At 68.2% G+C, this 228,215-nt stretch carries 202 protein-coding genes, 2 tRNA genes and 1 pseudogene (2 of these 205 running past the window's edge); 85 read left to right on the forward strand and 120 right to left on the reverse strand.

All coding sequences use genetic code 11. From position 1 onward, the window contains the following. Window positions 1-267 carry the end of a 2,5-didehydrogluconate reductase DkgB gene (gene dkgB, locus J5T34_RS21975; RefSeq protein ID WP_208583000.1) on the forward strand. 543 nt of this gene lie to the left of the window's left edge, so only the last 267 of its 810 coding nucleotides appear in the window; its start codon lies off the left edge, out of view; the stop codon is at window positions 265-267. Between the two features lie 24 nt (window positions 268-291). Here the strand turns inward: dkgB and J5T34_RS21980 are convergent, their stop codons facing one another. The 3 genes from J5T34_RS21980 to J5T34_RS21990 form a co-directional block, all read right to left on the reverse strand. Further along, window positions 292-1,680, reverse strand: a complete 1,389-nt coding sequence (locus tag J5T34_RS21980; protein ID WP_208583001.1) for a nucleobase:cation symporter-2 family protein — start codon at window positions 1,678-1,680, stop codon at window positions 292-294. Between the two features lie 171 nt (window positions 1,681-1,851). After that, the gene (locus J5T34_RS21985; protein WP_208583002.1) at window positions 1,852-4,074 is read right to left on the reverse strand and encodes a xanthine dehydrogenase family protein molybdopterin-binding subunit; all 2,223 of its coding nucleotides are present in this window, start codon (window positions 4,072-4,074) and stop codon (window positions 1,852-1,854) included. Next, window positions 4,071-4,547 carry a (2Fe-2S)-binding protein gene (locus J5T34_RS21990; RefSeq protein ID WP_208583003.1) on the reverse strand — a complete coding sequence of 159 codons (477 nt, stop codon included), beginning with the start codon at window positions 4,545-4,547 and terminating at the stop codon, window positions 4,071-4,073. Before J5T34_RS21990 ends, J5T34_RS21985 begins: the two co-directional genes overlap by 4 nt. A gap of 108 nt (window positions 4,548-4,655) precedes the next feature. Here J5T34_RS21990 and J5T34_RS21995 point away from each other — a divergent pair, with 108 nt between their 5' ends. After that, window positions 4,656-5,654 carry a LysR substrate-binding domain-containing protein gene (locus J5T34_RS21995; protein ID WP_208583004.1) on the forward strand — a complete coding sequence of 333 codons (999 nt, stop codon included), beginning with the start codon at window positions 4,656-4,658 and terminating at the stop codon, window positions 5,652-5,654. On the opposite strand, the gene J5T34_RS22000 is transcribed toward J5T34_RS21995, so the two are convergent. From J5T34_RS22000 to J5T34_RS22040, 9 genes are all read right to left on the reverse strand, one after another. Beyond that, window positions 5,629-6,810 carry a zinc-dependent alcohol dehydrogenase gene (locus J5T34_RS22000; RefSeq protein WP_208583005.1) on the reverse strand — a complete coding sequence of 394 codons (1,182 nt, stop codon included), beginning with the start codon at window positions 6,808-6,810 and terminating at the stop codon, window positions 5,629-5,631. The two genes, J5T34_RS21995 and J5T34_RS22000, sit on opposite strands and share 26 nt — an antisense overlap. A 425-nt stretch (window positions 6,811-7,235) precedes the next feature. After that, window positions 7,236-9,635 carry a CHASE2 domain-containing protein gene (locus J5T34_RS22005; protein ID WP_347880683.1) on the reverse strand — a complete coding sequence of 800 codons (2,400 nt, stop codon included), beginning with the start codon at window positions 9,633-9,635 and terminating at the stop codon, window positions 7,236-7,238. Further along, window positions 9,625-11,328 (reverse strand): FecR domain-containing protein, encoded by a 1,704-nt coding sequence (locus J5T34_RS22010; protein ID WP_208583006.1) that lies wholly within the window; start codon window positions 11,326-11,328, stop codon window positions 9,625-9,627. Before J5T34_RS22010 ends, J5T34_RS22005 begins: the two co-directional genes overlap by 11 nt. Further along, window positions 11,318-12,022, reverse strand: coding sequence for a response regulator transcription factor (locus J5T34_RS22015; RefSeq protein ID WP_208583007.1), 705 nt, complete (start codon window positions 12,020-12,022; stop codon window positions 11,318-11,320). Before J5T34_RS22015 ends, J5T34_RS22010 begins: the two co-directional genes overlap by 11 nt. A 173-nt stretch (window positions 12,023-12,195) precedes the next feature. After that, window positions 12,196-13,566, reverse strand: coding sequence for an exopolysaccharide Pel transporter PelG (gene pelG, locus J5T34_RS22020; RefSeq protein ID WP_208583209.1), 1,371 nt, complete (start codon window positions 13,564-13,566; stop codon window positions 12,196-12,198). Further along, window positions 13,566-15,290: a GT4 family glycosyltransferase PelF gene (gene pelF, locus J5T34_RS22025; protein ID WP_208583210.1), complete on the reverse strand. Its 1,725-nt coding sequence runs from the start codon at window positions 15,288-15,290 to the stop codon at window positions 13,566-13,568. The genes pelG and pelF overlap by 1 nt, the downstream gene beginning before the upstream one ends. Before the next feature lie 35 nt (window positions 15,291-15,325). Beyond that, window positions 15,326-16,450, reverse strand: a complete 1,125-nt coding sequence (locus tag J5T34_RS22030; protein WP_208583008.1) for a lipopolysaccharide N-acetylglucosaminyl transferase — start codon at window positions 16,448-16,450, stop codon at window positions 15,326-15,328. Then, complete coding sequence (locus tag J5T34_RS22035) at window positions 16,443-17,924, reverse strand: PelD GGDEF domain-containing protein (RefSeq protein WP_244259146.1); 1,482 nt, start codon at window positions 17,922-17,924, stop codon at window positions 16,443-16,445. The genes J5T34_RS22030 and J5T34_RS22035 overlap by 8 nt, the downstream gene beginning before the upstream one ends. A 53-nt stretch (window positions 17,925-17,977) precedes the next feature. Further along, on the reverse strand, window positions 17,978-18,760 hold the full coding sequence (locus tag J5T34_RS22040) for a hypothetical protein (protein ID WP_208583009.1): 783 nt from the start codon (window positions 18,758-18,760) through the stop codon (window positions 17,978-17,980). Between the two features lie 431 nt (window positions 18,761-19,191). Between J5T34_RS22040 and J5T34_RS22045 the strand changes: the two genes are divergently transcribed. Continuing rightward, entirely contained in the window at window positions 19,192-20,502 is a 1,311-nt protein-coding gene (locus tag J5T34_RS22045; protein ID WP_208583010.1) for a GGDEF domain-containing protein, read from the forward strand. A gap of 18 nt (window positions 20,503-20,520) precedes the next feature. Here J5T34_RS22045 and J5T34_RS22050 read toward each other — a convergent pair whose 3' ends face one another. From J5T34_RS22050 to J5T34_RS22060, 3 genes are read right to left on the reverse strand one after another with little or no spacing between them, the layout of a single operon-like run. Continuing rightward, on the reverse strand, window positions 20,521-21,444 hold the full coding sequence (locus J5T34_RS22050; protein WP_208583011.1) for a c-type cytochrome: 924 nt from the start codon (window positions 21,442-21,444) through the stop codon (window positions 20,521-20,523). Further along, complete coding sequence (locus J5T34_RS22055) at window positions 21,441-23,210, reverse strand: GMC family oxidoreductase (RefSeq protein WP_208583012.1); 1,770 nt, start codon at window positions 23,208-23,210, stop codon at window positions 21,441-21,443. Before J5T34_RS22055 ends, J5T34_RS22050 begins: the two co-directional genes overlap by 4 nt. Next, window positions 23,207-24,217: a gluconate 2-dehydrogenase subunit 3 family protein gene (locus tag J5T34_RS22060; RefSeq protein WP_244259147.1), complete on the reverse strand. Its 1,011-nt coding sequence runs from the start codon at window positions 24,215-24,217 to the stop codon at window positions 23,207-23,209. The genes J5T34_RS22055 and J5T34_RS22060 overlap by 4 nt, the downstream gene beginning before the upstream one ends. Here J5T34_RS22060 and J5T34_RS22065 point away from each other — a divergent pair. Continuing rightward, entirely contained in the window at window positions 24,187-24,573 is a 387-nt protein-coding gene (locus J5T34_RS22065; protein WP_208583013.1) for a hypothetical protein, read from the forward strand. The two genes, J5T34_RS22060 and J5T34_RS22065, sit on opposite strands and share 31 nt — an antisense overlap. Before the next feature lie 125 nt (window positions 24,574-24,698). On the opposite strand, the gene J5T34_RS22070 is transcribed toward J5T34_RS22065, so the two are convergent. Then, entirely contained in the window at window positions 24,699-25,556 is an 858-nt protein-coding gene (locus J5T34_RS22070; RefSeq protein ID WP_208583014.1) for an oxidoreductase, read from the reverse strand. Window positions 25,557-25,904: 348 nt separating this feature from the next. Between J5T34_RS22070 and J5T34_RS22075 the strand changes: the two genes are divergently transcribed. Together J5T34_RS22075 and J5T34_RS22080 are read left to right on the forward strand one after the other, a co-directional pair. Further along, the gene (locus J5T34_RS22075) at window positions 25,905-26,864 is read left to right on the forward strand and encodes an AraC family transcriptional regulator (RefSeq protein WP_208583213.1); all 960 of its coding nucleotides are present in this window, start codon (window positions 25,905-25,907) and stop codon (window positions 26,862-26,864) included. 159 nt (window positions 26,865-27,023) lie between these two features. Next, complete coding sequence (locus tag J5T34_RS22080; RefSeq protein WP_208583015.1) at window positions 27,024-27,779, forward strand: SDR family NAD(P)-dependent oxidoreductase; 756 nt, start codon at window positions 27,024-27,026, stop codon at window positions 27,777-27,779. A gap of 35 nt (window positions 27,780-27,814) precedes the next feature. Here J5T34_RS22080 and J5T34_RS22085 read toward each other — a convergent pair whose 3' ends face one another. The 6 genes from J5T34_RS22085 to J5T34_RS22110 form a co-directional block, all read right to left on the reverse strand. After that, complete coding sequence (locus J5T34_RS22085; protein WP_208583016.1) at window positions 27,815-29,194, reverse strand: type II toxin-antitoxin system HipA family toxin; 1,380 nt, start codon at window positions 29,192-29,194, stop codon at window positions 27,815-27,817. Window positions 29,195-29,205: 11 nt separating this feature from the next. Further along, window positions 29,206-29,487, reverse strand: coding sequence for a helix-turn-helix domain-containing protein (locus J5T34_RS22090; protein WP_208583017.1), 282 nt, complete (start codon window positions 29,485-29,487; stop codon window positions 29,206-29,208). Between the two features lie 212 nt (window positions 29,488-29,699). Then, on the reverse strand, window positions 29,700-30,023 hold the full coding sequence (locus tag J5T34_RS22095) for a hypothetical protein (RefSeq protein ID WP_208583018.1): 324 nt from the start codon (window positions 30,021-30,023) through the stop codon (window positions 29,700-29,702). 116 nt (window positions 30,024-30,139) lie between these two features. Continuing rightward, window positions 30,140-31,162, reverse strand: a complete 1,023-nt coding sequence (locus tag J5T34_RS22100) for a Bug family tripartite tricarboxylate transporter substrate binding protein (RefSeq protein ID WP_208583019.1) — start codon at window positions 31,160-31,162, stop codon at window positions 30,140-30,142. Window positions 31,163-31,176: 14 nt separating this feature from the next. Beyond that, window positions 31,177-32,439: an alkyl sulfatase dimerization domain-containing protein gene (locus J5T34_RS22105; protein WP_208583020.1), complete on the reverse strand. Its 1,263-nt coding sequence runs from the start codon at window positions 32,437-32,439 to the stop codon at window positions 31,177-31,179. A 92-nt stretch (window positions 32,440-32,531) separates the two neighbouring features. Then, window positions 32,532-33,248, reverse strand: coding sequence for a TetR/AcrR family transcriptional regulator (locus J5T34_RS22110; protein ID WP_208583021.1), 717 nt, complete (start codon window positions 33,246-33,248; stop codon window positions 32,532-32,534). Between the two features lie 246 nt (window positions 33,249-33,494). On the opposite strand from J5T34_RS22110, the gene J5T34_RS22115 reads away from it, so the two are divergent. Continuing rightward, on the forward strand, window positions 33,495-34,649 hold the full coding sequence (locus tag J5T34_RS22115) for a porin (RefSeq protein WP_208583022.1): 1,155 nt from the start codon (window positions 33,495-33,497) through the stop codon (window positions 34,647-34,649). Between the two features lie 8 nt (window positions 34,650-34,657). Then, on the forward strand, window positions 34,658-35,986 hold the full coding sequence (locus J5T34_RS22120; protein ID WP_244259148.1) for a DUF1254 domain-containing protein: 1,329 nt from the start codon (window positions 34,658-34,660) through the stop codon (window positions 35,984-35,986). Here J5T34_RS22120 and J5T34_RS22125 read toward each other — a convergent pair. The 3 genes from J5T34_RS22125 to J5T34_RS22135 form a co-directional block, all read right to left on the reverse strand. After that, window positions 35,983-36,549, reverse strand: coding sequence for a GAF domain-containing protein (locus tag J5T34_RS22125; RefSeq protein ID WP_208583023.1), 567 nt, complete (start codon window positions 36,547-36,549; stop codon window positions 35,983-35,985). The genes J5T34_RS22120 and J5T34_RS22125 overlap by 4 nt on opposite strands. 4 nt (window positions 36,550-36,553) lie before the next feature. Continuing rightward, entirely contained in the window at window positions 36,554-37,531 is a 978-nt protein-coding gene (locus tag J5T34_RS22130) for a Bug family tripartite tricarboxylate transporter substrate binding protein (protein ID WP_208583024.1), read from the reverse strand. Window positions 37,532-37,644: 113 nt separating this feature from the next. After that, complete coding sequence (locus tag J5T34_RS22135; RefSeq protein WP_208583025.1) at window positions 37,645-39,474, reverse strand: gamma-glutamyltransferase family protein; 1,830 nt, start codon at window positions 39,472-39,474, stop codon at window positions 37,645-37,647. Window positions 39,475-39,646: 172 nt separating this feature from the next. Between J5T34_RS22135 and J5T34_RS22140 the strand changes: the two genes are divergently transcribed. Beyond that, the gene (locus J5T34_RS22140) at window positions 39,647-40,588 is read left to right on the forward strand and encodes a LysR family transcriptional regulator (RefSeq protein WP_208583026.1); all 942 of its coding nucleotides are present in this window, start codon (window positions 39,647-39,649) and stop codon (window positions 40,586-40,588) included. 54 nt (window positions 40,589-40,642) lie between these two features. Here the strand turns inward: J5T34_RS22140 and J5T34_RS22145 are convergent, their stop codons facing one another. Both J5T34_RS22145 and J5T34_RS22150 read right to left on the reverse strand, forming a co-directional pair. Next, the gene (locus J5T34_RS22145) at window positions 40,643-41,050 is read right to left on the reverse strand and encodes a VOC family protein (protein ID WP_174107918.1); all 408 of its coding nucleotides are present in this window, start codon (window positions 41,048-41,050) and stop codon (window positions 40,643-40,645) included. Window positions 41,051-41,095: 45 nt separating this feature from the next. Beyond that, window positions 41,096-41,542: a VOC family protein gene (locus tag J5T34_RS22150; protein WP_208583027.1), complete on the reverse strand. Its 447-nt coding sequence runs from the start codon at window positions 41,540-41,542 to the stop codon at window positions 41,096-41,098. Window positions 41,543-41,823: 281 nt separating this feature from the next. On the opposite strand from J5T34_RS22150, the gene J5T34_RS22155 reads away from it, so the two are divergent. Both J5T34_RS22155 and J5T34_RS22160 read left to right on the forward strand, forming a co-directional pair. Further along, window positions 41,824-42,297 carry a fumarate hydratase gene (locus J5T34_RS22155; RefSeq protein WP_208583028.1) on the forward strand — a complete coding sequence of 158 codons (474 nt, stop codon included), beginning with the start codon at window positions 41,824-41,826 and terminating at the stop codon, window positions 42,295-42,297. Window positions 42,298-42,542: 245 nt separating this feature from the next. Beyond that, window positions 42,543-42,851: a hypothetical protein gene (locus J5T34_RS22160; protein WP_244259149.1), complete on the forward strand. Its 309-nt coding sequence runs from the start codon at window positions 42,543-42,545 to the stop codon at window positions 42,849-42,851. A 25-nt stretch (window positions 42,852-42,876) separates the two neighbouring features. Here J5T34_RS22160 and J5T34_RS22165 read toward each other — a convergent pair whose 3' ends face one another. Then, a complete protein-coding gene (locus J5T34_RS22165) occupies window positions 42,877-43,425 on the reverse strand; it encodes an Lrp/AsnC family transcriptional regulator (protein ID WP_432207697.1) in 549 nt (182 codons plus the stop codon). A gap of 172 nt (window positions 43,426-43,597) precedes the next feature. Between J5T34_RS22165 and J5T34_RS22170 the strand changes: the two genes are divergently transcribed. Continuing rightward, window positions 43,598-43,942, forward strand: coding sequence for a hypothetical protein (locus J5T34_RS22170; RefSeq protein WP_208583029.1), 345 nt, complete (start codon window positions 43,598-43,600; stop codon window positions 43,940-43,942). A 23-nt stretch (window positions 43,943-43,965) separates the two neighbouring features. Here J5T34_RS22170 and J5T34_RS22175 read toward each other — a convergent pair whose 3' ends face one another. After that, the gene (locus J5T34_RS22175) at window positions 43,966-44,805 is read right to left on the reverse strand and encodes an IclR family transcriptional regulator (RefSeq protein WP_208583030.1); all 840 of its coding nucleotides are present in this window, start codon (window positions 44,803-44,805) and stop codon (window positions 43,966-43,968) included. 238 nt (window positions 44,806-45,043) lie between these two features. Between J5T34_RS22175 and J5T34_RS22180 the strand changes: the two genes are divergently transcribed. Further along, window positions 45,044-46,024, forward strand: a complete 981-nt coding sequence (locus J5T34_RS22180; RefSeq protein WP_208583031.1) for a Bug family tripartite tricarboxylate transporter substrate binding protein — start codon at window positions 45,044-45,046, stop codon at window positions 46,022-46,024. Window positions 46,025-46,085: 61 nt separating this feature from the next. Next, window positions 46,086-48,446, forward strand: a complete 2,361-nt coding sequence (locus tag J5T34_RS22185; RefSeq protein ID WP_208583032.1) for a cytochrome P450/oxidoreductase — start codon at window positions 46,086-46,088, stop codon at window positions 48,444-48,446. Between the two features lie 21 nt (window positions 48,447-48,467). Here J5T34_RS22185 and J5T34_RS22190 read toward each other — a convergent pair whose 3' ends face one another. Further along, window positions 48,468-49,412 carry a LysR family transcriptional regulator gene (locus J5T34_RS22190; protein ID WP_208583033.1) on the reverse strand — a complete coding sequence of 315 codons (945 nt, stop codon included), beginning with the start codon at window positions 49,410-49,412 and terminating at the stop codon, window positions 48,468-48,470. A 127-nt stretch (window positions 49,413-49,539) separates the two neighbouring features. On the opposite strand from J5T34_RS22190, the gene metE reads away from it, so the two are divergent. Next, window positions 49,540-51,906, forward strand: a complete 2,367-nt coding sequence (gene metE / locus J5T34_RS22195; RefSeq protein WP_208583034.1) for a 5-methyltetrahydropteroyltriglutamate--homocysteine S-methyltransferase — start codon at window positions 49,540-49,542, stop codon at window positions 51,904-51,906. A 115-nt stretch (window positions 51,907-52,021) separates the two neighbouring features. Here the strand turns inward: metE and J5T34_RS22200 are convergent, their stop codons facing one another. Next, window positions 52,022-53,467, reverse strand: a complete 1,446-nt coding sequence (locus J5T34_RS22200; RefSeq protein ID WP_208583035.1) for a DUF1254 domain-containing protein — start codon at window positions 53,465-53,467, stop codon at window positions 52,022-52,024. Window positions 53,468-53,650: 183 nt separating this feature from the next. After that, window positions 53,651-54,289 (reverse strand): type III secretion system chaperone, encoded by a 639-nt coding sequence (locus J5T34_RS22205; protein WP_208583036.1) that lies wholly within the window; start codon window positions 54,287-54,289, stop codon window positions 53,651-53,653. A 227-nt stretch (window positions 54,290-54,516) separates the two neighbouring features. On the opposite strand from J5T34_RS22205, the gene J5T34_RS22210 reads away from it, so the two are divergent. Next, on the forward strand, window positions 54,517-55,251 hold the full coding sequence (locus tag J5T34_RS22210) for a response regulator (RefSeq protein WP_208583037.1): 735 nt from the start codon (window positions 54,517-54,519) through the stop codon (window positions 55,249-55,251). A gap of 14 nt (window positions 55,252-55,265) precedes the next feature. Here the strand turns inward: J5T34_RS22210 and J5T34_RS22215 are convergent, their stop codons facing one another. The 30 genes from J5T34_RS22215 to J5T34_RS22360 all read right to left on the reverse strand — a co-directional run bounded on the left by J5T34_RS22215 (window position 55,266) and on the right by J5T34_RS22360 (window position 79,198). Continuing rightward, window positions 55,266-55,790 (reverse strand): hypothetical protein, encoded by a 525-nt coding sequence (locus tag J5T34_RS22215; protein WP_208583038.1) that lies wholly within the window; start codon window positions 55,788-55,790, stop codon window positions 55,266-55,268. A gap of 119 nt (window positions 55,791-55,909) precedes the next feature. Continuing rightward, the gene (locus tag J5T34_RS22220) at window positions 55,910-56,509 is read right to left on the reverse strand and encodes a hypothetical protein (protein WP_208583039.1); all 600 of its coding nucleotides are present in this window, start codon (window positions 56,507-56,509) and stop codon (window positions 55,910-55,912) included. Between the two features lie 94 nt (window positions 56,510-56,603). Further along, window positions 56,604-57,968 carry a type III secretion system translocon subunit SctE gene (gene sctE, locus J5T34_RS22225; protein WP_208583040.1) on the reverse strand — a complete coding sequence of 455 codons (1,365 nt, stop codon included), beginning with the start codon at window positions 57,966-57,968 and terminating at the stop codon, window positions 56,604-56,606. A gap of 173 nt (window positions 57,969-58,141) precedes the next feature. After that, on the reverse strand, window positions 58,142-58,708 hold the full coding sequence (locus J5T34_RS22230; protein ID WP_208583041.1) for a SycD/LcrH family type III secretion system chaperone: 567 nt from the start codon (window positions 58,706-58,708) through the stop codon (window positions 58,142-58,144). A 52-nt stretch (window positions 58,709-58,760) separates the two neighbouring features. Continuing rightward, the gene (locus tag J5T34_RS22235) at window positions 58,761-59,390 is read right to left on the reverse strand and encodes a hypothetical protein (protein WP_208583042.1); all 630 of its coding nucleotides are present in this window, start codon (window positions 59,388-59,390) and stop codon (window positions 58,761-58,763) included. Between the two features lie 34 nt (window positions 59,391-59,424). Next, window positions 59,425-59,877, reverse strand: a complete 453-nt coding sequence (locus J5T34_RS22240; RefSeq protein WP_208583043.1) for a hypothetical protein — start codon at window positions 59,875-59,877, stop codon at window positions 59,425-59,427. Window positions 59,878-60,030: 153 nt separating this feature from the next. Further along, complete coding sequence (locus J5T34_RS22245; RefSeq protein WP_208583044.1) at window positions 60,031-60,306, reverse strand: EscE/YscE/SsaE family type III secretion system needle protein co-chaperone; 276 nt, start codon at window positions 60,304-60,306, stop codon at window positions 60,031-60,033. Continuing rightward, the gene (sctD, locus tag J5T34_RS22250; RefSeq protein WP_208583045.1) at window positions 60,306-61,529 is read right to left on the reverse strand and encodes a type III secretion system inner membrane ring subunit SctD; all 1,224 of its coding nucleotides are present in this window, start codon (window positions 61,527-61,529) and stop codon (window positions 60,306-60,308) included. Before sctD ends, J5T34_RS22245 begins: the two co-directional genes overlap by 1 nt. A 7-nt stretch (window positions 61,530-61,536) precedes the next feature. Then, the gene (locus J5T34_RS22255; protein WP_208583046.1) at window positions 61,537-63,045 is read right to left on the reverse strand and encodes an EscC/YscC/HrcC family type III secretion system outer membrane ring protein; all 1,509 of its coding nucleotides are present in this window, start codon (window positions 63,043-63,045) and stop codon (window positions 61,537-61,539) included. Continuing rightward, window positions 63,042-63,473, reverse strand: coding sequence for a hypothetical protein (locus tag J5T34_RS22260; protein ID WP_208583047.1), 432 nt, complete (start codon window positions 63,471-63,473; stop codon window positions 63,042-63,044). Before J5T34_RS22260 ends, J5T34_RS22255 begins: the two co-directional genes overlap by 4 nt. Before the next feature lie 104 nt (window positions 63,474-63,577). Beyond that, the gene (locus J5T34_RS24195; RefSeq protein ID WP_432207698.1) at window positions 63,578-64,987 is read right to left on the reverse strand and encodes a transglycosylase SLT domain-containing protein; all 1,410 of its coding nucleotides are present in this window, start codon (window positions 64,985-64,987) and stop codon (window positions 63,578-63,580) included. A 43-nt stretch (window positions 64,988-65,030) separates the two neighbouring features. Then, complete coding sequence (locus J5T34_RS22270; protein WP_208583048.1) at window positions 65,031-66,320, reverse strand: EscU/YscU/HrcU family type III secretion system export apparatus switch protein; 1,290 nt, start codon at window positions 66,318-66,320, stop codon at window positions 65,031-65,033. Continuing rightward, window positions 66,317-67,096: a type III secretion system export apparatus subunit SctT gene (sctT, locus tag J5T34_RS22275; RefSeq protein ID WP_208583049.1), complete on the reverse strand. Its 780-nt coding sequence runs from the start codon at window positions 67,094-67,096 to the stop codon at window positions 66,317-66,319. The genes J5T34_RS22270 and sctT overlap by 4 nt, the downstream gene beginning before the upstream one ends. Next, window positions 67,097-67,366 carry a type III secretion system export apparatus subunit SctS gene (gene sctS, locus J5T34_RS22280; protein WP_149316177.1) on the reverse strand — a complete coding sequence of 90 codons (270 nt, stop codon included), beginning with the start codon at window positions 67,364-67,366 and terminating at the stop codon, window positions 67,097-67,099. Then, entirely contained in the window at window positions 67,363-68,013 is a 651-nt protein-coding gene (gene sctR / locus J5T34_RS22285; protein WP_208583050.1) for a type III secretion system export apparatus subunit SctR, read from the reverse strand. Before sctR ends, sctS begins: the two co-directional genes overlap by 4 nt. A gap of 91 nt (window positions 68,014-68,104) precedes the next feature. Further along, window positions 68,105-69,349, reverse strand: coding sequence for a type III secretion system cytoplasmic ring protein SctQ (sctQ, locus tag J5T34_RS22290; RefSeq protein WP_208583051.1), 1,245 nt, complete (start codon window positions 69,347-69,349; stop codon window positions 68,105-68,107). Beyond that, window positions 69,336-69,875: a hypothetical protein gene (locus J5T34_RS22295; protein WP_208583052.1), complete on the reverse strand. Its 540-nt coding sequence runs from the start codon at window positions 69,873-69,875 to the stop codon at window positions 69,336-69,338. The genes sctQ and J5T34_RS22295 overlap by 14 nt, the downstream gene beginning before the upstream one ends. After that, a complete protein-coding gene (locus tag J5T34_RS22300) occupies window positions 69,872-70,267 on the reverse strand; it encodes a hypothetical protein (protein WP_208583053.1) in 396 nt (131 codons plus the stop codon). Before J5T34_RS22300 ends, J5T34_RS22295 begins: the two co-directional genes overlap by 4 nt. After that, entirely contained in the window at window positions 70,267-71,589 is a 1,323-nt protein-coding gene (locus J5T34_RS22305; protein ID WP_208583054.1) for an EscN/YscN/HrcN family type III secretion system ATPase, read from the reverse strand. Before J5T34_RS22305 ends, J5T34_RS22300 begins: the two co-directional genes overlap by 1 nt. Beyond that, complete coding sequence (locus J5T34_RS22310; protein ID WP_208583055.1) at window positions 71,576-73,636, reverse strand: EscV/YscV/HrcV family type III secretion system export apparatus protein; 2,061 nt, start codon at window positions 73,634-73,636, stop codon at window positions 71,576-71,578. The genes J5T34_RS22305 and J5T34_RS22310 overlap by 14 nt, the downstream gene beginning before the upstream one ends. Then, entirely contained in the window at window positions 73,633-73,815 is a 183-nt protein-coding gene (locus J5T34_RS22315) for a hypothetical protein (RefSeq protein ID WP_208583056.1), read from the reverse strand. Before J5T34_RS22315 ends, J5T34_RS22310 begins: the two co-directional genes overlap by 4 nt. After that, window positions 73,812-74,180: a hypothetical protein gene (locus tag J5T34_RS22320; protein ID WP_174107947.1), complete on the reverse strand. Its 369-nt coding sequence runs from the start codon at window positions 74,178-74,180 to the stop codon at window positions 73,812-73,814. Before J5T34_RS22320 ends, J5T34_RS22315 begins: the two co-directional genes overlap by 4 nt. A gap of 126 nt (window positions 74,181-74,306) precedes the next feature. Continuing rightward, the gene (locus J5T34_RS22325) at window positions 74,307-75,398 is read right to left on the reverse strand and encodes a TyeA family type III secretion system gatekeeper subunit (protein ID WP_208583057.1); all 1,092 of its coding nucleotides are present in this window, start codon (window positions 75,396-75,398) and stop codon (window positions 74,307-74,309) included. Beyond that, the gene (locus J5T34_RS22330; protein WP_208583058.1) at window positions 75,395-76,228 is read right to left on the reverse strand and encodes a hypothetical protein; all 834 of its coding nucleotides are present in this window, start codon (window positions 76,226-76,228) and stop codon (window positions 75,395-75,397) included. The genes J5T34_RS22325 and J5T34_RS22330 overlap by 4 nt, the downstream gene beginning before the upstream one ends. After that, a complete protein-coding gene (locus J5T34_RS22335) occupies window positions 76,225-76,845 on the reverse strand; it encodes a type III secretion system domain-containing protein (protein ID WP_208583059.1) in 621 nt (206 codons plus the stop codon). The genes J5T34_RS22330 and J5T34_RS22335 overlap by 4 nt, the downstream gene beginning before the upstream one ends. Then, window positions 76,838-77,578 carry a type III secretion system inner membrane ring lipoprotein SctJ gene (sctJ, locus tag J5T34_RS22340; RefSeq protein ID WP_208583060.1) on the reverse strand — a complete coding sequence of 247 codons (741 nt, stop codon included), beginning with the start codon at window positions 77,576-77,578 and terminating at the stop codon, window positions 76,838-76,840. Before sctJ ends, J5T34_RS22335 begins: the two co-directional genes overlap by 8 nt. Beyond that, a complete protein-coding gene (gene sctI, locus J5T34_RS22345; RefSeq protein WP_208583061.1) occupies window positions 77,575-77,901 on the reverse strand; it encodes a type III secretion system inner rod subunit SctI in 327 nt (108 codons plus the stop codon). Before sctI ends, sctJ begins: the two co-directional genes overlap by 4 nt. 35 nt (window positions 77,902-77,936) lie before the next feature. After that, a complete protein-coding gene (locus J5T34_RS22350; protein ID WP_208583062.1) occupies window positions 77,937-78,245 on the reverse strand; it encodes a DUF1039 domain-containing protein in 309 nt (102 codons plus the stop codon). A 2-nt stretch (window positions 78,246-78,247) separates the two neighbouring features. Beyond that, window positions 78,248-78,466: an EscF/YscF/HrpA family type III secretion system needle major subunit gene (locus J5T34_RS22355; protein WP_208583063.1), complete on the reverse strand. Its 219-nt coding sequence runs from the start codon at window positions 78,464-78,466 to the stop codon at window positions 78,248-78,250. A gap of 6 nt (window positions 78,467-78,472) precedes the next feature. Further along, window positions 78,473-79,198, reverse strand: a complete 726-nt coding sequence (locus J5T34_RS22360; protein ID WP_174107955.1) for a helix-turn-helix transcriptional regulator — start codon at window positions 79,196-79,198, stop codon at window positions 78,473-78,475. Between the two features lie 703 nt (window positions 79,199-79,901). Here J5T34_RS22360 and J5T34_RS22365 point away from each other — a divergent pair. Continuing rightward, complete coding sequence (locus tag J5T34_RS22365; protein ID WP_244259150.1) at window positions 79,902-80,660, forward strand: response regulator transcription factor; 759 nt, start codon at window positions 79,902-79,904, stop codon at window positions 80,658-80,660. A gap of 42 nt (window positions 80,661-80,702) precedes the next feature. Next, window positions 80,703-82,094 carry a sensor histidine kinase gene (locus J5T34_RS22370; protein WP_208583064.1) on the forward strand — a complete coding sequence of 464 codons (1,392 nt, stop codon included), beginning with the start codon at window positions 80,703-80,705 and terminating at the stop codon, window positions 82,092-82,094. A gap of 24 nt (window positions 82,095-82,118) precedes the next feature. Here the strand turns inward: J5T34_RS22370 and ampC are convergent, their stop codons facing one another. From ampC to J5T34_RS24145, 3 genes are all read right to left on the reverse strand, one after another. Continuing rightward, a complete protein-coding gene (gene ampC, locus J5T34_RS22375) occupies window positions 82,119-83,291 on the reverse strand; it encodes a class C beta-lactamase (protein WP_208583065.1) in 1,173 nt (390 codons plus the stop codon). 202 nt (window positions 83,292-83,493) lie between these two features. Next, window positions 83,494-83,570 (reverse strand) — tRNA-Arg (locus J5T34_RS22380). 89 nt (window positions 83,571-83,659) lie between these two features. Beyond that, window positions 83,660-84,238, reverse strand: coding sequence for a hypothetical protein (locus J5T34_RS24145; protein ID WP_347880684.1), 579 nt, complete (start codon window positions 84,236-84,238; stop codon window positions 83,660-83,662). Here J5T34_RS24145 and J5T34_RS24150 point away from each other — a divergent pair. Beyond that, window positions 84,237-84,539 (forward strand): hypothetical protein, encoded by a 303-nt coding sequence (locus J5T34_RS24150; protein WP_347880685.1) that lies wholly within the window; start codon window positions 84,237-84,239, stop codon window positions 84,537-84,539. The two genes, J5T34_RS24145 and J5T34_RS24150, sit on opposite strands and share 2 nt — an antisense overlap. Window positions 84,540-84,931: 392 nt before the next feature. Here J5T34_RS24150 and J5T34_RS22390 read toward each other — a convergent pair. The 7 genes from J5T34_RS22390 to J5T34_RS22420 form a co-directional block, all read right to left on the reverse strand. Continuing rightward, a tRNA-Leu gene (locus tag J5T34_RS22390) sits at window positions 84,932-85,018 on the reverse strand. Window positions 85,019-85,121: 103 nt separating this feature from the next. After that, the gene (locus J5T34_RS22395) at window positions 85,122-86,429 is read right to left on the reverse strand and encodes an amidohydrolase family protein (protein ID WP_208583066.1); all 1,308 of its coding nucleotides are present in this window, start codon (window positions 86,427-86,429) and stop codon (window positions 85,122-85,124) included. Further along, a complete protein-coding gene (locus J5T34_RS22400; RefSeq protein WP_208583067.1) occupies window positions 86,417-87,151 on the reverse strand; it encodes a TetR/AcrR family transcriptional regulator in 735 nt (244 codons plus the stop codon). Before J5T34_RS22400 ends, J5T34_RS22395 begins: the two co-directional genes overlap by 13 nt. Window positions 87,152-87,208: 57 nt before the next feature. After that, entirely contained in the window at window positions 87,209-87,859 is a 651-nt protein-coding gene (gene upp, locus J5T34_RS22405; protein WP_244259184.1) for a uracil phosphoribosyltransferase, read from the reverse strand. A 190-nt stretch (window positions 87,860-88,049) separates the two neighbouring features. Beyond that, window positions 88,050-89,333, reverse strand: coding sequence for a URC4/urg3 family protein (locus J5T34_RS22410; RefSeq protein ID WP_208583219.1), 1,284 nt, complete (start codon window positions 89,331-89,333; stop codon window positions 88,050-88,052). A gap of 23 nt (window positions 89,334-89,356) precedes the next feature. Continuing rightward, window positions 89,357-90,595 carry a GTP cyclohydrolase II gene (locus J5T34_RS22415; RefSeq protein WP_208583069.1) on the reverse strand — a complete coding sequence of 413 codons (1,239 nt, stop codon included), beginning with the start codon at window positions 90,593-90,595 and terminating at the stop codon, window positions 89,357-89,359. Window positions 90,596-90,782: 187 nt separating this feature from the next. Next, window positions 90,783-91,862 (reverse strand): acyltransferase family protein, encoded by a 1,080-nt coding sequence (locus tag J5T34_RS22420; protein ID WP_208583070.1) that lies wholly within the window; start codon window positions 91,860-91,862, stop codon window positions 90,783-90,785. A gap of 254 nt (window positions 91,863-92,116) precedes the next feature. Between J5T34_RS22420 and J5T34_RS22425 the strand changes: the two genes are divergently transcribed. From J5T34_RS22425 to J5T34_RS22465, 9 genes are all read left to right on the forward strand, one after another. Next, window positions 92,117-93,052: an amino acid ABC transporter substrate-binding protein gene (locus tag J5T34_RS22425; RefSeq protein WP_208583071.1), complete on the forward strand. Its 936-nt coding sequence runs from the start codon at window positions 92,117-92,119 to the stop codon at window positions 93,050-93,052. A gap of 184 nt (window positions 93,053-93,236) precedes the next feature. Further along, window positions 93,237-93,530 (forward strand): amino acid ABC transporter permease, encoded by a 294-nt coding sequence (locus J5T34_RS22430; protein ID WP_174107964.1) that lies wholly within the window; start codon window positions 93,237-93,239, stop codon window positions 93,528-93,530. A gap of 355 nt (window positions 93,531-93,885) precedes the next feature. After that, entirely contained in the window at window positions 93,886-95,616 is a 1,731-nt protein-coding gene (locus J5T34_RS22435; protein WP_208583072.1) for a glycosyltransferase family 39 protein, read from the forward strand. After that, window positions 95,613-95,984, forward strand: a complete 372-nt coding sequence (locus J5T34_RS22440) for an EamA family transporter (RefSeq protein ID WP_208583073.1) — start codon at window positions 95,613-95,615, stop codon at window positions 95,982-95,984. Before J5T34_RS22435 ends, J5T34_RS22440 begins: the two co-directional genes overlap by 4 nt. A 72-nt stretch (window positions 95,985-96,056) precedes the next feature. Further along, window positions 96,057-97,226, forward strand: coding sequence for a DegT/DnrJ/EryC1/StrS family aminotransferase (locus J5T34_RS22445; RefSeq protein WP_208583074.1), 1,170 nt, complete (start codon window positions 96,057-96,059; stop codon window positions 97,224-97,226). Further along, window positions 97,205-98,428, forward strand: a complete 1,224-nt coding sequence (locus tag J5T34_RS22450; protein ID WP_244259151.1) for a glycosyltransferase — start codon at window positions 97,205-97,207, stop codon at window positions 98,426-98,428. The genes J5T34_RS22445 and J5T34_RS22450 overlap by 22 nt, the downstream gene beginning before the upstream one ends. Further along, window positions 98,416-99,348, forward strand: a complete 933-nt coding sequence (locus tag J5T34_RS22455) for a formyltransferase (protein WP_208583075.1) — start codon at window positions 98,416-98,418, stop codon at window positions 99,346-99,348. Before J5T34_RS22450 ends, J5T34_RS22455 begins: the two co-directional genes overlap by 13 nt. Window positions 99,349-99,361: 13 nt before the next feature. Next, on the forward strand, window positions 99,362-100,414 hold the full coding sequence (locus tag J5T34_RS22460) for a bifunctional UDP-4-keto-pentose/UDP-xylose synthase (protein WP_208583076.1): 1,053 nt from the start codon (window positions 99,362-99,364) through the stop codon (window positions 100,412-100,414). A gap of 20 nt (window positions 100,415-100,434) precedes the next feature. Then, on the forward strand, window positions 100,435-101,325 hold the full coding sequence (locus J5T34_RS22465; protein ID WP_208583077.1) for a polysaccharide deacetylase family protein: 891 nt from the start codon (window positions 100,435-100,437) through the stop codon (window positions 101,323-101,325). 33 nt (window positions 101,326-101,358) lie between these two features. On the opposite strand, the gene J5T34_RS22470 is transcribed toward J5T34_RS22465, so the two are convergent. Further along, a complete protein-coding gene (locus tag J5T34_RS22470; protein WP_208583078.1) occupies window positions 101,359-103,803 on the reverse strand; it encodes a heavy metal translocating P-type ATPase in 2,445 nt (814 codons plus the stop codon). 180 nt (window positions 103,804-103,983) lie between these two features. Beyond that, a complete protein-coding gene (locus J5T34_RS22475) occupies window positions 103,984-104,415 on the reverse strand; it encodes a VOC family protein (RefSeq protein WP_208583079.1) in 432 nt (143 codons plus the stop codon). Window positions 104,416-104,715: 300 nt separating this feature from the next. Here J5T34_RS22475 and J5T34_RS22480 point away from each other — a divergent pair, with 300 nt between their 5' ends. After that, on the forward strand, window positions 104,716-105,141 hold the full coding sequence (locus tag J5T34_RS22480) for a hypothetical protein (RefSeq protein ID WP_208583080.1): 426 nt from the start codon (window positions 104,716-104,718) through the stop codon (window positions 105,139-105,141). A 35-nt stretch (window positions 105,142-105,176) separates the two neighbouring features. On the opposite strand, the gene J5T34_RS22485 is transcribed toward J5T34_RS22480, so the two are convergent. Next, window positions 105,177-105,596 carry an H-NS histone family protein gene (locus J5T34_RS22485; RefSeq protein WP_208583081.1) on the reverse strand — a complete coding sequence of 140 codons (420 nt, stop codon included), beginning with the start codon at window positions 105,594-105,596 and terminating at the stop codon, window positions 105,177-105,179. Between the two features lie 444 nt (window positions 105,597-106,040). Here J5T34_RS22485 and J5T34_RS22490 point away from each other — a divergent pair, with 444 nt between their 5' ends. The 3 genes from J5T34_RS22490 (at window position 106,041) to J5T34_RS22500 (ending at window position 109,808) form a co-directional block, all read left to right on the forward strand. Next, window positions 106,041-108,242, forward strand: coding sequence for a cation:proton antiporter (locus J5T34_RS22490; protein WP_208583082.1), 2,202 nt, complete (start codon window positions 106,041-106,043; stop codon window positions 108,240-108,242). 340 nt (window positions 108,243-108,582) lie between these two features. After that, entirely contained in the window at window positions 108,583-109,446 is an 864-nt protein-coding gene (locus J5T34_RS22495; RefSeq protein WP_208583083.1) for an NAD(P)-dependent oxidoreductase, read from the forward strand. 203 nt (window positions 109,447-109,649) lie between these two features. After that, window positions 109,650-109,808 (forward strand): DUF3309 domain-containing protein, encoded by a 159-nt coding sequence (locus J5T34_RS22500; RefSeq protein ID WP_006577307.1) that lies wholly within the window; start codon window positions 109,650-109,652, stop codon window positions 109,806-109,808. 239 nt (window positions 109,809-110,047) lie between these two features. Here J5T34_RS22500 and J5T34_RS22505 read toward each other — a convergent pair whose 3' ends face one another. The 3 genes from J5T34_RS22505 to J5T34_RS22515 form a co-directional block, all read right to left on the reverse strand. Beyond that, window positions 110,048-110,836 carry a glycosyltransferase family 2 protein gene (locus tag J5T34_RS22505; protein ID WP_208583084.1) on the reverse strand — a complete coding sequence of 263 codons (789 nt, stop codon included), beginning with the start codon at window positions 110,834-110,836 and terminating at the stop codon, window positions 110,048-110,050. A 179-nt stretch (window positions 110,837-111,015) separates the two neighbouring features. Then, window positions 111,016-111,795 (reverse strand): 3-oxoacyl-ACP reductase FabG, encoded by a 780-nt coding sequence (gene fabG, locus J5T34_RS22510; RefSeq protein ID WP_244259153.1) that lies wholly within the window; start codon window positions 111,793-111,795, stop codon window positions 111,016-111,018. Then, window positions 111,795-112,055: a phosphopantetheine-binding protein gene (locus tag J5T34_RS22515; protein ID WP_006577304.1), complete on the reverse strand. Its 261-nt coding sequence runs from the start codon at window positions 112,053-112,055 to the stop codon at window positions 111,795-111,797. Before J5T34_RS22515 ends, fabG begins: the two co-directional genes overlap by 1 nt. 301 nt (window positions 112,056-112,356) lie before the next feature. On the opposite strand from J5T34_RS22515, the pseudogene J5T34_RS22520 reads away from it, so the two are divergent. The 9 genes and pseudogenes from J5T34_RS22520 (at window position 112,357) to J5T34_RS22560 (ending at window position 122,886) form a co-directional block, all read left to right on the forward strand. Continuing rightward, window positions 112,357-114,314, forward strand: a pseudogene (locus J5T34_RS22520) (AMP-binding protein). Then, the gene (locus tag J5T34_RS22525; RefSeq protein ID WP_208583085.1) at window positions 114,311-115,264 is read left to right on the forward strand and encodes an acyl-CoA synthetase; all 954 of its coding nucleotides are present in this window, start codon (window positions 114,311-114,313) and stop codon (window positions 115,262-115,264) included. The pseudogene J5T34_RS22520 and the gene J5T34_RS22525 overlap by 4 nt, the downstream one beginning before the upstream one ends. Beyond that, complete coding sequence (locus tag J5T34_RS22530; protein ID WP_208583086.1) at window positions 115,261-115,932, forward strand: LolA-related protein; 672 nt, start codon at window positions 115,261-115,263, stop codon at window positions 115,930-115,932. The genes J5T34_RS22525 and J5T34_RS22530 overlap by 4 nt, the downstream gene beginning before the upstream one ends. Further along, a complete protein-coding gene (locus tag J5T34_RS22535) occupies window positions 115,929-118,502 on the forward strand; it encodes an MMPL family transporter (RefSeq protein WP_208583087.1) in 2,574 nt (857 codons plus the stop codon). Before J5T34_RS22530 ends, J5T34_RS22535 begins: the two co-directional genes overlap by 4 nt. After that, window positions 118,499-119,353, forward strand: coding sequence for a polysaccharide deacetylase family protein (locus J5T34_RS22540; protein ID WP_244259154.1), 855 nt, complete (start codon window positions 118,499-118,501; stop codon window positions 119,351-119,353). The genes J5T34_RS22535 and J5T34_RS22540 overlap by 4 nt, the downstream gene beginning before the upstream one ends. Further along, window positions 119,350-120,180: a class I SAM-dependent methyltransferase gene (locus J5T34_RS22545; RefSeq protein WP_208583088.1), complete on the forward strand. Its 831-nt coding sequence runs from the start codon at window positions 119,350-119,352 to the stop codon at window positions 120,178-120,180. The genes J5T34_RS22540 and J5T34_RS22545 overlap by 4 nt, the downstream gene beginning before the upstream one ends. 131 nt (window positions 120,181-120,311) lie before the next feature. Further along, on the forward strand, window positions 120,312-121,562 hold the full coding sequence (locus J5T34_RS22550; protein ID WP_208583223.1) for a beta-ketoacyl-[acyl-carrier-protein] synthase family protein: 1,251 nt from the start codon (window positions 120,312-120,314) through the stop codon (window positions 121,560-121,562). After that, window positions 121,559-122,362 carry a beta-ketoacyl synthase chain length factor gene (locus tag J5T34_RS22555; RefSeq protein ID WP_208583089.1) on the forward strand — a complete coding sequence of 268 codons (804 nt, stop codon included), beginning with the start codon at window positions 121,559-121,561 and terminating at the stop codon, window positions 122,360-122,362. The genes J5T34_RS22550 and J5T34_RS22555 overlap by 4 nt, the downstream gene beginning before the upstream one ends. A 35-nt stretch (window positions 122,363-122,397) precedes the next feature. Continuing rightward, a complete protein-coding gene (locus J5T34_RS22560) occupies window positions 122,398-122,886 on the forward strand; it encodes a hotdog family protein (protein WP_208583224.1) in 489 nt (162 codons plus the stop codon). Between the two features lie 24 nt (window positions 122,887-122,910). Here J5T34_RS22560 and fahA read toward each other — a convergent pair whose 3' ends face one another. The 5 genes from fahA to J5T34_RS22585 all read right to left on the reverse strand — a co-directional run bounded on the left by fahA (window position 122,911) and on the right by J5T34_RS22585 (window position 129,550). Then, window positions 122,911-124,197: a fumarylacetoacetase gene (gene fahA / locus J5T34_RS22565; protein ID WP_208583090.1), complete on the reverse strand. Its 1,287-nt coding sequence runs from the start codon at window positions 124,195-124,197 to the stop codon at window positions 122,911-122,913. An 89-nt stretch (window positions 124,198-124,286) separates the two neighbouring features. Next, entirely contained in the window at window positions 124,287-125,615 is a 1,329-nt protein-coding gene (hmgA, locus tag J5T34_RS22570; protein ID WP_208583091.1) for a homogentisate 1,2-dioxygenase, read from the reverse strand. Window positions 125,616-125,676: 61 nt separating this feature from the next. Beyond that, window positions 125,677-127,719, reverse strand: coding sequence for an FAD-dependent monooxygenase (locus J5T34_RS22575; protein WP_208583092.1), 2,043 nt, complete (start codon window positions 127,717-127,719; stop codon window positions 125,677-125,679). A gap of 66 nt (window positions 127,720-127,785) precedes the next feature. Continuing rightward, complete coding sequence (locus J5T34_RS22580) at window positions 127,786-128,745, reverse strand: MBL fold metallo-hydrolase (RefSeq protein ID WP_208583093.1); 960 nt, start codon at window positions 128,743-128,745, stop codon at window positions 127,786-127,788. 403 nt (window positions 128,746-129,148) lie between these two features. Further along, window positions 129,149-129,550 carry a helix-turn-helix domain-containing protein gene (locus J5T34_RS22585; RefSeq protein ID WP_149316224.1) on the reverse strand — a complete coding sequence of 134 codons (402 nt, stop codon included), beginning with the start codon at window positions 129,548-129,550 and terminating at the stop codon, window positions 129,149-129,151. A gap of 249 nt (window positions 129,551-129,799) precedes the next feature. Between J5T34_RS22585 and J5T34_RS22590 the strand changes: the two genes are divergently transcribed. The 4 genes from J5T34_RS22590 (at window position 129,800) to J5T34_RS22605 (ending at window position 133,675) form a co-directional block, all read left to right on the forward strand. Further along, window positions 129,800-130,408 carry a TetR/AcrR family transcriptional regulator gene (locus J5T34_RS22590; protein WP_208583094.1) on the forward strand — a complete coding sequence of 203 codons (609 nt, stop codon included), beginning with the start codon at window positions 129,800-129,802 and terminating at the stop codon, window positions 130,406-130,408. A gap of 147 nt (window positions 130,409-130,555) precedes the next feature. Further along, complete coding sequence (locus J5T34_RS22595) at window positions 130,556-131,608, forward strand: alpha/beta fold hydrolase (protein WP_208583095.1); 1,053 nt, start codon at window positions 130,556-130,558, stop codon at window positions 131,606-131,608. Between the two features lie 214 nt (window positions 131,609-131,822). Next, window positions 131,823-132,497: a DUF4254 domain-containing protein gene (locus J5T34_RS22600; protein ID WP_244259155.1), complete on the forward strand. Its 675-nt coding sequence runs from the start codon at window positions 131,823-131,825 to the stop codon at window positions 132,495-132,497. 17 nt (window positions 132,498-132,514) lie between these two features. Beyond that, entirely contained in the window at window positions 132,515-133,675 is a 1,161-nt protein-coding gene (locus J5T34_RS22605) for a glycosyltransferase family 9 protein (protein ID WP_208583096.1), read from the forward strand. 48 nt (window positions 133,676-133,723) lie between these two features. On the opposite strand, the gene fdhF is transcribed toward J5T34_RS22605, so the two are convergent. The 4 genes from fdhF to J5T34_RS22625 form a co-directional block, all read right to left on the reverse strand. Continuing rightward, complete coding sequence (fdhF, locus tag J5T34_RS22610) at window positions 133,724-136,546, reverse strand: formate dehydrogenase subunit alpha (RefSeq protein ID WP_208583097.1); 2,823 nt, start codon at window positions 136,544-136,546, stop codon at window positions 133,724-133,726. A 60-nt stretch (window positions 136,547-136,606) separates the two neighbouring features. After that, window positions 136,607-138,316, reverse strand: coding sequence for an NADH-ubiquinone oxidoreductase-F iron-sulfur binding region domain-containing protein (locus tag J5T34_RS22615; RefSeq protein ID WP_208583098.1), 1,710 nt, complete (start codon window positions 138,314-138,316; stop codon window positions 136,607-136,609). Window positions 138,317-138,924: 608 nt separating this feature from the next. Further along, the gene (locus J5T34_RS22620) at window positions 138,925-139,137 is read right to left on the reverse strand and encodes a hypothetical protein (RefSeq protein ID WP_208583099.1); all 213 of its coding nucleotides are present in this window, start codon (window positions 139,135-139,137) and stop codon (window positions 138,925-138,927) included. Window positions 139,138-139,265: 128 nt separating this feature from the next. Next, a complete protein-coding gene (locus J5T34_RS22625; RefSeq protein ID WP_208583100.1) occupies window positions 139,266-140,174 on the reverse strand; it encodes a LysR family transcriptional regulator in 909 nt (302 codons plus the stop codon). A 304-nt stretch (window positions 140,175-140,478) separates the two neighbouring features. Between J5T34_RS22625 and J5T34_RS22630 the strand changes: the two genes are divergently transcribed. Together J5T34_RS22630 and J5T34_RS22635 are read left to right on the forward strand one after the other, a co-directional pair. Then, window positions 140,479-141,438, forward strand: a complete 960-nt coding sequence (locus J5T34_RS22630) for a LysR family transcriptional regulator (RefSeq protein ID WP_208583101.1) — start codon at window positions 140,479-140,481, stop codon at window positions 141,436-141,438. Between the two features lie 129 nt (window positions 141,439-141,567). Continuing rightward, window positions 141,568-141,876, forward strand: a complete 309-nt coding sequence (locus J5T34_RS22635; RefSeq protein ID WP_208583102.1) for a LysR family transcriptional regulator — start codon at window positions 141,568-141,570, stop codon at window positions 141,874-141,876. Window positions 141,877-142,020: 144 nt separating this feature from the next. Here the strand turns inward: J5T34_RS22635 and J5T34_RS22640 are convergent, their stop codons facing one another. From J5T34_RS22640 to J5T34_RS22660, 5 genes are all read right to left on the reverse strand, one after another. Next, window positions 142,021-142,287, reverse strand: coding sequence for a hypothetical protein (locus J5T34_RS22640; RefSeq protein ID WP_208583103.1), 267 nt, complete (start codon window positions 142,285-142,287; stop codon window positions 142,021-142,023). Window positions 142,288-142,343: 56 nt separating this feature from the next. Further along, window positions 142,344-143,117 (reverse strand): fumarylacetoacetate hydrolase family protein, encoded by a 774-nt coding sequence (locus J5T34_RS22645; protein ID WP_208583104.1) that lies wholly within the window; start codon window positions 143,115-143,117, stop codon window positions 142,344-142,346. Between the two features lie 221 nt (window positions 143,118-143,338). Then, complete coding sequence (locus J5T34_RS22650; RefSeq protein ID WP_208583105.1) at window positions 143,339-145,468, reverse strand: acetate--CoA ligase family protein; 2,130 nt, start codon at window positions 145,466-145,468, stop codon at window positions 143,339-143,341. Window positions 145,469-145,547: 79 nt separating this feature from the next. Then, on the reverse strand, window positions 145,548-146,777 hold the full coding sequence (gene frc / locus J5T34_RS22655; RefSeq protein WP_174105110.1) for a formyl-CoA transferase: 1,230 nt from the start codon (window positions 146,775-146,777) through the stop codon (window positions 145,548-145,550). A 173-nt stretch (window positions 146,778-146,950) separates the two neighbouring features. Continuing rightward, window positions 146,951-148,705: a thiamine pyrophosphate-binding protein gene (locus J5T34_RS22660; protein ID WP_174105111.1), complete on the reverse strand. Its 1,755-nt coding sequence runs from the start codon at window positions 148,703-148,705 to the stop codon at window positions 146,951-146,953. A 426-nt stretch (window positions 148,706-149,131) separates the two neighbouring features. Here J5T34_RS22660 and sucC point away from each other — a divergent pair, with 426 nt between their 5' ends. Together sucC and sucD are read left to right on the forward strand one after the other, a co-directional pair. Next, on the forward strand, window positions 149,132-150,340 hold the full coding sequence (gene sucC, locus J5T34_RS22665) for an ADP-forming succinate--CoA ligase subunit beta (protein ID WP_208583106.1): 1,209 nt from the start codon (window positions 149,132-149,134) through the stop codon (window positions 150,338-150,340). A gap of 1 nt (window position 150,341) precedes the next feature. Further along, window positions 150,342-151,217, forward strand: coding sequence for a succinate--CoA ligase subunit alpha (sucD, locus tag J5T34_RS22670; protein ID WP_208583107.1), 876 nt, complete (start codon window positions 150,342-150,344; stop codon window positions 151,215-151,217). A gap of 51 nt (window positions 151,218-151,268) precedes the next feature. Here sucD and J5T34_RS22675 read toward each other — a convergent pair whose 3' ends face one another. The 5 genes from J5T34_RS22675 to J5T34_RS22695 form a co-directional block, all read right to left on the reverse strand. Beyond that, the gene (locus J5T34_RS22675; protein WP_208583108.1) at window positions 151,269-152,474 is read right to left on the reverse strand and encodes an acyl-CoA dehydrogenase family protein; all 1,206 of its coding nucleotides are present in this window, start codon (window positions 152,472-152,474) and stop codon (window positions 151,269-151,271) included. Beyond that, window positions 152,459-153,715 carry an acyl-CoA dehydrogenase family protein gene (locus J5T34_RS22680; RefSeq protein WP_208583109.1) on the reverse strand — a complete coding sequence of 419 codons (1,257 nt, stop codon included), beginning with the start codon at window positions 153,713-153,715 and terminating at the stop codon, window positions 152,459-152,461. Before J5T34_RS22680 ends, J5T34_RS22675 begins: the two co-directional genes overlap by 16 nt. A gap of 4 nt (window positions 153,716-153,719) precedes the next feature. Continuing rightward, entirely contained in the window at window positions 153,720-154,697 is a 978-nt protein-coding gene (locus J5T34_RS22685) for a tripartite tricarboxylate transporter substrate binding protein (RefSeq protein ID WP_208583110.1), read from the reverse strand. 88 nt (window positions 154,698-154,785) lie between these two features. Further along, the gene (locus J5T34_RS22690) at window positions 154,786-157,029 is read right to left on the reverse strand and encodes an acetate--CoA ligase family protein (protein ID WP_208583111.1); all 2,244 of its coding nucleotides are present in this window, start codon (window positions 157,027-157,029) and stop codon (window positions 154,786-154,788) included. Continuing rightward, window positions 157,019-157,840 carry an enoyl-CoA hydratase gene (locus J5T34_RS22695; RefSeq protein WP_208583112.1) on the reverse strand — a complete coding sequence of 274 codons (822 nt, stop codon included), beginning with the start codon at window positions 157,838-157,840 and terminating at the stop codon, window positions 157,019-157,021. Before J5T34_RS22695 ends, J5T34_RS22690 begins: the two co-directional genes overlap by 11 nt. A gap of 129 nt (window positions 157,841-157,969) precedes the next feature. Here J5T34_RS22695 and J5T34_RS22700 point away from each other — a divergent pair, with 129 nt between their 5' ends. Further along, window positions 157,970-158,746 carry an IclR family transcriptional regulator gene (locus J5T34_RS22700; RefSeq protein ID WP_208583113.1) on the forward strand — a complete coding sequence of 259 codons (777 nt, stop codon included), beginning with the start codon at window positions 157,970-157,972 and terminating at the stop codon, window positions 158,744-158,746. A gap of 46 nt (window positions 158,747-158,792) precedes the next feature. On the opposite strand, the gene J5T34_RS22705 is transcribed toward J5T34_RS22700, so the two are convergent. The 5 genes from J5T34_RS22705 to J5T34_RS22725 all read right to left on the reverse strand — a co-directional run bounded on the left by J5T34_RS22705 (window position 158,793) and on the right by J5T34_RS22725 (window position 164,425). Next, window positions 158,793-159,542 carry a sulfite exporter TauE/SafE family protein gene (locus J5T34_RS22705; RefSeq protein ID WP_208583114.1) on the reverse strand — a complete coding sequence of 250 codons (750 nt, stop codon included), beginning with the start codon at window positions 159,540-159,542 and terminating at the stop codon, window positions 158,793-158,795. 83 nt (window positions 159,543-159,625) lie between these two features. Further along, window positions 159,626-160,849 (reverse strand): PLP-dependent aminotransferase family protein, encoded by a 1,224-nt coding sequence (locus J5T34_RS22710; RefSeq protein ID WP_208583115.1) that lies wholly within the window; start codon window positions 160,847-160,849, stop codon window positions 159,626-159,628. Window positions 160,850-160,878: 29 nt separating this feature from the next. Beyond that, window positions 160,879-162,306 carry an FAD-binding oxidoreductase gene (locus tag J5T34_RS22715; protein WP_208583116.1) on the reverse strand — a complete coding sequence of 476 codons (1,428 nt, stop codon included), beginning with the start codon at window positions 162,304-162,306 and terminating at the stop codon, window positions 160,879-160,881. 10 nt (window positions 162,307-162,316) lie between these two features. Further along, entirely contained in the window at window positions 162,317-163,336 is a 1,020-nt protein-coding gene (locus J5T34_RS22720) for a DUF1338 domain-containing protein (RefSeq protein ID WP_208583117.1), read from the reverse strand. 87 nt (window positions 163,337-163,423) lie between these two features. Beyond that, window positions 163,424-164,425 carry a Bug family tripartite tricarboxylate transporter substrate binding protein gene (locus J5T34_RS22725; protein WP_208583118.1) on the reverse strand — a complete coding sequence of 334 codons (1,002 nt, stop codon included), beginning with the start codon at window positions 164,423-164,425 and terminating at the stop codon, window positions 163,424-163,426. 194 nt (window positions 164,426-164,619) lie between these two features. Here J5T34_RS22725 and J5T34_RS22730 point away from each other — a divergent pair, with 194 nt between their 5' ends. Further along, window positions 164,620-165,534 (forward strand): LysR substrate-binding domain-containing protein, encoded by a 915-nt coding sequence (locus J5T34_RS22730; protein WP_208583119.1) that lies wholly within the window; start codon window positions 164,620-164,622, stop codon window positions 165,532-165,534. A 17-nt stretch (window positions 165,535-165,551) separates the two neighbouring features. Here J5T34_RS22730 and J5T34_RS22735 read toward each other — a convergent pair whose 3' ends face one another. Together J5T34_RS22735 and J5T34_RS22740 are read right to left on the reverse strand one after the other, a co-directional pair. Next, window positions 165,552-166,268, reverse strand: a complete 717-nt coding sequence (locus tag J5T34_RS22735) for a GntR family transcriptional regulator (RefSeq protein ID WP_208583226.1) — start codon at window positions 166,266-166,268, stop codon at window positions 165,552-165,554. Window positions 166,269-166,441: 173 nt separating this feature from the next. After that, window positions 166,442-167,416, reverse strand: a complete 975-nt coding sequence (locus J5T34_RS22740) for a 2-dehydropantoate 2-reductase (RefSeq protein ID WP_208583120.1) — start codon at window positions 167,414-167,416, stop codon at window positions 166,442-166,444. Between the two features lie 269 nt (window positions 167,417-167,685). Between J5T34_RS22740 and J5T34_RS22745 the strand changes: the two genes are divergently transcribed. From J5T34_RS22745 to J5T34_RS22760, 4 genes are all read left to right on the forward strand, one after another. Further along, window positions 167,686-169,302, forward strand: a complete 1,617-nt coding sequence (locus J5T34_RS22745) for a glucan biosynthesis protein (protein ID WP_208583121.1) — start codon at window positions 167,686-167,688, stop codon at window positions 169,300-169,302. 685 nt (window positions 169,303-169,987) lie between these two features. Continuing rightward, the gene (locus J5T34_RS22750) at window positions 169,988-170,944 is read left to right on the forward strand and encodes an F-box protein (protein WP_208583122.1); all 957 of its coding nucleotides are present in this window, start codon (window positions 169,988-169,990) and stop codon (window positions 170,942-170,944) included. 116 nt (window positions 170,945-171,060) lie between these two features. Further along, window positions 171,061-173,259 (forward strand): hypothetical protein, encoded by a 2,199-nt coding sequence (locus tag J5T34_RS22755; RefSeq protein WP_208583123.1) that lies wholly within the window; start codon window positions 171,061-171,063, stop codon window positions 173,257-173,259. 136 nt (window positions 173,260-173,395) lie between these two features. After that, window positions 173,396-173,791, forward strand: coding sequence for a hypothetical protein (locus J5T34_RS22760; RefSeq protein WP_208583124.1), 396 nt, complete (start codon window positions 173,396-173,398; stop codon window positions 173,789-173,791). 43 nt (window positions 173,792-173,834) lie between these two features. Here the strand turns inward: J5T34_RS22760 and J5T34_RS22765 are convergent, their stop codons facing one another. Next, entirely contained in the window at window positions 173,835-174,308 is a 474-nt protein-coding gene (locus J5T34_RS22765; protein WP_208583125.1) for a DUF2269 family protein, read from the reverse strand. After that, a complete protein-coding gene (locus J5T34_RS22770; RefSeq protein ID WP_347880690.1) occupies window positions 174,296-175,639 on the reverse strand; it encodes an SDR family oxidoreductase in 1,344 nt (447 codons plus the stop codon). The genes J5T34_RS22765 and J5T34_RS22770 overlap by 13 nt, the downstream gene beginning before the upstream one ends. 51 nt (window positions 175,640-175,690) lie before the next feature. Here J5T34_RS22770 and J5T34_RS22775 point away from each other — a divergent pair, with 51 nt between their 5' ends. Next, complete coding sequence (locus J5T34_RS22775; RefSeq protein ID WP_174105135.1) at window positions 175,691-176,209, forward strand: hypothetical protein; 519 nt, start codon at window positions 175,691-175,693, stop codon at window positions 176,207-176,209. A gap of 159 nt (window positions 176,210-176,368) precedes the next feature. Here J5T34_RS22775 and gdhA read toward each other — a convergent pair whose 3' ends face one another. Next, a complete protein-coding gene (gdhA, locus tag J5T34_RS22780) occupies window positions 176,369-177,712 on the reverse strand; it encodes an NADP-specific glutamate dehydrogenase (RefSeq protein ID WP_208583127.1) in 1,344 nt (447 codons plus the stop codon). A 370-nt stretch (window positions 177,713-178,082) separates the two neighbouring features. On the opposite strand from gdhA, the gene J5T34_RS22785 reads away from it, so the two are divergent. Then, entirely contained in the window at window positions 178,083-178,868 is a 786-nt protein-coding gene (locus tag J5T34_RS22785; protein WP_347880694.1) for an IclR family transcriptional regulator, read from the forward strand. 196 nt (window positions 178,869-179,064) lie between these two features. Here J5T34_RS22785 and J5T34_RS22790 read toward each other — a convergent pair whose 3' ends face one another. The 3 genes from J5T34_RS22790 to tauA form a co-directional block, all read right to left on the reverse strand. Continuing rightward, complete coding sequence (locus J5T34_RS22790) at window positions 179,065-180,012, reverse strand: ABC transporter permease (protein WP_208583129.1); 948 nt, start codon at window positions 180,010-180,012, stop codon at window positions 179,065-179,067. Window positions 180,013-180,016: 4 nt separating this feature from the next. After that, window positions 180,017-180,799 (reverse strand): taurine ABC transporter ATP-binding protein, encoded by a 783-nt coding sequence (locus J5T34_RS22795; protein WP_208583130.1) that lies wholly within the window; start codon window positions 180,797-180,799, stop codon window positions 180,017-180,019. Between the two features lie 62 nt (window positions 180,800-180,861). Further along, window positions 180,862-181,872 carry a taurine ABC transporter substrate-binding protein gene (gene tauA, locus J5T34_RS22800; protein WP_208583131.1) on the reverse strand — a complete coding sequence of 337 codons (1,011 nt, stop codon included), beginning with the start codon at window positions 181,870-181,872 and terminating at the stop codon, window positions 180,862-180,864. A 483-nt stretch (window positions 181,873-182,355) separates the two neighbouring features. On the opposite strand from tauA, the gene pta reads away from it, so the two are divergent. The 4 genes from pta (at window position 182,356) to J5T34_RS22820 (ending at window position 185,973) form a co-directional block, all read left to right on the forward strand. After that, window positions 182,356-183,444, forward strand: coding sequence for a phosphate acetyltransferase (pta, locus tag J5T34_RS22805; RefSeq protein WP_208583132.1), 1,089 nt, complete (start codon window positions 182,356-182,358; stop codon window positions 183,442-183,444). Continuing rightward, window positions 183,441-184,214: a TSUP family transporter gene (locus J5T34_RS22810; RefSeq protein ID WP_208583133.1), complete on the forward strand. Its 774-nt coding sequence runs from the start codon at window positions 183,441-183,443 to the stop codon at window positions 184,212-184,214. Before pta ends, J5T34_RS22810 begins: the two co-directional genes overlap by 4 nt. A gap of 194 nt (window positions 184,215-184,408) precedes the next feature. After that, window positions 184,409-184,681, forward strand: a complete 273-nt coding sequence (locus J5T34_RS22815; protein WP_244259156.1) for a helix-turn-helix domain-containing protein — start codon at window positions 184,409-184,411, stop codon at window positions 184,679-184,681. Next, window positions 184,633-185,973 carry a HipA domain-containing protein gene (locus tag J5T34_RS22820; RefSeq protein ID WP_244259157.1) on the forward strand — a complete coding sequence of 447 codons (1,341 nt, stop codon included), beginning with the start codon at window positions 184,633-184,635 and terminating at the stop codon, window positions 185,971-185,973. The genes J5T34_RS22815 and J5T34_RS22820 overlap by 49 nt, the downstream gene beginning before the upstream one ends. Before the next feature lie 6 nt (window positions 185,974-185,979). Here J5T34_RS22820 and J5T34_RS22825 read toward each other — a convergent pair whose 3' ends face one another. Then, window positions 185,980-187,710, reverse strand: coding sequence for a cobaltochelatase CobT-related protein (locus tag J5T34_RS22825; RefSeq protein WP_244259158.1), 1,731 nt, complete (start codon window positions 187,708-187,710; stop codon window positions 185,980-185,982). Window positions 187,711-187,766: 56 nt separating this feature from the next. After that, window positions 187,767-188,741, reverse strand: a complete 975-nt coding sequence (locus J5T34_RS22830; RefSeq protein WP_347880691.1) for an AAA family ATPase — start codon at window positions 188,739-188,741, stop codon at window positions 187,767-187,769. A 249-nt stretch (window positions 188,742-188,990) separates the two neighbouring features. Between J5T34_RS22830 and xsc the strand changes: the two genes are divergently transcribed. From xsc to J5T34_RS22860, 6 genes are all read left to right on the forward strand, one after another. Next, window positions 188,991-190,793 carry a sulfoacetaldehyde acetyltransferase gene (gene xsc, locus J5T34_RS22835; protein WP_208583135.1) on the forward strand — a complete coding sequence of 601 codons (1,803 nt, stop codon included), beginning with the start codon at window positions 188,991-188,993 and terminating at the stop codon, window positions 190,791-190,793. A gap of 202 nt (window positions 190,794-190,995) precedes the next feature. Beyond that, window positions 190,996-192,396, forward strand: coding sequence for an amino acid permease (locus J5T34_RS22840; RefSeq protein WP_208583230.1), 1,401 nt, complete (start codon window positions 190,996-190,998; stop codon window positions 192,394-192,396). 349 nt (window positions 192,397-192,745) lie between these two features. Further along, entirely contained in the window at window positions 192,746-193,189 is a 444-nt protein-coding gene (locus tag J5T34_RS22845) for a nuclear transport factor 2 family protein (protein WP_244259191.1), read from the forward strand. Window positions 193,190-193,230: 41 nt separating this feature from the next. Then, window positions 193,231-194,712 (forward strand): NAD(P)/FAD-dependent oxidoreductase, encoded by a 1,482-nt coding sequence (locus tag J5T34_RS22850; RefSeq protein ID WP_244259159.1) that lies wholly within the window; start codon window positions 193,231-193,233, stop codon window positions 194,710-194,712. Window positions 194,713-194,996: 284 nt separating this feature from the next. Further along, complete coding sequence (locus tag J5T34_RS22855) at window positions 194,997-196,511, forward strand: PLP-dependent aminotransferase family protein (protein ID WP_208583136.1); 1,515 nt, start codon at window positions 194,997-194,999, stop codon at window positions 196,509-196,511. 257 nt (window positions 196,512-196,768) lie between these two features. Further along, a complete protein-coding gene (locus J5T34_RS22860; protein ID WP_208583137.1) occupies window positions 196,769-198,337 on the forward strand; it encodes a tannase/feruloyl esterase family alpha/beta hydrolase in 1,569 nt (522 codons plus the stop codon). Window positions 198,338-198,542: 205 nt separating this feature from the next. Here J5T34_RS22860 and J5T34_RS22865 read toward each other — a convergent pair whose 3' ends face one another. Continuing rightward, the gene (locus tag J5T34_RS22865) at window positions 198,543-198,995 is read right to left on the reverse strand and encodes a hypothetical protein (protein ID WP_208583138.1); all 453 of its coding nucleotides are present in this window, start codon (window positions 198,993-198,995) and stop codon (window positions 198,543-198,545) included. 287 nt (window positions 198,996-199,282) lie between these two features. On the opposite strand from J5T34_RS22865, the gene J5T34_RS22870 reads away from it, so the two are divergent. The 11 genes from J5T34_RS22870 (at window position 199,283) to fdxA (ending at window position 210,814) form a co-directional block, all read left to right on the forward strand. Next, window positions 199,283-199,981, forward strand: coding sequence for a protein-L-isoaspartate(D-aspartate) O-methyltransferase (locus J5T34_RS22870; protein ID WP_208583139.1), 699 nt, complete (start codon window positions 199,283-199,285; stop codon window positions 199,979-199,981). Between the two features lie 40 nt (window positions 199,982-200,021). After that, window positions 200,022-201,368: an erythromycin esterase family protein gene (locus tag J5T34_RS22875; protein WP_244259160.1), complete on the forward strand. Its 1,347-nt coding sequence runs from the start codon at window positions 200,022-200,024 to the stop codon at window positions 201,366-201,368. A 105-nt stretch (window positions 201,369-201,473) separates the two neighbouring features. Further along, window positions 201,474-202,406, forward strand: coding sequence for a LysR family transcriptional regulator (locus J5T34_RS22880; RefSeq protein WP_208583233.1), 933 nt, complete (start codon window positions 201,474-201,476; stop codon window positions 202,404-202,406). Between the two features lie 124 nt (window positions 202,407-202,530). Continuing rightward, window positions 202,531-203,679, forward strand: a complete 1,149-nt coding sequence (locus tag J5T34_RS22885; RefSeq protein ID WP_208583140.1) for a CaiB/BaiF CoA transferase family protein — start codon at window positions 202,531-202,533, stop codon at window positions 203,677-203,679. 93 nt (window positions 203,680-203,772) lie between these two features. After that, complete coding sequence (locus J5T34_RS22890) at window positions 203,773-204,735, forward strand: Bug family tripartite tricarboxylate transporter substrate binding protein (protein WP_208583234.1); 963 nt, start codon at window positions 203,773-203,775, stop codon at window positions 204,733-204,735. Between the two features lie 7 nt (window positions 204,736-204,742). Beyond that, the gene (locus tag J5T34_RS22895) at window positions 204,743-205,537 is read left to right on the forward strand and encodes an enoyl-CoA hydratase (RefSeq protein ID WP_208583141.1); all 795 of its coding nucleotides are present in this window, start codon (window positions 204,743-204,745) and stop codon (window positions 205,535-205,537) included. Window positions 205,538-205,698: 161 nt separating this feature from the next. Beyond that, window positions 205,699-206,451 (forward strand): M48 family metallopeptidase, encoded by a 753-nt coding sequence (locus J5T34_RS22900; protein ID WP_208583142.1) that lies wholly within the window; start codon window positions 205,699-205,701, stop codon window positions 206,449-206,451. A gap of 315 nt (window positions 206,452-206,766) precedes the next feature. Continuing rightward, a complete protein-coding gene (locus tag J5T34_RS22905) occupies window positions 206,767-207,825 on the forward strand; it encodes a porin (RefSeq protein ID WP_208583143.1) in 1,059 nt (352 codons plus the stop codon). 486 nt (window positions 207,826-208,311) lie between these two features. Further along, window positions 208,312-208,752, forward strand: a complete 441-nt coding sequence (locus J5T34_RS22910; protein WP_208583144.1) for a universal stress protein — start codon at window positions 208,312-208,314, stop codon at window positions 208,750-208,752. 148 nt (window positions 208,753-208,900) lie between these two features. Further along, entirely contained in the window at window positions 208,901-210,364 is a 1,464-nt protein-coding gene (locus tag J5T34_RS22915; protein ID WP_208583145.1) for a GntP family permease, read from the forward strand. 117 nt (window positions 210,365-210,481) lie between these two features. Beyond that, window positions 210,482-210,814 (forward strand): ferredoxin FdxA, encoded by a 333-nt coding sequence (fdxA, locus tag J5T34_RS22920; RefSeq protein WP_208583235.1) that lies wholly within the window; start codon window positions 210,482-210,484, stop codon window positions 210,812-210,814. An 80-nt stretch (window positions 210,815-210,894) separates the two neighbouring features. Here the strand turns inward: fdxA and J5T34_RS22925 are convergent, their stop codons facing one another. From J5T34_RS22925 to J5T34_RS22940, 4 genes are all read right to left on the reverse strand, one after another. Further along, on the reverse strand, window positions 210,895-211,068 hold the full coding sequence (locus tag J5T34_RS22925; protein WP_208583243.1) for a hypothetical protein: 174 nt from the start codon (window positions 211,066-211,068) through the stop codon (window positions 210,895-210,897). 36 nt (window positions 211,069-211,104) lie between these two features. Then, complete coding sequence (locus tag J5T34_RS22930; protein WP_208583146.1) at window positions 211,105-212,277, reverse strand: DUF4382 domain-containing protein; 1,173 nt, start codon at window positions 212,275-212,277, stop codon at window positions 211,105-211,107. A gap of 162 nt (window positions 212,278-212,439) precedes the next feature. Continuing rightward, on the reverse strand, window positions 212,440-214,566 hold the full coding sequence (locus J5T34_RS22935; protein ID WP_244259162.1) for a TonB-dependent receptor family protein: 2,127 nt from the start codon (window positions 214,564-214,566) through the stop codon (window positions 212,440-212,442). Next, window positions 214,563-215,903 (reverse strand): PQQ-dependent sugar dehydrogenase, encoded by a 1,341-nt coding sequence (locus J5T34_RS22940; RefSeq protein WP_432207699.1) that lies wholly within the window; start codon window positions 215,901-215,903, stop codon window positions 214,563-214,565. Before J5T34_RS22940 ends, J5T34_RS22935 begins: the two co-directional genes overlap by 4 nt. A gap of 247 nt (window positions 215,904-216,150) precedes the next feature. Between J5T34_RS22940 and J5T34_RS22945 the strand changes: the two genes are divergently transcribed. The 3 genes from J5T34_RS22945 to J5T34_RS22955 all read left to right on the forward strand — a co-directional run bounded on the left by J5T34_RS22945 (window position 216,151) and on the right by J5T34_RS22955 (window position 220,044). Then, window positions 216,151-216,618 carry a YybH family protein gene (locus J5T34_RS22945; protein WP_208583147.1) on the forward strand — a complete coding sequence of 156 codons (468 nt, stop codon included), beginning with the start codon at window positions 216,151-216,153 and terminating at the stop codon, window positions 216,616-216,618. Window positions 216,619-216,694: 76 nt separating this feature from the next. Continuing rightward, the gene (locus J5T34_RS22950; protein WP_208583148.1) at window positions 216,695-217,441 is read left to right on the forward strand and encodes a TetR/AcrR family transcriptional regulator; all 747 of its coding nucleotides are present in this window, start codon (window positions 216,695-216,697) and stop codon (window positions 217,439-217,441) included. Further along, window positions 217,438-220,044, forward strand: a complete 2,607-nt coding sequence (locus tag J5T34_RS22955) for a PEP/pyruvate-binding domain-containing protein (protein ID WP_208583149.1) — start codon at window positions 217,438-217,440, stop codon at window positions 220,042-220,044. The genes J5T34_RS22950 and J5T34_RS22955 overlap by 4 nt, the downstream gene beginning before the upstream one ends. A gap of 51 nt (window positions 220,045-220,095) precedes the next feature. Here J5T34_RS22955 and J5T34_RS22960 read toward each other — a convergent pair whose 3' ends face one another. Next, the gene (locus J5T34_RS22960; protein ID WP_208583150.1) at window positions 220,096-221,700 is read right to left on the reverse strand and encodes a methyl-accepting chemotaxis protein; all 1,605 of its coding nucleotides are present in this window, start codon (window positions 221,698-221,700) and stop codon (window positions 220,096-220,098) included. 170 nt (window positions 221,701-221,870) lie between these two features. On the opposite strand from J5T34_RS22960, the gene J5T34_RS22965 reads away from it, so the two are divergent. Together J5T34_RS22965 and J5T34_RS22970 are read left to right on the forward strand one after the other, a co-directional pair. After that, entirely contained in the window at window positions 221,871-222,224 is a 354-nt protein-coding gene (locus J5T34_RS22965; RefSeq protein ID WP_208583151.1) for a thioredoxin family protein, read from the forward strand. 129 nt (window positions 222,225-222,353) lie between these two features. After that, a complete protein-coding gene (locus J5T34_RS22970) occupies window positions 222,354-222,854 on the forward strand; it encodes a DinB family protein (protein WP_244259163.1) in 501 nt (166 codons plus the stop codon). Window positions 222,855-222,879: 25 nt separating this feature from the next. On the opposite strand, the gene J5T34_RS22975 is transcribed toward J5T34_RS22970, so the two are convergent. Both J5T34_RS22975 and J5T34_RS22980 read right to left on the reverse strand, forming a co-directional pair. Further along, window positions 222,880-223,851, reverse strand: coding sequence for a siderophore ABC transporter substrate-binding protein (locus J5T34_RS22975; RefSeq protein ID WP_208583152.1), 972 nt, complete (start codon window positions 223,849-223,851; stop codon window positions 222,880-222,882). An 11-nt stretch (window positions 223,852-223,862) separates the two neighbouring features. Next, window positions 223,863-225,887, reverse strand: a complete 2,025-nt coding sequence (locus tag J5T34_RS22980; RefSeq protein WP_208583153.1) for a ligand-gated channel protein — start codon at window positions 225,885-225,887, stop codon at window positions 223,863-223,865. 261 nt (window positions 225,888-226,148) lie between these two features. Between J5T34_RS22980 and J5T34_RS22985 the strand changes: the two genes are divergently transcribed. Then, entirely contained in the window at window positions 226,149-226,856 is a 708-nt protein-coding gene (locus tag J5T34_RS22985; RefSeq protein WP_208583154.1) for a response regulator transcription factor, read from the forward strand. 2 nt (window positions 226,857-226,858) lie between these two features. Beyond that, on the forward strand, window positions 226,859-228,215 hold the 5' portion of the coding sequence (locus J5T34_RS22990) for a HAMP domain-containing sensor histidine kinase (protein WP_208583155.1). Its footprint extends 65 nt past the window's final position; the window shows 1,357 of its 1,422 coding nt (coding positions 1-1,357); its start codon is at window positions 226,859-226,861; the stop codon falls past the right edge of the window.

A 228,215-nucleotide genomic window follows, 5' to 3' on the forward strand; every position in this document is an offset into this window, starting at 1 on the left:
ACGCTGGCCTACGGCAAGGTGGTGCAGGATCCGGTAATCCAGGCCATCGCCCAGGCGCATGGCGCCACGCCGGCCCAGGTCGCGCTGGCCTGGGCCCTGCAGCAGGGCTTCGCGGTGATCCCGTCGTCGACCAAGCGCGAGAACCTGGCCAGCAATCTGCAGGCGCAGCAATTGCGGCTGACCGACGACGACATGGCGAAGATCGCCACGCTCGATCGCGGCGAGCGGCTGGCCAATCCGGAAGGCATTGCGCCCGCCTGGGATTGATCCGCCGCGCCCGGCCGCTGCGGTTCAGCGGCTGGGCTGCAGCGCCTCGCCCTTTCCCTGCGGCGCCGCGTGCGGATCGCTGCGCGGCACGCCGTTGAACAGCAGGTTCAGCAGCACCGACAGCACGCAGGCCAGCAGGATACTGCTGTGCATCAGCGGCTGCAGCCACTTGGGCAGATGGTGAAACAGCGTCGGCGCGAAGGTCGGCAGCAGCGAGATCGCCAGCGTCGCGGCGACGATATAGACGTTGTGCCGGTGCGATTCGAAATCGACCCGCCCCAGCGTGCGCACGCCCGCCGCGGTGACCACGCCGAACATGAACAGCGCCGCGCCGCCGAGCGCGGGCAGCGGCACGGAGGCCACCACGGTCGCCATCTTGGGGAACAGCCCCAGCACGCACAGGATCACGCCGGCGGCCACCACCACCCAGCGGCTCTTGACGCCGGTCACCACCAGCAGGCCGATGTTCTGGCTGTAGATCGTGTACGGAAAGCCGTTCAGCGCGCCGCCGATCACGCTGGCCAGGCCATTGGCGCGCAGGCCGTCGGTCATCTCGCGCGGCGTCAGGGTCTTGCCGACCACGTCGCCGGTCGCCAGGAACAGACCCATCGACTCGATCATGATGATCACCATCACGACAACGATGGTGGCGACCGCGAGCGGATCGAACACCGGCCAGCCGAAGTAGAACGGCCGGATCAGGTCCACCATCGGCGCCTCGGCGACGCCCGCGAAGTCCACCATACCGAACGGGATCGCGACCAGCATGCCGGCCGCCAGCGCCAGCAGCACCGAGACGTTGGTCCAGAAGCCCTTGAGCCAGCGGTTGATCGCGAGGATCAGCGCGAACACGAAGCCGGCCAGCGCCAGGTTGTGCGGCGCGCCGAAGTCCGGCGCACCCTTGCCGCCGCCGATCCAGTTGACGCCGACCGGGAACAGCGACAGCCCGACCACCATCACGATGGAACCGCCGACGATCGGCGGGAAGAAACGCACCAGCCGGCCGAACACCGGCGAGATCAGCATCGTCAGTAGTCCGCCCGCCATCACCGCGCCGATCACGGCCGGCAGCCCCAGGCCCGGATTGGTGGCGATCACCAGGATCGGCGGAATCGCGCTGAAGGCCACGCCCTGCATCACCGGCATCCGCACGCCGATGCGCCAGAAGCCCGCCGTTTGCAGGATGGTCGCGATGCCGCAGGTGAACAGGTCGGCGTTGATCAGCACGGCCACGGCTTCCTTCGGCAGCTTCAGCGCGGTGGCGATGATCATCGGCACCGCAATTGCGCCGACATACATCACCAGTACATGCTGAAAGCCGAGCATCAGCAGCGGGCCGGTGGCGGGCACCGCGTCGACGGGCGCGCGCGCCGGCGGCGCGGTGTCGCGCACCGCGTTGTGTTGCGCTTTCATGGGGATGTCTCCTCTCGACTCTCGTTGTGGTCGTTGTAACGATCTTGCCGGCGCGGCCCGGCGGCGCCGGTGCCGGCATAGCATGGGGTGCGGCATCGCGGGGTGCCGGTCCGGTGCACGGTGGCCGCGAGGCATCGCCAGGACGCCTGCGCCACCGTGGCCATCGCAACGTCAGGCGAAGCGGAACGGCGTCGCGCGCAGACGCTTGCCGGTCGCCGCAAAGATCGCGTTGCCGATCGCCGGCACCACCGGTGGGTTGGCCAGTTCGCCGACGCCGCTCGGCGCCCTGCCCGACGGCGGCATCAGCTCGATGTCGAGCCGCGGCGCATCGGTGATCCGGACCACCGGATAGTCGTGGTAATTGCTGATGCGCACCGTGCCATGGTCGATCGGCACCTCGTGCATCATCGCCGTCGACACGCCCCAGTACAGCCCGCCCGCGATCTGCTGGCGCACCGAACTCGGATCGACCGCCAGCCCGCAGTCGACCGCGCAGCTGAGCTTGTGCACCGTGATCGCACGCTCCTTGACTTCGACCTCCGCGACCACGGCGATATAGCTCTTGTAACCCTGATAGGTGGCGATGCCCAGTCCGCGTCCGGGCGCGGAAGCCCGCGGCCAGCCGGCCAGCGCGGCGGCGCGGTCCAGCACCGCCAGATGCTCGGGCCGCTCGTGCAGCAGGCGGCGGCGATAGGCCAGCGGGTCCTGCCCCGCCGCATGCGCGGCTTCGTCGATCAGGCTCTCGATCGCAAAGACGTTGGGCACATAGCTGACCGCGCGCCACCACCAGATCGGCAGCTTCGGCTCGACCCGTACCCACGCCAGGTCCAGCGTGCCGATGTCGTAGTAGAAGTCGTCGCGCATCGCCTCGGTGCAGCTCGGATCGACCGGCACCTTGGCGAGGAAGCCGGGATCGTCGGGCTCCTTGATCGACGGCGTTACCGCGCGCAGGCTCAAGGCCGCGATGCCGCCATCGCGATCGAGCGCGGCGCGGGCCTTGTGCACGCTGGCGGTCTGGTAGAACAGGCCGCGCATATCGTCCTCGCGGCTGTAGATCAGCTTGACCGGCTTGCCGACGCGGCGCGAGATATAGGTCGCCTCGAGAATCTGGTGCATGCCCTCGCGCGCGCCGAAGCTGCCGCCGGCCTCGGTCAGATGGATCTTGACCTTGTCGGCCGGCACGCCGGCGATGGTCTCGGCGGCCTGCGCGCAGCGCGACGGCACCTGGATGCCGCCCCAATATTCGACGATGCCGTCGTGCACCCACGCCACCACGCTGAGCGGTTCCATCTGCGCGTGGGCCTTGTAGGGCATCGTGTAGACGGCTTCGACGACCTTGTCTGCGTGCGCGAACGCGGCCGCGGCATCGCCCTTGACCTTGCTCTTGGCGCCGGGGTCGTCGACATGCCGCGCCAGTTCGCGCAGCGCGCCCTCCGCGCTGAAGTCCGCCATGTCGCTGTCGCCCCATTGGATCTTCAGCGCCTGGCGCGCGCGCTGTGCGGCCCAGAAGTGGTCGGCGACGATGGCCACGCCGGGCTGGCAGGCACCGTTGTCCGGCACCGCTGGCCCCATACCGGGACGGAAATGCGCGATGGCCGCGGGAATCTCGGTAGCAAACACGTCGCGCACACCGGGCATCGCCCTGACCTCGGCCGCGTTGAACGACTGCACGCGCGCGTTGATCACCGGCGGATGCACCACGATCGCCGTCAGCATGCCGGGCAGCTTGATATCGACCGCGTATTGCGCGCGGCCGGTCAGCTTGTCGGCGACGCGATAGCTGCTGCGTTCCTTGCCGATCAGCACGAAGTCCGCCGGGCGCTTGAGTGCAACCTCCTTCGGCACAGGCTGGCGTGACGCGCCTTCGGCGAGTTCGCCATAGCCGAGCCGCCGAGCGCCGGAAGCGTCGATCACCATGCCGTTGCTCGTGCGGCAACTGGCCGGATCGACCCGCCAGCGCTGCGCGGCCTCGGCCACCAGCATCGCGCGCGCGGTGGCGCCGGCGCGCCGCAGCGTGTTCCATTCGAGCGGCACGCTGGTGCTGCCGCCGGTCGCGTGCATGCCCCACAGCGGATGGATATAGACCTGCGCCAGCGGATCGTCGGGCTGCACCACGCTGACGCGCGACCAGTCGGCATCGAGCTCCTCGGCCAGCATCAGCCCGAGCGCGTTCTTGACGCCGGTGCCGCTGTCGAACTTGTGTACGACCAGCAGGACCTCGCCTTGCGGCGTGATGCGGACCCAGGCGTTGGGGGCGAAGGCCGCGCCGGAGGTCGATGCACCGCGCGAAGCATCGGCGGACGGGCCCGCCGCGCGCACGCCGCTGGCGCTCAACTCCAGCATCAGGCCGCCGGCCAGCGCCGCCCCGCTCTTCAGGAAGTCGCGTCGCTTCATGCCGGCCTCCCGCTGCGCAGTTCCGCCGCGGCGCGATGGATGGCACGCCGGATCCGGTCATAGGTGCCGCAGCGGCAGAGATTGCCGGCCATCGCCGCATCGATATCGCTGTCGCTCGGCCTGGGCTTTTGCGCCAGCAGCGCGGCGGCCGACATCAGTTGTCCCGACTGGCAATAGCCGCATTGCGGCACGTCCTCGGCCTGCCAGGCGCGTTGCAGCACGTGCAGCGCATCGGGCTTGCCGAGTCCCTCGATGGTCGTCACGCGCTTGCCCGCGACGCTGGACAACGGGGTCTGGCACGCGCGCACCGCCTGCCCGTCGACATGGACGGTGCAGGCGCCGCACAGCCCCATGCCGCAGCCGTACTTGGTGCCGGTCAGGTCCAGCTGGTCGCGCAGCACCCACAGCAGCGGCGTATCCGCGGGGGCGTCCACCCGACGGCGGGCGCCATTGACTTCGAGCTTGGTGGTCATCGTGGTCTCCTCGGCCGCCCCTCTGGCGTGGACGGATCAGGGAAAGCCTAGGTGTCGGGCAACCATATGTGAAATATGATTTCGGAATCCAATCCATACGGATCGCATATGGATCTCCGCCAGCTGCGCTACTTCATCGCCGTCGCCGAAGAAGGCAACTACAGCCGCGCCGCCGAGCGGTTGCATATCTCGCAGCCGCCGCTGAGCCAGCAGATCAAGTCGCTGGAGGGCACGCTGCGGGTCACGCTGTTCGAGCGCGGCCGGCATGGCGCGCGGCTGACGCGTGCCGGCGAGGCGCTGCTGACGCGCGCGCGCCGCATCGTCGAGGACTGCGAATCGGTGGAACGGCAGGTGCGGCGCGTGGCCGAAGGGCTCGAGGGCTATCTGCGCATCGGCATCATCAACTCGGTGATGTACGGCCCGCTGCCGCTGACGCTGCGCCAGTTCCAGCTGCGCAATCCGGGCGTCGAATGGACGCTGCACGAACTGCTGCCCGATCAGCAGTACGAGGCGCTGGCGCGCGGGCGCATCGACGTGGGGTTCTCCTGCAGCGCGGCGGCGCGCAGCGATCTGCGTTCGATCCTGGTCTATGCGCAGCCGCTGGTCGTCGCGATGGCGGCCGACCATCCGCTCGCGGGCGCGGAGCGCGTCTCGCTGCGGCAGCTATCCACCGACGCCTTCGTGCTGCTGAACATGCAGAGCCCGATGATCCGCAACGTGCTGGCCGTCTGCCTGCGCGACGGCTTCGAGCCGCGCGTGATGCACGAATCGATCGACCCGGAGACGGTGCTGGGACTGGTGGGCGCGGGCGTCGGCGTCAGCGTGCTGCCGGCCTCGCTGTCGGCCACGCGGCGCGACGACGTCAGCTACGTGCCGCTGGCCGCGCGCGGGTTAGATGCCGACCTGCATGCGACGGTGCGGCGCGAGCATGCGCTGCCCGCGCTGGAGCGTTTTCTGGCGCTGCTGGAGGAGGTCACGCGGGTCTGGCACCGCGAGGTGTTCGGCGATGGTGCCGCGCGCGGCGGCGCGGGCTGGCCCGGGGCGGGGAAGCGTGACGTCCCCCGAACGGTCAAACGCAAGGTCAGGCCGGCGTCATCACGACCTTGATGCAGCCGTCGTGCTTGTCGCGGAAGGTCTCGTACATCGATGGACCATCGGCCAGCGTGACCCGATGGGAGATCACGAAGGTCGGATCGATCTGCCTGTCGATGATGCGCTGGAGCAGATCGTCGGTCCAGCGATTGACATGGGTCTGACCGGTTCGGATCGTCAGGCCCTTGTTCATCAGCGCGCCCATCGGGATCTTGTCGACCAGCCCGCCGTAGACGCCGGGAATCGACACGATGCCGCCGGGCCGGCAGACATAGATCATTTCGCGCAGCACGTGGGGCCGGTCGGTCTCGAGCATCACCGCCTGTTTGACGCGGTCGTAGATCGAATCGAGCGAGCGCGTCGCGTGCGCTTCGAGGCCGACCGCGTCGATGCACTTGTCGGGGCCCTTGCCATGCGTGATCTCGTTGAGGGCTTCCAGCACGCTCTGGTTCTCGAAATCGATCACCGTCACGCGGTCGGGGCCGAGCTGCTGCGCCATGCGCAGGCGTTCGGGCACGCGGTCGATCACGACCACCTGTTTCGCTCCCATCAGCAGCGCCGACAGGATGCAGAACTGGCCGACCGGTCCCGCGCCCCAGATCGCGACGATATCGTCGGGCTGGATCTCGCATTGCGCCGCGGCCTGCCAGCCGGTCGGCAGGATGTCGCCGAGAAACAGCACCTGTTCGTCGCTCAGTTCGGCGGGCACCTTGACCGGCGCCACATCGGCATAGGGCACGCGCACGTATTCGGCCTGGCCGCCCGCATAGCCACCGGTCAGGTGGGTGTAGCCGAACAGGCCGGCGGTGGTATGGCCGAACATCTTGTCGGCCGCTTCCTTGTTGCGGTTGGTCCGCTCGCACACCGAGAAATTGCCGCGCCGGCATTGATCGCATTCGCCGCAGATGATGGTGAACGGCACCACCACGCGATCGCCGACGCGCAGCCGGCGGTTCTCCGCGCCGACCTCGACGACCTCGCCCATGAACTCGTGGCCCATGATGTCGCCATGCTCCATCCCGGGCACGAAGCCGTCGTACAGATGCAGGTCCGAGCCGCAGATCGCGCAGCTGCTGACGCGGATGATGGCGTCGCGCGGGTGCTCGATCACGGGATCGGGAACGGTGTCGTAGCGGATATCGTGCTTGCCGTGCCAGCAAAGGGCTTTCATCGCGGCCTCCCCAGGGAAGAGCGGCACGCCAGTCGCGCCGCATGGGGCGGGAATGCAAGCGCTGTTCCACGGGGATGGCGGGCGGGCGGGAGTCCTGAAGTCTCCCTTCGGTGGCACGGGGCGGCGCGAAACTTACACGTGGGGGAAGAAGTTTCAAGCGGGCCGAAGGCGGAACGAAACGAGCGCCGACGCTCGACCGGTGCGTGTGTTGTCTCCCCTCTCCCGCTCGCGGGAGAGGGGTTGGGGGAGAGGGCAGCGGCGCTCGCCATCGCCATCACGGCTTGATCCGCCCGTTCCCTCTCCCCGGCCCTCTCCGCAAGCGGGAGAGGGAGCGCGTTATCGCGAGCGGGAGAGAGAGCCCGAAATTGCTAGCGGGAGAGGGAGCGCGATATCGCTAGGGCAACGCGCGTCGGCCGATACGCGCGTCAGCCCGGCAGCGTGATCGTAAACGTCGTGCCGCGCCCCGGCGCGCTGTCGACGCCGACATGGCCGCCGTGGCGCTCGACCACCGTCTTGACGAACAGCAGCCCCAGACCGCTGCCTTCGCGCACCGGGCGGCCCTCTTCCTGCAGCCGGCTGAACGGCTGGAACAGCCGGGCCTGCTCCTCCGGCGCGATGCCGGGCCCCTGATCCGACACCGACACCAGCAGACCGCCATCGCTGCCGTCCTCGTGACGCACGCGGCCGGCGCGCACGGTCACGGTGCCGCCCGGCGGGCTGTACTTGACAGCGTTGTCGATCAGGTTGGAGACGGCACGCATCAGCAGCGCCGCTTCGCCATACAGCATCATCTCCTCGTTGCCGGTCAGCACGGCGACGGTCACGCGCCGCGCCTGTCCCAGCGCCCACAGCGAATCCGCCGCGTCCATCAACACCGTGGTCAGGTCGATCTCGGCAAAGCGCAGATGCTGCGACTCGGCGCGTGCGAGCTGGATGAAGTCGTCGGCCAGCGCCAGCGTGCGGCCGGCGTGATGGCGGATCCGTTCGAGCAGCACCGGCAGTTCCAGCGCGCGGGCCGGGTCGGCCTGCAGCTCGACGAGCGCCAGGATCGACGCCTGCGGCGAGCGCATGTCGTGCGAGATGAAGCGCAGCGTTTCCTCGCGCTGCCGCTCGGCCAGCCGCACCTGCGTGATATCGATGAAGCTGATGCTGAAGCCGGCGACCTCGCCCGCGTTGCCGCGCAGCGGCGCGCCGCGCAGCAGCATCGCGCGCTGGTCGTGGGTCTGCAGCTCGACCCCGGCGCGCTCGCCGCGCGTCGGTGCTGCGCCGGTGTCGGCGGCGCGCTTGAGCCGATCCCAGTAATCGAGTCCGCCCTGCGGCGGCGCGAAGATGTCGGCGATCAGCGTGTCGAGCAAGGGGCGCGCACCGCCCTCGGTATTGAGCGCCGACAGCAACCGCGGGGACAGCGCAACCGCGCCGGCATTGGCCAGCAGGATGCTGCCGTCGGCATCGCAGATCACGGTGGCATCGGGCAAGTTCTCCAGCCCGTCCGACAGCAGGCGGCGCAGGTCGCGCTGCCGCGTGATCATCCGGTACAGCGCGCTCATGCGTGCGTCCAGCGTGCCGCCGGCCAGCGGCGGCGTGCGCTTGCCGCCCGGCAGCGCGGGCTCGCGTTCGAGCCGGGCGACTTCCGCCGACAGAAAGCTGAGCGCCGATTCCTGCCGGCGCCAGCTCCACAGCGGATAGAACACCAGGCAGGCCAGAATGGCCGGCACCGGCGAGAACCACAGCCGATCGAAATACATCAGCCCCACGCTTGCACCGAACAGCCCCACCATTACCGCGGCGGTAACCAGCAAGGCATCGCGCGGCGACATCAGCAGCGCCGCCAGGCAGGCCAGCAGCACCGGCAGCAGCGTCAGCGACCAGTACCAGGCCGGTGGCAGCGGCACGATGCCGTTGTTGTCCAGCAGCGCCTGCGCGGCATTGGCCAGCAGCTCGACGCCGCTGATGCCGGCGCCGTTCTTCGACAGCGGCGCGGAGAACATGTCGCCAAGGCCGGTGGCGCCGGCCCCGACCAGCACCAGCTTGTCGCGGAACATCTCGGGCGGAATGGCGCCGCTCAACACGTCGATCGCCGACACCGTGCGGAAGGTGCCGATCGGTCCGGCGAACGGAATGCCCAGGCGATAGCGGCGATGCCATTCGCCGGCCAGCGTCTCGTCGACCGGCACCTGGCGGTAGCTCGTCAGCGGGCGATCGGGCTGGCCGAACTGCACCAGGCGCACGACGAAATGATCGAGCATCTGCCCCGGCAGGCCCTCCTGCAGATAGATATGGCGGGCCAGTCCATCGACATCGGTGGCGATATTGATATGGCCCACATCGGCGCCCAGCGCCGGCAGCGGATAGCTGAGGCGATAGCCGTCGCGCACCGGCTCGGCCAGCGCGGGGATGATCACGTTGCCGGCGCGCGCCATGCTGACCGCCAGCGCCTCGTCGTCCTCGGGATGGCGCCAGTCCGGCTCGACCAGCAGCACGTCGAGCCCGATCGCACGCGCGCCGCCGTCGGCCAGCCGATCGACCAGCCCGGCCAGCAAGGAGCGGCGCCACGGCCAGCGGCCCACCGCGGACAGCGACTCATCGTCGATCGAAACGATCAGGATGTCGTCGCGCGGCGCATGCTGTTGCGCGGCGATGCCGATGTCGTAGACGGCCAGGTCCAGCCGCTGGCTCGCGCCGAAGTCCGCGCGCACCGCGGCCAGCACCATGACGAGCATGGTCAGCGCCAGCCATTCGATCAGCGTGCGTCGATGAAAGCCCGCGATCAGTCCGCTGCCCGCGGCCGTGCGCAACTGGGGCAGGCGGAAGCGGCTATCCGCCACGGCGCACACTGCCGCTGGCAGTACCGATCGGAGCCCCCGTGCCGTCGCGCAGATGCTCGTGGATTTCGATGCGTTGCGGTGCCGAGAACGGCGACTCGCTGCCGTCGCGCTCGATGCGTGCCACGCGCACGTAATAGACGCCGGCCGGCGGACGCGGCAGCGCCGCGTTGTCGGACTCGATGCGCTGGTCCTGCAGGGGACGGGCAAAGCCGGGATCCTCGGCCAGCTGCACGCGATAGGCCAGCGGTGCGAAGGCCTCGGACTGGTCGGCCGTGCCCCAGCGCAGGCGCAGCGCGCCGCCGTTGTCCTCGACCACGGTGACGCCCGGCGGCGGCGGCAGAATGCGGAACGCCACCGGGGCGCTCCACGGTCCCGCCTGCCCCTTCGCATCGACCGAACGCACGCGCCACCACCAGTTGCCGGGCGCGAGCGTCTGCCGGGCGGACGCCTCCCGCGTGCTGCCCTGCGCGGCCAGCGTGCCGAACGTCGCGTCCGGTGCGATCTCGAAGCGATACGCGACGGCGCTGTCGACCGCCGCCCATTGGAATTCGGCCACGGTGCCGTGCACCGTGCTTTGCGGCGCCGGCTCGACCGTGTAGGGCGCGGGCGGATTGAGCCGCACCGTCAGCGGCGCGATCGCGGCGTTGCCGGGAATGCGGTTCCTGTCGATGGCACGCACCTCGAGATAGACCGGGCCATCGGGCAATCCGGTCAGCGCCGCGGCCGCCGGTACGACGGTGCCGGCGAAGACCGCTTCGGTACGCTCCGCGTCGCGCGTGACCCTGACCTGATAGCCGATCGCGCCCTTGACGGGCTGCCAGCCCACTTCGGCGTGGCTGGCGTAGATCGGCTCGGTCGGCACCGCGCTCAACGTCGGCGGCGCCAGCAGGGTGTGCACGACTGCATCGCCCCCTGCGCCGACCGCGACGCCGTGGCCGGCCCCGACCGTACGCCGGGCGCGCCGCGAACGTACCGCCACGGTGCCCTCCAGCACCGCGCTGCGGTTGGCTCGCTGGCCCGGCTCGCCGGGCTGCCCGGCATCGACCGCGTAGCGGGTGCCGCGCACGCCCGTGACCATCATCGGCGTGCGCACCTCGAAGCGGCCCACGCCGGTTCCGCCGGGGGCGACGCGCGACTCGATGCCGCCATGATCGACCTGCATCACGGTATCGCCCAGTCCGGTACCGGCAAACACGCGCAGGCGCTTGACCTGCAGCCGCGTGTTCGGCGGCATCGCGACGCGGCTGCCGTCCGGCAATTCGAACGTGACCAGGCCATCGGCGCCGGTTTGCAGCCAGGCCGCCTCGTCGACGCGCATGCCGGGCCGCAGCGCGGCGCCATTGGCATCGGCCTGGCCGACCACCGACACCACGCGCGCGCTGGCGACCGTCACCGGAATGCGCGCCAGCGGAATCCGGACATGGGTGCCGACCGGCAGCCGATACGGATCGGCGACGCGGTTCAGCGTCTTCAGTTCGCGCCAGACATCGGCGCGGCCGGTATAGCGTTGCGCGACCCGGAACAGCGTGTCGCCCGGCTCGACCTCATGCAGGAAATATTCGCCGTCGGCGCCGGCCGGGCCCGCCTGTGCCGGCGCGAATGCCAGCAGCGACCATGCGGCAACGGCCACCCGCAGGGCTGCGGCCGCGCCGATGGCCCCGGCAATCCCGCCCCCGCCTTCCTTACGCACCATCGGCCGGCCCCGCGCAGCGCTCGAAACGATAGCCGTAGGAGTACACCGAGGCGAGCCGCACGCCGTTCTCGGGCCGCAGTCCGAGCTTGATGCGCAGCCGGGACAGATGGGTGTCGAGCGTGCGCGAGCTGGCGCCTAGCGAGCGGCCCCATACCGCCTGCTCGACGACATCGCGCGGCAGCAGCCGGTCCATGTTGCGGAACAGATAGAGCGCGAGATCGAACTCGCGCGGCGCGATATCGACCTCGACGCCGTTCAGGCTGGCGGTGCGCGCGACGGGGTCGAGCCGATAGGCGCCCACCACGATCGACTCGTTGGCCGGCGCCGACGGATAGCTTCGGCGCAGCAGCGCGCCTACGCGCGCCAGCAGTTCGCCGCGCCGCACGGGCTTGATCATGTAGTCGTCGGCGCCGCCGGCCAGGCCCGTGACGATGTCCTCTTCCAGCGAACGGCTGGTCAGGAACAGGATCGGCGGGTACTGCCCCGAATGCAGCCGGACGTGGGTCACCACGTCATAGCCGCTGATATCGGGCAGTTGCCAGTCCATCACCAGCAGATCGTACGAGCGTTCGCGCATCGCGCGCAAAAAGGCCTTGCCGCCCGAAAAACTGTCGCAGGTATGTCCCGCGCTGACCAGGATCTGCTGGATCAGCTCGGCCTGGCTGGGATCGTCTTCGACCGATGCGATATTCATATTCTTCTCGGTTACAGGTCGTCGTCATTCGTCTGCCCGGCTCGGCGGCTCGGCGGCTCGGGGTTGACGAGAGGCGCGACATCGTGGATTCGCTCAATACAATGTGTCGAATTGTAACTGTGTCGGTCACCGAACCGGCGCGCCATCACCGTATCTTCGCCGCCCGATTCGCATTACTGCAACATATAGGTTTCATATTCCAGACGCTCGAGCCGGCGGTCCAGCAGCACCAGCGCGATCGCCACCACGATCAGCGCCGCGACCGCAAAGCCATAGCCGTACCACGCCGGGCCAAGCGTCAGCGTCAGTTGCGTCAGCCCCACGTTCAACAACGCGAAGGCCGCGCCGAGCAGCAACACTTCGCGGCGCCGGTCCAGATAGAAGTAGAGGCTCAATGCGGCCAGCAACACCAGATACAGGCCGGCGCCGACCACGTCGACATGCAGCAGCGGCAGGTACAGATCGGCCATGCCGAACAGCGCCAGCAACGGCCGGCCCAGCGCGAACAGCAGCAGCGCGGCGATCGCCAGCACCTTGACGATCTCGTACAGGCCGAGCCGAACGGCCCGCACCATCGCGTTGCGCGCCTCCTCGATCCGCTGCAGCGATCCGCCGCCGCGCACCGCTTCGGCAAAGGCATCGTAATGGGCGACGAAATCCCGTTCGATGCGCAGCAGGAACACCGCCATCGCCGGCACGATGGCCAGATAAGCCAGAAACACCGGGATGTCGTAGATCGTCGACGCACGCAGCGCACCGATGACGCGCGCGCCCGTGCCCGCGTGGTACCAGAACTGGAACTTGTCGGCCCAGATGCCGAGCGGATACAGCAGGCCGATCGCCATCAGGCCCGGATAGCGATGGCGCCGCGCCAACACCTCGAACGACAGCAAGCGCCGGCCGCGATAGTGGCGATGGATCTGCATCGTCGTGCCGGCCAGCAGCACCAGCTCGCCGATCACGAAACCGGCGAGCAGCCCTTCCAGCCCGAAGCCGCGCAGCGCCAGCGCCGCCAGGGCCGCTGCCGCATAGCCGGCCACGAAGGCGCAGGCGACCGTCCGGTATTGCCTCATGCCCGAGAGGAAAACCACCGCCATCCAGACATGGCACATCAGCACGAAGGCGGCCAGCATCCATGCGCGATACAGCGCCGATTGCTGCGGAAACGCCCACAGCGCGCAGGCGACGCCGAACAGGCCGGCCAGCACGGTCACGACCAGCCCCACGGCATGAAAGCCCGGCAGTACGCGTTCGTCGCGCCCTTCGGCGAGCCGGTCCGCGGCGAAGCGGACCAGTTGCAGCTGCAACGGTCCGGTCAAGATCAGGCTGACGGCGATCAGATAGGTCGCCGATACCTGGAACTGCATGGCGAGCGCGGGCGGCAATCCGGTCGGCAGCCTCAGCACGCCGATCAGCAGGATGCCGACGATCGCCAGCACCCAGGCGCCGCAGGCGAGCACGCTGGCAAAGCCATAGGCCTGCAGCGTGCGGCCGACGCGGTTGCGGTCGCGCATGCCGCGCAGGAAAAAGCTCAGGTCCACCATCATGGCGCTCCCGCAAAGGGGCAACGGCCGGCCGACAGCCGCTCGCGGGCCGGCTTTGCCGCGGTTGCCGGTGTCGCCAGCGTGGTCGGCACCGCCGGACGGCCGAGGCCGCCGCGTCCGCCTGCATCCGCGTGCGGTTTCGCGGCCAGATGCTGATACAGCTGCCGATAGCTGGCCACGGTCGCATGCTGTGTGTAATAGCGCTCGGCGCGCACGATGGCCGCGCGTTGCGCCGCGCGCCAACGCTCTTGATCGCCGAGCAGCGCGACCGCTTCGCGCGCCAATGCGCCGGGATCCGCGATGCGTACCACCGCGCCGGCCGTGCCGAGCGCCATGTCTTCATCGCCGACGCCGTCGATCAGTTCGCGGCAGGCGCCGACATCGGTCACCACGCACGGCACTCCCGCGGCGAACGCCTCGAGCACCGCCAGCGGCAACGCCTCGCTGATCGAACTCTGTACCAGCACGCCGACCTGCGGCAGCAGCGCGTCGAGGCGCCGAGGACCGAGGAAGCGCACGTTGCCGGCAAGCCCCAGGCTTTGCACCAGGCCGCGGCATTCGCGCGCGTATTCCGGATCCTCGTCCTCGGGTCCGGCGATCCAGCCCTGCGCATCGGGACACTGCCTGACCACGGTCAGCATCGCGCGGATGAAGGTCTTGACGTCCTTGCGCGGCACCACCTTGCCCACCAGGCACAGCACCTGCGGCACCGTATCGGGCCGCTGCGCGCGCAGCGGCGCCAGCGCGGGCAGGTCGATGCCGTTCGGGATCGTGCGCGTGCGGCTCGCCGGCGCGCCGTCCTGCACCTGCCGGCGGCGATTGCCCTCGTAGAGCGCGACGATCTCGTCGGCGGCCTCGTAGCAGACGCGGCCCAGCGATTCGAAGAAGCGCAGCCACAGGTCGCGGCAATAGCCCGGCTGCGAGACCTCGCGTGCGAAGGCATCGGCGCCGTCGCGATGCCCGTTGTCACGCTGCCGGCAGGACTGGAACAGATCGAGGCTGTGCTCCCGGGTCGGCGCCGCGTGCTGCGACAGCAGCAGCGGACGGTCATGCCGGTAGCGCAGCATCGCCCCCAGAAAGCCCGCATAGCCGGTCGATGCCGCGTGGTAGACGCGCGCCGGCATCAGCGTCGCCGCGATCCGGGCCAGCCGCCACAGCGGCCGGTGCATCGTGCGCACGGTCCAGAAGTAGTCGGAGAACGACGGATCGGTGCAGTAGCGGCGGTACTGCTCGACGATGGTGTCCCAGGCCGGCCGGCTATGCAGGAACGCGTGCTCCGACAGCCTGCCATCGTCGCCCAGCTCGTCCATCAGTTCGCGCATCAGTTCGCGCATCAGGGCGCCCGCCTGGGACTGCCCGCCGCGGCCGCGCTGACGCAGCAGGTCGTGCAGCCGGGCTGCCTCGACGAAGGCCTGTTCGTCGGCGCGATGCCGCGGCATCGTGTCGGCCGGCTCGTCGTCGTGCAGGAAATGCGTCTCCAGATGCAGCACGTTGTCCGGCAGCGCGCCCGCCATCTCGCCGCAGTCCTCGCGCCGATTGCCGAGCAGCACGATCGCGAAGGTGGTTTGCGGGAAGGCCCGGATCATGCGCTCGGCCCAGCCGGGCACACCGCCGCTCGCGCCGGCATTGGCGAATGGATGGCGCCCTTCGAGCAGCAGCGCGATATCGACCGCTGCACCGGCAGCAAGCTTCGAGGCGGCGTGGCCGGTATGGACTGGCGACATGGCGGTGGCGAAGGCCGGGTTCGGCGTGGTCGTGCTCATGATGTCCAGTAGCGCAGCAAGGGCTGAAGCTGCGGCAGCGCCGGCAGCGACGCGGCCTGGCGCAGGCTGCGCATCGCCGCGCCGACCGCCGCGAAATCGCCCTCCAGATAGGCGGCCTCGGCCAGCAGCGGCAAGGCGCGCTCGCGCGGAAAGCCCAGCGCGGTGGCGCGCTGCAGGGCGGCACGGGCGGCGGCGGGATCGCGGCGCGCCAGCGCGAGCCGGCCGCGCAGCTGCCACAGGCCGGCCACGGGACTGGCCACGCCGGAACCGTCGGCGGCGCGCAGGTACAACGTCGTCGCGCCCGGCGCTTGCGACAGCGCCTGCAGCGCGGCCTCGGCATGGCGGTCGGCCTGCTCGAGCGTGTGGCTGCGCACGTCGCCCTGTGCAAGGTTCTGGTAGACCAGCTTCCAGTGCAGCTGCGCCAGCCGTTCGTGCACGGCGGCCCGGCTGGCCGGATCGCCATCGTCGCCCAGTGCGTGCAGGCAGTCCTGCGCCTGCAGGATCTGCCGCGTCAGCCGCTGCTCGGCGGCATCGAGCATGCCGTAGGCCAGCAGCCGGACGTCGTCGATGTTGTCATCCAGCAGCGCGCGCAGCAGCGGACTGGTCGTGCGTGCGGGCATCCCCTGCAGCGCGCCCAGCGCGGACAGGCGGCGCGTGTCCGATGCGGCGGCATTGGCGAGCTCGGCGCGCAGCCGACCGGCGGCCCGGTCCGGACTTCCCGGAAGGGCAGAACCGTGGCGACCCTCGTTCCGGTCGGCGCCATGCGACACCCGCGCCCCTGGGCCGGAGACGAACTCGGGCAGCGGCACGAAAGCCAGCCCGCAGGAAGCGCGCGCCTTCGGCCGCAGCGCCGCGAGCGCGATGCCGAGCAGCACGACCAGCAGGCCGCCCAGCGGCACGAACGCGCCGGCGACAAACAGATACGCCGAGGCCAGCCGGAACGGCGTGCGGATGGATTGCGCCAGCAGGCGCCGCAGCGGCATCGCGAGCATCGCCGCCGCTGCGGCCTGCATGCCCAGATACGCGAGCAGCGCGCCGGTGCCGCCGTCGCCGTGCAGCAGCGCCGCCAGCGCCGCCAGTTGCGCCGCGCCGCCCGCCAGGGCCAGCACGCTGTCAAGCATCGTGGCCGCTCCCCGACGGGTGGCGCGCCTGCCCGCCTTCGCAGCGCTGCAGCAGCCGCCGCAGCGGTTCGGGATCGCCATCTGCAGGCACCGGCAGCGTATGGATGGCGATCTGCCCCTGTTCGAAGTCGACGCCGAACTGCGCCTGCAGCATCTGTTCGATCCGCAGCAGATAGCCGGAAGCGGCCTCGCCATCGGCCAGCGGCATCAGCGTCATCAGCACGCGCTGCGCGCCGCCGTCGCGGGCCCAGGCCAGATCCAGCGCGCGGCCGCTGCGCACCGCCTGTTCGAACCAGTCGGCGCTGTGCTCGTCGGCGCTGAAGGCAAGCGCGACGACGGTGCTGGCGATGCCCGCCTCGCGCCGCAGGCGCGCGAGCCGCGCATAGTCGAGCGCGAATTCGTGCGGACAATCGGGCAACGCGCGTTCGATCGCGCGCGCCGCCGCGGCATGCTCGACACCGTCGGCGTAGTAGCCGAGCAGCACCAGCAGCAGTTCGAGATTGTCGTGATGCAGCGCCAGAAAGGGCATGCGCTCGACGACCAGCACGCCGATCAGACGGTCGGGGCCGGACAATACCGGCGCCACCGCCAGATAGCGGCTGCGCACGCCATCGCCGCCATGGCCGCCGTCGATGCGGCGATGCACCAGCTGCCGGCTCTGCAGACAGCGCCGCACCAGCGGATCGGCGGCATCGAGCTTGCAGCCGGGCCCGACGGTCGCCGCGGCTTCGGGCAGCACGCGCTCGCCGTCGCACGGATAGAGCGCGGCCGCCTCGAGCTGACACGCCTGCGCGGCCAGCTGCATCATTGGCGCCGCCGCGGCCAGGCGCGCCGGCAAGCGCTCGCGGCGGTTCGCCCGCCCCGCCGGCGACTCGGCACCGGCCGGCTCTGCGGTGGCCGCGCGCAGCTGGGCCAACGTATCGCGCAGCGTGGTCGGCCTTGCCAGCAGATCGCTTTCGAGGCGCGCGTGCGAGATCCGCAGCAGATAGTGGCTTCGGGTCAGCGCAGCCAGCCGTTCGTCGAGATAGCGGTTGATCGAACGCGCGCGCGCCTGCCGGCTCGCGCAGACGTCGCCGAACTGTCCGGCCACCAGCACCAGCAGCGCCCCGCCGACGAAGAACGAGCGCGGAAACGCCCCCGGCTGGGCACCGATCTGATGGAACAGGAACCACCCGCCGAGCAGCATCAGCGCCGAGCCGATACCGGCCAGCGTGCCATGGCGCAGCGCCAGCACCAGCGGCAGCAGCCAGGCCCACGGAAAGCCCAGGTCCAGCAGCAAGGGGTTGGTGGGCATCGCCGCATAGCCGAGCGCCATCGCCGCGGTCATGAGGACCGTCAGTTCCAGCATCGCGCTGCGGGCACTGGCCACGCCCCTGGCGGGCGCCAGCCATGCCGCGCGGACATCGTCCGCCAGGCGCGCCGCGGCGATCCCGCCCGCGGCCGCACGTCGGTCGCCCATTGCGGTTGCACTCATTCGCTTCTCCAGAAACAGCTCGGCGCGGCTGTCGGCTCTCAGAAACGGCCGCATCAACCGCGCACCCGCTGCGGGCGCTGGCCCTCGTCGCGGGACTCGCGGGACTCGCGCCACTCGGAACGTACCGGTGCGACCGGATGGCGATGACCGGCGAAGGCGGCATGCGAGGGCTGCGGGCACGCCAGGGCGTGATAAAAGGCGAGCTCCAGATCGTCGGCGCCCAGCGCCCTCGCCTGCGCAGCGAAGGCAATCAGGTCCGACGGCGGCGCCGGCATCCGCGCGGCCTGCCGCAGCAGCGCGCGCAGTTCGGACCGATAGCGCTCGCGCGCCGGCATGTCCGGCGCGGCGGCGTTGGCCCGCTGGCGCGCAATATCGAGCCGAGCCCGCAGCATCGGCAGCGCGGCCTCATCGGTAACCGCGGGCTCCATGCGGGCGAGCAGCGCATCCGCTTCGTCCAGCCGGGCCTCCCCCGCATACCGCTCGGCCAGCTCCGCCACCAGCCCGGCGTCGAGCGGCGAGATGCGCAGCCAGGCTTTCAGATAGTCCAGCGTCCGCCCGTCCATCGTGCGGCCCGCATGCAGCGCCTTGCCAAGCAGGCGGTCGCGCAGCGGCTCGCGCGGGAACATCAGCGCGAGGCAGAGCGCGACCGCGCCGGCGAAACCGGCGGCGCACGCCGGAGACAGCAGGCGTTCGCGCGCGGGCGCGGCGCCGTTGGCGCCGTCTGCACGACCGGCACGATCGGTACGCACAGCCGGCAGCCCGCGGCCAGGCAGCGTCGCCGCTACGCCTGCCCTCGACCTCAGCGGCGTCGTGCGCGCCGCGTCTTGCTTCCCCATGATTTCCCCGTTCTTTGCCTCGACGACGCGGCGTCGTCGTTCCCCCGGGCCCGGATATCAATTTGTAACTACGAGCCGAATCCTAGCGAACGGTACAAAAAGGGAATGTCAACAATTGTCAAACGTGGCATGCCGCACACGCGCGGTTCGATGCAATCAGTAGAATCGCCATCAACAAAAAAGCCACAAGCCGTGCCTCGATGCGCGGCCCTCGCTGCGGGACCGCGATTGCATCTGGGATCAGGCTGCGCCAACCGGCGCGCCGGCAACACAGAGCCAGACCACGGACCGCATCTTCGGGAATGTCGACGGCGTCATCCGGGTCAAGCTCTCTGACAAGAATTCGCGCTGCGCCGGCCATTGGCCGGGCACGCATTGCCTTACACCACTGGCGCCGCGGCCGGACCGCGCGCCAACAGGGAGACCATTGAATGTCGCCGGATTTGCCAACTGCCTATCTGACCTTGCTGGTGCTGTTCGCCAGCACGTTAGGCATCTCGATCGGCCTGCGCTACGGCGCCGCGCAAGCGGGCCACCGTGCGCGCTGGACCGACGCCCATGCCTTCGCCTCGCTCGGCGGCATGGCGCTGGCGCTCGGCGCGATTGCGCCGGCGCCGCTGTGGGCGGTGCTCGCGCAAGCGTTGTGCCTCGCGGCGCAGCTGATGCTGGTGCGCGGCCTGGCCGCCAGCGGCATGGCGATGGCCCCGCATCATCTGCGCGCGATGGTCGCCGGCGGCATCGCCTCGGTGGCGCTGCTCGGGCTGATCGCCACGGTGCAGGATGCCGTGATGGCCGAGCGCGCGATCCGCACGCTCGGCCATGCGATCACCGCGCTGGTGGTCTGGCAGGCGCTGCGCCTGCTCAATCGCGAACGCCGCTCGCACACCATCGGCCACGCGCTGGTGTGGGTCGCCTGCTGCGCGCAACTGGCGGCGCAGGGCCTGTGCCTGGCGCTGGCGCTGGCCGCCGGCGGGGCCGGTGCGTGGAGCCCGCTGCGGCCCGACGAGCCCGGCATGCTGGCCCAGGCGCCGCTGCTGCTGATGCTGATCGCGGTGCTGTCCGGCGTGGTCGGTTTCACGCTGCTGAGCGCGGAGCGCCAGCTGGCCGAACAGCGCGACCGCGCCCGCCTGGATTCGCTGACCGGGCTGTTCCATCGCGGCGCGCTGGACGACGCCGCGATGACGCTGGCCGGGGACGCCGCCCGCAGCGGCAAGCCGCTGTCCTGCCTGGTGATCGACGTCGACCGCTTCAAGCAGGTCAACGACCGCGCCGGCCATCAGGCGGGCGACCAGGTGCTGGTGCGGATCGCCGAGACGCTGCGCCGCGCCTGCCGCGCCAGCGACGTGGCCGCGCGCTTCGGCGGCGAGGAATTCTGCCTGCTGTGCCCGAACACCGGCGAAGAGGAAGCGGTGCTGCTGGCCGAACGCATTCGCGCTCGCATCGGTGCCATCGCGCTGCCGGAGGAAGTCGGCGGGCATGCCAGCGTTAGCATCGGCATCGCGCTGGCCGAGGACGACGCCAGCGATGCGCGCCGCAGCTGGGAGCGGCTGTTCGCCGAAGCCGACCGCGCGCTCTATCGCGCCAAGCGCGAAGGCCGCAACCGCGTGATCCGCGCCGCTACCGGCACCGGCACGGCGGCCAGCGCCGCCAACGTGTCCGCATCGACCCCTTCCAAGGCCGCCAACGAAGCCGCCGAACCGGCGGCGTGGCGCGTGGCCTGCGGCGTGTCGGTCGGCGGCTGACCAACTCCAGATTCAGCCCTAGCGCGTCCCGCCCTGCGCGTAGAAGCTGGCCAGTGCGCGGGCATCGGCCTCGCCCAGCCGCTGCGCGATGCCGCGCATCGCGCCATCGTCGTCGTTGTGGCGGCTGCCGGTGCGGAAGGCCTCGAGCTGCTTGACCAGATAATCGGCCGGCTGCCCGGTCAGGCGCGGCAACAGAAAACCCTGCCCCTCGCCCCCGACGCCATGGCAATTGGCGCAAGCGGGCAGGGCCCGGCCGTTGTCGCCTGCCGCGTGCAGCGTCAGCGCCGCCGATTGCCCGCCTTCCGACAGCGTCAGCGACGGTGCGGGCTGGCTGGCGTAATAGCGCGCCACCGCGGCGATCTCGTCGTCCTTGAGGGCCTTGGCGATCGGTGCCATCACCGGATCGACGCGGCGCCCTTCGCGATAGTCGAACAGCTGCTTGGCCAGATATTCGGCGGGCATGCCCACCAGCGACGGGAAGGCGCCAGCGGGCACCGCAGCACCGGCGGCGCCCGGCGATCCGCCGGTGGCATGGCACGACACGCAGGCCATCGCCCCCGCCCCATTGCCGCTGGCGGCGATCGTCGCGCCGCGCTTGTCCGCTTCCTTGCCGGCGTCGTTGCCGGTGTCCTTGCCGGCCGCACGCAACGCCTGCGACCACGCCGGTTCCTTCGGCAGGAAATCCGTCGAGCGCCGCGCCGCCGCCTCGCTGGCCGGAGCCCCGGAGCCGGCCGGCGCCGACGCCGCGGCGGGCGGCGAGGCCTGGCCCGCTGCGCCGACCGACGACGATGCCTGGCGCGGCTGCGGCTTTGGCGCAAACAGATCGGGCCAGACCTGGAACAGCAGCGCATACAGCGGAAAGGCCCCGATGCCGATCACCAGGCCGCCCACCAGCCAGGTCGCGCGGCGACGCCCGGCTTCCCCTTCGTCCGGTGTGTTCATGCCATCAGCTTCCCAGGCGCCTTGACATAGTCGCGCTTGACCGCGTCGACGATCCAGTAGGCGGTGGCGCCGACCGTGCCGGTCGGGTTGTAGTTCGAGTTCTGCGGAAACAGGCAGGCGCCGGTGACGAACACATTGGGCACGTCCCAGCATTGGCCGAAGCGGTTGACCACGCTGTTGGCGGGATCGCTGCCCATCGCCGCGCCGCCGTTCAGGTGGGTGGACTGATAGCTTGTGGCGGTGAACGGCCGTTTGCGCGGCCCGGGCTCGGTGGCGACCACCCCGCGCATGGCCTTGCCGATCTGGTCGCCCTTGCCGGTCAGGAACGCCGACAGCTTGATGTCGTTGTCCGGCAGATCGTAGGTGATGCGCAGCAGCGGCTGGCCCCAGGCATCGCGATAGGTCGGATCGAGCGACAGATAGCTGCCGCGCGTCGGCATCGCCGAACCGGTGATGGTGATCGACGCCGAATGGTTGTAGTAGCGGCGTACCGCCTTCTTCCATTCGCTGCCCCAGGTGGGGGTGCCGACCGGCGTCGGGCGGTAACCGATCGGCGCGCCGCTGACCACCTGGATCTGGATATAGCCGCCGCCGACGAAACCGAGCGGCCCGTGATCGAAGTTGTCGGCGCTGAAATCGTCGATCGTCACGGCCGCCGCGCCCGCGCCCATGAACGGATTGATGTGGGTCTTCTCGTCGAAGAACAGATTGACGCCCGAGGTGGTCTGGTGCGTGTAGTTGCGCCCCACCACGCCCTGGCCGGTGGCGGGATCGTACGGCTTGCCGATGCCCGACAGCAGCAGCAGGCGCACGTTGTGCACGCTGAACGCGCACAGGAACACCATGTCCGCGGGCTGGAAGAACTGCTGTCCGCTCGCATCGACATAGGTGACGCCGCGCGCCAGCTTGCGGTCCTTGTCGAGCTCGACGCGCAGCACCTGAGCACCGGTGCGCAGCGCAAACGTATCGAGCTTCATCGCGGCCGGCAGGATACAGACCTGCGGCGAGGCCTTGGCGAAATGCTCGCAGCCGAAGTTCGAGCAGAAGCCGCAGTAGACGCAGGCGCTCATCGATAGCCCTTCGGTATTGGTATAGGGCCGCGTCGACAGCGCCGACGGCTGGATGTACGGGTGATAGCCGAGTTTGGCGGCGGCCTCGCCGAACAGCGCCGACGCGTGCGCGACCTTCATCGGCGGATTCGGATACGGCCGCGAGCGCCACGGCTCGAACGGATTGCCGCCCGGCTGCACCTTGCCCCTCAGATTGCCGGCATAGCCCGAGGCGCCGATCAGATAGTCGAAGCGGTCGTAGTACGGCTCGAGCTCGTCGTAGGTCAGCGGCCAGTCCTGCGCGGTCAGGTCCGCCGCGAAGATGCCCTTGCCGTAGCGGCGCTCGTAGTGGCTGCGCAGCTTGAAGTCGGTCGGATCGAAGCGATAGTAGGCGCCGGACCAGTGGTTGCCCGAGCCGCCCAGATGCGTGCCGGGATAGGCGAACTGCCAGCGCCGCATCGGCAAGGCGGTCTGGCTGGTGTTGTTGCGGAAGGTGAAGGTCTCGGTCGCGGTGTTCTGATGCAGTGCGTGCCGGCGCGTATAGCGCAGTTCGTCATGGACAGCGGGCGCCTGAAAATCGGGCGAGGGCCAGCGCGGCTCGCCGCGTTCGAGCATCACCACGCGATGTCCCGCCGCGGCCAGCTCCTTGCCGATGACCGAACCGGTCCAGCCGCCGCCGACGATCACCGCGTCGACACGATCGAGGGTCTTGCTCATGGCCGCGCTCCCTTGGAGGCCGGTGCGGCCTTGGCCGGTGACGTGCCGTGCGAGGCGTCATGGGGCGCGGCCCCGGATGGGCCGCGGTTCGTGCCGGGCATGGCGCCATGCCCGGAAGCGCGCGCCATCGCGATCGACATCGGTGGGCGCACATAGGCAACGCCGTGGCGCTCGATATCGTTGGAGTAGCTGGCATAGACACCGGGGAAGCCGACCAGCTTCCAGCCCGCCATATTGCGATTGCCGCCGTGGATCGGATCGCCGAAGAAGCCCTCCATGGTGCCGTCAAGCAGCATCTGGAAAAAGACCTTGCCCGGCAGCGCGGCCAGCTCGATCTCGCCCTTCTCCAGCCCCGTCAGCAATGCATCCTGTTCGCGCGGCTGCAATTGCGCAAACGATTTGCCGCCATGCCGCTTGGCGCTGACCTCGTCCACCGCCGCCAAACCCGCGCGAAACGCCTGCGCCGGGGTCAGCGCGAGCTGGTAGCCCTGTTCGGGTGTGCCGGCCTGAAACGGTCCGTGCCGATAGAAATGGTCGCCGCTGCCCCAGGCGCCGGCCAGTTGCCGATCGAGGAAATCCGTCACGCCCGCCTCGCGTGCCCCCGGCCCCAGTTCGTCGTTCGGAATCAACCGCGCCACGATGGCATCCACGGTAATTCTTTCGCGTGCATTGAAAAAATGGGACACGCCGCCTGCACTGGCGGCGGAAGCGCCGGCCGGGCGCGGCTCGGCCGCCAGCGCACTGTCGCGGACCAGTCCCGTTGCGGCGGCTCCGGCCGGCAATCCGGCCCCGAGGGCTCTCAGAAGCGTGCGCCGCATGGGCGTGAAGGGTTTGGTCATCGCTGCGCTCCTCGAAAAACCGCAGCGAATGCAAGAAGCGTGGCAAGGCCACGTCGGGATCACGCGGTACGGTCCCTGGCGTGCCCTGGTACGGCCGTTGCCTTCCTCCGATGGGGGACGACTATAGGAGCCATACCATGACGAAGCGAAACTGGATTTCTGTTGCAACCTTGAGCGTCGCCATGCTGGGCGGCCTGGTGGCCGGCTGTAACCGCGGCGGCGACGATGCCGCCGGCACCGACACCGCGGCCAGCGCGCCGATGGGCCCGGTCCCGAGCGACACCACCGGCAGCGCGGGGACCGGCACGGGCACCGGTACCAGCGGCACCACCGGCACGACGGGCACGCCAGGCTCGAGCGACACCACCACCGGCACGACCGGATCGGGCACCACCGGGGCCACCGGCACTACCGGCACCGGCACCGCCGGCTCGACGGGTTCGGGCGGCACGGGCACCGGCGCAGCGGCAGGCTCGGGCGGCAGCACCGGCACCACCGGCAGCGGCGCCAGCGCCCCGCAATAAGCCCACTCGCTGGCGGATACGCCGGCAACCCTTCCCCCACTCTCCTCGGCCCCTCTCCTGCTCGCAGGAGGGGGGCGTTCGCTTGTGCCTCCCGCCTGCGCGCGATGGGGTCCGATCCGATCGCCTCAAGCCGTCGATGACGCCACCGCGGCCTCGTGGTCGGTCGACACCGACAGCGCCTTCCATTGCTCGAGTTCGGCGCGTGCGGCGGCCAGCTTGTCGCCGATATAGCGCAGCGCGTCGGTGCCCGCGGCAAACCGCAACGGGGCCTGCGGCACGGCGGCGAGTTCGACGATGGCCCGCGCCAGCTTGTCCGGGTCGCCCGGCTGCTGGTGACTGTAGTCGTCGTAGCCCCCGCGCAGCGCCGCCGAGGCCGGGGCATAGTCGGGGATCGCCTCGGCCCCGTAGCGCACCGACGAGCCATCGAGGAAATCGGTGCGGAAGAATCCCGGCTGCACGATGGTGACCTGGATGCCGAAGCGCGCGACCTCCAGCGCCAGCGATTCGGAAAAGCCCTCCACCGCGAACTTGGCCGCGCAGTAGATCGACGCGCCGTCGAAGCCGACCATGCCGCCGATCGACGACAGATTGAAGATGCGGCCGGCGCGCTGACGCCGCATCACCGGCAGCACCGCGCGGGTCACGTGCAGGGTGCCGTGGACATTGGTGTCGAACTGCCGCACCACATCGCCGGCACTGTTTTCCTCGAACATGCCGAGCTGGCCGTAGCCGGCGTTATTGACCAGCACGTCGATGCGGCCAAAGGTCGCCACGGCCCGATCGACCGCGTCGCGCGCCTGCGCGGGGTCGGTGACATCGAGGCGCAATGCGAGCAGACGCTCGCCGTGCCCCTGCAATGCCTGCTCGATGCGCTGCGGATCGCGTCCGGTCGCGACGACGTTGTCGCCGGCGCTCAGTGCCGCCTTCGCGATGCATGCGCCGATGCCGCGCGCCGCGCCGGTGATGAACCAGGTCTTGCTCATGCTGAACTCCTGAAGTGTGGATCGATGGACTCGCCTGCCTTGCCGGGGCGCCGCACCGACGCAGCAACCACGCACGACGTAACGACAGCAACGGCACGGCAACGACATGCGGCCATGGTAGGGAGCGCGGACCGCGGTCCGTTAGAACAAAGCTCGGCGGGGCTTGCCTGTTTCTCCAGAATCGCCACGCAGCGAGCGATCCGCCGCCGGGTATCGTTCCAGCGTGACCTTGGCGCGCTACACTGGCGCGCTACACTGGCGCGCTACACTGGCGCGCAGATTCGGTCAGACACTTTCCCGCGTCCAATGCCCGCCACCATGCAGAGCCTGCCCAGTCCCGTTGATCTGATGCCCGCGCCGCCGGAAGCCACGGATGTCGAACGCATCCGGCGCCAGCGCGAAGACCGCATGGCCGCGCTGATCGGCCGCCTCGCCCCGGCCGAGGGATACACGCTGTCCGCGCTCGACGAGGTCAAGTTCCTGCGCGCCAACGGCCCGCTGCCGCGCACGCCGGTGCTCTACGACCCTTGCATCATCGTGATGTGCAAGGGCCACAAGCGGGGCTTCTTCGCCGGGCGCGAGTTCGTCTACGACGCCCAGCATTTCCTGGTGCTGTCGCTGCCGATTCCGTTCGAGTCGCAGACCGAGGCGTCGCCGGACGACCCGATGCTGGCGATCTCGATCCGCGTGGATCTGGGCGTGCTGGCCGAGCTGGCGCTGTCGGTGCCGTCGCCGACGGGGGCGGTGTCCGACGAGATATCGGGCATCCAGTCGACCCCGCTCGACGACCGGCTCGGCGATGCCGTGGTGCGGCTGCTGGAGGCCCTGACCTCCGAGATGGAGACCGCGGTGCTGGCGCCGGCCATCCTGCGCGAGATCTATTTCCGCGTGCTGTGCGGCCCGCAGGGCGCGGCCTTGCGCGCATCGCTGGCCTACCAGAGCAACTTCGGCCGCATCGGCAAGGCACTGCGAATGATCCACGCCAGCTACGACCAGCCGCTGTCGGTGGACACGCTGGCCGGCACCGCCGCGATGAGCGCGGCGGCCTTTCACGCGGCGTTCAAATCGGTCACCGGCACCTCGCCGCTGCAGTACATCAAGGCCACGCGGCTGCACAAGGCGCGCATGCTGATGATCCAGCAGGGGATGAATGCCTCGGTGGCCGCGAGCCAGGTCGGCTACGAAAGCCCGTCGCAGTTCAGCCGCGAATTCAAGCGGTTCTTCGGCCGCAGCCCCATCGACGAAGTTCGCGTGATGAAGGAAGCGATGGCCTTGCGCACACGGGTGGACTGGGCGCGGGCGGCCTGAGCCTTGCCCGTAGTTCCGCGGCGCCGCCGCTTCCATAGGATCAGGCAAGCGCGCCAGAGTATCCGGCATGGGCTTGCGCAGCGTGTCTTCGTACAGTGACGGCAAGCGATGGCAACGACCGTCGCGAACCTTCCTCTATCACTGTACGGAGATCGAATCATGGATGCACAGCAAAGCCAGCGCGACCTGGAAGGCCGGGTCGCGATCGTGACCGGCGCCGCCGGCGGGGTCGGACGCGCCACCGTGGAACTGCTTCACCGCCGCGGCGCACGCGTGGTGGCCGAGGACATCAAGGACACGGTCGCCGAACTGGAGATCGACGGCGAGATCGTCGCCATCACCGGCGACGTCTCGCAGGAAGCCACCGCACGCGCGGCCGTGGACGCGGCGATGGCGCGCTTCGGCCGGCTCGACATTCTGGTCAACAACGCGGCCCGCATCATCAATCGCACGGTGGCCGACATGACGGTCGACGAATGGGACCAGATCCTCGCGATCAACGCGCGCGGCATGTTCGTGCACGCCCGCGAAGCGCTGCGCGCGATGGTGCCCGCCAGGCGCGGCGCCATCGTCAACGTCGGCTCCTACGCCTGCGTGGTCGCGCTGCCGACCATCGCCGCCTATGCGGCCTCCAAGGGCGCGGTGGCGCAGCTGACGCGCGTGCTGGCGGCGGAAAACGGCCAGCATGGCATTCGCGTCAATGCGGTCGGCCCGGGCGACATCGTGACCGGCATTCTGGACGACCAGATGCCGAACGGCCGCGAGTTCCTGGCCGAGCACGGCAAGAGCAACCTGCTCGGCCGCGCCGCCCAGCCCGAAGAAATCGCCGAGGTGATCGCCTTCCTGGCGTCGGACAAGGCGAGCTTCGTCACCGGCGCGCTGGTGATGGCCGATGGGGGGCATACGGCGGTTTGAGGCGCTCGCTCATCGGCGTCGGGTGGCACGGCCGGTCAAACCTGTGATCGCTCGTGCCGCCGCATCAGGGACTGGACCAGCGGGTGGTCCTGGAAATGCTCCAGCAACCTCGCCTTCTGCGGCTCCGTCAGCAGCGAATCCCGGATCATGGCCGGCCAGCGCTCCACTGCGGCTGCAACGGTATGACGGATCGCCGCCGCAGCGGGCTTCTCGGGGATACCGAGCTCCGCGCAGAAGCGCCGCAGAACGCTCGGGCCAATGCCTGGCTTGGCCGCCTTGCCTTGCCGCGCATCGCTGACCGACATGCGCGGTTTCTCGTTCAATGCGGGAGGCAGGATGTGCAGCGCGTGGCCGGTACGGCGGTTGTACGCGGAGTAACCGACGATGTCATAGGCAGGCGGCAATTCGGGGGTGCGTCCGTCCGGGTAATAGACCCCAATGTTCTTCAGGTGCATGTCCGGGTTGCCGAGCATCTCGTTGACGACGATGCGCCGAAGCAGTTCATGCACGGCAGCCTCGCCGAGCGACGGGAATTCCATCATCACGCCGGCGACATCGAGATAGCTTGCACCGAGGTACTTCTGCTCGGGCATGACTTCGAGAATCTGCGCAAAGTCTTCGCAATGAATGCGCCCCTGCGGGGTGCGGTCATAGCGGATCACGGCAAGGAAGTTGGTACGGCCATCGGCATCGCCGAGATCGTAACCGTGCTCGACCGCCAGTTCTTCCAACGGCGCCAGATGCGCTTCGGTAACGTTGACCCCGGCTGCGCCGGCAAGACGCAGCGACAGCTCTTCCAGTTCGGGCAATAGCGGCTGCCCGACCACCGGCAGCTTGGCGATGATGTGGGTGTCCTGCATCTTGGTGCGTCCCACATATCGACCGCCCTGCAGGATCACGCCGACCTTGGGTTGGACGCCGGACAGCGATACGCCGTCGTCCATCGGGTCCGCAGTCACCGACATCTCGACCGAATCGGCGTCCTGGGTGACATAGTGCGCCAGCTCGTCGCGCGTCAGCTCGAGCGGCCTCGCATTGACGTTGCCTGGCAGGTCCTTGCCACAGGCGGCCAACATTTCGAAGTGGTCCTTGGGGTCGCAGCCGCGTTGGGCAGCAACGTGATCCCGGAACACGCCTTCGGGCAGCATGTTTTGGAAGAACGCCGGAAGCAGCCAGCCATTGGCAGAGCTGAAGCGTCCGTTGAACAACGTCGAGCCGACATCCGCCCACAGCGCTCGCTGCGCTTCGCGATTGCGGGCCAGCATCGACAGGGATATCACCGGCGCATCGCGCATAGCGGCAAAGGCGTCGTCTGCCACGAAGCGATTGACTACCTGGGAATCGCCGAGTGCGTACTGGAACAGGACTCCAGCCCGGACCTTGCCGATGAAGATGCCAACTGCTTTGACGTTCATGAATTGCTTGCCTAGGACTTGTCAGCCTCCGTCTTGCGCGCCGCAAGACGCTCCCGGGCCGCCTGCACGCGAGTCTTGACTGCTGGCGCGGTTGGCGTAAAGGAGCCCTCTTGCGCCAGACCGGCCGCCGCTCCCTTGGGAACGATGGCCAGTTCATAGCCCAGGCGATCCAGAACCGCCAGCAGCGTGGTGACTTTATAGTCACCCTCCCCACTAAGCATCGAGTTGACGGTTTTGCGAGCCAGGCCGGTCTGGGCACCGAGGTCGCTCTGCGTCAGCGAAAGCGCCTTCATGCGGTTGCGTAGCAGTGCGGCGATGTCAGGCAATGATCGCATGATACTAAAGTAGTATTTTCCGAAAAAATGATACTTTGTTACTCACTGCATGTCAAAAAAATGAGTAGCAAAGTAGTCAAACACAGATTTAGACTACTTTACTACTCAGATGGGCAGCCGGCGGCACCAGGCAGAACAGCCGGCGGAATGTCGTGTGGGCAGCGCTGCGGTCAACCGCCAATATGCGGCCGATCCGACTGCGTCCGATCACCCTGTTCGTCCGGCGGCGATACCTGCTCGTTCATGATCTCGTTTGGCGTGACGCCGGGCTTCCTGCCCTGCTGGCCAGCCTGTTGACCACCCTGCTGACTTCCAGGCTGACCCTGCTGCGCCTGCGTGCCGCTTTCCGCGCGCTGGCTCTCCGACGGCAGCGTGTCGGCCTCGCCGGCCGGATTCTGGCCGCGCTCCTGTTCCAGCGGGCCCTTGTCCGGCGTCAGCGACTTGACGGTCTGCGGGGCGACGGGGTTGGCCGTGTCTGTAGATTTGGATTGCATGCGCATCTCCGTTTGCAATGGTTCGCGGCGAGGCGGCCGAAGGCGGCCCCGGGAAGTCGATCACCGTGAACCATCGTCGATCACGCAAGACACATACCCGCTTGGGTTGCCTCCCTTCAGTCGACCGTCACCCCATTGGCCCGGATGATCTCGCCCCACACCTTGATGTCGTCGCGGATCGTTGCCGCGAACGCCTCGCTGGTCTTGGCCGGGGGATTGGCCATGTTCATCAGCGCAAACCGCTCGCGGATCTGCGGATCGCCCAGCATGCCGTTGATCTCCGCATTGAGCCGCTTGACGATCGGTGCCGGCGTGCCGGCGGGCGCAAACAGCCCATACCAGCTGTTGGTGTCGAAGGGATAGCCCTGCTCGCGCATGGTCGGCACCTCGGGCGATACCGCGCCGCGGCGGCTGCCGCTGATCGCCAGCGCGCGAATCTTGCCCGAGCGGATCAGTGGCAGCGACGACGAGGTATCGACGAAGGCGACCTTGATCATGCCGCCCTGCAGATCGTTCAACACTTGCCCTACCGCCTTGTACGGGACATGGCGCATGCGCAGGCCGGCCTGCATCTTCAGCGCCTCCATGGTCAGATGTCCGCCCGAGCCGATGCCCCAGGAGCCGTAGTCGTAGGTATCGGGTCTGGCCTTCACCGCGGCGACGAACTCGCGCAGGTTGCGCGCGGGGAAGTCCGGCGTGACCACCAGGAAGTTGCCGCCCTCGCCGACCTGCGCCACCGGCGCCAGATCGCGCAGCGCGTCGTAGGGCAGCTTGGGCTGCAGCGTATGGTTGATGACGATCGACGCCGCGTAGGTGAACAGCAGCGTATAGCCGTCGGGCGCGGCCTTGGCCACGGCGTCGACGCCGATGATGCCGGTTGCGCCGGGTTTGTTGTCCACCACCACGCTCTGTCCCAGCCGCTTGCCCAGCCGTTCGGCAATCACCCGCGCGAACAGGTCGGTGCCGCTGCCGGCCGAGGAGGCCACTACCAGCCGGATCGGCCGCGACGGCCATGTATCGCTGGCCCATGCCGGTCCCGCGGCGAGCGGTGCGGCGACCAGAGCCATCCACGCCAGCAGCGTCCGCCGTTGCTTGCTTGGTGGTGCGTTCGTGTCCGTGAACATCGTGTCGATCGACATCGTCGAGTCCCTCCTTATCGTTGGCCGAACGGGTGGCGCTCACCGCGTTCGATGCTGTCGGCGCAGGCCAGATAGAGGCTGCGCGATACATAGCTGGCGACCTCGCGCGACCGCTGGCGCAGCCAGCCGGCCTTCAATTCGCGCGCCCGCCGCAGCGTCGGCGCATCGCCCGGCGCGCCGGCCAGCACGTCGATCACGTGCAGCGCGAGCTGGACCTCGCCCTTGTCGGCGAGCGCCTGCGCATGGCGGATCAGCGCATCGTGATCGCAGACCGCCTCGGCGATCTGCGCGGCGGCTTGCTCCGGCGGCGCCGGATGCAGCGAGGTCGCGTTGCGGTCCCACCAGCCGTTCTCCGCGCGATAGATGTCGCGGGCGATATAGCTCGGATCGCCGTAGCTCGGCCGCATCCATGGCTTGCCGAACAGCGCCTCCGGATAGCGCAGTGCGGCCAGCATCTCGCGCTCGTCCATGCCTCGGTTGATCAGCCGGATCACCTCGTCGTGCAGCCAGTGCAGCGCGCTCGCGGTATGGCGCAGCACCTCGACCGCCTGCGCGCCGCACAGATCGGCGCCGAACTCGCGCACCACGCGCTCGGGCTCGAGCGCGGCCAGGTTCTCCAGCGTCCGCGCCCAGCGCGGCGCATCGCGCAGCGTGCGCAGCGGCGTGCCGATGTTCGGGATCGAATCGATCACGGCGGGGCCGCCGTACAGGATGCGGGACGCGGGCAACCACACGGCCACCGCATCGTCGGTCTCCGACGGCGCCCACAGCAGCTCGGCCCGGCCCGGGCCGCAGCCTACCGTCAGTCCCTGCGCGAAGGTCTCGGTGGGCGCGTGCTGACTCAGCTTGCCCGCCAGGCGGCCGCGCGGCTGGCGGAACTGCACCTCGGCCAGCGCCTCCTGCAGCGGCATGGTGGCGCGGTAGCGGGCCTGGCGCGGCAGCACATTGGCGTGGGCGATCACGCGCGGCGCGGGGTCGCCGCGCTCGGCGCAATGCGCCAGCCACAGCGGCAGGCCGCTGTTGTAGCCGAGATGGCCGTGGCTGAAGACGATGGCCGCCAGCGGCAACGGGGTGACGCTGCGCAGCGCGTCGATCATGCCGCGCGTGATGGCGCCACCGGGGCCGGCATCGACCAGCAGCAGCGCGTCGCCCCGCTCTGTGGCGATCTGCGCGACGAACGACTGGCCCTGGCCGTGCAGCTTCCAGACGCCGGGCGCGACGGTCTCGACCCCATCGCCGGTGGCCAGCGCCGCGGGGCGCGCTTCGAAATCCTGCATGAAAACGACTCCTGTGACGGAACGAAGGACGAGCGCTGCCCCGCTCCGCCGGGGAGCGTCATCGCGGCAACGCCAGGGATGGGAGTGGCGCGTTAGCGCCGGCCGATACGGGAACTGACGGGCGCGCTCAGGCTGGCCGCACAGCAGTCGATCAGTTGATCCAGCGGCGGCTTGCCGCCGCGCCGGCCCTGATCGCGATACCAGTGCGCCAGCGAATAGACCACGGTGTCGTTGAACCAGGTCAGCCGCAGGTTCATGACCTCGCGCGGCACCTCGGGGCACAGCGCGAACACCAGCTTGCGCACGCGCACCAGCGCCGACACCGCGTCGCGTTCGACCAACCCCTTCTTCAGCAGGTTCGGGCTGAAGGTGGTCTGCGCCAGCACCTGCAGATAGTGGCGGCCCCAATCGGTATCGCGGACCGCATCGGCCAGCGGCAGGATGGTCGCCTCGACCACCGCATGCAGATCGGTGTCGCGGCCCTCGGCCACCAACCGGTCCAGATAGCGATGACGGATCACGTTGATCTGATGCAGCCGCCGGTTCAGCAGATGGCTGACCAGCGCCTCGCGCGAGCCGAAGTGGTAGTGCAGCGCCGAGCGGTTGCGCTGGCCGCTTTCGAGCACGATCTGCCGCAGCGGCACCTGCTCGACGCCATGTTCGGCGAACAGGCGTTCGGCGATCTCCAGCATCCTGGCCGCGGTGCCCGGCACGCCGCCTTCGTCGTCGGCAGCCGGCGCGACGGCCTTGCGCCGCCCCGCCGTTTCGGTGTCCTCGCCGATCACCGAGCGAATCTGTTTGAGCTTCATGCCTGCCATCCGCAATGCCCCCCGCCCAACGCAAGGGTCGGTGTCAGCATAGTCGCGTCGCGCCGTTCTAATACTAGGGATTAACCCGGAAATTTCCGTCCGCTTGCGGAGGTGACAACGTCCTCCGGGTAATCCCCAGATTTTCGAATCGCGATGCGGCGCTATGGTGTTTCGGACCCGCCTAATACCGAGTATTAAAGCGAAGCGGGCGACAAAAAAACACCGCAGATGCGGAGGAGACACGGCATGAAGCGATGGTGGATCACGGCGGCGGCCGCCGGCCTGATGGCGCAGGGCGCGCATGCGCAATCGTCGGTGACCTTGTATGGCGTGGTCACCGCCAGCCTGCAGTACGTCAACCATGCGCAAAACGTCAGCGGCGGCGTGCTGGCGCCGGGCAGCGGCTCGCGCACCATGCTCAATTCGTCGGGCATCGCGCAGTCGCGCTTCGGCCTGCGCGGCACCGAAGAGCTTGGCGGCGGCATGCAGGCGCTGTTCGTGCTGGAGAACCAGTTCAACACCGACGACGGACGGATGGGCCAGAACGCGATCTTCGGCCGGCAGGCCTTCGTCGGCCTGAAGAACGAGCTCGGCCGCATCACCTTCGGCCGGCAGTACACCTCGTCGTTTCTGGCGCTGGGCAGCTTCACGCCGGTGGCCTACGCGCCGGAGTTCGAGCCCGTGGTCGGCATCGCCGGGCCGAATTTCCGCGAGAACAACATGGTGCAGTACCACGGCAAGTTCGGGCCCTTGTCGGTGCACACGCACTGGTCGTTCGGCGAGCGCACCGGCAGCCTGGCGGCCGGCTCGGCCTACGGCATCGGCGTGTCGTACTACACCAATGGCTTCGGCGTCGCGGCAGCCTACGACGAGGTCAAGACGCTGAACGCCGCGCAGGCGTCCGGCGTCTCGTCCTCGGGCGACTATGGCCGCGACATGCGCGCCTTCCTGGCCGGCAGCTACGAGGTCGGCGCGTTCAAGTTCGTCGCCGGCTACCGCTGGGGCAATTCGGTCGCGCCCGGAGAGGGAACCCCGACGCTGCTGCCGCACCGCGACGACTTGTTCTGGGCCGGCGTCCACTGGCAGACCACGCCCGCGCTGCGGCTGAGCCTGGCCTACTACTACGACGACATCCAGCGCGCCGATATCGGCGGCGCCAGCGTCAACCCGGCCAATCCGCAGCAATACCTGGCGCTGGCCGACTATCGCCTGACCAAGCGCACCGATCTGTTTGCCGGCGTGATGTACGCGCGCAATGCCTCGCTGAACTGGGACAACATCGGCTATCTGCCCAACGGCCAATCGGTCGGCTACGCGCCGGCGACCTCGCAGGTCTACTACAAGCGCCCCGACGCCAAGGGACAGCTCGGCGTCTCGCTGGGCATCCGCACCATTTTCTAGGAGCCACGATGCAAGCCACGCCACGTATGGAAAGCACCGACGTCACGATCGATCCCGCCCTCGCGGCCCGCCTGCGCGACGCCTTCGTCTATACCTTCCCGGTGCACGATCTCGCCCAGGTGCGCTGGCAGATCACGCAGAACCCGCAGAACCGCAACCGCGTGCCGGTCAATGGGCTGCTGCATTACCGCAGGCTGCTCGACCATCGGGCCCGCACCGTGACGCAGCCCAACAACGACACGCTGTACTCGCTCTCGTACCTGGCCCTGCACGGCGGACCGATGCGGCTGCGGCTGCCGGACATGGGCGAGCGCTACTGCAGCGTCGCGCTGCTCGACATCTTCACCAACAACTTCGCCTGCCTCGGCAGCCGCACCACCGGCACCCGGGCGGCCGAGTTCCTGCTGGCCGGGCCCGGCTGGACCGGCGAAACGCCGGCCGGCACGCAGCTGATTCGCTGTCCGGGCAACGACGTCTGGCTGCTGGGGCGGCTGCTGGTTGACGGCGAACACGACCTGCCCGCGGTGCATGCGCTACAGGACGCCATCCGGCTCGAGCCGCTGGAACGGCGAGACGCCGGCGACGGCGATCTGCTCGACACCGTGCCCGACGAGGCCGATCCGGCTCGCTATCTCGATCTGGTCAATGAAGTGCTGGGCCGCAATCCGGTCCCGGACGACGAGCGCGGGCTGGTGGCCGGATTTGCGCAAGTCGGCATCCGTCCCGGGCAGCGCCACGTCTACGCGGAACTGGCGATGCCGGTCCGGCAGGCCTGGCGTGCCATGCTGCCGGCGCTGCGCAAGGAGTTGGCGCGCACGCCGGGCTTCGGCAACGGCAAGGAGTCGGGGCCGTGGCAGTCGGGCCCGGACCATCTGGGCAATTTCGGCAAGGACTACACCTACCGCGCCCATGTGTCGCTGATCGGTCTGGGCGCACTGGAACGTGCCGAAGCGATCTACGCCACCTGCGTGACCGATGCCGACGGCGAACGGCTGGACGGTGCACGCGCCTACCGGCTGCATATCCCGCCGGCAATGCCGGTCGATGCGTTCTGGTCGCTATCGATGTACGAGTTCGCGCCGGACGGACGGCGCTTTTTCACCGACAACGCGATCGGCCGCTATACCATCGGCGATCGCACGCCGGGACTGCAGATCAACGCGGACGGCAGCATCGATCTGTGGCTGCAGCACGCGCGTCCGGAGCCGGCGCGCGAAGCCAACTGGCTGCCGGCGCCGGCCGGCCGCTTCTCGCTGACCTTGCGCTATTACCACCCGCAGCAGGCGCTGCTGTCGCGCCGCTTCGTGCAGCCGGCGCCGGAGCCGATCGCGTTCTAGCCGGCGTCCCGCGCCGCTTCTGTCTCGCCGGCGTGGCAATGGGCCACGGCCGGCGCGGCCAGCAGCGCCAGCTGGCGCAGCGTTTCGACCTCGTCGGCCTGCCACGCCGACCTCGGGCTGAGGTAGTTGAACGTGCCGATGCAGCGACCCCGCTCGCTGATCGGTACGTTGACCACTGCCCTCAGCCCGAGCGCGCGGATCGTCGGGATATCGTCGAACACCTGGGCCAGCGCCTCGTCGCCTTCCCCGATGAAGGCCTCGGCGCGCTCCAGCAGCTGCCGGGCCCACGGCGTATCTCCCTTGCGTTTGCTGCCGCCGACCGGATAGGAATCGGGATCGCTCGACCATTGGCGCACCACCTCGCGGCTGTCGGCGCGCCAGACGTTGATCGTCAGCAGGCCCGGCCCGAGCAGCGCCAGCGTGGCATCTCCGACCGCGTCGAACAGCGCGCCGGTATGGTCCGGGCGAGCCAGCCCGGCCTTCAGGCTGGCGACCTGCGCCGCCGTCAGGCGCGCCTGCAACGCCGTCAGGGCAGCCTCCTGCAGATTCGCTGCTTCGCTCATGCGCTTACTCCGCGCTGATCTTCAGATCGCGGATCAGCTTGCCGTAGCGATCGGCATCGCGGCGCAGCACCTGGCCGAACTGCTGCGGCGTCGACGTCGTCGTCTCCACGCCGATCGCATCCATCCTGGCCTTGACCTCGGGCATCGTCATCACCTTGTTGATCTCGGCATTGAGGCGCGACACCAGCGCGGGCGGCATGCCGGCCGGGCCGAACGCGCCATACCAGACCGCCAGCTCGTAGCCCGGCACGGTCTCGGCCACGGTCGGTACATTCGGCAGCAGCGGCGAGCGTTTGGCCTCGGTCACCGCCAGCAGCTTCAGCTTGTTGGCCTTGACGTGCGGCAGCGTCTGCGTGCCGGCCGAGAACAGCAGCTGGGTCTGGCCCGCGACCGTGTCGACCACCGCGGGCGCGCCGCCCTTGTACGGGACGTGCAGCATTTCCACGCCGGCCATCTTCTCGAACAGCACCGCGCTCAGATGGTTGGTCGAGCCCGGGCCTGCGCTCGCGTAGGCCAGCTTGCCGGGGTTGGCGCGCGCATAGGCGATCAGTTCCTTGACGTTGCTGGCCGGCACCGACGGGTGGACCACCATCGTGTTGGTGACGTAGGCCAGCAGGCCCAGCGGCGTGAAATCCTCGACACCGCGGAACGGCATGTTCGGCATCAGCGCCGGGTTCATCGCGTGCGTGCTCATCGAGCCGATCAGCAGCGTGTAGCCGTCGGGCCTGGCGCGCGCGACCATCGCCGAGCCGATGTTGCCCGACGCGCCCGGCTTGTTGTCGACGATGACCGGCTGCCCCAGCGAGCGGGTCAGATGTTCGGACAGCACCCGCGCCAGGATGTCGGTCGAACCGCCGGGCGCCCACGGCACCACCAGCGTGATGGGCTTGGCCGGATAGTCCTGCGCCGCCGCGGCGCCCGCGGCGCAACACAGTGCCAGCGCGGCCACGCCGCGCAGCCAGCTTCGAATCGTCGTCTTCATGGTCGTTTCCCCGTATGTCATGCCGGCCGCACCGCGCGCCCGGCTTGTCGTTGTATCCCGTCGTGATGGATCGGCGGTTGGCGCCGCTCGGTCTCGCGCTCGGCTCCCGCGGCTCAGCGCCCCACCGCATAGCCCTGCATGCCGCGCGGATTCGCCCCGGCGCGCAGCACCAGCCGGCCCCTGGCGTCGCGTTCGCGCGAACAGGCCGACATCCGTCCTTCCGACCACGGCTCGCCGATGCGCAGCGCGTGGCCGGCGTCGCGCAGCGCGTCCAGCGTCGCCTGCGGAAAGCGCGACTCGATGCTGAGCCGGTTCAGCACGGTCTGGCGCGGCCAGAACGAGCCCGGGAAGTGGTCGATGTGCCAGGCCGGCGCGTCGATCGCTTCCTGCAGGTTCATGCCGTGCACCGCGTGGCGCATGAAGAAGGCCAGCGACCATTGGTCCTGCTGGTCGCCGCCGGGCGTGCCGAACACCATGTAGGGCTCGCCGTCGCGCAAGGCCAGCGACGGCGACAGCGTGGTGCAGGGCCGCTTGCCGGGCGCCAGTGAATTGGGCAGACCCGGCTCGAGCCAGGTCATCTGCAGGCGCGTATTGAGCGCAAAGCCCAGCGCCGGAATGGTCGGACTCGACGACAGCCAGCCGCCGGAAGGCGTCGCCGCGACCATGTTGCCGTCGCTGTCGATCACATCGAGATGGCAGGTGTCGCCGACGAAGATCTCCTGCTCGGCCCACTGCTGCACCGGCGGCAGCGCGGCGAAGGTCGGCTCGCCGACGCCGAAGCGCGTATCGGCGCAAGCCAGCGTGCGCTCGGCCGCGTCGAGATCGGGCAGGCGCGGCGCACGGCCATCGATGGTGCCGGCGCGAATGTCGCGCGACGCCTGCGCACCGATCAGTTCGGCGCGGGCGCGCAGGTAGCCGGCATCGAGCAGGCCCTGCGCCGGCACCTCGGCAAAGCGCGGATCGCCGTACCAGGCCAGACGATCGGCCATCGCCAGCTTGGCCGCCTCGGCGATGCGATGGACGAAGCCCGGCGAGGTCGGCTCGAGCGCCTCGAGCCCGGCATGCCGCAGCATGCCGAGCTGCTGCAGGAAGGCCGGGCCCTGGCTCCAGACGCCGCACTTGGCAACCGTATAGCGGCCGAAGTCGAGCGTCAGCGGCGCCTCGACCTCGGGCTGCCAGCCCGCCATGTCCTCGTAGCGCAGCAGGCCGCGATGGCGCTCGCCGGTGGTATCGCGCACCTCCTGCGTGCGGCAATAGGTATCGATCTCGCGCGCGACGAAGCCGCGGTACCAGCAATCGAGCGCGGCATCGATCTGCTTTTCGCGCGTGTCGCCAGCGGTCTGCGCCTCTTCGACGATGCGCTGGTAGGTCCGCGCCAGCGCGGGGGTCGCATGCAGGCTGCCGGGCGTCGGCACGCGGCCATCGACCAGCCAGACGTCGGCCGAATCGCGCCACTCGCGCTGGAACAGTTCGCGCACCGCCAGGATCGCCTGCGAGATGCGCGGGACCAGCGGAAAGCCGTCGCGCGCATAGGCAATCGCCGGCGCCAGCACCTCGGCCAGCGACCACGTGCCGTAGTCGCGCAGCATGGTCAGCCAGGCACCGAACGCCCCCGGCACGGTGGCGGGCAGCAGGCCGATGCCCGGCATCAGCTCCAGGCCCATCGCCCGCATCGCGGCCGGGTCGGCCAGCGCCGGCGCCGGGCCCTGGCCGCAGATCGAACGCACCGCGCGCTCGCGCTCGCTCCACAGCAGGATCGGCGCCTCGCCGCCCGGGCCGTTCAGATGCGGCTCGACGACCTGCAGCACGAAGCCCCCGGCCACCGCGGCGTCGAAGGCGTTGCCGCCGCGCTCGAGCACGCCCATCGCGGTCTGCGAGGCCAGCCAGTGGGTCGACGAGACGACGCCGAAGGTACCGACGATTTCCGGGCGGGTGGTGAACATGCTGGTCTCTGGGTGCGGAGTGGATCGGTGGGATGGGGCAAGCGATGGGACGAGTATAGAAAGATCGAATAACCAGAACGGACGATTGCATTATTCTTCCATTCCTGAATGGTTATACGACTGCCCGCAACCGCCCCCTTCCGCCCCTTTCCGCCCCTTCCTGCCTGCCTCCATGCCCGCCTTCGCCGACCGCCTGCAGCACAACCTGGTATCCCGCCTGCGCCTGAAGCAGCTGTCGCTGCTGTTGGTATTGGAGCGGCATCGCTCGCTGTCGCGCGCCGCCGCCGAACTGAACCTGAGTCAGCCGGCGGTCACCAAGGCGCTGCGCGAAATCGAGGAGATCTTCCTGACGCCGCTGTTCCACCGTTCGCGGGCGGGACTGGAGGCGACCGAAACCGGTGCCGCGGTGCTGGCGTATGCGCGGCTGGCGCTGGCCGATGCGCGTGCGCTCGGCGACGAACTGGCGGTACTCGATGCGGGGCTTGGCGGGCGGCTGCGCATCGGCGTGATCCCGTTCATCGCGCCGGCCGTCCTGGATGCGGCCTGCTCGCACGCGCTGGGCCAGCAGCCGCGCATCGCGGTGCTGGTGCGCGAGGGCACCACCGACGAACTGGTCGGCGCGTTGCGGGCGCACGAGGTCGATTGCGTGATCGCGCGCTCCTTCTATGCCGCGGGGGAAGACATCGTGCAAGTGCCGCTGTATCGCGAGGAGCCGGCGCTGGTGGTACCGGCACGCGCGGCGGCGCGACTGTCGCGCGGCGCGCTCGACTGGGCGCGGCTCGCCACGCTCGACTGGATCATGCCGCCGCCGCAAACGCCGACCCGCCGCACCATCAATACGATGTTCGCGACGGCCGGCGTCGCGCCACCCCTGCCGCTGGTCGAGACCTATTCCATCAAGACGATCGCCACGCTGCTGCGCACGCAGCCTCGCGCGATCACCATCGTGCCGCGCGCGGTCGCGGCCGAACTCGTCAATGGCGGCGGCGCCGCGCTGTTGCCCCATGCCTTGCGCTGGGATCTGCCGCCGGTCGAGGCGATGTGGTTGCGCCGCGCCCAGCAGAGCCGGCCGCTGATGGCGCTGGTGACGGCGCTGCAGCAGGCGAGCGGCTGAAGCCGCCCTGTCACCCTGTGAGGCCGCCCCGCCCGCATCAGCGCCTGTGCCGCATCACGATTGCTGCGCGGCCTCCGGCTGCATGTAGAACACTTCCCACAGGTGGCCGTCCGGATCCTCGTAACCGTGCTGGTACATGAAGCCGTAATCCTTCGGCTCGTTCGGCGTGCGTGCGCCCGCGGCCACCGCTTTCGCGACCATGTCGTCGACCGCTGCGCGGCTGTCCATCGACAGCGCCAGAATGACCTCGGTGCTGCTGCCGGTATCGCAGATCGCCTTGCCGGTGAAGGTCTTGAAGAAATCCTCGACCAGCAGCATCACGTAAATCTGATCGGACACGATCATGCAGGTCGCATTGCGGTCGGTGAATTTGGGATCGAAGCGATAACCGAGCCGCGTAAAAAAATCGACCGAGCGGTCGAGGTCCTTGACGGGCAGGTTGACGAAAATCTGGGTCGCCATCGAGGTGTCTCCTGGTTTTGAATTGGTTCGGAACGGGATTTGTCGTTACGACGTGCTGACCCACGGATCATAACTGCCGATCGTCCACAGATGGCCTTCCAGATCGAAGCAGCTGAAATCGCGGCCGCCATAATCCTGATCCTTCAGATCGAGCACGATCTGCGCACCGGCCGCCTTGGCGCGCGCGAATACCGCGTCGGGATCCGGCACGACCAGATAAATGCTTTGCGTCTGCCCGCCGCCGACTTCATCCGGCTGGCGCATCAGCTTGCCGTACGGGGAATCGAGCACGGAGCCCAGCATCACCATGCCCTTGCCGTAATGCAATTGCGCGTGCGCGATGGTGCCGTCGTCGTTTTCCACCACCAGATGCCGGGTAAAACCGAAGGTGTCGCATAACCACGCGATTGCCGACGGCGCATCGCGATAGCGCAGGCACGGAATCGCCGTGCTGCCCGCGCCGGTGGAAGCGCCGGAATTCAAATCGGTCATGTCTGTCGCTCCTTGCGCGGCGCGTGGCCGCGTTGTCAGGCGGGAATCGAATCGAAATTTGTTCGCCGCCGGAAAATGGATTCGCTGCACGAATCACTGCAGGAACCGCTGCGGGAACGCGCTGCAGCAACCGCCTGTATCGCGCGGCAAATCCAGTAGGCAGCATAGACGATCGTTTTCGCGTGCAAAGGCCGCGCGCGATGCGACGAGAACGTTTCTTCGTACACGGGTGACCGGTTATACTCCGCGCTCCATAAACCACATTTCGGGTAAATCAAACAATGGCCGTTGCCAACAAGAAAAGCGCGCCGCGCGCAGTGAAGTCCGCCAAGCCGGCGGCGCCGACCAAGAAGGCCAGCGTGCTGGCACGCGAAGCGCAAGCCGCGAAGAAGCGCCTGCTGAAGCTGCGCGCCGACACCAAGAAGGCGATCGACGCCGCCAAGCGCGAAGTCGCGCAGGCGACCGCCGCCGCCAAGCTGGCCCTGCAGGCCGAGAAGCAAGCTGCCAAGGAAAAGCTGGCCGCGCAGAAGGAAAAGGCCAAGGCAGCGAAGGCCGCCAAGTCGGCGAAGAAGCCGGCCGGCGCCAAGACCGCCGCGCCGCGCAAGGCTGCTGCACCGAAGGCTGCTGCACCGAAGGCTGCTGCACCGAAGGCCGCCAAGGTCGCCAAGGCACCGAAGAAGGCTGCGGCACCGAAGGCCGCTGCCAAGTCCAGGCCCGCGAAGCCGGCCGCCGGCGCTGTCGCCAAGGCCGCCTGAGCACCGCCGTTCCTGCTGCATGCCCTCGTTCGAGGGCGGCACCTCGGCACCGTGGCGATCTCCCGGATCGCGCGGTGCCGACCCTCCTGCTGGGGGGCTACCGATTTGGGGGTAGCCAAGCCCTGCCCTCTGTGCAGATAATCTGCATTCTTCCGGCATCACTTTCTTGCGTTAAATCACTTTGCGTAAGTCGCTTGCGCTCATCGCAGTGAGCCTGGGCGGCGCTTTTTCCCAACGCTCGCACGATGGCCGCGCGCAAACGACACCGACTGGGAATGGCAATGAAGGAAGCCTTGCAACGTTGTCCGCTGTGCACAACCTTGACGGAAGCATCGGCACGCCCGCGTTCCTATGGGCAATGGATGCGCTATCAATGCCGCAACGACGAATGCGGCCCGAGCGAAATCAGCACCAAGGCCCGCTCGCATCTGCGCCGCGGCGAACGCCAGGCCGAACTACGCAGCGTGGCCAAATCGTGCCGGCATAACGGCGCGCGATTGCGGATCGGCTACGACGGCCCCACCGGCGAATTCCAGCTCGAAGTCGTCGAGTAAGGCGTCGGTCGCGCTGCGCACCGGCTCACGGTTCGACCGACGGCTCGCGCTTCATGCAGCGCAGCACGAAGGTCGACCGGCTGTGCCGCAGCCCCGGCAGCTTGTACAGCTTGTGGCGCAGGAATTCTTCGTAGCCTTCGGTGCCCGCCACCGCCACCTTGATCAGATAGTCATACTCGCCGGTCAGCAGGTACGCCTCCATGACCTCGGGCAGTTGCGCCAGTGCGCGGCCGAAGCGGTCGAGCATGTCGTCGTCGTGCCGCTCCAGCGTGACCTCGATCAGCACGGTGTCGGGCAGGCCCAGCGCCTTCTGGTTCAGCAAGGCGGTATAGCCCTGGATCACGCCCGCCTCCTCCAGCGCGCGCACGCGGTTCCAGCATGGCGTGGGGGACAGGCCGACCTGTTCGGCGAGCTTCAGGTTGGACAGGCGGCCGTCGCGGCGCAGCGCGCGCAGGATGCGGCGGTCCGTTTCGTCGAGCCGGGGGACGAGTCTGGATCCGGGCCTGGCGGCGGAACCGGTGGTCGGAGCGGCGGCGGGACTGGTTGTGGAATTGGCGGGGTCGGCCATGGGCATCGGTGATCGGTGGGATCGGCGGGATTGGCCGTAGAAGAGAATATTTCTCTGCCATACGCGCAAATTCTAGCCGATTCATTCTGATCCTGGCCATCGGAGCAGAATATTAAGAAGCACATTCTGCCGGCAGACTGGTAAATTCACTGCATCGTCATTTCTACCGGTTGCCGTCATGTCTGCCCCAGCCCCCACCGCCGCCCTGCAACTCGCGCTGCTGCTCGACCCGCACGACCTCATTGGCGCGATCGAGTGGACGCTGGCGACGGCGCGCCGCACCGGACTGGGGCTGGACGCGATGACGCTGGTGCCGGGCACGCTGCCCGGCGCGGGCCAATGGCTGCGGCTGTCCGTCACGGCGGACGAGCCTGCGCTGTTCCCGCTGCTGGTCAAGCGGCTGGAAAACGGCGTCGATGTGCGGGAAGTCGCGGTCGTCGAGGAATCGGCGAACCCGCCGGAAACGGCGCCCGCCCGGCGCCGCGACAGCGTGATCGCCGCGGCCGCCGCGCCGGTCCACTGAACCGGGCCCGGCGACGCCGCGGGTCAGGCCGGCTCGGCCAGCAGGCCGTGGCCGAGCCGCTGCGACAGATCGGCGGCGGCGGCCTTGATCGCCGCGGCCACCGGCCCGTCGAGCCGGGCGTCGAAGGTGGCGGCATTGCCCAGCGCCGTGATCGCCAGCACGATGCGCCCGTCCCGATCGAACACCGGCGTGCTGACCGAATCGACGCCGGCCAGCAGATCGCCATGGACGCTGCCGATCCCGCTGGCCCGCACTTGCTCGCGCAACTGCGCCACCTCGGCCGCATCGCGCGGAAAACGCGGCGGCTGCAGCGCCGCGCGCGCCTTCAGTTCGGCCTCCAGCAGCGACGCCGTCACGGCGGGATCGAGGAAGGCGGTGAAGACGCGTCCGGTCGCCGACGACAGCAGCGGCATCACCGAACCCGGCCGCACATTGACCGTGACCGGCCGCAACGAATCGCGCCACTGCACCACGGTGGGCCCGTGGTTGCCCCATACCGCCGCCAGCACTGTTTCACCGGTCGACGCGCAGATGTCGTCGAGCACCGGCGTCACCAGCCGCAGCGGATCGAGCTGGGCCAGGCAGGCCAGCCCCATCCGCAACGCATGGCGGCCGAGGCTGTAGCGGCCGGTGTCGTCCTGCTCCACATAGCCGCACTTGACGAAGCTGGCAAGGTAGCGGTGCGCCTTGGCCGGATGCATGCCGGCGGCCTGCGCCACTGTCTTCAGCGCCATCGGATGCAGCGAGCCCAGCAAGGCATCCAGGACCGACAGCCCGGTTTCCAGCGCCTGCACGCCGGCGCCGCCCCGTTCGCCGTTGCTCTCGCGCGTTTCTGTTTCCGATTCGGTTTGCGGATTGGCCATTGCCGGTCGCTCCTGGCTGGGCGTTCGTGTGTTTGTCATTACGTATGGCGTAATGCTAGCACGTACAGCGTAATTTTCCCTTGACAGTCGACAGCCCGACAATTACTTTTGGCATAACCGCATTACGCCTGACGTAATCCCAGGGATCGAGATCGGGCGAAACGCGGCCACAAGAGACGGATCACCGTCCCGACACGATTCGGCGGCGCGCCGCCCATCCCCGCAGAGGAGACAAACAATGAGAAAGATCTCGTCGATGCTGGCGCTCGCCGGCACGATGCTGACCGCCCTGGCGTTGGCGCCGCAAGCCGCCGCGCAAAGCTTCCCCAGCAAGCCGATCCGCTGGATCGTCCCCTATGCCGCCGGCGGCGGCTCGGATTTTCTGGCTCGCACCATCGGGCAACAGTTGTCCACCAATATCGGCCAGCCCATCGTGGTCGAGAACAAACCCGGCGCCAACACCGCGATCGCCGCGGCCGAGACGGCGCGCTCGCCGCACGACGGCTATACGGTGATGTCCGCCGACAACGGCACGCTCGTATTCAATCCGGCCCTGTACAAGTCGCTGAGCTACAACCCGACGCGCGATCTGGCGCCGGTTTCGCTGCTGGGCAAATTCCCGATGATCCTGGTGGTGGGCGCCAACGCCGAATACAAGGACGCGCGCGACTTTCTCGCCAAGGCCAAGGCGGCGCCCGGCAAGATCAGCTATGCCTCGGCCGGCGCCGGCAGCCCGCACCATCTGGCGATGGAATTGCTGAAGGAACGCGCCGGGGTCCGCATGGTGCATATCGGCTATCGCGGCGCCGCGCCGGCGCTGCTCGACGTGGTCGGCGGCCAGGTGCCCGCGATGATGACCGACCTGGCCGCCGGCGCCGCCTTCCTGAAGGCCGGCAAGCTGCGTCCGCTGGCGGTGGCCAACGCCACCCGGCTGCCGCAGCTGCCCAATGTGCCGACCTTCGCCGAGATCGGCCTGCAGGGCGTCGAGGCCGCCGCGCTGGTCGGCATGGTCGCGCCGGCCGGCACGCCGCCCGACGTGATCGCCAAACTGCAGACCAGCGTTGCCGCGGCGATCAGGCAGCCCGAGGTCAACCGCAAGCTGGTCGACTTCGGCGTCGAGCCGGTCGGCAGCACGCCGGAGCAATTCGCCGCGCTGCTGCGCAGCGAGACCGCCCTGTGGCACAAGCTGATCCGCGACCTGAATATCACGCTCGAATGAGCCCGGCGGGCGGGACCCTGGCGGAACCCGCCCGCGGCGCCAACGTTGTAGAGGACCGATCATGAGCGAACGCACCGAACCTGCCCGTGCGCAGGGATGCCCGTTTCACGCCGTGTCCGGCACACCGCCGGAAACGGCGCTGTTGTCGCCCACCGGCTGCCCCGTCAGCGCGCGCGCCGCGCAATTCGATCCGTTCGAAGACGGCTACCAGCAGGATCCGCCCGACTACGTGCGCTGGGCGCGCGAGCAGGAGCCGGTGTTCTACAGCCCCAGGCTCGGCTACTGGGTGGTGACGCGCTACGACGACATCAAGGCGATCTTCCGCGACAACCTGACCTTCAGCCCGTCGATTGCCCTCGAAAAAATCACGCCGACCGGCGACGAGGCCAACGCGGTGCTGGCGTCCTACGGCTACGCGATGAACCGCACGCTGGTCAACGAGGACGAGCCTGCGCACATGCCGCGCCGCCGCGTGCTGATGGAGCCGTTCACGCCCGAGCAGCTGCAGCACCACGAGCCGATGGTCCGCCGGCTGACGCGCGAATACGTCGACCGCTTCATCGACGACGGCAAGGCCGATCTGGTCGACCAGATCCTGTGGGAGGTGCCGCTGACCGTCGCGCTGCATTTCCTCGGCGTGCCCGAGGAGGACATGGACCTGCTGCGCAAGTATTCGATCGCCCATACCGTCAACACCTGGGGCCGGCCCAAACCGGAGGAACAGGTCGAGGTGGCGCACGCGGTCGGCAACTTCTGGCAACTGGCCGGGCGCATTCTCGACAAGATGCGGCAGGACCCGTCGGGCCCGGGCTGGATGCAGTACGGCATCCGCAAGCAGAAGGAATATCCGGACGTCGTCACCGACTCCTATCTGCATTCGATGATGATGGCCGGCATCGTCGCCGCGCATGAAACCACGGCGAACGCCAGCGCCAACGCGATCAAGCTGCTGCTGCAGCATCCCGACGCCTGGCGCGAGCTGTGCGAGGACCCGAACCTGATCCCCAACGCGGTCGAGGAATGCCTGCGGCACAACGGGTCGGTCGCGGCATGGCGGCGCCTGGCCACGCGCGACGTGCAAATCGGCGGCGTCGACATTCCGGCCGGCGCGAAGCTGCTGATCGTGACGTCGTCGGCCAATCACGACGAGCGCCATTTCGCCGACGCCGACCTGTTCGACATCCGCCGCGCCAATGCCAGCGACCAGCTGACCTTCGGCTACGGCGCGCATCAGTGCATGGGCAAGAACCTGGCGCGGTTGGAGATGCAGATCTTCCTCGAGGAATTCACGCGCCGGCTGCCGCATATGAAGCTGTGCGAGCAGACATTCACCTACGTGCCGAACACCTCGTTCCGCGGCCCCGAGCATCTGTGGGTCGAGTGGGACCCGAGCCAGAATCCGGAGCGGCGCAACCCCGCGCTGCTGCAGGTCCGGACACCGGTGCGGATCGGCGAGCCGTCCAGCCATGCGATCAACCGCACCGTGGTGGTCGAGAGCGTGACGCGCGCGGCCGAGGACATCGTGCGGCTGCGGCTGGTGTCGCCCGACGGCAAGCCGCTGCCGCGCTGGTCGCCGGGGTCGCATATCGATGTCGAATGCGGCGATACCGGCGTGTCGCGCCAGTATTCGCTGTGCGGCGATCCGTCCGATACCCATGCCTTCGAGATTGCGGTGCTGCGCGAGGCCGACAGCCGTGGCGGTTCCGCATGGATCCACCAACAGTTGAAGGCCGGTGATCGGCTGCGGATCCGCGGTCCGCGCAATCACTTCCGGCTCGACGAAGGCGCGCGCCGGCTGATCCTGATCGCCGGCGGCATCGGCATCACGCCGATCAGCGCGATGGCGCGGCGCGCCAGGGAACTGGGCATCGACTACCAGCTGCACTACTGCGGCCGCGGCCGCGCGTCGATGGCGCTGCTCGACGAACTGGCCGCGCTGCATGGCGAGCGGCTGCATGTCTACGCCCGGGACGAAGGCGCGCGCGCCGACCTCGATGCGGTGCTCGGCCAGCCCGATCCCGACACGCAGATCTATGCCTGCGGCCCGGCGCGAATGCTCGACGCGCTGGCGGCCAGCTGCGCGAGCTGGCCCGAGGACGCGCTGCGGGTCGAGCATTTCACGTCGACGCTGGGCGCGCTCGACCCCAGCAAGGAGCAGGCCTTCGAGGCGGAGCTGAAGGACTCGGGCATCGTCGTCACGGTGCGGGCCGATCAGACGCTGCTCGCCGCGCTGCGCGCCGCCAATATCGACGTGCAGAGCGATTGCGAGGAAGGGCTGTGCGGCTCCTGCGAAGTGCGCGTGCTGGCGGGCGAGATCGACCATCGCGATGTGGTGCTGACGCGCGCCGAGCGGGAAGCGAACGGCAAGATGATGAGCTGCTGTTCGCGGGCGAAATGCGGGCGGATCGTGCTCGAACTGTAAGCGAGTGAAATCGGCGGCCGCTCAGCCGCCCTTCCCGCCCTTCCCGGCGTCGTCCGGCAACAACTCGATGCCATCGAGATCGCGCGCGCAGGTCTCGCGGACGATCGCGACGAAGTCTCGGGCAAAGGGCCGCTCCGCCAGTGCCGCCGGCATCGCGGCATAGAGCTCGCTCCACAGCCCGCCGCTACCGATGCGTTTGGCCAGCACATAGTCGTGGTCGACGTAGTTCTTGACGCCCCAGTTCGGCAGCGCCGCAATGCCGCGCCGGCTGGCGACCAGCTGCAGGATCGCCACGGTCAGCTCGGCGGTGCGCCGCTGCAGCCGGATGCCGGCGGGCTCCAGCACCTCGCGGATCAGATCGATGCGCGGCTCCGGCACCGGATAGGTGATCAGCGTCTCGCCTTCGAGGTCGGCGGCCTCGATCCGCCGCCGGTTGCGCAGCCGGTGCTCGTTGGCGATCACCGCCAGGATCTCGAAGCGGAACAACGGCACCACGGCCAGCCCCCGCCGCGTCGGCGGCAACGAGCCGATCACCATGTCGGCCCGGCCCTCGGCCAGCAGCGCCAGCGGGTCCGCGTGAAAGCCCGCCACCAGGTCGACCTCGACCTCGGGCCAGCGCGTGCGGAATTCGTCCATCACCGGCATCAGCCAGTCGAAGCAGGTGTGGCACTCCAGCACGATGCGCAGCTCCCCGCGCGTATCGCCCTTGAGCCGCTCCAGATCGCGCTCGGCCGCGCTGATCGACGCCAGCACCTCGCGCGCGAGCGCCAGCAGCCGCTCGCCGGCCGGCGTAAAGCGCAGCCCGCCACGGGTGCGGTCGAACAGCGACAGGCCGTAATGCGATTCGATCGCCTTGATCTGATGGGACAGCGCGGACTGGCTGACATGGACGCGCTCGGCCGCGGCCGCCAGCTTGCCCGATTCGGCGATCGCGACCAGCGAGCGGAAATGGCGGACCTCGATCATGGTTGCGCCCCCGCCCGGCCTGGTGGGCGCTTGATATGAAATGCATTCATATTTTGTTTAAAACATATCACTTGATTCATTCTACCCGCGGCCGGACACTGTGCGCCAACTTGTTTTGGAGCGAGAGATGGCACGCACGCATATTCCGGGGTTCCCGCGCATCGGCGCGAAACGCGAACTGAAATTCGCGCAAGAGGCGTTCTGGCGCGGCGAGTCGAGCGAGGCGGCGCTGCGCGAATGCGCGGCGGGCCTGCGCGCGGCGCACTGGCGTCTGCAGGCCGATGCCGGCCTGGATCTGGTCGCCGCCGGCGACTTCGCCTACTACGACCAGATGCTGGGCACCAGCGCTCTGCTCGGCGCGCTGCCGGCGCGCTTCGGCTTCGATCCGCGCGCGCTGACGCTGGCACAGTATTTCGAGCTGGCGCGCGGCAACGCGGCGCAGCCGGCAATGGAAATGACCAAGTGGTTCGATACCAACTACCACTACCTGGTGCCGGAGCTGGGCCCGGACACGCGCTTCGACGGCGGCGTCGACTGGCTGTTCGACGAAATCGACGAGGCGTTGGCGCTGGGTCATCGCGTCAAGCCCGTGCTGGTCGGGCCGGTCACCTGGCTGTGGCTGTCCAAGACCCATGTCGCCGGCTTCGATCGGCTGACGCTGCTGCCGCGCCTGGCTGCCGCCTATCGCGACATCCTGCAGCGGCTGCAGGCGCGCGGCATCGAATGGGTCCAGCTCGACGAACCGGCACTGTGCCTCGAACTCGACGACGCCTGGCTCGACGGCTATGACACCGCCTATGCCGCGCTGGCCGACTGCGGCGTCAAGCTGCTGCTGGCAACCTATTTCGATTCGTCGGCCGAGCATGCCGCCCGCGCCGCCGCGCTGCCGGTGCACGGTTTCCATCTGGACCTGGTGCGCGCGCCGCAGCAGTGGCAGGCCTGGCGCGAGGTGCTGCCGGCCGACGCGGTGCTGTCGGCCGGTGTGATCGACGGCCGCAATATCTGGCGCGCCGACTTGCGCGCGATCCTCGCTCGGCTGGCGCCGCTGGACGCGGAACTGGGCGACCGCCTGTGGCTGGCGCCGTCCTGCTCGCTGCTGCATGTGCCGGTGTCGCTCGCGCCCGAATCCCGCCTCGATCCGGAAATCCGCGGCTGGCTTGCGTTTGCGACCGAAAAGCTGGACGAGCTGAAGGTGCTGGCGACCGCATTGAACGACGGCGAGGCCGCGGTGGCCGACGCACTGGCCGCCTCCGATGCGGCCCAGGCGGGCCGCCGCGCGTCCCGGCGCGTCGTCAATGCCCAGGTGCGCCAGCGCGTCGCGGCCGTGACGCCCGAGATGGCAAACCGCCGCAGTCCCTTCGCGCAGCGCATCGCCGATCAACGCGCCGCGCTGCAGCTGCCGCCGCTGCCGACCACCACCATCGGCTCGTTCCCGCAGACCCCCGAGATCCGCCAGACGCGGGCCGCCTTCAAGCGCGGCGAACTGGGCGCGCTGGCCTACCTGCAGCGCATCCGCGCCGAGATCGAGGACGCCGTGCGTCGGCAGGAAGCATTGGGGCTCGACGTGCTGGTGCACGGCGAGGCCGAGCGCAACGACATGGTCGAGTACTTCGGCGAACAGCTGTGCGGCTATGCCTTTACCGAATTCGGCTGGGTGCAAAGCTATGGCTCGCGCTGCGTCAAGCCGCCGCTGATCTATGGCGACGTCTACCGGCCCGAGCCGATCACCGTCGATACCGCCCGCTATGCGCAGTCGCTGACCGACCGGCCGATGAAGGGCATGCTGACCGGCCCGATCACGATGCTGCAATGGTCGTTCGTGCGCGACGATCAGCCGCGCGCCGATACCGCGCTGCAGCTGGCGCTGGCGATCCGCGACGAAGTCGCCGATCTGGAACAGGCCGGCATCCGCGTGATCCAGATCGACGAGCCGGCGCTGCGCGAGGGGCTACCGCTGCGGCGCGCCGATTGGGACGGCTATCTGCAATGGGCGGTGCGCGCCTTCCGCATCGCCGCGGCCGTGGTCCGCGACGATACGCAGATCCACACCCATATGTGCTACGCGGAGTTCAACGACATCCTGCCGGCGATCGCGGCGCTGGACGCCGACGTGATTACGATCGAGACCTCGCGCTCGGCGATGGAACTGCTCGACGGCTTTGCCGCGTTCGACTATCCGAACGAGATCGGGCCCGGCGTCTACGACATCCATTCGCCGCGCGTGCCCAGCGTCGAGGCGATCAGCCAGCTGCTGACGCGCGCCTGCCAGGTGATTCCGCCGGAACGGCTGTGGGTCAATCCCGATTGCGGGTTGAAGACGCGCGGCTGGGCCGAGACCGAGGCCGCGCTGCGCCATATGGTCGCGGCGGCCCGGCAGTTGCGCGAACGGCTGGCGGCCGAAGGCGTGGCCGGGGTGCGGCGGCAGCCGGTGGCGCCGGTGGGGCTGGAGCGTCCGGCCCATGCGGCGGGCCAGTGCGGTTGCGCGACGCATTGACCGGCAGTGTCGGCCCCCTTCGGACGGGGCAATAAAAGGGGGCGGCGCATGGCCGCCCCTTTTTGCGCGCCTTGCCGCCGCGTAGCGGGGCGCCCAGCGGAAGCCCAGCCGGCGCTCAGTTTGCGCCGATCCGCCGCACCGATGGCGGGCTCCAGCCACCGTCCAGCGCCGTCGGCTGCGGCCAGTAGAGCCGCAGCATCAGATTGAACGGTCCATCGGGCGCGGGCAGCCAGTTCGCCGCCTGTGCCCGCGGCGGCCGCGCTTGCTGCACCACGATCTCGATCGAGCCGTCGCGGTTGCGCCGCAAGCCATCGCGGCTGCCGATCGCGTAGCGGTTCAAGGGGTTGGCCACGACATCCTGCGCCTGGTCGTACAGCGATAGCGACCAGAAGGCCCTGGCCGGCGGCAGCGCGCTCTTGTCGAAGCGGATCACGTAGCGATGTCCGCCCTGCAGCGGCTGGCCGCTGGCGTCGGCATTGGCGCGGAACACCAGGGTGTCCTCGCCGAGGCTCGACCCCAGCGCCAGCCATGCCGTGGCCGCGCGGCGGTCATAGTCGGTGCCATAGCGGCCCGCGTCCTTGCGCGACAGCCAGGCACCCGACGCCGCGCCCTCGCCGCCCCGCGCCAGCGTGACGATGCGGGCCAACGCGCGCGTCGCGCCGTCCTGCAGCGCGCGCGCCGTTTCGGGTTCCAGCACGGTGGTCGAATACGGGGCGCCCGGCTCGATGCCCAGCGCCCGCACCTTCTGCATCATGCCCTCGTCCGCCGCGCTCGGCGGGTTGGCCGGCAACAGCGCGGCAAAGCGGTGGAAGAAGGCCTGCGCGTCCATCGCGGCGACCTGCTCGACCGGAGGCGTCTCCAGGTCGACCGCCGCCGGCGGAATCGTCGGCACCGCCGGCAGGGCGCGCCGCCCATTCGGCCAGGCGGCCAGTGGCGTCAGCCGGTAGCCGTTCTGCAGCCGGTGCACGGCCGGCAGATCCCGCTTGCCATCGACCTGGATATGGACCGCCGCCCACGCCATCGCGGTCGGGGAGCGGATCTCCCGCACTCCGGCCGGCAAGGCGCCGGTCCAGTCCGGCCCGACGATCGCATAGTTGCCGCGCTGCGTGCCGGTGGTTCGCTTGCCCAGCGCCGAGAAGACGTTGGACCAGCCGTCCATCAACTGCAACGTGTAGTAGCGGCCCTGTGTGTCCGGCACGCTCAGCACGACCGGCCCGCGGGACAGATCGAGCCAGGCGACCGAGGTCAGCGTATCGGCGTCCGGGCTCGGCATGTCAGATGCGCCGGGGCGGGGCGCGCCGCGCTGGTGGACAAAGGTATTGGCGGCCGTCTGCCCCGCCGCGCCGGCCGAGGCCCGCGCCGCCATCACCTCGCGCGTGACATCGGTCAGCACGAGGGGATAGGCGTAGGTATAGACTTCGACGGCCAGAGCGCGGGCATCGTCCCGCGTCGGTTGTACTGCCGCCCGCATCGGCGACTCGTCGGGCGCCACCGTCGCGCACCCGGCCAACAGCGCGGCGACTCCCGCCGCGCCCGCCACTAGGCGTATCCACTGCATCATTTCCCGTTCCTTCTTGTGCGGCTGCCCTCGGCGGCGAATGCCGATCCGGGGCGCCTTCTTTTCCGACCAGAATGATGGATAGCCTGGGCCAGGATTGTCAATCGACACTGTGGCGCCGGCGCGCGGCTGCTGGTCGATCTTCGCACCGCGCGACCGACCTTCGCGTCGGTCGCCCGTCAACGGTCAGCGGTGATGCAGATGGGGGTGGTAGCGCGGCTCCGGCGCGGCCGGCTTGGCCGGCGCCTTTGCACCGGGCGCCCCGGACGCACCGGACGAACCCGCCGCGCCGGGAGAGCCAGGTTTCGCACCGGCAGGGCCCGTGCCGCCAAGCCCGGCCGGCCTGCCGGCCAACGGACCGGCGGGCAATTCGTGCCCTGCCCTGGCCCCGGCCTGGTCGATCTCCGCTGCCCCCGAGCCCGCGCCGGCCACCCGCGCCGACCAGTCCTTCTGCATCAGGATAAAGTTGCCGAGCAGCGTCTCCAGTGCCGTGCGGTCGATCTTGGCTAGCGGCATGGTCTGATGCAGGATCAGCGTGCCCGACTGCGGTTCCAGGCCCAGTGCGGCGCCATGGTCGCGCAGCGGTTCCACCCCGGTGGCCAGCATCTCCTTGACCAGTTCGCGTTCGAGCCGCTCCGGCAGCTCCTCGGCGATCAATCCCACCAGCACCAGATTGTGGTTGTCATCATCGCGGCGGAAGGTGATCGGGTACTCCTCGTCGACGCGGATATGGCACAAGCCGTCCTCGTCGAATGCCATCTCGGGAATCCCGATCGATTCGCCGAACTCCGCCAGCAGGCGGTCAAATCCATCCAGTCTGTTCATTTCGTGCTCCAGTCGCATTCGCGTTCACACATCGGTTCCGTGCATCGATCGACATCGATGCCGCGGGTCGATGCTGCCGATCGGCGGCCCTCATTTCCATCTCATCGTTCCATCATTTATTGCTCATTGTCGCTACCTAGACTGGCGCCATCCTGAACCGAGACCTATCGGGCCAATACCTGGCATCGAACGCGACTCGGATTCCGGCATAGTCTTCGGAGCAACACATGACTATCCAGACGTCCAACAGCCTTGCCGTATTGCCTCGCCTGGTGCAATCGGCACGCCGTCCCATCACCGCCCATCTGCCTGCCACCCGTGTGGTGCTGGTCGACGATCACGCCGTGATGCGCGAAGGGCTGAAATCGCTGCTGACCAAGGCCGATCCGACCGTCGACATCGTGGGCGAAGCGTCGGACGGACATGGGGCCGTCCATGCCTGCCTGCAGTTCCATCCCGACCTTGTGCTGATGGATCTGCAGCTGCGTTCGCTCGACGGTGTCGATGCCATTGCGACGATTCGTCGCAGATGGCCCGGCATCCGCGTCGTGGTCCTCGCCGGCCTGCATTCGGAGAACCGCGCCGCCGCCGCGCTGCGCGCCGGCGCTCATGCCTACGTCCTCAAGCGCAGCAATCTGGAAAAGCTGATGGCAGCGCTGCACGCGGTGCGGCAGGACATGGCCTACCTCGATCCCGACATCGACCTGGAACAGGTCGATGCGATGCGCCGTACCGAGGGGGACGACGGCAGCCATGTGGCCGCCGCCGGGCTGACGCCGCGCGAGCGGCAGATACTGAAGCTCGTCGCCGAGGGACATACCAACCGGCGTGTCGCCGAGCGGCTGTCGATCAGCCTGAAGACCGTCGAGACGCACCGGATGAATCTGATGCGCAAGCTCGACGCCCACAATGTCGCCGATCTGTCCAAATGGGCGCGGCGGCTTGGACTGATCGACGTCTGATCTCGCGGCCGACATCACGCAGGCGCCCGCCGCGCCTGCTGCGCGCCGCCCCGCATCCTGTACCTGACATGGACCATGCCGGGCACATGCTCCGGGTCGCACTGGGCGCCCAGCTTGCGATAGACCTCGAGCAGACGGCGGCCCAGGCGGGCTTCGTCGCTGCCATCCTCTGCTCCCAGCGGCACCAGTCCCTCGACGGCCGACACCTCGGGCACCGATCGCTCGACCGCGTGGATCAGCGACACCAGCGCCCGCATGGCGCCGGCATCGTCTGCCGGCACGTCGATGGCCGCCATGTCGCAAATCAACATCACGCCCTGCTCGACGCGATAGATCAGATCGAGCGCGCCGACGCGCACGCGCCTGCCCAACTCGAACGCCGACTCGCCGAGATAGGCCGTCTCCGTACTCAAGCCTTTCGCCTGCAGGAAACGCGTAACCGGGTCCGCGTCCGCATCGTGCAAGGGCGCGATGCGCCGCGCTCCGGCGCAGGCGTCTTCCGGACCGCGGCAGTCCATATCGGGCAAGGAGTTCGTCATGATCGAGACGCCGCCCGGGGCCGGGCGGCACGGTTTGCAAGGGAGTGGGAAAGGAGGAACGCTGGAACGATCCATGCCAAAGACCACGGCGCGAGGGGAACGACACGCCGTGGCTTCGGTCAACGCGGCGCGACGCTGGCCTTCACGACCGCAACCGATTCCTGGGCCAACTGGCTGGCGTCCTGCAGATACTGCTGGCGGTGCTGGGCGGCGTTATCCTGTGCCTTCGACGCGTCCCGCTCCGTGGATTCCGAGACGCTGCGCGACAGATCCGAGTGGATCTGATGCTCCTCCGCCTGGCCGCGCCTGAATGCGGCGCCCATCTGCCCCGCGTTGGTAGCCAGGGAGTTGGCCGGCGACCCCAAGTGCGATCCCGCGTCCAGTCCCATGGCGAAGCCCAGATCGTTGCGCCGCCCTATAACCCCACCCCCAATACCGACAGCCAGACCGACAGCGCCGCCGACGATGCCGAGGGCACCCGCGATATATTCCGCTTCGCGGCGCAGGTCCTTTGCCTGGATGGCCTGTTTGAACGAATTCTGCTGCAGCACCGTGGCCGTCTGCTCCAGCCGGGACTGGCTTATCACATAGGTATCGTAGAGCTGCTTCATGGAACGCATCATTTCGAGGATCACTGCGCGCGCCGACATCAGCCTGTAGGCGGCATCGGAGCGATCTGGTGCGTGGGGCAGCGCGATATTGGCTGGGGTGACATTCATTGTCGTTACTCCTATCGATTCATTGCTACACATGGTCCGAAGTCCTGTGAATCCAGCATCCCCTCGGACGGTTTTGATAAAGCTGCGGTCTGCGTCAGACTCCGGCGCCGACCGCTTCGAGCGCGACATCGCGCGTCTCGGAAAGCGCCGTGGAGATTCTCTGGGTCGTGTCGACCTGGTCGCGCGTCACGCGTTCCAGCGCGTTCTTGTTCTCCTTGACCTGCCGCCCGATCAGATCGATCACGAATTGCAGCATCATGGCGCGGATCATCATTCGATCGATCTCTTCCTTCCTGTCTGCCGCGTCGATGCGCAGTGCGTTATGGACAATCTGCTGCGTGGCTGGCGCAACCACCTTGGCCGCGATCAGCGGTGCGTCCAGCGTGGCCGCCACCTTGACCGCCGCGCGCACGACCGATCGCAGCAATTGCTTCTGCACCTGCTGGATGAAGCCGGACGTCAAGGCCTCGGTCGTCATGCCGCGCATCTGCTTCGCCGCCTGCAACAGCGCTTGTTCCACCATCGTCTCCAGCGCCTGATTCGAGAACGCCTTGGTGACGGCGTCCACCACACATTGTCTGCCGGGAAAGACCTGCAACGCGTTGCGCAGCTGCGCGCCGACGTCGTCCACCAGCGTTTTCGCGATGTTCCTGGCCAGTTGCGAGGCGGCGTCGCCTCCCTGGTCCATCGCGCGCACCAGCGTCACGCCCACCGAGCTCGTTCCCGACTCCGCACCCGTTTGCAGAACGGTGCCGGCCGCCTTGCCGAGAACGGCGTTGGCCACCTTTGCCATTCTGGCCACCGAAACCAGGCTGACGACACCGGCCGCCATCCCAAGGCCCATCTCCCACTTCGCCAGTTCCTTGATATGGGAGCCGAGCTTTCCGGCGAGCTCCGGGTGCGCCATCTGCACGCTCTGCAGCGTGCATTTGGCCACGCCAACCAATCCGGCGCTCAGGTCGAGGATCCCGGTCGGCTGTCCGGTGGCGAGCTTCAGCGCGCCGGTGACCACCTGCGCGAGCGAGGTCGCCCAACCCAACGCCAACGCCGCAATCTGGCCCTTGCCTGCCTTGCGCTCGAGCTGCCGCTGCTTCTCGGCGGCTTCCTTCGCGTTGCGCTCCTTCTCCTGGATGGCCGCCACCTCCTGCTTGCGCAGATCCCTGGTGTTTTCGAGATTGGCGCGGGTCATGTCGGCCGAAAACCGATTGGACTCGAGTTGCAGCTGCAGCAGTACCGACTCCGGATTCAGCGCCCGGTGATAGAACGCCTGCAGCGAGTCCGTCGCCTTGCCAAGGTCGTTCAACGCCAGTTCCGTACCCTTGTCATCGCCTTTGACTGCCGCGGCGGCCGTACGCACGGCCCCGGACAGGATGCCGATCACGCTGTCCCAGGCCTCGCCCGCCGCACGCGCGTCCACCGCTTCCATCGCGGACGGCGGCGGCTTGAGCAGCGACGACACATCGTCCGGCGCCTCGAATGTCTCTGCCGCCGGCACGCTGATGCACGGCTGCGCGGCACCGCTCGCCTGAGTCCGCTTGCGCGCTTCGATCGCTTCGGGGCGAACGTCGCCCCAATCCCGGCCCGGCATGAAGCCGGCCTGCTGCAGTGCATTCGCACTGTTCATTCCACCGTTCATTTCACTCCTCCTTCGTTTGGCAGAGCTTCGCCCTGCATCGGCCTGGCGGATTTCAACGCCAGCAGCGATCGCAACGACTGCTCGGCGAGCCCACGCAATTGCTGATGTTCCGTCTGTTGTCCGCACCACTTGATGGCAGCTTCGTAGGCCTCGGCTGCCTTGCCGTAGTCGCCGCATAGCTGCAGGCTCAATCCGGCCAGATACGGCGGCTGCGGCTCCCACATTCGCAATCCCGCGCAGCGCACGAAGCAGTAGATCGCCTCGTCGTGCCGGCGCAGCTTCTGCAGGCAGAGCCCAAGCGAGAGCCAATAGTCATAGGCATGCGGGTCGATTGCCGCCAGCGAGAAGAACACCTGCCGGGCACCCTCGTGATCGCCGGCTTCGTATCGCTGGCAGGCGTATGCATACAACGTCTCGAGTGCGACCGCGTCGAGCCTGAACAGGCGACGCAATGTCCCGCCTTCGGCGAAGTACTGCTCGACGCTGCCGCACGCCCCGTCGGCGGGATCGACGACCGCGGGAATTGGCGCAGCGGTCTCCGCTGGCGGCGCATCGCCTGGCAACTTCCGAAGACACTTCACGGTCTTCTCCTCCTGTCCTGGTGCCGCAGGCGCGTCAGATCTTCGCGGCGACCTGTTCCTTCACGCGCTTGGTCGCGTCGATCAGTGCGGTCAACAGTTGCTGGAACACCTGCAGCAGGCCAAGGGCAAGCTGCATCTGCTGCATGTACTGGCTGTTCGCATCGGTGTATTTGCTCTTGTCGATCTCCAACGAGCTGATCACGGTGTTCAGCTCGTTGAGGGAATAGTCCTGATCGGCGAACTCCTGAAACGTGGCGAATTTTTCCTGGGGCTTGTATCCCTTGACCTCAAGGTTGTTGGTCCAGATAAACCAGGCGAGCTGCGAGCCCAGCTTGATCCTCCTGGTCGGGTCCTCGGCCTGTATCTGGTCGATCAGCACGCGAACCCCGTTCTTCAGCTGCTCGATGGCTCGGGCCATATCGTTGTTGTATCGGAAGTCCTCCATGCGGGCACCGACCTCCTGGCGCTGGCTTTCGATCGCCATGAACATGGCCTGAAAGTTTGCGGCATCGGTCGCTGCCAGGGGGTTGTAGTTGCGGGTGACCAAAGGGCCGGGTATCACGGGCGGCTCCGCGACCGGGCTCAGAGTCGGCGGCAGTTTGTCATTGAGCGGGGCGTCCGTCTCCAGCCACGGGGTGGGTCTTGGTGCTACATAAGAAGGCATCGTCTACTCCATTCAATCGTCAATATCAGCCGCGTCATGCAAAACGGCGCACGCGCTTTCTCTTTGGCGCGATCGCCGCGTCCTCGGCACGAGGCGTCACCGGGACGGGTTTCTCGTTGTCGTCACCGCCGCGCAGACCGAACACCTCCTGCTTGTAGCGCTGCATCTCGCGGCGGTCCTGCGCAGAGCGCAGATTCATTTCCTTGATCAGGGCCTGCAGCTGGTGCATGCGGCGCTCTGCGTCCTCGATATCGCCACGGCACTCCGCCAGGCTCGCCTCCAGCGAGACGACAGCCTCGGCCGCCTTTGGATCCTTGCTGGCACGCAGATAGAGATCGTCGACACGCTGCTGGATCGATGCCCAGTCGGTCATCTCCTTGAGCAACATCGCGCGGAGGCGATCCAGAATTTCCCAAGCCTCCTTCCACACCTGTTCGTGCGCCTGCTCCTGGTCTTGGCCCTTGTCTTCCTCTTTTCCGTGTTCCATTTCGTTCAACTCCTTTGGAAGTCCGTGCACCCGACTCTACGGATCATGGCTTCACGAATCTATTGAAAAAACCGGTGCGCTAAAGCATTTGGCTACTGTTCGGGTAATGGGCTCGCCGGCTGTCTGTCGCGCGCCCAAGGGCCGCATCGACGCTCACGCACGCTTTGCCGCGAGCCGGCGCCATACCTTGTCGACCGTGCGCGTGCCGGCGCCACAGAGCTCGCGCAGCGCGTTCAGCGTGGCGAAGGCTTCGGGGGTCTGCGGCTCGCGCAGCTGTGCGTCGATGCTTCGGCGTGCGCGCGCCAGTTCGGCGCGCAACTGCTTGCGCAGGACGCCATCGCTGTCCTCGGCCAGACGGCCTTCTAGCCTGGTGCCATACAAGGCAGGTTGCTGGCGAGGTTTCGGGGCAGGTTTCGACGTGGGGTCCATCACAACTCCAGCGGTAGATGCATCAGTTCGCCCTCGCGCTCGAGGTCGATGCCGTTGCGGTCCAGATGCACGATCACGTGGCCTGCGGGCAGCCGGCTGCCGGCTTTCAGGCGCGTGCCGTTGGCCAGATCGAGAAAGGCCAGTTCGCCGCTGCCGCCGAAGCTGACCACCGGCGCGGGGAAGATGCCGGTCTGGATCGACCGGGTCGGGATGTTCTGGAAGATGACCTTCGGCGCATCGGGATGCGCGCCGGCAAAGGCGTGCGTGACCGCGGACAGGCTGCGCTGTGCCCCGTCGTCGAGCACGCCGGTGATCAGGATCAGGTCCTTCTCGCGCGCGACGCTCAGACGCCCGATCAGGCCCGCATCGCGCAGCATGCCGATCAATGTCTTGACGCTGGTGCCGACCGGATCCTCGACCGACCATCGCTGCAGCCCCTGCATCGACGACAGCATCGACACGGCACGGCGCCAGCGTGCGTCGGCCTGGATGGTGCCCTGGATGGTCACCGCGCCGATCGATGGACCGGGCCGAGCCCGCGCCTCGCTGAAGCCGTGCAGATTCAGCACGGCCTGCACGTTGCGCACCAGTTCGTCCTGGCACAAGGTCTGGTCGCGATACGGCTTGCCATGCTCGCGCAGCTTGTCGACCAGCGCGTTGCGCGCGGTCGAATCGAGGCAGCTGCCGCCGAGCACCATCAGCCCGTCCGGCTGCGTGGCAACGTCGATGCCCTGCTGCCGCGCCCGCTTGCGCCATTCGGCGAGCCATTCTTCACGGTCCACCACCGCGCTGTCCGGCTCCAGCATGCCGTAGGCCCAGATCGCCGCGCCCGCGCTGCCGGACATCAACAGCACCAGCCCCGCGTACGCGAGCACCGTGGAGACCATGCCGCGCCGCCCGTCGCGCCGGGGCGGTACCTTGCGATCGGGCAACGGCCGGTCGGCTTTGCCGATCAGCAGCGCAAGGCCGCCGATGTCGACGACCTTCTCCAGCGGCAACGGCCCCTCCACCGGCCTGATCGGCGCGCCTTCGATCCATACCGGCGTCTCCGTGCGCAGCAGCACCCCCTGCTCGGTGCAGTCGAGTACCGCGCGGCCGCCGCCCTCGAGCATGGCGTCGAGATCGGGGTCGGCGCCGCCGATGGTGAATTCGCCCTCGGGCAAGCGCAGCCGGCGTCCGGCCAGCGGTCCGCTGAGGATCTTGATCTGGTATCGGTATTTCATGACCACTTCAGTTGAGGGCGTGCGGTTCGGCCTTGATCAGGAACAGGCGCACGACGCTCAGGTTCTCCCGGGTCTCGTTGCGGAACAGGCCGCCGACCAGCGGCAAGTCGCCGAGCAGCGGAATCTTGCGTTGGCCCTGCCGCTGCTTCTCCTCGACGAAGCCGCCCAGCAGCAGGCTCTGTCCCGGCCGCAGGATGGCCTGCGTGGCAATGCCCGAGTTGCGCACCTGCGGCAGCTGCTCGATGTTGTTGGCCGGCGGCTCCTGGCGGCCGTCCTGGATGTCGAGCGTCAGCATTACCTCCTGCTCGCCCTGCATGTCGATCAGACGCGGGGTCACGCGCAGCAGCGAGCCGGCCGCCACGGAGGCGAGCTCGGCGACCTTGTTGCCCTGCAGCTTGGTGTAGAAGGTGATATTGCGATCGAGCACCGCCTGTACGTTGTTCAGCGTCACCACCGACGGGCGCGACAGCACCTTGGCCTTGGAGTTCTGCTCCAGCGCATTGATGCGGACGAAGAAGTCCGCGGTGTTGCTCAGCACGGTCGAGAAGGTGCCGTCGGCGGCCGCGGCGCCATTGCCGGAGTTGAAGCTGATGCGCGACTTGCCGATGCCGACGCTGCCGCCGATATCGAGCCCGAGCTCGCGCATGTCGGCGGCGTCCACGTCGATGATGGCCACCGAGATCTCGATCTGCCGCGGCCGCTGGTCCAGCTGCCTGATCAGCTCGGCGTACAGCGGGATGTTGGACTTGCGGTCGCGCACGATCACCGCGTTGTTGCGCGCATCGGCCGAGAAGGTCGGCTGCGTGCCGGCGGCCGGCACCACCTGCCCGCCTTCGGTCGGCGCCGGGATTGCCCGGCTGCGCACCATCTCGCGTAACTCCGTGACCACGCCCGGAATCACCACCTGCTGGTCGCGGTAGGTGTACGCCCCGTCGACCGCCGAGGCATAGCGCAGGGGGAAGACCTGCACGACCTCCTTGTTCTGCGTCTGGTTCAGCGTCTTTTCGTCGAGGTCCTTGGCCAGCTTGCCGATCCGCTGCACGCAGACCGGCACGCCGAAGACCTCGACCGCATTGAAATTGCTGACCGGCCGCACCGAGCAGGTGCCGCCCTTGAACACGCCGGCCTCGCGCAGATACTGCGCCAGCTCCCCGGCATCGAGATAGGAAGGGGTCAGGACCTCGGTCCTGACCTCGCCGGCCTTGTAGGCATAGAGCACGCGGCCGTCGAAATACCAGGCCAGGTTGTACAGTTGCGCCAGCTGGTCGAGCAGGCGCTCGGGCTGACGGCCCTGCAGCGTGCCGACGAAGGTATCGTTGACATCGGGGCTGACGATCACCGGCACGCCATAGTTGGCGCCCAGGTCGCGCAGCAGCGCGGCGACCTTCATGCCCCGCGAAGACACCGAGAACTCGGGGCCCGACAGGCCCAGCGGGCCGGATGCCGCCTGCGCCCCCAGAGCGAAGACCAGCGTGGCGGCAAGAAGCGACAGCTTGCCCAGCTGCAATGCGTTCATATCAATCTTCCAATATCCGAACCCGGTCCGGTCCCGGCCGGCTGCGCGCTTTCGGCCAGCCGGCGTACCAGCGCCAGTTGCAGCGCAAGCCGCTCTTCCAGTTGCCTGGCTTCGATGTCGTGGTCGTAGCGGTGCCACAGCACCCACGTCTCACCATCGAGGGCCAGCGCGTCGTCGACCGCCGCCGGCGTTGCCGCCAGCGACAGCGTCGCGTCGTCGAGCCAGCCCTCGGCGGGTTCGCCCCCGGGCTCGAGCTGCAGCCCGATGCACAGTCCCGCCTCGAGACACCACGCCCAGGCCGCCACACCGCCGACCTCGATCTGCGCGGTCGGCCCATTGGCGGCGATCACCGCGACGCAGGGGCAATCCATCAGCTTGCGCAGCCAGGCGTTGGCGCCGCGCTGGCCCGGAATGGACGGTGGATTCATCGACTGATCTTCGGGCAGTGGCGGCGACCGCGTGATCCGGTCATGACCTGAAAGCCGTGCGCCCGGGCGGACCGGCGGCAGCGGCATGCTTTGCGGCACCGTCATCAAACCGGCCCCGTGCGTATGGGTTCACGCGCCGGCAATCGCGTCCAGGCCGCCGCGTCGACGGTGGCGTCCATGGCGTCGGTGGCGTGGATCGCCATCGTCGGCGTCGTGGCGGCGGCCTCGCTCGTCGCTGCCCGCGCCGTCGGCTGCGAACTCGACGTCAACAGCGCGCCGATCCAGTTCGACACCGTGCGCAGCGTCGCATCGGCCTGCTGGCGTGCCGCGGCGCCGCCGCTGCCCGACCTGGGCGGACGACCCGCCGTCTTTGGACCGCTGCCATCGTCGTTGCGGCTCGCGATCGCGCTGGCGGGTCCGGCATCGGTGGTGCCGCCGTTGCGGCCATTGCCGCCGGACAACGCCGATGCCGGCGACGCCGTCGGCCCCGTCCCCGGCGTCAGGCCCAGATGCGTCAGCACCTTGCTGACGTAGCCCTGCGTTTCCGCAAAGGGCGGAATGCGGCGTCCATACTTTTCGACCGCGCCCTCGCCCGCGTTGTACGCCGCCAGCGCCAGCGTCAGGTCCTGGTCGAAGCGGTTCAGCAGCCAGCGCAGATATTGCGTACCGGCGCTGACGTTGCTGCGCGGATCGCGCAGATCGGCCGCACCGAAGCGGCGCCCCGTGGCGGGCATCACCTGCATCAGGCCGACGGCGCCTTTCGGCGAGCGGGCGTGCGCCTGAAAATTGGACTCGACCTTGATCACCGCCCGGACCAGATGCGGCGCCACATCGTGCTGGCGAGCCACCTCCTCGATCAGATCGTCGTAGGCCGATTTCAGCCGTGCGTTGGGCGGCGCGAGCGCCAGCTGCGCGTGCCGCGGCCGCGTCGAGCCGCGTGCGCCGAGCGGCCCCTCGCCCGCCGTGCCGCCTTCGCCCACCGTATCGGGCTGGAAGGCGGCGGTGCGGGCGCGCGGTGCCACCGGCGCCGCCGATTGCGCCTCCGCCAGCGCCGCCACGGGCTCGACGGTCGGCGCGATGGCATCGAGGCCAAGCACCCGTGCGTTGTCCTGGCCCATCGCACGGGCCGCGTGCCGCGCCAGCGTGCTCAGCGCCAATTGCTCGAGATCGGCGCCACGGGCACCGCGCAGGCCCCGCGGTTGCCGGACTTCCGGCGCTGGCGCGGGCTGTTCCAGGCGAACGGGCTCGCCGGCAGGCGCAGCGGGCCCTTGTCGCGGCGCAGAATCGGTTGCGGCAGCCGCGCGCTGCTCGCTCGCAACGATTGCCCGCGCCTCCCGTTCGGCCGCGCTCAGCACGCCCCAGACATTGCCCACGGGGCCGGCCGCGTTCTGCGGCTGTGCCGGGGCCTGGGCCACGGTCCAGCCTGCCGGCTGCGCGGGATCGTCGGCGTGGGCGACGCCGTACGCCAGGCCGCCGATCAGGGCGATCACAGGGACCGCCGTTATCGTCCTCATCACGAAACGCTCTCCAATTGGGGGAACCGTCCCTGGTACCGGCCTAGCCATCGGCCGGGCGGCGGGGATCGGATCGTGGGCCGCGGCCGGATCCGCCGCGTGGATCGATGCCACCGCCGCGCGCCGGACGAGTGCCGGCGGCGTCGGGGTCGCTGTCGATGTCGTTGTCATCGTCGTTGCCGTTGTCGTCGTCGGCCCCGTCTTCGCTGCCGGTCTCGATCTCCGCCGAGTCTTCGTCGGTGTCCGTCTCGGCGTCCATCTCGGCGTCCATCTCGGCGTCCTCAACGTCCTCATCCGCCTGCTTCATCTCGTTGACCAGATGCAGAATCTCGGCCACCGGCTCGAACAGCTCGGCGGGGATGTAATCGCCGACCTCGGTGCGCGCATAGAGCCGCCGCGCGACATGAACCTCTTCGACCATTGGCACACCGGCCTCCTCGGCGATCGCGATCATCTGCCGTGCGCGGGCATCGATGCCCTTCTCGATGACCTGGGGCAGCGGCGTCTCGCCGGCGACGAAGTACAGGCAGACCGCGACATGGGTCGGGTTGCGCACCACCGCGGTGGAGCGCTTGACGTTCGCCGCCATGCTGCCGCTCTGGATATCGCGATGGATCTCCTTGCGCTTGTGCTTGATATGCGGGTCGCCCTCGGTGTTCTTGAATTCCTTCTGGATCTCGTCGCGGCTCATCATCAGCTGCTTGGTCAGGCTGCGCTTCTGGAATGCCAGATCGGCGATCGCGAACACCACGTAGAACAGCACCAGAATTCCCCACAGCCAGCCGATCAGCACCCCGGTGACTCGCAACCCGCACTCGGTGCCGCATAGCGGCAGGAACTGGAAGGAATAGAGATAGCGTTTGATCAGCAGATAGAACGCGATGCTCAGAATCGACACCTTGAGCAGCGACTTGCCGAACTCGAACAGCGAGCGCAGCGAGAACAGCTGCTTCGCGTTGGTCAGCGGACTGATCCGCTCGCCTTTGGGCTTGATGAATTTGGGCGCGAACAGCGGCCCGATCTGCGCCATCACCGAGCCGACGGTCGCCAGAACCAGCACGATGCCGACCGGGGCGAGCAGATGCAGCATCAGCGCGCCCGTGACCGTTACTACCCGCCCCATCGCCACGCGCAGCGGCTCGCCGATGCTGGCGATGGTCACCTCGATGATGCTCTGGAAGGCATCGATGATGTCCTCGCCCCGCAGCCAGAAGTAGCCGAGCAGCACGGCCAGCTGGATGCCGGTGGCGATCTCCACGCTCTTGGCAATCTGGCCTTCCTCGCGCGCATCGCGGATCTTCTTCGGCGTCGGCTGTTCGGTCTTCTCGGTCATCGCATGGTCCCGAGCAGATTGGCGACCACGCCGCCGAATGCGTCAAAGCGCTGCTGGAAGGCGCCCAACGCGTAGCTCATGCCGATGGCGAGCACGAACAGCGCCAGCGCGCTCTTGATCGGCATCGCGACAAAGAACACGTTCAATTGCTGCGCCGAACGATTGACCAGGCCGAGCGCGGCATCGATCAGCACCATCACCACCAGCGCGGGCAAGGCAAAGCCGATGCACAGCTCCATCATCAGCTGCCACTGATGCGCGATAAAGCCCGGGAAGCTCGCCGACAGATGCCAGCCGCCGAGCAGCGGCATGCTCTGATACGAGGCATAGAGCGCGGTCAGCATCGCGTTGAAGCCGCCGGCGACCAGAAACAGCACGGCCAGAACTTGCGTGAACAGCACGCCGAATACCGACGACTGTTCTTCCAGCATCGGGTTCAGCACCGATGCCATCGAGGTGCCGCGCACGGTGTCGATCACGGTACTGGCCATGTCGATGGCCCAGAACGGAATGGTCGCGCAGAAGCCCATCACCAGCCCGATCACGAACTCCTGCATCACCAGCAGGCTCAGCGCCGGCAGCGACAGCTCCGCAAACTGCGCGGCATGCGCCAGCTGCATCGGCAGCGCGGGCAGCGCCATGACCAGCACGAGCGCATTGCGAATCAGGCCGCCACCGAGCGCGCGTGCGGAGAACATCGGCATCAGCACCAGCATGCCCAGGGGGCGCAGCATCGTCAGTGCGAGCGTCGGAACGATATGCTGCCAGCCGTCCACCTATTTCCCCATCACAGAAATCTGCTCGAACGCCATGTTCGTGTAGCCGATCAGCGTGGCACCCATCCAGTGATAGGTCATCACGAGCGTGACGCAGACCGCGATCAGCTTCAGCAGGAACTGGATGGTCTGGTCCTGGACCTGTGTCAGCGCCTGCACCAGGCTGACCAGCACACCGACCACCGAGGCAACGACGACCACCGGCAGCGACAGGATCAGCACCAGCCACAGCAGGTTGGACGCCAACTGCGCAATGATTTCGTTGCTCATAGATAGGACTGGATCAACTGGCCGAGCAACTTCTCCCACCCGCCGATCAGCACGAACACCAGCAGCTTGATCGGCAGCGAGATCGTCACGGGAGACACCATCATCATGCCCATCGCCAGCAGCACGTTGGAGACGATCAGGTCGATGGCGACGAACGGCAGGTAGAGCAGCAGGCCGATCTTGAAGGCCTCGACCAGCTCGCTGACGGTGAAGGCGGGGATCAGCACCACCAGCGAATCGTCGGGAATGCGATTGCGATAGGGCTCCGGCCACATCTTGTCGCCGATGTCCATGAAGAAGCGGACCTGCTGCGGGCTGGCCTTGCCCTTGATGAACTCGCGGTAAGGCTCGAGCACCCGGGTTTCGACCTGGCCGAACAGATCCGGCGCCTCCATCTTGATCGGATTGGCCTTCAGGTTGTCGCCGATCGCCATGCCGACCGGCGCCATGATGAACATCGTCAGCACCAGCGACAGCCCGTAGATCGCCATGTTCGGCGGAATCTGCTGGATGCCGAGCGCGTTGCGCAGCGTGGACAGCACGATCGAGATCTTCAGGAAGGCCGTGCCCATCACGATGAACAGCGGCAGCAACGACAGGGCGAACAGCAGCAGAATCAGCTGCAGAGGATGATCGGCGAGCGACATGTTCTGGTCCGTGAGTAAGCGATCATTCTCGGCATGCCCGGCGAATGCCGGCATCGGGTCCATGCCTGAAATCGCCCGTCCTCGCCCGTCCTCACTCGATCCGCATCACCAGCTTGTCGCCCACGCGCAGCAGCGTGCCGTTGGCGACCGGCTGACCCGACACTGTCAGCGTGACGCGGCCATGACTGGCATGGGCCAGCTCCAGCATCTGACCCGTCTGCAGCTCCCGCAGCGTATCGAGCGACAACGACAGGCGCCCCACTTCGGCAACCGCCGTCAGCACGATGTTGTCGTCGTCGAGCTGGCTGCCGCGCAGCGTGACCTCGGTCCCTTGCTCCATGCTGGTTTCCTCGTTGCATGTGTGTTCGATATGCCAGGCGCCGTGTGCGAAGCACGCCAGCGCCAGCGGCCGTTCGGCGATCAGCCAGGCATGGCCGTGCTCGACGGCAGCGGCCCGCTCCAGCACGACGCCGTCGCCAGGCGCCAGGCGGGCGAGCTGCGCGCGTGTCAGGTGCACCCATCCGGCCGCGAGGGCCACAGGGATCGGCGGGATCGTCAACGGCGGGCGGCGGTCTTCCATGGTTTGCGCCAGTGCGGCGATCCACGGCTCGGGCCAGTCCAGCAGGCGCAGGTCGAGCTCGGCATCGGCGCGGCACAGCGTCAGCGTGGGCGCGATCGCCCGCGCACAGCGGCCGGGCTCGGCGTTGCCGAAGCGCGGCAGGCCCAGCCCCGCCCGGCGGGCATGGTGCTGCAGCGGCAGCAACGTCCATTGGCCGAGCAGCCCGAGCAGATCGGGCGGGATCTGGTGGAAGCGCTGTACCGCCAGGCGCGGCGCCAGCCATTCGCACCAGGCGTCGGCGTCGACCCAGGCGCGGGCGCGCTGTCCGTCGATCGACATCGTCAAAACGACGCCGTCGCCGCCGCAGGGCTTCAGATCGAGAACCAGTGCGGCGGCGCCGTCTTCGTTTGGCGCGTTGCGACCGCTGGTATCACGGATGTCCGCGATCTCGCCGGTGTCGCCGATGTCGCCGATGTCGCCGATCTTCCCGATGTCTCCGATGCCGGGGTCCCGGTCGCCGTCGCCGTCATCGTCCCGCAGACCGGCGAGTGGATCGTGCCGCAGCCGATCGCCGTCGAACGCGTCGAGCCGCCCGATCGGGTCCATCATCGGATCGGCGCGGTCCAGCCGCTCCAGCGCCTGCAGCGCATCGAGCCCGTCGCCGTGCGCGCCTGGCGCGGCGCCTGCGCGGCGATCGCCCGCCGCTGCGGTGGACCGGCCCGGGCCGATCGCCCGCGCCAATTCCAGGTCCTGATCGCTCCATTCATCGAGTAGCATCGGCTACCTCCAATCGAATCACTTCACCGGTCTGCCTGGCCACTTCGTCGCCCAACGACGACTTCGCTTCGACCAGACGCTTGTGCTGCTGGCGGTTCAGCGGGCGCAGCGTGACGACGACCTGCCCGGCATGCAGCGACGCCTGCAGCTCCATGCCTGCCCAGGCACCCTGCGTAAAGCGGACATGCAGCCCATTGCCGCTCAGGCGCGTCTGCGCGCCCGGTGCGAAGTTGGCGGCTTCGAGGTCCGGGGGAGCGATCGCCTCCGCGCTGCCGGCGTCCGGCCCGCCGCAGGCCGCCGTTGCAGCGGACCCGGCACGCGCGCCGCCCAGCATCCACCACCATGCCGGCGGCGCAGGCGGCGGCGGTACGGTCGGCTCCGCGTCCCCGACACCGGGCTGCCTGCTCCGCCTGCGCTTGCGCATGGCCGCATCGAACTGCGCCGTCTGCTCCGGCTCCACCTTGCGACGCTCGTCGCGGTCGCGGCCGCCCTTGGGCAGGACGCCGCCTACCGGGGACACGCTCATTGCTGCGCCTCGATCAGCGCGGCCAGCTTTTCCTGGCCGCGCAGGTTTTCCTTCAGCGCCCGTGCCGTCCGCGCGGCCGCGGTCTGGCAATCGGCGATCTGGTCGGCGAGTTGGCGCAGCCCGGCCTGCAGCTGCTGTTCGCGTTGATAGAACGCGTGAAGCCGGCGCTTGAGCTGGTGAAAGTCGCGTGGGTCCACCGCCTGCTCGGTCTGGCTGGCGGCGCGCCACTCGGCACGCAGGTCGGCCTGCTCGGCCTTGCGCGTATCGCACTGCTGCCGGCACTCGCGCATTTCCGCCTCGATGCGGCGGGCGCGATGGCGCAGCACACCCTCCCGGCAGGTCTTGATGGTCTGCAACTGGGCCAGCATCTGTGCGGCGGTCGGTCTGGCCATCATCCCTCCACGACCTGCCGCAGCTGACGCAGCGTGCCTTGATAGTCGGCGCGCTCGCCGGTGCCCTGGCACAGGAAAGCCTCCAGCGCGGCGCGACGGTCCAGCGCGTCGTCGGCCTCGGCGTCGTGGCCACGTTCGTATTCGCCGACCCGCACCAGCAGCTCGATCTCCTTGTACTGGGCCAGCAGCCGGCGGGCTCGTCCGGCCCACTGCCGATGCTGTTCGCTGGTGACCTGGTGCATCACGCGGCTGATGCTGGCCGGGATATCGATGGCCGGGTAGTGGTTCTTCTCCGCCAGCTCGCGCGACAGCACGATGTGGCCGTCGAGAATCGACCGGACCTCGTCCGCGATCGGCTCGGTCATGTCATCGCCCTCGACCAGCACGGTGTAGATGCCGGTGATGCTGCCGCTGGCGGCGCACCCGGCCCGCTCCAGCAGCCGGGGCAGCCGTGCGAACACGCTGGGCGGGAAGCTGCCGGCGGCCGGCAGTTCGCCGGCGGCCAGGCCGATCTCACGTCCGGCGCGGGCAAAGCGCGTCAGCGAATCGACCATCAGCAGCACGTTCAGGCCCTGATCGCGGAAGTACTCGGCGATGGTCGTCGCGGTATAGACGGCCTTCAGGCGTTCCAGCGCCGGGCGGTCCGAGGTGGACACCACCACCACGGAGCGCGCGCGCGCCTCGGCCGTCAGCGTCTGGTCGAGAAACTCGCGCACTTCGCGTCCGCGCTCGCCCACCAGACCGAGTACCACCACGTCCGCAAGACTGCCGTCGCAGATCATGCCGAGCAGCGTGCTCTTGCCCCCGCCCGCGGCTGCGAAGATGCCGATGCGCTGGCCGCGGCCGCAGGTCAGCATGCCGTCGATGGCGCGTACGCCCAGCGGCAGCACCTGATCGATCAGCGTGCGTGTCAGCGGATCGGGCACCGCGGCCTCCAGCGCGCGCGTCTCGCACCCGGCCGGCACCGGCGGACCGCTCATCAGGCGGCCGAGGCCGTCCACCACGGACCCGATCAGATGCGGCCCGACCGGAATCCGATGCTCGGTGCCGAGCGGCCGCACCAGGGCGCCGCAGCTCATGCCGATCGGCTCCGAAAACGGGGACAGCAGCGCGATCTCCCGTTGCAGCCCGACGACTTCGGCCTGCATGTCGCCACCTATCAGGCAAAGCTCGGCGAGCGCCGCGTCGGGCAGGCTGGCCTTGATCAGCGTGGGTCCGACTTCGACCACACGGCCGAAGCGCTCGACGCCATCGTCCAGCGCCGGCAGCGTCAGGCGCCCAGCCACGTCGGCGACGATCGCGTCGACATCAGGCATACGCATCGTCGTACTCCCCGATCATGTCGATATTGCCGAGCACATGCAGCTGCACGTCGTCGCCCAGTTCCTGGTACGACAACACCGGCACGCTGAACAGCTCGCGCTCGAGAAACTTGCGCAGGAAGCGGCGCACATCGATGGCGGTGACCAGCGCGCCCTCCATGTCCTCGCGCCCGGCAATACCGGCCTTGATGCGCGCCACGATCGCTTCGATCTGATCGCCCTGCAAGGTCGAGTAGGCGCCGGCGGCGGTCTGGCGCACCGAGTCGCGGATCATGTTCTCGATGCCGTCGCCGACCAGCCAGACGTTGATGCGGGCTTCGCCGCGCGTATGCCGCCCGACGATCTGGCGGCGCAGCGCGACGCGGACGTATTCGGTCAGCATCACGGTCTCCTTCTCCTTCGGCGACCATTCGATCAACGCCTCGAAGATGGTGCGCAGATCCCGGATCGAGATCCCTTCGGCCACCAGCCGCTGCAATACCTCGGAGATCTTGCTGATCGGCAGCTGCCGCTGCAGCTCCTTGACCAGTTCGCTGTAGCGGGCTTCCATCGCATCCATCAGATAGCGGGTTTCCTGCACGCCCACGAATTCGTCGGCGAAGCGGTCGACCGCCAGCGCGGCGGCGTACGCGACTGCCTGCGCACCGGCGAGCAATGTCAGTCCGGACTGCGCCACCGAGGCCTGGTGCTCGGGCGCGATCCATTGCAGGGTCAGCCCGCCGAACGGCAGGTTGTCGACGCGCTCGGCGATCGGCATGGCACTGGCCTGTCGAGCCAGCAGCAGGCGGCCGGCAGGCATGGCGACCCTCAGTACCGGCTCGCTGTACAGCAGCACGCTGAAGCTGCCGGCCGGCATTCCGGCATCGACGACCAGTTCGATCTTCTGCAGCGCGATGCCGAGGCGCTCGAACTTCTGCCAGCGCAGCCCTTCCAGCGCCTCGGTCAGGCCCGGCAGCGCCGCCACATCCCTGGCGAGCTTCAGCGCCAGCGGCTCCGCACCCGGTGTCATGCGCGCCTCGCCGTCTCCGTCGGCGGCCGCACCGCTCTGGTCGGCCGTATTCGGCCCGAGCGACCTGGCACGGCGGCGCGCATAGAACGCGACCAATCCCAGCAGCGCACCCAGCGGCATGAAGATCACCGCGGGAAAGCCCGGTACGAACGCGAACAGCAGCAGCACGCCGGCGGCGATCATCAGCGCGTTCGGCTGCCGCGAGAACTGGTTGACCAGATCCTGCGCCAGGTTCTCGCGCTTCTCCCCGGGCACGCGCGTGACCACGATGCCTGCCGCGATCGAGATGATCAGCGCGGGGATCTGTGCGATCAGGCCGTCGCCGATCGACAACACCGAGTAGACCTCGAGCGCCTTGCCGACGCCCATATCGTGCTGCATCGTGCCGACCGCAATGCCGCCGACGATGTTGACCAGGATCACGATGATGCCGGCGATCGCATCGCCCTTGACGAACTTCATCGAGCCGTCCATCGCGCCATACAGCTGGCTCTCCTTCTGCACCAGCTGACGCTGGCGCTTGGCCTCGTTGGCGTCGATGGTGCCGGCGCGCAGGTCGCCGTCGATACTCATCTGCTTGCCGGGCATCGCGTCGAGCGAGAAGCGCGCGCCGACTTCCGCCACGCGCTCCGCCCCCTTGGTGATCACGATGAACTGCACCACCGTGATGATCGAGAACACGATGATGCCGACGGCGAGGTTGCCGCCGACGACGAAGTTGCCGAAGGCGGTGACGATCTCGCCCGCATCGTGCTGCAGCAGGATCAACCGGCTGGTGCTGACCGTCAGCGCCAGGCGAAACAGTGTGGTGATCAGCAGCAGGGACGGCAGCGCGGACAAGTCGAGCGGGTCGCGCACGTAGATGGCGGTCATCATCAACAGCAGCGCGAGCCCGAGGTTGATCGCGATCAGCAGATCGACCAGGATGGTCGGCAGCGGCAGGATCATCATGAATACCGCGACCATCAGCATCACGGCCAGCACGACATCCTGTCGGCCGCCGATCGTGGCGAGCCAGGCGCTGAGGCGCTTGATCATGACCGTGCTCCGCGCCGTGCCTGCGTGATGCGCCGGAACGCGTTGCCCAGTGCAGCGGCGATCCGGCAGCCGACGCCGAAGGCCACCGCGCCGAGTACGAGCGCCAGCGCCAGGGCGACGATCACCGTGCTCCACAGCAGCGCCAGCGGCAACAACAGTGCCGCGAAGACGAACCTCATGCTTGCTCCTTCGTACAGGCTTCCAGCAGCCTGCGTTGTGCCCGGACCGTCCGGTACCACAGCTCTGCGCCGCTGCCCGCGGGCATTGCCCCCGAGACGAACAGACAGTCGTCGACCCGGAACACCCGCAACGGCACGCCGGCCATGCAGGCCGGCGACCATCGCGTCAGCAGCGTGCGCAGCGCCGCGTCGGCCACGTACGGATCGACCGGCCGCATCGTGGACAACAACACGCGGCGGTCGCGCACTTCCATGAACACCTGGATCTCGCCGTCGCGTATCTCGACGCGGGGTTCGATCGTGATCGGCTTGACGTCCATCAGCCGAAACAGCTTTTCCAGGTTGCGCAGCGTTCCAATGTCCATCGGTAATCCAGGCACGATCCCGGCGGCGCGAGCCGCCGGACGCGCTTGCTGTCCTCATTGCTTGCGGTGTTGCCATCGTGCGCGGCAGGCGCGGCACGCGGCATCGGGCCGATACCTGAAGGGGCGTCAGCCCGTGGCGTCGTCCTCGGCAGGGTCTGCGTTCTCGGCGCGGTCGTTGAACTCGGCCAGTGCGGCCAGCACCTGTTGCCGGTGGTCGTCGTCGCGAAAGCACGGCTCCGGCAGCAACTTGGCCAGGCGGGTAAGGTCGCGGATCAGCCTGAAGCCGCGCTGACGGCCCAGCTGCATGCCGTCGACCTCGCCGCGGATCCAGTCGTGGTAGAGCCAGGGCTGGTCGACCATGCGAATCAGCAGGCGCAGGACGGCATCCGGCTCGACCGGTGGCTCGCCCAGGCCTCGGGCGATCCGGCCGCATTGCTCCTCGCATCCGAGAAAGATCAGCAGGCGTTTCAGATCGCGCACCACCGCTGCCAGCTTGATGCCCTCGGCCGCGTCGTCGTCGATGCCGCTCAGTTCCGCCCCCAGCGCACGGATCAGTACCTTGACCTTGCGCCGGCGCTCGCCGATGCCGGCCAGTTGATCGAGAAACGCCGCGATGCCCTGCTGCACCACATCGGCACGCTGATACAGCGACTTCAACTGCGACATCAGCTCCGGCGTCATCGCGCCGAACTCGAGCCAGCCAAGCATGGCCAGCTCCCAATCGCCGCTGGCGCCGAGCCGCCGCTCCAGGGCCTCCTCCAGACGGGTGCGCTTGCGCCCCGGCCGGTGCTGCTCGGCCATCGCGGCAAGCAGCAACGCCACTGCTGCCGGATGCAACTCGCTGCGCCCGATCGCGGAGAGCAGGCCGTCGACGTCCTCGATGTCACCGAACTGCTGCAGCAGCTGCTCGATGCGCGGGTCCTTGTTGGCCAGCAGCGACTTGGCGAGCTTGCCGACGAAGGCGCGCGCCAGCAGGGCGTCGTTGCGGCGGTCCCCGCGCAGCAGGGCGTGCAGTTTCGAGGAGTGCACATTGGTAAGGGCCGCTTCCTGCAGGCGGCGCGACGCGTTCAAGGCGCGCGCCGCGAGGTCCATCGCCGAGCGGGCAGGACCGACCTGCTGCGGTCCGCGGCTGGGTGCGGGGCTGCCCTGGCCCGGCGCGATCGCCGGGGCCGGGCCGGTCGGAATGACGGGCTTGGGGCCCTGGACTCTGGGGCTCATGCTTGCCATCCCGGTGAGTCGGTGTCGGGCAGACCGCGGTCGCGCAGCGGCTGCGGGACCTGGGCTCCTGCCATGCCGTCCAGATCGGCGAGCAGACCATCCAGATGGTTGGCCAGCGCGTCCGGGTCCTGTTCGCCGTCGCGCGCCTCCCCCCGGACAGGCTCGTCCGGCGATGGCGGCGTTGCGCCCGGCTCGCCGCCGATCGCGGCCAGCAGCACGGCAAGATGACGGTCAAGATCGATGCGCAATTGCACGTAGGGACTGTCGAGCAGCGCCTGGCCGGGGGCGAGCGCCGGTTCGGCGCTGACCGTGAAATCTGATTCCGCCGGCAGCCGCGCCGCGACCGCTTCGAGATCGTCTGGACACAGCCGCAATGTGAACGCACCGTGCGACGACAACTCTCGCCACCGGGCTGCGACGCGCTGCGCGATCAGGGCGGCTCGGTCCGCCTCGCCGGCGAAGCACGCGAGCGCGTCGGCAATCACGGTGCGGCAGCGCGCTTCCAGACGCTCGGCAATGACGGCCTCGAGTTCGCTCTCGCACACCAGCCAGCGCAGCACGTCCTCGCAGATCGCGTCGTGGGCGGCGCGCGCCGCTGCCTCGGCGCGGCGTTCGCCTTCGGCACGCGCCTCGGCCAGGATCTGCGCCGCCTGGACCCGCGCCTGCGCGCGACGGCGACGGCTGGCCAGCAGCACCGCGGCGGCGCGCGAGCGGTTGCGGCCGAGCACCGCCGCCGCATCGATGTATCCGTCCAGCGTGGCCGCCGGCACGATGCCGCCCACGGGCAATTCACCGCGGACCGCGGTGATCGTCAGTCCAAAAGGGTTCATAGCAGACGTTCCAGGCGAAACAGCATCGGCAAGGCAAGCCCCGTCGGCGGCGTCGCCAGCAGCGGGCCAGGTGGCGGCAGGCAGATCGACAGCGCCTGCCAGACGGTGCTGCCGGGCAGCGTCTGGTCCAGCCACAAGCGGCCCAGCTCGCGCAGCCATTCGACGATCTGCTCCGGTGGACGGCTCAGGGCCGGCGCCTTGCCGTCCGGCACCAGCGCGGCCAGCTGGTCGCAGCCGTCGTCGCCCAGTACCGCCAGCAATTGCCGCCGGTAGTCGCCGAGCAGCAGCAGTTCAGGGGCACGCGCGGCAACGGCCCCGAGCGCGACGAGCAGCACCGGCAGCCGCGGCTCCAGGGCCAGCATGCGGCGCTGTTCATCGGACAGCGCCGCGGGGAGCGGCGCGGCCGGAAAACCGCGGCGCTGCACGATCAACGCGTCGAGAGCGCGGCGGCTGCCGGGATGGCGGCGATAGTCGTCTCGCCAGGCATCCAGCCCGAGATAGCTCCACCAGCCCGGGTGCATCGCGGCGCCCGGTCGCCACGCCAGCGCGTGCAGACGCTGCACCGCGGGACACAGGCTCTGCTGCGCGCGTGCGCCGGCCTTGGCGGCGTCAGACATCGACGGTCCCCTTGCGGCGCGCGATCCAGAGCGACAGTCCCGCCATCGCGCACAGCGCCAGCACGCCGCCGGCCACCGCGGCGGCCGCCTGAGCCGGCTGCGCCTGCAGCCACTGGCGCCACCGCGACGGCGGCGGCTCGGCGGCCGGCGCCTGATAGCGATAGTCGGCGGCCTGCATCACCACGCTGATCTGGTCGGACGCGATATCGGGGATGCCATCGCGGATCAGGCTGCGGATCTGCACTTCGTAGTTGCCCAGATTGAATTGCGGCGAATATTTGATGAAGACCGCCGCCGACGGCGCGCCGGTCGGCTTGCCGTTTTCGTCGACCTTCTGCGCGATCGATACCTTCGCGCCGATCACGCCGTCCATTGCCGAGATCATGCTTTCGAGCTGCTGCTCCTTGAGCAGCTGCATCTTGGCGCGCTCCTGCGCGGGCGAGGTCACCAGCTGGTTCGACGGGAAAAGATCTTCCATGCCAAGCCGCTTGTGGTGCGGAAAGCCGTTCTGCCGCAATACCTCCACGGCATTGATGAACTCGCCCTTGTCGACGCGCAGCGTCACCGTGCCCCCCTTCTCCACCACCTTCTCCGCGGGAATATGGCGCAGCATCAGCAAGGCCAGCATCTGGTTCGCCTCGGCCTCGCCGACATTCGAGTACAGCGTCATCTTGCAGCCGGCCATGCTGACCGCGGCGAGCACGGCAAGGGCGATCGTGCGGAAGCGCTTCATTGCATCGTCGTCAGCTTGTTGATCGATTGCGACAGCGTCCCGGCGATCTTCGCGATCAGGTCGACGCCGTTGCGCATTTCGAGCAGTGCCTGCTGTGTCCGCGTCATGGCCGCCGGATCGAGTGCGGAGCTGGCGCTGACGGTCTGGACACGCGCGGACACCGTGGCGTCGGCCTTGCGCACCGCCTCGGTGGCAATCGCCTCGGGCTTTGGCACGCGCGCCGACATCGCGTCCATGAACGCCTGGATATCGGCGGCCGCCGGCTCCTTGCCGGCAGCGATGGCCGGCATCTGGCCGGCGGCAGTGGTGGGGTCGATGTTCATGATGAATGCCTTCGATACCTTCGAACCTTCGATACTCAGTGGCGGGTGCGGGGCGAGGTGGATATCACGCGAGGCGCAGCGGCAGCATCCCGTTTGGCGGCGATCAGCGTCGCCAGCAGCAGCGCGGGCGGATCGTTGCGCTCGCCCAGGCAGGCGCGCGCCTCGACAAGCCGGCCGCTTTGCATGTACAGATGCGCCCGGCAGATGGCACGGTCCTGCTCGTCGTCGACCAACAGGTCGATGGTGTCCAGAAAGACCTCGATCTCGCCGTGCAGACGCTGATTGCCGGCGGCAAATGCCAGTTCGACCAGCAGGCGCCTGACCTCTCTTGGCAATGGCTGCATGGCTAGATCTTCTGGATGATGCCGGCGATCGTGTCGTGCATCGCCTTGATGATCGAGCTTTGCAGCGCCGTCATGTTGGTAAAGGCCGCCGTCATCTTCTGCGCCTGGATGAAGTCGAGCGTCTCGCCCGTCGTCACCGCACGCTGCAGCGCCTCGGCCATGCTGAAACTCGCCGACGCGATCGGACCGTCCATGCCATCGATCAATGCGTTCAGATTCATCTGCTTCTATTCCTCGTTCGCTGCGTCGTTGATGCTTTGGTGGTGCTGCCTGAGCAGCCGAGGACTTGCCTCGTAGCGGCGGCGGAAGCTGACGCTGAAATGCGCGTGGCTGTTGAAGCCGCACTCCTGCGCGATATCGGTGACCTTCATCGACGTCAGCAGCAGCAGTTCCCGCGCTCGCTGCAGCCGGCGCTCCAGCAGCCAGTTCTTGGCGGATACGCCGAACTTCTCGTAGAACATCACGTTCAGCTTGCGCACCGGAATGCCGAGGGCCTTGGCGTACTGCGTGACCGGCCACGCGCTCATGCTGTTTTCTTCGATGAACTCGAAGAAGTCGCGGCTGCTGTCGATCAGGTGGTGCAGAAGCCGGGAGAAGTACTCCGGCTCCGTGCCCATGCAGTAGACATAGGCGAAGCGCAGCATCGCGCGCGGCTCGGCGGCACCGAGATGCCGGATCACGTTGATGGTTTCCTCCGGCACCGTGATCCGCTTGACCGGTTCGCGCCAGAACTGCGTCCCTCTTCGGTAGCGGCTCGCCAGCTCGTGCAGCTCGCGGTAGATATCCTGGAAGTCCCCCGAGTGGAAGACGTAAGTATCGATGCCCTCGCGCGCTGGAATCGCCGTCGCGTTGCCGTTGGTGAAGACCAGGCTGCATGCCGGCACTTCGTACGTCTCGCCGTTGCACTCGATCCGTCCGGACCGGCTGAAGACCATTAGCTTGACTGCCCCCATCTTTCCCTCGAACACTCGTGCTCAGTGGCTGCATCATTCCATCGCCGGACCCGGATACCGATCCGGTGATGACCTGAAAGACGTAGCTGTCCGACGTCGTGGAGCGTGTGGTTCGATGCGATCGACGGCGCCGGACAGCGCTTCGCTATCAAACCATTTATCGAATGAACTTTGAGAATTTGAGGGTCTACTCGAATCGTTTAGAGAAAGTCTCGATCGATTTCTTATAACTTCTTTCCCGCAACCCGAAATGTGAGACGCGTACGGCGGTTTGCGTGCGCGAGCGCACCGTCGAGGACCCGCCGATCTCGGGTGCGGACAGCCGAATCCCGCGGTCACGCGCCTTGCATCTCGGCTCGGTGCCGGGAAAGGCAGAGGACAAAAAAAATCCGCCTGTGGCAGGCGGACAAAGCAGAGGCGGGGAGGCCGGGAACGAGTCCGACCGGCGCGAAGTGTCGCCCTCTGTCGCCACCGGCACATCAGAAAATCGCGGCCGATTTGCGATCTTCGACCGCGATATGTCACGGCGAGATTCGGCGACTCCACAGCCGGCCCATTGAGGACATCAGCATCGGGACTAGCTCCACTTCCCTCGCGCAGTTTGCGGCGGTATAAGTGAGGCCGCGGCGCCCGCGTCGCGGGGCAACACGGCCTCGATGTCGCTCCCCCTTATCTTTTTTGCACGGCATATCGAGCGGAAATCATGCGCATTCTTCTGATCGAAGACGATCTGCAGATCGGCACCAGCCTGATGCGCGCGCTGAAGGAAAACATGCAGTGCAGCGTCGATTGGGTGCGCGACGGCGTGGCGGGCCAGCATGCGATCGAGCAAGGCTCCTACGCCATCATCCTGCTCGACCTCGGGCTGCCGCGCATGGGCGGTCTCGATCTGCTGCAGCGGCTGCGTGCGCAGGGTACGCAGACTCCGCTGTTGATACTGACCGCCCACGACGATCTGGATACGCGCGTGCAGGGACTCGACGCCGGTGCCGACGATTTCGTTCTGAAGCCCTTCGAGGTCCCCGAGCTGCTGGCACGCATGCGTGCCGTGCTTCGGCGCAAGGCCGGCTACGCGACCTCCAGCCTCGGCGACGACACCATCCGCCTCAATCTCGATACGCGCAGCCTGACGGTCGACGGCCATACCGAAACCTTGTCGGCGCGCGAATTCGCGCTGATGCTGGCGCTGCTGGAACGACCGGGCACGATCCTTTCGCGCAACCAGCTCGAGCAAAAGATCTATGGGTGGGGACAGGAAGTCGAAAGCAACGCGGTGGACGTGCTGATCTACTCGGTCCGCAAGAAATTTGGCGCTTCGGCCATCCGCAATGTGCGCGGGCTCGGCTGGACCGTGCTGCTGGGCGGCGACAAGCTCAAGCCGAATACGGCGGGCGTCGTGCCTGAACCCGGCACGCCGGATCGCGAACCGCGGAGCGGCTCGCCAGGCGATCCGCCAAGCTGATCATCGCGGCCGTCACTGCGGCGCGCACCCGGCCAGATCCACATGCCCGCCCACACCGTACCCCACCCGGCATCGCGCACGCCGCCGCACGCGACGCCGCACCCGACGCCATCGGGCAACCGTTCGCTGAGCGTGATGCTGAGCCTGGCGCTCAGCACGGTGATCGCCGCCTTTGCCCTGTTGCATACGGCGTGGACCTATGTGGTCGCCACCTCCGAGATCCATCAATTGCTGGACCGCCGCCTGCAGGAGGTGGCCGCCCGCGTCAGCGACGACATGGCGCGGGCGATGAACCCGCTCCATCTGTATCGCGACGCATCCGACGGCATCGTGATCCAGATCTGGCTCGGCGGCACGAAGCCGTCGCTTCATCCGGACAGCGACCCGCTCACCCTCGGCCGTGAGGCGCCGCCGGGCTTCTCGACGCAGACGGTGGAACAGGAACGGTGGCGCGTTTACTCACGGCACGGGCCGGACTGGACGATCCATGTCGCGCAGCGCGAAGCCTCGCGCAAGCGCATTGCAGAGGATGCCGCGATCGCCAGCGCCATGCCCGCGCTGGCGATGATGCCGCTGGCGTGGCTCGCCATCTTCATGACGGTCAAGCGGGCCTTGCGGCGCGTCGGTGCCCTGGGCGAGCGCGCAGCGCGGCTCGACATCGGCCACCTCGCATCGCTGCCCACCGACAAGGTGCCGCGCGAACTGCTGCCGCTGGTCCAGTCGATCAATCTGATGATCGCGCGGCTGTCGCAGTCGCTGCAGGTCGAGAAGAAGTTCATCGCCGATGCCGCGCACGAGCTGCGCAGTCCGCTGACATCGCTGCAGATCCAGGCCGACAATCTCGGCCGCACGCTGTCGGACCCGCACAGCTTGCGCGAGTACAACGCGCTGCAGCAGGTGATCGCGCGCAGCACGCGGATGATCTCGCAGCTGCTGCGGCTGGCACGGGCGGACGCGCCGCTCGAACGGGCCGCGTCGCAGCCGGTGGCCATTCGCGATGTGGTGCCCGACGTCATCGAGATGCACCTGCCGCGTGCCGCCGCGCACGGCATCGACCTCGGCGTCGAGCAACTGGACGACCTGCAGGTGCGCGCCAGCCTCGCCGACGTGCGCACGGCCCTCAGCAACCTCGTCGACAACGCCCTCAAGTACACGCCCGACGGCGGCACCATCGACCTGCGCGCCTATCGCGACGAGGGGCTCGGCTGCATCGAAGTGCGCGACACCGGCAACGGCGTTGCGCCCGAAGCGCTGCCCCGCGTGTTCGACCGCTTCTTCCGCGCCGACGCCCACGGCACCGAGGGCAGCGGCCTTGGACTGGCGATCGTCAAGGCGATCGCCGAGCGATACGGGGGCGACGCCAGCATCGACAACCGTGGCGACGTGCCGTCGGGCGTGGTGGCGCGGCTGCGGTTTCCGCTTGCGCACCGATGACAGCGGCAGCGTGCCGCCGCAACACTAGGGCTTTGCCCGCTCGGCCACGCGCGACAGGATCTCGTATCCGATGGTGACGCGCTGATCGACCGGATACGCCTTGTTGGCCAGCAGCACGATGCCGATCCGCTTCTCCGGCACGAAGGCGACATAGGCCGAATAGCCGTTGGTCGAACCGGTCTTGTGGAGGTACGCCGGCTGGTGAGCGCTCGCGGGGCCGTCGATCGGCGTCGCGGCCTCGGCGCGCAGGATCGCCGCGTTGCCGGCCAGCACCTGTTCCAAGGTCGCGGGAAAACGATACTGCTCCCAGACCAGGTCCTGCGTAATGGGCCCCGCGCGAAAGCGCGGAACATGGGTGCGCGCGATCGCCTGGCGCAAGGTGTCGTCGATACGGGCCCCTGGCATGTTGGCTTCGACAAAGGCCACCAGATCGCCGGACGATGAGCGGATGCCATAGGCCGGCTCCCACAGATACCCTTCCTTCATCCGGATCGGCGCATCGGCCGCGGTATAGCCCTGCGCATAGTCGGCTTGCCGCTCGGTGGGCACCTTGAAGTGGCTGTGCTTCATGCCGAGCGGCTCGAACACGATCGTGCGGATCAGCTCGCGGTACGGCCCGCCGAGACGGTTCGCCGCGATTTCGCCAAGCAGGCCGATGCCGTTGTTCGAATACACACGATGCGTGCCGACTGGATACGGCGGCCGCCATTTGGCCAGGAATTCGAGCATGACGCACTCGCTGTCGATCCGCTGCGGCACCGCCAGCGGCAATCCGGATGTATGCGTAGCGAGATGGAGCAGCGTCACCTTGTCGAACGTGCCGCCGCCCAGCGCAGGCAGATGGCGGCTGATCGGATCCTGCAGCGACAGCTTGCCCTTCGCCTCCGCATACGCGGCCAGCGTGGCGGCGAAGATCTTGCTGACCGAGCCGATCTCGAACAGCGTTGTCTCGGTGACAGGCCGGCCGCCTTGCCGTGCGGTCTGTCCATAGTTGAAGAAATAGCGCTTGCCGTCGACCGTCACGCCGACCGCCATGCCCGGAAGCCGATGCTGCGCGATCGCCGGCTTGACGGCGGCATCGACAATCGCCGCCATCCTGGCGGCGTCGGCGTCATCGGCGGCGTGTGCAGTGGGGCTGAGGCTGAGGCAGCCAGCGATGCAAGCGAGAAGGGAGAACAGCAGCGACGATGGCTTCATGGCATGGGAGACGCCGGCTGAACGGCATCGCATGAATCGGGATGGCGGCAGTGTAGGGAATGCCGCAGCCACCGTGTCGGGCCGCGCTGTAACGGCTGTAACCCGCGGGCGAGAAGACAGACAAGGCGGGCGAAGACAAAGGGCGCCGAAACAAAGCGCGCAAAGAAAAAGGGCTTCCAGTGATGGAAGCCCTTCGTATAGGTGGCGCGGCTGGCAGGATTCGAACCCACGACCCCTTGGTTCGTAGCCAAGTACTCTATCCAACTGAGCTACAGCCGCACGCGAGGGCGCAATTGTATCGCAGTGGCGTGGGAACGCAAGCCCTTTTTTGCGCGCCAATGCTGCGCGCCCATCCTGTCCCCCTCCCCTCACCATCGATAACGGGCACCGATGATGCCGCCCGCATTGCGGCCCGTCTTGACCTTGACCCAGATCTTGACGCCGCCGCGCGTGCTGCCATGCGCGCCGATATTGAACGAGAACAGGCCGCGCAGCAGATCGGTGTCGATGCGGGTGCCGTTGATGTTGATCGTCTTGCGGCTGCTGTCCTGCCACAGGTCGGCCTCGACGAAGGGATAGACGCCGGCGAGCCGCGTCGGTTGCGCGCCGTAGAGCCGCACCGCCAGTCCGGTCGCCCTGTCGTCCGCCGGCATCGCGGCCAGCGCGGGGTTGGGCAGGCCATCGTCGCGCGGCTGAAAGGCAAGCTGGACACGCGGCTGGATCGTGACCCCGCTGCGCGGCAGCACCGCATCGAGCGCCAGCGACAGCGTACGCACGCGCGTATCGACGAACCCGCTGGCGGACGCGGCATCGTCGGCGTGCAGCAGCCAGGTGGGCCGACGCACGCCGTCCTGCACGCCATCGCGCGCGTCGCCGGCCAGCGCCGCGCGAACCGCGCTCTCGGATTCCGCGGCGATCTGCGCCAGCGCGGATCGTGATGGCGACATGGAGGACATGGAAGGCGATGGCGACGCGGATGACGGCGGCAACGCGGCCAGCAGTACCTGCTCCGACGATGGTGTCGAAGATTCGGGGAGGGGGATGTCGGGAACGGATGCTTCCGCGGTGGAGGCAGCCGGCCTGAAGGCCTCAGGCGGTGGTGAGGTCGAAGCGGGGCCCAGCGCGGCCAGCAGCGCGGCGGCCTCTTCCTCGCCCAATGGCTGCCATCCGAACACGGCATCGCCGCCGGGCGGTCCGCTCTCGGCCTGCGCGATCGCGGTCACCAGGATGGCGACGCAGGAACCGTAGCGCCATCGCCGACAGCGGCAGGTCCCTCGATGGTTGGTGCCCACGCAAGCCCGGCCAGCGGCAACGCCGGTCTTCCTCTCTCTCGACAACAAGACCATGTCCATGGCGACCACCCTCGGGCTGATGTCAGCGTGCCCGATTTGATCTGAGCATAGGTCAAAGGCAAGGCAACCGTTAGGGGCGAAGACGCGGGGAATGCCGGCACGCGCGCGCATCGGCATTGACGCCGACATCGCGACGCGCACGCACTGAAACGGCGCGCCGCGATACGGAATCGAGGGCGAGGCAGCAGGGCAATGCGGGGGACAATGCGGGAGTCGATGCCGCGCGAAAACGCGGGCGAAAAAAAAAGAAGGCCGTCGCGATTTGCAACGGCCTTCTCTTCAGGATTTTGGTGCCCAGGAGAGGACTCGAACCTCCACAGTGTTGCCACCGCTAGGACCTGAACCTAGTGCGTCTACCAATTCCGCCACCTGGGCTTCGTTCGCCGCTTCCGTGTCTTGCGTCACGTTTGCTGCGATGCGAAGACCGCAATTATGCAGATCGGATCGATGGTCGTCAACACCTTCGCGCAAGAAATATTTACCTCGGCGCCGACGGACGCTGCGCCGCCGCGCCGCCGCCGCGGAAGTCGACCCGCTCGGGCCTGCCCGGCAAGCGCAGCGCGGCCGTGGCCGGCGGCGTGCTGGCGATGACCTTGCCCGCCCGCAGCACCAGCAGGCGGGTCGCGCGCAGGCGCAGCGCCTCGACCGGGTCGGCCGCCTGCAGCAGCACCAGGTCGGCACGGCAGCCGGGCGCGATGCCGTAGTCGGACAAGCCGAGAATCCGGGCCGGGGTCTCGGTGACCGCGTCGAAGCAGGCGCGCATCGCCTGCTGGCCGGTCATCTGCGCGACATGCAGGCCCATGTGGGCGACCTCGAGCATGTCGCCCGAGCCCAGCCCATACCAGGGGTCCATCACGCAGTCGTGGCCGAAGGCGACCGGCACCCCGGCGGCCAGCAGCTCGGGCACGCGCGTCATGCCGCGCCGCTTCGGGTAGCTGTCGTGCCGGCCCTGCAGCGTGATGTTGATCAGCGGGTTGGCGATCGCCGCCATGCCGGCCTCGCGCATCAGCGGCAGCAGCTTGGACACGTAGTAGTTGTCCATCGAATGCATCGAGGTCAGGTGCGAGCCGGCCACCCTGCCCTGCAGGCCGAGCCGCACCGTTTCGGCGGCCAGCGTCTCGACGTGCCGCGACATCGGATCGTCGGTCTCGTCGCAGTGCATGTCGACGGGCAGCCCGCGCTCGGCGGCCAGTTCGCACAGCAGCCGTACCGACGCCGCGCCATCGGCCATGGTCCGCTCGAAATGCGGAATGCCGCCGACCACCTGCACGCCCATGTCGAGCGCGCGCTTCAGATTGTCGAGCGCACCGGCGCTGCGCAGCACGCCATCCTGCGGAAAGGCCACCAGTTGCAGATCGAGGTAAGGCCTGACTTGCTCGCGCACGTGCAGCAGCGCCTCGACCGCGAGCAGGCGCGGGTCGCAGACGTCGACATGCGAGCGGATCGCCAGCAGCCCCCGCGCCACCGCCCAGTCGCAATACGCGAGTGCGCGCTCGACCAGCGCCTGCTGCGTCAGCTGCGGTTTGAGTTCGCCCCACAGCGCGATGCCCTCGAGCAAGGTGCCCGACGCGTTCACGCGCGGCAGTCCATGCGACAGCGTCGAGTCCATATGGAAATGCGCGTCGACGAACGGCGGCGACACCAGCTGGCCCGCCGCATCGATCTGCTCGGCCGCCTGCGCCGGCAGCGCCGGTTCGACCGCAACGATGCGGCCCTGGGCGATGCCGATATCGATGCCGGTGCGGCCGTCGGGCAGATTGCAGTTGCGAACGATCAGGTCGAGCATGTCCGAGTCTCCGTTGCCCGCGTGCCGCGCGCACGCCGTGGGGCCCGCGCCGGTGCGGGCGGCGTCAGACCGCAGCCCCGCAGCACCAATGTCACCAGATGCTCGGTGGCCCGCTCGTAATCGCGCCGCTCCAGCCGCTGCACCCCGAGCACGGCACAGATCTGGGCCTCGAAATCGGCATAGGTCTGCGTCGCGGCCCAGATCGTGAAGAACAGATGGCTCGGATCGATCTGCGCCATCCGTCCCGCCGCAATCCAGCCGTGGATCACCAGCGATTTCCGCCCCACCAGGTTGCGCAGCGCGTCGCGCAACACGTCGCCAATCTCGGGCGCGCCATGCAGCAGCTCGTTGGCGAATACGCGGGAAGCGTCGGGATAGCGCGCCGACAGCCGCATCTTGGCGCGGATGTATTGCTCGAGCGCGGCCTCGGGCGAGCGCTCGGCGCTGATGATGTCGGCCTGCGACAGCCACAGGCGCAGCGTGTTGGCGAGCACCGCGCGATAGAGCGCCTGCTTGGTGCGGAAGTAGTAGTGCAGATTCGACTTGGGCACGCCGGCGCGCACGGCGATCTCCGCCATAGTCGCACCCGCGAAGCCGGCCCGCGCGAACACGCCTTCGGCCGCGCGCAGGATGCGGGCTTCGTTGCGCTGCCGGATCCGTCCGGCGCTGCCATCCCGCCCGGCCGGTGCCTGCAGGCGGGCGGCGGAAGCTAACGCGTCCATGGCCGGATCCGGCATGAAGCCGGCAACGCCCGCGCGGCCGCGGCCGCAGCCGCGGCGTCAGCGCGTGCCGTACAGCCGGTCGCCCGCATCGCCCAGCCCCGGCACGATGTAGCCGTGCTCGTTCAACTGCTCGTCGATCGCGGCGGTGACGATGGCCACGTCCGGATGCGCCGCCTGCAGGGCCCGCAAACCCGGGCGCGACGCGATCAGGCAGACGTATTTGAGCGCGGTGACGCCGGCCTCCTTCAGGCGGTTCAGCGCCGCGATCGCGGAATTGCCGGTCGCCAGCATCGGGTCGACCACGATCACCTGCCGCTCCTGGATATCGTCGGGCATCTTGAAGTAGTACTCGATCGGCTCGAGCGTCTCCGGGTCGCGGTACAGGCCGATATGGCCCACGCGCGCGGCGGGCAACAGGTCGAGCATGCCGTCCAGAAAGCCGTTGCCGGCGCGCAGGATCGACACCAGGCACAGCTTCTTGCCGGACAGCATCGGCGACTGCATCGGCGCGATCGGCGTCCTGATCGCCACGGTCTCCATCGCCAGATCGCGCGTGGCCTCGTAAGTCAGCAGCTGCGCGATCTCGCGCACCAGGCGGCGGAAGTTGTCCGTGGTGGTGTCCTCGCTGCGCACCAGCGTGACCTTGTGCTGCACCAGCGGGTGGTCGACCACCATCACCGACGCGGCAGCCGGCGCGATGGGCGGCATGCCCGCCGGGAGTCCCGTGGACCGCGCCACGGACGGATCGACGGACAGATCGGCAGACAGGGCGGTCATGGTGGCTCTCCTCGGTGCGGCCGTGGCCGGATGGGGCCGGTGCGGCGCGGTGCAGCGTGGTACGAAGCGGCGTGCAGGCGCGGCGCGATCGGCGTCCCGCGCCTGGCACGGACGCCGGGAATCAGAACACGGTGCCGTCGCTGTCGATCGCGAACGGCGGCGGGCCGCCCGGCCGGCGCTTGGCGGCGATGCGCCGGCCCGCCGCCCAGGTACCGCCCTCCAGCACGCGCGCCAGCGGGAAGGCCTCGGCGGACAGGCCCAGCGCCTGCCGCACCGCATCGCCGACCAGATCCAGGCCGGTCACCGTCAGCGCGCGCCATTCGACGATGGCGGGCTCGTCGACCCGGTGCACCGCGTCGGCAAAGCCGGCATCGCGCGGCACCATCAGCTCGAAGTCGTACAGCAGACCGCCGTTGCGATATTCGGGCAGGCCGGTCAGCGCATCGAGCCCGGTCACCGTCAGGCCGCCGTCTTCGAGCGGCTCGAGCAGCGAATAGGTCAGCCACTGCGTCAGCTTGTGGAAGGGCACCAGGCCGTCGGGGCTGGCCGGATGACGCCAGCAATCGCCGAGCGACACGCCCTCCAGCTGCAGCCGCCCCGGCCAGACGGGGCCGAGGGCGACCAGCAGCGTGCGCAGCACGAAGGCCGCGTCGATGCGCCCGCCGCTGGCATGCGCCTTCAGATAGTCGAACAGATTGCCCAATCTTGCCGGCTCGCCGAACACGGCCGGCGTCGCCTGCGCGACCTTGCCAAGCCGGCGCAGCAAACCCGCGCGGCCATCGAGGCCGATCAGCGGATTGTGTTGCGCGACCTGGAATGCAGTGGCCAGCGTCGAGGCATCGATCTGCGCCAGCCGGGCGGCATCGGAGCGCAGCGGCTCGTCGGGCGTGGCCGAAAAACCGCCGCGCGCGAACAGATCGAAGCTGGCCACGCCGAGCCCCTCGGAGCGGCTCAGGCTCAGGTCGCTGGCGGGATCGCGATAGCGCCAGTCCGGGCCCGCGCCCGCGTCGAGCAGCACGCTCGGAATCACCAGGTCGATGCCGATGCGCGCGCGTTCTTCGCGCTGGTCGTCGCCGGTCAGCGCCGCGCGTTCGCACAGGATGCCCCAGCGGTCGCGCAGCTCGCCCGGCCCGCCGCTTTCGAAATGGCGCCAGCGGCTGTGGTATGGCACCTGCAGATCGCGGTAGCGAGAGCGGACGGTGGTGGCCACATAGTCGGCGATCGCCGCGATCCGCTCCGGATGCCAGCTGAACCACTGCGAATCGCCGGCCGCCACCGCAGCGGTGACCGCGGCGCAGCGCGCCCGCACTGCCTGCGCCGTCAACAACGCCGAAGCCGGATGATCCGGTTCGACCCAGCTTTGCCAGCCCTCGCGCGAAGCACGGGGTTGCCCACCCGCGCCCATCGATGCTGCATCGTTTCGTTCTGTCATTCGTCCAGTCCCCTGCCCTTGGCCACCGTCAGTTCGGTGGCGTCCGGCGGTGTGTAACGGGTGAAATAGCCCGCCGCCACCTTGGCGTCGATCTCCACCCGGGCATCGGCGGGAATCAGCGCATCGGGAATCGGCACCTGCTCGACGACTTCGATTCCCTGCGCCACCAGCGCGCCGTGTTTCATATTGCTCATCGAGGCCCAGCGGTCAATGCGACGGATGCCCAGCCAATGGAAGACATCGGGCATCAGCTCCTGAAAGCGCATGTCCTGCACGCCGGCCACGCATTCGGTCCGCGCGAAATACGTTTCGGCGCGGTCGCCCCCGACCTGCCGCTTGCGCGCGTTGTAGACCAGGAATTTGGTGACCTCGCCCAGTGCGCGGCCTTCCTTGCGGTTGTAGACCACCAGCCCGACGCCGCCCTGCTGGGCCATCTCGATGCAGACCTCGACGCCGTGCGCCAGATACGGGCGGCACGTACAAATGTCCGACCCGAAAACGTCCGAGCCGTTGCATTCGTCGTGCACGCGGCAGGCCACCGGGGTCTGCGGCTTGCCCAGCTGGCTGACGTCGCCGAAGAAATACAGCGTCATGCCGCCGATCGGCGGCAGAAAGACCTTCAGATCGGGCCGCGTCACCAGTTCGGGGAACATGCCGCTGGTCTGCTCGAACAGGCTGCGGCGCAGCACGCTCTCCTTGATGCCGAAGCGGCGCGCCATGCCGGGCAGATACCAGACGGGATCGACGGCGGCCTTGGTGACCCGCACATCGCCGTTGGCAAACAGGATCCTGCCGTCGGGAATCAGGCGGCCGGCGACGATCGCCGCCATCAGTTCGGGCATGTTGATATGGGCGCGGGTGACCGCGATGGTCGGCCGGATATCGACGCCGGCGGCGATGCGGTCGGCGAAGACGGTCGATACCAGATGACCCCACGGGTCCAGCGAGACGATCTTGTCGGGATCGGCCCATTGCGGATGCGGGCCGATCGGCTCGGCCGGCGCGGTGTCGGTCAGATCGGGCCGATGGTCGCGCTGCAGGGTGCCGGATGCCACCGCCAGCGCGCGATAGACCGCGTAGGCACCGGCATGCGTCCCGATCACGTTGCGATGCGCCGGATTGGTCAGCGTCGCGATCACGGGGCCGCGCTCCGCTGCGGTCGGCGCCCCCCACAGGATCGGCTCGGCCGGCTTGTCGCGGCGTGCGTGCGAGGTCAGGACGATGTGATCGGACATGGCAGCCTCGAGCGTGAATCCTGACCAAGCGGTCAGGTTTACTCGATGGTAGGCAATCCCCATGCCAAGCGCGTATGGGCGTTTTCCCCTTTTGAGTACGCCGGCTCACGAACTGCGGCACAACAACGGTTCATGCAGCGCCCACGTATCGTGCGGCGCCGCCGCTGTTGCACATCGGCAACGCAGACTAGCCGGCCATGCTGGTGCGGTCGCGCAACAACCACTTGCCCAGTGAAGCGAAAGGATCGCGCGATTCGACATATCGGTAAAAAAGCGCACCCGCAACGTTGCTGGCCAGCCACGCCATCGCCATGCCCGCGGCGTTGAGCCACGGCATGCCGGGCGCCACTTGCGACATCACGCTGTTGACCAGCAGGCAGACCGGGAAGTGCACCAGGAACACCGAATAAGAGATGGTGCCGAACGCGGCGAAGACCCGGCCGCGCGGCCAGTCCGCCAGCCAGCCGCCGCGTCGTCCGACCGCCAGCCATAGCGTCACCACCAGCGCCAATGCGATGCGCGAGCGCATGTCTACCATCAGCGCGGCGATGCCGACCGCGGCGAGCGCCGCCAGCCATCCGCCGGAGCGCCCGGGGTTCGAAGCCCAATAGCCCAGCACGCCGAGCCCGTAGGCGCCGAAGAAATAGATCGCCCACATGTCCCAGTCCGCATCCCGGTTGAACCAGAACAGCGAGGCCAGCCCGAGGGCCGCCACCATTGCCGCGGCGGCACGGACGCGCCAGGCCGCCGGCAGCTGGCGCGCCAGCCATAGCGTCAGCAACAGCAGCCCGAACAGCTGGAAATCGATCGCGACGTACCAGACACCTGCCGACAGCGCGTCGATATCGAGCACGTCGTGCAACAGCAGCAGATGCGCCAGCAGCTGGCCCCACTGCGGCGGCGCAGGGATCGAGGAATGGGTCATGCCCTGTCGCGCCAGCGCTGCCGCGGCGACGGCCAGGCCGATGGCCGCGGCAAACGGCGCCACCAGCTTGCGGTAGCGCCGCAGCAACGCCGCCAGCGGCCGCGACGTGCGCAGCACGCCGTCCGGCGCCAGGCTGCGCGCCGCCAGGAAGCCGCCGATCACCAGGAACAGCTGGACCGCGATGCGCGCGTAGTCGGACAGCCAGTCGATCAGGACCGGGGCCAGGGAATGGGCCGCGTCGGACATGGGCCCGTAGAAGGCCAGATGGTGCAGCACGATCAGCTGCGAGCCGATGGCCTTCAGCGCATCGATGCCGGCCAGGCGCGCGGGTTGGGAAGACATGGGTGACAAAACGGAACCGAACGGGAATCGCCGCCCAGCTCCGACGCGCCCGTGCGCGACGCGACACCGGACCGCGTGGGCGGCGATTGTACCCGGGAGCAGGTGCAGACGCCGGCATATTGCCGCCCCACACCGCCCCATCGCGGCTCCGTCGTCACACGGAACCTAGGGTATTTACTTATGACGAAGTTGTCCTTCCCCGGGGCCGCCCCTATCGCTACCCTTTGGTCTTTGCTGTTTTCTATCGCCTCGCCATGCTGTCTTTCCCCCGCTCTCTCCGTCGCTCCGTCCGTTCGTTCGGCCTGGCTCTGTTCGCCGCCACCCTGCTCGGCGGCGCCATCGCCCCCGCCTGGGCGGCCGGCGATGCGCTGCACGGGCCGGTGCTCGACAAGATCCGCTCCAGCGGCACCATCGTGCTCGGCTACCGCGAGTCCGCGCTGCCGTTTTCGTTTGCCGACGACAAGGGGCAGCCTGCCGGCTACGCGGTCGACCTGTGCCTGCGCGCTGCCGAGGGCGCGCGCCAGGCGCTGGGTCTGAAGGATCTGAGCGTGCGCTGGATGCCGCTGACCCCGCAGAACCGCATCCCCGCCATCGTCAATGGCCTGGTCGACCTGGACTGCGCGCCGAACACCAACACGCTGGAGCGCCAGAAGCAGGTCGCCTTCAGCGTCTCGCACTATGTGTCGACGGTACGGATGCTGGTGCGCGCCGATTCGGGCATCGATTCGCTGGACGACCTGCGCGGCAAGACCGTGGTGACCAGCGCCGGCTCCACCGGAGACCGCCACGTGCGCCGGCTCAAGGGCCAATACGGCTATCGCGACGTCTACGCCAAGGACCACGGCGAATCGTTCCTGCTGCTCGAGTCGGGCCGTGCCCAGGCCTTCGTGATGGACGACGTGCTGCTGGCCGGCCTGCGCGCGCGCGCCAAGGACCCGTCGCAATTCGTGATCGTGGGCCCCGCGCTGTCGATCGAGCAGAACGCGCTGATGATGTCGAAGGCGGACCCGGCATGGAAACGCCTGGTCGACGAGACGCTGGCCGGCGTCTATCGCGGCCCGCAGATCGAGACGCTGCAGCAGCGCTGGTTCCAGAAGCCGATCGGCGGACGCGGCATCAACTTGGCGCTGGCGCCCTCCACGGAGGTCCGCGAGGCGTGGAAGCATCCGTCCGACGCCGTCACCGAATAGGCGCCTACCCGAGCCCAAGGCTCGGGCAAATCATGGCTTTCCATGAGCCGGACCGCCCGGCGACGCCCGGTGTGACTCGCTTGACAGCCGCGAGACAGGTTGGAGACACTGGCGCGGGCGGCGCTTTGGCGCCCGCCCTTCGTCAGCCGCCCATCCGATGAGCGGCAACTTTCGAGGAGACACCATGAGCAAGTTCGTCGCGACGGCCATCGCGCTGTGCATCGGCACCGCCTCGCTGGCGGTGCACGCCCAGAACACCGGCGGCAAGAAGCAGTTCGACCCGTACTCGCAAGGCGCCAAGGCGGGCGACAAATTCGACCCCTACAGCCAGGGGGCCAAAGCCGGCGACAAGTTCGATCCCTATACCCAGGGAACCAACCAGAGCACGCGCGCCGACCTCGCGCCGGGCCAGGACGAAGGCAAGAAGAACGGCCACAACAAGGCGAAGAAGGCCAAGCCCGCCAAGCCGGCCAACTGATATCGGAACGACGGGCCTGCCCGGGGGCGGCCCGACCCGATGCGAATTCCCGAACCCGCTGCGTGCGGGTTTTTTTGCGTCCCCGTTTTGCGTGCCAGGCTTGCGGACGTGAACCAGGGACGGCACGGCGCCCCTGCAAGTGCAATAAAAGGCACAGGACATATGTCCCGACCCGCGCAGAACCGGCCCGGCGGGCCCGTGTAGGACATTTTTCGGTATCAGCCGTCATAGCTTTCGCACAAAATGCGAACTTCGCCGTTGACATAGGCGTCGTATGCACCACACGGAGCGCAGCGCTCCGTCACGGCTTGTCAGCAAGCGGCCCCGGCCGCGCAGCAATCGTTTCAGGAGTTTCATGCGTCGTTTCCCGACCACGCGCGCCGCCGGTTTGTCCGCGGCGGTGATTGCCCTGGTCGTCCTCTATATCGTCCTGCTCTGGTTCGGGACGCTGGACGCCCGCCATCTGTTGCGCTCCGACGAAGGCCGCTACGCCGAGATCGCGCGCGAGATGTTCGCCAGCGGCGACTGGGTCACGATCCGCTACAACGGCGTCAAGTATTTCGAGAAGCCGCCCTTTCACCTGTGGGTGACCGCGCTGACCTATGCCGCCTTCGGCCTGGGCGAGTGGCAGGCGCGGTTGTGCGTGGCGCTGTCCGGCTTTGTCGGGCTGCTGGCGTCGATGTGGGCGGCCGGCCGCTGGTTCGGCCCGCGCGCCGGCTGGCTGACGGGGCTGGCGCTGGCCGCGGCGCCGATGTGGAGCGTCGCCGCGCACTTCAATTCGCTGGACATGACGCTGGGCGGTGCGCTCGCCTGCGTGCTGGCCTGCATGCTGCTGGCGCAGCACCCCGACACCACGCCGGCGGCGCGGCGCGGCTGGATGCTGGGCTGCTGGACCGCGATGGGCGTCGCCATCCTGACCAAGGGACTGATCGGCATCGCACTGCCGGGGCTGGTGCTGGTCGTCTACACCGCCATCACCCGCGACTTCGCCCTGTGGCGGCGGCTGCATCTGCTGTGGGGCGTCGCGCTGCTGCTGGCGATCACGGTGCCGTGGTTCTGGCTGATCGCCGAGCGCAATCCCGAATTCCTGCGGTTCTTCTTCATCCACGAGCACTGGCAGCGCTATACGACCAGCGTGCATCATCGCCAGGGGCCGGTGTGGTACTTCGTGCCCTTGCTGCTGGCCGGCTTTCTGCCGTGGCTGGCGCTGGTGCCAGGCATCTGGCGTGCCGTGCGCCGTGAACGGTCCGAGCTCGCGCAGACGGCCAGCGCCGTTCCGCTGCGTCCGGCCCTGCTGATGCTGGTCTGGGCCGCCGCCATCTTCGTCTTCTTCAGCCTGTCGAACTCCAAGCTGCCCGGCTATATCGTGCCGATCTTCCCGGCGCTGGGCATGCTGGCCGGCATCGCGCTCGATCGCGTCGACGACACCGCGTGGCGGCGCCTGCTGCTGCTGATGCTGGCCGTCTCGCTGCTTGGGCTGGCGGCCACGCCGGTGGTCGCGACGCTCGATTCGGACAACACCCCGAACGCCTATTACCGCGTGTTCGCGCTGTGGATCGGCGCCGCCTTCGTCGTGATGTTCGCGGGCGTGCTGCTCGCGCAATGGATGGCCCGCCGCAACGGCAGGCTGGCCAGCATCGTGGTCTATGGCGTGGCGATGTACACCAGCTTCACGGTCGCGCTGCTCGGCCACGAAGTGATGGGCCGTCGCACCTCGGGCATCGATCTGGTGCCGGCGATTCAGCGGGTACTGAAGGATGACATGCCGTTCTACGGCGTCGGCATGCTCGACCACACGGTGCCCTTCTACCTGCGTCATCCGCTGACGCTAGTCTGGCATCCGGACGAGCTGCAGTTCGGCCTGCAGCAGGAGCCGCACAAATGGATTCCGACGATGGAGGCCTTCGAGCAGGTCTGGCGCAACGGCAAGCCCGCGGTGGCGATCATGTCGCCGGAGATGTACACCAGATTGCAGGCTCAGGCGTTGCCGATGTATCGGGTCGCCGAAGACGTGCGCCGTGTCGTCGTCACCAACTTCGCGCCGCCGCCCGCGGCCGCCGCGCCCGCTTCTCCTTCCAACCCATGACGATCACCACCTTCGCTTTCATCCTCACCGGCGTGCTGCTCAACGCCTGCGCGCAGCTGCTGCTCAAGGCCGGCGTCAACGCGGTCGGCGCGATCGCACTGGACCGCAGCACGCTGTTCGACACCGCGCTGCGCGTGCTGGGCCAATGGCCGGTGCTGGCCGGGCTCGGCCTCTACGTCGCCAGCGTGGCGGTGTGGATCGTCGGTCTGTCACGCGTCGATGTATCGATGGCCTATCCCATGCTGTCGCTGGGCTACGTGGTCAATGCGGTCGCCGCCTGGTGGCTGTTCGGTGAGATGATCGGACCATTGCGGATGGCCGGCATCCTGCTGATCCTCGCCGGCGTGTTCCTGATCGCCCGGTCCTGATCTTCCGGTCCTGATCGTCCGCTCCCCGCCCGGTCCTGATCCTTCCTGTCGATGCCCCGTTCCGAAACGCCGATGCCCGCTTCCACGACACCCGCCGAACCGTTCCTGCCCTTCGTCAGGCCCGACATCGACGCCGACGCGATCGCCGCGGTCGGCGAGGTGCTGGCCTCGGGCTGGATCACTTCGGGCCCGAAGATGCAGGCATTCGAGGCCGCGCTGTCGGCCTTGTTCGACGGACGTCCGGTACGCACGTTTGCCAATGGCTCGGCGACGATGGAGATCGCGCTGCGGATCGCCGGCATCGGACCCGGCGACGAGGTGATCACCACCGCGATCACCTGGGTCGCCACCGCCAACGTGATCGTCGCGGTTGGCGCGCACCCGGTCTTCGTCGACATCGATCCGCGCACGCGCAATCTCGATCTCGACGCGGTCGAGGCCGCGATCACGCCGCGGACCCGCGCGATCCTGCCGGTCTATCTGGCGGGCTTGCCGGTCGACATGGATCGTCTCTACGCCATTGCCAACAAGCACGGCCTGCGCGTGATCGAGGACGCCGCGCAGGCGATCGATTCGCGCTGGTGCGGCCGGCGCATCGGCAGCTTCGGCGATCTGGTCAGCTTCAGCTTCCAGGCGAACAAGAACATCACCACCGTCGAAGGCGGCTGCCTGGTGATGAACGACGAGGACGAGGCGCTGCGCGCCGAACGCCTGCGTCTGCAGGGCGTGATCCGCACCGGCATGGACGGCATGGATGTCGAAGTGCCGGGCGGCAAGTTCAACCTGACCGACGTCAATGCCGCGATCGGGCTGGCGCAGCTGCCGCGGCTCGATGCGATCACCGCGCGACGCACTGCGCTGGCGGGCGCCTACCTGGACGCCGCCGCGCGGCATGGCCTGGCCGAGCTCGGCATCGAGCTGCCGGTCGCCGGCGATCCCGCGACAGCGCGGTCGAACTGGCATATGTTTCAAGTGGTACTGCCCGCCGAGCGGCTGCGCGGCGGCCGGGCCGCGGTGATGCAGGCCCTGCGCGAGGCCGGCATCGGCACCGGCGTGCACTACCCCGCGCTGCATCTGTTTACGTACTACCGCTCGCTGGGCTGGCGCGAAGGCATGCTGCCTCACGCGGAGCGCATCGGGCGGGGCATTCTCACGCTGCCGCTCTTCCCGGCCATGCAAGAGGCCGATGTCGAGCGCGTCTGCGCCACGTTGAACGACACATGCAAACGTCTGCTTCCGTAACATCCGAGCTGGTGTCCTGCGCGATGCCGCATCCGCTGCCGAGCCATCCCACGCCTATTCGCGACGAAACCACGCGCGACGACGAGACCGCGCCGCTGCCGGGCCAATCCTCGCCGCCGCGCGCCAGGCCGATCGAGGTCTCGGTGGTGATCCCCGTCTACAACGAGGAGGCCGGTCTGCAGGCGCTGTTCGACCGCCTGTATCCCGCGCTCGACGGCCTGGCCACCAGCTACGAGATCGTCTTCGTCAACGACGGCAGCACCGACCGCTCGGCGCAGATCCTCGCGCGGCAGTTCCGGCAGCGGCCCGAGGTCACGCGCGTGGTGATGTTCAACGGCAATTTCGGCCAGCACATGGCGATCCTGGCCGGCTTCGAGCATGCGCGCGGCCGCATGGTGATCACGCTCGACGCGGACCTGCAGAATCCGCCCGAGGAAATCCCGCGGCTGGTGGAGGCGATTCGCGCCGGCCACGACTATGTCGGCACGATCCGCCGCCAGCGCCATGACAGCGCCTTCCGCCGTGTCGCCTCGTTCGCGATGAACCGGCTGCGCGAACGCATCACGCATATCCGGATGACCGATCAGGGCTGCATGCTGCGCGCGTACGACCGCAGCGTGGTCGATACCATCAATGCCTGCCGCGAGGTCAATACCTTCATCCCGGCGCTGGCCTACACCTTCGCCTCGAATCCGGTCGAGATCGTGGTCGGCCACGAGGAGCGGCATGCGGGCGAATCCAAGTATTCGCTGTACCAGCTGGTGCGCCTGAACTTCGACCTGGTCACCGGCTTCTCGATCGTGCCGCTGCAATGGTTCTCGGTGATCGGCACCGTGCTGTCGCTGCTGTCCGGGGCGCTGTTCGTGGTGCTGCTGGTACGGCGGTTCCTGCTTGGCTCCGAGGTGCAGGGCCTGTTCACGCTGTTCGCGTTCAACTTCTTCCTGGTCGGCATCATGCTGTTCGGCATCGGCCTGCTCGGCGAATACGTGGGCCGCATCTATCAGCAGGTACGCGACCGGCCGCGCTATCGGATCAAGGCGGTTCTCGAGTCGTCGCAGGCCGATGCCGCGCGCGGCGAGAGCGGGCGTCGGTCGCCGGTGGACGAGTTCCACGAGTTCGATGAATTCGGCAACGGCGGCGAGCGCGAGCCGGGCCATCCCGGCGGTCCCCGCCACGACCGGAAACCGCCATGCGCGCCGTAGTGTTCGCCTACCACAACGTCGGCGACCGCTGCCTGCGTGTGCTGCACGCGCGCGGCGTCGAGGTGGCGCTGGTGGTCACGCATCGCGATCGCCCCGACGAGACGATCTGGTTCCGCCGCGTGGCCGACACCGCCGCGGAACTGGGCCTGCGGGTGATCTATGGCGAAGACCCGAGCGATCCGGCGCTGGCCGAAGCCGTCAGGGCCGCGCGGCCCGACATGATCTTCTCGTTCTACTACCGCGCGCTGATTCCGCCGGCCGTGCTGGCGCTGGCCCCGCGCGGCGCGTTCAACATGCACGGCTCGCTGCTGCCGAAATATCGCGGCCGCGTGCCGGTCAACTGGGCGGTGCTGCATGGCGAGACCGAGACCGGTGCGACCCTGCACGCGATGGAGGCAAAGCCCGATGCCGGCGATATCGTCGCGCAGACCGCGGTGCCGATCCTGCCCGACGATACCGCGCAGCAGGTCTTCGACAAGGTCACCGTGGCGGCCGAGCAGACGCTGTGGCAGGTGTTGCCGGCGATGCTGGCCGGCAACACGCCGCGCCGCCCGAACGTGCTGGCCCAGGGCAGCTACTTCTCGGGACGCCGTCCCGAGGACGGCCGCATCGACTGGCAGCAGCCGGCCGCGGCGGTCTACAACCTGATCCGCGCGGTCGCACCGCCCTATCCCGGCGCCTTCACCGAACTGAAGGGCCGCCGCCTGGTAGTCGAGCGCGCGCGCCGCCCGTTGCCGGCCGAGATGCCGCCCAGGCAGGTGCTGGCCGGCCTCCCCCCCGGTCTGCACGTGGTCGACTGCCGCATCGTCGGCCTGTGCGGCGACGGCGGTCTGGTGCTGATCCTCGCGCTGTCCGAAGGCAACACGCCGCTCGCGCCTGCTGCCCTCGCCGCGCTGCTGCAGTCTTCCCCCCAAGCCTGAAGTCTGGAAGTCCATGAAGAAAGTCCTGATCCTCGGCGTCAACGGTTTCATCGGCCACCACCTGACGCGACGCATCCTCGAAACCACGTCGTGGGAAGTCTATGGCATGGACATGTCGACGGCCCGCCTCGGCGAGCTGGTCAACCATCCGCGCATGCATTTCTTCGAGGGCGACATCACCATCAACAAGGAATGGATCGAGTACAACATCCGCAAGTGCGATGTCGTGCTGCCGCTGGTGGCGATCGCCACGCCGGCGACCTACGTGCGGCAGCCGCTGCGGGTGTTCGAGCTGGACTTCGAGGCCAACCTGCCGATCGTCCGCGCCGCGGTCAAGTACCGCAAGCACCTGGTGTTTCCGTCGACCTCCGAGGTCTACGGCATGTGCGGCGACGAGGCCTTCGATCCCGAGTCGTCCCCGCTGGTCTACGGGCCGATCAACAAGCCGCGCTGGATCTACGCCTGCTCCAAGCAGCTGATGGACCGCGTCATCCACGCCTACGGCATCGAGCAGGGCCTGAACTACACGCTGTTCCGGCCGTTCAACTGGATCGGGCCGGGACTGGACTCGATCTTCGAATCGAAGGAAGGCAGCTCGCGCGTGGTCACGCAGTTTCTCGGCCATATCGTGCGCGGCGAACCGATCCGGCTGGTCGATGGCGGCGCGCAGCAACGCGCCTTCGCCGATATCTCCGACGGCATCAGCGCGCTGATGCGGATCATCGAGAATCCCGCCGGCATCGCCAGCGGCAAGATCTTCAATATCGGCAACCCGGGCAATGTGCATTCGGTGCGCGAGCTCGCCGAGATGATGCTGCGGATGGCCGCGGACTATCCCGAGTACGCGGAAAGCGCGCGCCATAGCCGCATCCTGGAGACGTCGTCGGGCGAGTTCTATGGCAAGGGCTATCAGGACGTGCAGCACCGCGTGCCGAAGATCGACAACACGATGCAGGAACTCGGCTGGCAGCCGACGGTGACGATGACCGAATCGCTGCGGCGGATCTTCGAGGCCTATCGCGAGAAGGTGATCGAGGCGCGCACGCTGGTCGATTCGGGCAACTAGGCCCACGAAGCAACGGAACGATGGCCACGATCGCCCTGAAGGTCGACGTCGACACGCTGCGCGGCACGCGCGAAGGCGTGCCGACGCTGATCGCCCTGCTGCGCGAGCACGATGCCCGCGCGACCTTCCTGTTCAGCCTCGGCCCCGACCATACCGGCTGGGCGCTGCGGCGCGTGTTCCGGCCGGGCTTTCTGCAGAAGGTGTCGCGCACCTCGGTGGTATCGCACTACGGCCTGCGCACGCTGATGTATGGCGTGCTGCTGCCTGGCCCGGACATCGGCCTGCGCGCGGCCGACGCGATGCGCGCGGCGCGCGACGCCGGCCATGAATGCGGCATCCATACCTGGGACCACGTCTACTGGCAGGACCATGTGCGCACGCGCGATGCCGGGTGGACCCGTGCGCAGATGCGGCGTGCCTGGCAACGCTTCGAAGCGGTGTTCGGCGAGCCGCCGTCGACGCACGGCGCGGCCGGCTGGCAGATGAATGCGGAAGCGTTCCGGCAGCTCGACGACTGGGGCCTGCGCTATGCGTCGGACGGCCGCGGCGCCGAGCCCTATGTGCCGGTGCTCGACGGCAGCCCGTGCCGCCACGTTCAGCTGCCGACCACATTGCCGACGCTGGACGAATTGATCGGGGCCGACGGCGTCGACGAGGGCAACGTGCACGAGGCGCTGCTGGCGCGCACCGAGGACGGTCGCGACCATGTCTTCACGCTGCATGCGGAACTGGAGGGCGGCAAGCTGGCGCCGGTATTCGAGCGCCTGCTGCAGGGCTGGCGCCGGCAGGGACATCGCCTCGCGCCGCTGGCGACGCTGTACGAGCAGCTCGATCGCGATCGGCTGCCGCACTGGCCGCTGGCCTGGGGCACGGTGCCGGGGCGCAGCGGCGAGCTGATCGTGCAGCGCTGAGGACAGGATCGGAACGTCGGCGAGCGCCGTTGCTCAGCGCAGCCGCCCGGCCAGCCGCAGCCCGTTGAACACCACCAGCAGGCTCGCGCCCATATCGGCGAACACCGCCATCCACATCGTGCCGAGGCCCGCCACGGTCAGCGCGAGGAACACCGCCTTGATGCCGATCGCCAGCGCGATATTCTGCGTCAGCACTGCGCCGGTGCGGCGCGACAGCCGGATAAAGGCCGGGATCTTGCGCAGGTCGTCGTCCATCAGCGCGACGTCGGCGGTCTCGATCGCGGTGTCGGTGCCGGCCACGCCCATGGCGAAACCGATGTCGGCACGCGCCAGCGCCGGCGCATCGTTGATGCCGTCGCCGACCATGCCGACCCGTCCCTGCCTGGCGCCCTGCCCTGTCGACGCCTGCGCGGTCAGCGCCGCGACCGCCTCGGCCTTGTCCTCCGGCAGCTGATTGCCGCGCGCCTCGTCGATGCCGACCTCGGCGGCGATGGCTTGCGCGGTATGCGGGTTGTCGCCGGACAGCATCATCGTGCCGACGCCGAGCGCATGCAGTTCGGCGATGGCGTCGCGGCTGTTCTGCTTGACGGTGTCGGCGACCGAAAACAGCGCCTGCACGCCAGCATTGGCCGCGCCCGCGTCGCCGCCCGCCAGCAGCACCACGGTCCGGCCCTGACGTTCGATCGCCTCCAGCCGCGCCTCCAGCGCTTCGGAGCACAGCCCCATCTCGTGGATCAGCCGATGGTTGCCGAGCCAGTACTGGTGGCCGCCGACCTTGCCCGTGACGCCGCGGCCCGGCAGCGCCTCGAAGTCCTGCACCGGGCGCGGTTCGACGCCATCGCGCCGCGCCGCCGCGGCGACCGCTGCCGAGACCGGATGGTCCGAACGCGTCGCCAGGCTGGCCGCGATCGCGCGGGCGTCCTCCGGCGCGCCGGGCAACAGCGCGCAATCGATCTGCTGCGGCCGGCCGTGCGTGATGGTGCCGGTCTTGTCCAGCGCGAGCCAGCGCAGCGATTTGCCCTGCTCCAGATAGACGCCGCCCTTGATCAGGATGCCGTGGCGCGCGGCCGCGGCCAGCGCGCTGACGATGGTCACCGGCGTGGAGATGACCAGCGCGCAGGGGCAGGCGATCACCAGCAGCACCAGCGCCTTGTAGATCCACTCGAGCCACGCACCGCCCGCCAGCAACGGCGGCAGCACGGCGACCAGCAGCGCGATGACGAAGATCGTCGGCGTGTAGATGCGCGCAAAGCGGTCGACGAAGCGCTGGGTCGGCGCGCGGCTCGCCTGCGCGGCCTCGACCGCATGGATGATGCGTGCCAGCGTCGAATCGGAGGCCGGCGCGGTGACTTCGTATTCGAGCTCGCCGGTCTGGTTGATCGAGCCGGCGAACAGCAGATCGCCCGCCTGCTTGTCGACCGGCACGCTTTCGCCGGTGATCGGCGCCTGGTCCAGCGCAGACTGCCCGCGCAGCACGCGACCGTCGAGCGCGACCCGCTCGCCGGGCCGCAACCGCGCCACCGCGCCCGGGGCGACGCTGTCCGCCGGAACGGTCGACCAGACGCCGTCGGCCTGCAGCACGGTGGCCTGCTCCGGCGCCATCGCCATCAGGCCGCGGATGGCGTGGCGGGCCCGGTCCAGCGACGCCGCCTCGATCCGCTCGGCCAGCGCGAACAGCACCATCACCATCGCCGCTTCGGGCCAATGGCCGATCAGCAGCGCGCCGGTCACGGCGATGCTCATCAGCGCATTGATATTCAGATTGCGGTTGCGCAGCGCGATCCAGCCCTTGCGGTAGGTGCCCAGGCCGGCCAGCGCGATCGCGGCGAGGGCGCAGGCGGCGGGCAGCCAGGGCGTCGCCACGGAGAACCACTCGGCGAGCTCGGCCGCCAGCGCCGCGACGCCGCCCAGCGCCAGCGGCCACCATGGCGTGGCCGGTGCCGGCGCGGCCTGCGCCGCCGACGGAGAGCCGCCGTCGGGCGCCGCCAGCGGCTCGGCCTGCATGCCGACGCTGGCGATCGCCGCCACCAGCGGCTGCTCGGAATCCAGGGTGTGATGCACGGTGAGGATCCGCTGCATCAGATGGAACTGCAGGCCCGCCACGCCCGGCATGCCGCCCAGCTTGCCGCGCAGCAGCGCCTCCTCGGTGGGGCAGTCCATCGCCTCGATGCGAAAGCGCGCGGTGCGGGCGCCGGCCGGTGCCGCCGTTTCGACCGAGGGTGCAGCGATCATGTCGGCACCGCAGGCGCTGCCGCAGCAGGCGGAACTCGGGGTGGGGGGTGTGGCTGGCGCGGCATGACCGTGGTGGGCGTGGCGGTGATCGCCGCAGCCATCATGACCGTGGCCATGGGCGTGCCCATGGGTGTGGGCATGCGTGTGCCCATCGTCATGCACGGGTTGGCCGCAAGCGCCTGCCTTCGAATCGCAGCAGGAGGACGAGGGCGTGGAGGATGGGTCTTCCGGCGAGAGTCTGGCCATCGAGGGATCCGTGGGCTGTGGCATGGGTGGCATTGAATAGCCTGTAGCCGCTACAGGGTCAAGCCACCCTACCTCGGGCGCGGTCAATACCTCAAGTCCTTGCCCTGATGCCGCGCCTCCCGCCGCGCCGGCCCGTTTCCGGCAGTCCTTCGCCTCGGTGCATCAACTCAGTGCGTCACCTCAGTGCGTCACATTCACCATCCAGTTCAGCCCGAAGCGGTCCTGCAGCATGCCGAAGCCCTCGGACCAGAAGGTCTTCTGCATCGGCATCATCACGCGCCCGCCCTCGGACAGCGCGTCGAACCACTGGCGCGCCTGGTCGAGCGTCGGCGCGACGATCGACAGGCTGAAGCCGGCAAAGGCCTCGGGCGGGGCGCCCGGCATGCCGTCGGAGGCCAGGATCTCGCTCTGGCCGACCGTCACGCTGGCATGCATGATCTTGTCGTCCCAGCCGGCCGGCAGCGGCGGCTGGGGGTCGCCCGTTTCGCCCTCCTCGGCCGGCATTTCCTTGAACCGCATCATCATGTTGACCTTGGCGCCGAGCGCCTTGCCGTAGAAGGCCAGCGCCTCCTCGCAGCGTCCCCCGAAATAGAGATAAGGCTGTATCTGCATGTCCGTCTCCTGGTCGATCGTGTCGATGAATGGATGGCGGCACCGTGCCGTCGCGTCGGCGCCGCGGCCCGCGGTCGTACCGCAAGGGCGCAGACATTATGCGCCGCTGCATTGCGGCCGCATTCGCCCGCTGTCAGCCGCTGCCTTGCAGCTTTGTCATGTTGCCGTCAGGGTCGCGGCCGCGGACCAGCGGTTACAATGCGGCCTGACCGTCGGCGCGGCAGTCGCCGCAGTGCCTGCCGCGCACCTTCGACACGGTCGCGCCCTTTCCACCCTTTTCTCCACCTTGCCGATCCGCTCGTGAACCGTCTGCCGCAACGCCTCCTGCTGTCTCTCGCCATGCTCGCGCTGCCGCTGCCGGCAATCGCCGGCACGGCGAAGCTGACGTGCGGCGCCGCGCAGACCACCGCGGCCACGCCGCTGATGAGCCGGCACGCGGCGCTGAAGCTGCAGGCCGAAGCGGAACTGCTGGGACGCGACCAGGCCGGCTGCCTCGGAGCGGACAAGGAGCGGGACACGGAAGACGATGCCGCCAGCGGCCATGCCGCCGACGGCGAAGACCGCCACGCGCGGTATTCCGGCGCCGCAGCCATGTGCCCCATCGCCGCCGTGCTGCCGGGACTGGAACTGAGCCAGTATCGCCACATGCCGCCGCGCTCGCCGCTGGGCACGCTGGCCGGCGCTTCCGCGGACATGCTGTTGCTGCAACCCCCGGCACGCTGCTGACCGGACCCGGCGGCATCGAACCGGCGCGACGTCGATCAGCTGACGCGATAGAACTCGGGCGTCTGGCCGGCGTTGACCGCGCGCTGGAGCCAGTCCGGCATCTCGCCGGTGCCATCCCAGCACTGACCCAACGCATTGCGATAGAGCACGCCGCCTTGCTGCGAAGCGGTGGAGGCCTGGCCGTCGCTGCCTGCGGGACTGGTCTTGTGCGCAGGCGCGGGCGTCGGTGTCAGTGTGGGTGCAGGGGCGGGTGTGGCCGAGCCGGCGGGAGCCGGCGCCGCCGCCGGGGCCGGGCCCGATGTTGGGGTGCCAGGGGCGGCGGCGTGGACGGACCTGGGCTTGGCGTCGGAGAAACATCCGGCGGCCACCAGATCGTCCAGCGACAGGCCGTAGCGATCCATCTGCGCGCGCACCCAGGCGGCCGCGGCTAGTCGGGCTTCATCGAACTCGGACATGGCGTTTTCGTGCACGCTGCCGGCCAGAAGCGGCCGACAGGCTGGGAGGACAACAGAAGGACTCGGCAGAGCCGGTCTCGAACATCGCGATTCTACAGGCTCGGCGGCGATACGCCCGGCCTGCGCGGCAAAACGACAGCGGTACGGCGACGATCTTCGATTTCCGACAGCGATGGTGGCAATTGGAAATCGCAAGGCCCAGCGTCTGATTGACCCGCGCGCGGTCATCGCGTACCGCGGTGTCGGCCAAGGCGCCGGCGCGGTTGTCTTTCCGATCTGCCGCGTGCCGGGCAGCAGCGCACGACACGGCGGCCTTGAATTGCGCCACGCCTTCGCGCTAAGGTCGAGCCTCTTTCGCCGCAAGCAGGATCGCTTCGTGTTTTCGCCGTTCCCCTTCCCTCTCCCGCGTCGATGCCATGGCGCGCGCGCCGGGAGCCCCCGCCCATGAACATCGTCGTCGACGTGCTGATCCTGCTCGGCGCGTTGCTCGCCATCGTGGCGGTGGTGCAGGTTGCCGCGGCGAGGCTGCGGCTGCCCGAATCGACGCTGCTGTCGGCCATCGGCATCGCCATCGGCGCGGGCTACGTGGCCATCGACGCCACGCTGCCCGAATTCGCCGAACACTTCCTGCATCCGCTGATCGACCCGTCGCTGCCGCCCGAAGCCTACCTGTGGATCTTCCTGCCGCCGCTGCTGTTCCATGCGGCCCTGACCGCCGATGTGCGCAGCATGCTGCCGGACGCGGCGCCGATCCTGCTGCTGGCGGTGGTGGCGGTGGTGGTGGCCACCGGCGTGATCGGCGTGGTCACCGCGGCGGCCAGCGGCATGAACCTGGTGGTCTGCCTGCTGCTCGGCGCGGTGGTCGCCACCACCGATCCGGCCGCGGTGATCGCGATCTTTCGCGATGTCGGCGCGCCGGCCCGGCTGATCCGGCTGGTCGAGGGCGAGAGCCTGCTCAACGACGCTGCCGCGATCGCGCTGGTCGGCGTGCTGATCGCGATGCTGACCGGCCACGGCGCCGAAGCCACGCTGGCCGCGGGTCTTGCCGAACTGGCCTGGGCCTTCGGCGGCGGGCTGCTGTGCGGGCTGATCGCCGGCCGGCTGCTGGCCGAACTGCTGCCCGGGCTGGCCGGCCTGGCGGTGGCCGAAGCCGCGCTGACGCTGGCGCTGCCCTACCCGCTCTATCTGTTGGCCGAGCAGTTGCTGCATGTGTCCGGCGTGGTCGCCGTGGTCTGCGCCGGGCTGACGCTGGGCGCGCTGGGCCCGACCCGGCTGAATCCGCCGAACTGGCGGCACCTGCGGATGATCTGGGAACAGTTCGCCGGCATCGCGGGCGCGGTGGTCTTCCTGCTGGCGGCGGTGCGAGTGCCGGCGCTGCTGCAGGGCGTCACGCCGCACCACGGCTGGCTGCTGCTGGCGCTGGTCGCCGCCGCGCTGCTGGCGCGGCTGGCGACGCTGTTCGGCCTGCTGCCGCTGCTGACCTGGCTGCGCCTGTCCGCGCCGATCGATTCGGCGTACAAGCTGGCGATCGCCTGGGGCGGGCTGCGCGGCGCGGTCACGCTGGTGCTGGCACTGGGCATTGCCGAGAACCGCGCGCTGCCGCTGGAAACCCGCCATTTCGTCGCGATCCTCGCCACCGGCTTCGTGCTGGTCAGCCTGCTGGTCAACGGCACCACGCTGCGCTGGCTGATCCGCCGGCTCGAACTGGACGTGCTGTCGCCGCAGGAACTGGCGCTGCAGCGGCAGGCGATCCGGCTGTCGACCGAAGAGGTCGAGAGCGCGCTGGACCGCCTCGCCGACAGCTTCGGCCTGCCGCCGTCGGCCGCACGCGAGGTCGCCGCGCATTACCGGCGCGACATCGAACTGGGTTCGGCCGATTTCGATTTCGACAGCGCGCTGTCGGAGCGGGCGCGGCTGTCGATCGGCCTGGTCACGCTCGCCACGCGCGAGAGCGAACTGATTCCGGAGTACGGCAACGGCGTGGTGTCGGTGGCCAATCTCGACGCGATGATGCGCAACACCGCGCAGATGATCGACGCCGCGCGCGAACAGGGGCGCCTCGGCTACAACCGCGCCGCGCGCCATATCCTCGACTACCAGAAGAGCTTTCGGATCGCGCTGTTCCTGCACCGGCGCCTGTCGATCGACCGGCCGCTGGCGCGCGTGCTGGCCGACCGCTTCGAACTGATGATCGTGCGCCAGACCGTGCTGCAGCGGCTGCGGCAATACAACCGCGCGATGCTGTCGCCGGTGTTCGGCGCGCGCATGGCCACCGTGCTCGACGGCGTGCTCGAGGACCGCTTCCGTGCCGCCGAGCAGGCGCTGCAGGAAATGCGCGAGGAATTCGGCAGCTACACCGTGGCGCTCGAGAAACGAATGCTGATGCTGTTCGCGCTGCGCAAGGGTCAGCACGAGCTGCAGTCGATGCGCGAGGAGAACGTGATCTCGCGCGAGGCCTACAACCAGATCGCGCGGGCGATCCGGCAGGCGTGGGAAGCCAATCTGGCGCGTCCGCCGTTGCGCGGCAGCTTCGGCGACGGAGCACGCACGCGGCCGCCCCCGGCCACGGTGCCGACGCCGCGCGCACCGGGCGAGGTCGCGCCGGCCGATCTCGATGGGGGCGAGGCGGGGATCGATGGGCGGTAGCCGCTGGCGAGCGCTTTTCCCTCTCCCCCAGCCCCTCTCCCGCAAGCGGGAGAGGGGAGCCTGCCAGCGGCATTGGGAGGGCCCGGGCTCCTGCCTATGCTGCCCCTCTCGGCCGGAGCAGGGAGAGAGGATGCGGGTGCCCCGGCCTGTCCAATGCCGCCAACGCGCTCCCCTCTCCCGCCGTGCGGGAGAGGGGTCGGGGGAGAGGGAAAACGGCGCCCGTATACTCATGACCCTGGCGCGCCGCGAATCCGGTTGGGGCGCCCCACACCACGCGCCAACGCAGCGCGTCTCACCGAACTTTCCCTTCCACATTCGATAACAGCACGGAGTAGCAGTCATGCGTGTCGCATTCCTCGGCCTCGGCGTCATGGGCTTTCATATGGCGGGCCATCTGGCCGCCAAGGGTCATCAGGTCACGGTCTACAACCGCACCGCGAGCAAGGCCCAGGCCTGGGTCGAGCGCTTCGGCGGCCAGGCGGCGGCCACGCCCGCGCTGGCCGCGCGCGATGCCGAGCTGGTCTGCAGCTGCGTCGGCAACGACGACGACCTGCGTGCGGTGCTGACCGGGCCCGACGGCGCCTTCGATGCCGCGCCGGCCGGCTGCATCTTCGTCGACCACACCACCGCCAGCGCCAACGTGGCGCGCGAACTGTACGAGCAGGCCAACGCGCGCGGCCTGCATTTCCTCGATGCGCCGGTGTCCGGCGGCGAGTCCGGCGCGCAGAACGGCGTGCTGACGGTGATGTGCGGCGGCGACGAGGCGGTGTTCGCGCGCGCCGAGCCGGTGATCTCGGCCTTCGCCCGTGCGGTCACCCGCATCGGCGGCCCCGGCGCCGGGCAACTCGCCAAGATGGTCAACCAGATCGCGATCGCCGGCCTGCTCGAAGGGCTGTCGGAGGCGATCGCGTTCGGCCAGCGCGCCGGGCTCGACATGCCGCTCGTGCTGTCGGTGATCAGCAAGGGCGCCGCCGGCTCGTGGCAGCTGGAGAACCGGGGCCCGACCATGGTCGAAGGCAAGTTCGACTTCGGTTTCGCAGTCGACTGGATGCGCAAGGACCTCGGCCTGTGCCTCGATGAGGCCCGCCGCAATGGTGCGACGCTGCCCGTCACCGCGCTGGTCGATCAGTTCTACGCCGAGCTGCAGCGCGACGGCGGCGGCCGCGACGATACCTCGTCGCTGATCCGGCGCCTGCGCGACTAAGCCGCCGGGACGAATCGGCGCGCGCGTCGTCCGATTCCTACATGGCTTTCAGCGCCGGACCGGGTGGGAGCCCGGTGGCGCGGGTCTATCGTTGAAGCAACCGGGAGCGGACCCCGCGGCGGCCGAACGGCGCCAAGGGGTGGCACGGTACTGAAGACCAACGAACAAACCCGCCAGGCTAGCCCTCGGCAAAGGAGCCTCCCATGACTCTAGGCACCATTCTCCTGATCGTGCTGATCATCCTGCTGATTGGCGCACTGCCTTCGTGGCCCTACAGCAGCGGCTGGGGCTACTGGCCCAGCGGCGGGCTTGGCCTGATCCTGCTGATCGTGATCGCGCTGGTTGTCATGGGCAGGTTGTAGCGCGAGGCGGCATTGCGGTAACGGTATGCCTTCCCGCCGCCTTGTTTGGGGACAGGGGGCGACGGGAAGGTGAAAAGGCGGTCGAGAGACCGCCTTTTCTTTTTGGTGTGGCGGGATGCCGGGAGGCCGGGGTGCCGGGGTGGAATGCCAGGGCCGTGTTCCCTCTCCCCCGGGCCCTCTCCCCCGGCCCCTCTCCCGCGGGGCGGGAGAGGGGAGCAAACCGCCGGGGACCGAGACGTTCAAGCCGCCGGTTTCGTCCCCGCGCTGCTGCGTTCGCCCAGACGGCGCAGCGCCAGCATCGGCAGCCGCAGCAGGAAGCCGATCACCAGCCGGATATGCATCGAGGTCAGCAGGATGTTGTCGCGGACATAGTGAAAGTGCGACACGCCGCCCTCGTCCTCGCGGAAGTAGCGCACCGGAGTATCGATGTTGATGGGCCGCACGCCGCGCCAGCACAGACGGATCGCGACCTCGGGATCGAAGTCCATGCGGCGCATCCAGCGGTTGCCCCGCATCACCGCGCACAGCGGCGCGATCGGATAGACGCGGAAGCCGTACAGCGAGTCGCCGATGCCGGCCCACAGCGTCTCGAGATCGGCGAAGACATTGCTCAGGCGCCGTCCGTAGACCCGTGCGCGGGGCGCGCTGTCGTCGAACACCGGCTTGCCCAGCACCATCGCGTCCGGATTGCGGCGCGACAGCTCCAGCATCTTGCCGATCATCGCGGCCGGATGCTGGCCATCGGAATCCATCGTCAGCGCGTGCGTGTAGCCCTCGGCGGCGGCCTGCTCCAGCCCGTGCAGCACCGCGGCGCCCTTGCCGCGGTTCTTCGGCAGCACCAGCACGCGCAGGCCGGGATCGGCCTCGGCCTGCTGCTGCAGCCATTCGGTGCTGCCGTCGGTACTGCCGTCGACGACGACCCAGACCGGGTTCCATTGGGCTCGCGCCTCGCGCACGACCTCGCGCACCTTGGGGCCGGGGTTGTAGCTCGGGATGATCACCAGATGCGTGGTCGAACGTTCGGTCATGCGGCCGTGCTCCATCAATGTGTTGTCCGTGGCCGGCCTGGCGCGCTGCGCGAGCGCCGGCCCCTGTCTGCGCACTGCTACCTTCTCCTCGACGTTTGTGATGTCCCGTTGGTTCCTCTGTTCATCCCTTTGTCTGTATCCGATGGCCGCATGCCGGGCGGGCCCGCCGTACCGTCACGCTAGCCGGTCACCATGCCGCCGTTGATCGACAGCACCTGGCCGGTGACATAGCCGGCCGCCTCGGAGACCAGATAGGCGACCATCGCCGCGACCTCTTCCGGCTGGCCGGCCCGCCCCATCGGCACCAGCTCGCGGACCCGCTCGGGCGGAAAGGCCGACTGCGCCATCGGCGAATCGACGATGCCCGGCGCCACCGCGTTGACCGTGACGCCGCGCGACGCCATCTCGATCGCCAGCGAGCGCGTGGCCGCAATCACGCCCGCCTTGGCTGCAGCATAGTTCACCTGACCGCGATTGCCGATCAGGCCTGCCACCGATGCGATATTGACGATGCGCCCCCAGCGGGTTCGCATCATCGGCATCAAGAGGGGCTGGGTCACGTTGAAGAAGCCATGCAGCGAGACGTCGATCACGCGGCGCCATTGCTCGCGCGTCATGCCGACCATCGGTGCGTCGTCGTGGATGCCGGCGTTGTTGACCAGCACCTGCACCGGGCCGTCGGCGAGGATGCGCTGCAGCGCGTGTTCGGTGGCGTCGGGGTCGGTCACGTCGAAGGCGATCGCCTCGGCCTCGCCGCCGGCGGCGCGGATGCGCGCGGCGACCTGCTGCGCCTCGTCCAGCCGCCGGTTGGCATGGACCCAGACGCGGCAGCCGCCGGCGGCCAGCGTCTCGCAGATGGCCTGGCCGAGCGCGCCGCTGCCGCCGGTGACCAGGGCCAGCTTGCGTGCGGGCGCAGGTCCCGACCGGGGCGACCGGTGCGACCGGGACGTCCGGGGCATCAGCGAGTACGGTTGGCGGCGGTGTAGGCCGCCAGGCTGCCCAGCGTCGCGAAGATAGTCTTGTTGTCCGGATTGTCCGAGCGCAGCTCGAATCCGTACTTCTTGGAGATCAGGAGTGCAATTTCCAGCACGTCGATCGAATCGAGGCCGAAGCCTTCGCCATACAGCGGCGTATCGGCCGTGACCTGGTCCAGCGTCAGCTCGGTAATGTCCAGTTCGCCGAGAATCATCCGGGCCAGTTCGATTTCGAGATCGGTCATTGTCGCTAAATGTAAGTTATGTCGTCGCGGCGGGCGCCCGGGCCGGAGCCGGGGCCGCGCAAAGCCGTGGGGTATACTGCGGCACCGCCTTCGGGCGCAATGCTACCAAGCCCACCGGGTTCACTCCACACGGGTGAAATTTGGTAACAACCTCGCCGCCACGGCGAGAAACGGAAGCCCCACACTTCGGGTCTTCCAGCCATAGTCCCCACAGATCGATGACCGGATCGCTTCGCTGCGGCCGCGGAAGTGCACTGCACGCCCTCCGCCGATGCCGCGCCGACGCCCCGACCGCGCCGCCATGCCAGTGTCCCGCATTCCGCGCCGATCGCGCCCATCGCGTTTTGCCGCCCGCCCTGCCGGCGGCGCCCTGGCGCATCCGTCCGCCGGGACCCTGCCGCTGATTGCGCATACCCGCAGCGACCGGATCGTCGCCTATCGGGACGGCGCCCCCATCACCGTGGCGCGTTTTCTGGCCGACGTCCGCCATCTGGCGTCCCGGCTGCCGGCCGGCCGCCACGTCTTCAACATGTGCGCGGACCGCTACCTCTTTACGGTCGGCCTGTGCGCGACCCTGCTGGCCGACAAGATCAGCCTGCTGCCGCCGGCGCATACCCCCGAGATGGTCCGCGAACTGGCCAGCTTCGCGCCGGACACCTTCTGCCTGCACGATGGCCCTGGCTGCGCTTGCGAAGTCGGGATGCCGGGCATGCGAGTGACGCTGCCGGCTGCCGATCAGGACACTGCCGAACACGCGGGCGCTGTCGCCATTCCGGCCATCCCGGACATCCCGGACATCCCGGACATCCCGGCGGACCGCACGCTCGCCTATCTGTTCACCTCGGGCTCGACCGGCCTGCCGATGCCCCATCGCAAGACCTGGGGCGAGATGGTGCGCAATGCCCGCGCGGCGGCGGCCAGGCTTGGCATCGACAAGCTTGCCGGCGCGACGCTGGTCGGCACCGTGCCGGCCCAGCACATGTACGGGCTCGAATGCACCGTGATGCTGGCCCTGCACGGCGGCGTGGCGCTGAGCGCGGCCCATCCGTTCTATCCCTACGACGTCGCCGCCGCGCTGGCCGCGGTGCCGGCGCCGCGTGTGCTGGTGGCCTCGCCGGTGCATCTGCGCACGCTGCAGCTGTCGCCGGTCGAGTTGCCGGCGGTGGCAAGGCTGTTGTCGGCCACCGCGCCGCTGGCGCCGCGGCTCGCACGCGACATCGAAGCGCGCACCGGCGCGCCGCTGCTGGAGATCTACGGCAGCACCGAGACCGGCCATATCGCCACGCGCCGCACCGCCCACGATGCGGCCTGGCAATTGCTGCCCGGCGTGACGCTGCGGCTCGACCGCTCGCCACGTGCCGAAGCGACGACCGTTGGCGACGATGCCGACGACGGCCCGGCGTGGCTGGCCAGCGGCGCCCATCTGCCGCAGCCGGTGGCGCTGAACGACGAGATCGAACCGCTCGACGCCCACCGCTTCCTGCTGCACGGCCGCAAGGCCGACCTGATCAAGATTGCCGGCAAGCGGACCTCGCTGGCCTATCTGAACCACCATCTGAACGCGATTCCGGGCGTGATCGACGGCGTCTTCCATATGCCGCGCGGCGAGCCTGCCGGCGGGCTCCGCAAGGAGGCGCGCCTGACCGCGCTGGTGGTGGCGCCTGGGCTGACCGCGGCCGATATCGTGCAGGCGCTGCGCACGCGCATCGATCCGGCGTTCCTGCCGCGGCGCGTGTTCTTCGTCGACAGCCTGCCGCGCAACGCCACCGGCAAGCTGCCGCGCGATCTGCTCGAGCCGCTGGTGGCGCGGCTGCAAGCCGGCCACGGCGCCCGCCACGGCGATCGCGCGGCCACCACCGTGCTGGGACCGGCATGAACAGCGCCGGCGTCTTCACCATCGCGTCCGGCCATCCGGCGCTACCGGGCCACTTTCCCGGCCAGCCGATCGTGCCCGGCGTGGTGCTGCTCGACCACGCGGTGCTGCGCATCGCCGCCGCGCTCGGGCGGGCGCCGCAACCTTCGCGTCTCGCCTCGGTGAAATTCCTGGCGACGGTCGTGCCGAACGAACCGGTCGCGGTCCGCTATGCGTGCGTGGGTGACGGCACCGCGGACGACATCGCGCACCACAACGCCGACCACGACGCTGACCACAAGGCAGCCCAAACGGTCCGTTTCGAGCTCGAAGCCCCGGGCCGCACCGTCGCCAGCGGCATGCTGACGCTGCCTGGCCCGGGGGCGCCGACCGACACGGCGGTATGACGGCACAGCACAAGAGCCACGCGGCGCCCGCCGAGGACTGGAGCAGCCAGCCCGAGCGCAGCCATCTGCGCCTGCTTCGCGCGATGCGCTGGCTGTCGCTGCGCCTGGGCCGGCGCGCCAGCCGCGTGCTGCTGTGGCCGGTGGTGGCGATCTATCTGCTGATCTCGCCGGCCGCACGCCGCACCTCGCGGCGGTATTTGTCGCGCGCATTGGGACGCCCGGCCGGCGTGGCCGACGTGTTTCGTCAGGGCCTGGCCTTCGCCTCGACCATCCACGACCGCGTCTATCTGCTGAACGGCCGCCTGGATCTGTTCGATATCCGCGTGCACGGCGAGCCGATCATCCAGCAGGCCATCGCGCGCGGCGGCGGCGCCTTTCTGTTTGGCGCGCACCTGGGCAGCTTCGAGGCCGTGCGCGCGGTCGGCCAGCGTTATCCTGCGCTGCGGCTGGCGGTGATGATGTACCAGGACAACGCCAGCCGCCTCAACGACGTGCTCGCGGCGATCAATCCCGCGGTGCGGCAGGACGTGATCGCGCTGGGCCGGCTCGACGCGATGCTGCAGGCGCGCGACTATCTGGAGCGGGGCTACCTGCTCGGTCTGCTGGCCGATCGCACGCTGACCCGTCTGGCCACCGACCCGATGCGGCACTGCCAATTCCTCGGCGCACCGGCGCCTTTCGCCACCGGACCGCTGCGGATGGCGGCGATGCTGCGCCGGCCGGTGCTGTTCATGACCGGGCTGTATCGCGGCGGCAACCGCTACGACATTCATTTCGACACGATCGCCGACTTCTCGGCGACGCCGGCGGCCGAGCGCGAGGCCGCCATCGAGGCCGCGCTGCGCCGCTATGTCGACCTGCTCGAGCGGCATTGCCGGGCGGCGCCGTACAACTGGTTCAACTTCTACGATTTCTGGCAGGCGGCGGCGCGCACGCCTGCGGACGCATGATGTCGATGACCCGGAACATCCAAGGCTTTGGCTCGCTTCGTCTTGCGCTTGCCGTTCGTCTCGGGGCGGCGTGCTGCGTGGCCCTGGCTTGTCAGTTGCCGCTGGCCGCAGCCGCGAGCGCGGCATCGGCGGCCACCGCACCGGCACGCGCCGACGCCGCCTGGAGCGTCGACCGGCTGATGGCGACGCTGGCCGGGCAACCCTCCGGCCGCGCCCGCTTCGTCGAGAAGAAGTACATGGCGATGCTGGAGCGGCCGCTGGAATCGAGCGGCGAACTGCGCTTCGTCGCCCCGGACCGACTGGAAAAACGCACGCTGGCGCCCAAAGCCGAGACGCTGCTGGTGCACGGCGACATGCTGACGGTCGAACGTGCCGGCCGCAAGACCACCATTCCGCTGGGCAACCATCCCGAGCTGGCGGCCTTTATCGAGAGCCTGCGCGGCACGCTGGCCGGCAACCGGCAAGCGCTGGAGCAGTACTACCGGCTCGCGCTGGAGGGCACCGCCAAACGGTGGACGCTGACGCTGACGCCATCCGACAGCCGTATGGCCGCGGCCATCGCGGCGATCCGCATCGACGGCGCCGGCGAGCGGCTCGAACGGGTCGAGATCCGCCAGGCCGACGGCGACCGCTCGGTGATGACCATCGTCCCGACCGGCAGCCGATGAGTCAGGCCGGCCATCGCTTGCTTGCCCGCACGTTTCCCGCGCGGCTCGCGGTCGCGCTCTGGCTGGCCTTCGTGCTCGCCTGCGCGGCGATCGTGGCGCGCACGACCTTCACCGCCGACCTGTCCGCCTTCCTGCCGCGCGCGCCGACTGCCGAACAGCAGTTGCTGGTCGATCAGCTGCGCGACGGCCTGGTGTCGCGGCTGCTGCTGATCGGGATCGAAGGCGGCGGCGCGCAGGATGGCGCCCGGCGCGCGGCGCTGTCGAAGGCGCTGGCCGGCAAGCTGCGCGGCAATCCGTCGTTTGCCGCGATCGGCAATGGCGAGCCGGTCAACCGCGAGCGCGACCAGCGCTATCTGTTCGCTCACCGCTATCTGCTCAGTCCCGCCGTCACGCCCGAGCGCTTCACCGAAGCCGGCCTGCGCGCGGCGATCGGCGACACCATCGATCTGCTGGGCTCGTCGGCGGGGCTGATGATCAAGCCGCTGCTGCCGCGCGATCCGACCGGGGAGGTGGCGACGCTGCTGGCCGATCTCGACCCGAGCCATGGTGCGGCGATGCGCGACGGTGTCTGGGCCTCGCGCGATGGCAAGCGCGCGGTGCTGCTGGCGCAGACCGCCGCGCCAGGCTCGGACCTCGACGCGCAGGCGCAGGCCATGAAGGCGATCCGCTCGGCCTTTGCGGAGGCGGTATCCGAGTCGGGTGCCAAGGCCGGGGAATTCCGTCTGGTGATGTCCGGCCCCGGCGCGATCGGCGTGCAGACGCGCGACACCATCCGCGCCGAAGTCGAGCGGCTGTCGGCGATCGGCATCGCGGTGATCGTCGCGCTGCTGTGGTTCGTCTATCGCTCGCCCACGGCGCTGGCGCTCGGGCTGGTGCCGGTGCTGTCGGGCGTGCTGGCCGGCACCGCGGCGGTCGGCCTGGGCTTCGGCATGGTCCACGGCCTGACGCTGGGCTTCGGCACCACGCTGATCGGCGAGTCGGTCGACTATGCGATCTATCTGTTCGCGCAGACCGCGCAGGACCGGGCGCAGGACCGGGATGGCGATGGGCAGGCGCAAGCCGCCGCCGCGACGGCCGTGCGCGAACGCTGGACTCGCGCGTTCTGGCCGACCGTGCGGCTCGGCGTGCTGACCTCGATCTGCGGCTTCGCCTCGCTGCTGCTGTCGGGTTTTCCGGGGCTGGCGCAGCTCGGCCTGTTCTCGATCGCGGGCCTGGCCACCGCCGCGCTGGTGACCCGTTTCGTGCTGCCGCAGCTGATCCCCGCGCGCTGGCGCATGCGCGATCTGCGGCCGCTCGGCAACCGGCTGGCCCGAGTCGCGGCGCATGCGCCGCGTCTGCGCTGGCCTGCGCTGGCCCTGGTGCTGGCCGCCGCGCTGGCGCTCGTGTGGATCGTCGCCGTGCAGCGCACGCCGTTGTGGAGCCAGGAACTGACGTCGCTGAGCCCGGTGCCGGCGGACACGCAGGCGGTCGATGCCAGCCTGCGGGCCGACCTCGGTGCGCCTGACGTGCGCTATCTGGTCACCGTTTCCGCGGCCACCGAACAGGCCGCGCTGCAAGGCGCGGAGCGCGTCGGCGCGCAGCTCGCGCCGCTGGTCGCACAGGGCGTCCTCGGCGGCTTCGACAGCCCTGCCCGCTTTCTGCCGAGCGAGACGACCCAGCTGGCGCGGCTGGCGGCGCTGCCGCCGCGCGACGAACTGGCCGGACGGCTGCAGGCGGCCGTGGCCGGGCTGCCGGTCAAGCCGACGCTGTTCGTGCCCTTTCTCGACGAGGTCGCTCGCGTGCGCGAGATGAAGCCGCTGACGCGGGCCGACCTGCGCGGCACGTCCATGGCGCTGGCGGTCGATGCGCTGCTGACCGAGCACAACGGCCGCTGGACCGCGACGCTGCCGCTGCGTGCGCCGGCGTCGGCCGAGGCCCCTGCGGCGGCAAGCCCGGGGCTGGCCGCAGCGCAGTCGCCCACAGCAGTGCCCACCGCCATCCGCGAGGCGATCGCCAAGGCCGGCGTCGCCGATGCGCTGTTCGTCGACCTCAAGGGCGAGTCGGACCGGCTCTATGCCGGCTATCTGCGCGAGGCGCTGCGGCTGTCGCTGGGCGGGGCCGCCGCCATCGCGATCCTGCTGCTGATGGCGCTGCGTTCGCCGCGCCGCGTGGTGGCCACGCTGCTGCCGCTGGCGGCGGCCGCGCTGGTGGTGATCGCCGCACTGGCGCTGGCCGGCAAGACGCTGTCGCTGCTGCACCTGGTCGGCATGCTGCTGCTGGTCGCGGTGGGGTCGAACTACGCGCTGTTCTTCAATGGCGCGGCCGGGGCAACCGACAAGGCCGCGGCAGGCGAGCCGGCGGCCATCGCGCCGCGCACGCTGGTGTCGCTGCTGCTCGCCAACCTCACCACGGTGGCCGCCTTCGGTCTGCTAGGCTTATCCCATCTGCCGCTGTTGCAGGCCTTCGGCCAGACGGTCGGTCCGGGCGCGGTGCTGGCGCTGCTGTTCTCGGCGGTATTCGCACCGGCGGCCATGCTGGGCGCTGCGCCCCGTCCGACCCAGGCCGGTCACGATCAGGAGGCAAGTCCATGACGCGCATGCGCAATTCCTATCCCGGGCCGCAATCGACCGCCGCGCCGGGCACGGTCCGCAGCTGGCGGCCGTCGGCGCTGATCGGCGGCGCGGCCGCCGTTCACCTCGGCGCCGTGGCCGCGGTGCTGGCCCAGCCGGCCACGCTGCCCTGGGCCGCCGGCTCGGTGGTCGCCGCCAATCTGCTGCTGGCCGGCGCCGGGCTGTGGCCGCGCAGCACGCTGCTGGGACCGAACCTGCTGCGGCTGCCGCCCAGCGCCGGCCACAGCATCGCGCTGACCTTCGACGACGGCCCCAATCCCGAGGTCACGCCGGCCGTGCTCGACCTGCTCGACGCACACGGCGCCCGCGCCACCTTCTTCTGCATCGGCGAACGCGCGCTGCGCCATCCCGATCTGGTGGCCGACATCGTGCGCCGGGGCCATGCGATCGAGAACCATACGCAGCATCACTGGCTGCACTTCTCGACCTTCGGCCCCGGGCGCATCACGAAAGAGGTCGGCGAAGCCCAGCGTTTGCTGACCGAGCTGACCGGCCAGGTGCCGCGCTTCTTCCGCGCACCGGCCGGGCTGCGCAATCCGCTGCTGGAGCCCGCGTTGTGCCGGCACGGGCTGCGGCTTGCGAGCTGGACGCGGCGCGGCTTCGATACCTTCCGCGGTGGCGACCCCGACAAGGTCGAAGCGCGGCTGCTGAAGGACCTGGCCGCGCGCGACATCCTGCTGATGCACGACGGCAACCCGGGCACCGACCGCAGCGGCACGCCGATGATCCTGGTGGTGCTGCCGCGTGTGCTGCGTGCCATCGACCAGGCGGGGCTGCGTTATGTGACGCTGCGCGAGGGGGTGCCGGCATGACGCGGTGGACCGATGCCGCCGGCTCGGCCGGCGAGGCGCTGATCGCGCGCGCCAGCGCCCGCTACCGCGCAGCCGACCCGTTTGCGGTCCATTTCGCTCGCTTCAAGTTGCGCAACGATCCGGTCTTTGCGATCGCGCTGGCACAGGGCCTGATTCCGGACGGCGCGCGCATTCTCGATATCGGCTGCGGCCAGGGCCTGCTGGCGAGCTGGCTGCTGGCGGCGCAGCAATGCCATGCCGGTAGCTGGCCGCCGGGATGGCCGGCGCCCCCGGTGCCGCGCTCCTATCTGGGCATCGAACTGACCCCGGCCGACGCCGGGCGTGCCCGCGCCGCGCTGGCCGAGCCGGGACCGTGGCCGGCCGAAATCCGCCAGGCCGATGCCCGCGCCGCGGTGGCCGAGGTCGCCGCGGCCTGCGACCTGGTGGTGCTGCTCGACGTGCTGCATTACATCGACCGCCCCGCGCAGGAGGCGCTGCTGCGGGACGCGCTGCGCTGCCTGGCGCCGGGCGGGCGGCTGCTGATGCGGGTCGGCGACGCCAGCGCCGGCTGGCGGGCCCGCTACAGCCGCGCGGTCGACCGCGTGGTGCAGTGGCTGCGCGCCGGCCGCACCAGTCCGCTGACCTGCCGGCCCGCCGACGAGTGGCGTGCGCTGCTGCGCGGCATGGGCATGACGCTGCGCGAGGTGCCGCTGCCGCGCGATGCGCATGGCGCCAATGTGCTGATGGTCGGTACGCTCGATACCGAGGTCCAGCATGGCGCCGGAACACCGGGACCGGCGCAGCGCCGCGGCACCGTGACCGCCGCCGGCGAGGTGGAGCCGCTTTGATACAATCGCGCCGCCCCTCGGTGCCCGCCACCGACCGCCATGCCGGCAACGCCGGCAATACCGGCCACTCCGGCGCGGCTTCGCATCGCGCCGCCTCGCATCCCGATCGTCCGCTGTCCCCGTCTTCGTCCGTGCTTGCGCTGCAGTTTTCCCATTTCACCGTCACCAGTTGTCTGGGTCGCGGCCTTGCGGCGACCTCCGCCGCGCTGCGCGCCCAGCGCAGCGGCCTCGCGCCGTGCCGCTTCGGCGACGTGCGGCTGCGCACCCATGTCGGCGAAGTTGCCGGCGTCGACGACGCGCCGCTGCCCGCCGAATTCGCCAGCTTCGACTGCCGCAACAACCGGCTCGCGCGGATGGCGCTCGAGCAGGACGGCTTTGCCGAACGCGTGCGGGAGGCGATGTCGCGCTACGGCGCCCATCGCATCGGCGTGTTCCTCGGCACCAGCACCGGCGGCATCCTCGAAACCGAACAGGCCTACCGGCGGCGCGATGCCGCGACCGGCGCGCTGCCGGCGGGCTTCGAATACGCGCATCGGCACAGCCCGTTCTCGCTGCCGGCGTTCGTGCGCGCGTATCTGGGTCTGACCGGCCCCGCGGCCGCGATCTCGTCGGCGTGCTCGTCCGGCGCCAAGGTCTTCGCCTCGGCACGCCGCATGATCCAGGCCGGACTGATCGACGCGGCGCTGGTGGGCGGCGTTGATTCGCTGTGCCATACCACGCTGTACGGCTTCCATTCGCTGGAACTGGTGTCGGCCGAGCCCTGCCGGCCGTACGACGCGCGCCGCAACGGCATCTCGATCGGCGAAGGCGGCGCCTTCGGTCTGCTCGAACGCTTGCCTGAAGGTTCGCCTGCCGTGGCAGCGGCGGCGATGCCGGACGATACGGTGCTGCTGTGCGGCGTCGGCGAATCGAGCGACGCGCATCACATGTCGAGCCCGCATCCGGAAGGGCTCGGCGCACGGCTGGCCATGGAGCAGGCGCTGGCCGACGCCGGCCTGACGCCGGTCGACATCGACTATATCAATCTGCATGGCACCGCGACGCCGAGCAACGACGCCGCCGAGGGCAAGGCGGTGCTGGCGCTGTTCGGCACGACGCCCTGCAGCTCGACCAAGGGCGCGACCGGCCATACGCTGGGTGCGGCCGGCGCGATCGAGGCGGTGATCAGCGCGCTGGCGCTGCGCGAGGGCTGGCTGCCGGCCGGCATCGCCGATACCGAGCTCGATCCCGCGCTGCCGGTGCACTATCTGCTGCAAACCCCGACGCCCGATGCGGCACCGCGTCCGCGCTACGCGATGAGCAATGCCTTCGGCTTCGGCGGCTCCAATTGCAGCCTGCTGTTCGGCCGCGCCGACGTGCATCTGCGGGGCGAACCGCGATGACGGCGCCGGTGTTTGTCGAAGGGATCGGGCTGCTCGGCCCGGGGCTGACCGACTGGCAGCAAGGCGCCGCGATCCTGCGCGGGCAGGCGCCCTATTCGCCCGCCGCCACCGCATTGCCCGCGCCGGAGGGTCTGCCGTCAGCCGAGCGCCGGCGCACCGGCCCCGCGGTCAAGCTGGCATTGGCGGTCGGCCGCCAGGCGATCGCCGCCAGCGGACGCGATGCCGCCACGCTGGCGACCGTGTTCAGCGCCTCGGGCGCCGACGGTCACAACTACCACGCGATCTGCGAATCGCTGGCCGGCGACGACCCGCTGATCTCGCCGACCCGTTTCCACAACTCGGTGCACAACGCGCCGGCCGGCTACTGGAGCATCGCCACCGGCGCGATGGCGCCGTCCAATGCGATGTGCGCGCACGACGGCAGCTTTGCCGCCGGGCTGCTCGACGCCTACAGCCAGGTGCTGGCGACCGGCGCGCCCTGCGTGCTGATTGCCTACGACACCGACTATCCCGAGCCGCTGCGCAGCGCGCGGCCGATCCCCGATGTGTTCGGGCTCGCGCTGGTGCTGACCGCCGAGCCGGGGCCGACGACGCTGGCGAGCCTGCGGCCTTCCCTGGTGATCGACGGCGACGCAGCGACGCCGATGGCTGACGCCGCGCTCGAAGCGCTGCGCGCCACCATCCCGGCCGCGCGCGCCCTGCCCTTGCTGCAGGGGCTGGCGCGCGGCGACGATGCCACGGCGGTGCTCGATTATCTGGACGCGCTGCGGCTGCGCGTCGACGTCGCGCCATGGCGGTGAACGAAGACAACAACGTCGAACCGTCGGCAACCGGCATGCCGCCCGGCATGCCGCCCGGCACGCCGGTGGGCCGCGACTGGATCGCCGCGCATATCCCGCATCGCGGCGCGATGTGTCTGCTCGACGAGGTGGTCGACTGGAATGCGCAGCGCATCCGCTGCGAGGCGCGCAACCATGCGTCGCCCGATCATCCGTTGCGTGCCGAAGGCAGGCTCGCAGCGCTGTGCGGCATCGAATATGCCGCGCAGGCGATGGCAGTCCATGGCGCGCTGCTGCGGACCGGCGCCGCGGCCGCGCCGCGTGTCGGCTATCTGGCCAGCGTGCGCAAGGTGGAGATCCACGCCGAGCGGCTCGATACCGTGGCGGGCCCGCTGACGATCGAGGCCGAGCGCATCGGCGGCGACGAACGTCAGGTGCTCTACGAATTCGCGCTGCGCGCCGGCGACGCCGTGCTGCTGACGGGGCGCGCGGCGGTGGTGCTCGATGCCACGCCGGCCGACTGCGCTGTTGCCGGCCGAGCGTGACGTGCGGTTGTCGCGCCTGGGCGCTCAGCCCTGGGCTGCGACCTTCGGTGCGGGCAGCACTTCGCCGCTGACCTCGCCAAAGCCGATGCGATAGCCATCGCCCTGGCACCAGCCGCTCATCACCACTTCATCGCCGTCCTGCAGGAAGCCGCGCTCCACGCCGCCGGCCAGCTTCAGCGGCTCGTTGCCGTTGCGGGTCAGCTCCAGCAGGCTGCCGTACGAATCCGGCGTGGTGCCGCTGATCGTGCCCGACCCCATCAGGTCGCCGACGCGGACATTGCAGCCCGACACCGTGTGGTGAGCCAGCTGCTGCGCCATGGTCCAGTACATCGCGCGGAAGTTGGTGCGGCTGATCCGCTCGGCACGCTCGGCGCCCTGCGGACGCAGCGCGACCTCGAGCTCGATGTCGTAGGCGTTGCGCGCCGACTGGCGCAGATACGGCAGCGGTTCGGGCGATTGCTCGGGATTGTCGCGGCGGAACGGCTCGAGCGCGTCCATCGTGACGACCCACGGCGAGATCGAGGTGCCGAAGCTCTTGGAATTGAACGGCCCCAGCGGCACGTATTCCCACTGCTGGATATCGCGCGCACTCCAGTCGTTGAGCAGCACCATGCCGAACAGATAGTCGTCGGCCTGGTCGACGCGCACCGGCTCGCCCAGCGCCGAATCCTTGCCGACGATGAAGCCCATCTCCAGCTCGTAGTCGAGCTTGCGGCAGGCGCCGAAGATCGGGCGCGTCTCGTTCGGCAGCTTGATCTGGCCGTTCGGGCGGCGGATCGGCGTGCCGCTGACCACCACCGAACTGGCACGGCCGTTGTAGCCGATCGGGATTTCCAGCCAGTTCGGCAGCAGCGCGTTGTCGGGGTCGCGGAACATGCGGCCGACGTTGGTCGCGTGTTCCTTCGACGAGTAGAAATCGGTGTAGCCGGGAATGTCGACCGGCAGGTGCAGCTTCGCGCCGGCCATCGGCACCACGGCGCGCTCGCGCAGCGCGGCGTCGTCGCGCAGCGTCGGCGTGTCGGCAGACAGCAGCGCGGCGATGCGCTGGCGGGTCTCGCGCCAGACCGGGCGGCCGAGCGCGATGAAGCGGTTCAGCACGGGCGCGGCAAAGGTGCCGCGGACCGCGGCCGGCAGCAGGCCGGCTTCATCGAGCACGGACAGATCGACGATGCGATCGCCGATCGCCACGCCAACGCGCGGGGCCTGGGCGCCGTGCGAGAACACGCCGTACGGCAGGTTCTGCAGCGGGAAAGGGGTGGCGGCGTCGTTGGCCGATTCGATCCAGCTGCGGGAGGATTGGGCTTGGGTCATGGATGCAATGCGTTCGGTGTTTTGGGTACGGTTCGGTACGTTGATGCTATCGGCGGCGATCGGCGGCAATCGGCGGCAAGTGCACGCCATCAGCGCACGTTCGGGTTGAAATGCTTCTTCAGCCCTTGCCAGCAGCGTTGGTAGTCGGACTGCAGCGCGGCCGATTCGGCGGCGTAGCGCGTGGGGCGGATCACGGTCGGCGTCTCGAACATGAAGGCCATCGTGTCGGAGATGCGGTGCGGCCTGGTGGTGTCCGCCTCGGTGGCGCGCGCGAACGTCTCGGCGTCGGGGCCGTGGCCGCTCATGCAGTTGTGCAGGCTGGCACCGCCCGGGGCGAAGCCTTCGGCCTTGGCGTCGTAGACGCCTTCGATCAGGCCCATGAACTCGCTGGCGATATTGCGGTGGAACCAGGGCGGACGGAACGAGTGCTCCATCGCCAGCCAGCGCGGGCCGAAGATCACGAAGTCGATGTTGTCGACGCCCTCGGTATCGGACGGGCTGTGCAGCACCAGGAAGATCGACGGGTCCGGATGGTCGAAGCTGATCGAGCCGATCGTGTTGAAGCGGCGCAGATCGTATTTGTACGGCGCGTAGTTGCCGTGCCAGGCCACCACGTCCAGCGGCGAATGGCCGATCTTCGCGCGCCACAGATTGCCCTGGAACTTGGCCACCAGCTCGAAATCGCCCTCGACGTCCTCGTACCAGGCCACCGGGGTCTGGAAGTCGCGCGGATTGGCCAACCCGTTCGAGCCGATCACGCCCAGGTCCGGCAGCTTCAGCAACGCGCCGTAGTTCTCGCAGATATAGCCGCGCGCCTCGCCGTCGAGCAGCTCGACGCGGAAGCGCACGCCGCGCGGCACCACCACGATCTCCTGCGGCTCGACCTCGAGCACGCCCAGTTCGGTGGCCAGGCGCAGCCGTCCCTGCTGCGGCACGATCAGCATCTCGCCGTCGGCGTTGTAGAAGAAGCGGCCCTGCATCGAGCGGTTGGCCAGGTACAGGTGGATGCCGCAGCCGACCATCGCGTCGGGGCCGCCGTTGCCGCCCATCGTGACGATGCCGTCGATGAAGTCGGTCGGCGCGTCGGGCATCGGCAGCGGGCTCCAGCGCATCTGGTTCGGCGACGGCGCGACGTCGTCGAAGCGGCTGACGATGCGCGATTGCTCGATCCTGACGAAGGACTCGTGCATCGCCGCCGGGCGGATGCGGTACAGCCACGAGCGGCGGTTGTGCGCGCGCGGCGCGGTGAAGGCGGTGCCGGACAGCTGCTCGGCGTACAGGCCGTACGGCGCGCGCTGCGGCGAATTCTGTCCGACCGGCAGCGCCCCGGGCAGCGCCTCGGTGGCGAACTCGTTGGCGAAGCCGGACTGGTAGCGCAGCGCGCCGGCGTCGATGTCTTGGCGTAGTGCTTGGGTCATGGTGGTCCTGACAGACGGTCTGGGTAAGGTTTCGGGAAAGGATTGGCTTGAAGGGATCTGCTTATGCCGGCAAGGGAATCGGCACCGCAGCCTCCGCCTGCGGATTCGGCACCGCGGGCGGTACGGCGGCGCGCGCGAGCGCCATTGCCTGCCGCAGCACCGCGGTATCACCGATATGGTTGGCCAGCAGCAGGATCAGCTGTGCGTTGGCGGCCTGGCTTTGCGCATCGCTCAGATCGCGATGCATCTCGAGCAGCGATTCGTAGACGTCGTCCGGCTGCGCGAGATTCGGTTCGGTGACGAGCTGCGCGGCCTGCGGCGTCGACTGTGCCGGCTCGGCGCGCCATTGCACGTCGATCATGCCGAGCGCGCGGCGCAGCGCGCCCTGCAACGCATCGGCCTCGATGTCGCGCCAGCGGGCGCAGACATGCTGGTCCGGGCGCAGCAGATAGCAGGTGCCGGGCTGGCCGTCGTAGCGGCGTGCGGCCAGTCCTTCGATATCCTCGAGCACGACCGCGCCGTGCGGCAGCGTTGGCGATGAAGACGGCGGCATGGCCGCGGGCACCACGCAAACGACCTGGATCGGCACCGGCGCAGAGGCCCCCTGTTCCAGCGCCGCGCACGCGGTCGGCGACAGGCCATCGGCATCGGCGAACACCAGCGCGGTAAAGCCCTTGCCGAGATGCGGCAGCAGCCAGCTCTCGCCCTTTTTCACACCGCCGAGGACGTGCACCGGCGCATCGGCGCAGACCGCGCCCGGCACCATCGCGCCGGCAAACGGCGCCGTATCGGGCGTGTTCAACGGCGACGGCGTCAGCACGGTCGGCGTCGACAGCCTGCCGCTGTTGACCAATTGGCGCGCGAATGGATGCTGGCGTGCGAGCCGCAGCACCGAGTCGCGAAACACGCGGCTGGCCGCGCTCTTCGGCGTGATGAAGTCGGTCGAACGGGTCGAATGCAGGATGTTCTCGTCGGCCGCGTATTCGCGCTCGCTGGCATAGGTGTCGAGCAGCGCGTCGGGCGCCAGCCCGGCCAGCACCAGCCGCAGCTTCCACGCCAGGTTGTCGGCGTCCTGCACGCCGCTGTTGGCGCCGCGCGCGCCGAACGGCGAGACGCGATGCGCGGCGTCGCCGGCGAACAGCACGCGGCCATGGCGGAAGCGCGCCATGCGCTGGCACGAGAAGGTGTAGACGCTGACCCACTCGAGCTCGAACTGCGCATCCGGGCCGAGCAGCGCGCGCAGCCGGGGAATCACGCGTTCGGGCTGGCGCTCCTGTTCGGGATCGGCATCCCAGCCCAGCTGGAAATCGATGCGCCAGATATTGTCGGGCTGCCGGTGCAGCAGCACCGACTGGTTGCGGTTGAACGGCGGATCGAACCAGAACCAGCGCTCGGCCGGAAAGCCGGCTGCCATCCGCACATCGGCGATCAGGAAGCGGTCGCGGAACGTCCGGCCCTGGCTTTGCAGCCCCATCAGTTGACGCACGGGACTGCGCGCGCCGTCGGCCACCACCACGTAGCGCGCCAGCAGCGTGTAGTCGCCGTCGGGCGTCGACACCGTCAGCACGACCCGATCGGGCCGTTGGGCCTCCTGCCGCAAACCGCTGACGCGATGGCGCCAGCGCAGCTCCAGGCCCGGCAGCTCGCCGGCGCGATCGACGAGATAGCCCTCGACGGAGTATTGCTGCAGGTTGATGAAGGCGGGACGATGATGGCCGCTCTCGGGCAGCAGATCGAAGCTGTAGACCTGCTCCTGATCGAAGAACACGCGGCCGACGTGCCAGCGCACACCCTTGTCGACCATCCGCTCGCCGCAGCCCAGACGATCGAAAATGTCCAGCGTGCGCTTGGCGAAGCAGATCGCGCGCGAACCGCTGGTCAGCGTGCAATCGTCATCGAGCAGCACCACCGGCACCTGCTGCTGCGCCAGGTCGATCGCCGTCGACAGGCCGACCGGACCGGCGCCGATCACGACCACGGGCCGCACGACAGCTTGCGCACCCGGCTGCTGCTCGGCGCAGGGCCGGTAGGCGAAGGTGCGGGACTGGGTGTTGTCGCCTGCCTGCGCTGTGCGCTGAGCTGTGCCCTGAGCTGTGGTTTCCATATCGTCTCCATCCTGCCGCCGCGCCCGCTGTCCCGCGGACTGCGCCGGCCAGCATGCCGCCGGGGTTCAATCCTGCAGCGCCGCCCACATTTCCTTGTCGCGCTCGGCGGTCCAGATGCGCGGATGCTTGATGCCGCTGGCCTCGTCATAGGCGCGCGCCACGTCGAACGGCAGGCAGTGCTCGTAGATGAAGACGTGGCCGAACTTCGGGTCCATCGCGGCGCGCGTATGCGCCATCGCACCCTTCAGATCCAGCTTCTGTGCCACCGCCTCGCGGCCGCGCTGCAGCAGCGTGCTGACAAAGTCGCGCGTGTAGGCGATGCCCTTGTCCACCTGCTCGGGCGTGGTCAGTGCGGGCCCGCGTCCCGGCACCAGCGCCTGCGGCTCCAATGCACGCAGCGCGTCCAGCGTCGCCGGCCATTCCTCGAGCTGTGCGTCGCCGCAGTAGCAGGCGGCCTCGTACTCGACCAGGTCGCCGGAGAACAGGATCTCCTGCGACGGAATCCACACCACGGTATCGCCCTTGGTGTGGCCGGGACCGAGATGCAGGATCTTGACCTCGAGCTTGCCGAGGAACAGCGTCAGCTCGCGCTCGAACACCACGTTGGGCCAGGTCAATCCAGGCACCGTTTCGACGCCGGCGAACAGCCGCGGAAAGCGTTCGATCTCCGACTTCATATCCGCCTCGCCGCGCTCGACGATCATCTCGTACGTGCCGCGGCTGGCGATCACGTTCTGCGCGCCTTCGCTGAAATAGGCCGACGCGCCCAGCACGCGCACCGCGTGGTAGTGCGACAGCACCACGTGCTTGATCGGCTTGTCGGTCACCGTGCGGATGCGCGCGATCAGATCCTGCGCCATCGCCGGCGTGGCGGTGGTGTCGACGATCAACACGCTGTCGTCGCCGATCACCACGCCCGAATTCGGATCGCCTTCGGCGGTATAGGCGTAGGCGTTCTCGGACAGCCGGGTAAAGGTGACCTGCTTCGCTTCGAGGTCGGCTTGCGACGCAAAGGCTTTGGACATGGGGCTTGTCTCCGTTCTGCTTCGTTCTGCTTCGTTCGCTGGGTCGGGGCGATTCCGCCTCCAGCATAGGCCGCCTCGGTGCGACGGCCAGGCCAGCACCGACATCTCATTACGTATTGAGAAACGAGTTTACCGAATCGTAATCAGCGACACGAAGGGTGTCAATCCGGTTCGCCTCCGAAAGCGGCACGCAGCGACGGAAAAGGCGCAAGGCGACTACACCGGCATCACGATGTGACGCGGCGGAGCAGCGGGATCAAGACGGATTGGGGGAAACGGAGGGAAGACGCATACAACTTCGCCCGGACGAACGAAGGCGGCCACGCCGGACGCGGTCAATATCCGCGCGGTGTGAAAACCAGCGGCCGGACGAATGCCGGCCGCGAGGGAAACAATGACAGGATCAGACCGGCTTCTGGCCTTCGCCCTGCGGGGTGCCCATGCCACCCGCGCCGGACGTGCCGCCGCCCGAGGAGGCGGACGAAGCCGAGGACGCCGATGCGCCGCCCGCCGGACCGGCCATCGAGGCCGCGGTCACGCCGCCGTTGCGGCTGGCGATGAAGGCGTTGACGTCCTGCGCCAGATGCTGGGGGGCGAGCACCACCTCCAGACCCAGCGCCTCGCAGGCGGCCAGGAAGGTGGACATGCGGGGATCGGCCTGGCCCGACTCCGCGCGCAGATATGCCTCGCGGGAGATCCCGGCCTTGCGGGCGACGTCCTCCTGCTTGAGCTTGCGCGCACGGCGCAGCGCCCGCAGTTGCCGGAACGGTTCGCTAGCGCCTCGTGGCACGGCTGTACTGTTCATATCGGTCTCCAGTCACCAAAAAAGAAAGTGCGCGGACGTGCATTCGAGTATAGAGCACACGTCGCGTTCCGTATGTAATCAGGGAAACACTTTTACAGAATTCACGATTTGTGCCGGTCGGCTTTCCTCCAGCCCCTGCCATCTCGATATCGGGCCCTTCGAAGTGCCCGTGCTTCCACAATAGCGAATAGGCCTCGTTAGCGCCAAGTTCGGTTTGACAGACCGACCGGTCGTGCTATTCTTCCCAGCATGCAAAAAGGCCATCTGACGCGTAGCGCGATCATCGCTCAGGCATTCGACGCCGCCACGCGGATCGGATTCGAGCAGCTGTCGCTTGCCGAACTGGCCGCGAGCACGGGCATGTCCAAGAGCGGCCTGTACGCGCACTTCAAGTCGAAGGAGGCCTTGCAGCAGGCCGTGCTGGAACTGGCGATCGCGCGCTTCACGGCGATGGTGGTGCAGCCCGCGCTGCGCCAGCCGCGCGGCGTCCCCCGGCTGCGCGCGCTGTTCGAAGGACAGCTCGAATGGATCGGCAGCACCGACTCCGGCGGCCGCTGCCTGTTCATGGCGCTGGGCCAGGAATATCGCGACCGGCCCGGCGTGATCCGCGACATGCTGGTCCGCGCGCTGAAGGACTGGAACGGCATCGTGGTCCGCGTGGCAAGCGACGCCATCCAGGACGGCAGCCTCGGCGCGGACGAGGAACCGCGCCAGCTGGCCTTCGAGATGGCCGGCATCGTGATGGCCTTCCAGCAATCGCTGAAGATGCTCGGACGCGCCGACGCTCAGGCGATGGCGCGCCGCGCGTTCAATTCGCTGGTCACGCGCGGCAAACGCGCGGCCGCGCAGCTTGCATAGGCCGCCAGCGCCGAACGCCTGCGCTGGTCCATGAAGCAACGTTTTCCCTCGGCTCATGTTTTCGCCGATAAATAGCACGACCGGTCGGTCTTATCGAGGCCCGAGGGAAGCACGAGGGGGCCGTACAGCGAGGTCGACGGGCTTGGGATGGAACCGCAAAACGGAGTGAATATCGTGACACAGGCCCTGTCTCCCCATCGCCCCGGCCAAGCGTTGCCGGGCCAGATCGCCGCGCGCCTGGCGCAGGCCGGGCTGGCATGGCGGCGCCTGCGCTGGCAGACCGCGTCGGCGCTGTTTCCCGAGCAGACCGCGCGCGCCTTCGAACGTGCCTGGTTCGGCGTGCCGGAAGCGAACGTCGATGCCGCGGGGCAAGCCTTCCTCGCCGGCGCCCGCGCCGATTGGGCACTGGTGACGGGCGGTGGCGCGACACGCCGCGTGCGCGTCTACCGCTGGCATGGCGAAGGCCCGGCCGTGCTGCTGGCGCATGGCTGGGGCGGCAATGCCGCGCACTGGCAGGCGTTGGTGCCGGCCTTGCTCGCCGCCGGGCACCGGGTGGTCGCCTTCGACGCGCTGTCGCACGGCGCCTCCGATGCCGGTGCGCTCGGCCCCGGCCAGAGTTCGCTGATCGAGATGTCGCGCGCGCTGCTGGCGGCCGCCTGGCACGCCGGGCCGATCCATGCCGTGATCGCGCACTCGCTCGGCGGCGCCGCGGCAGCGCTGGCGCTGCGCGAGGGACTGCCCGTCGATGCCGCGGTGCTGATCGGCGCGCCCGCCGACATGCGCCATGCTTCGGCCACGCTGGCCTGGCAGCTTGGCGTGGCGCCCGCCGTCCTGGCGCGGGTGCAGCGCAACAGCGAGCAGTGGCTCGGCATGCCGTGGGGCGCGTTCAACGTGCCCGACATCGGCCGCTGCCGGCCGGTCCCGCCGACGCTGGTCATTCACGATCGCCACGACAAGGAGGTGCGCTGGGAAGATGGTGCCGCCATCGCCGGCGCCTGGCCGGCTGCGACGCTGCTGACTACCGAAGGGCTGGGCCACCGGCGCATCCTGCGCGATGCCGGTGTGATGGACCAGATCGTCGGATTTCTCGCGCAGCGCCTGGCCCCGCGCGGCGCCTCTCGAACCGCGGTGCCGGTGCCGCATGCCGAGCGGCCCGAACGCTCGGCGCTGCGGGCAGGCGATCTCGGCATGGTCCGGTAATTCTTACCGGCCCGCCGCCCGCCCTCCGGCGCGTCGATCCCCTTCGGCACGCCTCGCCATACCCTCACGAATACCCTCCCGATACCTGTTCCACCGTCGTCACGATGCGCGGCCCGCCGCGGCCATCGTCTCGGCATGCGGATTGCTCGCATGCGCTCTGCCCGCAACCGGTTCGCGGACTCGCGCCGCGCCCACGCTGATGGAGGCAGCCGGCATGACGACGCTCACGCTCTTACCGTGCGACGCGGCGACCGTATGGTGCGATGTCGCGGCGATCGAGGCCCTGCACCTTGCCGCGCTGGCGATGCCGGAATGGCCGGCGGCGCCGACCCTGTCCGCGCGCCATCCGCTGCTGACCCACGTCGTCGAGAATCACCGTTGCAACGCGCTGCTGTGGGAACAGGAAGACCAGGCGCGCCGCACCGACGTGCCGGACAGCGCCATCGTCGCCAACAAGCGCGCCATCGACCGCTACAACCAGCAGCGCAACGACGCGATCGAGGCGATGGACGCCGCCATCCTCGAAGCCCTCGCCGCGGAGCGCATCGCGCCCGCGCCGGATGCCTGGGTCAACAGCGAGACCGCCGGCTCGCTGATCGACCGCATGTCGATCGGCACGCTGAAGGTCCACCATATGGCGCTGCAGGCCGAGCGCGACGACGCCGACGATGCGCACCGCCAGCGCTGCGTGGCCAGGCTGGCCAGCCTCAGTGAGCAACGCGATCACCTCGGCCACTGCCTGCGCCAGCTGTGGTCGGGCATGCTGACCGGCCGCTGCACTTACCGCGCGCATCGGCAATTCAAGATGTACAACGATCCCGCGCTGAATCCCTTCCTGTATGGGGCCGCGGCGGCGTCCGATACCGCGGGTTGCGCGCGGGAGGCGTGATGGCGGGTTGCCCCGCCATGACCGCCGGCGCCGCGGGCGAGCCCGCCACTGCCATCGTCCCCGACGTGCGCCGCATCGCCGTGCTGCGCGCCAACGCGGTGGGCGACTATGTGCTGACGCTGCCCGCGCTGGAGGCGCTGAAGGCCACGTATCCGCAAGCGACACTGACTCTGCTGGGCAAACGCTGGCATGCGGAATTTCTCGATGGCAGGCCGGGGCCGGTCGACGAAGTGGTCTGCCTGCCCGCGGTACCGGGCGTGACAGCGCCGGCCGATATGGCCGGGCCGGCGGCCGAAGAAGGCGACGCACTACGCGATTTCCTCGCCCTAATGCAGCGCCGCCGCTTCGATCTGGCCCTGCAGCTGCATGGCGGCGGCCAGTACAGCAATCCGCTGGTGGGCGCGCTCGGCGCACGCGTGACCGCAGGCTTCCGCGCACCGGGCGCCAGCGCGCTCGATCGCAATTTCCCTTACCAGGCGCCCGACATCGACCTGCATCCGCGCGCCCTGCTGCTGCACGAATGCGTGGGGCTGGTGGGCGCACGTGCAAGCGCGATCGCGCCACGGCTGTCGTTGCGAGCGCGCGATCATGACGAGCTCGCGACCGCCGTGGCAGCCGTGGCCGACATGACGCGACCGCTGGTCGTGCTGCAGCCCGGTGCTACCGATCCGCGCCGGCGATGGCACGCCGACGGCTTCGCTGCGGTGGGCGATGCGCTGGCGGCGCAGGGCGCGCTGGTCGCCATCAACGGCGATCCGTCGGAAGTGGAGCTGGTGCATCGGGTCGCCGCCGCGATGCGGCATCGGTCGCTGGCGCTGCCCGGCACGCTGTCGCTCGGCGCGCTGGCCGCGCTGCTGGCGCGCGCCTGCCTGGTGGTCTCCAACGACACGGGCCCCGCGCATCTGGCACGCGCGCTCGATGTGCCCACCGTCACGCTGTACTGGATCGGCAATCTGCGGAGCTACGGTCCGCTGTCGGCGCGCTGGCACCGCGTGGCGGTGTCATATCGCGTCCATTGCCCGGTATGCGGGGCGCGCGCGATCGATGGCCATTGCGGCCACACCGCTTCCCTTCTGGACGAGATTGCCGCCGACGCGGTGATCGGCCTGGCGCGGCAAGCGTATCGGGCCAGCGTCGAAGGGAAGGATTGTCGCGGCGCTGCCGCAACGGCGCCATGATGTCGCGACAGCGGCCGCCCTCCCGTTCAACGCCTTCCCGTCATTTCCTCAGCCCACCCGCGCCAGGATCTGCCCGCCGCCATAGCTGGACTGCACCGGGGGCGTGCCGCCCAGCGTCACCCGTATCGCGCAGTACTTGAACTCCGGAATCTTGCCGAACGGGTCGAGCGCCGGATTGGTCAGCTTGTTGATCGCCGCCTCGTAGTAGCAGAACGGCACGAACACCGCGCCGCGCGGCGTGCCCTCGTCGGCGCGCGCATACAGCGCGACCTCGCCGCGGCGCGACGCCAGCGTGATGACGTCGCCCGGCTTGCCGCCCCACTGCGCCAGATCGAGCGGATGGACCAGCGCGGTCGGATCGGGCTCGAGCGCATCGAGCACGCCCGCCCTGCGCGTCATGCTGCCGGTATGCCAGTGTTCGAGCTGGCGCCCGGTGATCAGCACGAACGGATAGTCCTGGTCCGGACGCTCCGCCGCCGGCACGATATCGGCCGGCACGAAGCGCGCGCGGCCGGTCGGCGTCGGGAAGTCGTCGGTGAAGATCACCGGCTCGCCGGCATCGCCTTCCTCGCGGCACGGGTAGGTCACCGCGTGTTCGCGCTGCAGCCGCTCCCACGTGATACCCGCGATGCTCGGCATCGCCAGCCGCATCTCGTCGAACACGTCGGCCACGCCGTCATAGCGCCAGTCCAGGCCCAGTTGCGCGGCCATCTGCTGGATGATCCACAGATCCTGGCGCGCCTGTCCCGGCGGATCGATCGCCTGCCGGCCGAGCTGCACGATGCGGTCGGTATTGGTAAAGGTGCCGGTCTTCTCCGGGAACGCCGAGGCCGGCAGCACCACGTCGGCGAGGTAGGCGGTCTCGGTCAGGAAGATGTCCTGCACCACCAGATGATCGAGCGCGGCCAGCGCCTCGCGCGCATGCTGGGCGTCGGGGTCCGACATCGCGGGGTTCTCGCCCATGATGTACATGCCGCGCACCTCGCCGCGCTCGATGGCCTGCATCACCTCGACCACCGTCAAACCCGGCTGGCGATCCAGCGGCGTGCCCCACAGCGCTTCGAAGCGCGCCGCGGCGTCGGCATCGTCCACGCGCCGGTAGTCCGGATACATCATCGGAATCAGCCCGGCGTCCGAGGCGCCCTGCACATTGTTCTGGCCGCGCAGCGGATGCAGGCCGGTGCCGGGCCGGCCGATCTGGCCGGTCATCAGCGCCAGCGCGATCAGGCAGCGCGCATTGTCGGTACCGTGCACGTGCTGCGACACGCCCATGCCCCACAGGATCATCGCGCTGCCCGCAGTCGCGTAGAGCCGCGCCACATGGCGGATCGTCTCCGCGTCGATGCCGCAGATCGGCGCCATCGCCTCGGGGCTGTAGGCGGCGACATTGCGTTCGAGCTCGTCGTAGCCGATCGTGCGGCTCTCGATGAAGTCGCGATCGACCAGCCCCTCGGTGACGATCACATGCATCATCGCGTTGAGCAGCGCGACGTCGGTATCCGGCTGGAACTGCAGGAAGCGATAGGCAAAGCGCGCCAGGTCCGAGCGGCGCGGATCGGCGACGATCAGCTTGGTGCCGTTGCGCACCGCGTTCTTGATCCAGCTCGCCGCGACCGGGTGGTTCACCGTCGGGTTGGCGCCGATCAGGATCACGACCTCGGCCTTGCCCACGTCGATCACCGGATTGGACACCGCGCCCGAACCGATCCCCTCCAGCAGCGCGGCCACCGACGAGGCATGGCACAGCCGCGTGCAATGGTCGACGTTGTTGCTGCCAAAGCCGGTGCGCACCAGCTTCTGGAACAGATAGGCCTCCTCGTTGCTGCCCTTGGCCGAGCCGAAGCCGGCCAGCGCGCGCTTGCCATGCGTATCGCGAATGCGCGCCAGGCCGCCGCCGGCAAGCGCGAGCGCCTCCTCCCACGTCGCCTCGCGGAACACCTCCATCACGCGCTCGGGGTCCATCACCGCATCGCCGCGCTTGGGCACGCCCTCGCGGCGGATCAGCGGGACCGTCAGCCGATGCGGATGCGCGGCGTAGTCGAAGCCATAGCGGCCCTTGACGCATAGCCGCGCGTGATTGGCCGGGCCATCGCGTCCTTCGACGTACTGGATACGGTTGTCCTTGACGTGGTAGGTCAGCTGGCAACCGACGCCGCAATACGGGCAGACCGATTGCACCTGCTTGTCCGGCACCGCCAGCGCGGCGGCGCGCGCGGGCATCAGCGCACCGGTCGGGCAGGCCTGCACGCACTCGCCGCAGGCCACGCAGGTCGACGTGCCCATCGGATCGTCCATGTCGAACACGATCTTCGCGTCCGCGCCGCGCAGCGCGATGCCGATCACGTCGTTGGCCTGCTCGTCGCGGCAGGCGCGCAGGCAGCGCGTGCACTGGATGCAGGCATCGAGATTGACCGCGATGGCCGGATGCGACAGATCGGGTGCCACGGGCTCGCGCGGCGCGAAGCGCGGCTTGCCGATCTCGAGCCGCGCGGACCATTGGTCGAGTTCGCTGTCGCGCGTGTACGCGGTCTCGGGCATATCGGACTGCAGCAGCTCGAGCACCATGCTCTGCGCCTTGCGCGCGCGCGGCGAATCGGTCTGCACGTTCATGCCGTTGGCAGGCTGCCGGCAGCACGACGGCGCCAGCACGCGCTCGCCGTCGATCTCGACCATGCAGGCGCGGCAGTTGCCCGCCGGCTCCAGGCCGTCCTTGTAGCACAGGTGCGGAATCTCGACGCCCTCGCGCTTCGCGACCTGAAGCAGCGTTTCGCCGGGCGCGGCCACCACCTCGCGGCCGTTCAGATTGAAGGCGACCGAAGCCGGATCGGAGGCCTGGACGAGGGCGCGTTCGGCGCGGGTCAATGCATTCATGGCGGTCTCGTGGATCTGTCGTACGGCGTCTTCGGGCGACGTCTTGCAGCGCCTTGCGGCTCAGGCCAGCTCGTGCGGGAAATAGCGGATCACGCAATCGATCGGATTGGGCGCGGCCTGCCCCAGCCCGCAGATCGAGGCATCGCGCATCACCGCGGACAGGTCGGCCAGCGCCTCCCGGTCCCACTGCGGCTGCGCGATCAGCTGCACGGCCTTGGCGGTGCCGACGCGGCACGGCGTGCATTGACCGCAGGACTCGTGCGCGAAGAAATGCATCAGGTTGCGCGCCACGTCGACGGCGCGATCGTGGTCCGACAGCACCACCACCGCCGCCGAGCCGATGAAGCAGCCATGCGGCTGCAGCGTGTCGAAGTCCAGCGGGATATCGCCCATCGACGCGGGCAGGATGCCGCCCGATGCGCCGCCCGGCAGATAGCCGTAGAAACGGTGGCCATCGAGCATGCCGCCGCAATACTCGTCGATCAGTTCCGTGATGGTGATGCCGGCCGGTGCCAGGTGCACGCCCGGCTTGTTGACGCGGCCGGATACCGAGAACGAGCGCAGCCCCTTGCGCCCATGCCTACCCTGGCCGGCGAACCACTCCGGTCCGCGCTCGAGGATGTCGCGCACCCAGTACAGCGTCTCGAAGTTGTGCTCGAGCGTCGGCCGGCCGAACAGGCCGACCTGTGCGACGTACGGCGGCCGCAGCCGCGGCCAGCCGCGCTTGCCTTCGATCGATTCGATCATCGCGGACTCTTCGCCGCAGATATAGGCGCCGGCGCCACGCCGCAATTCGATCGGCGGCAGACCGGCGCACGGCGGGTCCTCGCGCAGCCGCCGCAGTTCCTCGGTCAGCAGCGCGCGGCAGCCGGCGTACTCGTCGCGCAGGTAGATATAGATCGCATCGACCTGCACGACCTTCGCGGCGATCAGCATGCCCTCGATGAAGCGATGCGGATCGCGCTCCAGATAGAAGCGGTCCTTGAAGGTACCGGGCTCGCCTTCGTCGATATTGACGGCCATCATGCGCGGGCCGGCCTCGGCTCGCACGATGCGCCATTTGCGTCCCGTCGGGAAACCGGCGCCACCGAGGCCGCGCAGTCCCGCATGCTCCATCGTCGCGATGGCATCGTCGGCGGTCAGCTTGCCGTCGGCCACCGCGCGCAAGGTCCGGTAACCGCCCTGCTCCCGATACGCCAGATAGTCGACGTACGGCTCGGGCTCGTGACGCACCGCGCCCGCGGCCACGCGTTCGACGATCGCCTCCGCGCTGGCAACGTCGACCGGATTCTGTCCGACCAGTGCCGCCGGCGCGCGCTCGCAGCGGCCGATGCAGGGTGCAGCCACCACGCGCACGTCGGTGCCGAGCAGCGCGGGCAGTTTGTCGAGCAGCGCTTGCGCGCCGGCCATCTCGCAGGCGATGCCCTCGCAGACGCGCACGGTCAGCGCGGGCGGGGGCGCGATCGCTCCATCGGCATCCTCGCGCACGACGTCGAAGTGGTGATAGAAGGTCGCGACCTCATAGACCTCGGCCTGCGACATCTTCATCTCCGCGGCCAGCGCGGCGAGATGCGGCGCGGCCAGTTGGCCGTAGCGATCGTTGATCGCATGCAGATGCTCGATCAGCAGGTCGCGCCGGCGTGGCGCATCGCCAAGCAGCGCGCGCACCTCGGCCAGCGCGGCGGGGTCGACTTGCCGACCCTTGGGTTGTCGGCGCTTGCGCTGCCGGCCGATGCTGTCGACCGGAATGGGGATCACGACCTGGTTCATGGCGATCTCTGTTCGTTATCGTGGATGCCTGGGGAGCGGCGCGGGGGGACGTCGCCGGGTCGATGATAGCGCCATCGGCCGTGGTGCCTTCCCGACGGCGCGCCGGGGTGTTCTCCGTGGGGCCTTGGCAGCGTCCATTAGTGTTATACGGTATGTGATATATCAAAATGGTCAAGGCGTTTCGCGGCGACGGGTCGCCTCCGCCGCGCGAACTGGAAGGCCGGAACCGTATGCGGGGCGCGCGACCGAGCCGGGCGATTGGTGCGCGTTGCGCATCGATGCCAACACGAAGCGCCTCGGCGACGCTCGACAGATCAGGGACTTGATTCGCTCTCGTGCATCAATACGCACGCTCGGGCGATATGGCGAATCGCGTGGCGTCGAGTCGCGCGGTGGATGCAATGGGACGAAACCGGTGACGCTGCCTCGGGTAAATCCCTAGCGGCAGGGGACACGAAGGCGAACGGTACGGCAATGCCCTGGAAGGCGGAGGGAAAGGCAGGAAAGGCAGGAGGGGAACGCGGGATGCAAGCCGCTGGCCACGGGGCCGAACCGTCCGTCGCTATGGAACCTCGGGACGACCGGCGGCGTGGCCAGCGAACTTGTGCTCAGGCATGGGTCAGCACGAACTGGCCGGCCGCCTTGTGCGAGTCTTCGCTTGCCTCATCGTCGTGAGAGGCGCTACCGAAGCCGGCGAAGCGGCCGTGCGACTGGGCGCGCAGCAGCGCCGGCGCCGGCAGCGAAGTCGCGAGCAGCACGGTGGCCGACACGCCGAGAGAGAACAGGCCAAGCGACAGCAGGGTCAACAGGGTGGTTTGCATCAGGACACTCCGATAAGACATCAATCAAGGAGTGACCAGTATATGGTGCAACGCACCAGATGTAAATATTCTGTATGTGATATATCAGAAAGCACCCTTTTCTGTCGTTCCCGTGCCACAGGCGCGGATCAGCCCGTCTTCAACGCCACATCAGGCCCCTCCTGTTCGGCGATGACTCGCCAGATTGCAGCGGCATTGGGCTTCAGCGACCTGCCCTTGCGGCGCACCAGCACGACTTGCATCGCGGCGTGCGGCCGCAGCGGCAGCAACACCACGCCGGGCGGGACACCGGCCGCGCGGGCACGCGATGGCACCACGCCCAGCCCTTGCCGCCGCGCGACCATGCCGAGCACTGCACAGAAATGCCCAAGCGGCCGATACACCCGCGGCCGCACGTGGTAGGCCGCCATGGCGCGTTCGATGGCCGCCAGCATGCCCGACTGCCGGTCGAGCCCGAACAGCTGCGCATCGTTGAGATCGCCCCATCCCAGCGCCTCGCGCGACGCCAGCGGATGGCCGCTCGGCAGCACGGCGTGGAAGGTCTCCTCGTACAGCAGATCGAACTGCAGTTCGGCGCAAGGCTCGGGATCGCTGACCACCGCGAAATCGACCTCGCCGCCGCGCACCGCATGCAGCGCCGCTTCCGGGCCGACATCGCGCAGCACGATATCGATGTCGGGCCACGCGCTCTGGCAGGCCTGCAGCCAGGCTGGCGCCAGCATCGAAGACAGCATGGGCCCGACCGCGAGCTGCACGCGCCCATGCGCCGGGCGCGCGCTCGAGTGCGTTTCGTGCAGGGTCTGTTCGACCTCGTCGATCAGATGGCAGATCCGCTCGGACAGCAGCGTGCCGGCTTCGGTCAGCTCAACCTGACGGGTGGTGCGGTCGAACAGCCGCAGGTCGATCTCCTCTTCGAGCTCGCGCACGCTGCGGCTGACGGCGGATTGCGTCAGGCCCAGTTCGGCGGCGGCACGGGTGAAACTGCGATGCCGCGCGACGGCGGCGAAGGCCTTCAACTGCGGAAGCGAGACATTCATCGTGGTCTCCTCTGGCACCGCATGCCTCGTGGGCGGGCGGCCGCTGCGGTATCGCCGGCGTGGGCCGGCGGGGCAGCGCTGTGCTTTTTTATGTCGCCACGGTCGTCCGGCGGGGATGCGCGAACGCCGATGGGTCCTTCGATGCTAGTGCAAACGACTATCCACGACGCCTTAACTTTTTTATTAAGATCATTGACGACCGTCTATGGATGGACGGCCACGCCGTCGCCATGCCGCGGTGCAACGCGACCCCATACGCGCTCATACGCGCTCCTGCGCGTCGCGCCGACCGAACGAGGCCGCCATGAAAAATGCCACGCTGCGCCAGCTGAAGGTCTTCGAAACGGTGGCCCGTCACCTGAGCTTTTCGCGCGCGGCCGAGGAATTGCACCTGACGCAGCCCGCGGTGTCGACGCAGGTGCGCCAGCTCGAGAACCACGTCGGCCTGCCGCTGTTCGAGCAGTTGGGCAAGAAGATCTACCTGACTCCCGCCGGCACCGAGATGCTGCACTACAGCCGCAGCATCATCCAGCAGTTCCGCGAGGCCGAGGACGCGATGGCGCAGCTCAGCGGCATCGCGGGAGGCCGGCTCAATATCGCGGTGATCAGCGCGGGCGATTACTTCTTCCCGCGCGTGATCGCGGAATTCATGCGGCGCCATCCCGGCGTGACGCTGAACCTGGCGGTGCACAACCGCGAGGAGTTGCTGCACCAGCTTGCCGGCAACCTGACCGACCTCGCCGTGATGGTGCGGCCGCCGGCCGGCATGGACACCGTCAACGAATCGTTCGCACCGCACCCCTACGTCATCGTCGCGGCGCCCGACCATCCGCTGGTCGGCAGACGCAACGTGCCGCTGTCCGCGCTGGCCGACGAGGCCTTCATCTGCCGCGAGAAGGGCTCGGACACCTGGAATTCGATGCAGGAGGGCTTCGCGGCGCGGCTGCAGAACCTGCGCATCACGATGGAGATCAAGAGCACCGAGACCATCAAGCAAGCCGTCATCGCCAATATGGGCATCGCCTTCCTGTCGGCCCACACGGTTGCGCTGGAACTGCGCACCGGCCATCTTGCGGTGCTCGACGTCGAGGGCTTTCCGGTGATGCTGAACTGGTACGTGGTCCATCGCAAGAACAAGCGGCTGCCGCCGGTCGCGCTGGCCTTCAAGCATTTCCTGCTGAGCGAAGGCGCGGCGCAGATCGATCGCATCACCGCGGTCGACGGCCTGATTCGCGGCAAGGGCGCGGCCACCGCCCGCTCCTAGCGCCGAGCTCGGCACCATCGATGCATAAACGATGGCTTATGGTTTTGCCGACTAACTTCAATTGTTATTAATCGTTCCCGCCCCCTATTCTGCCGGCATGTCCCACCGCACCGGCATAGGAGAGCGACCATGGAACAAGCGCAGATCGAACGGCAGAACGACATCCCAGCCGCAGCCGCGGACCCGCAGTTCCCGGTACAGGCGCAACTCGCCGCCTACAACTCGGCCTTCGTCGAACTGGAGTTGCCCTTTCACTGGGACGAGGCGATGTACCGCTGGCTGTGCGGCGTGGTCGATTGCGAGCGCACCCAGATCGCGCACTATATCGAGACCTATCACGCGCATCTGTTGACGGCCTACGAGGCGCCGTTTCTGAGCCAGCTGATCCTGGAGAAGAAGAACGGCTATCTGGAAGCGATGAGCCGGCGCGTCAGCTGAATCGACCTGAATCGACCTGAATCACCGTTTGGGCGATTTATCACGACGTCGTCCCCGCGCACGCGGGAACCCGGCGTCTTGAACAGCGAAGTCGAACGCCACTGGGTCCCCGCCTGCGCGGGGACGACGCGTTGGCTTTTTACCCTACTTCGCTCCCGACGATCGCGCGTTGCGCACGCCGGTCCGCGCACCGATCGCGATCCCCGCTGCCGCGACCGCGGCCAGCGCCAATCCTGCCAGCACCACCATCGGGCCGTTGCCGCCGGACAGCCAGGCAGTCGCCATGGCAAGCCCCAGACCGCCGAGGCATCCCGCGTGCAGCGCGAATGCACCGGTGTGCCTGAAGCCCGCCAGGCCGGCCAGCATCGACGCGCCGGCCACCAGATAAGCCAGTTCTTGCGGGTCCGTCATGGCAGGCCTCCATCGCGACCATCGCGAACAAGGCCGGCGGCGCGTTGCCGCGCGGGCTAGCCGCCGACCGGATTGATCAGCGCACCGATGCCTTCGATGCGCACTTCGACGACGGCGCCGGCCTTCATCGAGCCCACACCGAGCGACGTGCCGCAGGCGATCACGTCGCCCGGCATCAGCGTCATGTCGCGCGACAGGCGGCTGACCACCTGCTCGGGCGTGAAGATCATGTCGTCCAGCGGATAGCGCTGGCGCTCGGCGCCGTCGAGGCGCGTGACCACGCTGGCGTCGCGCCAGTCGAAGCCGGTGACGATCGTCGGGCCGATGCAGCCGAAGGTATCGAAGCCCTTGGCACGGCACCACTGCGGAAAATTGGGGTCTTCGGCGATCAGGTCGGCCGCGGTGACATCGTTGACCACCGTATAGCCGAAGATATGCGCGGCCGCATCGGCCACCGGCACATCGCGGCATACGCGTCCGATCACGATGCCGAGCTCGCCTTCGAAGACGATCTTGCCGCCATAACCGACCGGCCGCACGATGGTGTCGCCCGGGCCGGCCAGCGAAGTGCCCGGCTTGATCAGGAACAGCGGGTGCGCGGGCTCAGGCTTGTCCAGCTTGCGGGCCAGCGCGTGGAAGTTGTTCCACAGTGCGACGATCTTGGACGGCTCGCATGGGGCGAGCAGGCTCACCTCGTTGCGCGGGAACGAAACACCGGTAGGGTTCGGCGAGGCGTAGCCGGGGCCGTCGTATTCGAACACCCGCTCGCCATCGAGCCGGCCCATCCGTGGCCGGCCATCGCCAGCGTCGAAGCGAATCCAGGTTTGCATGGGGTCTCCTGTGGCGGGTGGTTGTTATCGGTGGTATGGGGGCGCTGCCCTCTCCCCCGGCCCCTCTCCCGCGAGCGGGAGAGGGGAGGAAACCGCGGGGATCGGGAACTGCCGTCAGCGCACGCCTGCCGCTCTCCCCTCTCCCGCCGTTGCGGGAGAGGGGTCGGGGGAGAGGGCAAGCGGCGCCTCCCAACGCCGCCGGTCTCCCTTTCGTCGCAGCGTCAGATCTTGCCCGCGCCCCGCGCCCACTTGTACTTCGCACCGAGCACCGCGACCGGGATCTCGGTCGAGTACGCGTAGGCCGGCACGCCATGCTGGTACAGGTATTCGGCCGCTTCCTCGACCTGCACGTCGCCGGCCAGCGAGGCCACGATCGGCTTCTCGATACCCTTGGCTGCCATCTCCTCCTTGACCTCGACCACCAGCTTCGCAAACACCATCGGCGGCGTAATGATCGTGTGCCAGTAGCCGAGGATGATCGCGTGGATGCGCGGATCCTCCAACCCCAGCTTGATCGTGTTGCGATAGGTCGTGGGCGGCTCGCCCCCGGTGATGTCGACCGGATTGCCGGCCGCGCCGAACGGGGGGATGAACTTGCGGAAGGCCGCGTCCAGGTCTTCCGGCATCGTCATCAGCGACAGCCCGTTGTCGACGCAGGCATCGGACAGCAGCACGCCCGAGCCGCCCGCGCCGGTGATGATCACCACGTTCTCGCCCTTCGGCGTCGGCAGCTTCGGAATGCCGCGCGCGAACTCGAGCAGATCGCGCAGCGAGCGGGCGCGAATCACGCCGCATTGCTTGAAGACATCCTCGTAGATGCGGTCGTCGCCGGCCAGCGCGCCGGTGTGCGAGCTCGCCGCGCGCGCGCCCAGGCTGGTGCGGCCGGCCTTGAGCACCACCACCGGCTTGACCTTCGACACGCGCGCCGCCGCCTCGGCGAACGCGCGGCCGTCCTTCAGATCCTCGCAATGCTGCGCGATGATCTCGGTCTCGTCGTCCTGCTCGAAGAAGGTCAGCAGATCGTCTTCGTCGATGTCGGACTTGTTGCCCAGGCCCACGATGGCGGACACGCCCATCTTGGCCGAGCGCGAGAAGCCGATGATGGCCATGCCGATGCCGCCCGACTGCGAGGACAGCGCGGCCTTGCCCTTGACGTCATAAGGCGTGCAAAACGTCGCGCACAGGTTCTTCGGCGTGTAGTAGAAACCGTAGATGTTCGGCCCCATCAGCCGGATGTTGTGCTTGCGCGCGACTGCGACGATCTCTTCCTGCCCTTCGACATTGCCGGTCTCCGCAAAGCCCGACGGAATCAGCACCGCGCCGGGGATTCCCTTCTTGCCCACCTCCTCCAGCGCCTGCGCCACCAGCTTGGCGGGAATCGCGAACACCGCCACGTCGATCTCGCCAGGCACGTCGAGCACGCTCTTGTAGGCCGTCATGCCCATGATCTCTTCGGCCTTCGGGTGGATCGGATAGATCTTGCCCTGGTAGCCGCCGTTGATCAGGTTCTTCATCACCGAGTTGCCGATCTTGCCGTCCTCGGACGAGGCGCCGATCACCGCGACGGTGTCGGGCCGCATGATGCGGTTCATCTGCGCGACGATCTGCTCCTGCGTCGGACGATAGCGCTGCGGCTGCGGCGCGTGATCCAGCACGATTCGCACGTCGGCCGCGATCGCGCCGCTCGGGCTCGCGAAGACCGGGTTCAGATCGAGCTCGGCGATCTCGGGGAAGTCGGTCACCAGCTGCGACACGCGCTGGATCATGTTGGCAAGCGCCGCGCGATCGACCGGCTCGGCGCCGCGCACGCCCTTGAGCACCTGCGCGGCGGCGATGCCGTCGAGCATGCCGAGCGCGTCCTGCTCGCTGGCCGGCGCCATGCGGAACGTGATGTCCTTGAGCACCTCGACCAGCACGCCGCCAAGGCCGAAGGCCACCAGCTTGCCGAACGACGGATCGGTGACCGCGCCGATGATGACCTCCTGGCCGCCGCCGATCATCTTCTGCACCTGCACGCCGAGGATCTCGGCCTTGGCGTTGTAGCGCTTGGCATTGTCGAGGATGGTCTGATAGCCCTGCTCGACCTTCTGCGCGTCCTCCAGCCCCACCAGCACGCCGCCGGCCTCCGTCTTGTGGAGGATGTCGGGGGACACGATCTTCATCACCACCGGAAAGCCGATGCGTCCGGCCAGTTCGACCGCCTCGGCCGGCGACGTCGCCAGCCCTTCGCCCGGCACGGTAATGCCATAGGCATCGCAGACCAGCTTGCCTTCGGGCGCGGTCAGTGCGGTGCGTCCCTGTTCCTTGGCGGTGGCGAGAATATTGCGCACCGCGTCCTTGTCATACGCCATGTCAGACCTCCATTGGGTCATGGTTGCAGCGGAGTTTGCGAACGAAGGGCGGCACCGGGCCGCCCAGGGCAAGGCGACGTCAGACCGCGCCGGCCGCGCGCAGCGCCTCGATCTGCGCGGGCGTGCGGCCCAGCCACTCGAGGATCTCGGTGGTGTGCTCGCCCAGCAGCGGCGAGCGATCGACCTGGACCGGCGATTCGGACAGATTGATCGGACAGCCGAGCTGCACATAGCGGCCGCGCTGCGGATGGTCGACCTCGACCAGATAGCCGCGCTCGTACAGCGAGCGGTCCTCGATCAGATCCTTCATCGACAGGATCGGGCCGCATGGCACATCGACCTCGTTGAGCGCTTCCATGACCTCGAACTTGGTGCGCGTGCGCGTCCATTTCTCGATGATCGAGAAGCATTCGGGCAGGCATTTGAGGCGGGCCTCCGGCGTGGCGAACTGCGGATGCGAGATCAGGTCCTCGCGCCCACACAGCCGCATCAGCGGTTCCCAGCCCTGCGGTTGCACGATCACGTAGACGTAGTCGTTGGCCCCGCCCGGCGCGCAGCGCAGCGCCGCGCCCGGCTGGCCGCCGCCCGAGGCATTACCGGCGCGCGGCACGTAGTCGCCGAATTCCTTGTTCGGGTATTCGCGCAGCGCACCGGCCGCCAGGCGCTGCTGATCGCGCAGCTTGACGCGGCACAGGTTCAGCACCGCGTCCTGCATCGCCACCTCGACGCGCTGGCCCTTGCCGGTCTGTTCGCGCTGCAGCAGCGCGGCCAGGATGCCGATCACGCAATGCACGCCGGTGCCCGAATCGCCGATCTGCGCGCCGGTCACCGTCGGCGGCCCTTCCTCGAAGCCGGTGGTCGATGCCGAACCGCCCATGCATTGCGCGACGTTTTCGTACGCCTTGCAGTCGGCGTACGGCCCGGGGCCGAAGCCCTTGATCGACGCGTAGATCAGCCGCGGATTGAGCGCGCGCAGGCGATCCCAGTCGAAGCCCGCGCGATCGAGCACGCCCGGGCCGAAGTTCTCGACCAGCACGTCGCAGCGCTCGACCAGGTCCTCCAGCAGCGCCTTGCCTTCCGGCGTCTTCATGTTCAGCGTCAGGCTGCGCTTGTTGGAGTTCAGCATCGTGAAATAGAGGCTGTCGGCGTTGGGTACATCGCGCAGCTGACTGCGCGTGATGTCGCCCCGGCCGGGCAGCTCGACCTTGATCACGTCCGCGCCCAGCCACGCCATCAGCTGCGTGGCCGAGGGCCCCGCCTGCACGTGCGTCATGTCCAGGATGCGTACTCCTTCCAATGCCTTGCTCATGGCGTCGTCTCCTCGCCTCTATGGTGTGATCGTGGGTTGCTCGGGAGCCAGATCCGCGCGGCCGCTGCAGCGAGGGCGTGCGCCGCCCGCCGGATGCGCGGGTCTTGTGCAAACCCGCGCATCCGGTGTCGTTCACTGCGATCGCGCTGTCGGCCCCGGGGGCCGGCAGCCGGCTACTTGTACATGGTCTGGTTCTTGGTGCCCGGGGCGTATTCGCGCGGATCGACCCAGATATTGATCACCGCGGACTTGCCGGTGCGGGCGATCGACTCGCGGCCGCGCTGCAGTGCGCCGGCGATCTGCGCGGGGTCCCGCACCTCCTCGCCGTAGCCGCCCAGCATCTGCGCGAACTGGCTGAACGGCACGTCCGACAGCAGATTGCCGACGTTGCCGCGCGACTCGCCGTACTTGGCCAGTTGCCCGTAGCGGATCTGGTTCATCGCCGAGTTGTTGCCGATCACCGCCAGATACGGCACGCCGAAGCGGTTGGCGGTCTCCATGTCGAAGGCCGTCATGCCGAAGGAGCCGTCGCCGTAGTAGCACAGCACCTCCTTGCCCGGATTGGCCAGGCCTGCCGCGATGGCGAAGCCGGTGCCGACGCCCAGCGAGCCGAGCGCGCCCGGGTCCATCCACTGGCCGGGATTGCGCGGCCGCACCGCCTGCGCGGAGATCGTGACCACGTCGCCGCCGTCGCCGATGTAGATGGTGTCCTCGCCGAGGAAGTTGTTCAGCTCGTAGGCGACGCGATACGGATGGATCGGCGTGTTCTCCGACAGGAACAGCGGCATCAGCTTCTCGGTGGCCACGCCCTCCGCCTCGGTCAGGTCGGCCATCCACTTGCGGCGGGCCTGGCGCTTGTCCTGCTTGATGCGCGCGGTGGCAGCCTGCAGCACGGCGCCGAGAATCGCGCCGGGATCGCCGACCAGGCCCAGATCGATCTCGCGGTTCTTGCCGACGGTGCGGTAGTCCATGTCGATCTGCACCAGCGTCAGCTCCTTGCTGATGCGCTTGCCGTAGCCCATGCGGAAGTCGAACGGCGTGCCGACGATGACCAGCACATCGGCATTCGCAAACGCCTGCGAGCGGGTGCGGTCGAAATGATGCGGATCGCCCGGCGGCAGCAGCCCGCGGCTTGCGCCATTGAAATAACCCGGGATATCGAGGCCGCGCAGCAGCGCGATCGCTTCCTCGTGGCCGCGTGCGGTCCACACCTGCTGGCCGAACAGGATGGCCGGACGCTCGGCGTTGACGAGGATGTCGGCAAGCTTCTCGATATCGCGCGGATCGCCGATCGATTTGGTCGAGGCGCGATAGTGGCCGGGGCGCGGCACCACCGCGCGCGCGACGTCGACCTCGCGGTCCAGCACATCGCGCGGAATCTCGAGATAGGCGGGCCCGGGCGCACCGTTGAAGCATTCGCGCGCGGCCATCGAGATCATGTCGGCGACGCGCTCGGTGCTCGGCACGGTGGCGGCGAACTTGGTGATCGGCGCCATCATGTCGACGTGCGGCAGATCCTGCAGCGAACCCATCTTGTGCTGGGTCAGCGCGCCCTGCCCGCCGATATGCAGCACCGGACTTTCGGAGCGGAACGCCGTGGCGATGCCGGTCACGGCATTGGTACAGCCCGGCCCGGCAGTCGTCACCACGCAGCCGAGCTTGCCGGTCTGGCGCGCATAGCCGTCGGCCGCATGCGCGGCGACCTGTTCGTGACGCACGTCGATGATGCGGATCCCCTCGTCGACGCAGCCATCGTAGATGTCGATGATATGGCCGCCGCACAGCGTGAAGATGGTATCGACCCCTTCGTTCTTCAGCGCCCGCGCGACCAGATGGCCGCCCGACACGATGCCGGCATCCCGGCTCTTCTGCTTCAGGGTGTCATCGGCCGTCGTCGATTCCGGCCGCAGCGATACGACTGCAGACATGTGTTGGTCTCCTCGTTGGACTCCGGGCGGCCCGTTGTATGGGCACGCACCGCTTCACCTTCTTCTCGGCAGGGCTGCCGGCTTGCGACGCGAATCGATCGTTTCGGGCGATCTTGATGACATACCGTATGTGATATATCAAAGGTCGGCAAGGAGAAAATGTGGGAAAGACGCCGACTTTCGACGACGCATCGCAGCAAAACAGCCGTTTTCGTGCCGATAAATTCGGCCAACTTCTATAAACGCTGCCGCTTAGTGGCCGGCCGCATCAATGTGGAATGCGACTGGCGAGGGTGTGTTCGCGCACCAATATTTCGCCTTGTTGTGCGTTGATATATTACATACCATATTCACGCAGGCGCCCGGCGCAATGCCGCCCCATCCTGTCAGCCACCACAACGACGTATCCAGACCAGTGAGGAGACAGTGAACATTCACGAATATCAGGCCAAGGAGCTGCTGCGGCGCTACGACGTCGCCGTGCCGCGCGGCGCGGTGGCGTTCACGCCGGACGAGGCAGCCAACGCGGCGCGCACGCTAGGGGGCCCGCTGTGGGTCGTCAAATCGCAGATCCACGCCGGCGGCCGGGGCGCCGGACGCTTCCAGAACGACCCCGGCGGCAAGGGCGGCGTGCGCGTAGCGCGCTCGCTCGACGCGGTGCGCGAGGAAGCCGGCAAGATGCTCGGCGCGGTGCTGGTCACGAAGCAGACCGGCGCGGCGGGTCGCGAGGTGCGGCGCCTCTATATCGAGGAAGGCTGCGACATCGCGCGCGAGCTCTATTTCGGCATGCTGATCGACCGCGCCACGTCGCGCATCACGCTGATGGCATCGACCGAAGGCGGCATGGACATCGAGGAAGTGGCCGCGCACACGCCGGAAAAGATCCTGAAGCTGGCGATCGATCCGGCCACCGGCATCCAGCCCTTCCACGCGCGGCGCCTGGCCTTCGGGCTCGGCCTGCGCGGCAAGCAGATCGGCGAGGCGACGCGGCTGTTCCTGGCGGCGTATCGCGCCTTCACCGAGCTCGACGCCTCGATCGTCGAGATCAATCCGCTGGTGGTCACGCACAGCGGCCACGTGATGGCGCTGGACGCGAAGTTCAACTTCGACGACAACGCGCTGTTCCGCCATCCCGATATCGAGGCGATGCGCGACGAGGCCGAGGAAGATCCGGCCGAGACCGAGGCCGCGCGGCATGCGCTTAACTACGTCAAGCTCGACGGCAATATCGGCTGCATGGTCAATGGCGCCGGCCTGGCGATGGCGACGATGGACATCATCCAGCTGCACGGCGGCAAGCCGGCCAACTTCCTCGACGTGGGCGGCGGCGCGACGCGCGAGCGCGTGGCGACGGCGTTCCGGCTGATCCTGGCCGACCGCAACGTGGAAGGCATCCTCGTCAATATCTTCGGCGGCATCATGCGCTGCGACGTGATCGCCGAGGGCGTGGTCGCGGCCGCGCGCGAGGTCGACCTGACGGTGCCGTTGGTGGTCCGGCTCGAAGGCACCAACGTCGAACTGGGCAAGGCCATCCTGCGCGATTCCGGATTGCCGATCGTCTCGGCGGACGACCTCGCCGATGCGGCGACCAAGGTCGTCGCGGCCACGCAAAACACGAAGCGGGGAGGACACTGAAATGGCCGTGCTGATCGACAACAACACCCGCGTGCTGTGCCAGGGTCTGACCGGCGCGCAGGGCAGCTTCCATACCGAACAGGCGCTGGCCTATGGCACGAAGATGGTCGGCGGCGTGACGCCCGGCAAGGGCGGCGAATCGCATCTGGGCCTGCCGGTATTCGACACCGTCGCCGAGGCGGCCGAGCGCACCGGGGCGCAGGCCTCCGTGATCTACGTGCCGCCGCCCTTCGCGGCCGACGCCATCCTCGAGGCCATCGACGCCGGCCTCGAACTGATCGTCTGCATCACCGAGGGCATCCCGGTGCTCGACATGGTGCGCGTCAAGCGCGCGCTCTCAGGCTCGCGCAGCCGGCTGGTCGGCCCCAATTGCCCGGGCGTGATCACGCCGGGCCAATGCAAGATCGGCATCATGCCGGGCCATATCCACCGGCCCGGCAAGATCGGCGTGGTGTCGCGCTCGGGCACGCTGACCTATGAAGCGGTGGCGCAGACCAGCGCGGCCGGTCTGGGGCAGTCGACCTGCATCGGCATCGGCGGCGACCCGGTCAATGGCACCAACTTCATCGATTGCCTGAAGCTGTTCCTGGAGGACGACGAGACCGAAGGCATCATCATGATCGGCGAGATCGGCGGCTCGGCCGAAGAGGAAGCCGCGCAATTCCTGCGCGAGTCCGGCAGCGACAAGCCGGTGGTCGGCTTTATCGCCGGCACCACCGCGCCGCCGGGCCGGCGCATGGGGCATGCGGGCGCCATCATCTCGGGCGGCAGCGGTACCGCCGACGCCAAGATCGAGGCGATGCGCGCGGCCGGCATCCACGTGTCGCGCTCGCCGGCCGAGCTGGGGCAGACGATGGCGAAGGCGTTGGCGGTGTAGCGTCATCGTTTCAAGCCGCCGCCGTTGCGGGATGCAGCGGCGGCGGCCGTGCTACAGGCCCACCACACTCCTGGCGATGATGCCCAGTTGGACCTCGGCGGCACCGCCGAAGATCGTGAACGCGCGGCTGTTCAAATACTCGGGAAGCAAGGTGCCAACGATGCCGTCATCCGGATCGCCGCCATAAGCGGACCCCGCCGTCTCATCGCGCCAGCGCTGCCCTTCCAGCCCCAGCATTTCTACGCCAAGTTCGCCGATCTGCTGCTTGAGCCGGCTGGCGCGCAGCTTCAGGATCGACGACACCGCACCGGGACTCTGCCCCGGCATCAGCTGGCCCAGCGTCTTCAGCTCCAGCATCTCGAACGCATCGAGATCGGCGCAGACCTCGCCGAAGCGCGCCTGCAGCAGTTGCCGCTGAGCGCTGTCGTGGCGCAGGCCGCCCGCCTGCAAGACCGCCATCGCATCGCCGACCCGCATCAATTGCGAACGCAGCCGCGGGCTGAAGATGCCGGCGCCGCGTTCGAACTCGAGCAGATAGCGCGCGCAGGCCCAGCCGGCATTCTCCTCGCCGACGCGATTGGCCTGCGGCACGCGCACCTCGTCGAAGAAGACCTCGTTGACGTCGTGATCGCCGCCGATGGTCGCGATCGGCCGCACGGTGATGCCGGGCGAATCCATATCGATCAGCAGGAAGCTGATGCCGTCCTGCCGGCGCCCGTCGTTGCCGGTGCGGACCAGCGCGAACATGCGGTTGGCATGATGCGCGTGCGTGGTCCACAGCTTGGAACCGCTGACCACATAGTCGTCGCCGTCGCGCACCGCGCGCGTGCGCAGCGCGGCGAGATCGGAGCCGGCGCCCGGCTCGGAGAAGCCCTGGCACCAGTAGTCCTCGCCCGACAGGATGCGCGGCAGATAGCGCTGCTTCTGCGCGTCGGTGCCGAAGCGCAGAAGCACCGGCCCAAGCAGGCGCACGCCCATCGGATGGACCAGCGGCGCGCCGGCCAGCGCGCATTCGGTTTCGAAGATGAAGCGCTGCACCGGGCTCCAGCCGGTGCCGCCCCATTCCGTCGGCCATAGCGGCACCAGCCAGCCCTGCTCGCGCAGCATGGCCTGCCACGGGCCGGAGGTTTCCGGCTCGGGATACATCGCGGTCGTCAGCCGCTGGCCGCGGCGCAGGGCGGGCGTCAGCGACTCGCGCAGGAAGGCGCGGACTTCCTCGCGAAAGGACGCCAGCTCGGGGGTCAGTTGCAGATCCATGACGCGGGGGCCTCGGCGGAAGATCGATCGGAAGACGGCAGGGTCCGGCTGTCGCGCCATGCGCCCGAGGCAAGCATCGCGCGGCCATATTGCGCGGCATGCCACGACGGGCTGCCGCCCTGCAGCTGGAAGCGCGTCAGCTTGCGAAACAGGCCGGCGATCGGCAGCTCCTCGGAGACGCCCATGCCGCCATGCAACTGCACGGCTTGCTGCGATACGTAGCGCGCCGCGCGTCCGACCTTGGACTTCGCCATCGCGGCGAGCGCCATCGCGTCGCCCGGGTCCGGCAGGCCGGCGTCCACGCGCAGCGCCGCCAGCTCGCAGGCTGCGACGGCCTCCTCGCAGCAGACTGCCATCTCGGCGAGCCTGTGTTGCACGGTCTGGAAGCTGGCGATCGGGCGGCCGAACTGCTCGCGCTGGCGGGTATAGGCGGCGGTGCGCTCGAAGGCCGCCTGCATCGCGCCGCAGGCTTCCCAGCACAGCGCGATCGAAGCTTCTGCCAGCAGGCGGTGCAGCACGGGGGTCGCGTCGCTTCCATCCGCTATCCCGAGCAACGCGTCGGCATCGACATGGACGCCATCGAGCCACACGTCGGCGGCCGCCGCGCCGTCGACGGTATGGCAGCGGTGCAGGCGCAGCCCTTGCATCGGCAGATCGTGCATCGGCAGCAGGAACACGGCATGCCGTACGTCGTCCGTGTCCGGCGTCGATCCTCCGCCCTCATCGTCGATGCGCGCACTGACCAGCAGCGCGTCGGCGCCGCCGGCATCGGGCACCAGCAGCTTGGCGCCTTGCAGCCGCCAACCCGCTCTCTCCCGCCGCGCCACCGTGGCACGCGGTGCCCACGGGTCAAGGCACTGTGCTTCGTCGTGGGCCAGCGTCAGGCGGCGGCTGTCGTCCATCACGGCGGGCAGCCAGCGATCGCGTTGCGCCGCGGTGCCGCGCTGCGCCAGCATGCGCGCCGCCAGCAGGATGCCGCCGTGGTACGGCACGTTGATGCCATGCCGGCCGAAGGCGCGCATCAGCAGTCCCGTTTCGACCGCACCGCCATCGAAACCACCCGCCTGCGCGGGCAACGGCAGTCCAAGCCAGCCCATCTCGGCGAAGGCCCGCCACATCGGCATCCATCGCGATTCGGGCCACGCGTGGTACCACGGCCCTGCGACGTCGGGCTGCCGCGACAGGAAGGTCAGCGCGCTCTCCTCGATCAGCCGCTGTTGTTCGTTCAGCGTCAACTGCATCGGCTCAATCCGCCTGCGCGCCGGAGGTCTTGGCGACCTTGGCCCACTTCTGCGCGTCCTGCTTGATGAAGGTGGCGAACTGCTCCGGCGTATTGCCGATGATGTCCAGGCCCAGCGCGCGAAACTGCTCGCGCAGGCCAGGGTCCTTCAGCGCCTGCTGCGTGGCGGCGTAGACGCGCTTGACCACCTCGGGCGGCGCACCGGCCGGCGCCAGCAGGCCCAGCCACGGCATCGCCTCGTAGCCGGGCAGTCCCGATTCCGCCACCGTCGGCAGATCGGGCAGCGTGGCCGAGCGCTTCGCGGTGGTCACCGCCAGCGCGCGCACGCTGCCGCTCCTGATATGCGGGGCGGACGACGCGTACGCGTCGAACATCACCTGTACATTGCCGGCGACCAGGTCGTTCAGCGCCGGCGCGCTGCCCTTGTACGGAATGTGGGACATCTGCACGCCGGCCATGGTCTTGAACAGCTCGGCCTCCAGGTGCGTCGACGTGCCGGAACCCGCGGAGCTGTAGCTGACCGGCTTGCCGCTGGTCTTCAGATAGTCGATCAGTTCCTTGACGTTGGTCACCGGCAGCTTGGCGTTGACTTCGAGCACGTGCACCACCGAGGCGACCAGCGTGATCGGCGTGAAGTCCTTGACGGGGTCGTAGCCGACGGTCTTGAACACCGCCGGCGCGATGCCGAGCGAAGAAGCGGCCATCAGCAGCGTATAGCCGTCGGGCGCCTGCCTGGCGACGTAGTCCGACGCGATCACCGTGCCGGCGCCCGGCTTGTTCTCGATCACGACAGGCTGGCCGAGATGCTGACGCAGCCGTTCGCCCAGCGCTCGCGTCATGATGTCGGCCGCGCCGCCGGGCGTGAACGGCACGATGATGCGCACCGGCTTGGTCGGATAGGCGCTGGCGTCCGCGGCATGTGCGCCGGCGCCCGGCACGATGGCAAGCGTCAGCGCCAGGGCGGCGATCCAGGGTCTGGTCATGGTCAGTCTCCTCTCGATTGTTGTTGTGTTGCGCTTCGTTGTTTCGGCTTGGTGCCTGCGCGGTGGTCGTGTGATGACGGCCGCTGCCTTACTCCCGCCTCGGCACGATCAGCGCATCGAGCATCGCCACGCCCTGCCCGCGCTCGCGGACCAGCAGCGGATTGATCTCGACCTCGTCGGCTGCGTCGCCCAGCGCCATGACGGCGTCCGAGAACGCGGCGATCGCCGCGCAGGCCGCCGGCACGTCGCACAATGGCCGCCCGCGAAAGCCGTCGAGCAGCGCAAAGGCCCGCAGCTCGCGCAGCATCTGCTCGGCGGTGCGCCGATCGACCGGCAGCAGCCGGTGGCTGACGTCGCGATACAGCTCGGTCAGCACGCCGCCGAGGCCCACCGTCAGCGTCGGGCCGAACACGGGGTCGCGCACCGCGCCGACGATCAGCTCGACGCCGCCGCTCAGCATCGGCTGCACCAGCACGCCGTCGATGCGGGCCTGCGGCGCATGGTCCCGGACGCTGGCCAGCATCTCCGCGCACGCCTTGCGAACGGCGTCGGCATCGCCGAGGTTCAGCCGCACGCCGCCGGCCTCGGTCTTGTGCGGCAGCTCGGCGCTCAGCACCTTCAGCACGACCGGAAAGCCCAATTCCACCGCCGCGGCGGCGGCCTCGTCGGCGTGCCGCACCACGCGGCCGTCGATATCGCCGACGCCGTGCGCGGCCAGATAGCGGCGCGCGGTGTGTTCATCGCAGGGCAAGGCGGGCGGCGTGGGCATGGCGGCCGCCTGTTCCCTCTCCCCAACCCTCTCCCGCACGCGGGAGAGGGAGCCGGTTGTTGCAAGCGCGACCGCGGCTGCGCCCGACGATCGCTCCTCCATGACCTCTGCCATCCCGACGGCGTTCTCCCCTCTCCCGCTTGCGGGAGAGGGGTCGGGGGAGAGGGTGAGCAGCGCGCGCCAGGGCCGCTCGGCACGGCGCTCGTGCCATTGCAGCAGCGGCGGCAGCGTCTGCATTGCCATGCCGATGTCGGTCATCACCGGCACGCCATGCGTACGCAGGTCGTCGCGGCGCGTCGCGCGGCCGGTGTCGATCGCCAGCAGCAGGCGCGGATGGGCCGCCGCCGTGTCAATCAGATCGTCGGCCATGCGGTCGAGCAGATAGCCCGGCGCGTAGACGATCACGGCGTCGATCGCCTCGCTGGTCGCTAGCGCGGTCAGTGCAGTGCGAACGAAGCCGGGATCGTTGACGACATTGCCGGTCACGTCGACCGGATTCGACACCATGCCGTAGTCGGGAATGCCGGCGCGCAAGGTCTGCTGCAATGCCTCCGGCAAAGTCGGCACCTCCAGGCCCGCGCCGATGCATTTGTCGGCCAGGATCGCGCCGACCGCACCGGAGATGCTGACGATGGCGACGCGGCGGCCGGCGCTGCGCCGCCGATAGCGCGCCAGTTCGGCCAGATGCGCCATCTGCGCGAAGTCCTGGCACTCGATCACGTTCAGCTGCGCGAAGGCGGCGCGATAGATCTGCTGGTTCCCGGCCAGCGCCGACGTATGCGAGCGCACCGCCTCCCGGCCCTTGTCGGTTTCGCCGGCCTTGAACACGATCACCGGCTTGTCGGCCTCGGCGCAGGCGATGGCCGCGTCGATAAAGCGCGCGCCATCGCGCAATTCCTCGATATAGCCAAGCACCACATCGGTATCCGGGTCCTGTGCAAGGAACTGCAGATACTCGGCGAAATCGAGGCAGGCCTCGTTGCCGGTATTGATGAACTGGCTGAACGACACGCCGAGCTCGCGCGCGATCGCGAACACGGCCGCGCAGACATTACCGCTCTGCGTCAACAGGCTGACCGTGCCGCGTTCGCGTTGCGGCGGCGCCGTGCGAAAGACCGAGGCGAACGCCGTATAGGCGTGCGTGTTCAGATTGGCGAAGCCCATGCAGTTGGGGCCGGCAACCGCCATGCCGGTACTGCGCACGAAAGCCTCCATCTCGTGCTGCAGGACCGCGCCGCTTGCGCCCGCCTCGGCAAACCCGGCGGCATAGACGATCGCGGCGCGAACGCCGCGCGCGTGGCAGCGCTTCAGCATCGGCGTGACTTGCTCCGCGCCGATCGCGAGCACCGCCAGGTCGATACCTTCCGGCAGCGCTTCGATCGACGGATGGCAGCGCAGGCCGAACACCGTCTCGTACTTCGGGTTGACCGGATGAATCTGGCCCCGATAGCCGAAGCGCGTCAGCAGATCGATCGGCATGCCGCCGATGCGTCCGGGGTCGTCGCTGGCGCCGACGATGGCAATCGATTGCGGATTCAGCAGCGGGTCGAGCTTATGCGCCATGTTCGCCGCCCCGCGCCTCGTTGGCCTGCCCCGACTGGATCGCCTTGGCGAGGCCCGCGTCGCGGGCCCGCAGGAAACCTTCGCTCAGGTGGGACAGCTGGTGCGTGTCGAAGTGGGCGGACAGCGCCGAACGCAGGCCCTGCGCGTCCAGCGTCCTGTTCAGCGATCGCTTGATCAACCGCAGCCCAAAGGGCGGTGCCTCGGCAATGCGCGCGGCCAGCGCCAGCGCTTCGTCGTCCAGCGCGTCGTCGGCCACCACCCGATTGACCATGCCGATCCGCAGCGCTTCCGCGGCATCGAGTCGGCCGCCGGCATACAGCATTTCCTTGGCCTTGCGCAGGCCCATCACCCACGGATGGATCAGCACCTCGGTGGCCGCGGCGCCCAGCGTATGGCCGACCGGATCGGAGAAATAGGCCGACTCGCTGGCGACGATCAGGTCGCACATATTGGCGATCATGAAGCCACCCGAAACGCAGGCCCCCTGCACCTGCGCGATGGTCGGCTTGGGGAAGTCCCAGATGCGTAGGCAGTAATCGAAATAGCGCCGGCTCTCGTAGGCCCAGCGTTCCTCCACGGTGAAGTCGGCGCGCTTTGCCTGCGCTTCTTTCAGGTCGTGGCCCGCCGAGAAATGGCTGCCGCGTCCGCCGATCACCACCACGCGCACGGTGTCGTCCTGTGCCGCCGCCTCCAGCGCGGCGTCCAGTTCGTCCAGCATTTGCTGACTTTGCGCATTGCGCGCCCGCTCGCGCGCCAGCCACAGGCGCCGCACGGCGCCTGTCTGCTCGATCTCGATGGTGGCATCGCCCATCCCGGTCTCCTCGTCTGGTGTTGTGTTTGTCTTGCCGCAGTCTTGTCGTCGAACGAGGGCCAGTGTAGAAAGCGGGGTTTCTACAATACAAACTTATCCGCGCCAAATAACCACTATATGGACAAAGCGATGACCAAGGAGACAAAGGCCGCCGGGACCGCCGGAGCGCAGACCCTGCGGCGCGGCCTGCAGCTGCTGCGGCTGATGGCCGAGCGGCAGGAGGAAGGACTGTCGCTGGCCGAGCTGGTCGAGGCGACCGGCCTCGAGCGGCCGACGGCCTACCGGCTGCTGTGCTGCCTCGAAGAGGAACGCTTCGCCGAGCGCCATCCGGCCAGCAAACGCTATCGGCTCGGGCTGGATGCGCTGCAGCTGGGCGCCGCGGTCCACGACAAGGCGCCGGTGGTCGACCTGGTGCTGCCGGCGATGAAGCGGCTGGCGCGGCTGTCGGGCGATACCGTGTTCCTGGTGGTGCAGCAGGGCGACTTCACCGTCTGCCTGCATCGCGAGGAAGGGCCCTTTCCGGTGCGCATCTTCACCACGGTGCCGCAGCAGCGGCGGCTGCTGGGCATCGGCGCCGGGGGCTTGGCCCTGATGGCGCGGATGCGCGACGAGGCGATCCGCGAGGTCTTCAAGCGGCGAACGCCGCTTTACGCCGAGCAGGGCATGACGCTGGCCAAGCTGACGAGTGCGGTCGAGCGTGCGAGGAAAAAGGGCTTCGCCGAGATCGTCGACAGCATCACGGTCGGCGTGTCCGGCGTGGGCTGTGCCTTCGCACTGCCCTATGGCGCCGAGGCGGCGATCAGCCTGGGCGCAATCAGCAGCCGCATGCATGCCGGGCGGCGCCTGGAACTGGGCAGACTGCTGCGGGAAGAACTGGGGCAGGCGTTCGACATCGAGCCGGCTTGAGCGGCCGGCACCAAAGGCGCGATCGTGCCAATCATCGTGCCAATCGTTAGCCGATGCGGCCGAGCACCGTCGGCAAACCCGAGGCCAGCATCATCACGCCGGACACCGTCAGCAGGGTCAGCACGATCGCGCGAAAGCGCGCCTCGTCGATGCGGTGATAGACCCGGGCGCCGATCAGCGCGGGGATCAGCATCGCGGGCGCGACCACCGCGAACCGCGGCAGCATCTGCGCGGTGACGTTGCCTGCAAGCAGGTAGACCGCCATCGTCACCATCAGGATGGTCAGGTTGAAGTTCTGGATGATGGCGCGCTGCCGGTCCTTGTCGTAGCCGCGCAAGGTGCACCACAGCGTCGGCACCGTGCCGCTAAACCCGCCGATCGCGCTCATCACGCCGCCGATCAGGCCGGCGCCGGCGTCGCCTGGCTTGCCGCCCCATCGCAGCGGCGGCAGCCGCCGCGCCATCAGCATCGCCGGGCACCACAGCACCAGGAAGGCACCGATCGCGGTCTTGAACGACGCCATGTCCAGATACGGCAGCAGCAGCATGCCGAGCGGAATGCCGGCCAGCCCGCCGGCGATGAAGGGCAGCAGCGCGGCGACATCGAAGCCGCGCCGCACGCGAACCGCGGCGATTACCTGCCCGGTCAGCGAGCCGAACACCGTCAGCACCGCGGCCATGCTCGGCTCGAGCGTCCACGCCCACAGCGACATCGCCACCATGCCGAAGGCAAAGCCCGACAGGCCTTGTACGAATCCCGCGAGGGCGGCGCCAACGGCGATGATCAAAAATTCCATGGGAGGGTCAAAAAGGCGGACAGGGAAACACGCGGGCCCGCGAAGCTCGCGATCTTACCGGGGAATCCCTCCGCCCGGGCCCATCAAACGCGCGCCAACGCGCGCGCGAGGCGCCGTACCCCCTCTTCGATCTCGGCCACCGACGGCGTCGCGAACGACAGCCGCAGCGCCGGCGACGGCTGACCCGATGCCGCGTGGAACGCCTTGCCCGGGACGAAGAGCACGTTTTCCTCGATGGCTTCGCGCAGCAGTTCCGACGAATCCGTGCCCGCAGGCAGCGAGGCCCAGACGAACATGCCGCCGCCGGGCCGCCCATACTGGACGCGATTGCCGAGTTCGCGATCGAGCGCCGACACCATGGCATCGCGCTTGCCGCGATAGACCTCGACGATGCGCGCGATCTGCCCTTGCAGATGACCGGCGTCCAGATACGCGGCCATCGCGCGCTGGATCCACGGCGGCGTGCACAGGTCCGAGGCCTGCTTGGCCAGCACCGCGCGCCGCACCACGTCGGGATGCGCGGCCATCCAGCCGATCCGCAAGCCGGGGGCCACCGTCTTCGACAGGCTGCCCAGATAAATGATGCGGTCCTGCAGCGAGGGCTCGGCGTGGGCCATCGACAGCAGGGTCGCGGGCGGCGCGCCGTCGAATGCCAGGCAGCCGTAAGGATCGTCCTCGATCACCAGCAGGTCGTATTGCGCCGCCAGCCGCAGCACCTCCTGGCGCCGCCGGACCGACAACGTCGCACCGGTCGGATTGGCGAAGGTCGGCACCAGATAGAGCAGCCGTGGCCGCTCGGCCGGCGCGCAGTCACGCAGGCATTGCTCCAGCGCGTCGGTATCGATGCCTTCCGCATCGGCCGGCACCGGCACCAGCCGGGCGCCGGCCAGGCGCAGCGCCTGGATCGCGGCCGGATAGGTCGGCGCTTCGACGATCACCGGCACGCCGGGCTCGACGAAGGCGCGGACCAGGAAGTCGAAGCCCTGCTGCGAGCCGGAGGTGACCAGGATCCGTTCGGCAGGAGTCGGCGCACCGGCCTGCGCCATCTGCCGGCTCAGCGCCTCGCGCAGCGCCGGCACGCCCTCGGTGGCGCCGTATTGCAGGCATTCGGCCGGATGGCTGGCCAGCGCCTCGGCCATGCACTGGCCGATCGCCGCGGTATCGAAGGTCGAGGCGGCCGGATAGCCGCCGGCGAACGAAATCATGTCCGGACGCGACAGGTACTGGAACAGCTCGCGGATCGGCGAGCCGACCGGCTGCTGGTAGGCGGAGGCGAAGGGAAACATCGGCGTGTCCTGGTTTGTCATGCGCTGCTCATTGGCTGCTCATTCGCTGCTCATTCGCCCTGCCCCAGCCACAGGCGGCTCAGCGTGCGGCGCGGATCCAGTCGCGTCTGCATGGCGCCGACGTGATCGAGCACGGCGTCCGCGGTGAACTCGCGATAGAAGCGTTCGTTGTACGGACCGATGCCATGTTCGGCGCTGAAGCTGCCGTCGAAGCGTTCCACGGTCAGCCGGTACAGCGCCGCACGGACCTCGCCGGCCACCGCCTCATCGTAGGCCGGCGCATCCTCCAGCGGCCACACCATGTTCAGGTGGACGCCGCCGTCGCCGAGATGGCCGAAGTCGTAGATCCGCAGCCACGGATAGCGCGCCGCAATCAGCGCGCGCGCCTCGGCCCGGAAGGCCGGGAAGCGCGACCGCGGCACCGACAGGTCCAGCGCGATGATCTTGCCTTCGTTGCGGATCGACTCGGTGATCGAATGGCGCAGGCGCCAGAGCGCCTCGGGCTTGCCGACCACCGCATTGCCGATCAGCGTGCCGTAGTGGCGCTCCAGGAATTCCATCAGCAGCGCCTCGAGATCGAGGCCGCCGGCGCGGCTCGGCATCGTCGACGACAGCTCGACCAGCATCGCGTAGTCGGCCCCTTCCATCTCGGCGAACGGGTCCTCGACATCGTCCAGGTGGCGCACCACGGCCTGCGCCGCTTCGCGCGAGATGCCCTCGCACGACGACAGAAAATCGCCCAGCTCGGCGTTCAGCGCCAGCAGCAGTGCCTCCAGTTCCGCCACGCCGGTGGGCACCAGCAGCGCGGTGGCGGTCTGCGCCGGCAGCGGATAGACCCGCAACGTCGCCGCGGTGACCACGCCGAAGGCGCCGCCGGTGCCGACGAACAGCTGCTTGAAATCGAAGCCGACATTGTTCTTGCGCAGCGCCCGGTTCAGGTCGAGCAGTTCGCCAGCCGGCTCCGCCAGCACTGCTTCGACGCCCAGCAGGTTCTGCCGGACATCGCCGTACTTGAGCAGCCGCGCGCCGCCGGTATTGGCGGCGATCATGCCGCCGATGGTCGGGTCGGCGCCGAGGTCCACCGGGAAAAACAGGCCGTCCTGCGCGAGCCGGGTATTGAGCTCGCTGAGCAGCACGCCGGCGCCGACAGTCACCGACTGGTTCAACGGGTCCACCGTAATGGCGCCCTTGAGCCGCGCGGTGCTGAGCACGACCTGCTCTCCACCGGCATCGGGCGTCGATGCACCGACCAGGCCGGTGTTCGCGCCCTGCGTGACCAGCCGCACGCCGAAGCGCTGCGCGGCGGCCACCACGGCCTGCACCTGTTCGCGCGTGGCAGGCCGCACCACGGCGGCGGCCGTGCCGGCGCCGTAGCGGGCGCCGGTTTCGTAGCCGGCGCGGTCGGTGGCCTCGGTCAGCACGTCGAGGTCCGGATGGGCCTGCGACAGATACCCGATCAGCTCCTTGCTGGACGACATCTGCACAGCCTCAGACCGTGGCCGCGGTCATCTTGAAGATGCCCTGCGCGTTGGAAGCGTCGAAGCCCAGGTCCAGCTTGCTCTGGCTGCCGCCATCGGCATAGCGGTCGCGCGTGATGAACTCGTAGAACGAGCCCGGCACCTCGCGCATCACGATCTCGCCCGCGGCGCCGACGAACTCGCGCATTACCGGATCGGCACGGAACGCGGTCTGCTTGACGCGGCCGCTGCCCGACACCTCGACCTTCTCCTTGATCGGCCGGCCAAGTGCGCGCTGCTGGTCGCTCAGCGCGAATACGTCTTCGACGCGATCGGTTGCGTGATTGAAGGCGTTGCCCTCGGTGGCGATCCACGCCATCTCCGCCGATTCCTGCAGGATGCGCTGGTAGTCCTCCAGCCGCGGCGTGGCGTGATGGCGCTCGAAGCAGGCGGTAAGGTTCCGGATCACGTGAACGGCCTCGTCGCGCGGCAGCGCGCGGTCGCGATCGAGCTTCCACAGCAGCGCCACCGTATCGGGACGCAGCGGGTCGACCGAAGTCGAGACCACGCGGGTGACCGCGGCCTGCAGCTCGGCGCTGAAGCGTTCGGGGTGGAATTCGCTGACGAAGAACTGCGCGATGCCGTCCGGCGCGTCCTCGTGCGCATACGAGCGGCCCGTCATGCCGATGCGATCGAGCGGATAGGTGCCGTTCAGGCGATAGCCCAGCGGCCGCAGGAAGCGCGTGAAGGCGGCCTCGCCCGGGGGCAGCTGGCCGTTGGCCTGCCAGGCCACCGTGCGCAGCGCGCCATGATCGAAGTTGACCTTGCCGCCGGCGGCGGCGACATCCTCGGTGTACTCGCGGCCGGTCGGCACGCGCGTCAGGATGCCGTCGAACAGCACCACGTTCAGCGCATGGGCGATCTCGGCACGGCTCGGCTGGCCCGTGGCACCGGCGGGCAGGCCCGCGGGCGTTTCGATCAGCGACAGCAGCTTGGCGGCCTTGGTCGCGCCCACGCAGGCGGACACCAGAGAGAGGATGTGGTCGGACATGGAGAGCTCGCAGAGCAAAGAATGAAGGGAGTAAAAAAAGCGGCCAGCATGCGATCGGGTCGCCGGCTGGCCGCGCGGGAAGGATGGTCAGTCGATGGTGGCGCCGGACTGCTTGACGACCTCGCCCCACTTCTCGCGGTCACGCCTGACCAGTTCGGCGAACTGGCTCGGCGTGTTGAAGGCGGGCTCGGCGCCGATATTGCGCATGCGGCCGAGAATCCTGGCATCGTTCAGCGCGACCGCCAGGTCCCTGGCGATCTTCTCGGCCACCGCAGGGGGCACGCCCTTCGGCGCGAACAGGCCGAACCACGGCGTCGCGTCGAAGCCCGGCACCGGACCCGCGGCGGCCACCGTCGGCACGTCCTGCAGCGCCGGCGAGCGCTGGGCCGAGGTCACCGCCAGCGGGCGCAGCTTGCCGGCGCGGATGAACTCGAGCGAGGCAGGCAGGTTGTCGAACATCACGTCGACGTTGCCGGCCATCATGTCGGAGATTGCCGGGCTGCTGCCCTTGTAGGGCACGTGGCTCATCTCGGTGTGGGTCATGCGCTGGAACAGCTCGCCGGCCAGATGGGTCGAGGTGCCGTTGCCGGCCGAGGCCATGTTGACCTTCTTCGGATTGGCCTTCACGTAGGCGACGAACTCGGGCAGCGACATCACCTTGGAGCGCTCGGCGAACGACGGCGACATCACCAGCACGTTCGGCACGCGGGCGACCAGCGACACCGGCGCGAAATCGGCCACGTCGTAGGCCAGCTTGCGGTACAGCGTCGGGTTGATCGCGAACTCGCCGACCGAGCCCATCAGCAGCGTATAGCCGTCGGCCGGCGCCTTGGCCGCCAGGCTGGTGCCGACGATGCCGCCCGCACCGGGACGGTTGTCGACGATGACCGGTTGGCCCCAGACCTTGGACAATTGATCGCCGATCAGCCGGGTTACCATATCGGTCGTCCCGCCCGGCGGGTACGGCACGACGATGCGGACCGCCTTGTTCGGAAATTCCTGCGCCTGGGCAACGCCTGCGGTCATCGGCACGGTCAGCGCGACTGCGGCGATGGCGGCAAAAAAGCGGGACGGATTCATCGGTATCATGCGGTCTCCTCCGGGGGCTCTTGCTGTGTTGGTATTGGTGTTGGTATTGGCTTTGGCATTTGCTACGGCGCCGATTCTTTCTCATCGCCGAACCGTGCTCAAGCGAGAAATTTGCCGGGGCTGATGAGAAAAACGCATCAACTCCCCAACCCACGTTCTACCCACGTCCCACCGACGTTTCAACCTCCGCGCCAATGGCTTTTCGCGTCCCCAGCCTGTCCAGTCTCCGCGCCTTCGAGGCAGCCGCCTCGCATCTGAATCTGCGCCGCGCGGCGGCCGATCTCTACGTCACCGAAAGCGCCGTATCGCGGCAGATCGCCACGCTGGAGAGCCAGCTTGGCGTGCAGCTGTTTCATCGCGTCAATCAGCGCCTGACGCTGACGCCGGCCGGCAAGCTGTACAGCCGGCAAGTCCGCGAGACGCTGCGCAAGCTGCAGCGCGATACGCTGGACATCATGGCCCACGAGGGCAGCGGCGGCATCGTCGAACTGGCCTGCCTGCCCACGCTGGCGGTCGAATGGCTGATTCCCCGGCTGCCCGACTTCTACGCGCGCCACCCGCAGGTGGTGCTGAACCTCACTGCGCGCTCCGATGTGTTCCTGTTCGACGGGACGGACTTCGACGCCGCAATTCACTTCGGCGAGCCGCACTACCCCGGCGCGCGCGCCGATCCGCTGTTTCCGGAGGAGTCGGTCCCGGTCTGCCATCCCGATTATTTCGGCGGCCGCAAGCGGATCCGCCCGGCCGATATCGCGGGGGCCGAGCTGCTGCATCTGTCGACGCGCCAGTTCGAGTGGGAACAATGGATGCGCCTTGCGGGCGTCGAGGACGTCAATGCGATGCGCGGCACGCGCTACGACCATCACAGCATGGTGATCGCCGCCGCGCGGGCGAAGCTCGGTATTGGGCTGGTGCCGCGCTTCCTGGTGGAGCGCTATCTGGAGCAGGGAGAATTGGTGATGCCGGTGCCGTTGGCCATGCCGTCATCGGGCGGGTACTACCTGGTCTATCCCGAGATGCAGCCAGTCAGCGATGCGATGTCGCGGGTGCGGGAATGGCTGCTGGAATCGGCCTCGGAGTTCGTGCAGGCGACGCAGGCGCGAGGCTGAACCGCACTCCAGAAAAATCAGTCCAGGAAATCGCAGTTCTTCTCGACGTAGTCGGCCAGGTCCAGCGAGTGCTGCCGCACCAGCCGTTCCGCCAGTTCGGTATCGCGCCGTTCCAGCGCCTCGATGATGCGCAGATGGTCGACGATCGAGCGCGCGGCGCGGTCGCTCTGCGAGATGGTCATCTTCCGGATCGCACGGACATGGATGAAGATGTTCTTGATCGTGTCCATGATGATCTGCGACTTCGACAGCTGCACGATCGCCTGATGGAACGCGATATTGGCGTCCGAATATTCCTCGATATGCTCGGCCGGCGTGGTATCGCGGAAGTTGTCGAACATGTGCCGCAGCTGCGAGATTTCCTCGTCGGTCGCATGCAGCGTCGCCAGGCGCGCGGCCATGCTCTCCAGCGCGGCCCACATCTGGATCATCTCGACGATCTCGCGCTTGGTCTTGCGCATGATGTAGATGCCGCGGCGCGGCACCGTGCGCAGGAAGCCTTCCTGTTCCAGCAGCGTCATCGCCTCGCGGATCGGCGTGCGGCTGACGCCCAGCGCTTCGCTGAGGACCCGCTCGTCCAGCCGGATCTCTTCGCGCGACTGGTAGATGTCGGCATCGGCGATTGCCTGCCGCAGCATCGCGTAGGCCTGGTCGCGCAGACTGGCGCCGGCGTTGATCGGCTGCAGGGACAGCGCCAGACCGGGGGGCGGCGCATCTGTGGCAGTGGCGGACATCTCGGCTTGACGTTGCACGGACATGGGATCGCTCTTTCGATTTTTGTATATGGTATATCAGAACGCGTGCACCGCCACTGCGATGTCGCGGCGCCGTTGCGGCATGGCCGGCGGCGTGGCGGCGGCGCAACCGACCCGTCGCGCCGATGCCGCCGCCGCCTGAGCCTCCGTGATCACGCCGCTTGCGCCATCCGTTCGCGCTGCTTGATCAGCGACAGCACCGCGTCGATCATCGGCGTGGGCTGGCCGACCAGCCGCCCCATCTCCTGCACCACCGTCAGCAGCGGGTCGATCTCCATCGCCCTGCCCGCCTCCAGATCCTGCAGCATCGACGTCTTGTGCGCGCCCACGGCACCCGCGCCGTCGATTCGCCGTTCGACGTCAACGCGGAAATGCACGCCGAAGCGTTCGGCGATCGACTTGGCCTCCAGCATCATCTGGCGCGACAGCGCGCGCGTGCCCGGGTCGGAGGTGATGACGTCCAGCGTCGCGTGCGTCAGCGCGCTGATCGGGTTGAAGCACAGATTGCCCCACAGCTTGAGCCAGATCTCGTTGCGGATGTCCTCGCGCACCGGCGCCTCCAGATCGGCGGCGATCATCGCCTCGCTGAGCCGTTGTACTCGTTCGGACCGCGTGCCGTCGGGTTCGCCGAGCGGAAATTTCTTGCCGTAGACGTGGCGGATCACGCCTGGCGCGGCAATCTCCGCCGCCGGATACAGCACGCAGCCGATGGCGCGCTCCGGACCGAATCCATTCCATTGCCTGCCGCCGGGATCGACGCTCTGCAGCGTGGTGCCGGCGAACTCGCCGCCGTGCCGATAGAAATACCAATACGGGATGCCGTTGACGCCGGTAATGATCGCGGTGTTCGGCCCCAGCAGCGGCTGCATCAGATCGACCACGCCGGGCACCGAATGCGCCTTGAGCGTGATGAACACATAGTCCTGCTCCCCGAGTTCGCGCGGATCGGAGGTGCAGCGTACCTTCCGCACCCGCTCCTCCCCGTCGATCAGCAGCTTGACGCCGTTTGCCTGCATCGCCGCCAGATGCGGCCCCCGGGCGACGAAGCTGACGTCGACGCCCGCTCCCGCCAGTTGTGCGCCGATATAGCCGCCGATGGCGCCGGCGCCGTAGATACACACCTTCATGATGGCTGTCTCCCGCTTTTTGGTTCGTAACCTGCTCTTTTGATATATCACATACTATATTTCACAAGACGGGAATCACAACCTCTATTTGCATGCCGCGGCACGCCGCGCGCGTGCCGGCAAGTGCCGGGTGCGCCTGGCCCATGCGGTACCATGCTGCGTTCTGTCGTGCCCGCGGCGTCCGGCTCCCCACAGAGCCGTCGAACTTTTTGCGCCAGCGGGCGTCTTTTCTGCAACTTCATTGAAGCCGCAAGGCGCCGATTCTCCGCATGCCGAAAATGAACCGACGGACCGTGCTGGTCTCCGCCGCCGCCACTGCTGCGCTCGCCGCACTGGGCATTCCCGCTTCCGCGCTGGCCGCCGGACGCATCAAACTGGCCAAGGGCCAACCCTTCACCCACGAGGGCCTGGTCGAACTGGCCCGCACCATGGCAAGCCGGCCGTATGTCGCGCCGCCTTCGCCGCCGGCCGAGATCCTGGCCAAGATCGACTACGAGGAACACGGCAAGATCCGCTATCGCACCGACGATGCGCTGTTTGCCGACGGGCCCGGCCAGTTTCCGGTGACCTTCTTCCACCTGGGCACCTTCTTCCGCGTGCCGGTACGGATGCATCTGGTCGAGACCAGCGGAGGGGCGTCCGGCACCGCACGTGAGATCGTCTACGACGAGTCGTATTTCGACATGCCGGCCAACAGCCCGGCGCGCAAGCTGCCGCGCGGCAGCGGTTTCGCCGGCTTCCGCTTCCAGGAGAGCCGGCTGGGCGACCAGAAGAAGCTCGACTGGCGCAAGAACGACTGGGTCGCCTTCCTCGGCGCCTCGTACTTCCGGGCGATCGGCGAGCTCTACCAGTACGGCCTGTCGGCCCGCGGCATCGCCGTCGATGTCGCCCAGCCCGACAAGCCCGAGGAATTTCCGTCCTTCACCCATTTCTACTTCGAGGCGCCGCGCGACGGCAGCGATACCGTCACCGTGCATGCGCTGCTGGACGGGCCGAGCGTCACCGGCGCCTACCGCTTCACGATGCAGCGCGCCAAGGGCGTGGTGATGGATGTCGACTGCGCGCTGTTCCTGCGCAAGGACGTGGGCCGGCTCGGCCTGGCGCCGTTGACGTCGATGTTCTGGTACTCGGAGTCGGTCAAGCGCACCGGGGTCGACTGGCGGCCCGAGGTGCACGACTCCGATGGGCTGGCGCTGTGGACCGGCGCGGGCGAACGGATCTGGCGCCCGCTGAACAATCCGCCGCGCACCATTGCGTCCGCGTTCGCCGACGACAACCCGCGCGGCTTCGGCCTGCTGCAGCGCGACCGCAATTTCGACCACTACCAGGACGGCGTCTTCTACGAGCGCCGGCCCAGCCTGTGGGTCGAGCCGCGCGAAGGCTGGGGCGCCGGCACCGTGCAGCTGATCGAGATCCCGACCGACGACGAGATTCACGACAATATCGTCGCGATGTGGGTGCCGAAGGCGCCGGCCAAGGCCGGCAGCGCCTACCGGCTGCGCTACCGTCTGCACTGGCTGGCCGACGAGCCCTACCCCACGCCGCTGGCGCGCTGCGTCGCCACCCGGATGGGCAATGGCGGTCAACCCGGCCAGCCGCGGCCGCCGGGTGTGCGCAAGTTCATGGTCGAATTCAAGGGCGCGCCGCTGGAGAACCTCCCGTTCGGCACCAAGCCGGAGGCCGTGCTGTGGTCCTCGCGGGGCAAGTTCTCGTACATCTTCACCGAGGCCGTGCCCAACGGCGTGCCGGGCCACTGGCGCGCGCAGTTCGACCTGACCGTCGACGGCGACGAGCCGGTCGACATGCGGCTGTTCCTGCGTCTGAACGGCAAGCCGCTGTCGGAGACGTGGCTGTATCAGTACCACCCGTTCCGGACGAACGTTTGAGCGGATCTTCGTCCCGTGTTGCCCTGACCGTGTCACGGATCGGGGTGACACCGCGGACCATCGGTATCAATCGGCTCCCCACGCCCCTATCGGGCGAACTCCCCGCAATTACCTGATGCTGCGGCCCCGTCATTCCGACGGGGCGCGCCTTGCCCCGGACCGGTTTCCAAAGCTCGCCGATACGCGCGACATGCCGGCCCCAGTCTGTTTTTTCCTCCAAATGTAAAACGTGGTGACGGAATTCGACAGTCGAGTGATACCTCGACCGCCGACACTCGCGCATTAACACCGGCAAGCCCACCGGTGCCACCACCGCCACGGTCTGGCGGCCCCATCCCCACTTCCCAATTCGTCAGGAGCCATCATGGTAGCCACTCCTACCCTCTCCTCGTCCGCAGCCGTCGATACCAGACCCCCGCCCCATCGGGGCGCCGAATCACCAAGAGACCGCGGACTAATGGCGGTGCAGTCAGGCGGAAGTTCGGTCTGCCTTCAATGTCAATCTATTCATCCAGCGCAAGACACCGCACCGCGTTCACCGCGCGAAGGACTTTCCGGCGCATGGGACGCGATACTTTCCATCTTTGGCGTCCGACAGACGCCGGCGGGGCCGAAGCGGTGCCCAAACTCGAATATGCATCCGGGTCCCGGCAAGCCCCCTCGGGGCGATGTCAAGAGCGGCGAATTGGCCGAACCGGGGCCAACGAAGCGTGAGGCTGCCAAGGTAACGAAGCCGTTTCCATTTCTGGAGCTGCCATTCGAGTTGTTATGCGAGGTGATGGCTCGAATCCCAGCAGGCGACCGCCATTTCTATCGAAGAGGGTCACAGCTTGCCACGACTTGCACTCGCTTTCGTCAAGCTTTGAAAGCGGTCTCCGAAATGCCGGCATACCGCGAAGAAGATGCCGTTGCTCGCCGAATCGCGGGGATCCGATGGCTGACCGAAGTGGCCGCGATGGTCGACGATCTAGCGAATGCACGACCTGACATCCGCGAATGGGCATTGCGTTCCCTGATCCCCATGACATGTTCGACCAGCGTTCAGGACAGGCAAAAGTTGGTGGCCAACGTGCTTCAAAATGCGAGAAAGCGGTCGGCACTGTGGGAACTCGAAGTGATGCGCCACTTGGCCCGTCATCTCCCGCACACGGACTCCGACACGTTGACACGGCTTACCGAACTTGCGGTGAAGCATGTGCCTGCGAACAAAGAAGAGCGGTTCGCTCGCACCCGAGTACTCGCACAGCTTGCGCAGCGCATCAGCCCGAATGACGTCCCTGGCTCTGTCCGACGTTGGGAATCGATCTATCAGCTGGTGTCGACCAATCTGGCCTACGAGGACTACCTGACCCTGCGCGGACTGACAGCCGGATACGACCATCTCTGCCAAAAGTTCCGCTGCAAGTTCAACCTGGGACACCCGACGGACATTCTGATGAACATCCTTAAATGGAAGGCGATGGTGGGCGGGGAGGAGTCGGACCCTTACATCGCCGCCTGCCCGGCCGAGGAACTTGCGTTCATCCCTCCACCGGAGCCATTGCCGGGTACCGTTGTGGCGCCGGACCCGCTACGCGCCTACAGCAGCATCATGGCCAAACCCATACGCCGCACGGATCCCCTGCCCGCGCATCTTCTCTAGAGCGAACAGGGAGCGCAGCACCTGTGCCAGACCAGTACGACGACCAAGCGTTGTACAGGCACATTCCCATCGAGGTCGTTGTTTGAAGTCAAGAAACGCGGCAACCGGAGGAGACGATGCAAATTCAAAGGGGTGGTTCATCATGCCTTGGCTGGAATGACGACCTTTGCTTCGGGGAAGCGAGCGTCGAGCGAAAGGAAATCGTCGAGGATTCTCCGGACGACACCACGTCGTGCACATTTGATCGTTCGCCTCCAGATCCACGCGCGGAAGGCAACGTCCCAAAGACAGGTGTGGAGTATCCCAATGCACAAGCCGAAGCCGCGATGAACGTCCCGGCAACAGGGCTGGAATCAAAAGACGGCGCGCGCACGGAAAACGCGGCAGATGTGCAACATGGCGAGCCAACGTGGCCGCCCACCTTTTTGCCGCATGCCAAGCTGGCCGAGGCCAAAGGTTGGCATCTTCTAAACGAGGTGACATACGGTGCCTGGGGGCTTGCCACCGCTGGGCGGGCAGTTCTTCAAATCAGCGTCGCTGCGGCGGGAAAACTCGATACCTTTTCATTGACTTCATACCTCCCCGCTACCAACGAAGCCGGGCTGCTCGGCGGTGCTTTCGCCGTTACCGAAGCGTTGGGCACTGTCTTGCTGATATACAAGGCTGGAACAAAGCGGTCTGAATCGAAGGCGGCCTTGCGCGAGCACGCGGCCGGACACAAGAGATTCATTCAGGAAGACCCTGCGCGTGATGCTCGGATACAGAGCTCGCTCAGCGAGCAACGAAGGTTATTGAAGCAGATCGAAACCTGGCCGCTGGACGAGGCACGGCAGCCAATGGCGGAAATTCCTTGTGGCCATGACCCGGAAGAGCCGCCATTGAAATACGCCGAGGTGTTGGCGGGTCTCAAGCTCACCCTGGCGAAGCTTACGGAAGAGGCGCTCAATCTCGTCAAAGACCTCGAACATTACATCCAATACGAACGGGCTTCCAACGAACTGAGCGAGGCCACCGACAACATCCACACACTAGGCGTCGCTACCGCGCGAGACGTGGTGGTACAACTCGGCGGCACCGCTTGTAATGTGGCTACCGCAATTGGAAAGGCCGGAATTGCCGGAGTGGACCTCGCCGCAACCGGTGTCGCCGGGGGCGCGTTCAGCGCCGCGATGGGCACCATGCATATGGCAGCCGGCATGCTCGCCTGGTACCAGGGCACGCGCCGCCTTGAAGATGTGAGCGCGGCACGACGCCACGGGTTGGACTGGCAGAGCGCCGAGTCCCGCCAGCAGCGTGTCTCGGCGATTGCAGATACCGTTCCGGCAGCGCGGCCAGCCGATACCAAGTCCGCCATGGCGCCGACTGGACAGGGACAGCCCGAGTCGGCAGAACGAGCCGAGTCAGCGAAGCTTGCGGACGTCCGGCGCGCCAACGACATGGTCGACGTCATGATGCATCACCGAGAGAAGTCGTTCCAAGCCATTGAAAAGAGCGAGCAGCGGAAAACCTGGTGGGCGAAGTTCCGCATGGTATATGGCGCGGGTTCCGCGACCATCGGTACTGGATTGATTCTGGCCTCGACTGTATTTGGGCTGATACCACCGGTCGGCATCGCGTTGGGAGCATGTGCCCTGATCCTTGGCACCGTCTGGCTTGCGAGCGCCTTTGTCCGCAACCATAAGGACCGGCGCAACACCAATGCGCAACACGAGAACGACAAGCGGGCGTTCGCTGAAGCGCAGCGAATCCTGAGTCAGCGTCGCCAGCCGACCGTCGAAGAGATGCGCAACAACAGATTCCTGGCCATCGATGCGTTGCTGAAAGCCTTACTCGATCGCGACCGACCTATTACGAGGGACGCGCTCCTCACGGCAATGACCGAGTTGGGTATGGACAAGGCCCTCTTCGATGCGCTGGAACTACGATCTCATGTTCAGCTTGACCAGACCTATGCGGACGACAGGAAGGCACTGATCGACAAGCTGCGGTGCTGCGCCTCGGACGAAGAAGAGAAAGCGATCAAGGCGATGGTCGAACGCATGACCGTGCGTAGCGACGAGGCGGTGCTCAAACCCTTGCGGCAACTATTCCAGGACTTTGTCGAAGGCAGGACGTCGATGCGTCAGGAATACGAGCGCCGGTCCGGATTCTTCGCGTTCCTGGCCGAAAAACTTCGCGGCGAGTTCGGTTCTGGCCTGTCGACGGCCCCGCAGGGAGTCCTCCCCGGCACCGCACCGGCGGATGTCTCGCTGGCGGCAGCCCAGCCCCCGGTCGTTCTGCAGGATGCAGCCTTGCCGGCTCAGGGCAACGGCTAATGCCATCACGCCGCGCGACCGCTCGGCCTCGATAACGACACGCTTCGGTATGCATGCCGCCTCATTCCGGGCGGCTCCTCTCCTTGGCCCGGGTTGTGCTTGTTATGTCGATATCCCGCCTCAGAGGAGAGAGATCATGCTGCTCAATCGAAACCGCCTGTCCGTGGCATTGCTGGCGCTCACCGCCGCCTGGGCGACCACGGCGGCAGCGCAGCCGGCCAATGTGCCGACCGAATCGGAACGCGGCAGCGGCAGCCAGATGTCGCGTCAGCCCAAACCCGTTACGCAACCGTCGACCCGCGAAGGCGAAGGGATTCGATCGAATCCCGGCGGCCTGGGCAAACTTGGCGATCCGCGCCCCAGTGCGCCGGGCGGCAAGGACGAGCCCTCTCCGCGGACTCAGGCCTCCGGCGCCGCACCGTCGCCGCCGGTGGCGCCGCTGAAGGGACGCGAGCGCAAGGGGAGCGGCGGTGCCGCCATCGATCAGGCTCGCGAGCCCAGTACCGATCCGCGCGAGAGCGGCGCGCGTTGACGCTGCCGATGCGAGCGGATGCCTGGCGGGCGTGCGCCGATGCTCACGGCAGCGTGGCCGGCTTGGCGATCATCAGATAGAAGATCGCCAGGAAGCTGAACAGCGCCGGCACCCCCAGCGCGAACCACCAGCGGAAGTACCGCCAGTAGGCCGGCGGCAGCGGTGTCTGTGCGCCGGCCGCGGCGGCCGACACGGTGCGCATCCGCATCTGCAGCCAGACCACCGGCAACCAGCACGCGATGGCTACCACATAGAGCATGATCGACACGCGCAGCCACGCCAGTTCCCACGAAAAATTGGCGATGCGCATCAGCATGTAGCCCGTGACGGGCTGCAGGATCGCCGTGCTGGCGGTGAACAGCCAGTCCGCGATCACCACATGGCGCGAGGTCACCGCGACCGCGCGGCTGTCGCGCGTCAGCGTGGCTGCCAGCAGATAGAAGGCGCTGCCCACGCCAGTGCCGAACAGCAGCGTGCTGCCGACGACGTGAATCCATTTGACGATCATGTAGTCCATCGCTTGCGCTCCAGCGTGCCCAGCAGCCACAGCACGGCCAGCATGGGCAGGTTCTTGGTCAGAGGACCATAGGGATGCAGCCAGAACTCGGGCAGCCGCACGCTGATGATCACGGTGTAGCCCAGAATCAGCGCGGCCTGCGCGGCCCAGATCCAGGGGAAGCGCCAGCGCGCGGGGGCGAAGCACATCAGCCCGAGGAGCAGGTCCAGGACGGCCGCGCCGTACAGCGCAAGCGGCCGCAGCGCCTGCGGTACGCCGGCGCGCGCCAGCAAGGCATAGCTATCCTGGACCGGATAGAGGCCCAGCGAGACGATGCCCGTGATGATCCAGACCAGCGCGACGGCCGTGCGCAATACCGGCAACTGCCACCCGAGCACGGCCTGCGTGCGCGCGGCCTCGCGCCACCGCGCTGGCACGAACTGATCGACAGCGCGCGGTGGCCGGTCCAGCAGCCGATGCATCGGCGTGGGATCACCGGTATTGCCGCGCGCGAGCATCGCCAGCGCGTCTTCGTTCAGCGGCAGCCCGGGCGCCAGGCGCGTCATCAGCGGCAAGCCGGCTCGGACGAGCGCTTCGGGCACCGGCAGCACGCGCAGCGCGCCCGGCTGCCCCAGGGTGTGACGCAGCTCGGCCAGGTAGTCGCGCAGCGTCAAGGCCGCGGGTCCGACCACCGGGATACGGCCCTGCGGCCAGTCCGGGCGCATTGCCGGCGTTGCCTTGTCGCTCGCCGGGCCGCCTGCCGCCATCGTCGCCAGCCGCACGATCGCGGCCACCAGATCGTCCAGATGGACCGGCTGCACACGCTGCCTGCCGCCGTCCGGCAACAGCAGCAGCGGCATCGTGGCCAGCGTGCCGAACATCCTCGCGCTGACCCCGCCCGGGCCGTAGACCAGCGATGGCTGCAGGATCGCCGCCGGCAGACCCAGACCGGCCAGATAATCGTCGGCGGCCTTCTTGCTGAGGTGGTACGGCGTGGTGGCCCGCGCGTCGGCGCCCAAGGCCGAAATCTGGATCACCGCACGCACGCCCGCTTGCGCGCAGGCGGCAAACAGCGCGATCGGCGCGCGGCGATGCAGCAGCTCGAAGGTCTGCGTGCCCCGTTCGGCGAAGATTCCGACCGCGTTGACGACCACGTCGACGCCGTCCAGCAGAGGCAGCCATGCCTGCGCTTCGGTCAGCGTCGCGAAATCCACGGCACGGAATTCGCATGCGCCCAGTTCGCGCGCGGCCTTCGCCGGATCGCGCACGCCGCAGAGGACCCGGCAGCCGGCCCGTGCCAGCGCCGCCGCAATCGCGGTGCCGATAAACCCGCTGGCGCCGGTCAGCAGCACCGTGGGACGCGCGGTGCGGCCGGTCGCCGCATCCCGTTCCGAGGAACCGACATGAGCGCCATCCAGGATTTCGTCGGCCGCAGCCTGGTCTCCGGCACCAGCGCCAGCGTGCTGTCCACCATCGCCCTGGCCTGCGGCGGCCATTTCGATTGCCGCAACACGCTGGCGCCGGTCAATGCGGTCAGCCACTGGGTCTGGGGCGATCGCGCGATCCATGCCAATGGACCGGCATGGCGCTATACCGCGGTGGGATACGTGATCCATCATGCGATGTCGGTATTCTGGGCCGCGTTCTATGAAGCCTGGGTGGGCCGCTCGCCGAAGCGGCAGCGACCCGCGGCGGCGATACTGGCCGGCCTGGCAGTCGCGGCGGCGGCCTGCGTGGTCGATCTGCGGCTGACGCCAAAACGGCTGACGCCAGGGTTCGAACGTCGGCTGTCGCCTTGGTCGCTGGCGCTGGTCTATGTCGCCTTCGGACTCGCGCTGCCGCTGGTGACGCTATGCCGGCCGCGCCAGCAGCAAGATGCAAGAGCCATTCCGGCGCAGGCGCCGTCGGCCGACGCCGACTGACAAAAAGAAAGCGGGCCCGAAGGCCCGCTTTGCGGTGCGGTATCGAAGGTCGCAGCGACGCGTTCTTACATGGGGTTGCAGAATTGCCACGCCGCAAGCGGCGTTGCGTCGACACGGGTAAGAAGCTACATCGCCGACGCTCCGCAGCCGTCCGGAGCGTCAGATCACGCCCTGCGCCAGCATGGCGTCGGCTACCTTGACGAAGCCGGCGATATTGGCGCCCTCGACATAGTTGATGTAGCCGTCGTCCTTGCGTCCGTGATGGATGCAGTTCTGGTGGATGTCCTTCATGATGAAGTGCAGCTTGGCGTCGACCTCGGCGTGATGCCACGACAGCCGCATCGCGTTCTGCGACATCTCCAGCCCCGAGGTCGCGACCCCGCCGGCATTGCTGGCCTTGCCCGGCGCGTACAGAATGCGCGCGGCGAGGAAGCGGTCCACCGCCTCCAGCGTCGACGGCATGTTGGCGCCCTCTGCCACGCAGAACACACCGTTCGCCAGCAGCCGCTCGGCATCGTTGCCGTCGAGCTCGTTCTGCGTCGCGCACGGCAGCGCGATGTCGGCCGGCACATGCCATGGCGTGCGGCCCGCTTCGAATTGCAGCCCTTGCCGCTCGGCAAATTCCGACAGACGGCCGCGCTCTTCGTTCTTGAAGGCCATCAGCTCGGCCAGCTGCGCGTCGTTCATGCCCTCGGGATAATGCAGCACGCCGCCCGAATCCGACACGGTCAGCACCTTGGCGCCCAGTTCGATCGCCTTCTGCGCGGCGTATTGCGCGACGTTGCCGGAGCCCGAGATCAGCACGCGCTGTCCCTCGAAGTCCCGGCCGGTACGGTGCAGCATCTCTTGCGCGAAATAGACGGTGCCGTAGCCGGTTGCCTCGGGACGCATCAGGCTGCCGCCGAAGGCCAGACCCTTGCCGGTGAAGACGCAGGCCGACTGGTTCGACAGCTTCTTCATCATGCCCGCCATAAAGCCGACCTCGCGTCCGCCCACGCCGATATCGCCGGCCGGTACATCGGTGTCCGCGCCCAGATGGCGATACAGCTCGGTCATCAGCGCCTGGCAGAAGCGCATCACCTCGCCGTCCGATTTGCCCTTGGGATCGAAATCGGAACCGCCCTTGCCCCCGCCCATCGGCAGCGTGGTCAGCGCGTTCTTGAAGGTCTGTTCGAAGCCGAGGAACTTGAGCACCGACAGATTGACGGTCGGATGGAACCGCATGCCGCCCTTGTAGGGGCCGATCGCCGAGCTGTGCTGTACGCGGAAGGCGCGGTTGACCTGCACCTTGCCCTGGTCGTCGGTCCATGCCACGCGGAACTGGATCACGCGCTCGGGTTCGACCAGCCGTTCCAGCAGCGCCTGATCGGCGTAGCGCGGATTGCGCTGGACGAACGGCCACAGGGTCATCATCACTTCCTTGACCGCCTGCTGGAACTCGGGCTGGTCAGGATCGCGCCGGGCCACGCCGGCAAGGAAGGCATCGAGGGTCGGAAGGCTCACGGCTGTCTCTGTCGATTTTTCTTGAGTCGGAGCGCGACTTTAGCACCGATATGGTGAAATTCGACAGTCAAAAGTGTTATGACCCTCGACGCAAAAATGCGGGACGGGTCGGCTCGATCGGGACGCTGCCCTCTCCCCCAACCCCTCTCCCGCAAGCGGGAGAGGGGAGCAAACCAGTGGCCGGACATGACGGCTACGTTCGCCCTCTCCCCCACCCCATCCGGAAGTACAATCGCGTTGTCTCGTTTTCCGGAACGGAGGAATCGCTTTGAAAACCGCCATCACTGCTGCGAAGGCCGCTCCGCGGGCGCGCGGGGCCGCCAAGGCCGTCCCGGCCGTCGCCGCCAAGGCAGCCGCGCGGCCCGCGCCAGTGCCGCCTTCCCCGCCGCCCAGCGAAGCCGCCAACGATCGCGGCGACACGCCGACGCTGCGGGCCTTTGCGCTGCTCGAATTCCTGGTCGCCGCCGACCGGCCGCTGACGCTGGCGGAGATCATGCAGGGTTTCGAGGCGCCGAAAGCCTCGCTGCACCGGATGCTCGGCGCGCTCGAATCTGGGGGGCTGGTGATTCGCGAGCCGGGCGCACGCAACGCCTATGCCGTGGGACCGCGGCTGGCCCGCCTGGGCGTGGCCATCGTCACGCATTCGGGTACCCGCCAGCTGCGCCACGCGATCCTGTCGCGGCTGGTCGAGGATATTGGCGAGACCGTCAACCTGACCATGCTGCACGAGAGCGCGGTGCTCTATCTCGACCGGATGGAAGCACCCTGGCCGCTGCGGCTCGATCTGAAGCCGGGCTCGCATGTACCGCTGCACTGCTCGGCCAGCGGCAAGCTGCTGCTGTCGCTGCTGCCGCGCGAGCAGCGCCGCGCGCTGTTGCGGCAACTGCCGTTGGAACGCTTTACGCAGAACACCATCACCGATGTCGAACTGCTCGAGGCGGAGCTGGACCGCTGCGCCCACAAGCAGATCGGCGTCGACAACGAGGAGTTCGTCGCGGGCATCAGTTGCGTCGCGGTGCCGGTGCGCGACGAGCGCGGCCAGGTAGTGGCGGCCCTGGCCGTCCATGCGCCGACGGTGCGCTCGCCGCTGTCGCGTTCGCTGGAGTTTGTGCCGCGGCTGCAGCAGGCGGCGGCGGATCTGGCCCCGACGTTCTGAGGTTGGCGCGCCCGGCAATCGATGCGGCTCGCCATGCCAGTGGTGTTCCCTCTCCCGCTTGCGGGAGAGGGGCAGGGGAGAGGGAAACGGCGGTACTGCGCGCGATATTGGCGAATCGAGCGCTGGTTGCCCTCTCCCCCAACCCCTCTCCCGCGGGCGGGAGAGGGGAGCCACGTCACAAGATGGGCCTCAGCCATCAAACCCTTCCCTTCCACGGCACCAGCCACTTCTCCACGCCCCGCATCAGCAGATCGAAGCCATAGGCGATCAGGCCGATCAGCACGATGCCCATCACCACCACATCGGTACGCAAGAAGTTCGAGGCGTTGAGCACCATCTGGCCGAGGCCCGCGGTAGCGGCCACCATCTCGGCCGCGACCAGCGTGGTCCAGCCGAAGCCGATCGCGATCCGCATGCCGGTCAGGATATCGGGCAACGCGGCGGGCAACACCACATGGCGGATGACCTGCCACGGGGTTGCGCCCATCGAATAGGCCGCATTGATCTGCTCGATCGTCACCGACCGCACGCCGGCGCGCGCGGACATCGCCATCGGCGCGAAGCAGGCGAGAAAGATCAGCAGGATCTTCGAGGTCTCGTCGATACCGAACCAGATCACGATCAGCGGCAGATAGGCCAACGGCGGCAGCGGCCGGTAGAACTCGATCGGCGGATCGAACACGCCGCGGGCGATGCGCGACACGCCCATCAGCACGCCGATCGGCACCGCGGTCAGCGCGGCCAGCGCGAAGGCGCCGAACACGCGCACCATGCTGGCCCAGAAATGGTCGAGCAGCGGCAGACCGCCCTGCACGTTTCCGTTCCACGCATCGACAAAGGCCGCGCCGATCGACTCCGGCGTCGGCAGGAACAGCGGCGGCAGCCAGCCGAAATGGCTGGCGACCCACCACAGCACCAGCAGCGACACCACGGTCGCCGCGGAGATGCGCGAACTGGAGCCCTCCCCGGGCATCCGGTAGCCGGATACCGCGCGCACCTTGCGTGCAGGCGTAGCGGGACCGCCCGAGGCCGCTGACGCAACCGGCGCGGCAACCGCGGGCGCCGAGGTCGACGCGATCTCGTTGGCAACGATGGCGCCCGGCGTGCGCGGCGCGCCCGACAGGCTCTGAACGGTGGCAGGCATCGGCTTATCCTTGTGGCGTGGCATGGATCAGGTCGACGATTTCCTCGCGATGGCGAATGAAATCGGGATCGGCTTTGACGGCGCGCGCGTCGCCGCATTCGATATAGCGGCGCGCATACGGCAGTTCGTAGGTATGGGCAATGCGGCCCGGCGAGGGCGTCATCACGATCAGCCGCGTGGCCAGGAACAGCGCCTCCTCGACGCTGTGCGTGATGAAGAAAACGATCTTCTGCTCGCGCGCCCACAGCTGCAGGATCAGCGCCTGGATCGATTCGCGCGTCAACGCGTCGAGCGCGCCCAGCGGTTCGTCCATCAGCATCACCGCCGGATCGTTGGCCAGCGCGCGCGCAATGCCGACGCGCTGCTGCATGCCGCCCGACAGCTGATAAACCGGCTTGTCGGCGACGTGCTCCAGCCCGACCAGCGCCAGCTTCTCCCGCGCGATGGCAAGCCGCTCGGCGCGGCCGACGCCGCGCATGCGCAAACCGAGCGCGACGTTGTCGGCGACGTTCAGCCATGGCATCAGCGCATGCTTCTGGAACACGACGCCCCGCTCCGCGCCGGGGCCGTTGACGGCGCGGCCGTCGAGCCGGATCTCGCCTTCGGAGGGCTGCATGAAGCCGGCGATGCAGGACAGCAGCGTGGTCTTGCCGCAGCCGGAGGCCCCAAGCGCGACGACGAAGTCGCCGCGTTCCATGGTCAGATTGACCTGCGACAGCGCGAGCGTCTGCGTCCCGCCTGCGCCGCCATAGTTGACGCTGAGGTTGTCGATTTCGAGTTTGGCCATCTCGGTTCCCTGTTCCTGTGGGCTGGTTGGCGAATCACTGGCTGGTCGGAATGGATGGCGGTTCACTGCATCGCCCGCTTGACCCACTCGGCGTTGACGCCGGTCGAGTAGTCCGGCAGCACGGTCTGGATCGTGCCCTGCTCCTTCAGGAACTGCGCCGCCGATTGCAGCGCCTTGGCGGCGCCGCCACCGAGCCAGCGCGTGGACGCCTGCTCTTCCAGCGTGGGGAAGGCGTACAGCGACATGCTGCCGGGCACGTCCTCGGGCTTGGCGCCCGACACCTTGGCAACGGCCCTGACCATCGGCGATTCCGCGGTCCACGCGGCCTTGTTCTTGCGATAGTTGTCGTCGGCGGCCGCCAGGATCCTGACGAACTTGACCATGAAGTCCGGGTTCTCCCGCGCGAACTTCTTGCTGACGATCATGCCGTCGAACGTGGCCTTGCCGGTGGACTGCGCGATCTGCCCCGAGGTCAGCAGCACCTTGCCGGTCGGCTTGATCCGCGCGAGCACCGGGTCCCAGATGAAGGTGGCATCGATGTCGCCGCGCTGCCAGGCGGCGGCGACTTCCGGCGGCCGCATGTTCATGATGCGGACCTGCTTCGGATCGACCTTGGCCTGCTCCAGCGCGACCAGCGTGTGATAGTGCGTCGTCGAGACGAACGGCACGCCGATGCGCTTGCCCTTCAGATCGCCGACGCTCTCGATGCGGGTGCCGTTGCGCACGACCATCGCCTCGGCGGCGTTGATGTCATCGAGGATCCAGAACAGTTCGACGTCCAGCCCCTGCGACAGGGCCGAAGCAATGGGCGAGGTGCCGGCCTCGCCGATGGCGATCTGTCCCGAGGCCATCGCGCGAATCACGTCGCCGCCGCCGGAGAACTGACGGAACGACACCTTGTAGCCGGTCTGCTTCTCGATCTCCTTGGCGTCCTGCACATGGCGCCATGGCACCACCATGTCCTGGTAGGCGATCACCACTTCCTTCGTTTGTGCCAGCGCGCCCGTCTGCACGGCGGCGGCCAGCACTGCGCCCGTTGCTAGCTGCTTGATCCAACGCTCGATCCAACGCATGGTCGTATTCCTCAAGAAAGACAGGTTGCGTGCCGCGATAGCGGGCGGCACGGAAGAATCCAGGCACCGGCGAGGTGCCTACTCGAGGAGGGGAAGACAGGAAGCAGGTCGCATGCCAATGTCTCCTTGCAGTGGACGGCTGTCGCGTCCTTCTATCGTCCGTCGCCACCTGCTGGTGGCAATCGGCGGCCAACGCCTTGCGCGTTGGGTAGCGCTATCGTAGGCAGCGCTCGGCGCCGGCCATAGTGCCACTGGGCGGCAATCGTGGGTCCAAGCCGGCAGGCGGCGGCGAACGAAGCCGATTGACCTCTTTGGGGGCCCCTTTTCCGGGCCGGCCTCGCACCATGACGGCCCGCCCTGTCTCGTTTTAGTGCACATATCGTACCGTTAAACGAGATTTCTATTGACCGCTGGGGGCAGCCGCCCTATCCTTCGGTCAAATCCCTGTTTTCGGTACATTTCATCCCACTTTTCATATTGGCCATGAAAGCGATCCACCGCATCATCGAGCGCGCCCGCTCGTCCCCCCGGCGCATCGCGCTGTGCGAGGCGGAGGATCCCCGCGTGCTGCAGGCCGCGCAGCGGGCCACGCAGGAAGGCATCGCGCGCATCGTCCTGATCGGCGATGCTGCATGCATCGCCGATGCGGCCGAGCGGCACGGCATCGCGCTGCACGGCATGGAGGTGGTCGACCCCGCCCGCTCTGCCCTGCGCGAGGGCTACGCGCAGCAATGGCTGGCGCTGCGCCAGTCCAAGGGCATGACGCGCGAGCAGGCGCAGCGCGACGTGCTGGCGCCGCTGTGCTTTGCCAATCTGATGGTGCGCGCCGGCGATGCCGACGGCTCGGTGGCCGGCGCAGTGCATACCACCGCCGACGTGGTGCGCCACGCGATCCAGATCATCGGCATCGCGCCCTCGTTCCGGCTGGTGTCGAGCTTCTTCCTGATGATGTTTTGCGAGCCGTTCCACTCGCTCAAGGGCGGGCTGATCTTCTCCGACTGCGGCCTGGTGATCGACCCGGACGCGGAGGCGCTGTCCGAGATCGCGATGGCGGCGGCCGACAGCGCGCGGAGCCTGCTGATGGAGACGCCGCGCGTGGCGATGCTGTCGTTCTCGACCAATGGCAGTGCCCACCATGCCGCCGTCGACAAGGTCGCCGCGGCGACGCAACGCGTGCGCGCGCTGCGGCCGGAACTGGCCATCGACGGGGACGTGCAGCTCGACGCCGCCATCGTTGCCGAAATCGCGGAGCGCAAGCTGCCGGCGTCGCAAGTCCATGGGCATGCCAACGTGCTGGTATTCCCGAGCCTCGAGGCCGGCAATATCGGCTACAAGCTCGCCGAGCGCCTGGGCGGCGCGGTGGCGATCGGGCCGATGCTGCAAGGGCTGCGGCGCCCGGCCAACGATCTGTCGCGCGGCTGCAGCGCGGACGACATCTTCCATGTGATTGCGGTCACCGTGGTGCAGGCACAGGCCGCGGACCTTGAAGCCGGCGATGCCAGCGCGCAGATGGCGTTGCCCATCGACCTGCCTGCCGCCACGACACCATCGGGAGCCGCGCAGTCCCGATGAATCTCGAAACCTTGCTGCCGGTACTGGCCCTGCTCGGCCTCGGCAGCTACTTCCAGACCGTGACCGGGTTCGGCATGGGTCTGATCGTGATGGGCGCGGCCAGCGGCCTGCATCTGGCCCCGGTCGCCACGCTGGCCGCGCTGGTCAGCCTGCTGACGCTCGCCAACGGCGCGCTGGCGTTGCCCGGCAAGCTGCACCATATCGACTGGCGCGCGGTGCGCGCCGCCACGCTCGGCATCCTGCCGTCGGTGGTGGCCGGCGTCGTGCTGCTTCACTACCTCAGCGGTACGGCAACGGACGTGCTCCAGCTGATGCTGGGCGCCGTCGTGCTATACGGCGGCATCGGCGCGGCCCTGCGTCCTGCCGCATTGTCCAGCCGCTCCGGCGACGGCAGCTTCTTTGTCAGCGGCGTCTGCGGCGGACTGCTCGGCGGCCTGTTCGGGGTCTCGGGCCCCCCGCTGATCTTCCAGTTCTATCGACAGCCGCTGAACATGGTGCAGATCCGCTGCGCGCTGATCCTGGTCTTCACCACCACCTCGGCCGTGCGGACCGCCTATAGCGCCTCGCAAGGCGAACTGGCCGGCGACGTCTGGCTGCAGGCGGCGCTGGCCTTCCCCGTCGTCGCGCTGAGCACGATCGCGGCGCGGCGCTTCCCGCCGCCGTTGTCGCCGGAAGGCACGCGGCGGGTGGCGTTCGGCGTGCTGGTCGTCCTCGGCGCGTACTTGATGATGGGGCCGCTGTGGCAGTGGTTTGCGGCGTATTCGGCATAAAATCATCGCGACTAGCGTAGCCGCTCGTATCTTTTAATACCACTCCATCGGCAAAATCGGTATAACGTAGTCGCTCGCACCTTTTATCGGCAAAATTAGCGATAAAGCGGCATAACGTAGCCGCTCGTATACGTTCAGTCCTCACATCGACGACTTTCTCCTATAATGACGCCGATCGACTACGGTATGACGCCATGCACGTCCCCATCTCCGACCCTGAAATGCTCGGACAACTCGTCCGCGCCGCTCGCCTGTCGCAACGGCTCACCCGCGACGAAGTGGCGCGCGGTACGGGCCTGTCGCCCACCTTCATCTCCGACGTCGAAGCGGGAAAATCGACGGCGCAACTGGGCAAGGTGCTGCACCTGCTGCGCGAGTTGGGAGTGTTGCTCTCGGCAGAAGCCTTCGATGTCGAACCATGGATGGCGAACCCCAAGGCGGTCACGAAGCGGCGGGTGCGGAAATGAACGGCGACTCGCGGACGTTGATGGCGAGCGCCAATGGCATCGGGATCGGCAAGCTGGTCGAGGACAACGGCGTCTGGAGCTTTGAATACGACCCGCTGTGGCTGCAGCGCCCGGACCGGTTTGCCTTGTGTCCCGACTTGCCGTTGCAGCCTGGCCGCCAAACGGACACCAGTACCGAGCGCCCGGTGCAATGGTTCTTCGACAACCTGCTGCCGGAAGAAGAGCAGCGCGGGTTATTGGCGAGGGCGGCAAGGCTCGACGTCGACGACGCATGGTCGATGCTGGCCTACTACGGGGCCGAGTCCGCTGGCGCCATCACGCTGCTGCCGCCCGGCACCGACGAGCCAGCGCCCGGGCGCGTTCCTCTTCCGCTGGAAACGTTGAACGCGCGCATTCTCGACTTGCCTCGCCGGCCTCTCGATGCGAACGCTCCCAAACACATGTCGGTCGCAGGGGCCCAGCACAAGCTCGCGGCCATTCTCGAGGGCGGGCCGGGACACTGGTCCATCTGGGAGCCGGTCGGCGCGGAACCGTCGACGCATATCCTGAAGCCGGATTCGCGCTCGGAGACCTGGCGCCACACCGCGATCAACGAGTTCTATTGCATGCGGCTGGCCGCACGCGCTGGCCTTCCGGTTCCGGCCACCGTCTTTCTTCGGGTACCGGCGCCGGTGTTCGCCGTGGCGCGATTCGACCGCCGCAGCAGCGATGGGCGAATCTGGCGGCGTCATGTCATCGACGGCATGCAGATACGGGGCAAGAGCCGCGTCCTCAAGTATGCGCAAAGCTCGACGGAGACCCTGAAACAACTGATCGCGCTGACCTTGCAACGCACCGCGTCGCGCCTGGCGTTGTATCGGTGGATCGCCTTCAATGTGCTGATCGGCAACGGCGACGCACACATGAAGAACCTGTCCTTCTTCAGCGAACCGCGAGGCTATGCGCTCGCGCCCTTCTACGACCTGGTCAGCACCGTGGTCTACGACACGGTCACCTACCGAAACAACGACCCGTTCTGGCCCGACTCGGAATTGACCATGCCGATCGGCAACGCCCGCCATTTCCGCGACATACGCCGTGACGACGTGATACAGGCCGGCGTGGAATTAGGCCTCTCCGAAGGTGGAGCGGCGGCCGAACTCGACGCCTTGCTCGCCACGCTGGAACGCGCCAAGCGTGAGGTCTTCGAGCAAGTCGTGGCGGAGGCCCAACCTGATGCCGGTGAAATCCGGATATTGAACTCCATCCTCTTCATGCCGCTCGCGGAGATGTCGAGGCGGCTGCAACGCTAGCCGGCGCTAGCCTTGCTCGGTACGCCCTCCACTCCCCACCCACCTCGCAATCGCATCGATCGCCGCCGTGTCCAGCGGTCGGGTGGTATCCAGCGGGAAGTGGCGCCGGTAGTAAGGGCTCAGATCGAGATCGACGCCCAGCCCCATCACTTCGATCCGCCCCTGCGCCTCGTGGCGCGCCACCACGTCCTTCAGATGGTCGTCCAGCAGCCGCTCGCCGTTGGCCTGCGCGGTGGCGCGGTCCATCGGGCTGCCGTCGGATACCACCACCAGCAGGCGGCGCGACTGCGGGCGTGACAGCAGGCGGGCGCAGGCCCAGTCGACCGCTTCGCCGTCGATCCCTTCGCGGAACAGGTCGGCCTTGAACAGCGCGGCGATGCCGGTTCGTGCGCGGCGCCAGCTGGTGTCCGCATCCTTGAACACCAGATGGCAGACCTCGTTGAGGCGGCCGGGCTGTGGCGGCCGGCCGGCCGCCTGCCAGTCGCGTGCGACGCGGCCGCCGTTCCAGGCGCCGGTAGTGAAGCCCAGCACTTCGGTGGCGAGGCCCGCGGCATCGGCCGCGCGCGTCATCACATCGACCAGCAGGGCGATCTGGTCGATATGCGCCTTCATCGAGCCGGAGCAATCGATCAGGAAAGCCAGCACCGCGTCGCTGCGCGGCTGCGGCCGCGGCTGGCGGAAGACGCGTGGCTGGCCGCCGGCACAGGCCAATTGGGCAAGCCGGCTGCGATCGAGCTGGCCCTCCTCCTCGGCGGATGACCAGCCATCGGACGCCGGCAGCGCGAAAGCCGACGACAGCGTGCGGGCGATGCGGACCGGATTGATGCCCCCATCGGCAATTCGCCGATCCAGCCGCTCGCGCCATGCCTGCAGCGATGGCTGGCGCGCCAGCGTGGTGGCGCGCAGTTCGCGATCGTATTGCGTGGTGAAGGGGGTGTAGGCGGGAACGGCCGTATCGCCTGGGCCGGCACGTGGGCCGCCCGTGCCCACACCGCCTCCTTCCTGCGACGGCGCCTCGTCGTCGAAATCGAGCAGCAGCGAGAAGCCGTCGCGCACCGACTCGACCGATTCGCGGTCATCGTCCTGGGTCAGGCCGGCACGCCGCGCATCGTCGCGCAGCATCTCCGCCACCATCTCGGCCGCGGCGAGTGCATGTGCGGCAAAGGCCCGCTGGTCTGCTCGCATGCGCCGCATGCCGGCCAGCGCGGTACCCAGCGCCGGTACGATCGCCGCGCGCGTGGCCTCGATCAGGTCCTCGGTCTCCTCGACCACCGGCTGGCCCGACAGGCGCGACCAGACCACCTGCGCCACCGTGTAGATCAGAATGCCGAATCGCCCTTCGGTCAGACCCGAGCGATGAAAGGCCAGCGACCATTGCACGAAGCGCCGATGCAGGTTGGCGGCAAGGCCGGGCATGCCGGCGGGCAGATGCGTCTCGCAGCGCAGTTGCTCGAACAGTTCGAACAGCAGCCGTGCCACCGGGTCGGCCGGCCGCAGCGCGCGGTGCAAGGCCGCATCGCCATGCTGCAGCCGCAATGCGGCGCCGTCGACTGCGCCGCGCAGGTCGGCGAAGCTGTCGCGGCCGGCATCGGTCAGCAGATGCGGCGCATGCAGCGGAAGCGGCCGTTGGCCGCGCCATAGCCTGCCGGCGCGGTAATGCAGCGTGGCGTCGCCTGCCAGTGCACGCAAGGCCGCCGCGCACAACGCCTCGCGCCGGCGCTGCGTCGCGGCGGACAACCCTTGTTCCGGCCCCTCCGCCGCCGTAGCCTCCGGTATCGCCGATGACGACATCGTCAGGCCGCCGCGCCGCCGCAGGGCTCCAGCTCGACGCCGAAGCCCCGCTGGAAATATTCGGCGACGATCGCGCGTTCGCCGGGTTCGCACTTGTTCAGAAAGCTCAGTCGGAACGCCAGGGCCGGATCGCGGAAGATCTGGCAGTTCTCGGCCCAGGCGATCACCGTGCGCGGCGACATCAGCGTCGACACATCGCCGGCCGCAAACCCCTGGCGCGTCAGCTGTGCGACGCTGACCATCGCGCCGACCAGTTCGCGTCCGGCCGCATCGGTCAGCTCCGGCACGCGCGCCAGCACGATATCGATCTCGGCCTCGCGCGGCAGATAGTCCAGCGTCGCCACCACGTTCCAGCGGTCGATCTGCGCATGATTGAGCAGATGGGTGCCGTGATACATGCCGGTCAGATTGCCGAGCCCCACCGTATTGGCGGTGGCGAACAGCCGGAAGTACGGATTCGGCTGGATCACGCGGTTTTGATCGAGCAGCGTGAACCGGCCATCGCGCTCGAGCACGCGCTGGATCACGAACATCACGTCGGGACGGCCCGCATCGTATTCGTCGAACACCAGCGCGATCGGCCGCTGCAGCGCCCAGGGCACGATGCCTTCCTGGAATTCGGTGACCTGCTGACCATCGCGCAGCACCACGGTGTCGCGCCCGACCAGGTCCATGCGGCCGATATGTCCATCGAGGTTGACGCGCACGCAAGGCCAGTTCAGCCGCGCGGCGACCTGCTCGATATGGGTCGACTTGCCGGTGCCGTGCAGCCCCTGCACCAGCACGCGGCGGTTGCGGACAAAGCCGGACAGGACCGCCAGCGTCACCTCCGGCTCGAAGCGATAGCCCGGATCGATCTCCGGCACATGGTCGTCGCGCACGCCGAAGGCGGGCACCCGCATCGCGCTGTCGATGCCGAACACTTCACGCACCGACACCATGCGGTCCGGTTCCACGCTGGCAAGGTCGATCGCCACTTCGATTCTCCTGGATGAGGCGGGAAGGATTTCCCGGCTCCCGCAAGAGCGCAGGCGCACGCCGGCTGCGGGGCTTCTGGAACGCCATCATATCCAGTCTCACTTTTTGGCACAACTCATTCCGTTTAATGGATTTTCCTATTGACGCTGCTCGCGCTCCGTCCTACATTTCAGCGAAACGACAGTTTTCGGTACGACCCGTACCGTTTTATGAATCAGAACGATCCCAACCTACCGGAGACCGCAAGCATGTCCGACCACACCCCCACCGCCGGCCCGCAGGCCATGACGCCTTCCGAGGCCTTCGTCGAAACCCTCGCCGCCAACGGCGTGACCGATATGTTCGGCATCATGGGCTCGGCCTTCATGGATGCGATGGACATCTTCGCGCCCGCCGGCATTCGCCTGATCCCGGTCGTGCATGAGCAGGGCGCCGGCCATATGGCAGACGGCTATGCCCGCGTGTCGGGCCGCCACGGCGTGGTCATCGGCCAGAACGGGCCCGGCATCAGCAACTGCGTGACCGCGATTGCCGCGGCCTACTGGGCGCACAGCCCCGTGGTGATCGTCACGCCCGAGGCCGGCACCATGGGCATCGGCCTGGGCGGCTTCCAGGAGGCCAACCAGCTGCCGATGTTCCAGGAGTTCACCAAGTACCAGGGCCATGTCACCCACCCAGCGCGTATGGCCGAATTCACCGGCCGTTGCTTCGATCGCGCGATGGCCGAGATGGGCCCGACGCAGCTCAACATCCCGCGCGACTACTTCTATGGCCAGATCAAGGCCGAAATTCCGCAGCCGCGCCGGCTGGACCGCGGCCCGGGCGGCGAGCAGAGCCTGAACGAAGCGGCCGAGCTGCTGGCCCAGGCCAAGTTCCCCGTGATCATCTCCGGCGGTGGCGTGGTGATGGCCGATGGCGTCGAGGAATGCAAGGCGCTGGCCGAGCGGCTCGGCGCCCCGGTGGTCAACAGCTATCTGCACAACGATTCCTTCCCCGCCAGCCATCCGCTGTGGTGCGGCCCGCTGGGCTACCAGGGCTCGAAGGCCGCGATGAAGCTGATCTCGCGCGCCGACGTCGTGGTCGCGCTCGGTTCGCGCCTCGGACCGTTCGGCACGCTGCCGCAGCATGGCATGGACTACTGGCCGAAGACGGCCAAGATCATCCAGATCGACGCCGATCACAAGATGCTGGGCCTGGTAAAGAAGATCTCGGTCGGCATCTGCGGCGACGCCAAGGCGGCCGCGGTCGCGCTGACCGAGCGGCTGGCCAACCGCACGCTCGCCTGCGACGCGACGCGCGCCGCACGCGCCGACCAGATCGCCACCGAAAAGGCGGCCTGGGAGAAGGAACTGGACGAGTGGACGCACGAGCGCGACCCGTTCAGCCTGGACATGATCGAGGAGCAGAAGAACGAGCGCACGCCGAACGGCGGCACCTACCTGCATCCGCGCCAGGTGCTGCGCGAGCTGGAGAAGGCGATGCCGGCCGACGTGATGGTGTCGACCGACATCGGCAACATCAACTCGGTGGCCAACAGCTACCTGCGCTTCGAGAAGCCGCGCAGCTTCTTCGCGGCGATGAGCTGGGGCAACTGCGGCTACGCCTTTCCGACCATCATCGGCGCCAAGGTGGCCGCGCCGCATCGCCCGGCGATCTCGTACGCGGGGGACGGCGCCTGGGGCATGAGCCTGATGGAAACCATGACCTGCGTGCGGCACAACATCCCGGTGACCGCGGTGGTGTTCCACAATCGCCAGTGGGGCGCGGAGAAGAAGAACCAGGTGGACTTCTACAACCGCCGCTTCGTCGCCGGCGAACTGGACAACCCGAGCTTCGCCAACATCGCCCGCGCGATGGGCGCCGAAGGGATCGTGGTCGACCGGCTCGAAGACGTCGGCCCCGCGCTGAAAAAGGCGATCGACCTGCAGATGAACCACGGCAAGACCACGATCGTGGAAATCATGTGCACGCGCGAGCTGGGCGATCCGTTCCGCCGCGATGCCCTGTCCAGGCCGGTCCGCCTGCTCGACAAGTACAAGGATTACGTATAACGGAAGCAAAGCGGCGCGCGGTGCGGCCCTGCCTCGCCGCGCGATCACGGCCTTCGGGGCCGCCGCAGCAATGCGGCCCCGGACAGACAAAACAAAGACAGCGAAGCCGTGACGACACCATCATGAGAAGCACTGGAGACAAAAATTGCTGGATAACCCCGAGGGCTCGCGCGGCCTCAAGCACAGCCTGAAACAGCGCCACATGACGATGATCGCGCTCGGCGGCGTGATCGGTGCCGGACTGTTCGTCGGCAGCGGCGTGGTCATCAAGTCGGCCGGCCCGGCGGCCGTCCTGTCCTTCCTGCTGACCGGCATGCTGGTGGTGCTGGTCATGCGGATGCTCGGCGAGATGGCCTGCGCGCTGCCCACCGTCGGCTCCTTCTACGAATACGCGCGCGAAGCGTGGCGCGGCAAACCCGAGGCCGGCGCGCTGGCCAGCTTCCTGACCGGCTGGATGTACTGGTACTTCTGGGTCATCGTGGTCGCCATCGAAGCGGTGGCCGGCGCCGACCTGATCCGCTACTGGCTGCCCGACGTGCCCTCCTGGGCCATCAGTCTGGTGCTGCTGGTGATGCTGACGCTGACCAATCTGTTCTCGGTCAAGTCCTTCGGCGAGTTCGAGTTCTGGTTTGCCTCGATCAAGGTGGCCGCGATCGTCGTGTTCCTGTTCCTGGCGGGCCTGTTCGTGCTCGGCATGTGGCCGGACACCGCGCCCAGCGTCGCCAATCTGAGCGCGCACGGCGGCTTCGCGCCCAACGGCATCATGCCGGTGCTGACCGGTGCGGTGGCCGCGACGGGGTTCTACTTCGGCGCCGAGATCGTGACCATTGCCGCGGCCGAGACCGCGGAGCCGCAGAAGGCGGTGGCCAAGGCGACCCACTCGGTGATCACGCGCGTGCTGGTGTTCTACGTCGGCTCGGTGCTGCTGGTGGTGTGCCTGGTGCCGTGGAACTCGCCCGGCATCGCGACGCCGTATGTCAGCGCGCTCGACGCAATGGGCATCCGCGGCGCGGCGCAGGTGATGAACGCGGTGGTGCTGACCGCGGTGCTGTCGGCGTTGAACTCCGGCCTGTATGCCTCGTCGCGGATGATCTTCGCGCTGACGCGCCGCGGCGATGCCCCGGCTGCGCTGGCCAAGCTCAATCGCAATGGCGTGCCGGTCCGCGCGATCCTGTTCTCGACGCTGTTCGGCTATGCCGCGGTGGTGATGTCCTACGTGTCGCCCGATACGGTGTTTGCCTTTCTGGTCAATTCCTACGGCACGGTCGCGATCTTCGTCTACATCCTGATCGCGGTCTCGCAGCTGCGGCTGCGCGCACGGCTCGAACGCGAGGCACCGGAAAAGCTGCGCGTGCGCATGTGGATGTATCCGTATCTGACCTATGTGGCGATCTTCGGCATGACCGGCATCGTCGTGGCAATGGCCTTCATTCCGGACCAGCGCAAGCCGCTGCTGCTGGGGGTGGTCAGCCTCGGCATCCTGCTGCTGGTCTATCTGGTGCGCCGACAGTACCGCCGCGGCGCGGCGTTGCGGGACAACGAGGTCGATCCGCATCAGCAGCATCTGGGCGACATGCCGCGGGCCGAAGTGCATCGGCTCTGACACTTGCCGAGGCTGGTCCAACGCGCTGCCCTCTCCCCCGACCCCTCTCCCGCACGCGGGAGAGGGGAGATGGGGTAGGCGAATGTGCTCGGACACATCGCACGCCGATGACGCGCTCCCCTCTCCCGCCGTGCGGGAGAGGGGCTGGGGGAGAGGGCAACCGCCCCCACCAGCGACAAACCAGCGACAAACGCTGGCCCAATCGATTCCATTCATCTGGCCCTACAGCGCGTCCCGGCGCTTCCCTATGCTGGGAACGTGCAAGGACCGGGTCCGCTGCCGCGCGGACCGCAACAACATCGAGGAGATTCAAGTGGAGTACGCAAGCAAGCAGGCCGGCACCGAAGCCATGAGCGCGGCCGACAGCAACCCGTCCGGACAGCAGGCCGGTGGCGCCAGCGGCGGCGTCACCGCCGCCACGCTGCAGGCCTTCAGCGATGCCTGGAACCGCCACGACATCGACGCGCTGATGTCCTTCATGACCGACGACTGCGTGTTCCACGCGGTGGCCGGCGGCGAGCTGTTCGGCCGCACGTTCCGTGGCCGCGAGGCGGTGCGCGAGGGCTTCCAGCTGGCCTGGCAGACCTTCCCCGACGCGGCCTGGCTCGACGGCGAGCATTTCGTCTGCGGCGATCGCGGCGTCAGCGAATCGACCTTCCGCGGCACCAAGGCCGACGGCTCGCGCATCGAGGCGCGCATGGTCGACGTGTTCACCTTCCGCGACGGCAAGATCGCGGTCAAGAACGCCTATCGCAAGGACCGTCCCGCGCTCGCGGCCGGTTCGCGCGGCTGATCGACAGCGTCGCCGAACGCGTCGCCAACAGGAGCGCAGCGATGGAAGCCATTGCCGATATCACCGCCATCGGACGGGAGAACGGAACGCCGGGCCAGGCCGGGGGACAGTCCGGACAAAACAGAGCCACCGGTCCGTCCCGGCCCTACGATCCCGCCTATGACCCGCTGGTCGCGCCGACGCCGGGCCAGGGCCGCGACTACGCGCCGACCTACTGGATCGGCACCGCCGGCGAGCCGCCGCCCGACGACGGCCCGATCACGCACGACGTCGACGTCGATGTCGCGATCATCGGCTCGGGCTTCACCGGGCTGACCTGCGCGATCTTTCTCGCGCAGGAACACGGCATCAAGGCGACGGTGCTGGAGGCCAACCGCGTCAGCTGGGGCTGCAGCACGCGCAACGGCGGACAGGCGCAATGCGCGTCGGGCCGGCTCAAGCGCTCGCAATGGATCCAGCGCTACGGGCTCGATGCCGCGCTGCGGCTGCACGAGGAAGTGTGCGCCGGCATGGAGACCTTCAAGACGCTGATCCGCGATATCGACTGCGATCCGCAGCCGGGCGGCCATCTGTATATCGCGCATCGTCCCGAAGCGATGCCGGCGCTGGAGAAGGAGGCCAAGCTGCTGCGCGAGGTGTTCCATTACGACGCGCGCATTCTCGATGCCGATACCGTCAAGCGCGAATACGTCGACGACAAGGAGGCGGCCGGCGCGATGCACGAGCCAGAGGGCATCGGCATTCATGCCGGCAAGCTGGCCTTCGGCTATCTGCGCCGCGCCCGCGCGCTGGGCGCCACCGTCCATCCGTCGAGCCCGGTGCTGGACTGGACCACGCGCGACGGCGTCCACTATCTGCGCACGCCGGGCGGCATCGTGCGGGCGCGCGCGGTCGGCGTCGCCACCGGCGGCTATACCTCGCAGAATCTGCATCCGCATCTGAAGAACCGGCTGTTCCCGATCCTGTCGAACTCGATCGTGACGCGGCCGCTGACGCCCGACGAGATCGCGGCCTGCAACTTCCGCACGACGCAGGTGATCACCGACACCCGCATCCTGCGCCACTACTACCGGCTAATGCCCGATGGCCGGCTGCAGATCGGCAGCCGCAGCGCGATCACGGGCACCGACGCGCCGCGGCCCCGCTACGAGCAGAAGCTGGTCGACGACATGGTGCGCAAGTTCCCCGCGCTCAAGGGCATACCGATCGATTACTCGTGGTGGGGCTGGGTCGATGTCAGCCACGACATGATGCCGCGCATCTTCCGGCCCGATCCCGCGCAGACGATCTACTACGCGATGGGCTATGGCGGCAATGGCGTCATGTATTCGGCCCAGGCGGGCCGCCGCATGGCCGCGATGATCGCCGGCAAGAACCCGGGGCCGGAGCTGCCGATCTTCCGCTCGGCGCTGCCCTTCCCCAATGTGCGCGAATGGGTCGAGTCGCCGGCCTTTGCACCGTTCCGGCGGCTGGGACAGCGGTTTCTGTATCACTGGTATCACCTGAAGGATGATGTGCTGTAGTTCAGGCGCGGGCCGTGGCGGCGCGGCACGCGTGTCGACAACGCGCTCCCTCTCCCACTTGTGGGAGAGGGTTGGGGAGAGGGCCAGGCGGTCGAGCTGGTGATATCGCTCTTGCTGGCTACCCTCTCCCCCAGCCCCTCTCCCGCAAGCGGGAGAGGGGAGCGAATCCGGCGACAGCACACCGCGTTCCATCCACCGGCTTTCCCCCATACCCCCTCCCCGCCCCATATCCGATAATGCTCCCCGACCCAAGGACGAAACCGACGATACGGAGCGCGAACGGCATGGCCACGGCGGGCAAGGGAACCACCTTCTGGAATCGGCTGCTGCAATTGCCCGCCGATTCGGGCCTGAGTCTGCAGGCCCAGCTGCGCCAGCAGATCGTCTCGGCGATCCTGTCGCGGCAATTGCCCGAAGGCAGCGCGCTGCCGTCGAGCCGCGAACTGGCCGCGACGCTCGGTATCGCGCGCAATACGGTGATCCTGGCCTTCCAGCAGCTGGTCGACGAGCACTTCCTCGAGACACGGCCCCGGCGCGGCTACTTCGTCGTCGAGCAGTTGCCTAGCGTGGCGCGGCCGGCGGCGTCCGGAAGCGCTGGCACACCGTCGAGCGCCGATAGGGACGGCGAGACGCCCGGCCCCGACTGGAGCGAACGGCTGCCCGACATCAGCGGGCTGCGCGCCATCGTCAAGCCCAACGACTGGCAGAACTATCCGTATCCCTTCATCTATGGCCAGTTCGACCCGGCGCTGTTTCCGACCGCGGACTGGCGCGAATGCTCGCGCATGGCGCTGGCCGTGCTGGAGATCCGCGGCTGGGCCTCCGACCTGATCGACCGCGACGATCCGCTGCTGATCGAGCAGTTGCAACGCCACGTGCTGCCGCGCCGCGGCGTCTGGGCCAATCCGGACGAGATCATGGTCACGCTGGGCGCGCAGCACGCGCTCTATCTGCTCGCCGACCTGCTGATGCGCGACGCGGTCGTCGGCCTGGAGGAGCCCGGCTACAGCGATGCGCGCGCGATCTTCGGCATGCGGGCAAGGGAGGTGGTGCCGTTGCCCGTCGACGACTCGGGTCTGCGTCCGGAAGGCGAGCTCTCGCGCTGCGACTATGCCTTTGTCACGCCCAGCTACCAGTGCCCGACCACGGTCACGATGCCGCTGGACCGGCGCGAGGCGCTGCTGGCCGAGGCGCACCGGCACGACGTGGTGCTGATCGAGGACGACTACGACACCGAGAATCCCGCGCTGACGCAGCCGATTCCCGCGCTGAAGAGCCTGGATCGCGAGGGCCGCGTGATCTATGTCGGCAGCCTGTCGAAGTCGTTCGTGCCCGGCATCCGGCTCGGCTATATCGTCGCGCCGAGCACGGTGATTCGCCAGGCGCGGGCGCTGCGGCGCTACATGCTGCGGCATCCGCCGGCCAACAACCAGCGCGCCACCGCACTGTTCATCTCGCTGGGGCACCACGACGCGCTGCTGCGGCGCGTCGCGCCGATCTTCCAGCGCCGCGCCGCGGTGCTGCGCGACATGCTGGCGCGGCATCTGCCGCAATGCCGCGTCCAGAATTCGCCGGGAGCGTCGTCGTTCTGGGTCGAAGGCCCGCCAGGACTCGACGCGCGCAAGCTCGGGGATGTCGCGCTGCGGCATGGCGTGATCATCGAGCCGGGCGATGTGTTCTTTGCCGCCGACGGACCGTCGCCGCACTTCCGCCTCGGTTACACGGGGATTGCCGAGGAGCGCATCGAGGAAGGCGTCCGGCTGCTGGCCCAACTGATCGAGCACGAGCGGCGGCGCTGAAGCGCGGCGCTTCCTATCCTTCTCCTGTGCGGCAGGCCGCTCGCCGTGCACTTCACCGCCGCACCTAGGGCAAATCCCGATTCGATGGCGCCGCGATTGTCCCCGCGGGGACAATCTGCACCGCCCGTCGCGTCTATTCTTCCTTCCGACCGCCCCCAAGCAGCAACAGCAGCAGCCGCTCGAGTCCGTGCCAGACCGGTGTCGAGGGGCTGGTCGCGCCCGCCCTGGCCTGACTCCACGACATCGAAGGAGACGACATGGCACCGACTTTGGCTTTCCATTGGCATCGTATCGCCCTGACTGCCGTTGCAGTGGCCGCGCTGGCCGCCTGTGGAGACAGCGACGACGATCACAAACCCAGGCCCTCGGCCAACGCCGCGCAGGCGTGCGCCGAGCTGACCGGAAAGACCGTCGCCGGCGCGACCGTCACCGCGGCCGCCACCGTCGCGGCAAGCGGTCCGCAACCGCTGTTCTGCCGGGTGAACGCGACCATCGCGCCGCAACTGAACCTGGAGCTGCGGCTTCCCGATCGGTGGAACGGCAAGCTGTATTACGGCGGCGGCGGCGGTTACAACGGATCGATCCCGGGCATCGAGGTGCCGACCAACCTGACCGCGTTGAAACAGGGCTACGCCACCGTGAATAGCGACTCGGGGCATGCCGGCAATGGGCTGTCGGCCGACTTCGCCCTCGACGATCCGCACGCCGCCGCACTCTTCGGCCATCAGTCGGTGCCGACGGTGATGTCCTCCGCGCGCGAGATGTTGCGGACCGCCTATGGCAAGACCCCGGAACGGTCGTATTTCGAGGGCTGCTCCAATGGCGGCCGCGAAGCGCTGATGGCGGCGCAACGCAATCCGGATCTGTTCGACGGCATCATCGCCCGCGCCCCAGCCTACAACTGGGTCGGCTTCATGGGGGCATTCAATCGCAACGCCAAGGCCCTCGCCGCCCCGGGCGGCATGTTCAACGCGCCAAAGACCAATCTGCTGGCGAAGGCTGTGCGGGATGCGTGTGACGCGCAGGATGGCATCGCCGACGGCGTCGTGTCCAATCCGCAGGCGTGCCGCTTCGATCCGGCGGTACTTCGCTGTTCCGGCGGCTCGGATGCCGGCGACACGTGCCTGTCGGACGCGCAGCTCGCGGTCGTGCAATCGTGGACGTCGCCGGCGGTGTGGGCCAACGGCACCTATTCCAATGCGGGCTGGGCACTGACGGGCAACGAGGACGATCCGGGAGCCTGGGGCGTTTGGCTCACGGGCAACGGCAACCTGAACATGGCGCTGCAATTCCTCTTCCAGGACACGACGGTAAAGAACTATCTGGCGCGCGACCGCTCGCAGAACTCGCTGACCTACACCTGGGACAGCAATGTCAGCGCGCTGGCCAACCTGTCCAACCTGAACGATGCGACCAACATCGACCTGCGGCCCTTCAAGAACAGCAACGCCAAACTGATCCTCTGGCACGGCACCAACGACGCGGCCCTCAGCTTCAAGGCAACCAATGCCTATTACGAAGGGATGGTGGGCGCAGTCGGTGGACAGGCAGCGGCCGACGAGTTCGTCCGCTACTACCTGGCCCCGGGCGTCAATCATTGCGCCGGCGGACCGGGTGCGGATCAGACCGATCTGTTGACCACGCTCGATACCTGGGTCACGAAGGGCACTGCGCCCGGGACGCTGACCGCCACGAAGGAGGTCAACGGCGCGACCGCGTTCACGCGTCCACTGTGCCGATATCCGCAATACCCGCGCTATACGGGACCGGCAAACGACGCGGCAGCCGCGGCGCAGGCGTCGAACTACGCTTGCACCGCGCCGTAAGCCTGGACGATGCCAGCGCCCCGGGACTGGCTCCCCTCTCCCGCTCGGCGGGAGAGGGGTCGGGGGAGAGGGGGCTTGCAGGTGCGATGTCGGCAATTGAACCGCCCCGCCCTCTCCCCTACCCCTCTCCCACAAGTGGGAGAGGGGTGCCTTCTGCCTGCGCAACTGGTACATAGGCGCACCGCGCACCTAGGCCGGACCGCTATTACTGCGCCCTGGCGCTCGCCTGCATCCCCTCCGCGCCCGTCATCCCGCCCAGCGCCGCCGCGGGATTCCACGTAAAGAACCGCATCCACGCATCGAGCCAGCGCCCCTGCATGTCGGCGCCGATCTCCCAGGCGGTCTGGCCGTACTTCGTTGCCATCGACAGCGCCGGCGCAGGGGCGCTGATCTGCTGAGCGAGGCGCTCGTCGGGGTCCCACTTCCAGACCCACGACGTCCACTGTAAGCCGGCCTCTTCCATCATCGCCCCATAAAAGCTCCAGCCGAGCGCGGCCAGCTTCAGGTAGTCGCGCGCCAGCATGGTGGAAGCGTCTGGCACTTCGGTGACCGCGGGAATCGGCCGCTGCTCGGCCAATTGCTCGGTCGTCACATCGGTCACATCGGTGACATCGGTCGCGGCGGTCATCAGATTCGCGCGAGGTGCTTTGCTCTTCATCGTCATGCTCCTTGGAAAGTCGCCGGACGGCGGGGGAAAAGAAGCCGAGCGGTACGCAAGATCGGCGCCAGCGGCATCGCACCGACAGCGTCCGGCACGCGCGTGGAGCATTTACACGCCTTGTACCCGCCCCCGTGCACGATCTTCCAGCCGCGCCCAGGGCAGGCGAAACGGCGTGATCGAGAGCAGGCGAACTTGCCGCCGCCTTCGATGGCACGGTCGATGCGTGACAGACGAAACGCGCATGCGATGCAGCATGCGCGCGCACTTCGCACTTCGATCCCGCCATGCCTCCCGCTCTCTTCAACAGCCCGGAAGACCAGCCCGAACGCTATCGACAACGGATGGTCGAGCTGCAGCTGGCCGCGCGCGGCATTCGCGATCCCGCGGTACTGGCGGCCATGCGCGACGTGCCGCGCGAGCGCTTCGTGCCCGACGCGCTGCGGCAATCGGCCTACGACGACGCACCGCTGTCGATCGGCTCCGGCCAGACCATTTCGCAGCCGTATATCGTCGCGCGCATGGTCGAGGCCGCGCGGCTGCATCCCGCTTCCCGCGTACTCGAGATCGGTACCGGCTCCGGCTATGCGGCCGCGGTGATGGCGCGCATCGCTGCCCGCGTGATCACGGTGGAGCGCTGGCGGCGGCTGGCCGAGCGCGCCAGCGACGTGCTGCGCGCGCTGGGCTTCGATAACGTCGAGGTCCATCTGGCCGACGGCACCGCCGGCTGGGAAGCGGCCGCGCCCTATGACGCCATCGTTTCCGCGGCCGCCAGTCCGGACATCCCCGCGGCATGGCTGGCGCAGCTTGCACCGGGCGGCACGCTGGTGATGCCCCATGGCCATCCCGGCCACGCGCAACGCCTGTTGCGCATCGGCAAGCGTGCGGACGGCACGCTGGAGCGGGAGGATCTTGCCGGCGTGGCGTTCGTACCGCTGGTCGCCCGCACAGCCGAGGAGGCCGGCAACGAGAACGCCGGCGACTGAAACCATCGCCTCGAGGACCACCACTTCACGGAGGACCGACATGACCAGCGCACTGCACGATCCCGTGACCGGCCAGGTGCTCGCCGACAGCGACATCGTGGAGCGGATCGCCGAGGCTGCCGAGCGGCTGCCGGCGATCGACGATCCCGGATTTGCCGCAGTGGTGGACCGATTCGCCGATTGCCGGGTGGTGCTGCTCGGCGAATCGACGCACGGCACCGCGCAGTTCTACGATGCGCGCGCGGCCTTTACCCGGCGGCTGATCGAGCGGCACGGCTTTCGCATCGTCGCGGTGGAGGCCGACTGGCCCGATGCCGCGGCGATCGACCGCTATGTCCGGCAATTGCCCCCCGCAGAACATCAGGAACCGCCGTTCCGGCGCTTTCCGACCTGGATGTGGCGCAATACCTCGGTCGAGGCATTCGTCGAATGGATGCGCGGCTACAACGCCGAACGCGCACCGGGCGAACGCGCCGGCTTCTTCGGTCTCGACATCTACAGCCTCGGCAGCTCGATCGCCACCGTGCTGGGCTATCTGAACCGCGTCGATCCCGATGGCGCCCGCGAGGCGCGCCAACGCTACGGTTGCCTGCTGCCGTGGCGCGAGGATCCGTCGCGCTACGGCCGTGCGGTATTGTCCGGCCGGGCGCGCGATTGCGAGGACCAGGTCATCGCCCAACTGCAGGCGCTGCTCGAGAAGCAGCTCGACTATGCGATGCGCGGCAAGGAGCCGTTCTTCGACGCCGCGCAGAACGCGCATCTGGTGGCCTCGGCCGAGCAGTACTACCGGCTGATGTACCACGGCGGACCGGAAAGCTGGAACCTGCGCGACACCCATATGTTCGACACACTGGCGCGGCTGCTGGACACCTACGCGCCCGGCGCCAAGGCGGTGGTATGGGCGCACAACTCGCATATCGGCGATGCCGACGCGACGGCGATGGGCCGCGACCATGGCGAGACCAATATCGGCCGGCTGTGCCGCGCCCGCTTTGGCGCCCAGGCCGCGCTGATCGGCTTCTCCACGTCGCGCGGCACCGTTGCCGCGGCGTCCGACTGGGACGGGCCGATGCAGGAGATGGACGTCGTGCCCGCGCGCAGCGACAGCTACGAGGCGCTGTTCCAGCGCACCGGCATCGACCGCTGCTTCATCGACCTGCGCGAAGGCATCCACGAGCAGGCGCGAACGCTGCTGACCGTGCCGCGCCAGGAGCGCTTCATCGGCGTGGTGTACCGGCCCGATACCGAGTTCGCCAGCCACTACGCGTTCGCCTGCCTGCCTCAGCAATTCGATGCGCTGGTGTGGGTCGATCGCACGGCGGCGGTGAAGGCGTTGCCGACCGCCGTTCGCACGGGCATGCCGGAGATGTATCCGTTCGGCCTGTAGCCCCTGGCACGGTAACGGGGGCGCCGATGCAGCGGCGCTTAGAATGCGACACCGGGCACGCCATGCATGGCATCGCCCACCGATCGACCCGCCAGAGAGAACCCGGTGCGCTACGAATTGACGGACCTTCGGCTATTCCAGGCCATCGCCGAATCGCAAAGCCTGTCCGGCGGCGCCGCCGCCATCCATATCACCGCGTCGGCGGCCAGCTATCGGCTCAAGAACCTCGAGCTGGCACTCGGCACGCCGTTGTTCGTGCGGGCGGCGCGCGGCATGGAGCTGACCGCGGCCGGCACCGCGCTGCTCGGACATGTGCGCGAGCTGCTGCGCGGCCTCGAGCGGATGCACGGTGAGCTGGGGCGGTTTTCCGCGGGATTGAAGGGCAATATCCGTTTGATCGCGAACAGCAGTTCGCTGAACGGCTTCATTCTGCCGAGCGTGAGCCGCTTCCTGAACGCCCATCCCGAGGTCAATATCGACCTGGAGGAACGGGGCAGCCGCGACATCGCGGCCGCCATCGCCGCGGGCGAGGCGGACGTCGGCGTGCTGGCCGGCGACGTCGAAACGCAGGGCGTGCGCTGGATGCCGTATGCAGTCGACGAGCTGATCCTGGCGGTGCCGGCCGACCACCCGCTCACGCGCGAGGCCGAGGCGCAGCCCGGCGGCGTGCGCTTCGGCGCGGCGCTGGACCACGATTTCGTCTGCCCGGGGCGCGATACCAGCAATGTGGTGTTCCTGCGCGATACCGCGCACCGGCTGGGACGAACGCCCAATGTCCGGCTGCATGCGCCGACCTTCGATGCGGTGCTGGCGCTGGTCGAAGCCGGCGTGGGGCTGGCGCTGGTCCCGCGCAGCGTCGCCGCGGCCTCGCTGCGCGCCGGCCGCGTCGTCGGGGTGCGGCTGGCCGAGGACTGGGCACGGCGCCAGCTCAATCTGGTGCTGCCCCCACCGGGCAAGCTGCCCGCCTTCGCCGAGGCCTTTGCCGAGTTCTTGCTGGGTGATCCGCACGTGGCCGCGACACGCGCCGCGCTGCCGTGACGGAACGGGACGGGTTCCTGCCATACCGTTGAATTGCCGCGAATGGTGGCTTGAAGACATTCGACTGGTTGGCCGCCGGACGCAAAAATATACTGCTCCGCGATCGAATCGACGCGGAGACCCCATGCTGCACAAGGCCCTGTCCGGCATCAAGGTGCTGGACCTGTCCCGAATTCTTGCCGGACCCTGGTGTACCCAGAATCTGGCCGACCTCGGTGCCGAGGTCACCAAGATCGAGCACCCGGAGCGCGGCGACGATACGCGCGGCTGGGGCCCGCCCTATCTGCAATCGGCCGACGGGGGCGAGCGGATGTCTGCCTATTTCGCCTGCTGCAACCGCGGCAAGCGTTCGCTGGCGATCGACTTCACCACCGCCGAAGGCAAGGCCGCGATCCTGGCGCTGGCCGACGAGGCCGACGTGCTGGTCGAGAACTTCAAGGCCGGCACGCTGCGGCGCTACGGGCTCGACTATGCGAGCCTGAAGCCGCGCAACCCGCGGCTGGTCTACCTGTCGATCACCGGCTTCGGCCAAAGCGGCCCGATGGCCGACAAGCCGGGCTACGACTACGTGTTCCAGGGCATGGGCGGCCTGATGAGCTATACCGGCCAACCCGACGGCACGCCCGGGGAAGGACCGTTGCGCACCGGCGTCGCGGTCGTCGACCTGAGCACCGGCATGTATGCCACCTCGGCGGTGCTGGCCGCGCTGCTCCAGCGCCAGGCCTGCGGCGTGGGCCAGCATCTGGACATCGCGCTGCTGGACGTGGCGGTCGCGCTCAATGCCAACCAGGGCGCCAACTACCTGTTTTCCGGCCGCAATCCGCCCCGCAGCGGCAATGCGCATCCGAACTGCGCGCCTTACGAGGTGTTCCGCTGCGCCGACGGCCATCTGATCCTGGCGATCGGCAACGATGCCCAGTTCGCGCGCTTCTGCGAGGTGGCCGGCCTGCCCGACTTGCCGGCGGATGCGCGCTATCGCACCAACAGCGCGCGTATCGCCAATCTCCCGGCATTGCGGACGTTGCTGGCGCAGGTATTCGCGACCCGTTCCCGCCGGCAGTGGACCGATGCCTTCGATGCGGCCGGCGTGCCATGGGGGCCGATCCACTCGATCGAGGAGGTGTTCGCGCACCCGCAGGTCCGGCATCGCGCCCTGCTGCAATACGCCGAACATCCGACGCTCGGCCGCATTCCGATGGTGCGCAATCCGATGCTGCCGGACGCGCCTGCCGGCTCGCTGGCCGCGCCACCGCTGTTGGGCGAGCACCCCTGATTTTTTCCTGATTCCCTTCCGATACGTACACCGACGAAGACCGACGAGGAGACACCCTTGAAGCAACCCCATCGCGCCACGGCGCGCAAGACCATCCAGCTGATTGCCGCGGCAGCCGCCACGGCCGCTGTCGCCACCCACGCGCATGCCGACAGCTATCCCAGCAAGCCAATCAAGCTGATCGTGCCATACGCGGCCGGCGGCACCACCGACATCCTGGCCCGGATCGTCGGCACGAAGATGGGCGCCATCCTGACGCAGCCGGTGGTGGTCGAAAACCGCCCGGGCGCCGGCGGTGCGGTCGGCAGTGCCTATGCGGCCAAGCAGCCGGCCGACGGCTACACGCTGGTGATGGAGGTCGAAAGCTCGCACGCGGTCAACCCCAATGTCTACGTGAAGACGCCGTACGACCCGGTCAAGGACTTTGCGCCGATCAGCAATCTGGCCGACGTGCCCAACGTGCTGGTCGTCAATCCTTCTTTTCCCGCCACCGACGTCGCGTCCTTCATCAAGCTGCTGAAGGCAAACCCGGGCAAGTACTCGTTCGGCTCCTCCGGCAACGGGGGCCTGAGCCATATGAACGGCGAGCTGTTCATGAGCGAGACCGGCACGCGCATGCTGCACGTTCCCTACAAGGGCCTGGGACCGGCGCTGAACGACGCGGTGGCCGGGCAGATCCAGGTGGTGTTCGACAATATTCCGTCGTCTTCGGGTCTGATCCAGGGCAAGCGCCTGAAGCCGCTGGCGGTGGCCGCGAAGCAGCGCCTGAAGCTGTTGCCCGATGTGCCGACCTACGCGGAGGCGGGACTGCCGGCGATGAACAATCCCTCGTGGTTCGGCCTCGGCGCCCCGGCCGGCACGCCCGACGCGATTCTCGACAAGCTCAACGACGCCGTGCGCCAGGCACTGGCCGATCCCGAGGTCATTGCCGCCATCGAGAAGCAGGGCGCGATTCCGGCGTGGACCTCGCGCAAGGCCTTCGCCGACCTGATCCGCCATCAAAACCAGCACTGGAAACGCGTCGTCGACAAGATCCAGTTCGCCAAGCTGCAGTGAGGACATCATGAACGCCCCCACCAATACGGACGCCGATCCGGGCCACCACGCCGCCGTCGCCATCGACGAGCGCGGCATTGCCACGCTGAGCATCAGCAACGCCGGCTCGCTCAATATCCTGGGCACGCCGGTAATCGCCGCGCTCACCGAAGCGGTACGCAGGCTCGCCGCCGATCCGCAGGTGCGCGTGCTGATCCTGCGCGGCACCGGCGACAAGGGCTTTATCGGCGGTGCGGACATCAAGGAAATGGCAGGACTGACGCGGGAGTCCGCCGAGCGCTTCATCGGCGGCCTGCGCGCGCTGTGCGACGCCGTGCGCCAGTGCCCGGTGCCGGTGATCGCCCGCATGCCGGGCTGGTGCCTGGGCGGCGGACTGGAGCTGGCGCTGGCCTGTGACCTGCGGATCGCCGCCGACAACGCCAACCTGGGCATGCCGGAAGTCAAGGTGGGCATTCCGTCGGTGATTCACGCCGCGCTGATGCCGCGCCTGATCGGCAATGCCCGCACGGCGTGGATGCTGCTGACCGGCGAGCTGTGCGACGCCGCGCAGGCGCTGTCGTGGGGCCTGGTCCATCGCGTGGTGCCGCTGGCCGAACTGGACGCGGAAGTCGAGCGGGTGGCGCAACTGCTGGCGGGATTCGGTCCGACGGTGGTGCGCCAGCAGAAGCGCCTGCTGCGCGAATGGGAAGATCAACCGGTCGATACGGCGATCGGCAACAGCGTCGCCGAATTCGGCAGCGCCTTCGATACCGGCGAGCCGCAGCGCTATATGGCGGAATTCGTCAACCGCAAGCGCTCATGAATCAGCAATTGCTCTGAGTACACCCGAAACGCCGGTCTGCCCGGCGTTTTCTATTACCGTTGTTTGCAATCCTGGAATCGAAACGATCGTACAATGCGGCGCCTTTTATTTGTCGGCACGCTTGATAACGAATTAATAAAAATCCAGGGGCAATTCAACTGATGAAAACCGTTCTCTCTCTCACCCTGCTTTCCACCTGTGCCGCGGCGCTGATCGCCGGCTGCGCCGGCAGCAATGTCAATGGCCTGGTCGATGCCGGCGGCTCGCTGTTCAAGGCCGCCACGCTGTCGGATGCCGACGTCAAGACGCTGTCGGAACAGGCCTGCGCCGAAGCGGACAAGGACAACAAGATCGCGCCGGCCAACAGCCCGTACACCAAACGGCTGACCACGATCATGGCCGGCCTGAAGGACAGCGGCGTGCCGGTCCAGGCCAAGGTCTACCTGACCAAGGAGGTCAACGCCTGGGCGATGGCCAACGGTTGCGTGCGGGTCTACAGCGGCCTGATGGACATGATGAACAACGACGAAGTGCGCGGCGTGCTCGGCCATGAGATCGGCCACGTGGCGCTGGGCCACAGCAAGAGCCAGATGCAGGTGGCCTACACCGCCGTCGCCGCGCGCGGCGCGCTGGCTGCCAGCGCCAACGGCACGGTGGCCGCGCTGTCGCAGTCGCAGCTGGGCGATCTGTCGGAGAAGCTGATCAATGCCCAGTTCTCGCAGGCGCAGGAAACGGCGGCCGACGATTACTCCTTCGATCTGCTGACGAAAAACAAGGCCAACCGCCAGGGGCTGGTGACGGCCTTCCAGAAGCTAGCCAGGCTCGATGGCGGCAAGTCGGGCATGTTCGATTCGCATCCGGGCTCGGCCGATCGCGCGCAGCGCATGCAAAGCCGTCTGGCCAAGGGCAGCTGAGCAATGGGTCCGGCATTCGATGCCGGATCGCCACGGCCATCGCCGATATGAACGGCCGTTCGGGCGAAGGGCTTGGGCCTTTCGCCCATTTCATTTCTCTCCATGCATTCTCTTCACGGACACGCGCGAGCCAGTGAAAGGAGGCTTCGGCTGCGGCTTTTTTGCAACGTGATTTTCACCTTACTTAAAGGTGTCATAAAAGCCAGCGATGATCGCCTCCGTTTGCGCCGGCAGGGGTTCACGGGTCGAACCTGCGCCACGCTGCCGGCGGCAGACCTCTTCAGTCTTCCATCACCAGTCAAAAGAGAACACACCGTGAAGAAAGCCCTCCTCGCGCTGGCCGCGACCGCTGCCACCGCCGCCTCTGGCGCAGCGTTCGCCCAAACCAACGTCACGCTGTACGGCATCGTCGATGCCGGCATCGAAGTCATCAGCAACGCCCCGAGCGCCGGCGGCGGCGACACCGCCGTGCGCATGAACTCGGGCAACCTGTCGGGCTCGCGCTGGGGTCTGCGCGGCACCGAGGACCTGGGCGGCGGCCTGAAGGGTCTGTTCGTGCTGGAAAGCGGCTTCGATATCGACACCGGCCGTTCGGCCCAGGGTGGCCGCCTGTTCGGCCGCGCCGCCTACGTCGGCCTGCAAGGCAACTTCGGCACCATCACGCTGGGCCGCCAGCAAAACGCGCTGTACGACCTGTTCGGTGCCTTCGACCCGATGGGCGTCGGTCCGCGCTACTCGCTGAACAGCGTCGATTCGGCCTTCAACGGCCGCGCCGACAACAACATCAAGTACACCGGCAAGTTCGGTGGCCTGACCGCGACCGGCTTCTACAGCTTCGGCCGCGACAACAACGGCGAAGTGCCGGGCGAAGCCAAGGTGGCGCGCCAGTTCGGCGGTGGCCTGTCGTATGCGGCGGGCGGCTTCTCGATCGGCACCGCCTACGACCAGTACCAGGGCGCCACCATCGCGCTGCAGGACCGTGCGGCCAAGCGCGCGGCGATCGGTACGGCCTACGAGTTCGGCGCCGCCAAGGTGTTCGCCGGCTATCGCTGGATGCGTGACGAGGGCCTCGGCGCGCTGACCGACACCAGCGTCCGCAGCAACCTGTACTGGGCCGGCGCTCGCTACAAGTTCACCCCGGCCTTCAGCCTGACCGGCGCGGCCTACTACGAAGACACCAAGAACACCGGTGCCGATCCGTGGATGTTCGTGCTGTCCGCCGACTACTCGCTGTCCAAGCGCACCGACGTCTATATGAACGTCGGCTACGTGCGCAACAAGGACGGTTCGGATCTGGGCCTGAACGGCGCGGGCACCGCCCAGGCCGGCGAGAACCAGACCGGCGTAACGATCGGCATGCGTCACCGCTTCTAAGCCAGTCTCCTGGCGCCCGCGACGCGGGCATGCGGCGGCGCGATCCATCACGCGCCGCCGCGCGAACGATCATATCGACCTTGTCTTCTTCATGGGTGCAAGGACGTTGGGCCGGTAACTTTACCGGCCCCTTTTTATTTCGCCACCGCATTGCGCCGATGCATGGCCCAATGCATCGCGCGATCGCAAAGCCGCGCCATAACCGCAATGGGAATGGCCGGCCACGGCAATGCGAAAACGGTGGCGGACGTCACCATAGCGGTGCAATGGCGGCCCCCCCAATATTGTTCTTGGTCACATCACGGCTCGGATATACGATAGCGATTCACGATAGCGATTCACGACAGCGATTCGGAATCGAACACAACGCCATTCCGCCGCTGTCGCTTTCCTCCCGGCTTTGCTCCGGCGTAGTTTCCCGGCTGGTCTTCCGGCTTTGTCTGCGGGCTTTTCCTCCCATTCACCGGCACAACGAGGAACCAGAACATGACCGTGATCGTATTGCCCACCGACGGCTCGCCCTTCAGCGTCGCAGCGGCGAAATATGCGGTGACGCCCGGGCTGTTTCCCGGCCCGCTGACCGTGCATCTCGTTCACGTATCACCCGAACTGGTCGGGCATCCTCGCGCCTTCGTGTCGCGCGGCGTCATGGAAGAATGGCTCGACCAGGCCGCCGCCGAAGCCTTCACTGAAGTGCGGCCGATCCTCGATGCGGCCGGCGCCACCGTGACGGAGCATCGCGTGCTCGGCGAACCCGGACCGTCGATCGTGGAGGTTGCCCGGCAGGTCGGCGCAACGATGATCGTGATGGGAACCCATGGCCGCGGCGCGTTCCTTTCGGCGGTACTCGGCTCCGTCGCCGCGCGCGTGGTGGCGGCCGGCGTCGTTCCCGTGCTGCTGGTACCCCGCAGCGCAGTCACGCAGTAAATCCGCACCGCGGCGGTGCATGCCGGCGCGCAGCGCCGGCTTGCGCCATCGTGCCTTGTCTGCGCCGATTCGAACTCGGGAGTCGCCATGGCGTTGTCCGCCGGCGATCCTCGCTCGATCTGGACGAACTGCTGCACGAGGTCTGATCATGGGCCTGATCGGCATTCTGCTTGCGCTCGGTGGCCTGATCTGGCTTGCCTATCGGGGATGGAGCATCCTGCTGCTGGCACCCGCGGCCGCCGCGGTGGCCGCCGCCTTTGCCCGCGAGCCCTTGCTCGCGCACTGGACGCTGACCTTCATGGACGCGGCGGCCGGCTTCGTCGCGCAGTTCTTCCCTCTGTTCCTGCTCGGTTCGCTGTTTGGCAAGCTGATGGACGACAGCGGCTCGGTCACTGCCATCGCCGACGCAATGATGCGGCGATTGGGACCGCAACGCGCGATGCTGGCCGTGGTGCTTGCCGGGGCCCTGGTCACCTACGGCGGCGTGAGCCTGTTCGTCGCGTTCTTCGTGCTGGTGCCGATGGCGAGCGCGCTCTTTCGGGCGGCCGACATTCCGCCACGGCTGATGCCGGCGGCCATCGTGCTGGGCACCTCCACCTTCACGATGTCGGCCCTGCCGGGCACACCGGCGATCCAGAACGCCATTCCGATGCCTTTCTTCGGCACCACGCCGTTCGCCGCACCGGGCCTGGGCATTCTCGCCGGCGTCATCATGCTGCTGTTCGGGCTATGGTGGCTCGGCCGCGCACAGCGGCATGCAGCAACGGCGCGGGACGTCGATACACCCAGCGAGGCACAGCTGCACGAATCGCCGGTAGCCGCCGCCCGTGACCCGCTGATCCGGGAGCGCGCCACGACCGCGAGCGGATTCGACCCCGCGGAAACAGAGCACGGCGGGCGCAGCGCGTCCCGGCCCGGGACGATGACCGCCATGCTGCCGCTGGTGGTCATGGTGGCGATCAATATGGCAATGAGCCTGTGGCTGTTGCCAAACTGGAATGCCGATTTCCTCGACGATCCGGTGTGGGGCGACGTGACGCTGAACGACGTCGGCGGCGTGTGGTCCGTGCTGACCGCACTGCTTGGCGCGATCGTCTGCGTGGTAACGCTGAATTGGCGGCGCTTCCCGTCGCTGCGGGATACCGTCGACGCCGGCGCCAACGCGGCGGTGCTGCCGATTCTCAGCGTCGCGAGCCTGGTGGGATTCGGCTCGGTGGTCGCTGCCATGCCCGCCTTCGCGGCGGTGCGCGACTGGCTGCTGACGATCGACGGCGGGCCCCTGGTGTCGCTCGCCATCGCGACCAACGTGCTGGCCGCCCTGACCGGCTCGGCGTCCGGCGGGCTGACCATCGCACTGCAGGCGCTCGGCGAGGCCTACATGCAGATCGCTGCGCAAACCGGCCTCGATCCGGCCCTGATGCACCGCGTGGCGGTGATCGGCGCGGGAACGCTGGACAGCCTTCCCCATAACGGGGCGGTCGTCACGCTGCTGGCGGTCTGCGGCGCCACCCATCGCGAAAGCTACCGCGACATCGTGATCGTCGGCATCGTCGGGCCGATTCTCGCGCTGGTGGCCGTGATCGCGCTGGGCGGGTGGTTCGGGTCGTTCTGACGGCAACGCGCGGCATGAAGAATTTTGACGATGTCGCTCAAAACCCGGCGGCCCACGACGCAGGGGCCGGACGCTAGCATCGAGCATCGATCGTTCTTGCCGTTTGCCGTATTCCCCATGCCGTTTGTCGTAACGGATGCCTGCATCCAGTGCCGCTATACCGATTGCGTCGAAGTCTGCCCGATGTCGTGTTTTCACGAAGGGCCGAATTTCCTGGTGATCAATCCCGTCGAATGCATCGACTGCTCGATGTGCGTGCCGGAATGTCCGGTCGGCGCGATCTATTCCGAGGAGGATCTTCCGGAAGACCAGCGGCATTTCGTCGCGATCAATGCCGAACTGTCTCGCAAGCCGGAATGGAAACCCCTGATGAAGGCAAAGGGCCCGCTGCCCGACCATGAGGTCTGGGCCACGGTCCACGGAAAACTGGATCGGCTGATTCGCGATTGAACGCTTGCCCTCGACGAAGGATGCAAAAAAAAGATAGGCCCGCAGGCCTATCTTTGACGCGTTAATGCGCAGAGCCGCGATCAGCAGCGACCCTTCTTCGCCTGTCCGGGCGGGCAGTGGTACGGGCCGGGGCCCGGATCGACCACGACCGCGCCCGGCGTCACCACCGCACCGTGCGGGGTATAGACAGCGCAGCCACCGAGCAGCGTGCCGGCGCCGATCAACAGCGCGCAGATTGCCTTCATCGACTTCATTGCATTTTCCTTGTCGTCCATCTGGAAGTCAGTTCATCAAAACTGGAAGTTCGCCGTCGCATCGGCCGCGGAGACGTCGCGGTCGGTGCTCAGCGTCGCACCAGTGATCGATGTCGCCGTGACAGTGTACTTGCCTGCCGCGGCCGTGTCGGCAGCGAGCGCGATCGGCAGCGTCGGCTGATAGGTGCCCACCAACGGCGCGGCGGCCGGCACGTTCAGCTGATAGGCGCCGGTATCAAAGTTCGCATTGGCGACCGCCACTTCGATTGGCGAGCCGGCGACATTCTGCTTCGCCTGCACGAAGGCCTGCGCGGAAGCAGGCAACACCGAGCCCGTCATCCGGCGCATCGGCGACGACGGCAGCGTGATCGGCGCCGTGGACGTCGACACGGTGGTGGTGGTCTGCGCGGTGACCGGCACGTTCTGGATCACGCCGGTGGCGCGATCGTTCTGCACCACCACCACGCTGTAATTGCCGGCATCGCTGCTGCGCAGCAGCGGCGACAGCGTGAAGGCGCCGTTGCTGTCGGCCAGCGTCCCCTTGATGGTCACGCCATTCTGCTGGGCATAGACCGTTGCGCCGGCCTGCGCGGGCGACACATAGCCTTGGATCGCGCCGCTGACTACCAGCGGCACGGCGGTCACCACCGGCTTCAGTGCATAGGATCCGTTGCCGCGCTGAACGATCGAGCGGCAGGCATCGAAGTCGAGCACCAGGTCGACCAGCGTGTCGGGCTGCACGGTAAACGGACGAATGATCTTGTATCCGCTCTGCGTCGCGCTCGGCGTATCGAGCGGCTGTTCGGCGCCCCCGGTCGGGACCACCGAATTGGCGAGCGAATTGCCGGTATTGCGGTCGAGCACGAGGCGGATCTGCTGATACTGGCCGGCCGGCAGCACGGTCTGTCCGAGCTTGGTCAGCGTGCCGTTCTGCAGCGACAGCAGATCGATACGGCGGGAAGGATTGACGTCGATCTCGGCCCAGCCGCCCGTGCCATCTTCGGCGTTGGCGCTGGTATGCACCCGGATCTTGTCGACGGTCACGAAGACATGATCGAAGCCGCAGGCGGGCGCGTCGGTCATCGACACGCTGAGCGTACCCTTGCCGCCGCCGCCATCGTCGTCGCCGCCACCACCGCAACCTGCCAACAGGGCCACGGATGCAGCGACGCCGAATGCCAGCCCCCGGTATTTGAAATTGGTTCTCATTTCCCTCTCCTTGACTTCCTTATTGGGAATCTTGAGCATAATTTCTGGGCGACCTGGAAAGGCGTGACATATTGTAAGACCTGCAACACCGAACGATTTTCGCGAACTCCGTCGCGTAATTTCGCCACCGGAATTAACGGAGCAATTACCGCAGTACCGGTTTCAGAACGCGTACGACAGTGATATCCCCGCAAACGCATTCCGCCCGGCCGCCGGCTCGAAATACCGGCCATTGCCATCGTTGACGATGACCGATCCCGCATAGCGCCGGTCGAACAGATTGTCGATGCGCGCAAAGGCATTGACGGTCCAGCGGCCGAAGGGCATCACGTAGCCCGCCTGGATGCCGGTCACGAAATAGCCGGGCGCGCGGTCGCTGTTGCGGTCGTCGACCGGGACCGCGCTCAGATAGCGCAGGTCGATGCCGGCGCGCCAGCCGCGCGGCGGGGACCAGCCCAGCGCGCCATAGAACGCGTGGCGCGCGGTGCCGGGCAGGCGATTGCCTGCGACGATGCCGGGCGGCACCGTATCGCGGAACGTCGCGTCGAGAAAGCTGTAGGCCAGTTGCGCCTGCCAATGCCGGTGCAACTGGCCGCTCCAGCCCAGTTCCGCGCCCTGGCGCAGCGTGCGGCCGGCATTGCGATAGCTGGCGCGTCCGCCGCTGCTGGTGGCGGTGACGATCTCCTGGTCGGTGCGGGTCTGGAACAGCGCGGCGGTCAGCAGGCCGCCGGCCAGCTTCTGCTTGGCGCCGACTTCGACCGACGTGCCGGTGGCGGGGCGCAGCGCGAAATTGAGGCCGGCCGCGCCGTCCGGGCGATACGAGATTTCGTTGAGCGTCGGCGTTTCGAAGCCGCGTCCGGCCGTGGCATACAGATTCAGCGATTCGCCGACGCGATAGCGCACCGCCCCGACCGGCAACCACTTGTCGTAGCGCACGGAGCCGCTGTCGTCGCCATTGGCGCCGGCGATATAGCGGTCCCTCGACGAGAAGCGCACGGTACTGTGGCGCAAGCCCGCTTCGACGGTCCAGCTTGCGGTCAAGTCCAGCGACGCCTGCAGATACTGATCGAAGTTCCAGACCGTATTGCGTTCGTCGCGCCGCAGTCGGCCCTGTTCGCCGAGCACGGGCTGCTCTGCGCTGCCGATGAAGTTCTCGTAGCCACGGCGCGTTTCCTCCATCGTGTCGTAGGCGAGTCCCGCAATCAGCGTCAGCGGCATGTGGCCGACCTGCGCATGGTGCGTCCAGCGCAGGTCCGCCCCGCCGTAGTCGCGGGCCAGATCGATGACACCGCCGGCCGACAAGGGGCTGCGCTGCGCCGCGGGTGGAATCGACAGGAACTGGCGCGTCTCGCGCTGGCCGTAGTAGACCATCGCCATCAGCGTGTTGTTGGCGTCGATCCGGCGCTCGTGGCGCAGGCCGCCTTGTGCCTGCTGCACGGTCTTGCGGGTATTGAACTGCTGGGCCAGCGGCGCCGAGCGCGGCGCGGTCTCGAACTGCGCGCGTGTCAGCCCGAGCGGATCCTGCGCACTCAAATCGACCGCGTTGGCCACCAGCGTCCAGCTGCTGTCGGCATCGGGACGCCAGGTCAACCTCGCATTGCCGAGGTTCTTGCGCGCGGCACTGTGGTCGCGATATCCCTCGGTGGTGAAGCGCGATGCGCTGACCAGATAGTCCAGACCGGGCTCGCCTTCGGCCGGCGCGCCGCTGGCCTTCAGGCCATAGCGCCAGGTGCCGTAGCTGCCGGTGCCGAGGCTGCCTTCGACGATCGGCGGACGGGCGCCCGGCTCGGTCCAGACCTGGATCACGCCGCCGGACGCATTGCCGTACAACGCCGACGCGGGACCGCGCAAGACCTCGACGCGATCGATCGAGGCGATATCGATGTTCGAGGTCTGCCCCTGCCCGTCTGGCATCGTGGCGGGAATGCCGTCGACATACAGGCGCAGGCCGCGCACGCCGAAGCTCGAACGCGCACCAAAGCCGCGGATCGACAACTGCAGGTCCTGCGCATAGTTGTGCCGGTCCTTGACCAGCAGTCCGGGCACGCCGCCGAGCCCTTCGCTCAGATTGATCTGCGGCCTGCCCTCACGCAGCGCGTTGCCGGCCACGACATCCGCCGATGCGGGCGTGTCGAACACCGTGGCGTCGATGCGCGTGGCGGTCACGACCACGGGCGCCAGCGCCCGTTCGGCCTCGGCGCCCGGCGCTGCGGGCGCATCCTGTGCGGCCGCCCATCCCCACAGCGGCAGCAACCCGGCCGCCGCCCACCTCCCTGCACCGCCGCTCATCGGCGCTTCGGCGCCATCGCCGTCACGCGCCAGACCACGTTGCCGACATCGTCGGTCACCAGCAGAGCGCCGCGGCGATCGTCCTTGACGTCGACGGGACGGCCCTGGGCGCGCTCGTTGCCATCGAGAAAGCCGGTCAGCACATCGATCGGCTCGCCCTTCGGCACGCCGCCGCGGAACGGCACGAAGATCACCTTGTAGCCGCTCTTGGGCTTGCGGTTCCACGAGCCATGCTGGCCGACGAACAACCCTTCACGGAAGGGCTCGGGCCAGCGCAGCCCGTCCGCGAACGTGATGCCCAGCGATGCGGTATGCGGGCCCAGCGCATAGTCGGGGACCAGCGCGGTGGCAACCAGTTCGGGCCGCTGCGGCTTGACCCGCGTATCGACGTGCTGGCCCCAATAGCTGTAGGGCCAGCCGTAGAAGCCGCCGTCCCTGACCGCGGTGATGTAGTCGGGCACGAGGTCGCTGCCGATTTCGTCCCGTTCGTTGACCGCGGTCCACAGCTGGCCGGTGAGCGGTTCCCAGGCCAGTCCGTTCGGATTGCGCAGGCCGGTCGCATACAGGCGCATCTTGCCGCTGGCGCGATCGAGCTCCCAGATCGCGGCGCGGCCCTCTTCGATCTCCATGCCTTTCTCGCCGACATTGCTGTTCGAGCCGACCGTGATGTACAGCTTGCGGCCATCGTGGCTGGCGATCACGTTCTTGGTCCAGTGGTGATTGATGCCGGCGGGCAGATCCACCACCTTGACGCCGGGCTCGTCGATGCGGTCGGCGCCGGGACGGTAGCGAAAACGCATCAGCGCGTCGGCATTGGCGACATAGAAGTCGTTGCCGACCAGCACCATGCCGAACGGCGAGTTCAAACCCTGCAGGAACACCGAGCGCTTGTCGGCGACGCCGTCGCGGTCGGTATCGCGCAGCAGCGTGATGCGGTTGGCGCTCGGGGTCCCGGCGCCGGCGCGTTTCATGACCATCTTCATGACCCAGTCGCGAATGCCCTTGCCGGACTCGGGCTTGGGCGGCGCGTTCGACTCGGCCACCAGCACGTCGCCGTTGGGCAGCACATAGAGCCAGCGCGGATGATCGAGGCCATCGGCGAAGGCGGTCACGGAGAGCCCGGGCGCCGGCGTCGGCCTTGCGCCGTCCGGCCAGCCGATCGCCGGCGCGATGTCCACGGTGGGCAGCAAGGTCTTGTTGGGCGGCGGCAGGGTCGGCGATGGACCGGTGCCCTGCGCCACCGTCAGCCTGGCGCGGTCACCCATGCCCAGCAGGAAGCAGCCGCCGACCAGCAGCATGACGGCACCCAGCACGATGACAAGGCGAACCTTTCTCATGACGCACTCCTCGATGGTTTGCGACGTGACAAGTCTTCCCGGAAAGTATCGGCGCGAATGCCGCCGCTGCCAGCGGAGGCAAACCCGGCCCTGTGCATTTTAGAGCACGAGATTCCAGCCGAGCGCCAAAGTTCGATGGCACTGTCGAATCGGGCCGGTGCCGTTCGACAAGGGTATAGGAACCGCCGTACGGCCCGGATAGAAGGCCAGCCGGCGGGTTCGCCACCGAACCGACAAGGAGCACATCATGAGCATCAGCAAGGACCAGCAGGCCGATGAACGCACGCTCACGCAGATGATGGAGGACTGGGCCCGCGCACTGGAACGGCGCGACGTCGCCGCCATGACCGCGAACTATGCGCCCGACGTGACGCTGTTCGACGTCAAGCCGCCCTATGCGCTGCACGGCGTGGACGCGTATCGCGCCACCTGGGAGGGCTGCTTTCCGTATCTGCCGAAGCGCTTCCGCTCCGAACGCAAGGACATCGCGTTGACCGTCGGCGCCGATCTCGCCTTCTGCCATTGCCTGAGCCGCATCGCCCCACTGGACGAGCCCGATCATCCGGCCGGCGGCACCTGGATCCGCATCACGGTCTGCTTCCAGAAGCGCGATGGCCGCTGGCTGGTGGTGCACGAGCACGGCTCGCTGCCGTTCGATCCGATGACGGAGAAGGTCGTCTACATCGGCGACACGCAGGCACAGACGGCCGCCTGAGCGCTTCATCGCCCGGCTTGACAAGCGAAGCACGAAGCATAAAATTGCACGACGTTCAAATTTAAGCGACGCGCAAATGGAAGCTACGCCTCAGCGAACCGCCCAAACACCGTTCGACGCACCCGCCGACGCCCCGCCGCCCACGGGGCGGCGCCAGCGCAAGCGCAGCCAGACGCTCGATCATCTCGCGGCGACGGCCTTCGATCTGTTCGAGACGCATGGCTACGACGCGGTCACGATGGAGCAGATCGCCGCGCAGGCCGACGTGGCCAAGGGCACGCTGTACAACCACTTCCCGGTCAAGGAGGCGCTGCTGGCCCACCAGTTCCACGGCGAGCTGGCCGCGGGGCTGCAGCAGTTGCGTGCGGCGCTGGACGGGCTCGGCAGCTTCCAGGCGCGGCTGTGCTATCTGCTGTCGGCCTCGGCCGATTGGTGCGAGGCGCGCCGCCGCTACCTGCCCCACTATCTGCGCTTTCGCTTTCTTGACCTCGGCCCGGGCCGCTTCGGGCAGAGCGCCGGCTCCGACGGCAACGGCAAGGCCAACGGCGCGGCCAACGGCGCGGGCAACCGTGAAGGGAGGCCCGGGCGCAGCGGCATGGACCTGGCCTTCGATGCGCTGATGGCGGCCGCACAGCAAAGCGGCGAGCTGCGGCGCGACCTGCCATCCGGGCAGTTGGCCACGCTGTTCCACCATCTGTATCTGGGCGCGCTGATGCGCTGGCTTGCGGCGCCCGCTGCCGATCTGCGCGCCGAGTTCGCGGCCATCGTCGACCTGTTCTTCCACGGCGCCGCACGTGCCGCGGAGCCGGAGCTCGAACGATGAGCACGCTGTTGCTCGACTGGCCGGCCGCCGCGGCGCAAGGCCCCACGGCCGCCGGCGGCAAGGGCTGGCAGCTGGCGTTGATGGCGCAGCTGGGCGTGCCGGTGCCCGACGGCTTCGTGATCGATGCCGAGGCCAGCCGCGACCGGCGCGCCGGCGACCCGGTGCCTCAGGCCCTGCGCGATACGCTTGCTCGCGAACTGGCGGTCCGTGACTGGGAGACGATTCCGCTGGCGGTCCGCTCGTCGGCCCCACAGGAGGACTCGGCCCACGCCTCGTTCGCCGGCATCCACCTGTCGCGGCTGAACGTGATCGGCGTGGACGCCGTGGCGGAGGCGGTGCAGGCCGCCTGGGACTCGGTGTGGGAACCGGCCGCGGTGGCCTATCGGCAGCGTCTCGGACTCGATGGGGAAGCGCCGTCGATGGCCGTCGTGGTGATGCCGCTGCTGCGCGCAGTGGCGGCCGGCATCGCGTTCACCTGCGATCCGCTGTCCGGCCGCGACGATCAACTGCTGATTCACGCGCATTGGGGCCTGGGCGAAGCGCTGGTCGGCGGTCAGGCCGATGGCGACGAATATCGGCTGCAGAGCAACGAAAGCACCGACGGCGACGATACGCTGCGCGTCATCGAACGCCGGCTTGGCGGCAAGCAGCGGATGACGCAGATCCTGTCCGGCGGCGGCACCACCGTGATCGACACGCCCGCGCGGCAGGCCGCCCAGGCGGTGCTATCCGACGCGCAGGCCGTCGCGCTCGCCGAACTCGCGCGCGACGCCGCCAGCGCCCTCGACTTCGCCAATCCTCGCTACGACATCGAATGGGTCTGGGACGGCGAGCGCTTCTGGATCGTGCAGGCGCGCCCGGTGACCGCACGGGCGCGGCACACGTATCCGGCCCTGCGCGACCAGCCGCGCTACTGGTCGCGCGGCAATACCCGCGAGATCATGCCCGACCCGCTGTCTGCCCTCGACTGGCACGGCTGCCGGACGATGGCCAACCGGATGCTGACGCTCGGCTTCTCGCTGTCCGGTTATCCGATATTGGCCGGCACCGAGCATGCGGCGCTGTTCGACGGCCGCCTGTATCTGGACGTGTCGCTAATGCAGTGGGAGTGCTACGACGCGCTGGGCGTGCGCCCCGAGGCCGTCAACCGCTTGCTGGGCGGCACGCAGCCGGAGATTGCCGTGCCGTCGCCGAGCGGGCGCGACCGGCTCGCACGCGGCCTGCGCATGCTGCGCTATCTGGCGCGCTCACCGGGACAACGGCGCCGGGGCGAGGCCGCGCTGGCGCGCGCCGCCGAGCAGACGCGGCAGTGGCGGCAGCAAACGCTGCCCGACGATCCCGCCGCGCTGGCGAGGCTGCTGCGCGAGCAGTTCCGCACCGTGGCGCAGGCCGATCCGCTGTTCTTCCTGCAGGGCTCGGCCGGCGGCACGCTGGCAGCGCTGGTCGATCTGGTCGAGAAGGTCTGTCCCGGCGAGGGCTATGCGTTGACCGCCGCGCTGATGGCGGGCGGCGAACCGAGCGTCACCGCCCAGCAAGGCTATGCGCTGATCGCGCTGGCCGAGATCGCGGCGGCCGACCGCGAGGCGCAGGCATGGCTGCGCAGCGCCGACCGCGTCGGCGCGCAATGGCAACAAGCGCTGCCGCCCCACAGCCCGTTCCGCCGCGCGTTCGCCGACTTCCTGGAACGCTACGGCCATCGCGCCACCGCGGAGAGCTATGTGCGGCAGCCCCGCTGGCGCGAAGCACCCGACTATCTGCTCGATACCGTGGTCGGCATGATCGGCAGCAGCACGCAGGCGGTGCAACAACGCCAGCACGACGCGGCCCGCGCCGCATGGCGGCGCCTGAGCGGCGCGATTCCGCCGCTGGCCCGGCCGCTGATGCTGCCGCTGCTGCGGCGGATGGTGCGGGTGGCGACGCGCGAGTGCAATCAGCGCGAGGCGGCGCGCAGCGCCTTGATGCGATATCTGGAAGCGGTACGGCGTACCGCGCTGGCGTTGGGCAAGCACCTGGCCGGTGCCGGGGATGAGGGTACAGGACAGAGCCTGGCGCGGCCCGAAGATGTGTTCCATCTGACCGCCCACGAACTGCTGGCTGCCGCAGAAGGCCGCCTGCCGCTGCGGCATGCCGCCCGGCGCGCCGCGCGGCGCGCACAGATCCTGGCGCGCCAGGCTGCCGAGGCCGAGCCGGCGGTGATCGTCGAACAGCCGGGCGCGTTGCCGGCGGTGTTGCCTTCGACGCCCCCGGATACCGCATCGCTGGCCGATGCGGCATCGGGGCGCTGGACCGGCACGCCGGTCGGCGCGGGGCAGGCACAGGGACCGGCCTGCGTCGCGCGCAGCCCGCAACAGGCGACCGCGATGGCAAACGGCGACATCCTGGTCGCGCCCAGCACCGATCCGGCCTGGACGCCGCTGTTCCTGCGGGCCGGCGGCCTCGTGATGGAGACCGGCGGCTACCTGTCGCACGGAGCAATCGTCGCGCGTGAGTTCGGCATTCCGGCCGTGGTCAATCTGCCGGGCATCCTGTCGCAGCTGACCGACGGCGATACGCTGGCGGTCGATGGCAATCGCGGCACCGTGCAGCGGGTGGCCGCAAATTGACGCGGGCGCGGCGCGAGCGGCCGAAGGCCGGACCGCCGCCGCGTTGATGCGTCAGGCCGCGGCCAGTTGCGCGTGGCGAGCCGCAGACGCCCCCGACGGTGCGGCAGCACCATGGCCGGCCGCAAGGCGGAACATCGACACCGTGTCGAGCAGGCGCGTAGCCTGTTCGTCCAGCGAATGGGCGGCGGCAGCGGCCTCCTCGACCAGCGCGGCGTTCTGCTGCGTGACCTGATCCATCTGGCCGACTGCCTGGTTGACCTGCTCGATGCCGCGGCTCTGTTCGCCGGTCGCCGCCGCAATCTCGCCGATGATGTCGGACACCTGTTTGACCGCCTGCTGGATCTCGTTCATGGTCGCGCCCACGCCTTCGGCCTGCGCCGAGCCGGTGCGCACGGTCGTCACCGAGGCGTCGATCAGTTCCTTGATCTCCTTGGCGGCGCTCGACGAGCGCTGCGCCAGCGTGCGGACCTCGCCGGCCACCACCGCGAAACCACGGCCCTGCTCGCCCGCGCGCGCCGCTTCCACGGCCGCGTTCAGCGCGAGGATATTGGTCTGGAACGCGATGCCCTCGATCATGCCGGTGATCTCGGCAATGCGGTTCGAGTTGGTGCTGATCGCGCCCATCGTCTCGACCATCTGACCGGTGGCGACATGGCCGTGCTGCGCGACGGCGGCGGCGTTGTCGGCCAGCGTGCTGGCCTGGCGCGCGGAGTCGGCGTTGTGGCGGACCGTGGTGGTCAGCTCTTCCATGCTGGAGGCCGTTTCTTCGAGCGAGGCGGCCTGCTGTTCGGTGCGCGACGACAGGTCGGCGTTGCCGGCCGCAATCTGGCGTGCGGCCACACCGACCGAATCGCTCGATTGCCGCACCTCGCGCATCGCCGCGGCGACGCGATCGAGCAGCGCATTGAAGCTTTGCGCGGTACGGCCGACCTCGTCAAGACGATGCACCGGCGAGCGATGGCTCAGGTCCAGCGTTTCGCTGACATGCTGCATGCTGGCCTGCATCTCGCCCAGGCTGTCGCGGATGCGGCGATACAGCAGCCACGCCAGCACGGCGACCACCAGCACGGTCACGCCGATCACGGTGCCGAACACGCGCACCGCGATGGCGCTGGCGCGCTGGTTCTCGGCGACCGAGTCGTCGCCCATCCTGGTGTTGAAGTCCAGATGCGCGTCGATCTGCTTGCGCAGCGCGGCGGAGGCCAGATGCAGCTCGCCCGAAGACAGCATGGCATGCAGGCCGGCGGTGTCGTTGGTCCGCGAGAGCGCGAAGAAGGCGGCATGCTGGGCCCGGTAGCGCGCCAAAGCGGCGCGATCTTCCTCGAGCAGCTTGCGGTCGGCATCGTTGGAGATATCCTCGCGTTCGTACTTTGCGGCCAGATCGTCGAAGCGCTTGATCGCGTTGACGATCTCCTGCTCGGCGTCGTCCTTGGCCTTGGGGTCGTCCGCCAGCGCGTGGCGATACAACTGGACCCGGATCGCGGTGGTGCTGTCCTTGATCGCATTGAGCCGACGCACGCTGGTCAGCGTGTTTTCGTTGAAGTACTCGAGGCGTTGTTCGGCCTGCGTCAATTGCCAGATGCCGCCGAAGCCGACGGCGAGCAAACCGAACAGGGAGAGGAACAGCGTGAAAAGCAGACGTTGACTGATGTTCATGGTGGGCCAGGGGACGGCTATCCATCAGAAAAGCGGCCCATTAGCCGCTTAATTCAGATGTTAGTGTGGTTTCATTCAGGGTTTACGTCAGCTTCGCCGCACACTTGAGCCGGGCTTGGCGTGAATTTCGCTAGATCATGGGTATCGACGACAACGACGGAGACGACAACATGGCCATGTCCGAAACCTATATGGCGATCGAACCGCCGCGCGCGGATATCGACGCGCTGCCGGGCGCCGCGGTGCTGGAATTCGGCGCGCCCTGGTGCGGCTACTGCATGCGGGCGCAGGCGCCGATCGCCTCGGCCTTCTCGCGCCATCAGCAAGTGCGGCACATCAAGATCGAGGACGGCAGCGGCCGTCCGCTGGGCCGCTCGTTCCGCGTCAAGCTGTGGCCGACGCTGGTGTTCCTGCGCGACGGCAAGGAAGTGGCGCGGCTGGTCAGGCCGACCGAGGCCGAAGAAATCGAGAAGGCGATGCGGCAGATCGATCGGAATGCCGGCGACGAGGCGGCCGCCGCCTAGCGGTGGCGCGACGCTGTTGCGGTCCGGCGAGGCAGAACAGCGGCGTGATGGTTGCGGGAGCGTGCGCAGGCTCGGTACATTGCGCGAGGGGATGAACCCGCACCAAAGACCGCACCCCAGCCCTGCAAGATGATCGACGCCCCCACCCTCGCCGCCCTGCGCGATTTCCCGCGCCAGCTGGAGTCCTTCTATGCGGCCATTCCGGCCACGCATCGCAACTGGTCACCCGCCAGTTGGGAGGGCGTGCCGAGCGAGCCGTTCACCCCGATCGGCCAGCTGTGCCACGTTCGGGATATCGAGATTGACGGCTATCACGTGCGCTTCGAGCGCGCACTGAGCGAGAGCCACCCGCTGCTGCCGTCGATCGACGGCGACGCGCTGGCGATCGAGCGCGCGTATGCCACGGCCGATGCGGCGCAGGTCCTTGCAGACTTCCGCGCGGCACGCGAGAAGACCGTCGCGCTACTGGCCAGTCTGGACGATCGGCAACTGGCCCGCACCGCGCAATTCGAGGGCTACGGGCCGCTGACGGTCCGTAGCCTGGTGCACTACCTGTGCAGCCACGACCAGCAGCATCTGGCAGGTCTGCAGTGGCTGTTGGGGAAGATTCACGCCGAGGCGACGCATTGAGCAGCGCGGCGGCCCACGTCGTCGCCTAACGTCGCGAAAGGCGGTCGTCTCCCTCGATCGCATCGCTGAGCTGCTGCACCGTCAGCTGCATGCCGCGCAGCCCGCCGCCATCCATCAGGTACCACAGGATCGGATCGAGCTTGACCACGCGCACCGGCTTGCCACCGGCATTGCGTCCGAGGGCGGCGGCGTCGATCGAGGCTAGCGCGGCCGAGGGCGGCTTGCCGACCGCCGCGTCGCGGTCGATCACGAACAGCCAGTCGGGATTGGCATCCCGGATCTGCTGGATGGTCAGCTTCGTTCCCCTGCCCTCCGGATTCAAGGCCGGCAGCGCAGCCTGGAAGCCGAACGCATCGTGCACCGTGCCGAAGCGCGAACCCGGCCCTTGCGCGCTGATGTTGTCGCCTGCGGTCAGCACCACCAGCGCGGTGCCGGCGGTGGCGGCCTTCTGCTTGAGCGCCGCTACGCTGGTGCGCAGCGCCTGCACGGCGGTCGCGGCCTGTTGCTGCCGGCCGAACACGCGGCCCAGGCTCTCGGCATGGCGGGCGATGCTGCCGATGCGGTCACCGCGATCGATGCTCAGATCCACCGTCGGCGCGAGACGGGACAGCGCTTCGTACTGTTTGGCCGAGCGTCCGCCGACGACGATCAGACCCGGCGCAATCGCCTCGATCACCGCCGGATTCGGTTCGAACAGCGTGCCGACCTTGACGACGCTGTCGTCCTGATAGCGGGCCAGATGCGCAGGCAGCTTCGTTGCCGGGACGCCGGCGACGGGCACGCCGAGGGCGTCCAGCGTATCGAGCGTGGGCAGGTCCATCGTGACGACCTTGGCGGGCGGCGCGGCCAGCGTCGTGGTGCCCTTCGCATGGGAGATCGACAGCGCGGGGCCGGTGGCGGCCAGCGTTGGCGTCGGGGCCGCCGCGGACGTAGCCGGCGCGCTGCTGATGGAGACCGCAGCAAATACAACAGCCATCGTCAACGAAATCGATTGCATGACCGCACTCCTCAGAACTTGACCGAGACGCTCATCCAGTAGCGCCGGCCGTCTTCGACATAGCCGTAGTCGGCATAGCGGACCGACTTGTCGAACAGGTTGTAGATGCCGGCGAACACCGACACGTTCTTGTTGACCGCGTAGGTCGCGCCCAGGTCGACGAAGGTGTACGACGGCGCCACCACGGTAGTCGACGACGGTCCGGTAATCGGCTGGCTCTCCTTGCCGCGATAGTTGACGCGCGTCCAGGCACGCAGCGCGCCGGTGGCCTGCCAGTTCAGCGTCGCGGTCAGCAGGTGTCTGGGCAGCTGGTTCAGCGGCTGCCCCTGGTACTGGCCGCTCTTCTGCTCGGACTTGGTGAAGGTATAGCTGCCGACCAGCGACCAGTCGCGCGCCAGCGGCCACTTCAGGGTCGCCTCGATGCCGCGCGAGTACGCCTTGTCGACGTTCATGTAAGTCGTCGGATTGGCGCCGAACGGGTTCGGTCCGTCGGTGCACTGCGTGATCGGACAGGCGACGCGCGTGATCTTGTCCTTGAAGTCGTTGTTGAACACGGTCAAGCCCGCGTTCAGGCCGGTGCCGTTGTCGTACAGCAGGCCGATTTCCTGCGTGACCGAGGTTTCGGGCTTCAGATCCGGGTTGCCATACATATTGCCGCCGCGGCTGGTCTGGCCCCAGCCGGACACGGTCTGGCGCAGGTCGGGAGCGCGGAAGCCGGTCGAGACGCCGCCCTTGACGGTCCAGCGGTCGGCCACCTGCCAGACGCCGTAGAGGCGCGGACTGTAGTGGTCGCCGAACTTCTCGTCCTTGTCCATGCGCAGGCCGCCGGTCAGCGCAAAGCGTTCGGTCAGCCGCCATTCGTCCTCGGCGAACAGCGCCCATTGATAGCGTTCGACCTGGTTCGGTCCGCCCGCGATCTGGTTGCCGGTCTGGTCGTTCAGGCGCTGGTTCAGATAGTTCGCGCCGACGGTCAGCATGTGGTTGCCGAGCGGCATGGTCCAGCTGGTGCGCATGTCCAGATTCCTGATCTTCATCCGGCGCGTGCGGTTGTCGAACTCTTCCTGCTGGATATAGCTGTCCGAGGTCGCGAAGCCCCAGCGGCCGGTGTGCGACAGCGCGTATTTCTCGCTGCGGTAGTCGGTCTCGGACGATGCCGGGCAGCCGGTACGCGGACAGCTCGTGCCAGGCGGCAGCGGCGCCACGGTGCGGCCCAGCGTTTCCTCGATGCTCTGCCGCATCGAGGTAGCCTCGAGCACGATGTCGTGGTTGCGGTTCGGCGTCAGCGCGAGTTTCGCGGTCAGGTTGCGCGTATCGCGGCCGCGGAAGCCGTGGGCGATGTCGTCCTCGCCGCGATGCGTGTACTGACCGTACAGCTGCAGGCCGAGCAAATCGGTCTGCAGCGGACCGGCCAGATAGAAATTGCCCTGGTAGATGTTGCCCGAGTCGCTGTGCTGCTGCAGCGTGGCATCGGTGCGTACCTCGCCGGTCCATCGCTTCGGCACCTTGCGCGTGATGATGTTGATCACGCCGCCCATCGCGTCCGAGCCGTACAGCGAGGACATCGGACCGCGCACCACCTCGATCCGTTCGATGGCGGCCAACGGCGGCGTCCATCCGCCCTCGACGCCCGCGCTGTCCGAGTTGGTGCGCGTCTCGCGCGAGTTCTGGCGCTTGCCGTCGATCAGGATCTGCGTGTACTTCGCGCCCATGCCGCGCAGGCTGATGTCCTGCCGGTCGGCGCCGCCGGTCACCACGACGCCCGGCACCCCGATCAGTGCGTCATTGATATCGCGATACGCGCCCTTCTCCAGGTCCTCGCGCGTGATCACCGAGATCGAGGCAGGGGCCTCCTTGATCTGCTGCTCGAAGCCCGAGGCGGTGACCACCACGGTTTCCAGCATGGCTGGCGTGGCCGGCCCCTTGGCATCGTTGGCGGCCGGCTTCGCCAGCGCCGCGCCTGTCGTCCATGCCGCGCCGCCCGCGCACAACGCGGCGGCGACCCTGGCCACGACGCGCAGCGTGCGTTGCGGCGTCATTGCCGTATTGCCCCTCGATCCCGTCGTCCTGCCGCCACTGCTACTGCTACTACTGCTGCTCATGCTCGCGATTTCCCCGTATGCCGTTCCGTGATGCCTGGCCGGATCTGTGAATGACAATCATTCTCATATTAGAATGTGGTCCGACGAGCTCATCAACGGGCTTTGGACAGCTTTTGACTTCTTTGCACTTCTTGACGTGGCGCGCGATCGCGGCTTGATCGCGGCCCACCGGGACGGTGCCTACCCTTTCCGATTCGCATGCAAGTACGCTCGCCCGACGCGCCCCGCCGCATCCTGCTGATCGACGACGACGTCGAACTGACGCAGATGCTGCGCGAGTACTTCGAACCCGAGCGCTGGCAATTCTCGGTCGCGCACCGTGGCGCCGACGGCGAAGCGCTGCTGGCGCGCGATGATCACGACCTGGCCCTGCTCGATCTGATGCTGCCCGACGGCAACGGGCTCGAACTGCTGCGCCGCCATCGCGCGCGTTCGCAGCGCCCGGTCATCATGTTCACCGCGCATGGCGATGAGACCGATCGCGTGATCGGACTGGAGCTCGGTGCCGACGACTATCTGGCCAAGCCGTTCAGCCCGCGCGAGTTGAAGGCGCGCATCGGCGCGGTGCTGCGCCGCTTCGGCCCCACACCGGACGGCGGGCCCGACACGCTGACGGTCGGCGGGCTGACCTTGCACCTGGGCTCCGGCAAGGTCGCGCAGGCCGATGGCGAAACCTTGCTGACCGGCGCGGAAACGCGGCTCCTGGAAATGCTGATGCGCTCGGCCGGACAGGTCGTGGCGCGCGAACAGCTGGGTCTATACGCGCTGGGGCGCGTGCCCGACCGCTACGACCGCAGCATCGATACGCACATCAGCAGCCTGCGGCGCAAGCTGGGACTGGACGGGTCTCGGGCCACGGCCGCCATCCGCAACCAGCGCGGCCGCGGCTACATGCTGGTGGCCTGACCATGGCATCGCTGCCGCTGTTCTGGCGCAACTTCCTCGCCTTCTGGACCGGCATGGCCGTGATCGTGGCAATCGGCATGGCGCTGACCGCGTCGGTCGCCTGGTATCGCTTTCAGGCGCTGGACGGCCTCAATCCGGCCAGCCTGACGCAGGACGCGCTGCAGATCGCCCGCACGCAGGGGCGGCCGGGCCTGGAGCGCTGGGTGCGCGCGATGGACTCGCGCTTCTCGGCACTGCAGATCTACCTGGTCGACGAGCACAACGCCGACATCCTCGGCCGCCGCCTGCCGACACGGGTGCATGACTGGGTCAGTACGCTGGAGCGCCCGCGCCATGCGCTCGCCGTGAACGTGCCGCTCGACCACGATCGCGGCACGCTGCCGCTCGCCCCCGGTGCCAGCGTCTCATGGTGGGACCCGCAGGCAATACCGCTACCCGACGGCGAGGATCTGCTGCTCGTGTTCCTGCCGTTCGATTCCTCGCGCTGGGAGATGCTTCACCTGTCGCCGGTCATGCTGGCGCTGGGCCTGTTCGCGCTGGCGGTCAGCGCGCCACTGTGCTGGGCGCTGACGCGCCATGTCACCGCACCGGTGCAATGTCTGCGGGAAGCGGCCCGCGCGCTGGCCGGCGGCGATCTGCGTGCGCGCATGCCGCCCGCGCTGGCCGCGCGTGCCGACGAACTCGGCTATCTGGCGCGAGACTTCGACAGCATGGCCGCGCGGCTGGAGGCGCTGGTCAGATCGCGCGAACGGATGCTGCGCAATATCGCGCATGAACTGCGCTCGCCGCTGGCACGGCTGCAGGTCTCCAGCGAACTGGCCCGGCGCGACGATGGCCGGCTGTCGGTGCAACTCGATCGGATCGAGCGCGAGATCGAGCGTCTGGACGGGCTGGTCGCGCATACGCTGACGCTGGCCCGGCTCGGCGCCAAGGGCTTGCCGTTGCAGCCGCTCGAACTGGTCGGCGTGATCCAGGCCGTGGTCGAGGATGCCCGCTTCGAGGCCGCAACGCGTGGCGTCTCGATCGAATGGACCGCGCCGCCGCCCGCCATGGTGATGGGTGATCGCGTGCGCCTGGCCAGCGCGATCGACAACGTGCTGCGCAACGCGATCCGCCATACCCATCCTGATTCGCCGATTCGCGTGACGCTGCGCAGCGCAGGCGATCGGCTCGAACTCGATATCGTCGACGGCGGTCCGGGCGTACCGCCCGAGGCCCTGCCGCATCTGTTCGAGCCGTTCTACCGGGTACGCGACGGTGCGCGGCCGGACAGTGAAGGCTCAGGGCTTGGCCTGAGCATCGCGATGGCGAGCATCGCCGCGCATGGCGGCGGCATCGCGGCCCGCAATGCGCTACCGC

The sequence above is a fragment of the Cupriavidus gilardii genome, assembly GCF_017598945.1.
Lineage (GTDB): Bacteria > Pseudomonadota > Gammaproteobacteria > Burkholderiales > Burkholderiaceae > Cupriavidus > Cupriavidus gilardii_E.

Bases quoted from the DNA above. Each gene is read 5' to 3' on its own strand.
- J5T34_RS22130 (WP_208583024.1), bottom strand. From the start codon at position 37,531: ATGAAGACGACGATTCGAAGCTGGCTGCGCGGCGTGGCCGCGCTGGCA.
- J5T34_RS22310 (WP_208583055.1), bottom strand. From the start codon at position 73,636: ATGATCAAGCGCCTCAGCGCCTGGCTCGCCACGATCGGCGGCCGACAG.
- J5T34_RS22530 (WP_208583086.1), top strand. From the start codon at position 115,261: ATGATGTCGATGACCCGGAACATCCAAGGCTTTGGCTCGCTTCGTCTT.
- J5T34_RS22460 (WP_208583076.1), top strand. From the start codon at position 99,362: ATGAAGAAAGTCCTGATCCTCGGCGTCAACGGTTTCATCGGCCACCAC.
- J5T34_RS22870 (WP_208583139.1), top strand. From the start codon at position 199,283: ATGCCTCCCGCTCTCTTCAACAGCCCGGAAGACCAGCCCGAACGCTAT.
- J5T34_RS22635 (WP_208583102.1), top strand. From the start codon at position 141,568: ATGGAACAAGCGCAGATCGAACGGCAGAACGACATCCCAGCCGCAGCC.
- J5T34_RS22585 (WP_149316224.1), bottom strand. From the start codon at position 129,550: ATGAACAGTACAGCCGTGCCACGAGGCGCTAGCGAACCGTTCCGGCAA.
- J5T34_RS22160 (WP_244259149.1), top strand. From the start codon at position 42,543: ATGGCCGCGCGCAAACGACACCGACTGGGAATGGCAATGAAGGAAGCC.
- J5T34_RS22395 (WP_208583066.1), bottom strand. From the start codon at position 86,429: ATGCTCGACCTGATCGTTCGCAACTGCAATCTGCCCGACGGCCGCACC.
- J5T34_RS22140 (WP_208583026.1), top strand. From the start codon at position 39,647: ATGCCCGCCTTCGCCGACCGCCTGCAGCACAACCTGGTATCCCGCCTG.
- J5T34_RS22630 (WP_208583101.1), top strand. From the start codon at position 140,479: ATGAAAAATGCCACGCTGCGCCAGCTGAAGGTCTTCGAAACGGTGGCC.
- J5T34_RS22045 (WP_208583010.1), top strand. From the start codon at position 19,192: ATGTCGCCGGATTTGCCAACTGCCTATCTGACCTTGCTGGTGCTGTTC.
- J5T34_RS22715 (WP_208583116.1), bottom strand. From the start codon at position 162,306: ATGTCGTCCAGCAAGGAGCTGATCGGGTATCTGTCGCAGGCCCATCCG.
- J5T34_RS22605 (WP_208583096.1), top strand. From the start codon at position 132,515: ATGACCGCCGGCGCCGCGGGCGAGCCCGCCACTGCCATCGTCCCCGAC.
- J5T34_RS22925 (WP_208583243.1), bottom strand. From the start codon at position 211,068: ATGAAGTCGATGAAGGCAATCTGCGCGCTGTTGATCGGCGCCGGCACG.
- J5T34_RS22975 (WP_208583152.1), bottom strand. From the start codon at position 223,851: ATGCAATCGATTTCGTTGACGATGGCTGTTGTATTTGCTGCGGTCTCC.
- J5T34_RS22090 (WP_208583017.1), bottom strand. From the start codon at position 29,487: ATGAAGGCGCTTTCGCTGACGCAGAGCGACCTCGGTGCCCAGACCGGC.
- J5T34_RS22710 (WP_208583115.1), bottom strand. From the start codon at position 160,849: ATGACAAACCAGGACACGCCGATGTTTCCCTTCGCCTCCGCCTACCAG.
- J5T34_RS22015 (WP_208583007.1), bottom strand. From the start codon at position 12,022: ATGAATATCGCATCGGTCGAAGACGATCCCAGCCAGGCCGAGCTGATC.
- J5T34_RS22370 (WP_208583064.1), top strand. From the start codon at position 80,703: ATGCCCGCCCACACCGTACCCCACCCGGCATCGCGCACGCCGCCGCAC.
- J5T34_RS22150 (WP_208583027.1), bottom strand. From the start codon at position 41,542: ATGACCGATTTGAATTCCGGCGCTTCCACCGGCGCGGGCAGCACGGCG.
- J5T34_RS22010 (WP_208583006.1), bottom strand. From the start codon at position 11,328: ATGGTGCGTAAGGAAGGCGGGGGCGGGATTGCCGGGGCCATCGGCGCG.
- J5T34_RS22765 (WP_208583125.1), bottom strand. From the start codon at position 174,308: ATGGACTACATGATCGTCAAATGGATTCACGTCGTCGGCAGCACGCTG.
- sctS (WP_149316177.1), bottom strand. From the start codon at position 67,366: ATGAGCAACGAAATCATTGCGCAGTTGGCGTCCAACCTGCTGTGGCTG.
- J5T34_RS22660 (WP_174105111.1), bottom strand. From the start codon at position 148,705: ATGTCTGCAGTCGTATCGCTGCGGCCGGAATCGACGACGGCCGATGAC.
- J5T34_RS22155 (WP_208583028.1), top strand. From the start codon at position 41,824: ATGGCCGTTGCCAACAAGAAAAGCGCGCCGCGCGCAGTGAAGTCCGCC.
- J5T34_RS22040 (WP_208583009.1), bottom strand. From the start codon at position 18,760: ATGGGGAAGCAAGACGCGGCGCGCACGACGCCGCTGAGGTCGAGGGCA.
- J5T34_RS22545 (WP_208583088.1), top strand. From the start codon at position 119,350: ATGACGCGGTGGACCGATGCCGCCGGCTCGGCCGGCGAGGCGCTGATC.
- J5T34_RS22505 (WP_208583084.1), bottom strand. From the start codon at position 110,836: ATGACCGAACGTTCGACCACGCATCTGGTGATCATCCCGAGCTACAAC.
- J5T34_RS22935 (WP_244259162.1), bottom strand. From the start codon at position 214,566: ATGAGCGGCGGTGCAGGGAGGTGGGCGGCGGCCGGGTTGCTGCCGCTG.
- J5T34_RS22595 (WP_208583095.1), top strand. From the start codon at position 130,556: ATGGAACCGCAAAACGGAGTGAATATCGTGACACAGGCCCTGTCTCCC.
- J5T34_RS22315 (WP_208583056.1), bottom strand. From the start codon at position 73,815: ATGAGGTTCGTCTTCGCGGCACTGTTGTTGCCGCTGGCGCTGCTGTGG.
- J5T34_RS22325 (WP_208583057.1), bottom strand. From the start codon at position 75,398: ATGAGCCCCAGAGTCCAGGGCCCCAAGCCCGTCATTCCGACCGGCCCG.
- J5T34_RS22575 (WP_208583092.1), bottom strand. From the start codon at position 127,719: ATGGAAACCACAGCTCAGGGCACAGCTCAGCGCACAGCGCAGGCAGGC.
- J5T34_RS22210 (WP_208583037.1), top strand. From the start codon at position 54,517: ATGACTATCCAGACGTCCAACAGCCTTGCCGTATTGCCTCGCCTGGTG.
- sctD (WP_208583045.1), bottom strand. From the start codon at position 61,529: ATGAAATACCGATACCAGATCAAGATCCTCAGCGGACCGCTGGCCGGA.
- J5T34_RS22855 (WP_208583136.1), top strand. From the start codon at position 194,997: ATGGCCACGGCGGGCAAGGGAACCACCTTCTGGAATCGGCTGCTGCAA.
- J5T34_RS22840 (WP_208583230.1), top strand. From the start codon at position 190,996: ATGACGATGATCGCGCTCGGCGGCGTGATCGGTGCCGGACTGTTCGTC.
- J5T34_RS22030 (WP_208583008.1), bottom strand. From the start codon at position 16,450: ATGCTTGACAGCGTGCTGGCCCTGGCGGGCGGCGCGGCGCAACTGGCG.
- J5T34_RS22410 (WP_208583219.1), bottom strand. From the start codon at position 89,333: ATGGGCGCGGGTGGGCAACCCCGTGCTTCGCGCGAGGGCTGGCAAAGC.
- J5T34_RS22945 (WP_208583147.1), top strand. From the start codon at position 216,151: ATGAGCATCAGCAAGGACCAGCAGGCCGATGAACGCACGCTCACGCAG.
- J5T34_RS22350 (WP_208583062.1), bottom strand. From the start codon at position 78,245: ATGCAGCCATTGCCAAGAGAGGTCAGGCGCCTGCTGGTCGAACTGGCA.
- J5T34_RS22895 (WP_208583141.1), top strand. From the start codon at position 204,743: ATGAACGCCCCCACCAATACGGACGCCGATCCGGGCCACCACGCCGCC.
- J5T34_RS22955 (WP_208583149.1), top strand. From the start codon at position 217,438: ATGAGCACGCTGTTGCTCGACTGGCCGGCCGCCGCGGCGCAAGGCCCC.
- J5T34_RS22675 (WP_208583108.1), bottom strand. From the start codon at position 152,474: ATGGATCTGCAACTGACCCCCGAGCTGGCGTCCTTTCGCGAGGAAGTC.
- J5T34_RS22440 (WP_208583073.1), top strand. From the start codon at position 95,613: ATGACGATCACCACCTTCGCTTTCATCCTCACCGGCGTGCTGCTCAAC.
- J5T34_RS22070 (WP_208583014.1), bottom strand. From the start codon at position 25,556: ATGAGCAAGACCTGGTTCATCACCGGCGCGGCGCGCGGCATCGGCGCA.
- J5T34_RS22470 (WP_208583078.1), bottom strand. From the start codon at position 103,803: ATGGCCAGACTCTCGCCGGAAGACCCATCCTCCACGCCCTCGTCCTCC.
- J5T34_RS22435 (WP_208583072.1), top strand. From the start codon at position 93,886: ATGCGTCGTTTCCCGACCACGCGCGCCGCCGGTTTGTCCGCGGCGGTG.
- J5T34_RS22110 (WP_208583021.1), bottom strand. From the start codon at position 33,248: ATGAAGCTCAAACAGATTCGCTCGGTGATCGGCGAGGACACCGAAACG.
- J5T34_RS24150 (WP_347880685.1), top strand. From the start codon at position 84,237: ATGGAGGACATGGAAGGCGATGGCGACGCGGATGACGGCGGCAACGCG.
- J5T34_RS22185 (WP_208583032.1), top strand. From the start codon at position 46,086: ATGAGCGAACGCACCGAACCTGCCCGTGCGCAGGGATGCCCGTTTCAC.
- J5T34_RS22740 (WP_208583120.1), bottom strand. From the start codon at position 167,416: ATGAAGGTGTGTATCTACGGCGCCGGCGCCATCGGCGGCTATATCGGC.
- J5T34_RS22115 (WP_208583022.1), top strand. From the start codon at position 33,495: ATGAAGCGATGGTGGATCACGGCGGCGGCCGCCGGCCTGATGGCGCAG.
- J5T34_RS22735 (WP_208583226.1), bottom strand. From the start codon at position 166,268: ATGTCCGCCACTGCCACAGATGCGCCGCCCCCCGGTCTGGCGCTGTCC.
- J5T34_RS22900 (WP_208583142.1), top strand. From the start codon at position 205,699: ATGAAAACCGTTCTCTCTCTCACCCTGCTTTCCACCTGTGCCGCGGCG.
- J5T34_RS22760 (WP_208583124.1), top strand. From the start codon at position 173,396: ATGCTGCTCAATCGAAACCGCCTGTCCGTGGCATTGCTGGCGCTCACC.
- J5T34_RS22105 (WP_208583020.1), bottom strand. From the start codon at position 32,439: ATGCAGGATTTCGAAGCGCGCCCCGCGGCGCTGGCCACCGGCGATGGG.
- J5T34_RS22220 (WP_208583039.1), bottom strand. From the start codon at position 56,509: ATGAATGTCACCCCAGCCAATATCGCGCTGCCCCACGCACCAGATCGC.
- J5T34_RS22970 (WP_244259163.1), top strand. From the start codon at position 222,354: ATGATCGACGCCCCCACCCTCGCCGCCCTGCGCGATTTCCCGCGCCAG.
- J5T34_RS22445 (WP_208583074.1), top strand. From the start codon at position 96,057: ATGCCCGCTTCCACGACACCCGCCGAACCGTTCCTGCCCTTCGTCAGG.
- sctR (WP_208583050.1), bottom strand. From the start codon at position 68,013: ATGTCGCTCGCCGATCATCCTCTGCAGCTGATTCTGCTGCTGTTCGCC.
- J5T34_RS22430 (WP_174107964.1), top strand. From the start codon at position 93,237: ATGAGCAAGTTCGTCGCGACGGCCATCGCGCTGTGCATCGGCACCGCC.
- J5T34_RS22930 (WP_208583146.1), bottom strand. From the start codon at position 212,277: ATGAGAACCAATTTCAAATACCGGGGGCTGGCATTCGGCGTCGCTGCA.
- J5T34_RS21990 (WP_208583003.1), bottom strand. From the start codon at position 4,547: ATGACCACCAAGCTCGAAGTCAATGGCGCCCGCCGTCGGGTGGACGCC.
- J5T34_RS22320 (WP_174107947.1), bottom strand. From the start codon at position 74,180: ATGGACATTGGAACGCTGCGCAACCTGGAAAAGCTGTTTCGGCTGATG.
- J5T34_RS22050 (WP_208583011.1), bottom strand. From the start codon at position 21,444: ATGAACACACCGGACGAAGGGGAAGCCGGGCGTCGCCGCGCGACCTGG.
- J5T34_RS22100 (WP_208583019.1), bottom strand. From the start codon at position 31,162: ATGTCGATCGACACGATGTTCACGGACACGAACGCACCACCAAGCAAG.
- J5T34_RS22360 (WP_174107955.1), bottom strand. From the start codon at position 79,198: ATGGGGGCAGTCAAGCTAATGGTCTTCAGCCGGTCCGGACGGATCGAG.
- J5T34_RS22745 (WP_208583121.1), top strand. From the start codon at position 167,686: ATGCCGAAAATGAACCGACGGACCGTGCTGGTCTCCGCCGCCGCCACT.
- J5T34_RS22450 (WP_244259151.1), top strand. From the start codon at position 97,205: ATGCAAACGTCTGCTTCCGTAACATCCGAGCTGGTGTCCTGCGCGATG.
- sucD (WP_208583107.1), top strand. From the start codon at position 150,342: ATGGCCGTGCTGATCGACAACAACACCCGCGTGCTGTGCCAGGGTCTG.
- J5T34_RS22860 (WP_208583137.1), top strand. From the start codon at position 196,769: ATGGCACCGACTTTGGCTTTCCATTGGCATCGTATCGCCCTGACTGCC.
- J5T34_RS22085 (WP_208583016.1), bottom strand. From the start codon at position 29,194: ATGAACGTCAAAGCAGTTGGCATCTTCATCGGCAAGGTCCGGGCTGGA.
- J5T34_RS22985 (WP_208583154.1), top strand. From the start codon at position 226,149: ATGCAAGTACGCTCGCCCGACGCGCCCCGCCGCATCCTGCTGATCGAC.
- metE (WP_208583034.1), top strand. From the start codon at position 49,540: ATGGCACGCACGCATATTCCGGGGTTCCCGCGCATCGGCGCGAAACGC.
- J5T34_RS22695 (WP_208583112.1), bottom strand. From the start codon at position 157,840: ATGGGCGATGCCACCATCGAGATCGAGCAGACAGGCGCCGTGCGGCGC.
- J5T34_RS22125 (WP_208583023.1), bottom strand. From the start codon at position 36,549: ATGAGCGAAGCAGCGAATCTGCAGGAGGCTGCCCTGACGGCGTTGCAG.
- upp (WP_244259184.1), bottom strand. From the start codon at position 87,859: ATGCCGCCCATCGCGCCGGCTGCCGCGTCGGTGATGGTGGTCGACCAC.
- J5T34_RS22035 (WP_244259146.1), bottom strand. From the start codon at position 17,924: ATGAGTGCAACCGCAATGGGCGACCGACGTGCGGCCGCGGGCGGGATC.
- J5T34_RS22790 (WP_208583129.1), bottom strand. From the start codon at position 180,012: ATGCCTGCCACCGTTCAGAGCCTGTCGGGCGCGCCGCGCACGCCGGGC.
- J5T34_RS22200 (WP_208583035.1), bottom strand. From the start codon at position 53,467: ATGATGCAGTGGATACGCCTAGTGGCGGGCGCGGCGGGAGTCGCCGCG.
- fabG (WP_244259153.1), bottom strand. From the start codon at position 111,795: ATGCCCCGGACGTCCCGGTCGCACCGGTCGCCCCGGTCGGGACCTGCG.
- J5T34_RS22820 (WP_244259157.1), top strand. From the start codon at position 184,633: ATGGATGGCGAACCCCAAGGCGGTCACGAAGCGGCGGGTGCGGAAATG.
- J5T34_RS22000 (WP_208583005.1), bottom strand. From the start codon at position 6,810: ATGAAAGCCCTTTGCTGGCACGGCAAGCACGATATCCGCTACGACACC.
- J5T34_RS22295 (WP_208583052.1), bottom strand. From the start codon at position 69,875: ATGAGCGTGTCCCCGGTAGGCGGCGTCCTGCCCAAGGGCGGCCGCGAC.
- J5T34_RS22640 (WP_208583103.1), bottom strand. From the start codon at position 142,287: ATGACGGACCCGCAAGAACTGGCTTATCTGGTGGCCGGCGCGTCGATG.
- J5T34_RS22260 (WP_208583047.1), bottom strand. From the start codon at position 63,473: ATGAATCCACCGTCCATTCCGGGCCAGCGCGGCGCCAACGCCTGGCTG.
- J5T34_RS22535 (WP_208583087.1), top strand. From the start codon at position 115,929: ATGAGTCAGGCCGGCCATCGCTTGCTTGCCCGCACGTTTCCCGCGCGG.
- J5T34_RS22775 (WP_174105135.1), top strand. From the start codon at position 175,691: ATGAGCGCCATCCAGGATTTCGTCGGCCGCAGCCTGGTCTCCGGCACC.
- J5T34_RS22120 (WP_244259148.1), top strand. From the start codon at position 34,658: ATGCAAGCCACGCCACGTATGGAAAGCACCGACGTCACGATCGATCCC.
- J5T34_RS22180 (WP_208583031.1), top strand. From the start codon at position 45,044: ATGAGAAAGATCTCGTCGATGCTGGCGCTCGCCGGCACGATGCTGACC.
- frc (WP_174105110.1), bottom strand. From the start codon at position 146,777: ATGAGCAAGGCATTGGAAGGAGTACGCATCCTGGACATGACGCACGTG.
- J5T34_RS22850 (WP_244259159.1), top strand. From the start codon at position 193,231: ATGGAAGCCATTGCCGATATCACCGCCATCGGACGGGAGAACGGAACG.
- J5T34_RS22795 (WP_208583130.1), bottom strand. From the start codon at position 180,799: ATGGCCAAACTCGAAATCGACAACCTCAGCGTCAACTATGGCGGCGCA.
- J5T34_RS22215 (WP_208583038.1), bottom strand. From the start codon at position 55,790: ATGACGAACTCCTTGCCCGATATGGACTGCCGCGGTCCGGAAGACGCC.
- J5T34_RS22845 (WP_244259191.1), top strand. From the start codon at position 192,746: ATGAGCGCGGCCGACAGCAACCCGTCCGGACAGCAGGCCGGTGGCGCC.
- sctJ (WP_208583060.1), bottom strand. From the start codon at position 77,578: ATGAAGCGCTTCCGCACGATCGCCCTTGCCGTGCTCGCCGCGGTCAGC.
- J5T34_RS22420 (WP_208583070.1), bottom strand. From the start codon at position 91,862: ATGTCTTCCCAACCCGCGCGCCTGGCCGGCATCGATGCGCTGAAGGCC.
- J5T34_RS22885 (WP_208583140.1), top strand. From the start codon at position 202,531: ATGCTGCACAAGGCCCTGTCCGGCATCAAGGTGCTGGACCTGTCCCGA.
- J5T34_RS22415 (WP_208583069.1), bottom strand. From the start codon at position 90,595: ATGTCCGATCACATCGTCCTGACCTCGCACGCACGCCGCGACAAGCCG.
- J5T34_RS22690 (WP_208583111.1), bottom strand. From the start codon at position 157,029: ATGGCGCATAAGCTCGACCCGCTGCTGAATCCGCAATCGATTGCCATC.
- J5T34_RS22335 (WP_208583059.1), bottom strand. From the start codon at position 76,845: ATGTCTGACGCCGCCAAGGCCGGCGCACGCGCGCAGCAGAGCCTGTGT.
- J5T34_RS22560 (WP_208583224.1), top strand. From the start codon at position 122,398: ATGCCGCCCGGCATGCCGCCCGGCACGCCGGTGGGCCGCGACTGGATC.
- J5T34_RS22400 (WP_208583067.1), bottom strand. From the start codon at position 87,151: ATGGACGCGTTAGCTTCCGCCGCCCGCCTGCAGGCACCGGCCGGGCGG.
- sctQ (WP_208583051.1), bottom strand. From the start codon at position 69,349: ATGCTACTCGATGAATGGAGCGATCAGGACCTGGAATTGGCGCGGGCG.
- fdhF (WP_208583097.1), bottom strand. From the start codon at position 136,546: ATGAATGCATTGACCCGCGCCGAACGCGCCCTCGTCCAGGCCTCCGAT.
- J5T34_RS22145 (WP_174107918.1), bottom strand. From the start codon at position 41,050: ATGGCGACCCAGATTTTCGTCAACCTGCCCGTCAAGGACCTCGACCGC.
- J5T34_RS22865 (WP_208583138.1), bottom strand. From the start codon at position 198,995: ATGAAGAGCAAAGCACCTCGCGCGAATCTGATGACCGCCGCGACCGAT.
- fahA (WP_208583090.1), bottom strand. From the start codon at position 124,197: ATGACCCAAGCCCAATCCTCCCGCAGCTGGATCGAATCGGCCAACGAC.
- J5T34_RS22190 (WP_208583033.1), bottom strand. From the start codon at position 49,412: ATGATCGAGGTCCGCCATTTCCGCTCGCTGGTCGCGATCGCCGAATCG.
- fdxA (WP_208583235.1), top strand. From the start codon at position 210,482: ATGCCGTTTGTCGTAACGGATGCCTGCATCCAGTGCCGCTATACCGAT.
- J5T34_RS22580 (WP_208583093.1), bottom strand. From the start codon at position 128,745: ATGTCCAAAGCCTTTGCGTCGCAAGCCGACCTCGAAGCGAAGCAGGTC.
- J5T34_RS22355 (WP_208583063.1), bottom strand. From the start codon at position 78,466: ATGAATCTGAACGCATTGATCGATGGCATGGACGGTCCGATCGCGTCG.
- pta (WP_208583132.1), top strand. From the start codon at position 182,356: ATGAAAGCGATCCACCGCATCATCGAGCGCGCCCGCTCGTCCCCCCGG.
- J5T34_RS22720 (WP_208583117.1), bottom strand. From the start codon at position 163,336: ATGTCCGACCACATCCTCTCTCTGGTGTCCGCCTGCGTGGGCGCGACC.
- sctI (WP_208583061.1), bottom strand. From the start codon at position 77,901: ATGAACATCGACCCCACCACTGCCGCCGGCCAGATGCCGGCCATCGCT.
- J5T34_RS22600 (WP_244259155.1), top strand. From the start codon at position 131,823: ATGACGACGCTCACGCTCTTACCGTGCGACGCGGCGACCGTATGGTGC.
- J5T34_RS22095 (WP_208583018.1), bottom strand. From the start codon at position 30,023: ATGCAATCCAAATCTACAGACACGGCCAACCCCGTCGCCCCGCAGACC.
- J5T34_RS22915 (WP_208583145.1), top strand. From the start codon at position 208,901: ATGGGCCTGATCGGCATTCTGCTTGCGCTCGGTGGCCTGATCTGGCTT.
- J5T34_RS22455 (WP_208583075.1), top strand. From the start codon at position 98,416: ATGCGCGCCGTAGTGTTCGCCTACCACAACGTCGGCGACCGCTGCCTG.
- J5T34_RS22705 (WP_208583114.1), bottom strand. From the start codon at position 159,542: ATGGAATTTTTGATCATCGCCGTTGGCGCCGCCCTCGCGGGATTCGTA.
- hmgA (WP_208583091.1), bottom strand. From the start codon at position 125,615: ATGACCCAAGCACTACGCCAAGACATCGACGCCGGCGCGCTGCGCTAC.
- J5T34_RS24145 (WP_347880684.1), bottom strand. From the start codon at position 84,238: ATGTCGCCATCACGATCCGCGCTGGCGCAGATCGCCGCGGAATCCGAG.
- pelG (WP_208583209.1), bottom strand. From the start codon at position 13,566: ATGGTGGACCTGAGCTTTTTCCTGCGCGGCATGCGCGACCGCAACCGC.
- J5T34_RS22960 (WP_208583150.1), bottom strand. From the start codon at position 221,700: ATGAACATCAGTCAACGTCTGCTTTTCACGCTGTTCCTCTCCCTGTTC.
- J5T34_RS22240 (WP_208583043.1), bottom strand. From the start codon at position 59,877: ATGGAACACGGAAAAGAGGAAGACAAGGGCCAAGACCAGGAGCAGGCG.
- J5T34_RS22055 (WP_208583012.1), bottom strand. From the start codon at position 23,210: ATGAGCAAGACCCTCGATCGTGTCGACGCGGTGATCGTCGGCGGCGGC.
- J5T34_RS22475 (WP_208583079.1), bottom strand. From the start codon at position 104,415: ATGCAGATACAGCCTTATCTCTATTTCGGGGGACGCTGCGAGGAGGCG.
- ampC (WP_208583065.1), bottom strand. From the start codon at position 83,291: ATGAAGCCATCGTCGCTGCTGTTCTCCCTTCTCGCTTGCATCGCTGGC.
- J5T34_RS22725 (WP_208583118.1), bottom strand. From the start codon at position 164,425: ATGATACCGATGAATCCGTCCCGCTTTTTTGCCGCCATCGCCGCAGTC.
- J5T34_RS22625 (WP_208583100.1), bottom strand. From the start codon at position 140,174: ATGAATGTCTCGCTTCCGCAGTTGAAGGCCTTCGCCGCCGTCGCGCGG.
- J5T34_RS22425 (WP_208583071.1), top strand. From the start codon at position 92,117: ATGCTGTCTTTCCCCCGCTCTCTCCGTCGCTCCGTCCGTTCGTTCGGC.
- J5T34_RS22940 (WP_432207699.1), bottom strand. From the start codon at position 215,903: ATGAGAAAGGTTCGCCTTGTCATCGTGCTGGGTGCCGTCATGCTGCTG.
- J5T34_RS22965 (WP_208583151.1), top strand. From the start codon at position 221,871: ATGGCCATGTCCGAAACCTATATGGCGATCGAACCGCCGCGCGCGGAT.
- J5T34_RS22810 (WP_208583133.1), top strand. From the start codon at position 183,441: ATGAATCTCGAAACCTTGCTGCCGGTACTGGCCCTGCTCGGCCTCGGC.
- J5T34_RS22680 (WP_208583109.1), bottom strand. From the start codon at position 153,715: ATGCAGTTGACGCTGAACGAACAACAGCGGCTGATCGAGGAGAGCGCG.
- J5T34_RS21995 (WP_208583004.1), top strand. From the start codon at position 4,656: ATGGATCTCCGCCAGCTGCGCTACTTCATCGCCGTCGCCGAAGAAGGC.
- J5T34_RS22165 (WP_432207697.1), bottom strand. From the start codon at position 43,425: ATGCCCATGGCCGACCCCGCCAATTCCACAACCAGTCCCGCCGCCGCT.
- J5T34_RS22245 (WP_208583044.1), bottom strand. From the start codon at position 60,306: ATGGACCCCACGTCGAAACCTGCCCCGAAACCTCGCCAGCAACCTGCC.
- xsc (WP_208583135.1), top strand. From the start codon at position 188,991: ATGTCCGACCACACCCCCACCGCCGGCCCGCAGGCCATGACGCCTTCC.
- J5T34_RS22525 (WP_208583085.1), top strand. From the start codon at position 114,311: ATGACGGCACAGCACAAGAGCCACGCGGCGCCCGCCGAGGACTGGAGC.
- J5T34_RS22950 (WP_208583148.1), top strand. From the start codon at position 216,695: ATGGAAGCTACGCCTCAGCGAACCGCCCAAACACCGTTCGACGCACCC.
- J5T34_RS22730 (WP_208583119.1), top strand. From the start codon at position 164,620: ATGGCTTTTCGCGTCCCCAGCCTGTCCAGTCTCCGCGCCTTCGAGGCA.
- J5T34_RS22980 (WP_208583153.1), bottom strand. From the start codon at position 225,887: ATGACGCCGCAACGCACGCTGCGCGTCGTGGCCAGGGTCGCCGCCGCG.
- J5T34_RS22305 (WP_208583054.1), bottom strand. From the start codon at position 71,589: ATGCGTATGCCTGATGTCGACGCGATCGTCGCCGACGTGGCTGGGCGC.
- J5T34_RS22815 (WP_244259156.1), top strand. From the start codon at position 184,409: ATGCACGTCCCCATCTCCGACCCTGAAATGCTCGGACAACTCGTCCGC.
- J5T34_RS22875 (WP_244259160.1), top strand. From the start codon at position 200,022: ATGACCAGCGCACTGCACGATCCCGTGACCGGCCAGGTGCTCGCCGAC.
- J5T34_RS22755 (WP_208583123.1), top strand. From the start codon at position 171,061: ATGCAAATTCAAAGGGGTGGTTCATCATGCCTTGGCTGGAATGACGAC.
- J5T34_RS22255 (WP_208583046.1), bottom strand. From the start codon at position 63,045: ATGAACGCATTGCAGCTGGGCAAGCTGTCGCTTCTTGCCGCCACGCTG.
- J5T34_RS22490 (WP_208583082.1), top strand. From the start codon at position 106,041: ATGAACATCGTCGTCGACGTGCTGATCCTGCTCGGCGCGTTGCTCGCC.
- J5T34_RS22500 (WP_006577307.1), top strand. From the start codon at position 109,650: ATGACTCTAGGCACCATTCTCCTGATCGTGCTGATCATCCTGCTGATT.
- J5T34_RS22650 (WP_208583105.1), bottom strand. From the start codon at position 145,468: ATGGCGTATGACAAGGACGCGGTGCGCAATATTCTCGCCACCGCCAAG.
- J5T34_RS22300 (WP_208583053.1), bottom strand. From the start codon at position 70,267: ATGGCCAGACCGACCGCCGCACAGATGCTGGCCCAGTTGCAGACCATC.
- J5T34_RS22175 (WP_208583030.1), bottom strand. From the start codon at position 44,805: ATGGCCAATCCGCAAACCGAATCGGAAACAGAAACGCGCGAGAGCAAC.
- J5T34_RS22075 (WP_208583213.1), top strand. From the start codon at position 25,905: ATGCCCGCGCCGCCGGAAGCCACGGATGTCGAACGCATCCGGCGCCAG.
- J5T34_RS22555 (WP_208583089.1), top strand. From the start codon at position 121,559: ATGACGGCGCCGGTGTTTGTCGAAGGGATCGGGCTGCTCGGCCCGGGG.
- tauA (WP_208583131.1), bottom strand. From the start codon at position 181,872: ATGCGTTGGATCGAGCGTTGGATCAAGCAGCTAGCAACGGGCGCAGTG.
- J5T34_RS22700 (WP_208583113.1), top strand. From the start codon at position 157,970: ATGACCAAGGAGACAAAGGCCGCCGGGACCGCCGGAGCGCAGACCCTG.
- J5T34_RS22590 (WP_208583094.1), top strand. From the start codon at position 129,800: ATGCAAAAAGGCCATCTGACGCGTAGCGCGATCATCGCTCAGGCATTC.
- J5T34_RS22170 (WP_208583029.1), top strand. From the start codon at position 43,598: ATGTCTGCCCCAGCCCCCACCGCCGCCCTGCAACTCGCGCTGCTGCTC.
- J5T34_RS22645 (WP_208583104.1), bottom strand. From the start codon at position 143,117: ATGCAAACCTGGATTCGCTTCGACGCTGGCGATGGCCGGCCACGGATG.
- J5T34_RS24195 (WP_432207698.1), bottom strand. From the start codon at position 64,987: ATGAGGACGATAACGGCGGTCCCTGTGATCGCCCTGATCGGCGGCCTG.
- J5T34_RS22495 (WP_208583083.1), top strand. From the start codon at position 108,583: ATGCGTGTCGCATTCCTCGGCCTCGGCGTCATGGGCTTTCATATGGCG.
- J5T34_RS22205 (WP_208583036.1), bottom strand. From the start codon at position 54,289: ATGAACAGACTGGATGGATTTGACCGCCTGCTGGCGGAGTTCGGCGAA.
- J5T34_RS22620 (WP_208583099.1), bottom strand. From the start codon at position 139,137: ATGCAAACCACCCTGTTGACCCTGCTGTCGCTTGGCCTGTTCTCTCTC.
- J5T34_RS22685 (WP_208583110.1), bottom strand. From the start codon at position 154,697: ATGACCAGACCCTGGATCGCCGCCCTGGCGCTGACGCTTGCCATCGTG.
- J5T34_RS22080 (WP_208583015.1), top strand. From the start codon at position 27,024: ATGGATGCACAGCAAAGCCAGCGCGACCTGGAAGGCCGGGTCGCGATC.
- J5T34_RS21980 (WP_208583001.1), bottom strand. From the start codon at position 1,680: ATGAAAGCGCAACACAACGCGGTGCGCGACACCGCGCCGCCGGCGCGC.
- J5T34_RS22465 (WP_208583077.1), top strand. From the start codon at position 100,435: ATGGCCACGATCGCCCTGAAGGTCGACGTCGACACGCTGCGCGGCACG.
- J5T34_RS22135 (WP_208583025.1), bottom strand. From the start codon at position 39,474: ATGTTCACCACCCGCCCGGAAATCGTCGGTACCTTCGGCGTCGTCTCG.
- J5T34_RS22515 (WP_006577304.1), bottom strand. From the start codon at position 112,055: ATGACCGATCTCGAAATCGAACTGGCCCGGATGATTCTCGGCGAACTG.
- J5T34_RS22615 (WP_208583098.1), bottom strand. From the start codon at position 138,316: ATGAACCAGGTCGTGATCCCCATTCCGGTCGACAGCATCGGCCGGCAG.
- J5T34_RS22235 (WP_208583042.1), bottom strand. From the start codon at position 59,390: ATGCCTTCTTATGTAGCACCAAGACCCACCCCGTGGCTGGAGACGGAC.
- J5T34_RS22540 (WP_244259154.1), top strand. From the start codon at position 118,499: ATGACGCGCATGCGCAATTCCTATCCCGGGCCGCAATCGACCGCCGCG.
- J5T34_RS21985 (WP_208583002.1), bottom strand. From the start codon at position 4,074: ATGAAGCGACGCGACTTCCTGAAGAGCGGGGCGGCGCTGGCCGGCGGC.
- pelF (WP_208583210.1), bottom strand. From the start codon at position 15,290: ATGTCGCCAGTCCATACCGGCCACGCCGCCTCGAAGCTTGCTGCCGGT.
- J5T34_RS22065 (WP_208583013.1), top strand. From the start codon at position 24,187: ATGACGAAGCGAAACTGGATTTCTGTTGCAACCTTGAGCGTCGCCATG.
- J5T34_RS22910 (WP_208583144.1), top strand. From the start codon at position 208,312: ATGACCGTGATCGTATTGCCCACCGACGGCTCGCCCTTCAGCGTCGCA.
- J5T34_RS22330 (WP_208583058.1), bottom strand. From the start codon at position 76,228: ATGAACCCTTTTGGACTGACGATCACCGCGGTCCGCGGTGAATTGCCC.
- J5T34_RS22270 (WP_208583048.1), bottom strand. From the start codon at position 66,320: ATGACCGAGAAGACCGAACAGCCGACGCCGAAGAAGATCCGCGATGCG.
- J5T34_RS22485 (WP_208583081.1), bottom strand. From the start codon at position 105,596: ATGTCCGAGTTCGATGAAGCCCGACTAGCCGCGGCCGCCTGGGTGCGC.
- J5T34_RS22365 (WP_244259150.1), top strand. From the start codon at position 79,902: ATGCGCATTCTTCTGATCGAAGACGATCTGCAGATCGGCACCAGCCTG.